Origin of the sequence: Aureimonas sp. Leaf427, assembly GCF_001425485.1 — a bacterium.
Lineage (GTDB): Bacteria > Pseudomonadota > Alphaproteobacteria > Rhizobiales > Rhizobiaceae > Plantimonas.
In genome coordinates this window covers 1-224,364 of sequence record NZ_LMQW01000052.1, presented here as the reverse complement: position 1 = coordinate 224,364, position 224,364 = coordinate 1, and the positions used below count along the sequence as shown (strand labels likewise).

The window sequence follows — 224,364 nt, the reverse complement described above, 5'->3', positions numbered from 1 at the left end:
TCGCCGCGCCTTCGTCCCCGATCTTCACAAGGCCGCGTCCACAGGGTGCGCCTTGCAGCGAAATGTGGACAAACCCCGCCTTCGCCGGCCCGGCCCCGGCGCCCGGAAACACCCTGGGGAGAAGTCCCGGCTTCTCAACAGGGGCCCAAGATTTGCGGGTGGAACCGCACGACGTGCTTGCGGTTCGCCTCCGAATCGAGTCCGACACCGCAAAAGGACCCTTCGAACCCGATCCTCATTAGGCACGGAAGATATGAATCAAACTTTAAGCGTTCGGGATGATCGGACATCGATGGGGGATCTTTCGAAGGTGCCGCTCGTCCTCGCCTCCGGCAGCGTCCACCGGGCGAAGCTCCTTGCCGATGCCGGGATCGCGGTGGAGACCCTGCGCTCCGCGCTGGACGAGCGCGCGTTGGAGGCGCCGCTTCTGGAAAGCGGCGCGGATGCCGAGGACGTCGCCCTCGTTCTCGCCGAAGCCAAGGCGCTCGACGTCTCCGCGCGGCGGCCGGACGCGCTCGTCATCGGCTGCGACCAGACGCTGTCGCTCGGCGACCGGCTCTTCCACAAGCCCGCCGACATGGCGGAGGCCCGCGCCACGCTTCTCGCCCTTGCCGGCCGGACGCACCGGCTGAACAGTGCGGTCGTGCTTGCCCGGGAGGGTGCCGTTCTCTGGCGCCACGTCTCCATCGCCGACATGACGATGCGCCCTCTCGATCCCGGCTTCATCGGGCGCTATCTGGCGCGGGCGGGGGAGGGCGTTCTCTCCAGCGTCGGCGCCTACCAGATCGAGGGCCTCGGCGTGCAGCTGATGGAGCGCATCGAGGGCGATCATTTCACCATCGTCGGCTTGCCCCTCCTGCCGCTTCTGGAGACATTGCGCGGGCTCGGCGCGATCGACGGCGGCGCGTCGCACGCGCGCCCGGCGGATGACGCGGGCGACGCAGCGGGCAGGGACGGTGACGCATGAGCCATGTCTTCCAGGATGACGAGACGCTGGCGGCGCCCCTCGACGGCCCGCGCGCCTTCGTCACGGGCTGGCCCGTCTGGCATTCGCGCTCGCCGCTGATCCACGGCACCTGGCTGCGCGAGCTTAGGCTTGCCGGTTCCTACCAGCGGCTCGGCATTCCGCCGGAGGAGATCGGCGAGTTCCTGGAGGGCTTCCTTGCCGGCCCCTTCGTCGGCGGCAATGTGACGATCCCGCACAAGGAGGCCGTCTTTCGGGCCCTCGACCGGCGGGACGCCGCCGCCGAGGCGATCGGGGCGGTCAACACGCTCTGGCGCGAGGGCGGGACGCTCGTCGGCGGCAATACGGATGCCTACGGCTTCTCCGCCAATCTCGACGAGCGCCTGTCCGGCTGGGCGGATGCGACCGAGGCTCTGGTTCTCGGCGCCGGCGGCGCCGCGCGGGCGGTGGTTCACGCGCTTCTGGAACGCGGCGTGACGCGCGTCGCGATCCTCAACCGAACGTCGGACCGCGCCATCGCCCTGGCCGAGAGCTTCGGCGCCCGCGCGAGCGGGCATGGCGAGGAGGAGCGGGAGACCCTGCTGGCGCGCACGGATCTCCTCGTCAACACGGTGCCGATCCCGCCCGTCGATCCCGAGATGGCGCGCTTCGGCTACGAGCCGCCGCTGCCCGATCTCTCCGCGCTGCCCGATCACGCCCTCGTCACCGACATCGTCTACGTGCCGATCGAGACCCCGGTTCTGCGGGCCGCGCGCGCGCGCGATCTTCGCGCGGCCGACGGGCTCGGCATGCTCCTCCATCAGGCGGCGCCCGGCTTCGAGCGCTGGTTCGGCCGGCGCCCGGAGGTGACGCCGGCGCTTCGCGACGCCGTGCTCGCCGATATCGCGCGGGCCGGCTAGAGCATGATGAGGTTTGGTATGGTCATTCTGTTGGCTGCGGCCGATGTGATCCGCCGGGAGAAGGGTGCGCGGCCGCAGCAAACCCGGAGGGCCGGCCGTCCTCGCACCAAATCCTTCGGGCCACGGCTCGAACGTAGCGCCGCTACGTCCATCGCCATGCCCCTCGACCTTGGCACGAGGACGGCCGGCAGAATGACCATCCCAAACCTCATCATGCTCAACCAATGATCGTGCTCGGCCTGACCGGCTCGATCGGCATGGGCAAGTCCGCGACCGCCGAGATGTTCGCCGAACGCGGCGTGCCCGTGCACTCGGCCGATGCCGCCGTGCACCGGCTCTATGCCGGCCCGGCAGCTGCCGCCATCGAGGCGCTGTTTCCCGGAGCCGTGATCGATGGCACCGTCGACCGCGACCGTCTGGGCGCCCGCGTGCTCGGCGATGCCGAAGCCCTGAAGCGGCTGGAGGCGCTGGTCCATCCGCTGGTGCGCCGGGAGGAGACGGCCTTCCTCGACGCCGCGCGCGGCCGCGGCGAGCCGCTCGCCGTGCTCGACATTCCGCTTCTCTTCGAGACCGGCGGGGAGGGGCGCGTCGACAAGGTTCTCGTCGTCACCGCCCCTGCGGACGTCCAGCGCTCGCGGGTTCTGGCTCGGCCGGGGATGAGCGAGGCGCGCTTCAAGGCGATCCTCGCCAAGCAGATGCCGGATGCGGAGAAGCGGCGCCGGGCGGATTTCACGATCGACACGTCGGAAGGGTTCGACGCGGCGCGGCGGGCGGTCGCGGACCTGATCGATCGGGTGCGGGCGGGTGGTTTGCGGGAGGCACCCCCCTCTGGCCTGCCGGCCATCTCCCCCGCAAGGGTGGAGATCGGCAGCTCTACGGTCGGCGACAAGCCGATCTCCCCCCTTGCGGGGGAGATGCCTGGCAAGGCAGAGGGGGGTGCCTCCCGCAAAGTCTAGTCCTTGCCCTTCGGCTGTCTTGTCTCGTTACGCCGTGTTTGCAGCGCCTCGCCCAAACGCTAGCCGGCACGCCTTCTTCGCACCGCCCGCCCGAACATACAGCGAACGCTTGGCCCCGCCCTTGCCAGCACCGCCCCGAGGCCGCAACATCGGGCTCTTCAAAAGGGCCCGGCCATGCGCGAGATCGTCTTCGACACCGAGACCACGGGTCTCGACTTCGAGGCCGACCGGATCATCGAATTCGGCGGCATCGAGCTCTGGAATCACATCCCGACCGGCAAGCATTTTCACGCCTTCATCCGGCCGGCCGGCCGGCGGGTCGATCCCGGCGCCTTCGACGTGCACGGCATCTCAGACGACTTTTTGAAGGACAAGCCGCTCTTCGAGGAGGTGGTGGACGAGATGCTCGCCTTCTTTGGCGACTCCACCCTCATCGCCCACAATGCCAGCTTCGACATCCGCTTCATCAATGCGGAACTGGCCCGTATCGGCCGCAAGCCGATCGAGATGGGCGTCGTCATCGACACGCTGCAGATGGCGCGGCGCAAGTTTCCGATGGCGCCCGCGACGCTCGACGCGCTCTGCTCGCGCTTTTCCATCGACACGACCAAGCGCGACAAGCACGGCGCCCTCGTCGATTCCGAGCTTCTGGCCAGCGTCTATATCGAGCTGATCGGCGGCCGGCAGGCCGCGCTCGGCCTCGTCTCGGAGCATCAGGAGGAAAAGCGCGACGCCGACGGCTCGGTCTCCCGCCTGGAGCCGCGCATGGCCCCGCTGCCCTCGCGCCTCTCGGCTTCGGAAGACGCCGCCCATCGCGCCTTCGTGGCGAGCTTCGGGCCGGACACGCTCTGGTTCCAGCACCTGCCCGAGGACAAGGCCTCCGCCGCCTGACGTCGCGGACGGTGCTCGGAGGGATAGACAGCGAGTGGTCTCCGTCTATCCCATCCGGTCAAGAAAAAGGGCGCCTCGAGCGCCCTTCGTCGTTTTCCGGAAGGCGTCCGATCAGGACAGCGTGACCTGGGACTTGGCGCGCTCCTCGGCCATGCGCTGCTGGAAGAGCACGGCGAAGTCGATCGGGTCGATCATCAGCGGCGGGTAGCCGGCATTGCGCGTGGCGTCGGCGATGATCTGGCGCGCGAAGGGGAAGAGCAGGCGCGGGCACTCGATGAAGAGCAGCGGCAGGATGTGCTCCTGCGGGAAGCCGGTCAGGCGGAACACGCCGCCGTATTCGAGCTCGACATGGAAGAGGATGTTGGCGCCTTCGCCCGCCTTGGCGTTCAGCGTCAGGCGCACGTCGTAGTCGCCCTCGGCCCCGTTGATCGGGTTGGCGCCGACATTGACGCCGATGTTGATGCCGGGGGCCTGGCCCTGGTTGCGCAGCGAGGCCGGTGCGTTCGGGCTCTCGAAGGAGAGGTCCTTGATGTACTGGGCGAGGATGTTGAGCTGCTGCGCGCCGGCGCCCTGCCCGTTTCCGTTCGTCTGCGTGTCCGACATTCTCTTGCCTCCCGCTCATCGCCGAGCGCTGTTTCTGGCCGCCCGTCGCGGGCTCGCAGCAGCCTTGCGGAAGGCCACTGCGTTCGGCGGCTGCGCTAACACTTCGGGACGCGGGCCGCAAGTTGGGGTGTCGAAACCCGGCTCAGTGCAGCGTCCGCTTGCCCGGCTCATCGCCCTCGCCCGACCAGGGCGAGCCGGCGCGCCCGTTCGGGTCGCCCCGGCGATGGAAGTCCTCGTCGTCGAGATCGAGGACGCCCGGCTGCGGCGTGCGCGGCCCCGCGCCCGGCATGCCCCGGCCGAAGCGCTGGAAGCCCATCGGCGTCGTCGCGACGACCGTGACGCTTCGCCCGAGCGCGCGCCAGAGAAGATCGCGCACCGGCGGCAGGAAGAGGAGAACGCCGATCACGTCGCCGATGAGGCCGGGCAGGAGGAGGAGGATGCCGGCCAGCACGATCATCACGCCATGCACGATGTCGCGGCCGGGAACGCGGCCGGCCGCCGTCTCCGCCCGAATGCGGGCGAGGGCCGCAAAGCCCTGCCGTTTCAGAAGGATCGCGCCGACGAGGGCGCTGCCCACCACGATGCCGAGCGTCGGCAGGAGGCCGATCTGTTCGCCGACGAGGATGAGGACGGCGATCTCCAGGATCGGCGCGCCGAGAAGAAGGACGGGGATGATCGGCATCGAGCCTTCTCCGCTTGCAAAGGGTGGAGGTGCCGGTCTTTCGCGGAACCGTTGTGCGGGGAAGATAGGTTGCGGGGCGGAAAAATTGAATGCGTCGCCCGATCTCTTATATGCAGCCGAACCATTCTCCGCCATGTCTGGCACAAGGACAGGCCGAGCCGGCCCACCGGGACCGGCCATCAACGATAAGGGACGCTTGCACGATGGGTTTCGGGACGATCTTCTTCATAGTCCTGGCGGCAGTCGTCCTCTTCCAGTTGCGCAATGTGCTCGGCCGGCGCACCGGCAACGAGCGTCCGCCCTTCGATCCCTACACGCGGCCGGAGAAGATCGAGGGCGCCGCGCCCCAGGGCAATGTCGTGACGCTGCCCCGCCGCGATCAGCCGCAGGCCGAGATCGTGGCCGAGGACCCCTACGAGGCGATCGACCGCATCGTGCCGCCGAGCGAGCCGGCCAATGCCCAGCTGCGCGCGGTGAAGGATGCCGATCCGAGCTTCCAGGCCAAGGAGTTCACCGAAGGCGCCAAGCTCGCCTACGAGATGATCGTCACGGCCTTCGCGGCGGGCGACCGCAAGACGCTGAAGTCGCTTCTGTCGCCGGAAGTCTATGCCGGCTTCGAGGCCGCGATCGTCGATCGCGAGGCCAAGCGCGAGGTCATGAAGTCCACCTTCGTCGGCATCGACGATGTCCGCGTGGTCGGCGCTGCGGTGAAGGAGCGCGAGGTCGTGGTAACGTTGCGCATCATCTCCCAGCTCGTCTCGGCGGTTCAGTCCGCCACGGGCGAGGTGGTCGACGGGGATCTGGAGGCCGTGGTCGAGGTCAAGGACGTCTGGACCTTCGCCCGCGACATGCGCTCGCGCGATCCGAACTGGAAGCTCGTCGCGACCGAATCCGACGGCGACTGACAGGACGAGGCCTCGCCATGATGGACGCCGCCCCGCCGCTCGCCGCTTCGGGAAAACCGCGCTCGGGCCGCCGCTCGTCCGCGGCCGGGCGGCTGCGGCGCCATCGCCGCTCCCCGCGGTGAGCTTCGCATGACGGCTCTTTCGCCCCTCTTCGGCCGCGCCGAGTTTTCCGACCTGCCGGGCTGGGCCGAGGCGGATCTCGGCTTGGCTCTCGCCGCCTTCCGCCGTTCCGCCGAGCGCTTTCTGGCTGGCGAGGTCGCGACCGGGCGCCTCGGGATCGACGCGGAGGCTTTTCGTCCCGCCGCCGAAGTCGCCCTTTCCAGCGCCGACGCCCTCGCCTTCTTCGAGACCGCGTTCCGCCCCGCCCGCATCGCCGCTTCCGCGACGGACGCGGCCGCGCGGGGCTTCTGCACCGGCTATTACGAGCCGGAGGTCGAGGCCTCCCTCGTCGAGACCGAGCGCTTCCGCTTTCCCCTCTATGCGCCGCCGGCCGATCTGGTGAAGGTCGACAACGTCTCTCGCCCGGTCGGGCTCGATCCGTACTTTCGCTTCGCCCGGCGCCGGCCCGACGGGATGCTGGACGAATATCCCGACCGCGCCGCGATCGAGGCGGGGTTCCTGAAGGGGCGGGGCCTGGAGATCGCCTGGCTCGACAATCCGGTCGACGCCTTCTTCATCCACATCCAGGGCTCGGCGCGGCTCTCCCTGCCGGACGGCCGGCGCATTCGCGTGACCTATGCGGCCAAGACCGGCCACCCCTTCACCGCCATCGGCCGCAGCCTCGTCGCGGAGGGCGAGCTGACGCTGGCCGAGGCCGACATGGACGGCATCCGCGGCTGGCTCGCCGCCTATCCCACCCGCGTGCGCGCACTTCTCGACCGCAACCGGTCCTTCATCTTCTTCCGCGAGGCGCCGGTCGAGGACGAGAGCCTCGGACCGGTCGCCGCCGCCAAGGTGCCGCTGACGCCGATGGCCTCGATCGCGGTCGATCGCGAGCTGCACACGTTCGGCCTGCCCATCTTCATCGATGCGGCCTCGCTCGTCCTGGACGGCGCGCCCTTCCGCCGCCTGATGATCGCGCAGGACACGGGCTCGGCGATCCTCGGCCCGGCGCGCGCCGATATCTTCGTCGGGTCCGGCTTCGAGGCCGGCCGCGCGGCGGGCCGCGTGCGCCATCCCGGCGATTTCTACGCCCTCCTGCCGGCCGCGCTCTGGCAGCGTTTGGCTTCGTGAGATGAAGCGTCCGCCATCGACCCAGATAGCGCCAAGAAGAGGACGCCGGTCCCTCAGCGAGGAGGAGCGCACGCTCTGGGCGGCCATCGCCAAGACCGCGACGCCGCTCGGAAAGCGCCGGCCCGCCGGCTTCGACGAGGACAATTCCATCTCCGCGCCCCCCGTCGAGAAGCCGAAGGCGACGCCGGAGAAGCGACCCGTCTTCGAGCCGCCGCCGCCGCTGCGGCCCTCGCTGATGCCGAGCTATCAGGCGCCGGGCCCCGGCGGCGCGAACGCGCTGTTTCACCCGATCGAGCGCCCGGTGCGGCGCAAGCTCGCCAAGGGCCGCCTGCCCATCGAGGCCCGCATCGATCTTCACGACCGAACGCAGGTCGTCGCCCACTACGCGCTTCTCGGCTTCCTTCGTCAGGCGCAGGCGCAAGGCTTGCGCATGGTGCTGGTCATCACCGGCCGCGGCGCCGCCTTCGGCTCGCGCGGCGTCATCCGGCGGACGCTGCCGCACTGGTTCGAGACGCACGAGTTCCGTCCGCTCGTTTCCGGGTTCGAGCCGGCCGAGCGCGAGCATGGGGGCGAGGGCGCCTTCTACGTCCGGATCCGGCGCCGATGACGCCCTTCGGCGAGCGCATCCGCGCGCTTCGGCGCGAACGCGGCGTGACGCAGGCCGAAATGGCCGCCGCGCTCGGCGTTTCCAGCGCCTATCTCTCGGCCCTCGAACACGGCCGCCGCGGCCGCCCGACCTGGCAGCTCCTCCAGCGCATCATCGGCTATCTCAACGTGATTTGGGACGATGCCGAGGAGCTGGAACGGCTGGCCGAGCTCTCGCACCCGAAGGTCAGCGTCGAGACGGCAGGCCTCGGCCCCTCCGCCACCGCCCTCGCCAACCGCCTGTCGGAAACGATCGCGCTCCTCTCGCCGGAGGACATCGACGCTCTGCTGGCGCAGCTGGAGACGGCAGCCGCGCGCGCGGAGGCGATCCAGCGGGCACGGCGGCGGCGGTAGGGGGCTGGGTTAGGCGCGAGGCGGCAAGGCGCTGGTGAGAGGCGGACCAAGACACGACCCTCTCAGACCCTGGTTCTTCTCCCCTGCGGGGAGAAGTGACCGGCAGGTCGATGAGGGGCATGCCACCGCTGACAGGACGCCGCTTCGCCTCGGGTGCCGCCCCTCATCCGGCTGCCGCCACCTTCTCCCCGCAGGGGAGAAGGACCAAGTCGAGCGACGGTTCGGGCTAAAGATGGGGGGGTTTGAGGTGTATGCGAGGCACCCCCCTCTGCCTGCCGGCATCTCCCCCGCAAGGGGAGAGATCAGGCTTGTCGCGAACGGCTGCGATTTCGATCGACCGCTGAAGCTGCCGATCTCCCTCCTTGCGGGGGAGATGTCGGGCAGGACAGGGGGGGCGCCCCGCACGAGGTCGGCCCAGCAAACCTCCGGACCAGACACGACCCTTTCAGAACCTGGTTCTTCTCCCCTGCGGGGAGAAGTGACCGGCAGGTCGATGAGGGGCATGCCACCACTGAAACGATACAGCGCCGCCTCGGGCGCCGCCCCCTCATCCGGCTGCCGCCACCTACTCCCCGTAGGGGAGAAGAACCAAGTCGAGCGACGGCTCGGGCTGAGATGGGTGGGGTTTGAGGGGGTATGCGAGGCACCCCCTCTGCCTGCCGGCATCTCCCCCGCAAGGGGAGAGATCAGGCTCATCGCGAACGGCTGCGAATTCGATCGACCGCCGAAGCTGCCGATCTCCCTCCTTGCGGGGGAGATGTCCGGCAGGACAGAGGGGGGTGCCTCACGCGAGGTCGGCCCAGCAAACCTCCGGACCCAGCACACGACCCTCTCAGACCCTGGTTCTTCTCCCCTGCGGGGAGAAGTGACCGGCAGGTCGATGAGGGGCATGCCACCGTTGACAGAATGATGCGCCGCCTCCGGCGCCGCCCCTCATCCGGCTGCCGCCACCTTCTCCCCGCAGGGGAGAAGAACCAAGACGAGCAACCGTTCGGGCTGAAAGGGCGGGCGTCGAACCCGGCCCCTCCATCACTCCTGACCGCGAACCCGGTCTTACTGCGCCAGCTTCGAGGCGAAGAGCGAGAGGGCCTTCTGGTAGACCTCGGCGCGGTTCCAGTCGCGGAAGACGCCGTAGTTGACCTCGCCCGGGCCGTAGCCGCCGCCGGCGGTCCAGCCGTGCTGCTGCAGGAAGTTCGCGGTGGAGGCGAGGACGTCGGCCTTGGAGCGGATGAGGTCGCGGCGGCCGTCGCCGTCGCCGTCCACGGCGTAGCGCAGATAGTTCTTGGCCAGGAACTGCGTCTGGCCGATCTCGCCGGCCCAGGCGCCGCGCATGTCGGCCGCGCGCTTGTCGCCGCGCTCGACGATCTGCAGCGCGGCCAGCAGCTCCTCGGTGAAGAAGTCCGAGCGGCGGCAGTCGTAGGAGAGCGTCGCCAGCGAGCGGAAGATGTTCATGTTGCCGGAATTGGCGCCGAAGCCCGTTTCCATGCCCCAGATCGCGACGAGCACTTCCTTCTGCACGCCGTAGCGCTTCTCGATGCCGTTCAGGAGACCGGCGTTCTGCGCGATGATGCCCTTGCCCTTCTTGACGAAGGAGGCGGGCGCGCGGCGCTCCATGAACTGCTCGAGCGAGAGCTTGAAGCTCTTCTGGTTGCGATCGAGGCCGATCACCTTCTTGTCGTAGGAAACGTCGCCGAGCGCGGACTGTATCGTCCCCTGCGAGATCCCCTGCGAGCGCGCCTCGGCCTTGAAATCCTCGAGCCAGGCGGGAAAGCCGGCCGCGTTGTTGCCGCAGGTGGCGGCGAGGGCCGGGGCGGCGAGGGCGCTGAGGCCGAGGGCCACGAGGAGCGTCCTCGCGGTGGTCTTCATCGCGGACATGGCGTCGGGTCCTTTATTCGTCGGATGGGCATTCGTCGGATGCGCGTTCGTCGGGTGGGCATTCGCCGGATGGGGCGTTCGTCGCGGGGCCATCGCTCGCCCGCCGGCAATGCCAGGGCGCGAAAGTCTCTGTGGCTTCAGGACGCTTTAGCGGATCGGGCCCGTTCTGCGAAGAGGTGGTAAACACGTCTTGGAGATCGGACCGCGATCCGCGCCGCGCCGGCCGAACTATCGGCGGGAATGGTTGACCAAGTGCTAACCGCCGGTCAGAGCCGCGTGACGAGCAGGATCACGAAGCCGAAATGCGTCAGCTGGTGCGCCGCCTGGTCGAGGCCGAACGCCCACCAGAAGCGCACGTCGGTGAGCGTCAGGTGGCGCGAGAGAACGGCCTTGCCGCGGTCGATCGAGGCATGCAGCACGAAATCGAGCGGCCCCAGCCACCAGAGCGAGGGCACCGAGACGAGCGCGATGAGCAGCGTCGCGGTCGCATGGACGCCGGCATGGGCGACGACCGGCGCAAGCCAGCCCCGAGGCGCCTTCTTGCCCATCGCCATCCAGCTCGTCTGCAGAAAATAGTCCGCGGCCAGTTGCTTGGCGGCAAAGGCGAGGTAGAGGAGAACGAGGGGCTGGAGCGGGATCTGCACCGGTTCGTCTTGTCCATGGCGTCGGTCGGAGGCTGGTCGGTCGGCCGTCCGAAGGACTCGTCCGGTCCCGCAGCATGGCCGCAAAGCGCTAAATTTGCATTGCATTCGATGATAGAGGCAAGCAGCCGTGGACACGGCGCAACCGCGCCTGGGAGACGGCCCGACATGACGACCGACACTGCGCAACCGGCCCCGGCCCCATCGCCGGCCGCGACGACACCTGCCTCGGCTTCCGGCGCCGGCCTCGCGCTCATGCTGCTCGGCATCCTCCTCTTCGCGTTGAACGACACGCTGGGGAAGGTCCTCGTCACCCAGTATTCGGTCGGCCAGGTTCTCCTCCTGCGCAGCATCGCCGGGCTGATCGTCCTGTCTCCAGTTCTCCTGCGGCAGGGATGGCGGCCGATCTTCCGACCGGCGCAGCCCGGGCTGAACGCGCTGCGCGTGGTCTTCACCACGATCGAGGTCTTCCTCTTCTACATGGCGGTCAAGCAGCTGCCGCTCGCCGACGTCATGACCTATTGGCTGGCCGCGCCGATCTACGTCGCCGCGCTGTCGCCCCTGCTTCTCGGCGAGCGCGTCGGCTGGCGGCGCTGGACGGCGATCGTCATCGGCTTCGGCGGCGTCCTCGTCGCGCTCGAGCCGTCGGCCGCCACCATGACCTCGGCGGCCCTCATCAGCGTGATCGGCTCCTTCCTCTTCGGCCTCATCCTCCTGACCGGCCGCATGCTGCGCGGCACGCCGGACACGGTCCTCGTCTTCTGGCATCTGGCGGGCTCAGCGGTGGCCGGCGCAATCGTTGCGCCCTTCGGCTGGGTTCAGCCGAGCCCGCTCGATTTCGCGCTTCTCGGCCTTCTCGGCGTCGTCGCCATGGTCGCCCATCTCTGCGTGAACCGCGCCCTGAAGCTCGCCGACGCCGCCGTCACCGCGCCCGCACAATACACGCTGCTCGTCTGGGCGATCATCTTCGGCTGGCTCGTCTTCGGCGACGTGCCGAGGCCGGCCATGCTGGTCGGTTCGGCCATCATCGTCGCGTCAGGCCTCTTCATCACCCTGCGCGAGCGCCAGCTCGGCAAGGCGGCCACCGTGATGAACCCGCCGCCAGCCTGAAACGATTCCAGTCTCTGGCGGTCGGACGGGCAAACTGATATCCCAGTTTGGCCATGTTCTCGTGACTCACGTGAAACGCACCGTCCTCACCCATCCGGAACCGCAACGCCCATGTCCCCGAACACCGTCCGTCTCGACCCCGCCGACAACGTCGTGACGGCGCTTCGCGCGCTGGAAACCGGCGCCCCCGTGGAGACGACAGCGACCTTGCAGCTCGTCCCGCGCGGCCACAAGATCGCGACGAGGCCCATTCCGGCCGGCGAGAAGGTCGTGAAATACGCGCAGATCATCGGCTATGCGAGCCGCGACATCGCGGCCGGCGAGCATGTCCACGTCCACAATATCGAGTTCCGCAACACCGCCCACGACTATCAGTTCTCGACCGACCTGCGCCCGGCCGTCATGGTCGAGCCGAACTTGCGCGACACGTTCATGGGCTACCGCCGCGCCAACGGGAAGGTCGGCACGCGCAACACGATCGCGATCCTCACCTCCGTCAACTGCTCGGCCACCGCGGCCCGCAAGATCGCCGCCCATTTCACGCCGGAGCTTCTCGCCGCCTATCCCAATGTCGACGGCGTCACCGCCTTCGTCCACGGCACCGGCTGCGGCATGGCGAGCGACGGCGAGGGCTTCGACGCGCTCCAGCGCGTCATGTGGGGCTATGCCCGCCATCCCAATGTCGCGGGCGTCCTGATGGTCGGCCTCGGCTGCGAGGTGAACCAGATCGACTGGCTGCTCGAAGCCAACGGCATCGAGAAGGGCCCGCTCTTCCACGCCATGAACATCCAGGACGTCGCGGGCCTCAGACGCACCGTCGAGGTCGGCATCGAGCGCGTCTTGGCCATGCTGCCGCTCGCCAACGAGTTCTCCCGCGAGCCGTGCCCCGCCTCCGAGATCATGGTCGGCCTTCAGTGCGGCGGCTCCGACGCCTGGTCCGGCATCACCGCCAATCCCGCGCTCGGCTACGCCTGCGACCTCCTCGTCGCGCAAGGGGGCACGGGCGTCCTCTCCGAGACGCCCGAGATTTACGGCGCCGAACACCTCCTCACCCGCCGCGCCGTCGACGGCAAGGTCGGCCAGAAGCTCGTGAAGCTCATCGACTGGTGGGAGGACTACACCGCCCGCAACAAGGGCTCGATGGACAACAATCCGAGCCCCGGCAACAAGAAGGGCGGCCTCACCACCATCCTGGAAAAGTCTCTCGGCGCCGCCGCCAAGGGCGGCACGACGCCCCTCGTCGGCGTCTACAAATACGGCGAGCCCATCCGCTCCAGAGGCTTCGTCTTCATGGACTCCCCCGGCTACGACCCGGCCTCCGTCACCGGCCAGATCGCGTCGGGCTGCAACATGATCGCCTTCACCACCGGCCGCGGCTCCGCCTCCGGCTACAAGCCCGCGCCCTCCATCAAGATCGCCACCAACACCGAAATGTACCGCCGCATGACGGAGGACATGGACGTCGACTCCGGCCGCATCGTCTCCGAAGGCATCACCATCGAACAGTCCGGCCGCGAGATCTACGACCTCATCCTGCGCATCGCCTCCGGCGAACAGACCAAGTCCGAAGCCCAAGGCCTCGGCGACTTCGAGTTCGTCCCCTGGCAGATCGGCGCCACGATGTGAGGGCACGGGGTCCTGGCGGGGCTGCCGCCCCGGACCCCGCCCGGGAACGAATTCCCGGACCCTTCTTCTTCTTTGACATGAATAAGGGGGCCATCGGCCCCCTTATTCATGTCAACGAGATGGGTTCCAAGGGACGACGTCCCTTGGCAGGGGTGAAGGGGGACGGCGTCCCCTTCGGTGCCCCCAACCTCACAGCACGAAGCGCGAGAGGTCGATATTGCCGGCGATGCCGTCGAGGGATTTGTGGACGTAGGCGGCGTCGACGACGTAGCGCTCGCCCGGCTTGTCCGGGGCCTCGAAGGAGATCTCGTCGAGGACGCGCTCCATGACGGTGGAGAGGCGGCGGGCGCCGATGTTCTCGATCGAGCCGTTGAGGTTGACGGCGGTGTCGGCGATGGCGTCGATCGCGTCCTCGGTGATTTCCAGATCGACGCCCTCGGTCTTCATCAGGGCGATGTACTGCTTGATGAGCGAGGCTTCGGTCTCGGTGAGGATGCGGCGCAGGTCGTCGCGCGTCAGGGCTTTCAGCTCGACGCGGATGGGCAGGCGGCCCTGGAGCTCGGGCAGGAGGTCCGAGGGCTTGGCGACGTGGAAGGCGCCGGACGCGATGAAGAGGATGTGGTCCGTCTTCACCGGGCCGTGCTTGGTGGCGACGGTGGTGCCTTCGACGAGCGGCAGTAGGTCGCGCTGCACGCCTTCGCGCGAGACGCCGGCCCCGCCGTAGCCGTCCTTGTTGGCGACCTTGTCGATCTCGTCGAGGAAGACGATGCCGTTGTTCTCGACCGACTGGATGGCCTCCTGCACGACGACCTCGTTGTCGAGGAGCTTGTCGGATTCCTCGCCGATGAGGAGGCCGTAGCTTTCCTTGACGGTGGTGCGGCGCTGCTTGGTGCGCCCGCCCATGGCCTTGCCCAGCATCTCGGAAATGTTGAGGACGCCGATATTGGCGCCGGGCATGCCGGGAATGTCCATGCCGCCCATCGGATTGCCGGTATCGGCGACCTCGATGTCGATCTCCTTGTCGTCGAGTTCGCCGGAGCGAAGCTTCTTGCGGAAGCTGTCGCGTGTGGCGGGCGAGGCGGTCTTGCCGACGAGCGCGTCGAGAACGCGGTCCTCGGCGCCCTGATGGGCCTTGGCCTTCACGTCCTCGCGCTTCTTCTCGCGCACGAGGCCGATGCCGATCTCCACGAGGTCGCGGATGATCTGCTCGACGTCGCGGCCGACATAGCCGACCTCGGTGAACTTGGTCGCCTCCACCTTGATGAAGGGCGCGCCGGCGAGGCGCGCGAGGCGGCGGGAGATCTCGGTCTTGCCGACGCCGGTCGGTCCGATCATCAGGATGTTCTTCGGCGAGACCTCCTCGCGGAGCGACCCTTCCAGCTGCTGGCGGCGCCAGCGGTTGCGCAGGGCCACGGCCACGGCGCGCTTGGCGTCGCTCTGTCCGATGATGTGGCGGTCGAGTTCGGAGACGATCTCGCGGGGGGAAAAGTCTGTCATGGAGCTCTCTGTGATGCCCGCCGAGGGGCGGGACCCGGAACGGGGGTGCCGGTACGGCACCGGCTCCCTGCCGCTAGATGGGATGGCGGACGGCGTTGCGCCAGAGCGCCGCGCGAGTGGTGAGAAAGCCGGCGAGGGGTTAGGGACGGAAGTTGCGACAGAGGGTGACGCCCTGTCGGCACGGCAGCGGAGCGAAGCATGTTCGACGCCTATCTCGGCCATCACCGGCGATTTCTCGGCGCCGCCGCCTTGGGGCTGGCGCTGTATCTTCTCCTGCCCTGGACGGGGCTCGGCGCGGAGCTGCATCTGGTCGTCGCGGTGGACGGCTTCTTCCTCGCCTATCTCGCCGCCATCCTGCACAAGTCGCTCGGCGCCTCGCCGGAGACGCTGAGCGAGCGCGCGAGGACGCAGGACGAGGGGATCGTGCTGATTTCCATCCTGACGGTGCTCGCCATCGTCTTCAGCCTCGTCTCCATCCTGACGCTTCTGAACAAGGCGGCCGGGCCCGACCGGCTGGGCCTCGTCCTCGCCATTCTCTCCGTGCCGCTCGGCTGGCTCATGCTGCACACGATGGCGGCCCAGCACTATGCCGATCTCTTCTATGCGCCGAAGGAGGGCCGGGCGGCGGGCGGGCTGGACTTTCCCGGCACCGAGAGGCCCGGCGCCTTCGACTTCCTCTACTTTTCCTTCGTGATCGGCATGACCGCGCAGACCGCCGACGTCTCGATCACCGGGCCGGGGATGCGCCGGGCGGTGCTCGCCCACTCGATCGCGTCCTTCTTCTTCAACACCGTGCTCGTGGCGATCGGCGTGAACGCCGCGCTCGGCGGCGCGGGGTAGCTATGCACGGGGAAGGGGAGCACACCGGTCCCGGTTCGGCTACCCCCAAAAGGCTCGGTGGATTCGGTGGCGCATGCTGCTGTAGGATCGATTCGGCTCTTGAAGCACATGCCGAGGCACTCGGTCGGACCGCAACCTCATCGGGCATGCGGTCGTCCGACGGGTGTCGCCGGCCGACGATGGAGGATGGAACTGGTGGCGGCTGCTTTGGCGATTCTGGCCGGCGTACCGAGGCCGTGGGACGAAATCCGTCTCGCCGAAGCCCTCGCCGGAATTGCGCTCGCCTACGGCTATCGTCACTATTCCATCTTCCACATTCCGGCCGCCGACGACGCGCGGGCCGAGATGAAGCTGATCGTCAGCAATTGGGAGCCGGCCTTCCTGAAAGCCTACGAGAAGCTCGGGCTCCTGCGCTTCTCACCCGTCATCCGGGCGCTGAAGGCGGGGCCGACGCCCTTTCCCTGGGACGCGGACATGCTGCACGGTTTCGACGAGCCGGACGAGCCGAACCCCCCCGCGCGGCTTCTGGCGGCGAACGGCTTTCACGGCGGCGTCTATCTGCCGGTCCACGGCATGACCTCGTTCCACGGCGCGCTCGGCTTCGCGGGCGACCGGGTCGATATCACGGAGGCGGAAATGGGCGAGCTGCAGCTGGCCGCCTTCGGCGTTCTCGGCATGCTGGCGACCTGCCGCTTCGAGGACAACAAGCGCGCCAACCCGCTGACGCCCCGCGAGCGCGACTGCCTGAAGCTCGCCATGCTCGGCAAGACCTCCTCGGAAATCGGCACGATCCTCTCTTTGTCCGAGCACACGGTCTCGCAGCATCTGACCACCGCGACGCGCAAGGTGAACGCCTCCAACCGCACCCATGCCGTCGCCGTCGCCGCGCAGCTCGGCTATCTCAGCTGAACAGCGTTCGGCTTCTCCAGCTGAACGGCGTTCGGCTCTTTCAGCCGATGAACCGCAGCCGGCATAGGGAGGCGCTCGCGTGAACGTTCTGCCGAAGGGTGTGCGGCATCTGCCGGGTTTCCTCGACAGGGCGGCGCAGCAGGCGCTGGTGGAGGAGATCCGCGCGGTCGTCGCGGCCGCGCCGCTCTACCGGCCGCAGATGCCGCGGACGGGAAAGCCGTTCAGCGTGCGCATGACCAATTGCGGCGACCTCGGCTGGGTCGCCGATCGCACGGGCTACCGCTACCAGCCCCTCCATCCCGAGACCGGAAAGCCCTGGCCGGCGATCCCCGAAACGCTTCTTGATCTCTGGCGCGGGACGTCCGCCTATCCGCACCTTCCCGAAGCCTGTCTCGTCAACTTCTACGACGAGACGGCCCGGCTCGGCCTCCATCAGGACCGCGACGAGGCCGATCTCGACGCGCCTGTCGTCTCGGTCTCGCTCGGCGACGCCTGCCTCTTTCGCATCGGCGGGCCCGTGAAGGGCGGTCGCACGACCTCGCTGAAGCTCGTCTCGGGCGATGTGCTCGTCCTCGGCGGGGAGGGGCGGCTCGCCTTCCACGGCGTGGACCGGCTCTATCCCGGCACCTCGGCCCTTCTGAGGAAAGGCGGCCGGATCAATCTGACCCTTCGGCGCGTGACGAGGCCGATGGCTCTATAGTTTGCGCAGCGCGACCTGTTCGATCCGGTGCGTGCGGCCCTTGGAGAGGACGAGATCGGCGCGCGGACGGGTCGGCAGGATGTTCTCGTAGAGGTTCTTCTCGTTGATCGTCGTCCAGAGCCGCTCGGCGGTGGCCAGCGCCTCCGCCTCGTCGATCTTGGAATAGCGGTGGAAGAAGGAGTCGACGTCGCGGAATGCGGTCTCGCGCAGGCGCATGAAGCGGTCGATGTACCAGCGCTTGATGTCCGCGACCTCGGCGTCGATGTAGATCGAATAGTCGAAGAAGTCGGAGACGAAGGGCACGACCTTTCCGTCCCGCGGCAGGTCGCGGACCTGCAGGACGTTCAGCCCCTCGAAGATCAGGATGTCGGGCTGGTCGACGCTGACGGTCTGCCCCGGCAGGACGTCGTAGGAGAAGTGCGAGTAGAGCGGCGCCTCGACATGGCGGATGCCGGCCTTGAGGTCGGAGAGGAAGCGCAGGATGCGCCCGACATCGTAGCTTTCGGGAAAGCCCTTGCGGGCCATCAGTCCCTCGGCCTCGAGGACGGCGTTCGGATAGAGGAAGCCGTCCGTCGTGACGAGATCGACCTTCGGCGAGGAGGGCCAGCGCGCCAGAAGCTCCGCGAGGATGCGCGCGGTCGTCGACTTGCCGACCGCGACCGACCCGGCGATGCCGATGATGAAGGGCGTCTTGGTGGAATCGGGCCGGGCGAGGAAGGCCTGGCGCTGGCGAAACAGGAGCTGCGAGGCCTCGACATGGGCCGAGAGCAGGCGCGAGATCGACAGATAAATGCGCGAGACCTCGTCGAGATCGACGGGATCGCCGAGACCACGCAGCCGCGCCACCTCCTCGGCCGAGAGCGTCAGCGGCTGGTCCGCCCGAAACCTGGACCATTCCTTCGCGGTGAAGAAGCGATAGGGCGAGAAGGTCGAGGGTGTCATCTGATCCATCAGCGCGGAGCGTCCAACGCCACGTGACCGCCTTCCGGGAGCCGCCGCGCCTTCTCCTCGAGGCCGGTTTCCGCCGTCCGCCGATCGAGCTCCGCCAGCACCGCGCCGAGCGGCACCCGGCGAAGATGGAGGACGACGAGGAGATGATAGAGGAGATCGGCGCTCTCCGAGGCGAGGGCGGCGTCGTCTTCCGAGATCGCCGCGATCACCGTCTCGACCGCCTCCTCGCCGAGCTTCTTGGCGGTCTTGGCGACGCCCTTGGCGGCCAGCTTCGCCGTATAGGAGCTCGGGTCCTGCGACCCCGCGCGCTGCGCGACGATCCGCTCGAGATCCTCCAGCGTGAAGCCGCTCATGCCCGAATCCCCGGAAAGCTCGCATCCGGCGGATCGCGGCGCATGGCGATGCCGGCCGCTGCCATGTGATCCTTCGCCTCGGCGATCGTGTAGGTGCCGAAATGGAAGATCGAGGCGGCGAGCACGGCGGCCGCATGGCCTTCCTTGACCCCCGCGACGAGATGATCGAGCGAGCCGACGCCGCCCGACGCGATGACCGGCACGGCGACGGCGTCCGCGACGGCCCGCGTCAGCTCGAGATCGAAGCCGGCCTTGGTGCCGTCCCGGTCCATGGAGGTGAGAAGGATTTCGCCGGCGCCGAGCGCCGTGACGCGGCGGGCGAACTCGACGGCGTCGAGACCCGTCGCCGTGCGTCCGCCATGGGTGAAGATTTCCCAGCGGCCGGGCTTGCCGGCGAGACTCACGCGCTTGGCGTCGATCGCGACGACGATGCACTGGTTGCCGAACTTGTCGGCCGCCTCGGCCACGAAGTCGGGGCGCTTCACCGCGGCCGTGTTGATCGAGACCTTGTCGGCGCCGGCCAGCAGCAGCTTGCGGATGTCGGAGACCTCCCGCACGCCGCCGCCGACCGTGACCGGCATGAAGCAGCGCTCGGCCGTCGCCGCGACGACGTCGAAGATCGTGTCGCGATTGTCCGAGGAGGCGGTGATGTCGAGGAAGCAGAGCTCGTCCGCGCCTGCCGCGTCGTAGGCCGTGGCGGCGGCGACGGGATCGCCGGCATCCACCAGCCCCTCGAAGTTGACGCCCTTCACGACCCGTCCGTCCTTGACGTCGAGGCAGGGGATGATGCGCGCTTTGAGGGTCAAGCCATGCCCGCCTTTCCCGCCGGATGGGCAGGTGTTGTGCCGGATCGCCGGAGGAGGTCGTCAGGCTTCATGAGCAAACGCTCTGGTTGTGTCGCCATGCGGTCTCCGGGTCCGCGCCGTCGAGGACAGGGCGTCGGACCCGGTTTCGAGCGCGCTTATGCGACGTCGTGATAGAGATCGGCAAGGGGAACGCGCAGATCGAATGCGCCGAGGGTTATCTGCTCGTTGATGCCGAAGAGAATGTCAGGCCCCACGAAGCCGTTCTCTTCCCGGTTCCAGATCCACGCACGGGGCTCGTCCTGACTGAGGACAAGATAGATGCGGAGCGAGGGGATGGAAATATACTCGGTGACCTTCGGTCCGAAATCGATGGCGAGAGACGAGGGCGAAAGGATCTCGGCAACGAGAATGGGAGCTTCGGTCGATAAAGCGGCCCCGTCGGTGCCTTTCTCCTCGATGTAGAGATCGGGATAGCGCACGCCGGCCTTCGTGCGAACGGCGTAGTCGGCCGTCCCGATATCGTACCGATGACGGTCGAGGCGGCTTCCCAACAGGAGGAGCAGGTTCGTGGCCACCCGATTGTGGTTCTTCGAGACGCCCGTCATCATCTCGACGATCCTTCCGTCCACGAACTCGCGCCGTCCTTCGCGCCCTTCGTTCCAGGCGAGAAAGTCGTCGGCGGTGCGGAGCGCGATGCCGGGCGTCTGGATGTTCATGGAGGCGATCCTATCAGCCTCGAACGATCGCTTGAAGAGGGCGCCTTTCGCCCGATTCACGTGAAACGCGGCGGGCCGGCTCAGCCGACGAGACAGCGGGCGGCGGCGTCGATCATCGCATTGGCGATCGTCATGCGCGTGTTGGCGCGCTCGCGAAGGCCCGCCTCGACGCGGTCGGGATGATTCAGCCGGGCGAAACGGCGGCGCAGGATCGAGAGCTCCTCCACCGAGGCGACGGCGTCGAGGTCGAGTTCGTAGGCGATGTCGTCGGCATCGATGCTGAGATCGGAGGCGTGCATGGCGCCGTCGAAGCCGGGAAGGGGCGAACGCGGGGCTTCCGGGCGGTACGCTTGGCGTGCCGCCGTCTCCGATACGGGCGCGGCCGCCGCGATGCTGTCGAGCACGCTCCAGAAGGCCGGCGCATGGCCGTGGCCGCCGTAAGCTCCGCCGGCGCCGCCGGGAGAGCGGGGACGGGCGATGTCGTCGAGGATGTCGGCGAAGTTCATGCCATTGCCTCTGGTGCCGATCGGGGAGCTTGCGCGAACCTGTCGTGACGGCAAGGTGTCATAAATCAGATGAAGCCGACGTTAAACCCGCTCGCCGCTTTCGAAGCCGCCGCTGCGATCCGCTTGCGCGGCGCGGAACTGGAACCGCTTCATCGCTGAATCGATCAGCGCGTTGGCGATCATCATCCGCTTGGTCGCGGCGAGGCGCAGGACCGACGGCACGCGGTCGGGATGGTTCTTCAGTGCGAAGTCCCGGCGCAGCCTCTGGAGCGCGCGGAGCGAGGCGAAGCGGGAGAGGCCGAGTTCGCGCTCGATCTCCGCCGGCTCGACGCTCGGGCCCTTCGGCTCCGGGCGCTGCGCACGCGGCGAGGAGGCGGATCGCCAGGAAGGCTCCCGCGACGTCGGTGCCGTGTCGTCGGCGGCAGGCTTGGCATCCTGCCGGAGAAAGGCGCGCCAGAACTCGGCCGAGCCTGTCGCGGAGGCCGGACGCTCCGGCACCTTGGCATCCTGCCGTCGGGCATCCGGCGCGGGCTTGCGCTGCGGGCGTCTCAAGATGTCGGCAAAGCTCATGGCGTCGGCCCGATCCGTCGAAATGTAACACCGCCATAAGAGCGCCGTGAGCCTTAGGGTTCCAGAACGTTCGGTCACGAAACCGTCGGAACTCGGCCGCTCTGCGCGCGTCTCTTCTTCAGTGCCACCACGAGGCGGGAGAGAGCGATGAACGGACCGACCACGACGGAGAAGACAGAGGACGACGACGTCTCCCCGATGGAGGCGCAGAACACCGGTCCGGCGAAGACGGGGCCGGCGGAGCCGGAGCTGCGGCAGGAGCAGCCGGGCGAGTCCTCCGCCCATCGGGGAAGCCCGGACACGCCGATGAGGCCCGGCGGCGAAGCGCCCACGCGCGACGATCTCTGAGCTTAAGGCTTTCGACGGCGGCTCTGGGGAACCGGAAGCCGCGATCGATCGCTTCCTGACGGCAGAACCATTGGGAGGAGAACGATATGGCAGGGTCCGAGACGAAAGCGCCGGGCGGCGACGACAAGTCCGCCGAGGACGCGGCGAAGACGGCGACCAACGAGGCCGAGCGCCACAAGTCCGGCGAGCTTCCGGCCAAGGCCGGCAAGGTCAAGCCGACGACTTAAGAAACGGCTCGTCCGAGCGAAGACCTCGAACGGAAAAAGGCCCGCCGGATCGCTCCGGCGGGCCTTTTCATGTCCGGCTTCGAAGACCCCGATCGAGGGGCCCTCCAAGGCTTACTCTTCGTCGCGCGTCTTCATCGCGGCGGCGAGGATGTCGCCGAGCGAGGCGCCCGAGTCGGACGAACCGTACTGTGCGACGGCTTCCTTCTCTTCGGCGATCTGCAGCGCCTTGATGGACACGCCGACGCGGCGGGCCTTCTTGTCGAACTGCGTGATGCGCGCATCGACCTTCTGGCCGACCGAGAAACGCTCCGGACGCTGGTCCTCGCGATCGCGGGCGAGATCGGCCCGGCGGATGAAGGAGGTGAGATCGGTTTCCGCGATCGTCACTTCCAGGCCGCCATCCGTCACCGCCGTCACTTCGCAGGTGACGATCGAGCCACGGCGCATTTCGCCGCTCTCGGCCGCCGCGACGAACGAGTCGCCGCCGACCTGCTTCATGCCGAGCGAGATGCGCTCCTTCTCGATGTCCACGTCGAGGACCTGGGCCTTGACCATGTCACCCTTGTTGTACTCCTCGATGACCTGCTCGCCCGGACGGTTCCAGTCGAGGTCGGAGAGGTGGACCATGCCGTCCACGTCGCCGTCCAGGCCGATGAAGAGACCGAACTCGGTCTTGTTCTTGACCTCGCCCTCGACGATCGAGCCGACGGGGAAGTGGTCGCGGAAGGCCTCCCAGGGGTTCTGGAGGGTCTGCTTGAGACCGAGCGAGATGCGGCGCTTGACCGGATCCACCTCGAGCACGACGACCTCGACCTCCTGGGTGGTGGAGAGGATCTTGCCGGGATGGACGTTCTTCTTGGTCCAGCTCATCTCGGAGACGTGGATCAGGCCTTCGATGCCGGGCTCCAACTCGACGAACGCGCCGTAGTCGGTGATGTTCGTGACGCGGCCCGTGACCTTGACGCCCATCGGGTACTTCACGCCGATGCCGTCCCAAGGATCGGCCTCGAGCTGCTTCATGCCGAGCGAGATGCGGTGGGTTTCCTGGTTGATGCGAATGATCTGGACCTTGACGGTCTGGCCGATCTGCAGGATCTCGGTCGGATGGTTGACGCGGCGCCAGGCCATGTCGGTGACGTGCAGCAGGCCGTCGATGCCGCCGAGGTCGACGAACGCACCGTAGTCGGTGATGTTCTTGACGACGCCGTCGACGGTCTGGCCTTCCTCGAGGTTCTGCACGATCTCGGAGCGCTGCTCGGCGCGGCTCTCTTCGAGAACGGTGCGGCGCGAGACGACGATGTTGCCGCGGCGCTTGTCCATCTTGAGGATCTGGAAGGGCTGGGGCGTGTTCATCAGCGGGCCGACGTCGCGGATCGGACGGATGTCGACCTGGGAGCGCGGCAGGAAGGCCACGGCGCCGTCGAGGTCGACCGTGAAGCCGCCCTTGACCTGATTGAAGATCTGGCCTTCGACCTTCTCGTTGTTGTTGAACTTGACCTCGAGATTGGCCCAGCTCTCCTCGCGGCGCGCCTTGTCGCGCGAGAGGACGGCTTCGCCCAGCGCATTCTCGATGCGCTCGACATAGACTTCGACCGTGTCGCCGACCTTGAGGTCGCTTTCCTTGCCCTTGCCGCCGAATTCCTTCAGCGCCACGCGGCCCTCGACCTTCAGACCGGCGTCGATGACCGCCATGTCCTTCTCGATCGCCACGACGATACCCTTGACCACCGCGCCTTCGGCGACGTCGTGGTCATGGTAGGATGCTTCCAAGAGCGCTGCGAAATCATCGCGCGACGGTTGGGTGTTCGACATTCTCTCTCCTCGGGGGACCCTCGTGATCCGAAAGCCGGCGCCATCCCTCGACAAGGGAACGCTGTAGCTCGGGTCGATCGGACGAAAGGGTCGGTGCGCCGTGTGGTTCGCGTTAAGGGTCGCCGTCCGATGGGTCCTGCTCCGTCGCATGTCTTGCGAGGGAGCCCGGACAGCCGCCGCTTGTCGCGGGGATCGGTCCGGGTGGCGCGGTGGACCCGCCAGGGGCAGGGGTTCGGTCATGGGTTCGATGCTCGGCGCCCGCCGGCCGGGGCGGCGCGGGCGAGCCCGAATCCGTCAAAGCCGAAAGGGCAGTTCTTCGAGAAGAACCGCCGTCTAGATGCCGTCCCGTTGGGCCCGTGACCGATCGATCAGTCCGCAGGCCGCCCGGAATGCCGTTTCTATATCCATTTCGCTCGTATCGAGCAAGTGCGCGTCCTCGGCCGCCCGCAGCGGCGCGGTGGCGCGGCCGGCGTCTCGCGCGTCGCGCTCGCGCACCTCGGCGAGGATGCGCTCGAAGGTCGCCTCCCGGCCCTTGGCCAGAAGCTCGTCGGTGCGCCGCCGGGCCCGCACCTCCGGGCTGGCGGTGACGAAGATCTTCACGTCCGCATCCGGGCAGATGACCGTGCCGATGTCGCGCCCGTCGAGCACGGCGCCCTTCGGGGACCTTGCGAAGTCGCGCTGGAAGGCCTCGAGCGCGGCCCGCACCGGCGGATGCACCGCGACGCGGGAGGCGAGCTCGCCGGCCTCCCGGCCGCGCAGAGCCCCGTCGTCGAGATGGGCCGTGTCGAGATCGCGCGCGATGGCGGCGGTCGCCTGCGGATCGTCGAGATCGACGCCGCGGCTCGCCGCCAGCTTGCCGATCGCCCGGTAGAGAAGGCCGGTGTCGAGATAGGGCAGGGCGTAATGGGCCGCGATCTTCAGGGCGAGCGTGCCCTTGCCGGCGGCGGCGGGTCCGTCGATCGCGATGATCAGGGGGGCGGTGATCAGGGGCTGGTCGGCCACGCGCGTCGTCCTTGAATGAAGCCTCGATGAAGAAGGCGGGCGGTCAGGTCGTCTTGTCGATGCCGGCGGGCGCTTCGGACGGGCCGGCTGCCGTCTCGTCCACCTCGTCCTCCGCCGCTGTCTCGGCCGGCGGAAGAAGGCGGCCGGTCGCGGCCGCCGCGATTCCGAGGGCGCTGCCCATCACATAGGGCACGCTGAGAAAGAACAGGATGAGCCCGAGCCCGCCGATCTTGTCGAGGGCCCAGAGGACGAGGAGCACGCCGCCGTTTCGCTGGAGCGTCGGCGGCAGGCCGGCGGCGAGCGTCTCCCGCCCGGCGATCGCGATGGCGAGCGCCAGGACGAGACCGAGCGCCCGCACGATCCGCCCGCGCGACAGGCGAAGCGGCGTCCGGCCGGTGGCGGCGGCGGCCCGGTGCAGGCCGTGGGCGACGTGGCGCCCGTAGACGAAGGCGAGCGGCGCGAAGAAGAGGAGCGCGAGCGCCGCCGCCGGCGTCACGGCGCCAGCGCCTCGAGATCGGCGCCGAGCCCGCCCATGAGCCCGACGAATTCGGGAAAGCTCGTCGCGATCATCGTGGAATCGTCGACCGTGACGGGCTTCTCGGCGGCGAGGCCGAGGACGAGGAAGCTCATCGCGATCCGGTGGTCGAGATGCGTCGCGACCGTTCCGCCGCCGAGCCCCGCGCCGTCCGGCCGGCCCGTGACGGTCAGCCAGTCGCGGCCTTCCTCGTGGTCGATGCCGTTGGCGGCCAAGCCCGCCGCGACGGCGGCCAGACGGTCCGACTCCTTGACGCGCAGCTCGTCGAGCCCGCGCATGATCGTCGTGCCCCGGGCGAAGGCGGCGGCGACGGCGAGGACCGGATATTCGTCGATCATGGAGGGCGCGCGGTCCTCCGGCACCTCGACGCCGGAGAGCTCGGCATGGCGCACGCGAAGGTCCGCCACCGTCTCGCCGCCCGAGATGCGCTCGTTCAGGACCTCGATCGAGGCGCCCATTTCGATCAGCGTCTGGACGAGGCCGGTCCGCGTCGGGTTCATCAGAACGTTCTCCACCGTCACGTCCGAGCCCGGCACGATCGCCGCCGCGACGACCGCGAAGGCCGCCGAGGACGGATCGCCCGGCACGACGAAGTCGGGCACGCCGACGAGCCGGCCCTGGCCCTCCAGCCGGATCGTGCGCACGCCGGCGGCGTCCGTCTCGACGGAGACCGTCGCGCCGAACCCGTCCAGCATCTTCTCGGTGTGGTCGCGCGTCATGATGGGCTCGACGACGGTCGTGATGCCCGGCGCGTTGAGGCCGGCCAGGAGCACGGCGGACTTCACCTGCGCGGAGGCCATGGGCACGCGGTAGGTGATGGGCGCGGCGACGCGGGGGCCGCGCACGGAGAGCGGCAGGCGGTCGCCCGTGCGGCCGGCGACCTGAACGCCCATCTCGCGCAAGGGATCGAGCACGCGGCCCATGGGCCGGCGCGAGAGCGAGGCGTCGCCGACGAAGGTCGCGCCGAAATCGTAGGGCCCGACGAGGCCCATCGTCAGGCGCACGCCCGTTCCGGCATTGCCGAAGTCGAGCACGCCGTCCGGCTCCAGGAGACAGCCGTTCCCGACGCCGTCGATGATCCAGGCCTCGCCCTCCCGTTCGATCCGGGCGCCCATGGCGCGCATGGCCCGGCCGGTCGCCAGCACGTCCTCGCCCTCCAGAAGCCCGGTGACGCGCGTGCGCCCCGCCGCGATGCCGCCGAAGAGGAAGGCGCGGTGGGAGATGGACTTGTCGCCCGGCACCTTGGCGCGGCCGGCCAGCGCCGCGCCGCGCTTCGCCCGCATCGGCCGCGCCTTCGTGTCTGCGCTCATGGCGCCTGCTCCCTTTGCGTTGTCTCCGATCGGCGAAATCCCTCGCCGCTGTCCTCGAAGACGGTCTCTTTGCGTCCTGGCCTGCGTTACCATGGACAAAAGCGCGGCGTCACCCGGTCTCCGGGTCCCGATTCGCTGGGCGTTAGAAGCCTTGCACCCGTGGCTTTGACAAGCCACATGGCAGGCCGTAAGGGACCTTCCCCAGCCGGCCGGTCGTGGCGGCGGCGGGAAACCGCGATGCCGGGGCCGTCTGTCCCGGCGCCGGGCTCCTGTCGGCAGCGCGGCGCGCACCGAATCATCAGACGAATCGATCGACCCTTTCCAGCGAACGCCCCACTCGAGCGCAACCTCCCTCATCAGCGCGAGACGGCACGGAACACGAGGATTTCATGGCGAAACCCGAACTCGGTACCAAGCGCGTCTGTCCGGAGACGGGGCGCAAGTTCTACGATCTCGGCAAGGAGCCGATCGTCTCGCCCTATACCGGCACGTCCTATCCGCTCTCCTTCTTCGAGGCGCCGGCGCGCGTCTCCAAGCGCGGCCCCGCGGCCGCCGTGGCGGAGGAAGAGGAGGAGGCCGAGGTCGAGGTCGTCGAGGCTGTCGACGAGGAAGAGGCGGTCGAGACCGTGTCCCTCACCGATGTCGAGGAAGACGAGGACGTCAGCGCCAAGCCCGAGAGCATCGACATCGACGACGACGAGGAGGTCGAGGTGGACGATGCCGACGACACGTTCCTCGAAGCCGACGAGGACGAGGACGACGACATGACCGACATCATCGGCTCGCGCGACGGCGACGACGACTGATCGCGATCGAAACGATCCCCGTGCGGTCCGAAGGGGCGCACGGGGCTCTGCCTGCGGTGGGCGGAAAGGCTTTTTATCACGGTCTCAGGCGCTTTTACGAAAAGTCGCTTGACCGGGTCCGAAAGCTTCTCTAGGAACCCGCCTCACGGAAGACGACGGGTCGCCCAGACCCGCCGCCCTCGGACGGTCCTTCGGGAACCGCTCCAAAGGATGGGGCCATAGCTCAGCTGGGAGAGCGCTACAATGGCATTGTAGAGGTCAGCGGTTCGATCCCGCTTGGCTCCACCAACTTCTTCAAATCACACAAGCATCTGTAAGATCGACGTCGCGTCGTCCGCCGACAGGCCGTCCTGCGGCGATCGGCGCCGTTGGCGTTTTCGCGTTCGTCGGTTGGATGAGCGGGAGCGGCGCGAACGGCCCCTCCATCCGGTCGGTCGCGACCGTCGAGAAGGTAGAGCCATGCTGCGAACGTCGATTGCCCTTGCCGCGCTTCTCGCCTCCGTGGTCCCATCCGCCGCCGCCGATCTGTCGATCACCGTGGAGGGCCTGCGCAACCGCACGGGAAGCCTTTCGGTCTGCCTCTTTCGCGATTCCGCTGAGTTTCCCGATTGCGGCGCGTCGAAGAGCGCGATTCGGCGGACGGTGCCGGCCAGCGCGGCCGGCCAGCCGATCCGGTTTCGCGATCTGGCGCCCGGCGCCTATGCGGTGACGGTGCTGCACGACGAGAATTCCGACGGGAAGCTCGACACCAATCTCTTGGGCATTCCGAAGGAGGGCGTCGGCATCACCAACAATCGGCTCCCCCGCTTCTCCGCGCCGACGTTCGGCGACGCGCGCATCGAGATGCCGGCCGGCCGCCGCCAGACCGTGACGCTCGTCTACTGGTAGACGGTCAGGTCCGCGTCCAAGTCTGCGTCTTGCAGAAGATCTTGAGCGCACAGCCCTGCAGCTTCAGCACGTCGCCCTGGACCGCTGCATTGCCGGAATAGGTCTTGTCGTCGCGCGGATCGGTGACGGTGCCCTGATAGGTGCCGTCGCTGCCGCTCATGCGGCCGGCCGACTTGCCCTTGTGGCGGCCGCTGACGACCTCCGCGCAATAGCTGCCGCCGCAACTCGTGACCTCGACGATGCCGCCGCCGGGGGCGCGCCACTTGCCGAGAATGGGCTCGTTCGCCGAAGCGCCGCCGGCGGCGAAGGCGAGGAAGGCCGCGGAAAGGAGAATGGTCCGCATCGATCTGTTCCCATGATGTTATGTTTGAGGGAAGGATGCTCGACCCGGCGATTTGGTTCCGCGCGACGCCGTTCACGACGCCGCGCGGAGGCCCGACGCCCCGAACGCGGCTGCCGCGCGTTGTGCCATGCCGAGGCCGAGGGCCAAGGCGCTGCTAGAGGTCGATGCCTTCCAGGATGACGTTGTCGTTCGTGTAGATGCAGATCTCGGCCGCGATCTTCATCGCGCGGCGCGCGATCGTCTCCGCGTCAAAGTCGGTCTCGGCGAGGGCCTTGGCGGCCGCCAGCGCGAAATTGCCGCCCGAGCCGATCGCCATCACGCCGGCTTCCGGCTCCAGCACGTCGCCATTGCCCGTCAGCGTCAGCGTCACCGACTTGTCGGCGACGATCATCATCGCCTCCAGGCGGCGCAGATAGCGGTCCGTGCGCCAATCCTTGGCAAGCTCCACCGAGGCGCGCATCAGCTGGTCGGGATATTGCTCGAGCTTGGCCTCCAGCCGCTCCAGAAGCGTGAAGGCGTCGGCCGTGGCGCCGGCGAAGCCCGCGATGACGCGGCCTTCCTTGCCGAGCCGGCGGACCTTGCGCGCATTGCCCTTCATCACCGTGTTGCCGAGCGAGACCTGTCCGTCGCCCGCGATCACCACCCGGCCGCCCTTGCGCACCGTGACGATCGTTGTGCCGTACATCGTCGCGGGGTCGTGTCTGTCCATCATCGATTCTGTCCTTCGCATCCGGCAGCCGATCCCTATCCTCGAGGCGATCGCGGTCCGCCGATGGCCGCACATGTATGGGCGATGGGGCCGGCTTCCAAGAAGCGCGGGCCTTCCCGTCGCGTAACGCTTGACGCGACGGCCAAAAAGCCCTTTGCGAAGGCAGGGCGGCGCGGGAACGAGGCGCTGCGACGGGCGATGGAGCGAGCGGCATGGGCGAGACGGCAGGACGGCGGGACGCCTCGATCGAGCGCTCCACCAAGGAAACGTCGATCCGGGTCCGAATCGATCTCGACGGCACCGGGCGATCGACGATCGCGACCGGCGTCGGCTTCTTCGACCACATGCTCGACCAGCTCTCCCGCCACTCCCTGATCGACATGACGATCGAGGCCAAGGGAGATCTTCACATCGACGACCACCACACGGTGGAGGACACAGGCATCGCGCTCGGCCTCGCCATCAAGGCCGCGCTCGGCGACCGCCGGGGCATCCGCCGCTATGCCTCGCTGGATCTGGCGATGGACGAATGTCTGTCGCGCGCCGCGGTAGACGTGTCCGGCCGGCCCTTCCTGATCTTCCGCACCGTGTTTCCGCGCGAAAAGATCGGCACGTTCGACACCGAGCTGGTGCGCGAGTTCTTCAACGCGCTCGCGATCAATGCCGGCATCACGCTGCACATCGAGACGCTTTACGGCGAGAACGCCCATCACATCGCCGAATCCTGCTTCAAGGCGGTGGCCCGCGTGCTCGGCGAGGCCGTCTCGATCGATCCCCGCCAAGCCGACCTCGTGCCCTCCACCAAGGGCGTCCTGGCATGACGGGCGGGCGGAGCCCGGCGCCGCGATGAGCCGCTTCATCATCTTCGAGCCCTCCGCCAGCGAGGAGGCAGGGCCGAGCGACCGCATTCGGCTCGTGCGCGACGGATTCGCTGGCTGGGCCGTGCTCTTTCCCTTTCTCTGGCTGTTCCGTCACGGCCTCTGGCTGAGCGGCATCCTGACGTTCCTGCTCTGGATCGGCTTCGGGTTCCTGGGCAAGATCCCGGGTCTCGGGCTCGCGGCCGCGGTCCTGCCGATCCTGCTCGGCATCCTCGTCGCCCTCGAAGGCCCCAGCCTTCGTGCGCTTCGCCTGAAGCGCAAGCGCTTTCGGGAAGCCGCCGTCGTCGAGGCGGACACGGAGGAGGAAGCCGAGATCCTCTATTATGCCGGGTCCGAATCGATTTCGGTTTCACGTGAATCATCCGGTGATTCACGTGAAACCACGCCGCCGCCCTTCGTCGGCCGCGCTTTCGGACCCTCGACCCATCTCCTCGATATTCCGCGGAGCCAGCCATGACCGAGACGCTCGCCATCATCGACTATGGCTCCGGCAATCTGCGCTCCGCCACCAAGGCGCTGGAGCGGGCCGCGCGGGAGGCCGGGCTCGATACGAAGATCCGCCTGACCGACGATCCCGAGATCGTGCGCCGGGCCGATCGAATCCTCCTTCCCGGCGTCGGCGCCTATGCCGACTGCCGCCGGGGCCTCGGCGCGATCGCCGGCATGGAGGAGGCGCTGGTCGAGGCCGTCGAGGCGGCCGCCAAGCCCTTTCTCGGCATCTGCGTCGGCATGCAGCTCATGGCGACGCGCGGCCTTGAAAAGGCGGTGACGCAAGGGTTCGGCTGGATTCCCGGCGACGTCGCGCCGATCGTGCCCTCCGATCCCGCGCTCAAGATCCCGCAGATCGGCTGGAACACGCTGACCCTCCTGCGCCCCCATCCGCTGCTGGAAGGCATCGCGACGGGGGAGGACGGGCTCCACGCCTATTTCGTCCATTCCTACCAGTTGCAGGCCGCCGAGAGCGACACGGTCGTCGCCACCACCGACTATGGCGGCCCCGTCACCGCCGTCGTCGCGCGCGACAACAAGGTCGGAACCCAGTTCCACCCGGAGAAGAGCCAGCGGCTCGGCCTTGCCCTCCTCACGAACTTCCTGCGCTGGAGGCCCTGAGCCCATGCCCATTCTCTTCCCCGCCATCGACCTGAAGGACGGCGCCTGCGTGCGCCTGAAGCTCGGCGACATGGATCAGGCGACTGTCTACAACGAGGACCCGGCCGCGCAGGCCCGCGACTTCGCGGCGGCCGGCTTTTCGCATCTCCACGTCGTCGATCTCAACGGCGCCTTCGAGGGCCGGGCCGTCAACGCGGACGCGGTGAAGGCGATCGTGGCGGCGGTGGGGCAGGGGATGAAGGTCCAGCTCGGCGGCGGCATCCGCACGCTGGCCGACGTGGAGCGCTGGCTGGAGGCGGGCCTTTCGCGCGTCATTCTCGGCACGATCGCGGTGCGCGACCCCGCCCTCGTGCGCGAGGCGGCGCGGCGCTTTCCCCGCCAGATCGCGGTCGGCATCGACGCCAAGGGCGGCAAGGTCGCGGTCGAGGGCTGGGCGGAGACGTCCGAGCTGACCGCCGTCGATCTCGCCCTTCGCTTCGAGGACGCCGGCGTCGCCGCGATCATCTACACCGATATCGACCGCGACGGCATTCTGGCCGGCATCAACTGGGAATCGACGATCGATCTCGCCGAGAGCATCGAGATCCCCGTCATCGCCTCCGGGGGTCTCGCCTCCATCGCCGACATCGTGCGCCTCACCATGCCCGACGCCGCCAAGCTCGAAGGCGCCATCTCGGGCCGCGCCCTCTATGACGGGCGTATCGACGCGGCGGAGGCCCTGCGCATCCTCGCCGGACAGTTCGAGGCCTGAACGAAAACGGCGCCCGGTCTGCGAAGACCCGGCGCCGCGATCACGACCCAGCTGCGGTCGATCAGACCGAATGGGAGAAGAGATCCTGCTCGTCCCAGCCGAGAAGATCCAGCTTGGCGCGCGTCGGCAGGTAGGCGAAGGAGGCCTTGGCGAGATCCAGCCGGTCCTCGCGCTCCAGGCGCTTCAGAAGCACGCTCATCATATCGTGCAGGTAGAGAACGTCCGAGGCGGCATATTCGATCTGCGCGGGCGTGAGGTTCTCGGCCGCCCAGTCCGAGGACTGCTGCTGCTTGGAGAGATCGACGCCGACGAGCTCGCGCGCGAGATCCTTCAGGCCGTGCCGGTCCGTATAGGTGCGCACGAGGCGCGAGGCGATCTTGGTGCAGAAGACCGGCTCCGTCATCACGCCGAACGCATGGTAGAGCGCGGCGATGTCGAACCTGGCGTAGTGGAAGATCTTGGTCTTCGTCTTGTCCGCCAGAAGCGCCGTCAGGTTCGGCGCCTCGCGCTGGCCTTTGGCGATCTGCACGACATCGGCCGTGCCGTCGCCCGGCGAGAGCTGCACGACGCAGAGCCGGTCGCGACGCGTATCGAGGCCGAGCGTTTCGGTGTCGATCGCAACCGAGCCGGTGTAGCGCGACAGGTCGGGCAGATCGCCCTTGTGCACACGGATCGTCATGAATGGGCCTTTCCGGCTGATCGAGCGGCGGGCTCCGCGCCCGCCTGGAATGTGTCGGGGATGGTGGAACCGGTCATCCCGAAAAGACAAACGGCAACGAGCGAGAGGGGAGGTCGTCTGGTTCGCGATGAACCTGACGAACGCCCCTCTTCGGCCGGTCAGAAACGGGAAAGCGCATCCCCCGTCAAGGCGGAGCGGACTTGCAGGCGCCGATCAGGCTGCTTCGATATCCGTCGCGGCGAATTTCGGGCCCTTGTAGAGCAGCGGAACCCGGTAATAGCGGGCGCAGGCATAGGCGAGGCAGTCGCCCGTGTTGAGGCTCGCGGGATGGCCGGCCCCGCGCCCGAACCGGCCGAGCGCCTCGATCGCGGCGGGGACGACCTGAACCGGAAGCGAAACGACCTGAATTCCCATCAGCTCCAGGAACTTGCGCAGCGCCAGCTCGCTTTCCTCGACGCGAAGGCCGAGCGTTCGCGCGACGCTGGCGCTCGTCTCGAAGACGGCGATGGGGGAGGTCATGCGCTTGGGGCTGGACTGGAGGCGGGCCGCGAAGATGCGGGCATCGCCCTCGTCCGTCAGCATGGCGATGAGGGCGGAGGCATCGACGAACATCAGCCTCTCCCCTGGCCTTTCTCGCGCAGGGCGCGGCAGAACTCGGCCGCCACGTCGGGCAGCGAGGGCTTCGCCGTCTCCCGCTCCAGCTCGTTGCTGAGCGCCAGATGGACCGCTTCCGTCAGGCCGATCTTCTTCAATCCCGCGAGCTTGCGAGCGAGAGCGTCGGTTTCCGGATTCTTGATGTGAAAGGGCATGGAGACGACACGGTCTATCGGGAAAGCGGGGAGGGGCTATCCCGGTCTGTATAGCGCGCTTTTTCCCGGCAGCTAAAAGGTTTCTATCCGTCTCCACAGGATCGGAAAGCCGCGCGCCGAGATACGGTGTATCGCCATAACGCTTCCGAATCGACGCTTTTAGCGTCGGCATCTATCCGTTTCGGGATAGAAACGGTTTCGGCGACGGCCCTGTGCCTATTCCCCTGATCCGACAGAGGAACTAGACGTCTGCCTATCCGCGTCTAGAAGTGCCCGGCGTGTAGACCGAAGGCGCCGGCCTCCGAGGCTACCGAGAGGCTACCGAGATGTGAGGCCGACTCTAGAGGACCGGCTGCGGCACGGGAATCCATGGGCGGCCGGACTCCACAGGTCTCTCCCGCCAGACTGTCACACGACTGCAATGGAACTGCGGCACAGGCAGGCGCCCGACCCTTGGAGGCCGGCTCTTCGAGGAGTGACACATGGACCGGGCCGACACGTTCACAGCCGACGTCGAGCGCATCCGCGACGAGCTGGCCGACGCTCTGGACGAAGAGCTGGAGATCGCGCTCGAAGAGGAGCGTCTCGACCGCGCGGCCGGACGCGCCGCGAAGGCCGGCTTCGACCGCAACACCTATTTCCGCGAGCTTCTGCGTCTCCAGCGCGAACTGGTTCGCCTCCAGGACTGGGTGCAGCACAGCGGCCTGAAGCTCGTGGTCCTGTTCGAGGGGCGCGATTCGGCCGGCAAGGGCGGCGCCATCAAGCGCATCACCCAGCGGCTGAATCCGCGCGTCTGCCGCGTCGTCGCCCTGCCCGCGCCGACCACCCGCGAGCGCACGCAGTGGTATTTCCAGCGCTATGTCTCGCATCTGCCGGCCGCCGGGGAGATGGTCCTCTTCGATCGGTCCTGGTACAATCGCGCCGGCGTCGAGCGCGTCATGGGCTTCTGCACCGAGGACGAGGTGGAGGAGTTCTTCCGCACCGTGCCGGATTTCGAGCGCATGCTCATGAGGTCCGGCATCATCCTTCTCAAGTACTGGTTCTCGATCACCGACGAGGAGCAGGAGTTCCGCTTCCACATGCGCATCAACGACCCGCTGAAACAGTGGAAGCTGTCCCCGATGGACCTCGAATCGCGTCTGCGCTGGGAGGACTACACCCGCGCCAAGGAGGCGATGCTGGAGCGCACGCACAGCGCCGAGGCCCCCTGGTGGATCGTCGAGGCCGACGACAAGAAGCGCGCGCGCCTCAACTGCATCGCCCATCTTCTGGCGCAGGTTCCCTATCAGGATGTCGAGAAGCCCCCGGTGACGCTGCCCTCCCGCGTCCGCCACGCCGACTACACGCGCCATCCCGTGCCGCGCGAGCTCTACGTGCCGGACATCTACGGAGCCTCATGAAGGACGCGCCGGGCCGGCTCGGTCCGAGCCTGATCTGGGCCTTCGCCTTTGCCGGCGGCCATGCCGTGCCGCTCGACGGGCCAAAGGCGCCGGGCCTCGCCTCCGCCGAGGGCGAGGCGCTGGTCTGGCTGCATCTCAATCTGGCGGATCAGTCCACGATCCGCTGGATCGCCGGCGATGCCGCCCTGCCGGAGGAGGTGCGCGAGCTGCTGCTCGGCACGGAGACCCATGCGCGCGCGCTGGTCTCGGGCGACACGGTCGCCTGCGTCGTTCATGATTTCGAGGTCGATTTCGCGGCCGGCGCGACCTCGCGCGTCGGCGCCCTTCGCTTCGCGCTGGCGCCCGGCCGCGTCATCACCGCCCGCCACCACCCGCTCCACGCCGCCGACGTCATACGCCGCCGCATCGACACGGGCGCGCGGCCGATGGATGGGGCGGCCGCGCTCGACCTCATCGTCACCTCCATCGCCAGCGTCGCCGCCAAGACCGCCGCGGAGCTCGCCGCCGGCGTCGAGGCGGCGGAGGACGCCCTGCTGCTCGATGATTTCGAGCCGGACGCCCGCCAGCTCGTCACTGCGCGGCGACGCGCCAAGCAGCTGCACCGCCAGCTCGGCGGCCTGCGCGCCGTGCTGACGCGGCTGGAGGAGGACGAGGACCTGCCGGAGCCGCTGCACCCGGCCGTCGAGCGTCTTGCCCAGCGCATTGCTTCCCTGGAGGGCGACGTGCGCGGCATCGAGGCCGATATCCGGCTCCTGCGCGACGAGCTGGACCTCCAGGCGGCCCGGCGCACCAATGCCAATCTCTACGTCCTCTCCATCCTCTCCGCGCTGCTCTTGCCCGCGACGCTCGTCACCGGTTTCTTCGGCATGAACACGAGCGGCATGCCCTTCGAGAGCGGCCCCTTCGGCACGATCCTCGCCGCGCTCGTGGCCGGGGCCGCCGCCTTCGCCGTCTATCTCTGGCTGCGCGCCAAGGGCTTTCTCGGCGGCGGCTGAGCGCCGGCCCGTTCGGCCGGGCGGGTTGGCGGATCGGGCCGGGCGCGCTATGCCGCCTCCAACGACCTCTTCCGAAACGAGCGACACCATGACCGAAACGCCCGACCAGACTCCCGACCAGATCGTGGACGAAACCGCGATCGCCCTGCCAGACCGTCTCGCGGCCGATCCGAGCAGCCCCTTCCACGATCCCGAGCTTCTCGCGCGCGGCGTCGGCGTCCGCTTCAAGGGTGTCGAGAAGACCAATGTCGAGGAATACTGCGTCAGCGAGGGCTGGATTCGCGTGCCCGCCGGCAATGCCCGCGACCGCAAGGGCAACCCGATGACGCTGAAGCTGAAGGGCCCCGTCGAGGTCTGGCTGCGCGAGCCCGGCGAGGCCTGATCGAAGCCGCCGCCGGGCCCGGTCGCCATCTGCGCGACGGACGCCTTGCGCCGGGCTGGCGGCGCCGAGACCCGTGATTTGACAGGCACGGCCGATTTCGGCTCAAGGACGCGGCAAGGCGGCTCTTCGGGACTTCGGGCGATGATCGACATCGGGCATTGGCGCAAAGGCCTGGGGCGTGAGGGCCTTTGGCGCGACGGCCTGGGACGCAAGGCCCTGGCGCCTCTCCTGGCGCTGGCGCTCGTCGCCTGCCAGTCGGCCGACCTGTCGGGCCCGACCTCGCCGCTCGATCCCGCCTCCCTTGCGGAAGGCTCCTTCGCCGAGCCGGAGATCCGCGCAGCCTCCGCCTATGTGGTGGATGCCGGCACGGGGCGGGTTCTTCTCGACGAGGCCGGCGAGGCGCCGCGCTATCCCGCCTCGCTGACGAAGATGATGACGCTGCATCTCCTCTTCGACGCCGTGGCGGCCGGCCGGCTCTCGCTCGACAGCGATCTCCTCGTCTCGCCCTTCGCCGCCTCGCGCGCGCCCTCCAAGCTGGGTCTTCGGGCGGGCGAGACGATCAAGGTCCGCGACGCCGCGCAGGCCCTGGCGGTGAAATCGGCCAACGACGCGGCGACCGTGATCGCGGAGAACCTCGCCGGCTCGGAAGCCGCCTTCGCGGTCCAGATGAACGCCAAGGCCCGCGCGATCGGCATGCGCCGCACGCGCTTCGTCAACGCTTCGGGCCTGCCGCAGGAGGGCCAGGTGACGACGGCCCGCGACATGGCGACGCTCGCCCTCTCGCTGCGCGGGCGCCACCCGCGCTTCGCGCCCTATTTCGCCGCGACCGAATTCACCTATGCCGGCAAGACCTACAAGGCGACGAACAAGCTGCTCGGCCAAGGCATCGGCGTCGACGGCATGAAGACCGGCTTCATCCGCGACTCCGGCTTTCACCTCGTCGCCTCGGCGGGCCGGGGCGGCCATCGCATCGTCGTCGTCGTGATGGGCGGCGTCACCGGCAAGGCCCGCGATGCGCGCGTCGCGGCCCTCGTCGCGCAGTACCTCTGACGCTCCGCCTGCACATCTGACGGTCCAATCCGATCGCTTGTCCCAGCGGCTTGCGAGGGCCTGACCCGAACCTCGGACGGCTCGGCTGCGCCTTTCGTGCTCTACTCCTCAGAGAGCCGGGTCGATACAATGAAAGCCGGCTAAGTTTCGGTCATTCGGGATCGGCATTCGGAAGGGCCCGGGGTCTCGCGGCGACCTCAGCTCTGGAGCGTAACGGCCTTCTCGCCCAAACGGCGCGCGATCCGCCCGATGGAGACCGTCGGCCGCGTCCGAGCTTCCGGCTTTCAGCCCGGCGCGCCCGCGATTTCGGCGGGTGTCAGCGGGTCCATGCCATGGGTGCGCCGGGCGAGATCGCATTCGGGATCGCCGGGCTGGCATTCGCGGCAGACCATCGGCCGAAGCTCGTAGATCGTGCAGGACGCGCCTTCGCCGACGACGCCCGCCAGCGCCAGGCAGCGGTCGTTCTCGCAGCGCATGCCCGACAGATCGGCGGCGACCAGCGTCTCCGGAATCCGGTCGAGCTGCTCGTCGCTTTCCATCGAGAAACGCGGCCAGTCCGCCGACGTGGCGCAACAGGCGCCGCAGACCCGGCAATCGAAACCGCTGCTCGTGCTCAATCCTCAGCCTTTCCCGACCGTCGACCGGGCATCCGCCATGCCCCGGCACGGCCCCGATATCGCCGGAGGTCCGAGCCATGAACCCCGAGCCCTACGCCCCGAGCCCGCATCGAAAAGACCCCGGCGCTTCCCGAACGACGCGCGCATCCATCGATGCCGCCGCGACCGCTCCCGCCCCATGAACAGGATGGCCGGCCCCACCGCAAGCCTGCGCTCGTCCCCACCTTGCCCGCATCGCCCCGATCCGCTATGAACCCAACCAACGGACGAGTTTCGCCCGCCGCCGGCCCGCCGGCCTTGCACCCGTAGCTCAGCTGGATAGAGCGCTGCCCTCCGAAGGCAGAGGTCAGGGGTTCGAATCCCTTCGGGTGCACCAAAATTCCACCACTTCGGTACAGAACTGCGAACACGGAACGCGTTCAGCATCAGCGTGCTGGAGCGCCATGCCTCTCGGTAACGAACCTACAGGACCTATCGAACTGTATGTCACGCAGTTGAACACAGGGATGCGGAAGCGGATCTTTCCGAAGCAGATGCTTTCGTCGTCGAACTGCTTCAGTTGATTCGATGGCCGTCACTCGCGCTAAAGAGGTGAACCTGCTCTCCTCGCCCTGCCACCGAAATCCGCTCGCCGACACGGATCGCGCTGGTTCGGGGGAACTCCACGGTGATCATTCGGTCTCGGCCAATGTCGAGATAGCCGAAAGTCTGGCTGCCCAGTCGCTCGACGACCGACAGTTCACCCGTGAACCATGCGACTTCTGGCGAACATACTTGCAGATCTTCCGACCGGATTCCGAGCGTGACGCGCTCTAACGTTCGAGCGGAGTCGACGAGTGGCACATCGACCTCTCCGGCGGGCAGGCGGAGCCGAAGGCGGTCGTCGCCACCGGCGACGACATCGCAGTCGAGCGTGTTCATCGTCGGACTGCCGATGAACTTCGCCACGAAGAGTGTCTGGGGCCGGTGATAGAGATCGAGCGGGGCTCCGACCTGCTCCATGTTGCCGCCGTTCATCACCACGATCCGGTCCGCCAGCGTCATGGCCTCGACCTGATCGTGCGTGACGTAGACCGTCGTCGCCTTGATGCGCCGATGGAGTTTTGCGATCTCCAGCCGCATCTCGATGCGCAGCGATGCATCCAGATTGGACAGCGGCTCGTCGAAGAGGAAGGCATCGGGATCGCGGACGATGGCGCGGCCCATGGCAACGCGCTGACGCTGGCCGCCGGAGAGTTGCGCGGGGAGGCGATCCAGAAACGGGTCCAGCTTCAGGACGGCGGAGGCAGCCTTGACCTGCTCCGTGATGGCGGACGGATCGGCATTCCGCATCTTCAGGCCGAAGGCCATGTTGTCCTCGACACTCATGTGCGGATAGAGCGCGTAGTCCTGGAACACCATCGCGATGTTGCGCTCAGCGGGCGGCAAGTGCCCAACTGAACGCCCGCCGATGACGAGATCGCCAGCGGTGATCTCCTCCAGTCCGGCGATCATCCGGAGAAGGGTGGACTTGCCGCAGCCGGACGGACCAACGAGGACAACGAACTCGCCGCTCTCGATCTCGAGGTCGATCCGCTTGATCACGTTCACCGAACCGTAGTCCTTGCGCACGGCCTTCAAAGCGATGACTGACATGGGTCTCCTCCCGACCGCTTGATCTTTCTCACATTATCAATAATGATATCGATAATAACTGGCAAGGGAGAGTGGGTTGGACGAGTCGCAAGATCTCATCACACTTCGCAACGGAACCGGAAAGCGCATCGCGTTGGGCAAGTCCGCCGTAGCCTTCACCGCTCTGAAGCGCGAGATCATGCTGGGCGAACTCGCCGCTGGGCAGGCCTTGGTCGAACTGGATCTTGCGACACGCTTCGGCTGCAGCCAGGGCACGGTGCGCGAGGCGCTGCTCCAGCTTCAGGACGAGGGCCTGGTCCAACGCAACGGCTACCGCGGAACGCAGGTCTCCGATTGCACGCTGGACGAGGCGGTCGAACTCTTCCGCATCCGGCAGTCCATCGAATGCAGGGGTATCGTCCATGTGCTGCGCCATCCCAGCCGCGCGCTGACGGCGGACCTCAGGGCCTTGCAGGCCGCGATGGTGGATGCAGCGGAGGCAGGCGACGAGTTGGAACTCGCCTCCATCGACCGGGATTTCCACAGCCGCATCTTTGCCGATGCTAGGCTTGGCGCGCTTGATCCGGTCCTTCGGCGCTGCCTCATCCACAATCACCGCTTCAAGATCTCCCGCTCGGCGGAGGCCCGCGATCTCGTGCAGACGGCCCGGCGCCACGAGCCTATCGTCGCCGCGATCGAGGCCCGCGATCTCGCCGCCGCTTCGGCCGCGCTATTCCACCACATCGCGACGATCGTCGATTTCGGCCCCAACATCTTTCCGGACCAGATCCAATGAGCGCCGTCGACGCTCCCATGGCCTTCGCCACGGACCTCGCGCCCGAGATGGCCGCTCTGATGGCGCGCATGGCGGCGGAGGACGGGCAGCAGCCCGATCCGACGCTCCTGCCGCCGGCGGACGGACGGCGTGTCGCGGAGGAGGGAAACCGGCGCTGGAACGTCGAGATGCCGGCGATGGCGCGCGTGGAGACGGCCGTCGCTGGGGCAGATGCCGTCCTCGGCTCGGCCGACACGCGCCTCCTCGTTCTCGTTCCCCCAAACGCTGGAGTGGGCGCGATCCTCTTCGTCCATGGCGGCGGCTTCGCCTTCTGCAGCCCGGAAAGCCACGAGCGCTGCGCGCGGGTTCTAGCCGCCGAGACCGGTCTTCCCGTCATCCTGCCGGATTATAGGCTGGCGCCCGAGCATCCCTATCCGGCGGGGCTTCGCGACGTCATCGGCGCCTGGCGCTCGGCTTTCGCGGCGACGGCGCGCTTCGGCCTTCGTCCGGGCCCGCTGGTGCTGGCTGGCGACAGTGCCGGCGCCGGGCTCTGCGTCTCGGCGATGCTGCACGAGGCGGATCGGCTTCGGGCCGATGCGGCTCTTCTTTTCTACGGTGTCTATGCCGCCGATTTCGACACTCAGTCCTATCGGAACTTCGCGGATGGCCCGGGCCTCACGCGTGCGAAGATGCAGCGCTACTGGAACTTCTATCTCGCCGACGAGGCGGCGCGACGTACGCCGCTCGCATCGCCGCTTCTGGTCGAGGATGCGGCACTTGCCGCCCTTCCGCCGCTGCATCTGATGGCGGCCGGCATAGACCCGCTTCTCAGCGACACGCTGAACTTCGAGGCGCGGCTCGCCGCCTTAGGTCGAGCGGAGCGCACGACGATCGTGCCGGGGGTCGTGCACGGCTTTCTGCAAATGACCAACGAACTGCCCCAGGCGCGGGAGGCGCTGGGGCGGGCGGCGGACTTCGTCCGCAGCCTTTCCTAAAGACGAACGGGAGGAACGACCTATGAAACGACTGAAGCTTCTTGCCGGGGCGCTTGCCCTCTTCACATCCCTCGGTGCCTCGATGGCACAGGCCGAGACGGTGCGCTTCTGGTACCATTTCGACAATCCCGAGAACCCGATGTCGGCTCTCGTCACGAAGTTCCAGGCGGCCAATCCCGATATCCGGATCGAGGCCGAGAACGTTCCCTGGAACAGCTATTACGACAATCTCTACACCGCGCTTGTCGGCGGCAATGCGCCGGACGCGGCCATGGTGAAACTCTTCGCCCAGCCGCGCCTGATCGAGATGGGCGCGCTGGAACCTCTGGGCGAGCGCATCGAGGCTTGGCCCGGCAAGGCCGAGCTTCTCGACAACCTCTTGACGCTCAACGCGGGACCCGACGGCAGCGCCTACTACCTACCCATCCAGTACGTCGTCCTCTACCTCTATTATCGCACCGATCTCTTCGAGGCGGCTGGCCTTCAGCCGCCGAAAACCTGCGAGGAGTTTCGCACGGCTGCCAAGACCCTGACCAAGGCGCCCGACACCTATGGGTTCGGCTTTCGCGGCGGCAAGGGCGGCTGGGACCAGTGGGGCTCGTTTGTCCTCTCGCGCGGCGCCGAGCTGAAGCCTGGCGGGCTCGACAATCTCCAGGCAATCGCTGCCAACGAATGGCTCGTCGATATGTTCACCAAGGACAAGTCGATCCCGCCCTCCTCCCCCAACGACGGCTTCCAGGAGATCATCGGCGCCTTCAAGTCGGGCAAGACGGCCATGACGATTCACCATATCGGATCGTCCAAGGACCTCGTTGCGGCGCTCGGCGAAAAAGTGTCAGCGGTGCCGGTGCCGCAATGCGACGGCAAGGCCTGGACATCCTATGGCGACGAGTCGCTCGCGATCTTCGCCAATTCGGAGGTGAAGGACGCCGCCTGGAAGTGGATCTCCTTCCTGGCGGAGGCGGAAAACAACGTCGAGTTCGTGAAGGCAACGAACCAGCTACCGGTGACGAAGACGGGTTCGGCCAACTGGACCGGACACGAGAAGCGCTTCGTGGAGGCGACGCTCGCCTCGCTGCCCTTCGCGGCTGTCCTGCCGCAATCCTCCGCGACGGCCGACTTCGTCAACACGGAGTGGCAGGCCTCGATGCAGCAGGCGATGACCGGCCAGATCACGCCGGCCGACATGATGAGGAAGCTGCAGGCACTCTTCACCGAATAGCCGCTTCTCGAACGTGGACGCCGGAGTTTCCGGCGTCCACCCCTCTCGGTCGATCCGAAGGCCCTTGTCCATGTCCACCCTTCAAGACATATCCGCGTTGGAAGGCGCGCCGCGACGGCGCTTCTCCCGCGACCGGCTAACACCCTACGCACTTCTGGCACCAGCAGTCGTCGTCGTCCTCGTCGTCGTCTTCCTTCCGATGGCGGAAGCGGTGATCACGAGCCTTTACGAACTGATCCTGTTCCGCCCCAATGCCAGCCGCTTCGTCGGACTCGCAAACTACGTAAAGCTTTACGCCGACCCCGTTTTCTGGGAAGCGCTCGGCAACACTGCGCTCTGGATCGGCCTGACTGTCCCGCTTCAGATGGGACTCGGTCTCGTCGCCGCCGTCCTTCTCAATCGCGAGTTTGCCTGGCGAGGTCTCGCCCGTGCTCTCGTCATCATCCCCTGGGCCCTGCCTAGCGTCGTGATCGCGTTGATGTGGCGCTGGATCTACGATCCGAATATCGGCGTCCTCAACGATCTTCTTCTTTATCTCTCCGTGATCACCGCAGCCGTGCCCTGGCTCGCCGATCCCGACATCGCGATCTACGCCATCATCGCCACGCTGACCTGGCAGGGCTTTCCCTTCTTCGCCGTGATGATTCTCGCGGCCCTCCAAGGCATCCCGAAGAGCCAGTACGAGGCCGCCTCGATCGACGGGGCCAGCGCTTGGCGCCAGTTTCGCCACATCACCCTTCCCGGCATTGCCCCGGTTCTGGCCACTGCTGGCCTCCTGCGCGTCATCTGGGTGGCAAACTCGATGGACGTGATCTTCGTCATGACCGGCGGCGGCCCTGGCTACGCCACGACGACCTTGCCGCTCTACGCCTTCGTGAAGGCACGACAGAACCTCGACTTCGGCTACGGCTCCGCGATCGCAGTGACCTTCACACTGATCCTCGGCTCGGTTGTCGCGATCTACATCGCCCGCACGATGCGAGAGGTCGAACGATGAACCGCCAAAGCTTCCTGAAGCGTCTTCTGACAACGCACATTCCTGTCGCGCTGATCGTCCTTCTTGCGCTCGGGCCTTTCGCCTGGATGATCCTGACCTCGCTGACGCCCTCGGCCGAGATCGTCTCACACGGCGTTTCGGTCGGTCCATCCAGCTGGAGCGCCGACAATTACGTGCGGCTCCTCCGACAAACGTCCTTCCTCGACAACATGGGGCACAGCTTCATCGTCGCGTTCGGAACGGTGGTTCTCGGCCTCCTCGTCTCGGTAACAGCGGCCTACGCTTTCTCGCGCTTCCGCTTCGCAGGGCGAAAGGCGCTGATGCTGCAGTTTCTCCTCGTCAACATGTTCCCGATCGTGCTTCTCATCCTGCCGCTCTTCGTCATGATGCGGCGGCTCGGCATTCTCGACACGCATCTCGGCCTCATCATTGCGAACGCTACAACGGCCATCCCCTTCGCGGTCTGGATGCTGACGAGCTATATCAGCGCTATCCCGAAAAGCCTCGACGAGGCCGCGATGATCGACGGTTGCTCGCGGCTGACGGCCATGCGGCGCGTCGTCCTGCCGCTCGCGTTGCCTGGCATCATCTCGACCGGCATCTACATCTTCATCACGGCCTGGAACGAGTATCTCTACGCGCTGACGCTCGGTGGGCGGAACGTTCGCACCGTCACCGTTGCCATCCAAACACTGATCGGCGAGTTCCAGATCGAATGGGGCCTGCTCGCGGCCGGCGGCGTTGTCGGCGCCCTGCCCGTGACGATCCTCTTCCTCCTCGTCCAACGCCGGCTCGTCGGCGGCCTCACGCAAGGGGCGGTCAAGGGCTGACCGCCCACCGCCTGACTCCAATCCCTCTGCTAAAGAAAGACGGTTCCATGAACCCGGTCGGGTTGATCTCTATGCAATATGCAAGGCCCTTCACGGCCGAGCATTTCCCGCTCTTCGAGAAGATGAAGACGCTCGGCTACGATTTCGTTGAACTCCTCGTTCCCGAACCCGGCGAGCTCGACACGCGGGAGACCGCCAAAGCGCTCTCAGACGCCGGCCTCGGTGTCGTGCTCGCCGCGCGCGTTAATCTTCAGCGCAACCTCTCCTCGGCCGAACCCGACGCACATCGGGGCGGCGTCGACTATCTGCGCTATACGGTCGACTGTGCCGCCGAGCTCGGCGCCACGATCGTCGGCGGCCCTCTCACGGGAAATCCGCTCGTTTTCGCCGGACGCCCCCCCGCACCTGTCTCGGAAGAGGAGCGCCTGGCGCGCAAGAACCGCTGCATCGAAGGCCTGAAGGCTGCCGGCGCGCATGCGGCGGGAACGGGCGTGACGCTGGCCGTCGAGCCGCTGAACCGCTTCGAAAGCGACGTCCTCTGCACGACGCAGCAGGCGATCGAGCTTCTCGACGCCGTTGATCATCCGTCTGTCCAGCTAATGCTCGACACGTTCCACATGGCGATGGAGGAAGCGTCCATCGCCGAGGCGATCCGGCTCGGCGGGACGCGCATTCGGCACTTCCAGGCCAACGAGAACCATCGCGGCTTTCCGGGCACCGGCTCGGTCGACTGGGTGTCCGTCTTCCGCGCCCTCCACGAGGTCGGCTATCACGGACCGGTCTCGCTGGAACCGTTCCGTCGGAATGACGACCGGTTCGGCGTACCCTTCGCGCAATGGCGCCCGCCGCACGAGGACGAGAGCGAGCGGCTTTCCGCGAGCGCCGACTTCATCAAATCCCATCTCGCCCTGACGGAGTTCAGACGATGACCCTTCGGATCGGTTGGATCGGCTGCGGCATCCACGCGACGCAGATGCTGCTGCCGCAGCTCCTGCGCCACGACGTTCAGATCGTCGCGCTGTGCGACATCGACAAAGACCGCTTGGTGCAAGCGGGCCGCCAGTTCGGCGTCTCCACGCTGACCTCGGACGCACACGAACTGATTGCCACGAGCGGCCTCGACGCCATCGGTATGGCGGTCGGCCCGGACCAGCATCTCGCCTTCGGCAAGGCGGCGCTGGAGAAGGGACTCCCCGTCTTCATGGAAAAGCCGCCCTCCGGCTCAGCCGCCGGGGCGCGCGAGCTGGCTGAAGCCTCTCTCCGTTCGGGAAAGCCGCTCCTCGTCGGCTTCATGAAACGCTATTCCGTCGGCAACAAGATCGCTCACAACGTGCTGAAATCCGGCCGCTTCGGAGACGTGCTTGGCCTCACCGGCTACTACATGACGGCGCCAGGCTATTTCACCGGCAATGTCGATTACACGGGCTTTCTACTGCACCACTGTGTGCACTACATGGACCTCGTCTCGCATCTCGTTTCGCCCGTAACGAAGATCACGGCACGCAAGGTCGAGAAGACGCCCGGCCACATCCTCTTCCATGTCGGCTTCGACTTCGAATGCGGGGCGATCGGCACGATCGTCATGGGAACCGTGCAGTCGCGTGGCACGCCCGTCGAGCGCATCGAGATCATGGGCGACCACCAGCGCCTGGAGGTCGAGAACGTCGTCGAGGTGCGCTGGCACCGCAACCCGCCCTTCAAGGTCGCCGACCCCGCCGCGACGCTTCTCGACGCGGAGGACTCGCTGACTTGGAAACCGAACTTCACGGCCGCCGCCAACGAGGACTACAAAGGCTATCACGCGCTTCTGGCCGATGTGGTCCCTGCTCTGCGCGGCGAGACGACATCCGCGCCGACCATCCATGATGGCGTGATTGCCATGGAGCGCCTGGAGGACATGCGGCTTCAACTCGCAATATAAGATCAGACAACGTCCAAAATAGGCCGAAAGCAGTCTGTCCGATTTACGGCAGACTCTAGGAAAAGCGGCCGTTCGGCTCTCCTGTCATGGTCGCGGAACCGGTTCACATAAGCTTTCGTCGTCCGAAGCACGGCTCATGTCTCGCGCTGGAGAAGACCGTCGACGAAGATGTCGAAGAGGCGCATGACGTTCGCCTCCCAGCCAGGCTCCTTGCCCATCATCGACATGCCGATCAAAGCTTGGAGCAAGTCCTCCGGCGTGATATCCTCGCGGATTAGGTTTGCTGCAATGCAGTTTCCTAGGAGAAGTCCGAGCGACCGCGTCAGGTGTTCGAAAGAGAAGGCGTAGACATCGGACGACTTGTCGACGGCCAAAGCGAGCGCCGTCAGCATGCCGCGCTTGGTGGCGACCAGACGAATGCAGGCATGTGACCACTGGCGCAAGGCCTGTACCGGATCTGGATCGTCCGCCAGGCTTTCGGCAAGACGCGCCATTTCCTCCACTTCACGTCGGTAGACGGCCTCGAAGAGAGCCTCGCGTGTCGGGAAATGCCGGTAGAGGGTGCCGATCCCGACCTCGGCGCAGCGTGCGACCGCCTCGAGACTCGCCTCGGGTCCGCCGCTGCGAAACACGGTCACTGCGGCAGCCAAGAGGCGTTCCCGGTTGCGCATGACGTCAGCGCGCGGCTTGCGCGTTCCCTTCTCCGATCCGGCCTCCATCTTACGAATTAGAACTCCTCCAACCTTGTAAACGGAGGGAGCCTCCGTATATGCTTTTGCAAGCGTCCCATAGCGATCCGCGTGGACGCGTTTCGGATGGCTGTCGTGCAAAACCGCCGACAGTCCCGGTTGTTACAGCAGGAGACGGGGGAAAGCATGACCCATTCCATCCGATTGACGATCAACGGAGAGGAGCGGCAGATCGAGCTCGACGATCCCCGCGTGACGCTCCTCGATCTCCTGCGCGAGAGGCTGGAGCTGACGGGGACGAAGAAGGGCTGTGACCGCGGGCAGTGCGGGGCCTGCACGATCCTTGCGGACGATCGGCGCATCAATTCGTGTCTGGCGCTGGCGCTTAGCTACGACGGCGCCGCCATCACCACCATCGAGGGGCTGGCTGAAAACGACACGCTGCATCCCGTCCAGGCGGCCTTCATCGAGCATGACGGTTTCCAGTGCGGCTTCTGCACGCCCGGCCAGATCATGAGCGCCGTCGGCCTCATTGCCGAGAACCAGGCCGGGAACGATCCGGAACGGGTGCGCGAGGGCATGAGCGGCAATCTCTGCCGCTGCGCCGCCTATGCCGGCATCACCGAGGCGGTGCTCGATGCCGGAAACCGGATGAGGGCCTCTGCTGGGGAGAAGGCGGCATGAAGAGCTTCGATTATGTGCGGCCGGCCAGTGTCGCCGAGGCCGTGATCGCCGCGGCCGAGCCGGGCACCGCGTTTCTTGCCGGCGGCACCAACCTCCTCGACCTGATGAAGGGCGGCATCGCGCGTCCCGGCAGGCTGGTCGACATCACCCGTCTGCCGGGTCTTAGCAACGTCGACTGGCAGGCCGACGGCTCGGTGCGCATCGGCGCCCTCGTGCGCAACGCCGACCTCGCACACGACCAACGCTTTGCCGCGCGCTTTCCGGCGGTCGCCGAAGCCCTCCTGTCGGGAGCATCGGGGCAGTTGCGCAACGCCGCGACGGCAAGCGGCAACCTGATGCAGGAAACCCGCTGTCGCTACTTCTACGACACGGCCAGCGCCTGCAACCGACGCGAGCCGGGCCGTGGTTGCGATGCCATAGAGGGCATCAACGATGGGCACGCGGTGCTTGGATGGAGCCCGGCCTGCATCGCCACGCATCCGTCGGACTTCTGCGTTCCGCTCGCCGCGCTCGGCGCAATTGTCGAACTCGAGGGCGTATCCGGTCGCCGGCAGGTGCCCCTCGCGCAGTTCCATCGCCTGCCCGGCGACACGCCCGACGTCCGCACGGTGTGCGAGCCCGGCGAGATGATCGTCGCGGTGCTGCTGCCGCCGGGCGCCGAGGCCTTCGCCGGTCATTCGCGCTACCTCAAGGTGCGCGAGCGCACCTCCTATGCGTTTGCCGTCGTCTCCGCGGCGGTGGGTCTCGATCTGGAGAACGGGAGCATCCGCGAGGCGCGCATCGCTCTTGGCGGCGTCGCGGCGCGGCCCTGGCGCTGCGAGGCGGCCGAAGCCGTCCTCGCGGGGGCAACGCCCGGCCGCGACGTCTTTGAGCGCGCCGCGAAGGCCGCCCTCGAAGGCGCCGCGCCCTCCGGCCACAACGCCTACAAGATCGCCCTCGCCGAGCGCATCGTCGCGCGGGCGCTCGGCCTGGCGGCGGCGGGAACGCCCGATCGCCTTCCGGCGCTGCCGGCCTCGCCCTTCGCCCCCCAGCCCAAAGGTGCCCTCCATGTCTGAGATGACCTTGAACGAGACGGGGCCGCGCCAGCGGCACGGGTCCAACATCGGCCAGCCCCTGACACGGCGCGAAGGCGTGCTGAAGGTGACCGGCGCGGCGACTTTTGCGGCCGACAATCATCCGGCAGGTCTGCTCTATGCGGTCGTCGCAACGAGTTCGATTGCCCGCGGAAGCGTGACCTTCCTCGATGAGGCCGCGGCGCGGGCGCATCCGGGTGTCGTGGACGTGATGACCCCCGCGAACCGGCCGCCGCTCGCATCCGACCCGGACGAGAAGTCGAACCCCTTCATGTTCCGGATGGATCTCCTGCAGAACGCCCGCGTCCGCTATCCCGGACAGCCGATCGCGCTCGTGGTGGCCGAGACGCTGGAGGCGGCGACCGAGGGGGCGGCGCTTCTGGCGCCTCGCTACGAGGCCGAAACCGCGCGCACCGGCCTCGACGGCGCGGAGAGCTTTTCGCCTGCCGTGGTTGGGGCGGGGAACCCCGCCTTCGCCGAAACCGGCGATCTCGATGCGGAACTCGCCGCGTCGGACCTTCGGATCGAGGCGATCTATGAGACGCCCGCGCAATACCACAACGCTATGGAGCCGCACGGCGTCGTCGCAAGCTGGAAGGGCGACAAGCTCTCGCTGGACATGCCGACGCAGGCCCTCGCGATGGCTCAGCAGCGCATCGCGGGCCTCTTCGGGATCGCACCCACCGACATCCATATCAAAAGCCCGTTCCTCGGCGGCGGCTTCGGCTCGAAGGGCTTCCCCGCCGGGCCGCAGGTGCTCGGCATCCTCGCAGCGCGCGCTATCGGTCGCCCGGTCAAGCTCGTACTGCGGCGCGAACAGATGTTCGGGCCCGTCGGCCACCGTGCCCCGACGCGCCAGACCTTCAACCTCGGCGTTTCGCAAGACGGAGCGCTGCGGGCGCTCGGCAACCACACGCGCACGGCCTCCAGCACCTTCGACGACTTTCTCGAGCCGGCCGCCGATGTCGCGCATACGCTGTATGCGAGCCCCGCCATCCGCACGAGCTACGACGCCGTGCGCCTCGACACCGGCACCCCGCTCTTCATGCGCGCGCCGGGCGAGGCCAGCGGCTCGATTACGCTGGAAAGCGCCATCGACGAAGCGGCCTGGGGGGTGCGCATGGATCCGCTCGAGTTCCGGCTGAGGAACTACGCCGAGGCCGAGCCGATCTCCGGCAAGCCCTTCTCGTCGAAGTCGCTGCGGGACTGCTATCGGCTGGGCGCCGAGCGCTTCGGCTGGCAGGGGCGCCCGCTCGAGCCGCGCGCGCGCCGCGACGAGGCCGGTCTCCTCGTCGGCACGGGCGTCGGCACGGCGACCTTCCCGGCGCTGATGTTCCAGGCGAACGCCCGTGCCACCATCCACCGCGACGGAACCGGGATAGTCGAGATCGGCGCCCATGACATGGGTCAGGGTGCATGGACCGCGCTGGCGCAGATCGCGGCGGATGCGCTCGGGCTCGGCATCGACGAGGTGCAGTTCCGCTCCGGCACCTCCGATCTTCCCGATGCCGGGATCGCCGGCGGCTCCGGCCATACCGCGACGGCAGGAATGGCGCTGCATGCGGCCGGAAACAACGCCATCGCCAGGCTCGCCGAGATCGCCACTGCCGACGAGCGCTCGCCGCTCTTCGGCGCGGGCAATGTCGGCACGGTGGCGATCGACGGGCGACTGGTGCGGCGCGACGACGAGAGCCGCGGCGAGAGCTTCACGGACATCCTCCAGCGCGCTGGCCTCGACAAGGTCATGGCGGAGGGCAAGAGCGCCGGCGACCCGGCGGCGCAGGAGACCTATGCCATGCATGCGCACGGTGCGGTCTTCGCGGAGGTGAAGGTCGATCCCGATCTCGGGCAGATCCGGGTCAGCCGCCTCGTCGGCGCCTTCGCGGCGGGGCGCATCATCAATCCGCGGATGGTGGAGAGCCAGCTTCTCGGCGGGATGGTGTGGGGCGTGTCCTTCGCCCTGCACGAACAGGCGCTCACCGATCCCCGCTCAGGCCGGATCATGAACGCCGATCTTGCCGAGTACCACGTTCCGGTGAATGCCGACGTGCCGTCGATGGAGGCGATCCTCGTGCACGAGGACGACCCGCACGTGAACGCCCTCGGCATCAAGGGCGTCGGCGAAATCGGCATCACCGGCACGGGCGGCGCGATCGCCAACGCGATCTGGCACGCGACCGGCCAACGCATCCGCCGCTTCCCGATCGGCCTTGCCGATCTTCTCGACTGAAGTCGCGCGCAATTGGAAAGCAAGGACCGGCGGCCGGACCAGCAAGCCGGACCCTTGCTTCGCTCGACTGCGAAGCAGTTCGTGACCGGGTAGAAAGAAGACCGTCCGCTTTTAGAAATGTTGAGTCGAAAAGCTGCCCTTCCGCAAACGACCCGTCCAAGACTTAAGGATTGAATTTGATGCCGCCCAAAACTGACGCGGCGTTTGCGTCGCCGCCGTGTGCAGTCTTGAAGACGCGGCTTTCGCGATCTTCAACTCGAGCACGGCAATTGACGTGTCCATCGATAAAAGGACGCAGACCGCTCAAGCAGTCCGCGTTCTCCAATATTTCAGTTTTCTGCGTCACTCGGCTGATCGACGATCATTTCCCGATCAAGTCGGCAGGCAGGTCCTGACCGAAGTATTTCTTGTAGATTGTGTTCAACTTGCCGTTCTTCAGGTTGGTGTCGACAAAGCTGTCGAGCGCCGCCTTGAAGCCGTCGTCACCCTTCCGCAGACCCATGGCCATCGGGTAGTTGTTCAGCTCCATCTTGATCTCGAGCCCGAGCGCCGGGCTCTGCTCGGCTACGGCTTGTGCGGTGGACAGCGCGGCCGCGAACACCTTCTGCTGGCCCGTCGCCATCGCGGTGTTGGTGGTGGACTCGTCCTCATAGCGTACGACGCTGGCATCGCTGTCGTTGGTCTTGATCAACTTGGTCAGCTCGATGTCGGCGGTCGTGCCACGTGCGACGGCGACTTCCATGCCGGCAAGGTCGGCGGCGGCCTTGATGTTGGTGTCCTTGGGGCCGGAGATGACCACCGGAATGACGCCATAGGGCTTGGAGTAGTCGATGACCTTCTTGCGCTCCTCGGTGATCGAGAACGACGCGATCACGACGTCGGCGCGGTTGGACAGCAGGAACGGCACGCGGTTCGCGCCAGACACGGGCACGATCTCGAGCGCCACCCCAAGGTCCTCGGCAAGGAGCTTGGCAGTCTCGACGTCGGACCCGGTTTCCTTGGCGGAGCCGTCGAGCATGCCGTAGGGCGGGTGGCTGACGTCAACGGCGACGATGATCTTGCCGCGCTCCTTGATGTCGGAAAGCGTGTCCGCGAGGGCGGCGCCCATCGAGGCGACGAGGCTGGCCGCGAGCACGACGCCCGCCAGAAGTGATGTCTTGCGCATGGTGTATCCTCCCATTATGCCGCGCCCGAAATGGACGCGGAATCCTTCACAGGCCGTTGCCCACGAACTGCTGGAGTTCCGGTGTGGTCGGGTTGGCCAGCATGTCGCCGTTGCCCTTCTCCCAGACGCGGCCCTCGTGCATGAACACGATCTGGTCCGCGACCTTGGCGGCGAACGCCATCTCGTGCGTCACCAGCACCATGGTCATGCCGCCTGCCGCGAGCTTGGCGATCACCCGCAGCACCTCACCGGTCAGCTCGGGGTCGAGCGCGGAGGTGATCTCGTCGAAGAGCATCAGGCGCGGCCGCATCGCCAGCGAACGTGCGATCGCGACCCGCTGCTGCTGGCCTCCCGAAAGCTGCTCCGGATAGTTATTGGCTTTCTCCGACAGTCCGACCTGCTCGAGCACCTCGGCGGCCAGCGCGCCTACGGCTGCGCCCTTCAGACCGTTCACCTTCCGGGGCGCGAGAGTGACGTTCTCTTCGACGGTGAGGTGCGGGAAGAGGTTGTAGCTTTGAAAGACGATGCCGACCTCTTTCCGCAGGTCGCGTAGGTCGAAGTCGCGGGCGAGCAGGTCGCGGCCGCAAACGCTCAACTTGCCCGCATTGATCCTCTCGAGACCGTTGATGCAGCGGAGCGCCGTGCTCTTGCCGGACCCGCTCTTGCCGATTAGGGCGACGACCTGACCCTCCACTATGTCGAGGGTGATGCCCTTCAGGACCTCCAAGGCGCCGAAGCTCTTGCGGACTTCGTCGAAACGCACGATCGGCGTTCCCGTGGATACGAGGGGGTCTTTCGAGATCTGGGTCAGCATGTCCGTCACTCCGGGACTCGATGAAGGCGACGCTCGAACCGCCGGGCGTAGACCGACATCGGGAAGCAGATCGCGAAGTAGATCAGTGCGGCCAGCGTGAAGACGACGAAAGGATTGAACGTCGAGTTGTTGATGACCTTGGCCGCGTAGGTGAGGTCGATGAAGCCGATCACCACCGAGTAGGAGGTGTTCTTCACAATCTGGACCATGAAACCTACGGTCGGCGGCACGGCGATGCGAAGGGCCTGCGGCAGGATCACGTAGACGAAGCGCTGGTAGGAAGTGAGCGCGAGGCACTCTCCCGCCTCCCACTGCGTCTTCGGCACCGACTGAAGGCAGCCCTTCCAAATCTCGCCGAGAAAGGCGCTGGAATAGAGCGTCATCGCCATGCCGGCGGCGACCAGCGCCGAGACGTTGTAGCCATAGATGCTCATGCCGAAATAGACGACGAACATGAGAACAGGGAGCGGTATGCCCTGGACGAGCTGAACGTAGAGGCTGGCCGTGCGCGAGACCCACCGCTTGCGGGCGGCCCGCGCCATGGCGAGCGGTAGGCCCAGGATGGTGCCCCCCACGAAGCCGAGCAGGGACAGGACGATGGTCCAGATCGCGCCCTGAAAGATGTAGAGGATCTGGTCGATCGTCAGGCCGAACATGGCAGGCTCCCCTAACAGGTTGCGAGATGGGTAAAACTGCGCTGAGCGATCATAACGGTGTCCCGAGGCGGCGCAGTCGCGGGAAGGCGAGGTTCGCCGCCCCGTGCAGCAGGAAGCGCAGCGCCGTCGCCATGATCAGGTAGAGCACGGCGATGACGAGGTAGACCTCGAAGCCCCGGAAGGTGAAGGACTGGATCTGGTAGGCGACGCCCGTCAGCTCTTCGGCCGAGATCTGCGACATGATCGAGGTCGCCAGCATCATCAAGATGAACTGGCTGACGAGGGCCGGGTAGACGCGCTCGGCGGCCTGGGGCAGCTGGATGTTCCAGAAGAGCTGGCTGCGGCTCATAGCGAGGCAGGAACCCGCCTCGAGTTGCCCGGCGTGAACGCTCTGGAAGCCCGCCCGCATGATCTCGGCGGTGTAGGCGCCGACGTTGATGACGAGCGCGACCACGGCGGCGTTGGTCGGGCCGATGCGGGCGCCGAGGATGGCGAGGCCGAAGAACAGCCAGAACACCTGGATGATCAGCGGCGTGTTGCGGATGCCCTCAACGTAGACGGTCACCGCGCGCTGGGCCCACTTCGGTCCGTATAGCCTTCCGACCGCGCAGGCGGTTCCGAGCGCGAAGCCGGGCACGATCGAGACGACGGTCATCCAGATCGTCAGCCAGATACCGTTGGCCAATTCCAAGTAATAGTCTGGCAGGAATGAGAAGTCGAAAACGTAAGACAAGGCGCTCCCTTACCGTCGATGTATATCCACGGTCGCTATGGTCTACAGTGATCTGATTTTGATGCGGTACGGTACGGCGACTACGCCGAACTACCAGCGAACGTTGCTTTCAACATGAAACCTCCTCCCAAAGGCCCGTCCGTGGAGAGTATCCGACTTGACAAATCAATCGCTAACATGGATGGTTATTGCTTGCAATAGCCATTTGGAACACCTCCAAACCAGCCAGCAGGAAAAGCCCGATGTCCGCCATCTCAGCTTCGCTATCTGCCATCCGCCTCAACTCGAAGGACAACGTCGCGGTGGCGCGATCAGCCATCGCCGCCGGCGCAAATGCGGGTGGCCTCGTCGCCACGACCGATGTCCCGGCCGGCCACAAGCTGGCGCTGGTCCCCATCGCCGAAGGCGCGGATGTCGTGAAGTACGGCCAAGTGATCGGGTTCGCGACGCGCGACATCGTGCCCGGCGAGCACGTGCACCTCCAGAACATGGCGATGCACGACAGCGACGTTCAGCACCAGTTCGCCGCTGACGCGCGTCCGACTCCGCTTCTTCCCGAGTCCGAACGCCGGACCTTCATGGGATTTAAGCGTCCTGACGGGCAGGTCGGCACGCGCAACTACATCGGCATCATCTCGTCGGTGAACTGCTCGGCGACCGTCTCTCGGGCGATCGCGGACCACTTCAACCGCAAGGGCGGACTCGACGGCTTCGACAAGGTGGACGGCGTCGTCGCCCTGACGCACGGCACGGGCTGCGCCATCAACATGCAGACCGAGGGCTACACCTATCTGACGCGGACGCTGAGCGGCTATGCCCGCAACCCGAACTTCGGGGCCATCCTGATGATCGGGCTCGGTTGCGAGACCAACCAGATCTCCTTCATCACGCAGAAATACGGCCTTGAAGAAGGGCCGCTGCTGCGCACCATGACGATTCAGCAGCTCGGAGGAACGCGCAAGACGGTCGAGATCGCCTCGAGCATCATCAATGAGATGCTGCCGACGGTGAATGCCGCCGAGCGCACGACGCAGCCCCTTTCCGGCCTGAAGCTCGCGCTCGAATGCGGCGGGTCCGACGGTTATTCCGGCATCTCCGCCAATCCGGCCCTTGGCTACGTGTCGGACCTCCTCGTGCGCAATGGAGGCACCGCAGTACTCGCCGAGACGCCGGAGATCTACGGCGCCGAGCACCTGCTGACGCGACGCGCCTCGACCCCCGCGGTCGCAGAGAAGCTGATGCAGCGGATCGCTTGGTGGCAGGACTACACGACCCGGCACGGAGCTGAGCTGAACAACAACCCCTCGCACGGCAACAAGGCGGGCGGCCTGACGACGATCCTGGAGAAATCGCTCGGCGCCGTGGCGAAGGGCGGATCGATGCCGCTGGAGGCGGTCTACGAATATGCCGAGATCATCGACAAGCCGGGCTTCGTTTTCATGGACACGCCCGGCTACGATCCGGTCGCCGTCACCGGTCAGATCGCCGGAGGCTGCAACATGCTGATCTTCACCACCGGGCGGGGCTCCGTCTCTGGATGGAAGCCGGTGCCGACCATCAAGGTCGCGACCAACACTGAAATGTTTGAGCACATGGACGAGGACATGGACCTCGACTGCGGCGGCATCATCACCGGAAACGACACGATCGAAGCGGCCGGGCAGCGCATGTTCGAGAAGCTCCTCGCGGTGGCTTCCGGCGAGCGCACCTTGAGCGAGACATACGACTACGGGGATAACGAGTTCGTGCCGTGGCAGCTCGGCGCGGTGACCTAGGCGGGGGCCGCCCGTCGCCCTGCTGCGCCGCGTCGTGACAAGCGGCGGGCAACCCTCTACCCCTCTCGCCGGGGTGAAGTCGATTTGAGAACGGATGTGCTGTCGTTGGTCGCGTTCGAGCGAAAACCTGCCTATGCCAGCATGACGGAAATGCTTCGGGAGAGCATGACCCGAGGCAGCATTCCTGCGGGCACCGTCATCCTCGAGAGCCATCTCGCGACCCTCTTCAATTCAAGCCGGGCCCCGGTGAGGCAAGCCCTGGCGACGCTGGAGGCGGAAGGCCTGCTCGGGCGCTTCGCCGGCCGCGGGTTGGTGGTCGGCCCCGGCTCAAGCCCGACTCGCATCCCGATCACCAGGGAAATGGTCACTCCGGCGGCGGAGCCGGGCGTCCTCCCCGACGTCGATCCGGCCGACGCGATCTACTACGCGGTCGAGCGCAACATCATCCTGCACTCGCTGTTCGGCGGCTTCCGGGTCAACGAGCTGGCGCTTGCGCGCGCATACGACATCAGCCGCCTTGCCGCGCGCAACCTTCTTTTGCGCGCGCAGGGCGTTGGGATCGTCGGAAAGGGCGAGAAGTCGCACTGGTGGATCGTGCCGCTCAACCTCGACCGCATGGCCTCGCTTTACGAGCTGCGGGAGATACTCGAACCGGTCGCCCTCCAGAACGCGGCGAACAGTATCCCACCCATCCTGATCGAGGAAATCGCCGTCCGGCACCGCGTCGCGATCGAGCGGTTTCCGGAGGTGGACATCGCAACGCTCGACGAGCTCGAGGACGACATCCACGTGAAGCTGCTCGGCTTCTCGACGAACCACGAGATCATCGGGGCGCTGAAGCGGGGGCGTGCCCTCTTTGTGTCAACCAAACACATCCAGATCGCGCTGAAGCGGACAGCCTTGATCGACCCGTTCCTCGATGAGCATCTCGCCGTAGTCGAGGCGCTGGGTCTTGGTGAAATCGACGCCGCCGCGAGAGGGCTTAGGGACCACCTACATGCGTCCAACACGAAGTCGCTGCGGAACCTCGCCCATTTCAACGAGACTCAGAAAGTGGAGCCCGTCGACTACATCCTAAGTCAGTAGATCGCGAACGGTTCATTGAGGCACCTCCTCAACCGGCTTTAACGCACCTCGCCTGACTTGCTCGGTCTGTTTCCCGCCATTAGATCCGCAGCCGACAATCACGAAGCAACCCCTCGGCAAACGACTGCTTCTGGAATTCGCGTGTGATCGGCTGAACAGCGGAAATGGGCGCGAAGCTGCCGTAACCGCTTTAGCTTCGTCTCATCGCCTGCTCGCCACGATTCTTGTAAGCGATTTCAATGATGTAGGTGTTCGCAGTTTTGTTCTGACCGGCGCACCGAAAATTCAAATCGTTGAAGCGACGAGATGGTGCAGGCTCCGGCCGCGATGTCCGCGGCTTGTCCGCGAGACGGGTCGATCGGGTTCATTTCGAACGGCACCCGCGGTGACGACGATAGCGTGAGAAAATCGCCGGATCCACGAAGCCAAACGCCCGGGCTGGCACCCGAGATATCGGGTTTTCGTGCGGTTCGAAGAGGGCACCGAGGGCGCCGACGAGGCTCCATCCGACACCTCCAACCCTTGCAACATGTTGCAAGGGTCGGGCGAGGGTCCATCCGATGCGGCCTTGATCCCGGACGATCGAACGACGCGCTAAGCAGGCATTTCGCCGGCGCGGCGGCAGGCGACGGCGTGGTCCGTGCCGTCGGTGACGAGCGCGGGTTCGCGCTCCGCGCAGGCGGGCAGTGCCATCGGGCAGCGGGTGCGGAAACCGCAGCCTGACGGCGGATGGGCGGGGCTCGGGATTTCGCCCTTCAGGCTCTCGATGCGGGCGCCGGACCTCAGCGACGGGCTGGCCGCCAGGAGAACCCGCGTATAGGGGTGGCGGGGCGAGCCGAAGACCTGCTCGACCGTTCCCTGCTCCACGATCCGTCCGAGATACATGACCGCGACGCGGTCGCAGAGATGGCGCACCACATGGAGGTCGTGGCTGATGAAGAGCAGCGACAGGCCCATCCGTGCGCGCAGGTCGGAGAGGAGATTGACCACCTGGGCCTGGATCGAGACGTCGAGGGCGGCGATCGGCTCGTCGGCCACGATGAGATCGGGACTCGGCGCCAGGGCGCGCGCAATGGCGATGCGCTGACGCTGCCCGCCCGAGAACGCGTGGGGGCGACGGCCGGCATGTTCGGGGAGCAACCCGACCTGCGACAGAAGCTCGGCGGTCCGCTGACGGCTCTGCGCCTCGTCCATGATCCCGTGAACCTTCAGCGCATCGGCGATCTGGTCGCCGATGCGGCGCTTGGGGTCGAGGCTGGCGAACGGGTCCTGGAAGATCATCTGCATCCGCCGGCGCAGCGGCCGCAGCGCCCCATCCGACAGGGTGGAAATGTCCTGGCCGGCGAATTCGATCTGTCCGTCGGTCGGGCGCAGCATCCGGAGAATCATGCGCCCGAGCGTGCTCTTGCCGCAGCCCGATTCGCCGACGATGCCCAAGGCCTCACCCTTGGCGATGGTCAGATTCACATCGCGAACGGCATAGAAGCCCCGCGTCTTGCCCGGCCGCCAGAAAGACCGGCTGCCGAACCTGCGCGACAGACCCTGCACCCTGACCAGCGGTTCGCCCGCGGCCGGTCGGGCCGGCTCCGGTGTCGACACGACGTTCATCATGCAACCTTCTTCCAGTGGAAACACCGCGACTGACGGTCCTGCCCGCTTTCACGAAGTTCGGGATGTTCGCCGCAGCCGGGCTGCGCCAGTCCGCAGCGCTCGGCGAAGCGGCAGCCGGGCGAGATGTTTCCGAGTGCTGGAACATGGCCGGGAATGGCGTGCAGACGCTCGTTCTCGCCCTCCGGCACGCTGGCGATGAGGGCGGCCGTATAGGGGTGCTTGGGCGCCGCGAAGACCTGGTCCACCGGACCGCTTTCGACGATCTCGCCCGCATACATCACGCAGATGCGGTCGGCGATCTGCGAGACCAGCGCCAGATTATGGGTGACGAAGATCATGCCCATGTCGGGATCGCGTCGTTTCAGATCGGCGAAGAGCTCGATGATCTGAGCCTGGATGGTCACGTCGAGGGCTGTCGTCGGCTCGTCGGCGATCAGGAGGCGAGGGCCGTTGGCGATGGCCGAGGCGATGAGGGCGCGCTGCTTCTGGCCGCCCGAGAGCTCGTGCGGATAGGCCTTCGCCTTCTCCTCGGGATCGGGAAGGCCGACCGCGCGCAAGAGATCGATCGCCTCCGCCCGGGCCTTGGACGAGCTGACGTCGCGATGGGCGCGAATTCCCTCGGCGATCTGCCGGCCGACGCGATAGACCGGATCGAGACTGCCGCCGGGGTCCTGGAAGACCATGGAGATCTCGTCGCCGCGCAGGGCCTGCATGGCGCTCTCGTCCAACGAGAGGAGGTCGACCACCGTCCCGTCCCGGCGCGTGAAGAGAAGGGTGCCGGAGGTGCGGTCGACGCCCTGGGGCAGGAGGCCGAGAAGGGCGAGCCCCGTCATCGTCTTGCCGGAGCCGCTTTCGCCCACGAGCGCGACCGTCTCGCCGGCGGCGATGTCGAGCGAGATGCCGCGCACCAGATCGGGCGCATCGGGCAACCCCGCCACGCGCAGCGAAAGGTCGCGCACGGAGAGGACGATCCTCCCGTCCTTCGAGGAGGAAACGGCGGCGGGCGACGACGACGCGGGGTTGGCCGGGCCGGAGCGGCCGGCATTCAGGACATTGGCATGCGCCTTCGGGTCCAGCGCGTCGCGAAGGGCGTCGCAGAGCGAGTTGAAGGCGATGATCGTGACGGACAGCGCCAGGCAGGGCCAGAGCAGCATCAAGGGCGCCTGATCCATCGTGCCGCGGGCGCCGCGGATCATCAGTCCCCAGGAGGGCGCGGGAGGCACGACGCCGAGCCCGAGAAAGGAGAGGCCGCTCTCCAGGACCATGGCGGCGGCGACCGTCAGCGAGAACTGGACGACGATCGGCGCGGTGACGTTGGGCAGAATCGTGCGCGTCAGGATGCGGACAGGGTGGGTCCCGATGGATTCCTGCGCCGCGACGTAGTCGAGCATGCGCACCGACAGCGTCTCGGCATAGACGACGCGGGCAAAGACCGGCGTGAAGAGAATGGACAGTCAGAGGATGAGCGTGCCCGACCCCGCTCCGAGCAAGGTGACCACGAGAAGGGCCAGCAGCATCGGCGGCAGGCACAGCAGAACCTCCGAGGAGCGGACCGTCGCCAGTTCCACGAAGCCGCGGAAATAGCCGCCGAGAAGGCCGAGGACCGTTCCGGCGATCGCCGACAGGGCCGCCACCGTGAAGGCGACCGCGAGCGACGTGCGCGCGCCCCAGAGGACGCGGCTCAGAATGTCGCGGCCATACTCGTCGCGGCCGAGCCACAGGCCCCAGCCGGGGCTCGCGAGCCGCTGCTTGACGCTCATCGCCAGCGGATCGGCAAGCGGCAGGAGCGGCACCGCGACGGCGAGCGCCAGAAGGGCGAGGACGATGGCGAGCCGGATGGCCGCGGGCCTCGGCAGGGATCGCAGGATCGACGTCATCGCGTTAGCCCCACGCGTGGATCGAGGACCGCGTAGAGCAGGTCGATCGCCAGATTGAGGAAGACGAAGATCGTCGAGATGACGAGGACGATCCCCATGACCTCCGGATAGTCCCGGGCCTCGACGGCTCGCACCAGATAGCCGGACAGGCCCGGCCAGTTGAAGACGTATTCCACCAGCACCGTGCCGCCGAGCAGCATGCCGAGCTGCAGCGCCAGGACCGTCACGATGGGGATGAGTGCGTTGCGCAGGGCATGCGCCACGATGATGCGGCTGCGGGGAAGGCCTTTGGCCCGCGCGACGCGGATGAACTCGCGGCCCAGCACTTCCAGCACCGAATTGCGCGTGACGCGGAAGAGGATGCCGGCAAGGCCGATCGCTATGGCGCCGGCCGGCATGACGAGCAGCGAAAGGTGCCGGAGGGGATCGTCCGAGAAGGCGACGAAGCCACCGGCCGGGATGAGCTTCAGGATTTGGGCGAAGACCAGCACCGCGAGGGTGCCGACGACGAAGACCGGCACCGAAACGGCGATGCTGGCCAGCGTGGACGAGATTTTGTCGAAGGCGCTTCCGCTGCGCACGGCCGCCAGGGTTCCCATCGGGATGCCGATGCTCGCTGCGATCAGGCCCGCCGCCAGGATCAGCTCCATCGTGCGGGGAAGGCGCACGAGAACCTCGTCGAGGATCGGATAGCCGTCCTGGAGCGAGACGCCGAGATCGCCGCGCAGCACGTTGGAGACGTAGGTGACATATTGGAGGGGGAGAGGCCTGTTGAGGCCGAGCTGCTCGCGCAGGTCGGCCACGATCGCCGGGTCCGGGGACATCCCGCCCTGGGACAGGAGGAGTTCCGCCGGATCGCCGGGAATGACGTGCAGGACCATGAAGATCAGGGTCGCCACGAGCCATATGAGGACGAAGGCGGCGGCCGTCCGCCGCAAAGCGTAGCCGATCATCAGCTTGAGCCCAGCACCGCGTCTTCGAAGGTGATCGCGGAGGAGAAAGTCAGCTGGCCCGGCAGGTTCTTGAAGCCGCTGAGCGACTGCTTCATCGCGTATCCCTGCTTGCGCAGGCACAGGCCCACCATCGGCACGTCCTCCAGGGCGACCGCCTCCATCTCGCGATAGATCGCCTTGCGCTTCTCCAGGTCGAACTCTGCGCGGCCGGCCGCGAGAAGCTCGGTGATCCGCGGAATGTCGAGCTTGTAGCTGCGGCTGATCGAGGGGGAGAGGCTGCCGTCGACGAAGGCCGTCAGGCTGTCGGGATCGTTCGTGTCGGCGGCGGCGCCGTGAACGGCGATGTCGTACTGGCCGCGGGTGCCCAGTTGCACGCGCGTCGACCAGTCGGGCAGCTGAAGCTCGGCGACGATGCCGACCTCGGCCAGCTGCTGCTGCACCACCTCGGCCGTGTCCTTCAGCATGCGGTATTGCGCGGTGGACAGGATGTTGCAGGTCAGCCCGTCGGCAAAGCCCGCTTCCGCCAGGAGCCGGCGGCTGAGATCGGGATCGTAGGCCCAGCCTTCGGAAAGATCGGCATTGTAGAACGGGCTGTTCCCGGCGATCGGCAGATGGGCGAGCGGGGTAGCGTAGCCGAAGAAGGCCGCGCTGACGATCTCCTCGCGCCGGATGGCGTGGGCGACGGCCTGGCGCACACGCTTGTCGTTGAAGGGCGCCTTGGAGCCGTTGAAGAAGAGGCCCATGAAGGGGCCGTCGACCGCGTCGAGCGTCAGCGCCGCGTCCTTGCCGATCTCCTCCATCGCGCTCCAGGGCACGTATTCGATGATGTCGACGTCGCCCGCGTCCAGCGCCGCGACGCGCAGGTTCTCGTCGGCATAGACGACGAGCTTTAGGGTCTTCGTCCTCGGATGCTCCGGCTTGTAGTAGTCGGGGAAGGCCTCGAGCGTCATCGACGTGCCGCGCTCCAGCGAGGCGATCCTGTAGGGGCCCGCGCCGATGGCGTCGGACAGGTCGGAACCCTCCTTGACGATGGCGAGATTGTAGCTGGCCATCCAGAGGGGCAGCGTCGAGATCGGCTCTTTCGTGCGCAGGATCACCGTCTGCGCATCCGGCGTCTCGATCGCCGCGATGGACTGCAGCTCGCCGCGATAGACGGCGGACGACGCCGGGGCGCTGATCTGCTCCAGGCACCATTTCACGTCCGCCGAGGTGACCGGCGACCCGTCGTGGAACTTGGCGGGCCGCAGCTTGAAGATCCAGCTGTTGTCGCCCTCGCGCTGCCAGCTTTCGGCCAGCGCGCCCGTCAGCTCGCCCTCCTTCGTGAAGGTGAGAAGGCCGCGATGGATCATCAGCTTGATCGATCCGGCGGCCGTTCCCGTCTGATCCCAGGGCTTGAGATTGGGCGGGAAGGTGGACAGACCGAGCGTGATCGTATCGCGGCCCTCGGCCCAGGTCGGAACGACATGGGCGAAGGTCATCGCGGCGGATGCGCCGAGGAAGGCGCGGCGGCTCAAGTTGAAGGGCATGTGAGATCTCCTTTGAACCGGCTGGCATCCGGCGCCCGCACGCAATGGCGGGCTGCTTTCGGCTCGAGCTGCGAAGCGAAATGACATGGTCTCGAAAAGCCGGGGCCCCGCGGGTGCGAGCTCCCGGCTTTCCGAAGGGTCAGGCGGCGGCGTCGGCCAGAAGCGCCTGCGTGGTCTTCCAGGCGTCCTGCAGGCCGAGCGCGAGGGCGCCGTGCTCCATGGTGAGGCACAGCGAATAGGCGCGGTTGGCCAGGGCGAACTCCTTCTCGCTGACGCTCCAGGCCGGCAGAATCCAGCGCTTGCCCGCCTTGTGGGCGGCATCCGCAACCGTCTTCAGGTCCGCGAAGTCGGCGGCCGAGCGCTTGTAGGCGCCCCGGTCCCGGCGAAGCGACAGGTCGCTCGGGCCGATGAACACGCCGTCCACGGTGGGCAGCGCCAGGATCTGATCGACGTCGCGCAGCGCGCCCGCGTGCTCGATCATCGGATAGCAGCGCGTGTTGGCGTCCTGGTCGGCGACCCACCGGTCGTCCGGCCCGCCATAGGCGACCGTCCGGCCGCCCGCGAAGCTGCGATCGCCGATCGGGGGAAACTTCGAGAAGGCGCAGACGCGCTTTGCGTGTTCGACGTCGAGGATGTGGGGGATGATCACCGCGTCGGCGCCGAAATCCAGCGCCTGCTGGATCGGGCCGCGCTCCGGGCCGAGCACCTTGGCCAGAACCTCGAAGCCCAGGCCCTTCAGGGCCGGGATGAAGCGGTCGAGGGCGGCGAGGTCGAAGCTGCCGTGCTCGATGTCGAGGACCGCGACGGTGTAGCCGATGCCGGCGGCGATCTCGGCTGCGGCGACGTTGGCGCTGGACAGCCAGATCGCCGGCTTGGACGGGAAGGAGGCGGGCATCAGTTCGCTCCGATCGCGTAGACGTCGGCGCGGCGATTGCTGAGCGCCGGCAGTTCCGATCGAATTTTGTCCTGATAGGCGAAGTCGAGATCCGCGACCGCCGTGCCGACCGTGTCGGACGCACAGGCCATGACGGTGCCCCAGGGGTCGATGATCATGCTGCGGCCGTTGCAGGCCTTGCCCGGCAGGTAGGTGCCGACCTGGCCGGCGGCGATCACGTAGCACTGGTTCTCCACCGCCCGGGCCCGCAGCAGAAGCTCCCAGTGGTCGCGGCCGGTGAAGAGCGTGAAGGCGGCGGGTACGATGAGGATACGGGCGCCCGACAGCGCCTGGATGCGGAACAGCTCCGGGAAGCGAACGTCGTAGCAGATGGAGAGCCCGACCTTCACGCCGTCGATCTCGGCGGTCACCACGTCGTTGCCGCAGGCGACCGTGTCGGACTCCTTGTAGTAGACGCGGCCGGGCAGATCGACGTCGTAGAGATGCAGCTTGCGATACTGAGCGGTGATCCGGCCCTCGCGGTCGATCAGGACGCTGGTATTGGCGCAGCGGACGTCGCCCTCGACCTTGGCGCGCATCGAGCCGATGACGATGTTCATCCCATGCTCGCGGGCCTTGGCCGCGAAGGCGTCCGTCGTCGCGCCGGGAATGGCTTCGGCCGCGGCGAGCGCGCCGGCATCGTCGCCCATGTACTCGACATATTCGGGAAGGACGGCGAGATCCGCGCCCTGCGCGGCGGCACGATCCAGAAGCTCCAGCGCCGTCCTTATGTTGGCGGCCTTGTCGCCTTGGGAATTGATTTGGCAGGTCACGACACGCACGAGCAGTCTCCGTTTTGTGTATGTGACACGTATACGTGAGATAGTATGTGAAGTCTACGCGAAAAGTGCTAGATTCGTCCGTGCGGTCGAACGGGGTCCTGGAAACGACGAGACGCGCCCGGCACCTTCCCATGGCGCCGATACGGGCCAGGTCTTCGGTTCCGCGGTCAGCCCATCCTCCCCGGTGCGCAAGACCCTGAGACGAGAAGGACGTCGGACATTGAGAGACGAATCGGAACGCCCGGCCTTGCAGCCGCTCGACAAGAAGCCGTCCGGCGAGCCCGCCAAGGAGCGCGTCTACAACTACGTGCGCGAGCAGATCCTGCGCGGCGTCCTGCGCGGCGGTTCCTTCGTGGAGGAGGAGAGCGTCTCCACGGTCGTGAACGTCTCGCGAACGCCGGTTCGCGAGGCCTTTCACCGGCTGGAGGCGGAGCGCTTCATCGAGCTCCTGCCCCGGCGCGGCGCCATGGTGCGCCAAGTGACGGCGGACGATCTGGTGCAGCTCTACGAGACGCGGCGGATGCTGGAGGGAACGGCGGCGCGCAAGATCTGCGAGCAGCGCATGCCCTTGAAGGAGGGCGTTCTGCGGAACCTCGAGGCGATGGAGAGCATGGAGGTCCATTTCGACGAGATCGACTTCTACCAGCACGTCCATCTCGACCGGAGCTTCCACCGCGCCATCGTGGAAAGCGCGGGCAACACGATCAGCACGGAGCTCTACGAGAGCCTCGGCTCGCGGCAGTTGCGCGTCGCCATCGCCGCGGCGACGGCGAACCCGTCCCGCATCCGCACGATCGTCGCCCAGCACCGCGACATCTACGACGGCCTGAACGCGCACGACTACGAAGCCGTCCGCGCCCTTCTGGACGAGCATCTCCACCCCGTGATCGACGTGGTCTCACGCCTCCCTGCCGCGTCGCACAGCTTTTAGGGTCCATCGGGGATCAGTGGAAACCGGTTGGCCCGAAAGAGACAAACGACGACGAGGAATTCGACTGTCCGGTACGGGATGAGCCTGACGGACTCTCGCGAGACGGGGGTCGCGCTTCGTGGGCTCGTCGGTATGGCGAGGCATGCGTGAAAGATCGACGGCGTTCTGTGCGCCGCCATGATCATTAAGCGCCGGCGTACCGGACCGACAGGCTCTCCGCGCCGGCTTTCAGCCGCTCGATGTAGCGGGCGTGATGCCCCAGGAGCAGGCGGCCCGACGCCGTCCACGGGATCGGGGGGGGGCCACCCACCCACGCTGGAGGGGATCTGGAAGGGACGCGAACTCTCCCGCATCGTCGCGACCGTGCACTTGTCGTTCCCGAAACGATAGAGGCCGAAACCCTCGTCCATGTCGCAGTTGATCGTCGCCCTGGCGTGCGTCCCCGCCGTCTCCCGTCAGCTCGCCAGCGCAGCTTCCAGGCGGGCGAGCCTTGCCGTCTCGTCCTTCCTCGCCGCCAGCGCCTGGTCCATCGCCACTGTCTCGAAGCGAACGCTTTGATGGGGCTGGAGCTGGCCGATCAGGTCCATGTCGGCCGAGATCACCGTGCCCAGCATGAAATAGCCGCCGCCGGAGACCGCGTCCCGGTGGAGGATGATCGGCTCGGTGCCGCCCGGAACCTGGATGGACCCGTAGGGATAGCAGCTGTCGACGATGTTGGAAGGATCGGACCCTGCGCCGAAGGGCTGCCGGCGCGGCACGAAGTCGAGCTTGCGGCCGCCGCGAAACCGGTAGCCGATGCGGTCGGCCTCGGGCGCGACCTTCCAGCTGTCCTCGAAGAAGCTCTCCTTGGCGCCGTCCGTCAGCCGGTGCCAGTAGAGGCCGGGCAGGACGCGCAGGGCCGCGGACGCGCCGCCGGCGGCGCGTCGGAGACCGGCGGGCACGCTGGTGCCCTCGCGCCCCTTGCCGGATGCAGCGCCGATCCCGACCGCGTCTCCCGCCTTCAGCGCGCGCCCCTCGAAGCCTCCGAGCGTGCCGAGCGCATAGGTCGAGCGCGATCCCAGCACCTCCGGCACGTCGATGCCGCCGGCGACGGCGATATAGGCGCGCGCGCCGCGCTTTAGAAAGGCGAAGGACAGGACCTGTCCGGCCAGAACCTTGAACGCCGTCCAGCCGGGCTGCTCGACGCCGTCGACCTTCGGCGGCATGTCCGCTCCGGTGACGGCGACGAGGGTGTCGGCGGAAAAGCGCAGCTCCGGCCCGAGGAAGACTGCCTCCAGCCCGGCGGCGCCGTCCTCGTTGCCGACGAGGCGGTTGGCGGCGACGAGGGCGAAGCGATCCATCGCGCCCGAGATCGGCAGGCCGAGATGGTAGTAGCCGGGGCGGCCGAGATCCTGAACGGTGGTGGCGAGGCCCGGCTTAACGACATCGAACATGCGCAGGGCCTCAGCCATCCAGGGCCTCCAGGAGTTTGGCATTGGTGCCTTCGGGATCGGCCGTGAAGGCGTCGAGCGAGAAGCGGACCGGGACGATCTTCGGTTCGAAGCGGCCCGCCTCCACCGCCTCGACCGCCGCGTCGTAGGCCGTGCGGTCGATCGGCTTGAACTTGATGATGTCGCCGGGCCGGAAGATCATCAGCTCCTTCAGATAGCCGATCTCGCCCTTCGGATCGTAGATCGGCATCGGCGTCACGCCGAACATCTGGTAGCCGCCCGCACCGCGCACCGAATAGATGCAGCCGAAGCAGCCGCCATGGCCGATCGTCAGCTTCGGCGTGTCGGTGCGCGGACGCAGGTACTTCGGCACCTCGATCTGCTTCGACCGCTCGACCAGCTGATAGATGAAGGGCAGGCCGGCGACGAAACCGACCATGGAGACGAACCAGGGCGCGCCCGCATGCGCGGCGATGAACGCCTCGACGCTGTCGAAGCCGTTGATCCTGGCGCCGTATTCGAGATCGGTCGCGTCGGGGTCCTGGTGGCGCTCGCGAAAGCGCATCAGCGTCTCGTGCGTCCAGGGATCGTTGTAGAGCACCGGGATCTCGATGATCCGCGTCTCGATCGTCTTGTCCGACGACTCGGCCGCCGCCTCGAAGCCCTTCAGCCTCTCCATCAGCGCATCGGGCGCGATCACGTCGGGATCGAACTTGATCTGGAAGGAGGCGTTGGCCGGACAGATCTCGGTGATGCCGGCAATGCCGCCGTCGCGAACGGCATTGGTCATCGAGAGGCTCTTGAAGAAGGCCTCCAGGGACATTTCCTCGTCCACCTCGACGAAGATGTGCTCGTCGCCGCCGTAGGAATAGCGTGTCGTCATCGGCCGGTTTCCGCTTCTCGTGTCGTGGGGGTGCCGATCGGATGGGCCGACAACCAATCCTCCAGCCAGCGCGTGTGGACGTCGCCGGCCCGCACCTCGGGAGCGGCCGCCAGGGCGACATGAAGCGCTCTCGTGGTCGGCAGGCCCTCGATGCGCAGCTCGCTCAAGGCCCGCGCCATCCGCGTGATGGCCGCCTCGCGCGTCTCGTCGTGGACGACGAGCTTGCCGAGCAGCGAGTCGTAGAAGGGCGGGACCGCATAGCCGGGGTAGAGCATCGTGTCGAACCGAACGCCCATGCCGCCGGGCACGTCGAGCGCCGTCACCGTGCCGGGGCCGGGCCGGAAGTCGAGGGCCGGGTCCTCGGCGCAGATGCGGGCCTCGATCGCGTGTCCGGACAGGCGCACGTCGCTCTGCGGAAGGGTCAGAGGCTCGCCGTTGGCGATGCGCATCATCCAGCGCACGAGGTCGATGCCGGTGATCATCTCGCTGACCGGATGCTCCACCTGGATGCGGGTGTTCATCTCGATGAAGAAGAACGCGCCGGTGGCCTCGTCGAAGAGATATTCCAGCGTCCCGGCGCCGCGATATCCGACCCGTTCGGCGAGGCGCACGGCGGAGGCGCAGAGCGCCTCGCGCTGGTCGGGCGTGAGGCAGGCGGCCGGCGCTTCCTCCCACACCTTCTGCCGGCGGCGCTGCAGCGAGCATTCGCGCTCGAAGAGATGGATGGCCCGGGTGCCGTCGCCCAGAATCTGCACCTCGACATGCCGCGCCTTGCCGATGAAGCGTTCGAGATAGAGCCCGCCGTCGCCGAACGCGGCCTTCGCCTCGCCGCTCGCCTGCGGGATCAGGTCCGCGAGTTCCGCCTCGTCCCGCGCCACGCGGATGCCGCGCCCGCCGCCGCCGGCGGAGGCCTTGATCATCACGGGATAGCCGATGTCGCGGGCGGCCGCGACCGCCGCGGCGACGTCCTCGACCACGCCTTCGCTGCCCGGCACCGTCGGCACGCCGGCGGCCATCGCCTCCTGCCGGGCCCGGGCCTTGTCGCCCATCTTGCGGATCGTGTCGGGCCGCGGCCCGATGAAGACGAGGCCGGCCGCCTCGACCATCTCGGCAAATTCGGCGTTCTCCGACAGGAAGCCGTAGCCGGGATGGACGGCGTCGCAGCCGCTGTCGACGGCGGCCTGCACCATCCCCTGCTTGTTCAGGTAGGATTTCGTCGCATGCGCGGGACCGACCGGAACGGTCTCGTCGGCAAGCCGTGCCGCGAGCATCGCGCCGTCGGCCGCGCTCACCGCCTGGACGGTCGAGAGACCGAGCTCCCGCGCCGCGCGGATGATGCGCACGGCGATCTCGCCGCGATTGGCGACGAAGACCCTGGAGATCGCCATGGCCTTAGGCGTCGAGGTCGTAGAGCGGCTGGCCGGCCATCACCGCGTCCTCGTTCTCGACGTGGAACGCGGCAAGGGTGCCGGCATCCTCGGCGACGACCGGCGTGAACGACTTCATCACCTCGATGAGACCGATCGTGTCGCCGACCGCGACCGCGTCGCCCGTGGACTTGAACACCGGGTCGCCGGGGGAGGCCGAACGGTAGAAGGTGCCCGGAAGCGGGGCCTGGATCGTCTTGACGGTCATGGCGGGTCACGTCCTCTGCGCGGCGGTGCGTTGCCGGAAGACTTGCAAAACTGTGGCGACGCGTAAAATCGCAAATTAGAATTCGGGTCATCGGAAAATCCGATATGGTCGTGCCGGACCCTTTCGATGGAGGCGCGCGGCATGTCGGTTTCGCTGAAGCAGATCCGCTATTTCGTCGCCGCGGCCGAGTCGGGACGGATCGGGCAGGCGGCCGTGGCGCTCAACGTTTCGCAGTCGGCCGTGACGGCGGCGATCCAGCAGCTCGAGGGACTGCTCGGCACCCGTCTCCTAGAGCGCACGCCCTCCGGCGTCACGGTCACGCTCGAAGGCAGCCGCTTCCTGTCGCAGGGGCGGCAGATTCTGGCGGCCGTCGCCGAGGCGGTGCACAGCCCGCACGTCTCCGGCGACACGGTCGCCGGCCAGGTCCGCGTCGGCGTGACCTACACCGTCGCGGGCTACTTCCTGCCGCGCCACCAGATGCGGTTCCAGGCGAACTTTCCCGGCGTGACGCTCGAACTCTTCGAGGCGCCGCGCGACGTGCTCGAACAGGCCCTGATCGACGGCGTGCTCGACATCGCCGTGCTGCTCGTCTCGAACCTGCGCGACGAGGCCCGGCTCGGCAGCGAAATCCTGGCCCGGTCGCCGCGCCGCCTGTGGCTGGCGCCGGGCCACACGCTGACCCGCGCCGAGCGCGTCCGCCTCGCCGACATCGCGCAGCATCCCTACGTGATGCTCACCGTCGACGAGGCCAAGCATACGGCCATGCGCTACTGGTCGGCGGCGGATCTGGAGCCCCGCACGATCTTCCGCACCTCCTCGGTCGAGGCCGTGCGCTCCATGGTGGCGGGCGGAATGGGCGTCACCGTCCTGTCGGACCTCGTCTACCGGCCCTGGTCGCTGGAAGGGCAGCGGATCGAGACGCGCATCATCGAGGACGACGTTCCGAGCATGGATGTCGGCCTCGCCTGGCGCCGGGAAGCCACCTTGAGCGGCGCCACCGAGGCCTTCCGCAACTTCATGCGCTTTGCGGTCACCGGTATCGGCGCGGGGCGTGGAGGGGCTGCGGCAGAGGCTTCGGCGGCAGGCAAAAGGCCATCGGTTTTTCAGATGTCGTCGCCCGCTTAATACGATTTGACGGGGCACCCCCGACATCTCCACGCTTGTCCCCGAACGACCGATCTCGGATCGGCGAAAGGAGTGCGGCATGGGCGTGACGATCAACTGCGATATGGGCGAAGGCTTCGGTCTCTATCGCTGCGGCGACGATGCCGGCATCATGCCGCATATCCATATCGCCAATGTCGCCTGCGGTTTTCATGCCTCCGACCCGTCGGTGATGCGCGCGACCGTGAGGCTGGCGGCCGAGCATGGCGTGGCCGTCGGCGCTCATCCGTCCTTTCCCGATCTGCAGGGGTTCGGCCGGCGCGAGATGCAGATGGGGCGGGACGAGCTGTCGGCCTGCATCCTCTACCAGATCGGGGCGCTCAAGGCCTTTCTCGACGAGGCCGGCCTGGCGCTCAACCACATCAAGCCGCATGGAGCGCTCTATGGCGCGGCGATGCGGAGCGAGCACGTCGCCCATGCGATCGCCGATGCGGCCGAACTCTTCGGCGTTCCCCTGCTCGGCATGGCCGGCACCTTGCAGGAAACCGTCTACGGCCAGCGCAACATCCCCTTCATCGCCGAATATTACGCCGATCTCGACTACGACGCCGAGGGCCGGCTGATCATCACCCGCCAGCACGACGCGAAGGACCCGGCCGAGGCGGCGCGGCGCGCCGTGAAGGTGATGACCGAGGGCAAGGCGACGACCATCGAGGGCAAGGACATGCCGATGCGCGCCGAGACCGTGTGCATTCATTCCGACACGCCCGGCGCCGACCGACTGGCGCGGGCCGTCCACGAAGCCTTGGAGCCCTGGTTCGCCTGACGGGAAACGTCAGGGAAACGTCGAGATCGGCCCGAAATTTGCCTGTTCGGGCAAGAGGGGGTGATGTCGTCGATCAAATGCCGCCCCGCCGGGCGTCCCGCCGGCAAGACCGTTCAACGGGACCGGAGATGCGTGCCATGCGAGCAACCTTCTCGACCAGCGCCAGTCCCCCGGCTGCCCGCAAGCAGTTCTGGCAGCAGGCGGTCTCCGAGACCTACTTCCCCCTCGACCTCCGGTTTCAGTCGGCGAGCGACTTCGATGGAACGCTCGACACCTGGACGATGGGATCGATCGCGGTCTCGCGCAATCTCTGCGACGCGCTGCTCTACCGGCGGCATGAGCGCCACCTCCTCAACGAGCGGGAGGAGAGCTTTCTCATCACCGTTCCGGAAGTTGCGGAGATCCGCTTCGTCCAGGACGGCCGGGAGGTCTATTGCAAGCCGGGGCAGTTCCTGATCGAGCGCAGCCATCTTCCCTACGAGTTCAGCCACAGCACGCGCGCCGCACTCTGGGTGTTGAAGATCCCGAGCGACGTGCTGCGGGCGCGCATCGCAAGGCCCGAGCGGCTGGCGACGCTCCAGTTCGATGCAAGCCGCAGCGTCGGCGCGCTCTTCGTCGACATGCTGCGCATGACCGCGCCCCGGCTCGACGAGATGGAGGAGGCGGAGCGCGCGACGATGGGGCGCCACCTGGTGGACCTCCTCGCCATGGCGATCGAGGCGGATCAGCGGGTGCTGGTCGGCCGGTCGTCGTCGGTGCGCAATGCCCATCTGCACCGCGCCGAGCACGTCATCGGCGCGCAGCTGCGCGACACGCGCCTGTCGCCGCAGGGCATCGCGGAGGCCTGCGGCATCTCGCTGCGCTATCTCCACCAACTCTTCGAGGCCGAGGGCACGACGGTCTGCGCCCATATCCGCAACCAGCGGCTTCTCATGTGCGAGACGGCCCTGAAGGATGCTCATTGCCGCAAGACGATCTCCGAGATCGCCTATGAATGGGGCTTCGCCGATCAGGCCCAGTTCAGCCGCAGCTTCCGCGCCAGGTTCGGCCGCACGCCGAGCGAGGTTCGGGCGGCCGCCCGCCATTCGTCGGCCCAGCTCGCCTGAGCGACGCCGCGACGTTCCGGGTGCGTCGGCTCATGCTGCGCTGCATGACCGGTAAACGGGCAGATGCCGCCTCGGCTCAAACTTTATGCCGAAATGCCCTGAGCGACAAAACGTGATGCGCTGAGACACAAGAGAAGGTCGCCGAAAGCCCGTTTAATCCTCGCCGATACCTCGGACATCCGGCGGCCGGCCGGCAGACGCTGCGGCACCGGGCGATGGAAAAGGGATAAGGCAACCTTGCAGACTCTACGCGTGGCCGTCGATGTGGGCGGCACTTTCACCGACATCTGCATCATGGACGAGGACACGGGTCTCATCCGGATCGAGAAGACCTCGTCCACGCCCGATCCGATCGACGGGATCATGAGCGGCGTCGCCAAGGCGGGCATCGATCTGTCGAAGGTCGCCCTCTTCTCGCACGGCACCACCGTCGCCACCAACGCGCTGATCACCCGCCGCCTGCCCCGCACCGCGATGGTCTCCACGCAGGGCTTCCGCGACGTGATCGAGATCCGCCGCGCCAACAAGGAAGACCTCTGGGACGTCTACAAGGACGTCGTCAAACCCTACATCCCGCGCCGCGACCGGCTGACCGTGCCCGAGCGCATCGACAGCGCCGGCCGGATCGTCGAGGCGCTGGACGAGGACAAGGCGCGCGACGTCGCCCGCATCCTGAAGAAGCGCGGCGTCGCGGCGATCGCCGTCTGCTTCATGAACGCCTATCTCAACGGCGAGAACGAGCGCCGGATGCGCGAGATCCTCCTGGAGGCGATGCCGGACGTCCCGGTGTCGATCTCCTCGCAGGTCCTGCCTGAAATCTTCGAGCACGAGCGGTTCTCGACGACCGTGGTCAACGCGGCGCTGAGCCCCGTCGTGGTCAGCTACACGACGCGGCTCGGCGACCGGCTGGCGGCCGGCGGCTACACCCGCGATCTCCTGCTGCTGCACACGGGCGGCGGCGTGATGACGCCGACGAGCGTCAAGGACTTCGCCGCCCGTCTCGCCGGATCGGGCATCGCCGCCGGCGCCATCGCCAGCCGCCACATCGCCGGCCTCTGCGGCTATCCGAACTCGATCGGCCTCGACATGGGCGGCACCTCCACCGACGTGTCGCTGGCCTACGAGGGCAAGTCGCGGGTGACCAAGGACTGGTACATCGAGTTCGGCTACCCCATCCGCTTCTCCTCCATCGAGGTGCTGACGATCGGCGCCGGCGGCGGATCGCTCGCCTGGACCGACGATGCCGGTTCGCTGCGCAACGGCCCGCAATCGGCCGGTTCGGTTCCGGGGCCCGCCTGCTATGGCAACGGCAACCGGCAGCCGACCAACACGGACGCCAACGTCACGCTCGGCCGTCTCGGCACGAGCCTTGCCGGCGGCAAGGTCACGCTCGACCCGAACCTCGCCCGCACGGCCGTCGAGGAGGGCGTCGCCCGGCCCTTCGATCTGTCGGTCGAAGATGCGGCGGACGCGGTCCTGCGCGTGGCCAACGCCAACATGTCCGATGCGGTCCGCCTGATCTCGATCAGCCGCGGCTACGATCCCCGCGACTTCGCGCTGGTCGCCTTCGGCGGCGCCGGGGCGCTGCACGGCGTCGACGTCGCCCGCGAGCTTTCGATCCCGGCCGTGATCGTGCCGCCCAATCCGGGCGTGACCTCCGCGCTCGGCTGCCTTCTCGTCGACATGCAGCACGACTTCTCGGAAAACTGCATGGTCGATGCCGAGGCGGCCGATCCCGTCGCCATCGAGGCGCAGTTCGCCCGCATCGAGCGCGAGGCGCTGGACCGGCTGGTCCACGAGGGCGTCGCGGAGGGCGACATCGTCCTGCAGCGCTCGATCGACATGATGTATCGCGGCCAGTGGCGCTCGCTGGCGGTCTCGACGCCGAGCCCGATCCGCTCGATCCCCGATCTCGTCGCCGATTTCCACCGCGAGCATCACCGGGAGTACAACTTCCGCCGCGACGAGGCGCCGGTGAGCTTCTTCCGCGTCAACGTCAAGGCGATCGGCATCGTGCCGAAGGCCGAGCTGGCCGTGCACGAGCCGACCGGCGTCGCGCCCGATCCCGTCTCGCGGCGCCAGGTCTGGTTCGAGAACGCCGCCCACGACACCCCGGTCTTCCAGCGCGACCACCTGCCCTGCGGCTTCGTCTTCGCCGGGCCGGCGATCGTCGAGCAGGTCGACAGCACCGTGGTGGTGCCGCCGCGCGCCACGGCCGAGGTCGACAAGTATCTGAACATCATCATCCGCGTGAAGGGCTGACACCCATGGCCGGCGAACAGACTCTCGATCCCGTGACCTTCGAGGTTCTCAAGAACTCCTTCATCACCAGCGTCGACCAGATGGGCGAGCAGGTGCTGCGAACCTGCTACTCGTTCGTGATCTACAACCACGACTTCTCCAGCGGCCTGCACGACGCCGACGGGGAATGCGCCGCCCAGGGCAACCAGGACATCGCGGTCCATGTCGGCACGCTGCATTTCACCTGCAAGGACGTGATGCGCGCCTTCAAGGGCGACATGCACGACGGCGACGTCTTCGCGATCAACGATCCCTATGCCGGCGGCACGCATTTCTCCGACGTCCGGCTCGTGCGACCGATCTTCTCCGGCGGAGAGATCATCGCCTTCGCCCAGTCGAACGGGCATTGGTCGGACATGGGCGGTTCGGTGCCCGGCTCTTTCGACGTCACGGCGAAGGACATGTTCCGCGAAGGCCTGCGGATCACCCCGATCCGGCTCTACGACAAGGGCGTCTTCCGCCGCGACGTCGCCAACATGATCGCGGCGAACACGCGCGATCCCGCCTCGATCATCGGCGACATCGAGGCCCAGGCGGAGGGAACCGCGGTCTGCGCCCGCGAGATCCTGCGGCTCGTCGACAAGTACGGCCGCGACACGGTCAAGGCGGGGCTGGCCGAGGTTCAGGACTATGTCGAGCGCGCCGTGCGCCAGCGGATCGCGGCGCTGCCGGACGGCACCTGGGAGACGGTGGACTACATCGATCGCGATCCCGCCGGCGGGGAGGGGATGATCCCCATCCGCATCAAGATGACGATCAAGGGCGACAAGGCGATCTACGATTTCACCGGCAGTCATCCGACCATCGCCACCATCTACAATTCGGCGTTCGGAGCGACCTTCTCGGCGGTGGCGGCGGGCATGAAGACCTTCTTCCCCGACCTGCCGCTGAATTCCGGCTTCTACCGGTCGTTCGAGCTGATCGTGCCGGAAGGCTCGATCGTCGACGCCAAGTGGCCGGTCGCGGTCACGGGCTTTCTGATGCCCTTCGAGAAGATCATGAACTCGATCTACGAGATGTGGTCGCAGCTGATGCCCGAGCGGGCGCTCGCCTGCACCTTCAATCTCGAATACCTTCTGACGGGCGGGCGCGACGCGCGCGTCGCCGACAAGCCGATCTTCATGTTCTACGACTGGCTGTCCGGCGGCTGGGGCGGCCGCAACGGCAAGGACGGCGCCAACGTCACGGCCTCCTGCTTCGGAACCGGCATGATGGCCCAGCCGATCGAGGGCCAGGAGCGGGCGACGCCGATCCTGATGACCGAATGCCAGATCCAGCGCGATTCGGCCGGTCCCGGCAAATGGCGCGGCGGCGTCGGGCTTCTGAAAGGCTCGCGCATGCTGGAAGCCGAGGAAACGGTGATCTCCTACATCTGCGACCGCGAGCGCGCCGTCGTCTGGGGCATCGAGGGCGGCCTTCCGTCCAGCCCGCACGGCCTGTCGCTGAAGCGCGCGGGCTCGGACGTCGTCGAAAGGCTGGGGACGATCTTTTCGGATGTCGCCCTGCGCGAGGGCGACGTCTTCTCCCGCCCGACGGCCGGTGGCGGCGGGTTCGGCGATCCGCTGGAGCGCGATCCGGCGAGCGTTCTGGAGGATGTCGTCGACGACTACGTGTCGATCGAGCGCGCCGCGAAGGATTATGGCGTCGTCATCCGCGAGATCGACGCCGAACTGTGCGCCTACGAGCTCGACGCCGCCGCGACGGACGCGCTGCGCGAGGAGATTCGCGGGCAGCGCGTCGCCTGGGCCCGCACCGATCCGGAGGGCGTCGCCGAACGGTTCCGGCTCGGCGAGATCGACGTGCTCGACGCGATCCGCCGGCATGCGGTGATCCTCGACTGGGGCACGGGCGAGCTTCTTCCCGAGTCCACGCGGCAGTTCCGCGAGACCTTCGAACGGCGATCCGTCGCCAACTGGGCTGCCCACTGAGCCTTTCGCGATCGAGCCGCCCTCTCGGTCGCGGAAGGATGTTCCAGACGACGCAAGGATGGAGCGCCTCTCTGCGTCCCAAGGGACGCACGGCGCTCCGCCCGCGCAAAGCAGTGCCGTCCAACAAGGCGCGTCGTGGAACGAGCGCCCCGTCCTCGTCCCCCGCAACAAGAAGGATTGAAGCCATGTCTCTTCGCACCCGCTTCGGCCGCGGCCTCGCGGCCGCCACCTGTCTCGGCCTCGTCGTCGGCGCGGCCTCGCCGAGCCTTGCCGCGGACGCGGCCTGGTGGCCGATGAAGATCTACGATTCCTCGTCGGGGACGCCGAAGGATGCCGAGTACACGCCGCTGGAAAAGGCCGAGAAGCCCTACAATCTCTGCGTCCTCTTCCCGCACATGAAGGACAGCTTCTGGGTCGCGGTCGCCTACGGCATCGTCAAGCAGGCCGAGGCGATGAACGTCAACATGACGCTCTACGAAGCCGGCGGCTACGAGAACCTGCCCAAGCAGCTCTCGCAGTTCGACGACTGCCTGGCGAGCGGCGCGGATGCGATCGTCGTCGGGGCGATCTCGGGCGCGGGTCTCGAGCAGAAGTTCAAGGAAGCGGCGGCGAAGAACATTCCGGTCGTCGGCGTCACCAATCCGATCCCGGCCAATTCGACGCCCGCCGCCAATGCCGTCGACTTCGTCGCCATGGGAGCGGTCACGGGCGAGGGGCTCCTCGCGCAGCTGTCCGCCGGCGAGAAGGCCAATGTCGTGACCTTCCCGGGACCGGCCGGCTCGGGCTGGGCGGAATCCTTCAACGAGGGCTTCAAGGCCGCGGTCGGCAAGAATCCGGACGTGACGATCCTCGACGAGAAGTTCGGCGACAGCGGCGTCGCCGTCCAGCTGCAGCTCATCCAGGACGCGCTGCAGGCCCATCCCGACATGAACGTGATCTGGGGAACCGCTCCGACGGCGGAAGCGGCGATCGGCGCGGTGGCCGAAGCCGGCCGCACCGACATCAAGATCATGTCCTCCTACGAGAACCAGGCGATGCTCGACGCGCTGAACCGCGGCGACATCCTCGCCTTCGCGACGCAGTATCCGGTCGGCGAGGGCGCCATCGCCATCGATCAGGCGGTTCGCCTTCTCGAGAAGAAGCCGGTGATGAGCCTCGTCCAGCCCGTCGCGGCGGTCGTCGACAAGAGCACGGTGCCGAGCCTGAAGATGGACCTGATCCTGGCGCCGAGCGACTGGACGCCGGTCTACACCGTCAAGGCCAAGTAAGCCCGCAAGGGGTTTTCGTCCAAACGAAGGAGACGACATGGAGCAAGCCGGCGAAGTCGGAACGCCTCGCCCGGAATCGGAGCCCTTGCTCCGGCTGGCGGGCATCTCGAAGCGGTTCACGGGCGTCCTCGCCCTGGACCGCGTCGATGTCGACGTGCGCGCGGGCGAGCTCCATGTTCTCTTCGGCGAGAACGGCGCGGGCAAATCGACGCTGATCAACGTCATCTCCGGCACCTTTCCTCCCGATGGCGGCAGTTTCCGTTTCGGCGGCGAGGATATCCGCTCCCTGACGCCGCAGCGCGCCCGGGCCATCGGCATCAGCCCGGTCTTCCAGGAGTTCTCCCTCGTGCCGACGCTGAGCGTGGAAGAGAATCTCTTTCTCGGCCGCGAGCTCTCCACCGGCGGCGTGCTGCGCGCCGGCGAGATGCGCCGGCGGGCGAAGGCCCTGATCGAGGAGCTCGGCTTCGATCTCGATCCCGCCGCCCGCGTCGACGACCTTTCGCGCGCCCATCAGCAGATGGCCGAGATCGCCAAGGCCCTGCTCGGCAAGGTGCGTCTTCTGATCCTCGACGAACCGACGGCCTCGCTGACCGAGCGCGAGACGGGGCGGCTGTTCGAACTGATCGCCAAGCTGAAGAGCCAGGGCGTCGGCATCGTCTACGTCTCGCACCGCATGCGGGAGATCCGGGCGCTCGCCGATCGCGTCACCGTCCTGCGCGACGGCCGCCACATCCGCACGCTCGGCGCCGCCACGGTGACGGACGGCGAACTGGTCGAGCTGATGACCGGCCGCAAGATCGACGTTCTGTTCCCGGCCATCGCCCATGCGCCCGGCGAGGTGGCGGTGGACGTGGAGAACCTCTCCGTCGCCGGCGGCATCGTCGCCGGCGTCAACTTCCATGCTCGCGCCGGCGAGATCACCGGCATCGCCGGTCTGGTCGGCTGCGGCAAGTCGGAGCTGGTGCGCGCCATCTACGGGCTGGAGCCCGTGACCGGCGGCACCATCCGCCTGCACGGAACGCCCTACGAAGCGGCGGGCCCGCGCGCCAGCCTGCGCAAGGGCGTCGCCTATTTCCCGGCCAACCGCGTCGCGGAGGGGCTGGCCCTGACGCGGCCGATCCGCGAGAACGCTTCGATGACGGCGCTCGACCTCAAGCGCTTCATCCGCTTCGGCGTGCTGCGGAAAGGTGCGGAACGGCTGCTGATCAACCCGATCATGCAGCAGCTGAACCTGCGCCCGCCCGACATCGAGCGCGCCGTCGGCAACCTTTCGGGCGGCAACCGGCAGAAGGTGATGCTCGGCCGCGCGCTGACCCGCGACCTCACGATCTTCCTGTTCGACGAGCCGAGCGTCGGCATCGACGTCGGCGCCAAGGTCGAGGTCTACGAGTTCATGAAACGGCTGGTCGAGGCGGGCGCGGCGGTCATCGTCGTGTCCTCCGAACTGCCGGAGGTGCTGGCCCTGTCGAACCGGCTCTACGTCATGCACAACGGCCGGATCGCCGCCGAGCTCGAAGGAGCGGCGAAGACCGAGCAGAACGTCCTGTCGGGTTTCTTCCAGAACCATCCGGCGGAGGCCGCAGCATGAGCGCCGCCGCAACCGCCCTTCGCTCCGCGGCGGGGCGCCGGATCGGCTTTCCGGTTCGGCTGGGCTTCCTGCCCGTCCTCCTCGTCGCCGTCGTCCTCGGCATGTCGCTGGTCTCGCCGCAGTTCTACGGCCCGATCAACATTCTTAACATCCTGCGCAACGCCTCGCTTCTGACCATCGTCGCCTGCGGCCAGGCGATCGTGATCATCGCCGGCGGCTTCGATCTGTCGGTTGGCGCGGTGATCGCGCTGGCGAGCGTCGTCACCGCCAAGGTCATGGGCCTTGCCGCCGCGGCCTTTCCCGGCAACGAGGCGGCGATCATCGCGTGCGGCGTGCTGGCTGGCCTCGGCTCCGGCCTCGCGGTCGGGCTCGTCAACGGGATCTGCGTCGCCCGGCTGAAGGTCTCGGGCTTCGTCGTGACGCTCGGCACCATGTCGGCCGCGGCCGGCGTGGGGCTGATGATCACGAGCGGCATTCCCGTCTACGGCATGCCGGACAGCTTCGTGAAGGGTTTCGGCCGCGCCCAGTTCCTCGGCCTGCCCACCGCGATCTACGTCGCCGTCGCCGTCGTGCTCGTGATGGTCTTCGTGCAGCGGCGGACGCTCTTCGGGCGCTACGTCTTCGCCATCGGCGGCAACGCCGAGGCGGCGACCATTTCCGGCGTCTCGATCGACCGCCATGTCGTGGGAACCTACGCCCTGTCCGGCGTTTTGGCGGCGGCGACCGGCATCCTCCTCACCGCGCAGGTCGGCTCCGGCCAGGCCAGCTTCGGCGGCGACCGCATGATGCTCCAGTCGATCGCCGCGGCCGTGATCGGCGGCGTCAGCCTGCGCGGTGGCATCGGCCGGGTTGAGATCGTCACCGTCAGCGCGCTGTTCCTGACGATCCTCGGCAATGCCCTCAATCTCCTGCAGATCGACTCGCGCCTGCAGCCGGTCTTTCTGGGGGTCATCATGGTGGCGGCCGTGGCCGCCGAAGAGTTCAGCCGCAGGAGGAAGACCCGTGTCTGATCTGGCTCCCCCCATGGCGCTTACCGAGACGACGGCGCCATCGCCCTGGCGCCGGCAGATCTGGCAATGGGCCCTGCCGATCGCGCTGGTCGTCCTGTTCCTCGCCTTCGCCGTCGCCGACAGCCGCGTTCTGTCGCCCGCCAATCTTCTCAACATCGCGCAGCAGACGAGCTATGTCGCGCTCTTCGCCATGGCGCAGGCGGTGGTGATCATCACGCGCGGCTTCGATCTGTCCCTCGGCCCGACCGTCTCGATGGTCAGCGTCGGCGCCGCGGTGGCCATGACGGCGGCGGTGGCCAGCGGCAGCGATCCGGTGGCCGTCCTCCTCGTCGGCCTCCTCTCCGGTATCGCGCTCGGCGCCGCCACCGGCCTCTTCAATGGCGTCGTCGTCGCGCTTCTGGGCGTCAGTCCGTTCGTCGCGACGCTCGGCAGCTACAACATCGCCATCGGCATCGCGACGACCCTGTCGGCGGGCAAGCCCGTGCAGGGCATGCCGGATCTCTTCTCGACGCTGCTCTATCGCGGCGACATGTTCGGCGTGCCCGCGGCGATCGTCATCGCTCTCGTCGTCGGCCTCGTCCTTCACCTCGCGCTGACGCGCACCGTGTTCGGCCGCTCGCTCTACATTGTCGGAACCAATCCCCGGGCCGCTTCCGTCGCCGGCCTTCCGGTGAAGCGCATCCTCGTGCTCGCCTATGTCCTCTGCTCCTCGCTCGCCGCGCTCGGCGCGCTGATGCTGACGGCCCGCACCGGATCGGGCGAACCCAATCTCGGCGGTTCGCTCTCGCTTCAGGCGATCGCCGCGGCGGTCGTCGGCGGCACGAGCCTTGCCGGCGGGCGGGGCGGGGTCGGCACGGCGGTGCTCGGCGCGCTGTTCATCACCATCCTGTCCAACGGCATGAATCTGACGCGGATCGACGGCTACGTGCAGATGGTCGTCCTCGGAGCGATCGTCATCGTCGGCGTCGTCCTCGATCGGGCCCGCCTCGCGACGCGCTGACGGCGCCCTTTTCCGATCGCGGCGGGGCGCGGCCCGCCGGCCGGTCGCCACGATCCTCGGCCATCGGCCGACACGGGAGGGTTTCACGATGCCGGACGTCTATGTAGCACGGACGCTGGCGTCCTCGCTCGACGCTCTGTCGGAGCGCGGGAAGGCGGGCGCACCCCTGGCCGGCGGCACCTGGATCATGCGCGCGCCTCTGCGCGGCGAAGCCTTCAAGACCTCCTATGTCGCACTGTCGAAGATCGCTGCCTTGAAGGTGATCGAGGTCGGCGATCGGTCGGTGGAGATCGGCGCCGGCGCCACGCATGCCGCCTTGGCGGACGCCCTTTCCGGACTTTCCGGTCTCGAAGCCTTGGCGGAGGCCGCCGGGGCCTCGGCCAATCCGGCCGTGCGCGGCATGGCGACCCTCGGCGGAAACCTTTCGACCTGCGACTTCGCCGCCGCCGATCTCGTTCCGGCTCTCCTGGCGCTGGATGCCGAGGTCGAGCTGGCCGGCGCCGGCGGCGTGGACCGCATGGGCATCGAGGCCTTTCTCGAGCTGCGATCGCAGCTGGAGCCGGGCCGGCTGCTGACGAAGGTCGTCCTGCCGCGCCGGCCTCAGCGTTCGGCCCATGTGCGCCTGCCTCTGCGCAAGGCCGGCGACTATCCGGTGGCCGTGGTCAGTCTCGCCGTCACGCTGGATGCGGCCTCGCGCGTGGCGACTGCCCGCATCGCGGTCGGCTCGGTCGAGCCGGTCGCACGTAGGTGGCGCGGCCTCGAAGCCGCGCTGATCGGCCGGTCGCTCGATCCCGACGCCGTCGCCGTGCTCGCCAAGGCGCATCTGGCGGACTTAACCGGGCGCGACGACGGCGTCGAAGCGCCCGGCTGGTACCGTGTCGCCGTTCTGCCCGCGCTGGTGCGGCGCGCCGCCGCCGCCCTTCTTGCCACGTCCTGAACCCGGGAGGTCCGATGCCGATCCGATTGACGGTCAACGGCCGCGAGCGTTCGTCCGACGCCCCCGCCATGGGTGCACTGGTCGATCTCCTGCGCGACGAGTTCCACCTGACCGGCGCCAAGCCGGTCTGCCGCGAAGGCTTCTGCGGCGCCTGCATGGTGCTGATCGACGGCGTGCCCACCCTGTCCTGCCTGACGCCTGCGGCGCTGGTGGAGGGATCGCATGTGCGCACGATCGAGGGCCTCTGCGCCGACGGCGTCCCGTCGCCGCTGCAGGCCGCGCTCGAGCGCCACGACGCCGTCCAGTGCGGCATGTGCTTTCCCGGAATGGTCGTCACGCTCACCGATTTTCTCGAGCGGACGGAGCGCCCCAGCCGCGAGGCGGTCCGCGCGGCGCTGACCGGCAACATCTGCCGCTGCACCGGCTACGAGCGCATTGTCGACGCCGCCCTGTCGCTCGCTTCCGACCGCGTCGGCCCGGCCGTCGCGCCCGGCGTCGAGGCAACCTGACGCGGGACATCGGGACGACGGACCGCGCTCCGGATGCCCGACGCAACGACGACGTTTGAGGAGCACGGCATGGACGCCTTTCCCAATGCCACGGTATCGGACTTCCGCCGCCGGGATGCGCGCGACAAGCTGATGGGCCTGACGCGCTACACGATCGATCGTAAGAGTTCCGGCATGCTGCACGCCGTCGTGCTCCGCTCCAGGGTTCCGTCGGGCCGCATCCTGCGCATCGATACGAGCCGGGCCGAGGCCATGCCGGGCGTTTGCGCGATCGTCGTGGCGGCCGACGCGCCGGGGCAGGCGGGAATCGGCATCGCCGATCATCCGCTCTTTGCCAGCGACGTGGTGCGCTACGACGGAGAGCCCCTCGCGGCGATCGCGGCCGAAACGCTGGCCGAGGCCGAGGCGGCCCTGTCGGCGGTCGAGGTCGAGATCGAACCGCTCGCCGCCGCCGTGGACATGCAGTCGGCCCTCGCCGAGGGCGCTCCGCTCGTCCATCCCCACTGGCGGGACTACGAGGTCCTTTTCGAGGGCGGCACCCATGGCGGCAACATCGCCTGGGAGGCGACGTCGGTGCGCGGCGACGTCGATGCCGCCTTCGCCCGCCCCGACGTCGTCGTCGTCGAGAGCGCCTTCCGCGTCGGGCGCCAGAACCATGTCGCCTTCGAGCCGCGCGCCGTCCTTGCCAGTTTCGAGGACGGGCGGTTCCACATCGAGACCTCGACGCAGGTGCCCTGGACGGTTCGCAACACGACGGCCCGTCTTCTCGGCGTGCGGCCCTCCGATGTCCGGGTGACCGTCCCGCCCGTCGGCGGCGCCTTCGGCCTGAAGTTCGACTGGGCGATGGAGCCCTTCGCCGCGCTGCTCGCCCGCAAGAGCCGGCGCCCGGTGCGGCTCGTCAATTCGCGGCAGGAGGAGATGCTGACCTGTCTCTTCCGCGAGAATGCCGAGATCCGCATGCGATCGGCGGTGACGCGCGAGGGCGAGATCGCCGGGCGCGAGGCCGTGGTGCTGATGGATTGCGGCGCCTATGGCGGCGAGCAGATCTTCCTCACCACCATGACGGCGCATACGCTCGGCGGGAACTACCGCCTCGGCGCGGCACGCATCGTCTCGCGCGCCGTCTACACGAACTCGCCGCCGAACGGCGCCTTCCGGGCCTGCAACGGCGTCTACAACACCTTCGCGCTGGAGCGCCATACGGACGAGATCTGCGCGTCGATCGGCATGGACCCGCTGGAGTTTCGGCGGCGCAACGTGATCGGAGCCGGCGACCTCGGCGCGACCGGCCAGGTCTTCGAAGGCGACGTGCTGCGCCCGATGCTGGACAAGATGGAGGCCCTGCGCGCGGCCTCGCCGAGCTTTTTGCTACAGGAGGGGCGACAGGACGGGCGACTGTACGGGCGCGCGACGACGGTCGGCACCTGGTTCGTCTTCACCGGCCCCTCCGCCGCCACCGTCAACATGAACGCCGACGGCAGCGCGACTCTCGTCACCTCCGGCGTCGAGATCGGTTCGGGCTCGATGATGCAGGCGCTGCCGCAGATCGTCGCCGGTGCGCTCGGTCTGCGGCCGGACCAGGTGATCGTGCGCACCGCCGATACGGATGCGGCGGGCTTCGACGTCGGCGTCGGCGGCGGCCGCACCACGGTCTCGCTCGGCGCGGCGAGCCTCTCGGCCGCCAACGAGGTGAGGACCAAGCTCCTCGCGGTGGCGGCCGAGATGCTGGAGGCCGATCCCGAAGATCTCGTCATGGAGAACGGCCGGATCGAGATCGCCGGGGCGAACGGGTTCGGCTACGCCATCGCCGAAGTCGCGGCACGCGCCCAGGCAAGACACGGTCCGGTCGCCGGGACCGGCGCCTTTACCGGCCGGGACACGCCCGCCATGGCCGGCTGCGCGGCCGGACATTTCATCGAGGCGCTCGATATTCCCGTCTTCGCCGTGCACGACTGCGACGTCGCGGTCGATCCCGAGACCGGCCATGTCGAGGTGCTGGCCTATCGGGTCGTGCAGGATGTCGGACGGGCTCTGAATCCGAGCGCCATCCACGGTCAGATCCAGGGCGGCGTCGTCCAGGGGCTCGGCTACGCCCTGCACGAGGAGGCCGGCATCGACGCCGCCGGGCGCATCCGCCAGAGCGGCTTCGAAACCTATCGCGTGCCCCTGGCCGGGGACGTCGTGCCGGTCCGGATCGAGCTCCACGAAGGCGCGCCGTCCATGGGTCCGCTCGGCACCAAGGGTGCGGGCGAGGTGCCGATCCTCAATGTCGGCGCGACGATCGCCTGCGCCGTGGCGAATGCGACGGGAAAGCGCGTCCAGGAACTGCCGCTGACGCCACCGCGGGTTCTGGAACTCATGCTCGGCCGCAAGCCCGAACTCGACCTTCCCCACATCGCGCCGCGCTGGGGCGACAATCTCCTGCGCCCGCACGGCCGCAGCGACTGATCGGGACCGTTCCCGTCCCGGCGCCCTCGTCGGGTGCCTACATCGCCTTCAGCGTATCGCACATGGCTTCGATGAGGGTGTCGGCGTTTTCGCGCGAGAAGACGAGGGGCGGGCGGATCTTCAGGATATTGGCGTTCCGGCCGGATGCGCTGATCAGCACGCGCCGTTCGCGCAGGCCGTTGACCAGCCGCGTGGCGATTGCGGCATCCGGCGTTCTGGCCGCCGGGTCGGACACCATCTCGACGCCGATGAACAGGCCCGCGCCCCGCACGTCCCCGATCGCGGGGAATTCGCCGGCGAGCCCGGCGATTCCGGCGCGGATATAGGCGCCGACATCGCGGGCGTTCTCCTGCAGCCGCTCGGCCGCCAGGGCCTCCAGCACGGCGATTCCGGCCGCCGCGGCGATCGGGTTGCCGCCGAACGTGTTGAAATATCGGATCTTCGCGCCGAAATCGGCGATGACCTCCGGCCGGACGACGAGGCCGGCCATCGGATAGCCGTTGCCCATCGGCTTGCCGAGCGTGACCATGTCCGGCTCGACCTCGTGGCGCTGGAAGCCCCACATCGTATCGCCGGTGCGGCCGAAGCCCGGCTGTACCTCGTCGGCGACGAACAGTCCGCCGGCGCGGCGCATGGCCTCGACGGCCGGCCGCAAGAAGCCCTTCGGCTCGGGAACGACGCCATCGCTGGAAAAGATCGTGTCGACGATCAGGAGCGCCGGCTTGATGCCGTGCCGCCGGAGATCATCGATCGCGCCCTGGACGTCGCGGCCGAAGCGATCGCGCGCCTCCTCCGGCGACTGGCGATAGGGATCGGGCGCATCGACGGTGCGCACATGCGTTCCGAGATCGACGGAGGGGCCGAGCGAGGGCGAGAACTCGGCCACCGCCCCGGTCACGCCGTGATAGGCGAGGCGGGTCACGACGATGCCGGTGCCGCCCGTGACATGGCGGGCGATGCGCACCGCCAGATCGTTCGCCTCGCTGCCGGTGCAGGTCAGCATCGCCTGGCTCAGCGCGTCCGGGAAAGTCGCCGTCAGCCGTTCCGCATAGTCGATGACGCTCTCGTGCAGGTAGCGCGTGTGCGTGTTGAGGACGGCGGTTTGGCGGGTGATCGCCTCCACCACCTTCGGATGGCAATGGCCGAGCGAGGCGACGTTGTTGTAGGCGTCGAGAAAGGGCTGTCCGTCCTTGTCGAAGAGCCAGACGCCTTCGCCTCGCACGATATGGATCGGACGTTCGTAGAACAGCCGATAGGCCGGTCCCATCACCCGTTCGCGCCGCTCGATCAGCGCCTGTTCCGCCGGGCTGAGGCGCGCGAAATCCTCCGCGCCAAAAGCGTTGACCATCGTCATCGGGTTACACCTCGCATGAATCGTGGATAAGCCGGCTCAGCTCGGCGGCCGGAATCTCGGACAGGCGTGCCAGACCGCGCCACGCGGACCGGTGGTTGCGCAGGATGTAGTCCCGCTCGTCCGGGCGCAGCGTCGCGCGCCATTCCGTGATGATTAGCGTCATCGCCAGCCGCGCGGCGATGAGGACCGGCAGGGCCTCGATCTCCGCCGCTTCCAGCGGCCTGACATGGCAGAAGCCACGCAGCATGGAGGCGAGCTTCTCCAGCCCGTCCTCGCTCCAGAGATGGTAGGAGGCCGCAACGGCGAGATCCGCGATCATGGGGCCGAACACCATGTCGCCGAAGTCGATGATGCCGACCACCTCGTCCGGCGCCTCGGGGTCGAGGAGGATGTTGTAGGGGTTGAAGTCGTTGTGAAGGACCTGCATCCGCAGGTCGCCCCAGATCGGCAGGACCCGGGCTTCGAACTCGTCGAGCACCGTCTGGATCATCGGCCGCCTCTCGGCGCCGACGAAGCTCGTGAGCGAGTCGAGATCGCGAAAATGCGAGAGGTCCCAGAGCAGTTTTCCCGGTGGGGGACGCGCCGTGGCGCCGGCCAGTCCCGACGAGAGGCTGGCGAGAGCGAGGCCGATCCGGCGGCACTGCCGCGGGTTGGCGGCGCTCGCCCCCATCAGGTCCCCTTCCAGATAGGTCAGCAGCCGCACCACGCGGTTCCCGCCGCGGGCGGGCAGGATGTGGCTCACCTCGCCGCCGAGCGTCGGCACCAGCCTCGGCACGGGAACGAGGAGCGGCCTCCTCGCCAGATGCAGGAGGACATCGGCCTGGAAGGCCAGCGAACGAACGTCCTCGACGGGGTTCGCGATCTTCAGCGTGAAGCTTTCCCCGTCCGTGGTGAGCTTGAAGGTCTCGTCGCGCTCGCTCGTCAGGCGTTTGGCGGTGCCGGCCCTTCCGAAGACGGAGAGCGCGAGATCCTCGACCTCGGCCACCGTGCATGGCTCCCAGTCGGCGTTGAGAATGTCGCTCTCCGGGGCAGGGGATGGCTGTGACATGGCGTATCCGGGGAAGCGAAGGGAGCGTTGACCGTGCGGACGGCCGATGCGACGTTGCCCCGTGATGCGTCATGCGTCAAGATGTTGATGCATCATGCAGCAGCTTGATCGTCGATGTGTCCGTAATGTCGTGAGCGGCAGCTTTCGAGCGGCGGCGGGAAGGAAACGGGACGGCGATGAGCGACTTCGAGCCAATGGACCGCAGCAGCCTCTACGAGGGCGTCTATGCGAAGATCGCGCGGGCGCTGACCGAAGGCGCGCTGAAGCCGGACGACAAGCTGCGCATCCGCACGTTGTCCGACCAGTTCGGCGTCAGCGTGACGCCGGTGCGGGACGCCATCCTGCGTCTGGTCGAGGCGCATGCGCTGGAATGGCGCGGGCCGAAGGACATTCGCGTGCCCCGGATGACGGAGCGCCAGCTGGACGAGGTCCGGCTGATCCGCCTGCGCCTGGAGGGGCTTGCCGCCCGGCTGGCGGCCGAGAAGCTCGATCGGGACGGGCTTCTCGCGCTGGAAGAGCTGGTCGCGGACAACGAAGCGGCCCGATCCGCCGGCGACGTGGCGGCGGCGGTTCGGCTCAACCGGGAATTCCACTTCAGCATCTGCGAAGCCGCCGGCCTGCCGGTGCTGCGGGCGATGATCCAGAGCCTGTGGCTTCGCATGGGCCCGATGATCGCCTCGGTCTACGAGAACGGCGGCGAGACGATGATCACCCATCACTACGACATCCTGCGCGCCATCGAGCGGCGCGACGGCGATGCGGCCGATGCCGCGATCCAGGCCGACATCAACGCCGCCGTTCAATTCTTCCAGACGTCCGGCGTTCTCGCGCCGTCCTAGATGGGACCGGGCCGCATCCATCTCGTGCGGACGGCGCTTTTCTGACCCCTGCCTATCCTGTGAGCATTAGGGTGAGCTTTTGGTGCGATTCCAGGTTTGGGGGCGCATCGACGTCAGCATTTACGGCCCGAATGCCCCCGCTCGATCTGGCACAAGCCTTGCAATGTGGTTTTTGACCACTTTGCTCGTTGCGTGGTTTTTAGATGGAGATCGGATCATGGTGGGCATATTGGACCGCAGGCGTTTCCTCCAGGGAGGCGCAGCATTGGCCGGGTTGGCGGGCTTCGCGCAGATCGATCCGGATTTCCTGATCTCGTCGGCCTTCGCGCAGACGGGCAAGCCGATGGTCTTCCTGTCCGCAGAGAACATCACCGGCAACTGGGACCCGACCGCCCACACGACGCTGTCGCAGAAGAACATCGAAGGCTTCGTCATGGGATTCCTGACGCGCACGCCGATGAAGCTCGACGATCCCGGCGCCGTCGTTTACGAACTGGCGACCGACATCCAGCTGCTCGATCCCAACCGCCTTCAGATCAAGCTGCGCGACGACATCGTCTTCCACGACGGCAAGCCGTTCAAGGCCGAGGACGTCAAGGCGACCTTCGAGTACGGCGCGCTGCCCGACCGCCCGGCGCAGTGGTATCCCGGCCCGACCGAGACGCTGACCATCACGACGCCGGACGACTACACCGTCGTCGTCGACACGTCGAAGGGCGGCTATCCCGCCCATCTCTTCATCTTCCTGGCGTCCTTCCTGCCGATCATGTCGGCCAAGGACGTCGCGGCCGGCCCGGGCGGGCCTCTCTCGCAGCGGCTGAACGGCACCGGCCCGTTCAAGTTCGTCGAGCAGCGCGGCAACGACACGGTGCTCGAAGCCTTCGACGGCTACTTCCGCGGCAAGCCCGCCATTCCCGGCATCAGCTTCACCTTCACCGGCGACTCCACCACCCGCATGCTCTCCCTGATGAACGGGCAGGCCTCGATCGTCGAGCGCCTGGAGCCCGAACAGGTCGACACGGTGAAGGAGAACCCCAACATCGCCATCAACGAGGTGGTGTCGGTCGAGAACAAGTATCTCTGGTTCCGCTGCTCCAAGCCGCCCTTCAACGACCCGCGCGTGCGCATGGCGGCCTGCCACGCGATCGACCGCACGCTGATCGGCGAAATCCTCGGCTCGGCCGGCCGTGCCTCGGCGAACTTCGTCTCGCCGGTGAAGTTCGGCTATGTCGATCTTCCCAACTACCCCGCCTACGATCCCGAAAAGTGCCAGGCGCTTCTGGCGGAGGCCGGCTTTCCCAAGGGCGAGGGCCTGCCGCCGCTCGAATACATCACCTCGGTCGGCTTCTATCCGAAGACGAAGGAATACGGCGAGGTGCTCACCGCCATGCTGAACGAGCAGGGCTTCCCGGTCAGCCTCACCGTGCTGGAGCCGGCGGCCTGGAACGAGCAGCTCTACCACCGGCCCGGCGGCGGACCCGGCCACATGGTGGATTGCGGCTGGTCGACGGGCTCGCCCGAGCCCGACCTCGTCCTGCGCACGCATTTCCACTCCTCCTCGCACCGCATCTGCGGCATCGAGGATGCCGAGCTCGACGCGAGCCTCGACAAGGAGCGCAGCGCCCCGACGCTGGAGGAGCGCAAGACGATCCTCGAGACCGAGACCATGCCGCTTCTCGCCTCCAAGATGCCGGCCCTCTCGCTCTTCACCTCGGTCATGATCCACGCGATGCAGAAGGATCTCGTCGGTCTCTACATCTACCCGGACGGCTCGATCGACGCCTCCAAGCCCGCCTGATCGAAAGCCGCCCCGCCGCGCCAACGCGGCCGGGGCGGCTTCTCCCACCCTTCAGGTCCCGCCGGAGTTCGCCCGCCCGATGTTCGTCTTCAGCTTTCTCGCCCGGCGCCTCGTGCAGGGCGCCGTCATCATCTTCCTCGTCTCGCTCCTGATCTTCACGCTGCTGCGCGTCGTTCCGGGCGATCCCGTGCGCCTGATGGCGGGCGGCATGGCGCCGGAGGCCCTGATCGAGCAGATCGCCACCGAGATGGGCCTGCGCGACCCGATCCTCGTCCAGTTCGGCCACTATATGGGCAAGGTCGTGCAGGGCGATCTCGGCCAGTCCTTCGTGCGCCCGGCCAACGGCGCATCGACGGGCGGCTCCTCCTTCGACGACACGACGCGCGGCGAACGGGCGAAGGTCCTCGACCTCATCCTCGAAACCCTGCCGATGACGCTGCAGCTGGCCGCGACCGCGCTCGTCATCGCCCTTCTCTTCTCCGCCGTTCTCGGCATCGCGGCGGGCCTCAGACCCGGAGGCTGGCCGGACAAGCTCGCCTTCTACGTCTCCTCGGTCTTCATCTCGCTGCCCAATTTCTGGCTCGGCATCGTGCTGGCGCTGCTCCTGTCGGTGAAGCTCGCCTGGCTGCCGGCCATCGGCTACGGCGGATTCTCCTACACGATCCTGCCGGCGATCGTGCTCGCCGTGGAGCTCTCGCCGGTCCTGATCCGCACGCTGTCGAGCGCCGTCGCGGCCCAGATGGCCTCGTCCTACGTGGCGGTCGGCCATGTGCGGGGCCTCGCCCGGCCGCGGATCGTGGCGAACCACGCGCTGCGCAACGCCTCCGTTCCGCTTCTCAATCTCCTCGGCGTGCAGTTCTCCAGCCTGCTCGGCGGGGTGATCATCGTCGAATACATCTTCGACTATCCCGGCCTCGGGCTTCTCACGATCAACGCCGTTCTCCAGCGGGACTTTCCGCTGATCCAGGGCATCGCGATCGTCACCAGCGCGATCTTCGTCCTCATCAACATCCTGGTCGATCTCGCCGCGACCAGCATCGACCCGAGGCTCGACTACTGATGAGCGCCATCGATCCGACCGTCGCGCCCGTGCCCATGGGCTCGGCCTCCGCCGCCCGCTCCATCGGCCGGCGCATCCTGTCGCGGGCCGCGCGCTCGCCGGAGTTCCGCATCGGCCTTGCGCTGTTTCTTCTCCTGGCGCTCGCCGCGGCCTTCTATCCCGAGCTCAGCGGCATCGATCCGACCAAGATGGACGTGCGCGCCCGCCTCCTGCCGCCGCTCTTCATGGGCGACAAATGGAGCTGGGCCCATCCGCTCGGCACCGACCAGATCGGCCGCGACATGCTGGTGCGCAGCCTCGTCGGCCTGCGCTACTCCTTCCTGATCGGCGTCGCCTCCGTCGTCGTCACGCTTCTCATCGGCTGCGCGCTCGGCACGATCGCCGGCTATTTCGGCGGCCGCACCGACACGGTCATCATGCGCCTCACCGACGCGCAGCTCTCCATCCCGATGATCATCCTCGCCATCGCGGTGCTCGGCGTCTCGCGCCCGACCATCCCGGCGATCATCCTCGTGCTCGGCCTCTCCAACTGGCCGGTCTATGCGCGCGTCATGCGCTCGGTGGTGATGGCCGAGCGGAAGGCGGAATACGTGCGAGCGGCGGAGGTGTCGGGCGCGACCCATGCCCGCATCATCCTGACCCTGCTCGTGCCGCTCCTCGTGCCGCCGGTTCTCTTCACCTCCGTCCTCGACGTCGCGCGCATGATGATCTTCGAATCGACGCTCGGCTTTCTCGGCCTCGGCGTGCAGCCGCCAACGCCGACCTTCGGCAACATCATCGCGGACGGCCGGAAGTACCTCCTCAACGCCTGGTGGATCGCCACCATGCCTGGCGTCTTCCTCGGCCTCACCCTGATCAGCATCAACCTCATGGGGGCCGCCTTCGAGCGCGCCCGCAACTCGATCCACGGAGGCGTCTGATGCGGGACCTGTCTGCCGATCCGCTCGACGGGGCGGGTGCCTCGCCCTCTCCGGTCCTGTCCGTCAAGGGCCTCACCGTCGATCTCGTCCTTCCCGGACGCGAGCGCACCGTCCTCGACGACATCTCGTTCGAGGTCCGGCCGCGCGAGATCATCGGGATCGTCGGCGCGTCCGGCGCCGGCAAGACCGTCCTCTCCAAGGCGGTCGTCAACTGGATCACGCCGCCGCTGGCGATCCGCGCGGGAACGGTGAGCTTTCGCGGGCGGAGCCTTCTCGGCCTGCCCGCCGAGGAGATGCGCCGCCTTCGCCGCGACATCGCCTATGTCGGCGCCGACCCGATGGGCGCGCTCGATCCGACGCTGCCCGTCGGCCGGCAGATCGTGGAGAAGCTGCGCGCCGTCGTGCCCGAGATCGGCCGGGCGGAAGCCGAGCCGCGCGTGATCGACCTTCTCGCCGCCGTCCGCATTCCCTCCGCCAAGGCGCGCTTCCACGACTATCCCTCGCAGTTCTCGGGCGGCATGATGCAGCGCGCGCTGATCGTGGATGCCATGGTCTCCAACCCCGCGCTGCTCGTCGCCGACAACGTCACGCAGCCGCTCGACGTGACGGTCGCCGCGCAGGTCATCCGCCTGATGCGCGAGCTGAGCGACCGGTTCGAGACTTCCGTCCTCTTCGTGTCCTCCTCGCTTCCGGTGGCGCGCGAGGCGGCCAGCCGCATCCTCGTCGTCGCGGAGGGGCGGCTCGTCGAGGAACAGGCGACCGAAGACCTCGTCGCCAACCCGCGCCACGCCTATACGCGCGATCTCGTCGCGCAAACGCCCGCCATCTGGAGCGCGTCGCCGGCGCTGCCGCGCGCGGCGGAAACGAACGAGGCGCCGCTCGCCGTCATCCGCCTCAACGACGTGTCGCAGACCTACAAGGTCAAGAAGCGCGGCTCCTTCGGCGGCACCAACGAGCTGCGGGCCGTGCGCAACGTCACCTTCGACGTCTTCAAGGGCGACAGCTTCGCCGTGGTCGGCGAATCCGGCTGCGGGAAGTCCACGTTGATGCGCCTTCTCAGCCGGCTGGAAAGCCCGAGCGCCGGCGAGGTCCTCTGCGAGGGCCGCGATATCGCCAAGCTCTCGGGCGCCTCGCTTCTGGCCTTCCGCCGCAAGCTCCAGCTGGTGCTTCAGGACCCCTTCGCCTCGCTGCCGCCGCGAACGGCCATCGGCGCCATGCTGGAGACGCCCCTTCGCATCCACGGCTGGCGCGACGCCCGGCTCATCCGCGAGAAGGTGCGCGAGGTGATGGACGATGTCGGCCTTCCCGTCTCGCTCTACGAGGAGTTGCCGGTCGGCCTCTCGGCCGGCCAGCGCCAGCGCATCAACGTCGCGCGGGCCATGGTTCTCGATCCCGAGATCCTCCTGATGGACGAGACGCTGTCGGCGCTCGACCAGGGCGAGCAGTTCAAGCTCCTCGCCCTGTTCGAGAAGCTCCAGCGCCGGCATTCGCTGACCTACATCTTCATCAGCCACGATCTGGCGATGGTGCGGAAGGTCTGCAACCGGATCGCGGTCATGTATCTCGGCGAGGTGGTGGAGCTGGCCGACAACGAGCGGCTCTTCTTCGATCCCGGCCACCCCTATACCAAGGCGCTCCTCTCGGCGATGCCGACCCTGGAGGCGCGGCGCTACCGGCCGGAGGACTGCCTCCTGGAGGGCGAGCCGCCGAGCCCGATCGATCTGCCGAAGGGATGCTCGTTCCGCTCGCGCTGCCCGCAGGCCTTCGCCCCTTGCGCTTATAGGAACCCGCATCTGACCGTGCGCGGCGCGCAGGATCTGGCCTCCTGCCACCTCGTGCCGAGCCCGCAGGCGTTGGCGGCGCAGGGTCTCTCTCCTTCGGCCGCGCTCTGATGCTCGTCCAGGACGAATTGCCGCCCTTGGTCCGGCGTGACAACCATTCGTCCGCGCGCCGGTCCCGTTCGGCCGGCGCGGGACGGGGAAGGACATCGCCGATGGGCATCACGGAGCAGCGCCAGCAACTCGTTCTCGGCGAGCTTCGCCGGGACGGGCGCGTCAGCGTCAAGGATCTGGCCAAGCGGCTCGGCATTTCCACCGAGACGGTCCGCCGGGACCTGCGCGACCTCGAGATGCAGGGCCATGCCCGGCGCGTCTACGGCGGCGCCGTCACCGACCGCAAGGAGGCCGACCAGCCCTTCGACGAGCGCCTGCGCGTCTCGGCCCGCGACAAGGCGCGCATCGCGCAGGTCGCCCTGCCGCTGATCGAGGACGGCATGACGATCTTCGTCGACACGGGCACGACGACGCTCGCCTTCGCCCGCCTCCTGGTCGGCCGGCGCGTCTCCATCCACACCAATTCCGTGGCGATCGCGGCCCTCCTCTCCTCCGATCCGGTGGCCGATGTCGTGGTCCTCGGCGGCTTCCTGAAGCCCGACTACAAGGGCCTCTACGGCCACCGGACGCTCCAGGGCATCCGCGAGCATGTCTACGATCTCGCCGTCATGGGCATCGTCACCGTGCACATCCAGCATGGCTTCATGGACATCGGGCAGGAGGAGGCGGCCCTGCGCCGCGCCGCCGTGGAGCAGGCCGGCCGCAGCGTCATCCTCGCCGACGGCTCCAAGTTCGGCCGCCTCGGCACGGTGCGGACCTTCGGCTTTTCCGAGATCCAGACGCTCGTCACCAACGCAGCCCCGCCTCCCGACTTCGCACAAGCCTTCCAGCAATCGAACGTGGACGTTCTTCATGCCTGACACTCTGCAGCGCTCCGGCGCCCTCATCGATCCCGCCCGGCTCGACGCCATGATGACCGCCGTCTCCGCCTTCGGCGGCGGAGAGGACGGGTCCATGATGCGCCTGACGCTCTCCGCCGAGGACGGGCGCGCAAGGGACTGGCTCGGCGCCTGGTTCGCCGGGAACGGCTTTGCCGGCAAGATCGACCCGATCGGCAACCAGTTCGGATTTGCCGGCATGGGCGGGTCCAACGCGCCCGTCGTCCTCGTCGGCTCCCATCTCGACAGCCAGCCGAACGGCGGGCGGTTCGACGGCGCGCTCGGCGTCGTCTCCGCCTGCGAGGCGATCCGCGCCGTGCGCGAGGCGCTGGAGCGGCGCGGCGTCCTCTCGGCCTGCGAGTTCGCCGTGGTCAACTGGACGAACGAGGAGGGCGCGCGCTTCCAGCCGAGCCTTCTCGGCTCCAGCGTCTTCACCGGGGCGGCCGAGCTCGACTGGGCGCTGGAGCGGCGCGACGGGAGCGGCATATCGGTGGGCGAGGCCCTGTCCTCCATCGGCTATGCCGGCACGGACCATGTCGCCGTGCCCGGCGCCTATGTGGAGCTTCACATCGAGGGCGGGCCGTTTCTGGAGCGCGAGAACACCCGCTTCGGCATCTTCACCCGCTTCTGGGGCGCCACCAAGTACCGCCTCGCCTTCCTCGGACGGCAGGCGCATACCGGCCCGACGCCGATGGCCGAGCGGCTGGACGCGCTTCTGGCCGGCGCCCATGTCGTGACCGGGCTGAAGGCGCTGGCGGGCGCCTACGGGCTCGACCTCCACACCTCCGTCGGGCGCCTGGAGGTCTTCCCGAACTCGCCCAACACCGTGCCGAGCGAGGCCGTGCTCTTCATCGAGCTCCGGTCGGGCTCCGCCACGGTCCTCGCCGAGGCGGAGGAGCGGCTGAACGCGATGATCGAAGCGGCGGCGAAGGAGGCGGGCGTCGGCTTCGAGATCCGCTCGGTCGACCGGCGCATCGCGGGCCCGATGGATGCGGGCCTCGTCGGCCTCGCCGAGCGGAGCGCGGCCGGCCACGGGGTCGTCTCCCGGCATCTCGACACGATCGGCGGGCACGACGCGGTGAGCCTCGCGGCGGTCTGCCCCTCCATCGTGCTGGCGGTCCCGAGCGTCGGCGGCGTCATCCACCACCCGACCGAGCTGACGCGGCCGGAGGACCAGGCCTTCGGAACGCAGGTTCTGGCCGACATGCTGATGACGCTGGCGACGGACGGTCTGGCGGCGCTGCAGTCTCGCGACGAGGCGGCGTGACCATGCCGGCGAGCCTGCCCGACACGCCGGAGCGGCTGGCCATCGCGGCCCTTGCCGGGGCGCGCGATCTCGTCGGAGAGCGGCCGCGGCTCGAGATCGCCGTAGAGGGCGCCGCCTCGCCCTCCTATCACGGCGTGGAATCGGCGAGCTTTCTCGTGACGGCGGAGGGAGGCGAGGAACCCGCCTTCTTCCTGAAGGTCGGCGAGCCCGCGCTGTCCGGCCTTCTCGATGCCGGCCATGCCTTTCGCGCCGCGAGCGCGATCGCCGATCTGGGGCTCGCGCCCCGGCCGCTTCGTCTGGCGGCGGAGGAGGGCGCGATCCTCTTCGAGCGCCTTGGCCCCGAATGGCGCCCGGCGACGCTCGATCTTCTGTCGCGCCGCGACAGTCTCGCCGCCGTGATCGGCGCCTTCGCGAAGGTCGCCGGGGGCGCCCGGTTCGGGCGGCCGGCCTCGGTCTTCGAGGGCATCGCGGACATGAGGGCGCTTCTGGGGCCGGACGCCGCCACCCTGCCGCCCGATGCCTGGTGGCTCTTCGAGGAGGTCGCGGCGATCGAGGCGGCCTTCGAGGCGGCCGGCAGCGAAATCCGCCCTCTCCACAACGATCCCCATGCCTCGAACCTCCTCTTCGGCCCCGGCGGCGCATTGCGTCTGGTCGATTTCGACAGGGCCGGCGACGGCGATCCGCACCAGCAGCTCGGCGCCCTCCTCAACGAGGCCTTCCAGTTCGAGGACGACATGCGGCTCGGCGTGGAGATCGCCGAGGGCGCCTTCCGCCCCGCCGTCTTCAACCGCTGCCGGGCCTATGCGGCGGCCGACGATCTCTACTGGGGCCTGCGCGCCCTTGTTCTCGACCGGCTGTCGCCGCGGACCGGCCTGGAGTTCCGCAAATATGCCGGCTGGCGCTTCCTGCGCTGCCGGATGCTCCTGAACAGGCCGGGTTTCGAAGAGACCCTGAGAAAGCTCGGATGAGGGCGCCATGAAGACACTCGGAGAAGCCTCGACGGATGCCGAGCGGCTGGTGGAAGCCGCGCTCGCGGACGCCGCGCCCTGGGCCGAGCGCCCGCTGCGCTACCGGCCCGTCACGGGGGGCATCAGCAACATGAACTGGCGCGTCGAGGTGGAGGGCGATCCCCGCCCCTATTTCGTCAAACTGCCGGGGCGCGGCACGGAGATGTTCATCGACCGCGCCGCCGCCCGCGCCGCCAGCCGTCAGGCGGAGGCGATCGGGCTGGGGCCGCGCACCTTCGACTATCTCGACCACGCCGATATCGAGATCGCCGAATTCGTGGACGGCCGCCGCGCCTCCACCCACCGCGACTTCGCCGATCCGGCCTTGCGGGCGGAGGCGATGCGCGTCTACCGGCGCTTCCACGACGCGCCGCTCCTGCCGCTGACGAAGACCGTGTTCGACATGATCGACGAGCACGACGCCCAGGTCGCCGCGCTCGGCGGCGTGGTGCCGGCCGACCATGCCTGGCTTCAGCGGCAGGTCCGGCTGGCGAGGCAGGCTCTGGAAGCCTCCGGCCTCGACCTCGTGCCCTGCTTCAACGATCCGATGCCCGGCAACTTCCTGATCGGCGCGGACGGCTCCATCCTCCTGATCGACTTCGAATACGCCTCCAACAACGACCGAATCTACGATCTCGGCATCTGGAGCGGGGAGATGTTCTTTCCCGAGAGCATCGACCGCGAACTGATCGAACTCTACTTCGGCCGCTACGAGGAAGCCCTCTATGCCCGCCTCGTCGTCCACAAGGCGCTGGCGGACGTGAAGTGGTCCACCTGGGCCATGGTCCAGAACAAGATCTCCACCCTCGACTTCGACTTCTACAAATATGGCGTCTGGAAGCATATGCGGGCCCGCTCGATCATGAGCGATCCGCGCTGGCCAGCCTATCTGAAGGCCCTCTGACACCATGCCGGACACGCTGACACCGACGCTTCCGTCCGACGCGGCGGAAGGCCTCGCCTTCGCCGAAGGGCTCGCCGACGCCGCGCGCCCGATCGCCCTCCGGCACTTCCGCACCTCGCTCGACATCCTGACCAAGGCGGACGAAAGCCCCGTGACGATCGCCGACCGGGCCGTGGAGGCGGAGCTGCGGCGTCGCATCGAGGCGCGCTTTCCCGATCACGGCATCTTCGGCGAGGAGATGGGAGTGAAGTCCGGCAGCGGCCCCGTCTGGGTGATCGACCCGATCGACGGCACCAAGAGCTTCGTCTGCGGCCTGCCGCTCTTCGGAACGCTCATCGCCTTTCTCGAAGAGGAGCGCCCGCTCTTCGGGGTGATCGACATTCCCGCGCTCGGCGAGCGCTGGACGGGGAGCCCGGCGGGAACCTTCCTGAACGGCGTTCCGGCTCGGGCGAGCAAGTGCCGGACCCTTCGTGAGGCGCGCTTCTTCACCACCTCTCCCGAGAGCTTTTCGGGCGCGGACGTCGCAGCCTACGAACAGCTTCTGGCGCGCACCGCGCTTCGCCGGTTCGGGGGCGACTGCTATGCCTACGGCCTTCTGGCATCGGGCCATTGCGACCTCGTCGCCGAATGCGGCCTCCAGCCCTACGACTACATGGCGCTCGTGCCGGTGGTGGAACGGGCCGGAGGCGTGATGACGGATTGGAGCGGCGATCCTCTGACCCTTGCCTCCGACGGTCGCGTCCTCGCCGCTTCGACGCCCGAACTCCATGCCGAGGCGCTCGCGCTCCTGGCAAGCTGAGCCCGCGCTCGGCCTTCTGTTCCGGCATCTCGCTTTCCCTCTAAGCCGATGTGGCCATTGTCATATCGAGCGACGTCCGCTTAAGTGCGGGCTTGGCGGAGATCGAAGCCATGCGCAGTGCATGATTCCGTGAGCGAGGACAGACGGGCGAAGTTCGATCGCCTCGTCCTGCCGCGCCTCGGCGACGGCTTTCGCCTGGCCCGCTGGCTGACCGGCAATCAGGCGGATGCCGAGGACGTGATGCAGGAGGCGTCGCTCCGCGCCTTTCTCGCGATGGACCGGCTGGTCGAGGACAATGTCCGCGCCTGGTTCATGACCATCGTCCGGAACACCTGCTATTCCTGGCTCGGCAAGAACCGGCCGGGAATAAATCTCTCGGTCGACGAGTTGATGCCGAAGGACAGGGATTTCATGGAGCGCGGTGGCCTCGCCGCCGAGCCCGTGCCGTCCTCCGAAGAGACCTTGATCGCGAAAGGCCGGGCCGCGTGGCTGGCGGAAGCGATCGACCGTCTTCCCGTCGCCATGAAGGAGGTTCTGGTTCTCAGGGACTATCACGACCTCTCGTATCGCGAGATCGCCGACGTCATCGCCGTTCCCGTCGGCACGGTGATGTCGCGGCTCGCGCGGGCCCGCCAGTCTCTCCTCCAACAGATCGATCTGGCCGACGATGAAACCTGACGACAGAGATCATCCGATGCTGGGCGCCTATCTCGACGGCGAGCTCTCGCCGGGCGAGACGCTGGAGATGGAGCGCCGGCTGGAGGCCGAACCCGAGCTTCGCCGGCTAAGGGACGAGCTGTCGGGCCTGTCCGGATCGATCCGCGACCTCGTGGCCGAGACGCCTGTTCCCGACCATCTGTCGGACAGCGTCCGCCGGCAGTTCGCCGAGGTGCGGGCCCTGCCGCAGGCGCAGCCGCGGCCGCCGTGGAAGCCGCAGCCCGCGGTGCAGCGGCGGGAGCGCCCGTCCTGGCAGGCGATCGCGGCGGCCCTCCTGATCGGCCTCTTCGCCGGCGGGCCGCTCGGCTACGGCCTGTCCCACCTGACCGAACGGCCGGCGACCGGCCCGATCGAGGACGCGATCTTCGCCAATCATCTGCGGGGCCTCGCCGCGCCCGAGCCCTTCGACATCGCCTCGTCCGATCGCCACACCGTGAAGCCCTGGTTCAACGGCCGCACGGCAATCGCGCCGGATGCGCCCGATCTTGCCGCGCAGGGCTTTCCGCTGGTCGGCGGGCGCGTCGACATCGTCGCGGGCAAGCCGGTTCCGACCCTCGTCTACCGGCGGCGCCAGCATGTCATCAGCGTCACCGTCGTGTCGAAAAGCGAAGGCGTCCCGCCGGGACCGGCCCGGCACGAGGGGTCTCGGATCGAGCGCTGGACGGCCGGCGATCTCGACTACTTCGCCGCCTCCGACCTCAATGCCAAGGAGCTCGGCGAGTTCGCCGCTCTGTTCCGCTCCGCGACGGCGCCGGCCGGCTGATCGCGGCCGTCGATACGAGCGGCCCCGGCCAAGGACCGCTTGTCTCCCGCGCCGCCCCTCGGCAGGTTCGGGAGACGCGGCGGCGGCCAATGCTGCCGGAACGCCCCGACTTTCGATCTCTCGAAGGTCAGGGCCGCTGATAGGACGCGGTCCGAAAGAATTTCCGGCGCCTTGGAATAAACCTCTCGCCGATCCGGTTCCCTCTCCAGCGACGCTGCGGGCGAGGGGAGGACGGCGTGGGGAAAGCGGCAGTCGTCGCGAAACGGGGGGCCGCTGAGGGCGTGCCTTCGCCGCCCTGCCATCGAGGGCCGGGCAACCGGGGGCCGGGTGCCCCGATCGTTCATTCTGCCGCGCGCCGCCGCGCGTGGCGGTTCGCTGCCGGCCTCGGCAGCTTCGCTCTTCGTCCAGAAACCCATGCGGCCGCAAGCCACCGGGGGGCTCCCAACCCCGCGCCGGCTTGGCCGGGCCGCCGAGGCGCCGTGGTGGGGATACCGTCGTCTCCATGGGCATGGTCTGGATTCGGAGCGTCGCCGAGGCGGCAAGCGGCGGCCGGGATCGGGGGGCTCACCGCGTCCCGGTTTCGGCCGTCGCTTCCTCGTCTGCTCGATCGAGGCGCGGGCGTCGCGCTCGTGGCGAGTGGCTTCCTCGCAGGGTGCCGGTCGGTCGTCGAAGGACGGCGGGCGGAGGCCGGGGCGTCGGGGCGCAATGGGGCGGACACGCCGCGCTCGATGGCGCCCGAACCCTTCCAACCCGACCGTGCAGCCCCTTCGCGCCCCCCTCTGCCTGCCGGCATCTCCCCCTCAAGGGGGGAGATCAGGCTTGCCGCAGGCGCTTCTCGTTTCGATCTGCCGTCGAAGCTGCCGATCTCCCCCCTTGAGGGGGAGATGCCTCGCAAGGCAGAGGGGGGCGCTTCGCGCGAACCCTTCCGCGATCGAGGGTTTGCCGTCCGTTGCGGAGAAGAACGCCGCCCCTCCACCTCGAGCGCTCCGGTCTCGGCCGGCGTCGTTCCTCCGTCCGCCGCCGGCCCGTGACATCCATGCACGTGCTCGGCATACCCTCCGCGGACGCTCTGATGCCCTTCCTGCTCGGCGTCGTGATCCTGCAGCTGTCGCCGGGCCCCGATATGCTGCTCATCCTGAACCGGGGCATGGTCCATGGTCCGAAGATCGCCTTTGCGACGATCCTCGGCATCGTGGTGATCGCCGGCACGGCGCAGATCGGGCTTCTCGTCTTCGGTCTCGGAACGCTGGTTCGGACCCATCCGGCCGCCATGCCGATGCTCCAGTCGCTGGGGGCGCTCTATCTTCTTTATCTCGGCCTTCGGATGATGACGACGACGCTCCAGGCGGGCGGGCAAGGCTCGGCGTCGCCGGTCGGGACGCGGCAGGCGCTTTGGGAGGGGGCGCTGAGCAGCCTCACCAATCCCAAATCCTTCCTGTTCCTCTTCGTCGTCCTTCCCCATTTCGTCGATCCGGCCTCCGGGCCGGTCTGGGTGCAGATGCTCGTGCTGGGTCTCCTGCACAAGCTGGCAAGCCTGGCGACGTTGAGCTCCGTCGCCTTGGCGGCCGGGCGGATGGGCGTCTGGACGCGGCGCTGGCCGATGCTGCTGTCGCTTCAGCGAAATCTCTGCGGCCTCCTGATGGTCGTGATCAGCCTGACCCTCGTGGGCGACGTCCATCGCCTCCTCTGATGGCGGCCGGTCGCAGTCCGCCGGCGTCGTGGCGACAGGCGGACAATCCGCCTCGCGGCATGCGACGGCCGGCCCGACCCTCCCGGCGGCTGAGCCTCCCGATCGATAGCAAGAATCTGAAACGGAACGACATTTCGGGACATCGGAGATCGCCGCGAAAACGAGGCTTGTCGAGGTTACAAAATAACATTACGCTACAGCCTCGATCGACCGATGCGAGACCATGCGATGCGAAAGCTGCCCGTCACCGTCCTGTCCGGCTTCCTCGGAGCGGGAAAGACGACCCTTCTCAACCACGTCCTCAACAACCGCGAAGGGCTGCGCGTCGCGGTCATCGTCAACGACATGAGCGAGGTGAACATCGACGCCGCGCTGGTCCGGGACGGCGGCGCGAACCTGTCGCGGACCGACGAACGGCTGGTGGAGATGACCAATGGCTGCATCTGCTGCACGCTGCGCGACGACCTTTTGGCCGAGGTCCGCCGTCTCGCCGAGGAGGACCGCTTCGACCATCTCCTGATCGAATCGACGGGGGTCTCCGAGCCGCTTCCGGTGGCCGCCACCTTCGAGTTCCGCGACGAGGCGGGGATGAGCCTGTCGGACGTCGCCCGGCTCGACACGATGGTCACCGTGGTCGACACCGTCCACCTTCTCGGCGACTACGCTTCGGCCGACTTCCTGCGCGACCGCGGCGAGACGGCGGGCGAAGGCGACGCGCGCACCCTGGTCGATCTCCTCGTCGAGCAGATCGAGTTCGCCGACGTGATCGTCCTCAACAAGATCTCGGCCGCCAGCCCCGCCCAGCGGGACGCGGCGCTGAAGATCATCCGCGCCCTCAATCTCGACGCCCGCCTCGTCGAGGCCGATTTCGGCGCCGTGCCGCTCGGCGACATTCTCGGCACGGGCCTCTTCGACTTCGAGCGCGCCCACGAGCATCCGCTCTGGTATCGAGAACTCAACGGCTTTGCCGGGCATGTGCCGGAAACGGAGGAATACGGCATCCGCTCCTTCGTCTACAGGGCCCGCGCGCCGCTGGACCCGATGCGCTTCCAGGCCTTCGTCGGCGAGGGCTGGCCGGGCGTGATCCGGGCCAAGGGCTTCTTCTGGCTGGCGACCCGCCCGCACCATGTCGGCGAGATCGCGCAGGCGGGCGCCGTCGTGAAGACGCAGAAGCGCGGGCTCTGGTGGGCCTCCGTTCCCCGGTCCAAATGGCCCGAGACGCCCGAATGGCGCCGCCTGATGGAGCCGGTCCTCGATCCCGTCTGGGGCGACCGGCGCCAGGAGATCGTCTTCATCGGCACCGACCCGATGGACGAGGCGGCGATCCGGGCCCGCCTCGACGCCTGCCTCGTCGAGGCGACCGATTTTACCCCGGGCGCCTGGACGCAGCTCCCCGATCCGTTCCCGGACTGGTCGCGCCAAGCCGCCTGAGGCCGGCCGGCCCTCGCGCTTGCCGCGCCCAACGCCGCCGTGTCCGGTCCGATCGTTGACGCCGCCGGCTCCTCCCGCGTAAGCTCGTCGCGACGGTTTCCCCGCGGCGACGAGCCCGGGGGATTAAAAGGGAACACGGTGAGGACGACCCAATCGGGGCCGAAACCGTGGCTGCCCCCGCAACTGTAAGCGGATGCCGATCATCCCCGGGACGCTTCTTCAGCGTTTCGGCGGGCCGCCGGGTCGCCCCGGCGCCATGCCACTGCCGGAGCCCGAAGGGCCGAGGCGGGAAGGCAGATGATCGGCGCGATGTCCGCGAGCCAGGAGACCTGCCGTCGAGCGATCGATCCATTGTCACGAGCGGGGATGCTCGGAAAGGATGCCCATGACGGCCCATACAAGGCACATCCGTGCCGAACGCCCGTTCTCGTCGCCACCCCGCCGGTGGCGCGCGTAGCACCGACAGATCCGCAAGATCGTCGACGACGCGAGGCGCGATCGGCGCCGCCCGGCCGACCCGTCCCTGTTTCGGGCCGGGCTCGAAGGCTCGCCCGCACGATCCGCCGCCTGCCCCGGTCGAAGGACCGCGCCCCTGCGCGTCGCTCGGCCATGGCGCTCCCGTATGCCCCTTCTCGAGAAGCCCCGTCATGATCCGCATCCGCATGCTCTCCCGCCGCGTCGGCCCCGTTCGGCAGGACGCACCGGCTGGCCCGGCCCGTCCAAGCCGGGGCTGAAGCCCTATGCTGTCTGCGGTCGAAACCGGACGGATCGGCGTCGAGTCGGTCGATCTCGTCACGCGCGACGCCCTCGTCATTCTTCAAGGCGTCCGTCTCGACGTCGCTCCCGGGGAGCGGCTTGCGATCGTCGGGCCGAACGGCGCCGGCAAGACCTCGCTGCTGCGCCTTCTCTTCGGTCGGGTCCGGCCGAGCGCCGGATCGGTCTCGATCGACGGGCGGAACCTCTCTCGGATTTCGCTGGCCGAGCGCGGCCGCTCCATCGCGGTCGTCGGCCAGAGCGACCTGCCGGACGGCCGGCTGACCGTCGCCGACTATGTCGGCCTCGGGCGCATCCCCCATCGGGGCCGCTGCCCGAGCGATCGTCATGCCCTCGTCGTGGACCGGGCCTGCGAGCGGGTCGGCCTTAGCGGACGCGGCGCGCGGCGCCTCGCGACCCTGTCCGGCGGCGAGCGCCAGCGCGCCGCGATCGCCCGGGCGATGGCGCAGGAGCCCTCCATCCTCATCCTCGACGAGCCCACCAACCATCTCGATCCGCGCGCCCGCGCCGACATGCTCGCCCTCGCGCGCGGCCTCGGGATCACGGTCGTCGCCGTCCTGCACGATCTCGCGCTCGTCTCGCCCTTCGCCGATCGCGTCGCCGTCCTGAAGTCCGGGCGCCTCGTCGCGCTGGGCGATCCGGCCGCCGCCCTCTCGGCCGCGACCGTCCGCAGCGTCTTCGACATGGACTGCTTTCCCTTCACCAATCCGTCGACCGGCCGCCCCCTTCTGGTCTTCGACACCCCCGCCGCCTGACTCTCACCTGACCTCGATCCATCGGAGACCGCCATGCGCCTCATGCCCGCCATCGCCCTCGCGGCGCCGCTTCTTCTGGTCGCGCCCGCGCTGGCCTTTCCCGTGACGGTCGAGAATTGCGGCCGCACCCTGACCTTCGACGCGGCCCCGCGGCGCGCCGTCGTCCACGACCTCAACATGAGCGAGATGGCCTTCGCGCTCGGCCTCCAGCCGCAGATGGCGGGCGTCACCGGCGTCTCCGGCTGGTACAAGACGACGCCGGCCTTCGACGCGGCCAAGGGAGCGCTCCCGGAGCTCGCCCCGAAATATCCGACGATCGAGACCCTCATCGCCGCCGACGCGGACTTCTTCATGGCCGGCTGGTACTACGGCATGAAGCCCGGCGGAGAGGTGACGCCCGACACGCTGAAGCCGAAGGGCATCGCGACCTACGTCCTCAGCGAAAGCTGCGCCCAGGTCGACAAGGCCCGGCCCCGCGCCTCGATGGACCTCCTCTACGAGGACGAGCTCGCGCTCGGCACGATCTTCGGGAAGGAGAGCGAGGCGAAGGCGCTGGTGGCGGGCTGGAAGGATCGGATCGCCAAGGTGGCGGAGGCGGTGAGGGGCAAGCCGCCCGTCTCCGTGTTCCTCTACGATTCCGGCGAGGACAAGCCCTTCACGGCCGGCAAGTTCGCCATGCCGACGGCCCTCGTCGAAGCGGCCGGCGGCACCAACGTCCTCGGGGACATGGCGATGAGCTGGGGCACGACCTCCTGGGAGGACGTGGCGGTGAAGAACCCGCAATTCCTCGTTCTCCTCGACTACCAGGACGGCGCGGGCTACGGCAAGCTCCTCGACTTCCTGAAGAGCCATCCGGCGATGAAGGACACGGACGCGGTGAGGAACGAACGGTTTCTGCCGCTGCGCTACGAAGAGATCACGCCCGGCCCCGCCAATGTCGACGCCGTCGAGGCTCTGGCCAAGGCCCTGCACCCAGCCGATTTCGCGGGCAAATGAAGCCCTTCGCAGCCAAGGCGGGCCCCCTGGCGCTCCTCTGGATCGCCGGAGGGAGCCTGCTGATCGCCCTTTCGGTCGCGGGGATCGCCTTCGGCTCCACCCCGCTGGAGGCGCGCGACGTCCTGCGGGTTCTCGCCGGAGCGCTCGGGATCGGCGACGGGGTCGCTGGGCCGATCGGCCGCATCGTGCTCGACCTCCGGCTCCCGCGCGTTCTCCTGGCCGTCTGCGTCGGCGCGGGCCTTGCGGTGGTCGGCGTGCTTCTCCAGACGACGACCCGCAACGATCTCGCCGATCCCTTCCTCTTCGGCCTCTCTTCCGGGGCGGCGGCGGGGGCGGTGTCGGTCATCACCGTCTTCGGCGACAGGCTCGGCGTCTGGACGCTTCCCGCCGCCGCCTTCGCCGGAGCGCTCGTCTCGGCGGGCGCGGTTCTGGTGCTGATGGCGCGCCAAGACGGGCGGGAGCCGGAGCGGCTGGTGATCGCGGGCCTCGCCGTCTCCTTCCTGTTCGGCGCGCTGACGACCTGGATGGTCTTTGCCGGCGACCAGAGGGCGGCCTATTCCATCCTGTTCTGGACGGCGGGCGGCCTCGGCCTCGCCAGCTGGAGCAACCTGCCGATCGGCATCTTCGGGGCCGGGCTCGCCGTCGCCACGGGGCTGGCGCTCCGGTCCCGGCTGGACGCGCTTCTCGGCGGCGAGGACACCGCGACCTCCCTCGGCGTCGACGTCGGACGGCTGCGCCTCCTCGTCTTCGCCCTCGCGGCGCTGGCGACGGCGGCTCTGGTCGCCCTTTCCGGCGTGATCGGCTTCGTCGGCCTCATGGTGCCGCACCTCGCCCGGGCGCTGGTCGGCGTGCGCCACGGCGTTCTCGTCGCGACGTCCGCGCTTCTCGGCGCGATCCTGCTTCTGGTCAGCGACCTCGCCAGCCGCGTCGTGCTCGCGCCGCAGGAACTGCCCGTCGGCATCGTCACGTCAGCCGCCGGCGCCCTGTTCGTTCTGGCCGTCGTGCTCGGAAGATAGAGCCGGTCCTCTCCCTCGGCTCGGTGAACGCGCCGGTGCCGGTCACGGGCCGCGCGGCTTCCCTCGGCGTGGCGGCGTGGCGAGCTGCATGATCTCCGCGACGTCCGGGACATCCTGCAGACGACCGACGGCCTCGATCAGGCGATCGGCGGCTCCGACCTGCAGGAGGGTTTCGACGCGCGCGCAGTTGCCGCGGAACTTGTCCAGGTGGCGGGACGGCGTCAGGGGGTGGCGCGGATGGCCGAGACTGTCGGCGACCGTCTCCTCCAGGCAGCGGCCGTCCGTCAGCTCGATCCGCGCCGACGACGGCGCGAAGGCGTCGATGCCGGCGCCGTCGAGCATCTGGAGCCTGATCGTCGCCGCGATGCGGCAGGTGGCCTCGTCGGCGAGGGCCTCGGGCTCGAAATCCCTCATCGTCAGCCCGCCGGTCACGAGGACGCGCGCCGCGCAGTAGGACAGGCAGAGACGGGCATAGTTGGCCTCCATCCCGGCCCGCGGCGGACGGCCGACCAGGCCGTGCGCCACCGGGGTCAGCGACAGGACGACCGTCTCGATCTCCTCCGGCGCGAAGCCGTGATGGGCCTGGAGGCGGAGCAGCGCCTCGATCGGGCCGTGCGTGGCTCGGCCGCAGGGAAAGGGCTTCTGGGACATTTCGTCGATGCGCCGGACCTGCCCGAGCGCGGCGACGACCGGCGCCGGATCGCTCGCGTCCTCGAAGAGGCGGAAATACCCGAAGCGCCCCTCCAGCACGTTCGTCGTCGATTGCAGGCCCGCCGCCGCCAGATCGCAGGCCTGCAGCGCGTTGCGCGTGTTGAAGCCGATCTGGAGCGCGAGCAGCATCGAGCCCTCCTCGTGGGCCTGCATCGAGCCGCAGGACTGGGCGAAGCAGGCGCCGAAGGCGGCGACGAGCCGCTCCTCGTCGAGCCCGAGCAGCTTGCCGACCGCCGCCGTGGCGCCGAACCCGTTGGCGACGCCCGGGCGGAAATAGGTCATCGGGGACCGGGCGGCCAAACCGATCGCGCAGGCGACATCGACGCCGACCACCACGGCCTCGATCAGGTGCCGGCCGGAAACGCCGCCCTGGACCTCCGCCGCCGCGAGCGCGGCCGGCAGCGTGCCCGTCAGCGCGTGGACCACCGCCTTTTCATGCAGGCTGTCGAACTCGGAATTGTGGATCTGGCAGGCGTTCAACAGGGCCGCGACGGGAGCCGGCAGCCGCTCGGCCCGCCCGAAGACGTGGCACGGACCGGCGCCGCCCCAGCCTACGGCACATCGCAGCAGCTCGTCCGCCCATTGGCCGCGGGCTCCCGCGAGCCCCACGCCGATCGCGTCGAGCACGAGACGGCGCGTCGTGGCGACGGTCTCCGCCGGCAGATCCTCGAACCGCGTCCCGACGACGTGGCGTGCGACATCGGCGATGGCGTCTGCCATGGATGGCTCTCCCTCTCCCGCATCGAAGAGGCCGGACGGCCGGCGCCGGCCGGAACGCCGGCTCGCCGAGCCTCGTTCGCCGAGGTCCGTCGCCCCCTCCCGCGCAAGACTACCGCTCTCGCCAGGCGGGACATAGCGCATGCCGGGCATAGCTGATTGTCGCAAAGCGCGGCGAGGGTCTCGCGCGCCCGTCGATCGAGGGCGCGAGGGTGCGAGGGCCCTGTCCGGCGCGGGCCTTCAGCGCCCGGCGAGGCCGCGGTCCCGCCTCGTTCACCGGCGGGAACGAGTGTCTTTCCGCAGACGAGACTACCGGGACCGCGGGCCGGAGCCGGATATGGGGGCGACGCGGTCGCCGAGCGGTTCCGCGGGAACAGGTCCGACAGGAGGGAAAGCACCATGGGTTTCTTCAGATTCGCAGTTCCGCTGGCGCTCGCCGCCGCCGCCTTCGCCTTGCCCGCCGCCCATGCCGAGACGGCGCAGGACGGCCGGTTCATCCGCCTGTCCTTCAGCGACGGGCGCCCCGACGCGGTCGGTCTCGAGGCGGTCGACGAGCAACTGGGCAAGGTCGGCGTGAGGGTGTCGGAGGTTCCGATCCCCGAGGCGAGCCGGTCCCTGATCGAGACGTCGAAGACGCGGGCGCTCGACGGGAAGGAGCAGAGCCGGCTCCTGTCGATCTTCTCGCTGGATCGCGACGGGCTCCTCGACCAGATCGCCAAGGCCGGGCGCAAGCCCGCGGTCGAGGGCGGCGGGGCGCTCTCCATCTCGGAGAAGGACGTTCCGCCCTATCCGAAGGTCTACGACATGAAGGCGCTCGACGCGGAGACCGTGGCCTTCCTCATGCGCAAGTTCGGCCGCCTCCACGTCAACAGCGCGGATGACGGGCACGGCATCGACGAGGTCATGACCATCGTTTCGGGCGGGCCCTATACGTGGTTCTTCGCCCTGGAGGACGAGACGGTCGCCAAGGTCCGCTTCAGCGAGGTGAAGGACGGCGAGAAGGGCTGGCGGATCAGCTATCCGGGCCTTGGTCCCCATGGCGGCTACTTCGACGCGCCGCACGGGCTCGTCGTCGCCCTGGCCCACGGGCCCGAGCGCTTCGTCATGCGCTACGAGGCGCCGAACGTGAAGTCCTCCCGGCGGCTGAACGACAATCCCTGGATCGACTTCACCGCCAACCCGCCGCTTCTGCTCGACCGGTCGAGGGACGCCGGCCGCTGATCGGCGCGGCCTCGTTCAGGGGCGGGCGGCCGGGGTTCTTCCCAGGCCGCCCGTCGTCGCGAAGGCCGGGAGGGGAGGGCGAGCCTCACCGGCCCGGCCATGCGGCCGCGAGCCGTCCGCCCGGTCGGTCGGACCAGGTCTTGAGATCGTCGGTGATGATCTCGATGAAGGCCCGGAGCTTGGGGGAAACGTGATGACGCGAGGGGTAGATCGCGTAGACCGTGGCCGTCGGCAGCGTCCAGTCGCCGAGCAGCCGCACGAGGCGTCCTTCCGCGAGGTCCGCCGCGACATAGGGGAGAGGCAGGAGCCCGACACCCAGCCCTTCGAGGAGGGCCTCCCGGATCGCAAGGCTCGACGTCGTCTGGAAACGCCCGGTCACGGCGATCCGCCGCGTCTCTCCCTCCCTGGTAAAGACCCATTCGTTCGCCCGGTCCGACAGCGTGTAGCGCAGGCAGTCGTGCCGCGGCAGGTCCTCGGGCGAGGAGGGCGCCTCCCGTTTGGCGAGATAGGCGGGCGCCGCGCAGACGACATGCGGCAGATCCGTCAGCGCGCGCGCCATCAGGCTGGAATCCTCCAGCCGGTCGCTGCCCCGGATGGCCATGTCGTAGCCGCCCTCCACGAGATCGACCTTGCGGTCGTCGAGATCGAGAAGGAGGGAGACGTCGGGATAGGCCGAAAGGAAGCGCGGCACGATCCGCGAAAAGCAGACGAGCGAAAGGGACAGGGGCGCTGCGACCCTCAGCGTGCCCGCCGGCCTGTCGGAGAGGAGGCGGATCGTCTCGTCCGCCCGATCGAGCGCGTCCAGCGCCTGCTCGATCTGCCCGAGATAGGCCGATCCCGCCTCCGTCAGGCTCCTTCGGCGCGTCGTGCGGTTGAACAGCCTGACCCTCAGATGGGCTTCCAGTTCGGAGATGTTCTTGCTGATGGCGCCGGCCGACAGGCCGAGCTTGCGCGACGCTTCGGCGAAGCTTCCGGACCGGGCCGCCGCGCGGAACACCTTGAGAGCCGTCAACTGGTCCATCGCGCGCCTCGATCGCGGGCATCGGGAGGCAGGGTCTCGCGGATCGTCGGCGATCCGCGAGACCCTGCACAAGGGGACGGGACGCCGGCCGCCCGGCATCTCTCGGGGCGTCAGGTCAGGCCGCGCCTTCGCCGGCCTGCCTCAGCAGGGCCCTCGCCCGCAGGCGCACGGGCTCGTCGACCATCGTCCCGTCGACGGCCGCCGCTCCGGCGCCGCCGGCGAGCACCTTGCGGGCCCAGGCGACCTCCGCCGCATCGGGGGCGAAGCCGGCGCGGATCGCCTCGATCTGCCGGGGATGGATGCAGAGCTTGCCTGCGAAGCCGAGCTCGCGCGCATGGCGCGCATCGCCGGCGACCGCCGAGGCATCGTCGATCGCCGTCGTCACCCCGTCGATCGGCGCGGCAAGGCCCGCCAGCCGCGAGGCCAGAACGATCTCGCTGCGCGCCGCCAGGAGGGCCTCGCGCGTGTGGGCGCAGCCGAGATCGGCGCAGAAGTCGATGCTGCCGAAGGCGAGGCGCGCGACCTGTCCCGTCGCCGCCACGCCGCGCGCATCGGCAAGGCCCCGCGCACTCTCGATCAGCGCGATCACCGGAAGGGGCGAGGCGGCGCACAGGGCCGCGAAGGCCGCGCCGCTCTCGGCCTTGGGCACGATCACGGCGGAAAAGCCCTTGCCGGGCAGCGCCGCCATGTCGGCTTCGTGCCACGGCGTGCCGAGGCCGTTGACGCGCACCAGAAGCGGCAGCGGCGCGAAGCGGCCGCGCAGGGCTGCGCGGGCCTCGTCCTTGGCGCCGGGCGAGACGGCGTCTTCGAGGTCGAGAATGACGGCATCCGCGCCGGCCGCCGCCGCCTTCTCGAAGCGATCGGGCCGGTCGGCGGGCACGAAGAGCGGAACGCGCATATGAAGGATCGCGCTCATGCCCAATGCGCTCCGGCGCTCATGCAGACGGGGCCGGCCCGTCTGGCGGTCCAGAGCCTCAGCGCCTCGCCTTCCTCGCTCGCATGCAGCGCGAAGGTGTCGGTGTCGAAGAGGGGCGAGAGGCCGCGAAAGGCGAAGCGCTTCGGCGGAGTGCCGCGCAACTCGCCGGCGTAACGATAGAGCAGCGCCGCCTGCAGGGGGCCGTGGACGACCAGACCCGGATAGGCCTCGACCTCGCGGGCATAGGGCCTGTCGTAATGGATGCGGTGGCCGTTGAAGGTGAGGGCGGAGTAGCGGAACAGGAGCGGCGGCCCGGCCGTCATCGGGCGCCGATGGACACCCTCCTCGGCCGGCGGCGCCGCCTCCGGCGATCCGCCGGGCGCCTCCGGCCCGCGATAGACGATGTCCTGCCGCTCCTCGACCACGAGCGCGCCGTCGACCGCGATGCGGTGGCCGACCGTGACGAAGCAGAGAGGGCCGCTGCGCCCCTCCTTGAGAACGACGGCCTCGATGCGGGAGGTCCGCGTCGCCGCGTCGCCGACGCGCAGGTCGCCGTGGAAGAGGACGTCGCCGCCCGCCCACATGCGCCGCGGCAGCGGCACCGGCGGTAGGAAGCCGCCCCGCGCCGGATGGCCGTCGGGACCGAGCCCGCCCGTCGGAGCGGCGGGCTGCGCCAGGCAGAAATGGATCATCCGCGGCACGACCTCGCCGGGGCCGGGCGGCTCGCCCGGAGCGTCGAAGGTCGCATGGTACTTGCGCGCCAGATCGGCGCCGACGGTCTCGGTCGCGACCTCCTCGCGGCCGATCCAGGCGCCGAGACGGTCGATGTCGATCCCCTCGCTCACGATGCGCGCCTTTCCCGTTCGTCCAGTGCCGCATGTTCGCCGATCGCCGGCACGGCGCCGTAGGCGCGCTCGACTCCGACGAGGATCGGCGCGGGCGCGGGCAGGGAGAGGGGGCCGGCTGAGGTCTCCACCGTGATGCGTCGCAGATGCGGATGCGCGGCGAGAGCCGCCATGTCGTTCACCGAGGCGAAGGCGGTATCGGCGCGCAGCAGCGCCGCCCGGGCCTCCGCCGCGTCGTAGCCGGCGAACGCCTCCGCGACCCTTTCGTCGGTCAGCGCGCGGTTGCGCACGCGCGCGACGTTCCGCGCGAAGCGCTCGTCGCTCGCCAGCTCGGGCGCCTTCAGGAACTCGGCGCAGAACGCCGCCCATTCCCGGTCGCTCTGGATCGAGATCAGGATTTCCCCACCGTCCCGCGCCGTGAAGACGCCGTAGGGGGCGATCGAGGGATGGGCGAGGCCGATCCGCCGGGGGGGCTTGCCGCCCGCCTGGTGGAGTAGGGGCACGGTCAGCCAGTCGGCCATGACGTCGAACATCGAGACGCGGATGTCGGCGCCGTCGCCGGTGACGCCGCGCGCGATCAGCGCTTCCAGAATGGCGGCATGGGCGGTGGCGCCGGTGGCGATGTCGACGATCGAGATGCCGACGCGGGCCGGCGCGTCGGGGCCGCCGGTGATCGAGGACAGGCCGGATTCCGCCTGGATCAGGAGATCGTAGGCCTTGCGCTCCGCCAGCGGTCCGGTCTCGCCATAGCCCGAGATCGAGCAGGAGACGAGGCGCGGGTGGCGCCGGCGCAGGGTCTCGGGCGCAAAGCCGAGACGGCCGAGCGCGCCGGGCTTCAGGTTCTGGACGAGCACGTCCGCCGTTTCGAGCAGGCCCTGCAGGGCCGTCTTGCCTTCGGCCGAGGCGAGATCGAGCACGAGCGATTCCTTGCCGCGGTTCAGCCAGACGAAATAGCTCGACTGACCCTTGGCCACGTCGTCGTAGCCCCTGGCGAAATCGCCTTCGGGCCGTTCGATCTTGACCACCCGCGCCCCGGCATCGGCGAGGCGCGACGTGCAGAACGGCGCGGCGACCGCCTGCTCGATCGCAACGACCAGGAGCCCCTCCAGGGGCCTGCCCGCGCTCGCCATCAGAACGACCTCGGCAGGTCGAGCACGTGCTCGGCGACATAGGAGAGGATCAGGTTGGTCGAGATCGGCGCGACCTGATAGAGCCGCGTCTCGCGGAACTTGCGCTCGACATCGTATTCGCAGGCGAAGCCGAAGCCGCCATGGAACTGGATGCAGGCATTGGCCGCCTCCCAGGAGGCCTTGGCGGCGAGGTACTTGGCCATGTTGGCCTCGGTTCCGCAGGGCTTGTGCGCATCGTAGCGCCGGCAGGCCTCGAACCGCATCAGATTGGCCGCCTCGACCTCGATGAAGCTTTCGGCGATCGGGAACTGCACGCCCTGGTTCTGGGCGATCGGCCGCCCGAAGACGACGCGCTCCTTGGTGTAGGCGCTGACCTTGTCGATGAACCAGTAGCCGTCGCCGATGCACTCCGCCGCGATCAGCGTGCGTTCGGCATTGAGGCCGGTGAGGATGTAGCGGAAGCCCTGGCCCTCCTCGCCGATCAGGTTCTCCGCCGGGATTTCCAGATTGTCGAAGAACAGCTCGTTGGTCTCGTGATTGACCATGTTGAGGATCGGCCGGACGGTCATGCCCGCGGTCTGCGCCTCCCTGAGATCGACGATGAAGAGCGACAGGCCGTCCGACTTCTTCCGCACCTGGTCGAGAGGCGTGGTCCGCGCCAGGAGGATCATCAGGTCGGAATGCTGGATCCGGCTGATCCAGACCTTCTGGCCGTTGACGACGTAGCGGTCGCCCTTCCGCACGGCGGTCGTCTTGATCCGGGTCGTGTCGGTCCCAGTCGTCGGCTCCGTCACGCCCATCGACTGCAGGCGCAGCTCGCCGCTGGCGATCCGTGGCAGATAGGTCCGGCGCTGCTCCTCCGAGCCGTGCCGGACGAGCGTGTTCATGTTGTACATCTGGCCGTGGCAGGCGCCGGAATTGCCGCCCGCCCGGTTGATCTCCTCCATGATCACGGAGGCTTCCGTCAGGCCGAGGCCCGAGCCGCCATAGTCCTCCGGGATCAGCGCGGCCATCCAGCCCGCCTTGGTCAAGGCGTCGACGAAGGCTTCGGGATAGCCGCGCGCCTCGTCGATCCTGCGATGATACTCGGCGGGAAACTGGGCGCAGAGACCGCGGATCGCGTCGCGTATCTCGTCGAAGCCCTCGCCGGCGACCGTTTGCATCGTGTTGTCCCCACGCTGGAATGGATGTCGGATCGAAAGGTAGTGCCCGCCTCGCGCGGGGCGCGAACTTTTCGCGGCCCGAGGTGGCCGGCGGTCCGCCCGACCTCAGGCCGCGGCGAGGTCGAGAAGCGTCCGGCTGGTCCGCAGCGTCTCGACCCGCCAGACGGCGTCGAGCAACTCGCGAGATCTTGCCGGAGGCAGCACGCCGCGAGCGCCGTCGAGGAACTTCTCCTCGAGTTCGGCGTCGGAGAGCGGATGATCCGGGCCGCCGCGATAGCGGTGATCCGACATGCGCGAGAGGCGCCGTCCGTCCGTGGTCGACACCTCGATCCGCGACAGGATGCGATCCTGTCCCATCGCGTCGATCGCGGGATCGTATTGCGTGTGAACGCGCGCCTGCATCGCCTGGACCTCGGGCGAGCGCACGAAGGCGTCGGTGAACTCCTCCTTGCCGGCGCGCCCGCGCAGGATCATCGCCGACAGAAGGAAGGCCATGCAGAACTTGCCCTGCAGTTCGGTCGTCGCGATCCGGTAGCGGATCGGGTGGAGGATGTTGTTGGCCGCGTGGAGCGTCACGCTCTCGATATCCGCGGGCGCGAGCGCCTCGTCCTGCATCACGGCCTTCATCAGATCCATCGAGGGATGCGTCAGCACCCCGCACGGGTAGGGCTTGACGCTGATGCCGGGCGAGACGAGGGCGAAGGGCCGTCCGAACCGCCCGAGGACGAGGCCGGGTTCGCCGCCGCGGCCGGCGACCGCCAGATAGCCCCACCGGCCGTCCAGCGCGTCGTCGTCGAAGGTGAAACCCTCCTTCACCAGCATCGCGGCGGTCACGCCGTTCTCGGAGGAGCGGCCGACATGCAGGGGCTTGCCCATCGTGCCGAAATTCGCGCGGATGCCGGCGGCCATGGAGGCCGCGCCGCCGATCGTCGCCCGGATTCCGGCCAGATCGAGACCGAGAAGCTTGGCCGCCGCGACCGCGGCTCCGAACGTGCCGATCGTGCCGCTGGTGTGGAAGCCGAGATTGTAGTGGTCGGGATTGATCGCCTCGGCGATCTTGCACTCGACCTCGACGCCGCAGACGAACGCGGTCAGCAGAGCCTCGCCGCCGACGCCCCCGAGCGATTCGGAAACGGCCAGGACCGCCGACAGGGGGGGAATGGTCGGATGGGTGAGCAGGCCGTAGGGGCGGCCCGGCCCCTCCGCCAGCTGCGTGTCGTCCCAGTCCATGACGTGGCCGGACAGCCCGTTCCAGAACGCGGCCTGCGGCGCGGACAGATTGAGCGCGGGGTGCCCGACGACGCGCGAGACCCCGTGGCCGCCGACCCTGCCGAGATAGCGCTCGGCCACGACGAGGGTCTCGTGGCGGCTTCCCGCCAGCATCACGCCGAGACCGTCGACGATGCAGCGCCGCGCGATGCGCACGACGTCCGGGGGGATGTCCGAGAAGGAGAGGCCGGCGGCGAAGCGCGCCGCGTCCTCGGTCAGCGACGTCGTCATCGGGCTGCATCCTTTCGGGAAAGGGGTGAGGGGGCCGAGGCCGGAGACCTCCAGACCTCGGTGAGGCCATCGACGTCGCCGACGATTCCGAACCGCGCCTCGACATTGCGCAGGGTCGCCGCATGCAGGCTTGCGTCCCAGGAGGCGCAGCCGTCGCGCGGAACACAGAGGTAGTAGCCGAGCTCGAAAGCCTCGCGGAGCGTGCTTTCCACGCAGACATTCGTCGAGACGCCGGTGGTCACGACGCTGCGGATGCCTTGCGCGCGCAGCAGCATGTCGAGATCGGTGCCCTTGAAGGCGCTGTATCGGTGCTTGCGGATCTGGAGCTCGCCGCCGAGAGGCGCCAGAGCGTCGACGAAGGCGGCGCCGTGCGTGTCCGCGATGGCGATCCTGTCGGAGGCGTAGGTCGAGCGCCGGCGCTGCGCGAGCCAGGGGCCGGAATCGCTGCCGTGATCCGGCAGCGTCCAGAAGCCGACATGGCAGACGAGGACGCCCGCCTCGCGGGCCGCGGCGAGGAGGCGGGCGATCGAGGGTATGATGCCTTGCGCGGCGGCGAGGGGGCGCCCGGCGGCGCTGGCCGCATAGCCGTCGACGCAGAAGTCGTTCTGCATGTCGATGATCACGAGGGCCGTGTGGGCGGCGGCGAAACGCTCCGCGAAGGCGTCGAGGATCGCAGGGTGGCGCGCGTTCATGCGGGTTGGCTTTCGGCGAACCAGTCCGCGATCTGCGAACCCGACAGGATATCGACGTCCTTGTGGGCCGTCAGACGGTCGAGCATGCGCTGCAGGAAGACGAAGCGATGCGGCACCCCCATCAGATGCGGATGGAGGCCGATGCCGAGGACGCGCGGGCCGAAGGTGCCGACCTCCGCGCCGAGACAGTCGAGGGTCGAGACCAGGCGCGAGAACAGCTCGTCGGACCGGTGTTTCTCGACCGCGTAGACCACGCTGTCGTTCAGCTCGAGCGAATAGGGCATCGCGATCAGCGGGCGGCCGGACGTGGACATCCAGCTGGGACGATCGTCCAGCCCCCAGTCGCAGACATAGTCGATGCCCCGATCGGCGAGGATGTCGGGCGTCTCGTAGCTTTCCCTGAGACCGGGGCTGAGCCACCCGCGCACCTTGCGGCCGCTGGCTTCCTCCAGGCGGGAGATCGACTGTTCGACGATCGCCCGCTCGTCGGGGGCGGACTGCATCGAGACCTGGTCGATGCCGTGTCCGATCAGCTCCCACCCCGTTTCCAGGATCGCCTCGAAACAGGCCGGATAGGCGTCGACGACGCCGGCGTTCAGGCTGACCGAAGCGGTGATCCCCCGCTCCCGGAACAGGCGCAGGATGCGCGGCAGGCCGACCCGCAGGCCGTACTCGGCCCAGCAGAAATTGGGAACGTCCGGCAGGTGCCGCGTGCCGTGCGGCGCCGTCAGCAGCTCGCGCGGCATCGGCCGGTCGAAAGGCCAGCTTTCGACGTTCAGGACGAAGTGGACGATGATCCGCCGGTCGTTCGGGATCGACGAGGGACGGCTCTGGCCTGCCCACGAAAACGCGATCCGTGGATGGGCGGCGGAGGTTTTGGAGAGTTCGGACGAAAGCTGCATGCGGTCTTCCCTGGCGCAGAGATCGTGGATGGCGCGCGGCCCGGCCGGCCGCCGGGCTCGCCCCGGTCTTATGCGGCGGGGCGGCAAGGCCTGACCAGAACCGCTCCGGTTCAACCAGTTATGCCGGCGGGGACGCCGGTCGGCGCGACGGGCCGCCGGCCTCCCCGCCGCGGACGGATCGATTCGTTGGGGGCCTATTGATCGGGGACGCGCGATCCGGTCAGATCGCATCGGTCTTCGACCCGCCCGCGCGCCGCGTCTCGTCCGGCGGCCGCAGCCGGGGCGGCGTCGGACGGAGGGGGCGCGCAGACATGGAACTTCGCCAACTGCGTTACTTCGTGACGCTGGCCGAGGCCGGCAGCGTCTCGCGCGCGGCCGCCATCCTCGGCGTGACCCAGCCGGCGATCAGCCGCCAGATCCGCCTTCTCGAGGAGAGCCTCGCCATCGCCCTCTTCTACCGGACGGGGCGCGGCATGGACCTGACGGAGGCCGGCCGCCTCCTGATGACGCATGCGCCGGGGGTCCTGTCGGGCCTCCAGAGGATCGAGAGCGAGATCGGCGATCTGCGCGGGGTCGCGGAGGGACAGGTCGTGCTCGGCGTGCCGCCCACCGAAGGGCATTTCCTGATCCCGCCGCTCGTCCAGCGGCTGCGCGCCCAGCATCCCCGCATCGCGCTGAAGGTGATCGAAGCCTTCAGCGGGCATGTCACCGAATGGCTGCTCAGCGGCCGGCTGGACATCGCGCTGTTCTACAAGCTCGGCAGCACCCGGCAGCTGTCTTCCGACGAGCTGCTGGTCGAGGGCCTCTATCTGATCGGCAAGGGCGGGCTGCCGGAGGGGAGCGGGCCGGTCGGCCTCGCCGAGATCGCGCCGCTGGACCTGATCCTGCCCAGCCGGTCGCATGGCCTGCGCGTGCTTCTGGAGCACGCCGCGGAGGCGCTCGACGTCCGGCTGAGGGTCGGGCTGGAGATCGACGCCCTCCTGACGATCAAGGCGCTGGTCGAGACCGGTGCGGGCATGACGATCCTGCCGTATCCGGCCGTCGAGCGCGACGTCGCCGCCGGCCGGCTGACGGCCCGTCCGATCCGGCGCGAGGACGTGTCGCGCACGATGATGCTGGGAACCTCCACGCAGCATCCGCTTTCGCTGGCCTCGCGCACGGTGACGCGCGAGCTTCGCCTCCAGGTGCTCGACCTCGTGCGGACCGGCCGGTGGCCGGGCGCCACGACCTGACGGCGACGCGGCGATGCTCGCGCGGCAGACCTTCGACGCCGCCGCCGCCGGCACCGCCCAAGGCGGCATAACCAAGCGGCATATCAGTTAGAAGTCCCGGCTCGCTTGATCCCCTTCCGGGCCCTCATCACTCTCATCCCAGCCTGCGGCGGGAACGAGCCGCGGTGTTCCGGAAACACGAAAAGCCGAACAGGATGGGGCTTCCTTCCGCAAGGACCCGATCTTTCGACGGCCGTCAGGGGGAGGACATCCATGACCGATACGAACGCAGGCACCGTCACGCTGACCGGCTCGCCGCCCGCCGAGGCCGGACGACGGCCGTCGCCGAAGCGCCTCGCCGCCGCGAGCATGGTCGGCACCGCGCTGGAATGGTTCGAGTTCACGCTCTACAACACGATGGCGGCGCTGATCTTCAACCAGATCTTCTTTCCCCAGTTCGATCCCATCGCCGGCACGATCCTCGCCTTCTCGACCTATGCGGTCGGCTATCTGTCGCGCCCGCTCGGCGGCTTCCTCTTCGGGCGGCTGGGCGACCGCGTCGGCCGGCGCGAGGTGCTGATGTGGACGCTCGTCCTCATGGGCGGATGCACCTTCGCCATCGGCCTTCTGCCGACCTACGCGACGATCGGCGTCTGGGGATCGCTTCTGCTGGTCCTCCTGCGCTTCGTCCAGGGCGTCGCGCTCGGGGGCGAATGGGCCGGGGCGGTGCTTCTGACGGCGGAGCAGGCCTCCGTCCGGCATCGCGGCTTCCAGTCCTCCTGGGCGCAGGTCGGCGCCATGCTGGGCATCGTCACGGGCATGGCGACGCTGGCCTTCTTCACGACCTGGGTCTCCGATGCCAGCTTCGTCGAATGGGGCTGGCGCGTGCCGTTTCTCGCCAGCGTTCTCGTCGTCGCCTTCGGCGTCTGGCTGCGGAAGGGCGTTCCGGAATCGAAGGAGTTCGAGAAGCTCGAGAAGGAGGGCGGCAAGGCCGAGGCCCCGATCACGGAGATCTTCACCCGCCATCTGCGCGATCTCCTGGTCGCCTCCGGCTCGCGGATCGGATCGGACGTGCTCTTCGGCTTCCTCGTGGTCTTCTCGCTGACCTACCTGACGCAGACCCTCGGCGTCCCGCGTCCGACCGCGCTCGGCGGGGTCATGCTCGGCGTCCTGGCGAACGGCTTCGGCTGCCTCGCCTTCTCGGCGCTGTCCGATCGCATCGGCCGCCGCATCGTCTATATCGGCGGCGCGCTCCTCTCCGCCGGCTGGATCAGCGTCGTCTTCGTTCTGTTCGACAGCCGCGATCCCGTCCTCATCACGGTCGCGCTGGTCGTCGCGCTGGTCCTGCATTCGGCCATGTACGGGCCGCAGGCCTCCTTCGTCGCCGAACAGTTCACCGCGCGCGTGCGCTACAGCGGCAGTTCGCTCGCCTACACGCTGGCCGGCGCGGTCGGCGGCGGCATCGCGCCCCTGGTCTTCGCGACGCTGCACCGCGAGTATGCCGGAACCCTGCCCCTGAAGATCTATGTCTGGGCGACGCTGGCCGTCACCATCGTCTCGGTCTTCGCGGCGAAGGAGACGAACAACCGGCCGCTGAAGACCTGAACGGCCGCTCGACGGTTCGGAGCCATGACGGGCGCGGCAGGAGAATCGGGCCTTCGCGCGCCGTCGAGACCACCGAACCTGTCCCGGCCGAGCGTGCGCCGGATTTCAGCGCCGCGGAAATTGAACCAAAGTCGCGTCTGAGCATTTCCAAGCCCAGGACAACATCGTCCGAACCTCTGGAGAGACCGATGGGTAGCGCAGGCGACAAGATTTCCGGCTTGGCCAACGAGGCGATCGGCAACGTGAAGCAGGCCGCCGGCAAGGTGACGGGCAACGAGCGTCTCCAGGCGGACGGCAAGGCGCAGGAACTGAAGGGCGAGGCGCAGCAGGCGGTCGGCGACGCGAAGTCGGCCGTCAAGTCCGGCGCCGACAAGCTCTCGGATGCGGCGCATCGCAAGCTCTAAGAAGCCGTCGACGGCTTTCGACGAAGGGCAGGTTCCGAAAGGAGCCTGCCCTTTTCGCGTTGAAGAGCGGCCCGGCGCCGGATGCGGGCTTCTCGTCCGGCGGCGCGACGCATGGCTGGAGGCGACGAGCGGACGGATCGTCGCAAGGCTTTCCCGTATCCGCCGGGTTTCCGGCATCTTCTCTTTCCAGGCGAGCCATGACGGCCCGGAACATCGCGCGCCGCATGCGTCCTTTGATCGGCTCGTGCGTTGCCTTCGGGACCGACCATCCAGAGGAGACGAGCCATGGGCACGACATTGACGGCGCAGTTCGAGACGCGGCGCGAGGCGGAGATGACCATCGAACGTCTCGTGCAGGAGCATGGGATCGAGCGGACCGACATCTTCGTCGCCGCCGCGGGCGCCGACAACACGGCCGGCGAGGACGTCGCGGGATCGGATGCCAAGGCCGGCGAGCCCAGCGTCGAGGAGCGGGGCGACGCAGCCCTCAACGGATCGATCGAACTGTCCGTCGATATCGAGGACGAGGCGAAGGCCGCCGTCATCCGCGAGGCCTTCGCGGAGTTCAGCGCGCACGATGTCGAGGAGGCCTGATCGTGACCGAACAGAGCAAGACCGTGTTCTCGCGCAAGGCCGCCGAGGAGAAGGATCGGGTGCCCGAGAACGGCGATACGCCCCGTGTTTCCGACACGCTGGTCGGCGCCGAGGGCTCGCCCGATCCCGACTATCACCCGGAGGCGCAGGCGAACGCGGTGACGGACTCGGAGGCGGGCGCGATACCCGACAATGACGAAGGCGGCATCGTCCCCCTGAAGCGGCGCGAGGGGCCGGCGACGGCCTCGTAAGGCCGTGGGCCCGATCCGGCGCATGGCGCGGATGAGGGTGGACGGGATGAAAGGTGCCGTTCGCCGCACGCGACGGGGAGATAGGCCGTCACCGTGTTCGCCCAAAAATTGGTAAGCCGGCTTCTACCTAAGCCGGCTTAGCTTCTTCGTCAGGTGGATCTGGCATTTGGTGAGGCTGGCGACGATCGAGCTGCGGACATCCACCGGCAGGGACCGCCTCAGGTCGTCTTCGAGCTCCCGGCGGGCCGCGGCGAGCTGCTTGCACACCTCCTTGCCCGCGGGCGTGATGCGCACGATGGTCCGGCGCTTGTCCCGCGGATCGTCCTCGCGGCACACGAGGCCCTTTTCGGTCAGCCGGTCCATCATCTTGGAGACGGTGGACGGGCGGACGCAGAGCTCGTCCGCCAAAGCGCTCGTCGTCATTCCCGTCTCGTCGAGCACCAGGAGAAGCTCGTCCTGGCCATTGTGGAAGCCGAGACTGGCGAGCTTGATCCCGTGCAGCGCGCGCATGGACTTCGAGATCAGGATCAGCGTCGGCACGATGTCTTCAGACGGTTCGAACACCGGTTCGACGGACTTCTGCATGACGGTTTCCTCGAGGTCTCTATCCCGAAAGAAACGTAACCGTTCACTGAAGCTTAGCATTCACATAGGTTGGAGCGTCGGGTTTTTATCGTCGCCGGCCTGCCGGGCCGCCGGCTTCGGTGTCGAGCCGGCCTGAAGATGGAGGTAGTTGGGATTGAAGCCCGCGAACTCTTCGAGGCGGCGCACGTCGATCACCGTCACCTGACGCCCGTCGATCGCGATCAGATCCTTCTCGCGAAGGCTCATCAGCATGCGGTTCGCATGCACGACGGTCATGCCCATCGTATCGGCGAGGTCGGCCTGCGTGAGGGGCAGGGAATAGCTGTTTCCCTCCACCAGCCCGACCGCGCGCAGGCGCATCAGCATCTCGCAGAGAAGGTGGGCGATGCGCACCTCCGCCTCGCGCTGCCCGATGCTGACCAGCCATTCGCGCAAGGTGGCCTCGTCGACGAGGGTGGCCCACCAGAAGGCCCGGGCGATCGCCGGGCGTTCCGTCAGCTCCAGGACGCTTTCCGCCGGGATCTGCACGACCTTGCAGTTGGAGAGCGTGGCGATGCCATGGTCCCGCTCCTTCAGGATGAAGACCTGGAAATCGCAGAAATCGCCCGGCACCATATAGGCCATGATCTGGCGCCGTCCGTCCGCGAGGAGCTTGTAGCGGCAGGCGAAGCCCGAGACCATGACATAGACGAAATCGGGCCGGTCCCCCTCGCTCGCGATGTCCTGCCGGGCGGGAATCTCGCGGATCGTGCGGCTGTGATGCTGCAGGAGATCCTTGTCGGCCGAGGAGAGAGGATGGAAGCCTTCGAGTTTCCGGATCATAAGATTGAGCGACTGCGTGACATCCATGATACGACAGGCCTCGATCCTCGTATGAGACCGATAGCGGTCGAAATCCCAAGGGGCAACGATTTCGTCGCTCCCACGTTGAGACCTCAGGCCCTCCTCGCAGGCGCCGTTGTTTGCAGAGCCCGACGATCGGCCGCGCATGGCGCGGCAGCCGAAAGCTCTCACATGCCGCGATACTTCTTCCACGTCTCCGGCGTTTCGCTTTTCACGGACACGCTCGGTGCCGAACTCGCGAACGATGCCGAGGCGTGGTCGGCGGCGGTCGTCTCCTGCGGCGAGCTGCTCCAGGATATCGACGGCAAGATGCCGGACCGGGCGGAGGTGAGGGTCACGGTCAAGGACGATACCGACCGTCTCGTCGCCGTCGTGCGCTTCACGGGCGAACGGCAAAGCCCGGTGGAGGAGCCCCCTATCCTCGCGAAGGAGGTTCCCCAACGGATCCTCGCGGCGATGGACACGGCTCTCGATTGGATCAGGGACGTCCATGATCCTGAGAACTACGGCCCCTTCGCCTCCCATCTCGCGGTGGCCGCGCTGACCTCGCTGGAAGAGGGCGACCGGGTCGGCGACGGCCTCGTCGTCCGGCGGGAGACGATCCAGTAGAGCAGCGACCCTCGATGCCGGCGGTTCAGATCCCGGCCACACAACAAGTCCCTTCCACCTCAGGAGCCGAATCCATGTCGAACATTCCCTACGAAGAAGGTCTCAGCGCCTTCCTGCAGGCCGAGCCGACCGGCAGCTGCGGCTATGCTTCCGGGTCCGATCAGGGGCGGGACTGGCTGCGCGGCTGGACCGACAGCCAGATCGCCGGGCGCCTGAAGGCGGAGGAGACCGGTATCGACGGCGAGGTGCAGCCTTGAGCGACACGTTCGAGATCCCCGATCCGGTCGTCGAGGCGATCGGGGAGGGCGCGCCCGCCGTTAAGGCGTTCCGGCAGTCCTCCGGCCTGTCGCAGCACGACGTCGCGGCGGATGCCGGCATGACCGAGGAGCGCCTCGCTGCGATCGAGCAGGGATCGCAGCCGCAGAATTTGGAGCTCGCGGTGCTCTCCGACGTGCTGGACGTGCCGGTCGGCCTTCTCGTCGACAAGTGACCGCCGCGCTTCACCCGTAGAGCCTGCCACCGGGACGCCGCCCTCTGCCGCGCCTGGCCTGCCGCCCGCCCGCGCGCCGAGGACATCGGTGCCGGGCGCGCCGGGACAGCTGTATCCAACGGCCATCGAGAGTGGGGCAAGCCCGGCTCATCATCTTGATGTTCAAAGGCTTGGACCGGGTCCGGCGAAGGCGACGCCGGAAGCTGAGGAGCGGAACCGACGGGACGGTGGCCCGTTGCGGGAGCCCACAGGGAGTCCTTCATGACAATCAATCTCAAGCAGCTGGCGATGGCCGCCGCGATGGCGCTCGTCGGTGCCACCGCCTTCGCCGCGCCCTCCAGCGCAGGGTCGATCGAGGTCCAGTACCGCGACGGCGACCGCTACGAGCGGCGTTCCGACGACCGTCGGGACATGCGCCAGGATCGGAACGACCGCTACGAGCGCCGCGGCCCGCCCCCGCGCTTTTCGGACGACCGCCGCGACCGCCGGGACGACCGCCGTCTCCGGCTGAGCCGCCACGATCGGGCCTGCCTTGCGACCTATCGCAGCTACGACCCGCGTTCCAACCTCTACCGGGACCGGAACGGCCGACTGCGGCAGTGCCGCCTCTGACGACGCTGCAGGGGCCCGCGCAAGCGGGCCTTTCCAAAGCCCGTGTCCGCGACGAAACGCCCGGCCTCGCGCGAAGAACCTGGCTTCGCGGCAACGTCGGGTAGCGGCTACGCGATCTCTCCGGAACCCGCGGGGCGCGGTACCCTTACCGGTCTGCGCCGGCGGCGCGTCCCGCCGTCCCGACGGAGCCGCGCCCCTGCCGCGCACATCGTCCTCTGCAAACATCGATCGGAAATGATCATGGCCGACCAGACCTTGAACGACCTCTTCCTGCATCAGCTGAAGGACACGTATTTCGCCGAGAACGCGATCCTGAAGGCGCTTCCCAAGATGATGGAGGCCGCCACCTCGACGGACCTCAAGTCGGCCCTCGGCGTCCATCTCGAGGAGACGAAGACGCAGGTGAAGCGCCTGGAGGAGGTGTTCGGCCTCGTCGACGCCAAGCCGGAAGGCGTCGAGTGCAAGGCGATCCTCGGCATCATCGCGGAAGGCGAGGAGGTCGTTGAGGAGTTCGCGGGATCGGAAGCGCTCGATGCCGGGATCATCGCGGCCGCGCAGGCCGTCGAGCATTACGAGATCACGCGCTACGGCACGCTCTATGCCTGGGCGAACCAGCTCGGACACGACGACGCGGCCGCCCTTCTGAAGGAGACGCTGATCGAGGAGGAGAACACGGACGACATCCTGTCCGATCTCGCCGAGACCTCCGTCAACGCCGAAGCGGACGACTGATACCGGCGGCCCTTACGAGGGATCGCGGCGTGGGGCGATGTCGCTCCGGGGCTCGGACATTTTCACGAGCGCCGTCATGACGTTCCGATTGCAACGAAAAGGCCCGCCGCGGAGAGATCCGGGCGGGCCTTTTTCATGATCGAAGAGCGGGGCTTGCCAGAGTTCCAGGGGAGGAGTCCGGCGCTTTCGCCGCCATCCAGTCGCGGCCGAAAACGGTTTTGCGACGAGGGTTTCGCAATATTTACGGGGGCGGCGTTTATGAGGTTGCAAACTTTCTGATCGCCTTACTCTTGTATGGAAACCGCGATCCGTCATCTCGTCGCAGATCATTCGGGGGCCTTCATCCTCGGCGCCGTCCTGATCTGCTCGATCACGGCGGGACTGCTCGTTTCGATGATGCAGCGGGCCCGGGCGAACGAGACCGTGGACCGGTCCCTGTGGATGGCCGCGATCACCCTCGTCGCGGGCTTGGGTGTCTGGACCACCCATTTCGTCGCCATGCTGGGGTTTCGGCAGCCCTTTATCGTCGGATTCGATCCGGGCATCACCGCGCTCTCCGCCCTGACCGGCATCCTTCTGATCGGACTTCCGCTCGCGGCGACCGTCCTGACGAAACGGCGGTGGCTGCAGGCGATCGGCGGCGGCATTGCAGGCGCCGGCGTCAGCGTGATGCACTTCACGGGAATGGGCGCTCTCGAAGGCTGTATCGCGACCCATCTGCCGACCGCCTCTCTCCTGTCCACCCTTCTCGGCATCGGCCTTTTCGCGGCCGCCCTCTCGCTGCCGGGCCGGCGCCTCTACAGGCCGCTGGCGGTCGCCTCGATCGTGCTGGCCGTCTGTCTCGTCCATTTTGTCGCCATGCTCGGCCTCCGGCTGGAGCCGATGGAGGAAACGGGATGGGCCGGCACGGACCAGGCGACGCTCGTCACCGTGCTCGTGATCACGGTCCTCTGCCTTCTCCTCATGGCGTCCTACATCGCCATCTCGGCGGCGAAGCTCGACCGGCAGCGGCAGGAAGGCGCGCTCCTCGGCGCGGCGCTGGCCAATATGTCGAACGGCCTCCTCGTCATCGGCTCCGACGGCGTCATCACCCTTCTCAACGAGCGTCTTCTCCAGGTCTTCGCCATCGACGGCGCTGACGTCGCCGTCGGCATGCGATGGGAAACCTATCTGACTCATCTCGGTCAGCGCCTCGGCTGGAGCGCGACGCGAACCAAGCGGATCATCGGCAACCATTTCCTCTGGTTCGCCAAGGAGGACACGACCTATCTCGAGCACGAGCTCGACGACGGGCGCGTCATCTCCGTCGCCTGCCGGCCGATGGCCGATGGCGGAGCGGTGCTGACCTATGACGACATCACGGGCGAGCGCGAGGCGCAGAAGGCGCTGGAACGCCTGGCCTTCGCCGATCCGCTGACCGAACTCGGCAACCGCCGCGCCTTCAAGACGGATCTGGCGACCGCGCTGCAGGCCGGCAAGGATGTCGCGATCCTCTTCATCGATCTCGATCGCTTCAAGTCGATCAACGACACGCTGGGCCAGGCTGCCGGCGACGAGGTGCTGATCGAGATCGCGCGGCGCCTCAAGACCCTCTGCACGCACAAGGAAAGAGCCTACCGGCTCGGCGGCGACGAACTCGCCATCATCTCCCGCACGGCCGACGAGGCCGCCATCGACGGGCTGACCCAGACCGTCGTCAAGGAGGTCGCCCGGCCGATCGCCGTGCTCGGGCATTCGGTCGTTCTCGGCTGCAGCGTCGGCATCGCCACCACGGCCGACACGCGGGACGGCGAGGCTCTGACGCAATATGCCGATCTCGCGCTGTTCAAGGCCAAGGCGCGGGGACTCCGGCAGAGCCAGAGATACGAGATCGGCATGCTGGAGGCCGCGACCGAGCGGAGCTGGATCGAGGCCCATCTGCGGCTCGCGCTGGAAAGCGACCAGTTCGTCCTCTTCTATCAGCCGATCTGCCGCTATCCCGACCAACGGATCGTCGGCTTCGAGGCTCTGATCCGCTGGAACCATCCCGAGCGCGGGCTCATTCCGCCGGATCGCTTCATTCCCATCGCCGAGGAAACCGGGCTGATCGCCAAGATCGGCGACTGGGTCCTGGCGCAGGCCTGCCGCGAGGCGGCCTCCTGGCCGGCCGGGGTGCATGTCGCGGTCAACGCCTCGCCGGTGCAGCTGAGATCGGAGGTCTTTCCCCTGACGGTGGCGAGCGTCCTCGCCTCCTGCGGCCTCCATGCCGCGCGGCTCTGCATCGAGCTGACCGAGACCGCCCTCGTCGAGGACGGCGAGCGGATCGCCGCGAGCCTCCAGATCCTCCGGCAGCTCGGCGTGACCATCGCCATGGACGATTTCGGAACGGGCTATTCCTCCTTCGCCCATCTCGTCGACTTCGCCCTCGACAAGATCAAGATCGACCGGACCTTCGTCCAGGCCGCGCCCGACAAGCCGAGCGCCATGGCCGTGGTGAAGGCGGTCATCCAGATGGCGCACGATCTGGGCGTCGGAACGGTCGGGGAGGGCGTGGAGACCACCGAGCAGCTGGCGCTTCTGGAGCGTCTCGGCTGCAAGGAGGCGCAGGGCTATCTCCTGGGGCGCCCCCTGTCCGCGGCCCATGCGCGCGACCTCCTGCTCCGCCAGGACCAGCCGGACGCGGTGGGCCCCTCGGCTCTCAGAGCCTGAATCGAAGCCGGCTCAATCGAGGCCTTGTCCGAGCGTCTCGGCGATCGCGTCGATGAGGCTCGTATCGTCGCCCGCGATGGAATCCATGGCCGACATGCGGACGAGGACGAGCGCCGCGATGCGCTCTTCCACGGTCTCCTCCGCATAGGTGTAGTAGATGACGGCGCGCTGCCCGTCGCGGTGGCAGCGGCCCTCGATCTGCTGGAGCTGGATCGCGCTGTGGCGCATGTCGTGAACGAGCAGCGACCGCTCGCGCTCGCCCCCGTCCATCTCGCCGCGATGGAGCGAGATCGATTCGGTGACGGTGAAGAGGACGGCGTCGAGCTGGCCGGTCTGGAAGGCGACGCGCGTCGCCTCGTTCGCCTCGCCGCTCCGCTCGCCGTTGATCTCGCCGACGCGCCAGCCCCGGCCGCGCAGCGTGTCGGCGAGAAGCGTGCTCGTCTCCAGGAAGGCGACGGAGATCGCGACCTGCTGGTCCTCGTCGAGAAGATCGGCCGCGAAATCGGCGGTGCCGGGACAGCGCAGGAGGCTCGCCTTCTGGCGAAAGCGCAGGTCCGCCGCCCAGCCGGCGGGCTTGCGCGTCGAGCCGCCGAGAAGGCCGAGCTCGCGGCGGAACTCGCGCCAGGTCGCGTCGTAGAGGCGGCGGGCGGGCGCATCGAGGGCGGTCGGCGCCAGTTCCCGCTGCACCTCCGGCCAGCCCGCGATCTCCTCGGGCCGCCGCCGCAGGCCAATCGCCCTCGGTCCCTTGTAGAGGAGGGCCGACATGACGTCCCGGTCGCGCTCGTTCGGCTCCCAGGCCCAGTTCTTCCAGCGCCCCTTCGCCCGGCCGATCGAAAGCCGCTTCATCAGCGCGCGGAACGCATCCATCTCCTCGCCCGGCGGGGTCGGCGCGCCGCCCGTGGCATAGGAAAGCAGCCGGCCGAGATAGGACAGCTCGTGCGGCGATTGGCCGGCGGTCGCGCTCATGTAGAGCGTGAAGGCGGCGGAGCTTGCGACCTCCCGGCAGACGAGGCCCTGCTGCGAGGCGGGATTGCGGATGCGGTGGCTCTCGTCGATCACCACGATCGGCCAGGGCTTCTTCAGGCTGCCCTTGCGGGCCAGCTCGTTGTTGCGGGCGCGCACCGAACGGCGGTTGGAGACGGCGGGCGGCGCCATCAGCTGCTTGGTGCGCTCGAAGTTCAGAAGCGTGACGCTCTTGTCCACCGCGGGCGAGCCGGCGATCGTGCGCCGCCATTGCGGGATCGCGCCCTTCGGACAGATCACCAGCACCTCGCGCTCCGGCATCGCGGAGATGGCGAGCCAGGCCGAGAGCGTCTTGCCGAGCCCGGTGAGGTCGCCGAGGAGGAAGCCCGGCCGCCCCTCGGCCTTCGCCGCGAGGATGCGGTCGCGCGCCTCGCTCTGATGGGGACGCGGGACGAAGACGGGCGGGGCGGCGGCAGGGGGCAAGGCGGTCCGTTCGGCGGCAGGCGAGGGAGGGATGCCTCGCCCTTTAAAGCATCGCACGGACGATCGCACGTAGCCGGCCGGCTCTGCTCTCCGACGATGAACCCGCCGGCTCCGCCCGGGTTTGATTCACGTGTGACAAACCGCCCCGAGAGGGTTCGCGACCCTTTACGCGGCCGAGCCCGTCTGCAGGCGCAGGGGCTGGAGGCCGGCATGGCGGGCGGGCAGGCGGTCGCCTTCGCCGAAAATGTGCCGGCGCAGCGTTCCGCCGCGCGGCTCCGTCTTGTAGATGCCGCGCTCCTGCAGGGCCGGGACGACGAAGCGGATGAAATCCACCCAGCTTTCCGGCACGACCGTGCGCGTGAGGTTGAAGCCGTCGATCTCGCCCTCCTCGATCCAGCGCTGCATCTCGGCCGCGACCGTGTCGCCGCTGCCGACGATCAGCGGATAGCGCCCGCCGAGCCGCAGCTGCTCCAGAAGCTGGCGCCGGGTCAGGCGCTTCTGGCGCGCGACGGCGGTCGTCGACTGGATGGCGTTGGTCGGACCGTAGGTGATCTCGTCGTCGAGCCCGTAGGTGGAAAAGTCGATGCCGCTGCCGGCGGCGAAATGGGCGAGGCCCGCCTCCGGATTGGCATAGGTCAGGTATTCCTGGAGCTTCTCCTCGGCCAGGGCGTCGGTCTCGCCGGTGACGACGCTGAGGCCGACGAGGATGCGGATGTCGTCGGCCCGGCGGCCGGCCGCGACCGCCGCCGCGCGCAGCTCGGCCGAGACGTTGCGCGCGGCGGCGGGATCGGAGGCGGAGATGAAGATGCACTCGGCATGGCGCGCCGCGAAGCGCTGGCCCCGCCCGGACGTGCCGGCCTGGAAGAGCACCGGCGTCCGCTGCGGCGAGGGCTCGCTGAGATGATAGCCCCGCGACTGGTAGAACGGACCCTCGTGCCGGATCTCGTGGATCTTCGCGGGGTCGGCATAGAGGCGCCCGGCCTTGTCGTTCAGCACCGCGCCATCCTCCCAGCTCGTTTCCCAGAGCTTGTAGAGAAGGTCGAGATAGTCGTCCGCCCGGTCGTATCGCGTGTCGTGCTCGGCCATGGCCGATTTGCCGACGCCGCGCGCGGCGCTGTCGAGATAGCCCGTCACGATGTTCCAGCCGATCCGCCCCTCCGTCAGGTGGTCGAGCGTCGAGAAGCGGCGGGCGAACGTATAGGGGTGCTCGACCGCCGTGTTCACCGTGACGCCGAAGCCGAGGTTCTTCGTCACCGCAGCCATGGCGGGGACGAGAAGGGTCGGATCGTTCACGGGAAGCTGGATGCTCTCGCGCGCCGTGAGGTCGATCGAATCCCGGTAGACGTCGTAGACCCCGACGATGTCGGCGATGAACATCGCGTCGAAGAGGCCTCTCTCCAGCGTCTCGGCCAGATCCGTCCAGTAGTCCAAGCGCTTGTAGTCGCTGGAGCGGTCTCGCGGATGCGTCCAGAGGCCGTGATTGATGTGCCCGACGCAGTTCATCGTGAAGGCGTTGAGCAGGATCTCTTTGCGGGGGCTCATCGAAAACCTTTCATGTCGCGCCTTGCGGGGCGCGTGTCTCTCGCTCGACCGGAGAACGCTCCATCCCCTCGATCCGACGCATCGGACTCCGCGAGACGGCGATGCCGGTTCGGGCGGCGGATGCTGCGGATCAGATCGCGCCGTGGCGCGGCGGGCGCTCGCCCGTCAGGTGATAGCGGCCGACCGCCTGGTATTTCCACCGCACGGGATCGTGCAGCGTGTGGGTGCGCACGTTGCGCCAGTGGCGGTCGTGACGATCCTCGGCGAGCGTCGAGGACGTGCCGGACAGCTCGAAGAGCTTGGTCGCCGCCAGAAGCCCGGCCTTGGTCGTGAGGATGCGCGCCTCGGCCACCGCGACGGAGGCCGCCGCCACGCTGTCCTCGGTCATGTCGGCCTGCGCCGCGTCGACGATGCGCCCGGCGCGCCGCAGAAGCGCCTCGGCCGCGCGCAGGCGAACGCGCACCTCGCCGACCGCCTGCAGGGTCAAGGGATCGTCGGACGCCTTGGCGACGCCGCTGTCGATCCAGGGCCGCGCGCGTTCGCGGATGAAGCGCAGCATGTCGGCCTCCGCCTCGCGGCCGATGCCGAGATCGATCGCGGCGTGCATGATCTGCGCGACCGGGCCGATCGTCGTCGGGCGGGCGAAGGAGGCGCCGAAGGGCACGACCCAATGCGGCTCGACGCGCACCTCGTCGAAGCGCACGGAGCCGCTGCCGGTGACGCGCTGGCCGAAGCCGTCCCAGTCGTCGGTCACGACGACGCCCGGCGCCGAACGCGGCACGAAGACGAGATGGGAGGCCGGCCCCTCCGCCTCGTCGGAGACGACCGCCACGGGAATCCAATGGGCGTAGATCGCCCCGGTGCAGTAGAACTTGGCGCCGTCGACGAAGAGACCGCCCGGCCGGCGGATCAGCTTCGTGCGGCGCAGGAAGTCCTTCGAGCCGATCTCGGCCAGCGCGTTGCCGAAGCGCTCGCCCCGGAGCGCCCGGCCGAAGAACTCGGCCTGCTGCTCCCACGAGCCGCCGACGCGCAGGACCTCCAGCGCGTAGAAATGGTTCTGCGGGATCTGCCCGAGCGAGCCGTCCGAGGCCGCGATGATCGCGACGATCTCGGCAAGCGTGCCGTTGGAGACCCCCGGCCCGCCGAACGCCCGCGGGACGGTGACGCCCCAGAGGCCGCTCTCGGAAAAGCGGTCGAGCTCGGCCCAGGGCAGGCGCCGGTCCCGGTCGCGGAGAAGGGCGCCGGCGCGGAACTCCTCGGCGAGCCGCCGGGCGATGTCGAGCGCTTCCGCATCGTCGCGGATGACATGGGCGGGGCGCAGGGGCAGCGAGGGCCCTTCCACGGCTTCCAATGCGGTTCGCGAATCCATCCTGTCCCCCTCAGTTCCACTGGTGGCGGCGGGGCAGCGCGCCGTTCAGGGCATGGTTGCCGAGGAGATGGAACTTCCACCGGACGGGGTCGTGCAGCGTGTGGACGCGGGCATTGCGCCAGTGCCGGTCGAGATTGTGCGCGGCCCGCGTGGCCGAGGAACCCGCGAGGTCGAAGAGCGTCTCGCTCGCTTCCAGCGCGATCTCCGTCGTCAGGATCTTCGCCTCCGCGACGGCGAGCGAGGCCTCGGCGCTGGAGAGGTCCGTCACCGGCTTCGCCGCGATCCGGTCGAGCACCTCGGCGGCCTCGCGCAGCACCTCTTCGGCGGCGTGGAGGTTGGTCGCGAGCCCGCCGACGGACTGGCGGATCGTCGGGTCCTCGACGGCCGCGGCAACCCCGGAATCCATCCAGGGCCGCGACCGGTCGCGGACGAAGGCGAGCGTATCGGCGAAGGCGCCGCGCGCGATGCCGAGATCGATCGCGGCCTGGATGATCTGCGAGATCGGGCCGGACAGGCCCGGCCGCTCCGCGAAGGCATGGACGGGCAGCACGTCGCCGGGATCGATGGAGACGTTGTCGAAGACGACCGAGCCGCTGGCCGTGGTGCGCTGGCCGAAGGAGGACCAGTCGTCGATCACGGTGACGCCCGGCGCGTCGTGCGGCACCCAGACCTGAACGGGCCGGTCCTCCTCGTCGAGGGCGCGGGTCGGAATCCAGTGGGCGAAGATGGCGCCGGTCGAATAGAAGCGCCGGCCGGTGAGGCGGAGGCCCTCCGGCGTCCGGGTAAGCCGCGTCTTCATGTGGAGCATGGAGGCGCCGCCCTTTTCGGGGCCGGCATTGCCGATGCGCTTGCCGGCGAGGACATCGGCGAAGAGCCGCGCCTTCTGCTCGGGCGTGCCGTGTTCGCGCAGGAGAGCGATGACGCCGAACTGGTTCTGCGGGATCTGGCCAAGCGCCGGATCGGCCGCGCAGAGGATCGCGAAGACCTCCGCGAGCGTGACGAAGGAGACGTCGGCCCCGCCATGTTCGCGCGGGATGGTGATGCCGCCGAGGCCGCTCGCCGTATAGCGCTCGATCTCCTCGAAGGGCAGGCGCCGCTCGGCATCGCGCTGGGCGGCCCCCACCGCGAAATCGGCGGCAAGGCGCCGGGCGACGTCCAGCGCCTCAGCATCGTCGCCGATGAGATGCGGCCGGGTCGGGGGCAGGGGGCTGCGCTTTGCCGCCTCCGACGCGTCCTTGGGAGAGAGAGATCCGCCGATCATCGCCCGGCTCCCTCTAGAGCATGATGAGGTTTGGTATGGTCATTCTGCCAGCCGTCCTCGTGCCAAGGTCGAGGGACAGGGCGACGGACGTAGCGGTGCTACGTTCGAGCCGTGGCCCGAAGGATTTGGTGCGAGGACGGCTGGCCCTTCGGGTTTGCTGCGGCCGCGCGCCCGCCGTGTCGAAGGGCTGCGGCCGTACCCCCGGTACTCCGACCAAAACGGATGTTTTGGTCGACTTGCCCTTCTCCTCGCGGATCGCATCAGCCGCAGCAAACAGAATGACCATATCAAACCTCATCATGTTCTAGCGGGCGCGCAGGCGTCGCACGGCGAGATCGCCGGCGAACTGGACGAGGCAGACGAGCGCGATCAGCACCACGATGACGACCGCCATGACGGTCGTGTCGAAGCGCTGGTAGCCGTAGCGGATGGCGAGATCGCCGAGCCCGCCCGCCCCGACCGCGCCGGCCATGGCCGAGGCGCCGATCATGGAGACGACGGTGATGGTGAAGCCGCCGACGAGGCCGGGCAGGGCCTCGGGCAAAAGGACGTGGCGCACGATGTGGCGCCGACGGCAGCCGATGGCCTGCGCGGCCTCGATCAGCCCCGGCTCGACCTCGCGCAGGGAAACCTCGGCGATGCGCGCGAAGAAGGGCGTGGCCGAGATGGCGAGCGGCACGATCGCCGCCCAGACGCCGATCGTCGTGCCCGTGATCAGCCGCGTCAGCGGCAGCAGCGCGACGAGGAGGACGATGAAGGGCGTCGCGCGGAATCCGTTGATGAGGGCGGCCACGACCCGGTGCGTGCGCGGCGCCTCGACGATGCCGCCGGGCGCGGAGAGGACGAGGAAGAGCGCGATCGGAATGCCGGCGACGAGCGCGATGCCGGCGGAGAGGCCGACCATGGCGATCGTATCCTGAAGCGCCTGGAGGAGGCGGGCGATCATCTGTTCAGACATAGCCGAGCACCTTCGCGTCGCGCCCGAGGGCGGCAAGGTCCGGCAGCTCTTCGCCGGGCGCGAGCGCGGCGGCGAGCACGAGCCGGCCATGGGTGTGGCCCTCGATCCGATCGAGGGCGGCGTCGATCAGGCGCACGGCGCCGAAGGGCCGGGCGAGCGCCAGGAGATCGGGCTCGGTTCGGCCGTCGTAACGCAGCTCCACGATCGCCTCCTCGCCGGCCCGCCGGTCCCGCTCGGGACGCAGCCGCGAGGCGAGATCCTCGGGTAGGCCGCGCGCCAGCGGCTGGAGCAGGGCCTTGGTGGCGGCATGGCGGGGATCGCCGAAGACCTCCCAGACCGCGCCGGTCTCGGCGACCTCGCCCCGGTCGAGCACGAGCACCCGGTCGCAGATCTCGCGGATGACGCTCATCTCGTGGGTGATGAGGATGATGGTCAGCCCGAGCCGGCGGTTGATGTCCTTCAGGAGCGCCAGGATCTGGAGCGTCGTCTCGGGGTCGAGCGCCGAGGTCGCCTCGTCGCAAAGGAGGATTTCCGGCCCGCTGACCAAAGCGCGCGCGATGCCGACGCGCTGCTTCTGCCCGCCGGAGAGGCGGGAGGGATAGTCGTCGTGCTTGCCCTCCAGCCCGACGAGGCGAAGCACCTCGTCCACGCGGCGGTCGATCTCGGGCCGGGAGACGCCGGCGACGAGCAGCGGCAGCGCGACGTTCTCGCGCACGGTCTTGGCCGAGAGAAGGTTGAAGTGCTGGAAGATCATGCCGACGCGCCGGCGCAGCGCCACGAGCGCATCCTCGCCGAAGGCGGCGATGTCCTCGCCGTCGACGAGAATGCGGCCCTCGGTCGGGCTTTCCAGCCGGTTGACCAGCCGGAGGAGGCTCGACTTGCCCGCGCCGGACCGCCCGATAATTCCGAAGATGCGGCCCGCCGGCACCTCGATGTCGATGCCGTGAAGCGCCCGGACCCCGGCGGCCGCGCCCTTGCCCCCCGCCGCGTCGTAGGTCTTGCCGATGCCTTCGAAGCGCACCGACCCCGCCTGTCCGGCGACGATGGAAGGCGTGCCCGCCGGCAGACGGGCGACGGACCTTTTGGCCGTCGCGGGCTCGCCCGCGCGCCGGCCGGGTTCGGCCGGGAACAGGCCCCGGCGCGTCAGCGTCCCTGCGGATGCCGTGTCGGTCATGAGCGGGCTCCTCTGTGCGTTTCGGGAGGGGGGCGCGTCTCTCGTCCGAAGCTCACTCTTCCCAGGCGATCGTGTAGAGCTTGGGATCGTTGGCGAAGGCCTTGCCGATCGTCTCGCGGACCTTCGGAGAGGTCTGGTAGATCGTCACGAACTTCTTCAGGTCGGCATCCTCCGCGCGATCCTTCTTCACGACGAAGCGGATGGCGAACTGGCGGTCGTCGATGCCGGAATAGATGAGCCCGCTCGCGGGATCGAAGGCCTTGGCGGCGACGATGAAATGCGGATAGCCGAGCGCGAGGTCCACATCGCCGGTGACGCGGACGAGCTGCGGCCCCTCGACCTCGGTGAAGGTCAGCTTCCTTGGGTTCTCCACGATGTCGTCGAGCGTTCCCTTGAAGCCGACGCCCTCCTTCAGCTTGATGAGACCGGCCTTTTCCAGGAGCAGGAGCCCGCGGCCCTGGTTCACCGGATCGTTGGCGATGGCGACCGAGCCGCCCTCCGGGATCTCGTCGAAGGACTTATGCTTCAGCGAATAGAGGCCGATATTGGCGAGCGTGCCGATGCCGATATCGGTGAAGTCGTAGCCGCGATCGGCGATCGCATTGTGGAGGAACGGCTTGTGCTGGAAGTAGTTGGCGTCGATGTCGCCTGCCTGCAGCGCGATGTTCGGCGTCGTCCAGTCGGAAAATTCGACGACCTCGACGTCCAGCCCCTGCGCCTTCGCCTCCTCGGCGGCGGTCGCCACCGAATCGGCATAGGCGCCGGGCGTCACGCCGATCTTCAGCGAGGCGGCGATGCCCGGCGAGACGGAGAGGAGGAGGGCGCTTGCGATGCCGGCGAGGAGGAAGGATTTCATGGGCGATCCCGAAAGAGAGGTCGTTGAGCGTCGGGTCGGCGGCCCGGCCAGCAGGGCGGCTCGAGCGGTCTCGAACCGGCTCCGATCGCCCGGGGCGCCGTCGGTCATGACGGGGATCTTAGACCTTTTATATCTATCGAGAAGATAGATAATGCTCTTATCTCGGCGCCCGTGAGTTTCGTTTTGCGATTCGGCGCCAAGGGAATCGCCGTGTCCGGCACCTCGGCGTGGAACGAACGGGCGTCATGTTGCGTTCATGACGCCTTCCTAGAAGAACCTTTTCCTCCCAGTGATTTGCGACCATGTCTCTACCCCACAGCCTCACCCGCCACGAATGGGAAACGCTTCGGCACATCGCCCTCAGCGCGCCGCCCAAGGTCCGCCCGGACGCCATCGTCCTCGGCCGGCTGAAGGGGCTGGACATGGTGGACGAGGCCGACGGCGCCCTGCACCCGACCCGGCTCGGCCGCAGCGCCATCGTCTTCGGCTCGCCGATTCTCTGGTCGAGATAGAAGAGGCGGCCGCCTCCGATCGCTTGGGGAAACGAGCGGACGGACGGTTTTGGGCGCCGGATGGCGGGCCTGCCGCGTGCCGTTCTCTGTGCAATCGACGGGTTGAGCCCTTACGCGCGACCTAAAATATAAGCCGGCTACGTAATGAGCGCGCGTTCGGGGCGTTTCGCATGGCGGAGGGATATCCGTCCGTTTGAAGGGGCGAGGCCGATGCGACCGACTTCGCCCTTTTTCTCGTCCGATCGTGCGATCAGGCCGGATCGGACAAGGGCTTCGGCGCGCGGGCAGCGTCGAGCGCTAGGAGATGCCGGACCTTCGGGCTCTCGGGGCCCTGGTGGAACCGCGTGACGCCGGCCTGGACATCGGCATCCGCCTTGGAGACCCGCCGATGCTGGCGCAGGTGCTCGGCCCAGGATTCCACGAAGAACCACTCGACGATCGTGCCGGGCTCCGCCGAATCCTCGCTGACGCCCCAGGCATAGGCGCCGTCGCGCCGGCGCGAGGCAGAAAAGCGCCGGAGCTCGGCGAGGAAGGCCGGGCGGTCCTCGGCCGTCACGCGATACTCGATCGTGATGATGACGGGCCCGCGGTCGTCGGCGACGGCTGCGGCGAGGAGCGGCTCGGGCCAGTGGTTGGAGGGCAGGAGATCGACCTCCCCCGTCGGCAGCTTCGCCCGGTGGAGGAGAAGGGCGAAGGCGGCGAGCGCCACCGCGCCCGCGACCAGCGCGGCCGGAATGCCGATCTCCTGCGCGACGAGGCCCCAGGCGATGCTGCCGACCGTCATCGCGCCGTTGAAGACGGTGAGATAGACGGCGAGCGCGCGGCCCCGCACCCAGTTGGGCAGGATCGCCTGCGCCGTGCCGTTCAGCGTGGTGAGGGCCGTGATCCAGGCGCCGCCGAGGACGAAGAGCAGCGGCAGGGCGAGAAGGCGCGGCGGCGAGAGCGCCAGGAGCGCCATGACGCCGGCCGTGACCAGCGAGGCGAGGAGGATCAGCCCGTCTGCATCCAGCCGGGCGCGAAGCCGCGGCATGACCAGCGCGCCGCCGATGGCGCCGGCCCCGACCGCGCCGAGGAGAATGCCGTAGAAGCCGGCGTCGCCGCCCAGAAGCTGGCGCGCCACCAGCGGCAGCAGCGCCCAGACGGCGCTGGCGAGCGCGAAGAAGACCGCCGCGCGCAACAGGACCCGGTGAAGCTCGCGGCTGGCCCGCGCATAGCGCAGTCCCGCCCGGAAGGCCCCGCCGAAATGCTCCGCCAGCGCGTCGTCGGAGGCCGGCGGACGCTTCCACCAGAGAAGCGCGGAAATGACGAGGATGTAGCTCGCGACGTCGGCGCCGTAGGTGACGGCGGCGCCGAAGCTCGCGAGAAGCAGCCCGCCCATGGCCGGCCCGATCGAGCGGGCGATGTTGATGCCGAGCGAGTTCAGCGCCACCGCGCTCTTCAGCTCCGCGCGCGGCACGAGCTCGGGCACGATCGACTGCCAGGCCGGCGCGACCAGTGCGGCGCCGACGCCGCCGAGGAAGGTGAGGCCGACCAGCGCCTCGATGGTGAGAAGGCCCGTTCGCGACAGGAGGAGAAGCGACAGGCTGACGAGCGCGAGAAAGACCTGCGCCGCGATCAGGAAGCGTCGCCGGTCCAGAATGTCGGAGAGGACGCCGGCTGGAATGGCGAGGAGGAAGATGGGCAGCGTGCCCGCCGCCTGGATCAGCGCGACGGCGGCCGGCGAGGCCGAGAGGTCCGTCACCAGCCAGGAGCTGGCGACGTCGCGCATGAAGCTGCCGGTGTTGCCGAGTACGGTCGCGCCCCAGAGCACCGCGAAGGTCGCGTGGCGCAGCGGCGCGAAGCTTCCCGGGGAGGGTGCCGGCAGGGACGGCGCCGGCGCAGAGGGTTCGGTGGTCATCGCATATGCCTCCTCGGTCGTCGCGCCCGGCGAGCCGGGGACTGTCGGGCCATAGAGCCGCCCGCCCGGAAGCGGACGGCCCGGACCCTCGCTCAGGCCTTGATGAAGGCGAGGAGGTCCGCGTTGAGGACCTCGGCATGGGTCGTCAGCATGCCGTGCGGATAGCCGGCATAGACCTTGAGCGTGCCGTTTTTCAGAAGCTTGATCGACTTCAGGGCCGCGTCCGCGATCGGCACGATCTGGTCGTCGTCGCCATGCAGGACGAGCACCGGCACGGTGATCGCCTTGAGGTCCTCGGTCTGGTCCGTCTCCGAGAAGGCCTTGATGCCGTCGTAATGGGCCTTCGCGCTGCCCATCATGCCCTGCCGCCACCAGTTCTGGACGACGCCCGGATAGGCCTTGGCGCCCCCGCGGTTGAAGCCGTAGAAGGGCCCCGCGGCGACGTCGAGGAAGGTCTGCGCCCGGTTCTCGGCCGTCCCCTTCCGGAAGCCGTCGAAGACCTCGATCGGCAGTCCTTCCGGATTAGCGTCCGTCTTCAGCATCAGCGGCGGGACGGCGCTGACGAGAACCGCCTTGGCGACGCGCCCGCTCGGCTCGCCATGCTTCGCCACGTAGCGGGCGACCTCGCCGCCGCCGGTGGAATGGCCGATATGGACGGCGTTGCGCAGATCCAGCGCCTCGACGACCGCGAAGGCATCGGCGGCGTAATGGTCCATGTCGTGGCCGTCCGAGACCTGGGCGGAGCGCCCGTGGCCGCGGCGGTCGTGCGCGACGACGCGAAAGCCGTGTCGGAGGAAGAACAGCATCTGCGCGTCCCAGTCGTCCGCGGAAAGCGGCCAGCCATGGTGGAACATGATGGGCTGGGCGTCCTTGGAGCCCCAGTCCTTGTAGAAGATCTCGGTGCCGTCCTTCGTCGTGATCGTGCCCATGGTGAGGTCTCCGCTTGGTTTCGATGATGATGTCTGCGCGGCAGTCGCGAGGTCCGGCAGGACCGAGGCCGCCGCAAGGGCGGCGCCCCCCGCCAGCGTCTGGCGCCGCGTGAGGGAGAGGGGATGAGGCTTGTCGGTCATCGCGTGTCTCCTCGCGGGGCATGGGGTCGCGGGGCATGGGGCGCGCCGCCCCGGGCAAGGTCCGCGAGCGCCACCAGCAGGAAGGCGCCGGCAAGGCCCAGATGCTCGAAGAAGGCGTTGGTCGCCATCTGGCGCTCGAAGCCCGCCGGCATCTCCCAGAAGCGCAGCGCGACCAGCGTCGCGGCCAGCGTGAAGAGCGCCAGCGCCAGCGCGCCGAGCCAGCGATGGAAGCCGGAGAGAACGAGGACGCAGGCGCCGATCTCGAGCGCGATCACGCCGAAGGCGAAGGGGACGGGCGGCGCGAGGCCGAAATGCTCCATCTCCGCGATGGCCCCGCCGAAATCGAAGAGCTTGGTCAGCGAGCCCTGGAGATAGGCCGAGCAGAGCGCGAGCAGCGCAAGGGCATGCAGGGCGCCCGCCGCCTTCGAGCGGGCGGGAGCGGCGGTCGGAGCGAGGGTTCCCGTCGCCATGTCAGACCGCCCAGCAGGCGCAGCCGAGCGCGCCCCAGAAGCTCTTGAGGTCTGCCACCGGCATCTTGCCCGCCCAGGCGCCGGCATGGTCGTGCCCATGCACGCCGCAGGCGCTGGCGCAGCCGCAGCTGGAGATCGCCGTCCGGCGGAGCGAGTTCGCGCCCGCGCGCTCCGGCTCGCCCCAGGCGCCGTAGCCGCCGAAGGTGCGCACCGGCGACCAGTCGGGCATGGGCTGCGGAATGTCGGTCTCGTCCTCGGCCGAGAAGTCGCCGGCGCCGTAGACGACGCGCCCGCCGACCATCGTCAGATCGGCGGTGAGATGCGAGATCTCGTCCTCCGCGCAGGCGAAGAAGTCCTTGGAGGGAACGACGAGATCGGCGAACTGGCCGGCTTCGATCCGCCCCTTCCGGCCCTCCTCGTTGGAGAACCAGGTGACGTTCTCGGTCCACATGCGCAGGGCCGTCTCGCGGTCGAGGCAGTTGCGCTGCGGCGTGATGCGCAGGCCCCCGACGGTGCGCCCGGTGATGAGCCAGGCGAGCGAGACCCAGGGATTGTAGGAGGCGACGCGCGTCGCGTCCGTGCCCGCCGAGGTCTTCACGCCCTTGTCGAGAATGCGCGCGACGGGGGGCGTCGCCTCCGCGGCGGCCGCGCCGTAGCGCTCCACGAAATACTCGCCCTGAAACGCCATGCGGTGCTGCACGGCGATGCCGCCGCCGAGCGCGGCGATGCGGTCGATCGATCGGTCCGAGATCGTCTCGGCATGGTCGAAGAACCAGTTGAGGCCGGCCAGCGGCACGTCCCGGTTCACCTTTTCGAAGACGTCGAGGGCGCGCGAGATCGTCTCGTCGTAGGTCGCGTGCATGCGCCAGGGCCAGCGGTTCTCGGCGAGCACGCGCACGACGCCCTCCAGATCGTCTTCCATCTCCGCCGGCATGTCCGGCCGCTCGACCCGGAAGTCCTCGAAGTCGGCGGCGGAGAAGACGAGCATCTCGCCCGCGCCGTTGTGGCGGAAGTAGTCGTCGCCCTGCTTGTACTTGGAGTTGGCCGTCCAGGCGAGGAAGTCGGCCTTCTCCTCCTTCGGCTTCTGCGTGAAGAGATTGTAGGCGAGACGGACGGTGAGCTGCTTCTCGTCGGAGAGCTTCTGCACGACGGCGTAGTCGTCGGGATAGTTCTGGAAGCCGCCGCCCGCGTCGATCGCGCCGGTGACGCCGAGCCGGTTCAACTCGCGCATGAAGTGGCGCGTGGAATTGACCTGATAGTCGAAGGGCAGCTTCGGTCCCTTGGCGAGCGTCGCATAGAGGATCGCGGCGTTCGGCTTGGCCAGGAGAAGCCCGGTCGGATTGCCCGAGGCGTCGCGCACGATCTCGCCGCCCTCGGGCGCGGGCGTGTCCTTCGTGTAGCCGACCGCCCGGAGCGCGGCGCCGTTCAGAAGCGCCCGGTCGTAGAGGTGGAGGAGGAAGACCGGCGTGTCCGGCGCCGCCTGGTTGATCTCCTCGATCGTCGGCAGGCGCTTCTCGGCGAACTGGTGCTCGGTGAAGCCGCCGACGACGCGCACCCATTGCGGCGGCGGCGTCACCGCCACCTGCCGCTTCAGCATGTCCATCGCGTCGGCGAGCGATCGCACGCCGTCCCAGCGCAGCTCCATGTTGAAGTTCAACCCGCCCCGGATGATGTGGAGATGGTTGTCGATGAGGCCGGGCAGGACGCGCCGGCCCTTCAGGTCGATCACCCGCGTCGCCGGCCCCGCATGGGCCATGACGTCCGCCGTGGTGCCGACGGCGAGGAAGAGCCCGTCCTTGATGGCGACGGCCTCGGCGCTGGGGTTGGTGCGGTCGAGCGTCGTGACGCGCCCGTCGCGGAGGATGAGATCGGCGGTCACGCTGGCATCTCCTTGGGTTGGCGCGGCGTGGCCGGCGCCGGTCAGGGCAAGGGCGGAGGCCGCCTGGAGAAAGGTTCGGCGGTTCGGCATCAGCTCTCGCTCCGGGGCTCGGCCTCGGGCGCCGCGCCTCTCGGCAGGGGGCCGAAGACATGCGGGTGGACCCGATGGCGCAGCACCGCCGAAGCCGACGGCCCGCCCGTGAGAAGCGTCTTCACGAGCGGCGGAATCTGCTCGCCGACGAGAATGCCGAGCAGCCCGACCAGCGCCACGACCGGCGGGGCGGGCGAGCGCACGTCGAGAAGCGCGTAGACGATGCCGACGAGAAGCCCGGCACCCACGGACAGGAGATACATCTTCATCCCCGCCTCCTTGCGTTGGCGTCGCGATGCGGCGCATCCCCATCCCCCAGGAGAGGGCTTCGGGAGGGCATGCGCCGAGCGATGGCAGCCGGAATCAAGAGCCGGCTTACTTTCCGTGTCGCGGTTCAGCCCTCGTGGGCGCCGAACATGGTCTTGGCATAGGTGATGCCGATGCCGTAGGCGCCGCCGTAGGTCTTGGCGATGCCGGTGGTCATCTCGTAGGTCTCGGTGCGCGCCCAGTCGCGCTGAAGCTCCAGGAGATATTGAAGCGAGGTCATGGGCTGCACGCCCGCCTGAATCATCCGCTCCACGGCGCGCTCGTGCGCTTCGGTCGAGATGTCGCCGCAAGCATCGGTGATGGCGTAGACCTCGAAGCCCTGGTCGAGGGCGGACAGCGTCGGGCCGACGATGCAGACCGAGGTCCAGAGACCGGCGAAGACGAGGCGCGTGCGGCCGATCCGGTTGACCTCGGCGATGACGGCGGCGTCTTCCCAGGTGTTCATCGAGGTGCGGTCGAGCAGCGCCTGGCCGGGAAAGGCGGAGGTGATCTCCTCGAACATCGGGCCGGAAAAGGTCTTCTCGGCGACGGTGGTGAGGATCGTCGGCACCTTGAAACCGGCGGCGGCGCGCGAGACCAGCGCGGCATTGGTGCGCAGATTGGCCGAATCGATCGATTTGGTCGCGAAGGACATCTGCGACTGGAAGTCGATGAGGATCAGCGCGTGGTCGCTGGGCGAGACGAGGCGGGAGCCGGGTGTGGGGGTCGCCTTTATGGCCATGGGATCGTCCTCTCGACGGCGGTTTCGATGTGACGAATCCATGGACGTCCGGGGAGGGATCGGTCTTGTCGGCTTGCCCGTTCCTTTGGACGTTTGCCCGCTGATCCGGTTTCCGGTCCGATCGACCGGAACCGGATGATTGGACCGGCTTCGTCCGTCGAAGGGCGCGAACTTGTGCAAGACGGGCCTTGCCGCCTCGCCTATGGAGGGCGCTGGGATTTGTGGAGTTGAAGGGCATGAGCGGAGGCGGGCTCCACCACGTCACGCTGGTTTCGAGCGACGCCGCGCGCTCCTGCCGTTTCTACGGCTCCGTTCTCGGCCTGCGCCTCGTCAAGCGCACGGTCTCGCACGAGGACCCCGGCACCTATCACCTCTGCTTCGGCGACGGAGCGGGCCGGCCGGGCACGCTCCTGACGCTCTTTCCCTGGCAGGGCGTGGCGCGCGGCCGGCGCGGCGCCTGCGAGGCGTGGCGCACTTCGCTGCGCGTGCCGCCGGGCGCGCTCGGCGCCTGGCGCCGGCGGCTCGACGCGCACGGCATCGCCCATTCCACGCGGCAGCTGCGCTTCGGCGAGACGGGTCTCCTCTTCGAGGACCCCGACGGGGCGCTCCTGGCTCTGGTGGAGGGGCCGGTCGTCGAAGACCCGGCGCCCGGCCCCGCACTCGAATGGCATGCGGCCGGCATTCCCGCCGAGGCGGCGGTGCAGGGCCTGCACGACCTCGTCCTCACCGTGCGCGAGGCCGCGCCGATCGGGGAGCTTCTCTGCGGGGTGCTGGGCTTTGCCGAGATCGCCCGCGAGGGCTGCTCGACCCGCCTCGTCGGCCATGCCGGACCCGGCGGCACGATCACGCTCGATCAGGCGGGGCCGGTGGCGCGCGGGCGGCTCGGGGCGGGCAGCATCCACCACGCCGCCTTCCGCGCGCCGGACGCGGCGGCCGAGGACCGGATGGCGGCCGAGCTTCTCGCGCGCTACGCGATTTCCGCGACGGTGCCGAAGGACCGGACCTATTTCCGCTCCGTCAACTTTCGCTCGACCTGTGGTCTTCTCCTCGAGATCGCGACGGACGGGCCGGGCTTCGCCATCGACGAACCCCTCGACCGTCTGGGAGAAAAGCTCGCGCTGCCGCCTTTTCTGGAAGCGCGGCGTGGCGAGCTGGAGGCGCTTCTTCCCAGGATCGCGAGCGCGCGCGCGCTGGCGAACGATCCGTTCGATCGATCGGAGACGGACAAATCGGCGTGATGATGGTATGGCGGTGTGATCAACGAACGGTCGAGGGCTCGTCGCCATGACACCACCGCGTGGAAAGACGGGAGAGCGCCGGGAGCTTCACGGCGACGCGCTCGGCGCCTATCTCGGCATCGCCGCCCAGCCCCTTCTGCGCCTTTCCAAGAACGGGCGAAGCCGCCTCGCGGTCACGCGCCTGACCCTTGCGGACCCGATCGGATACGACCGCACGGAGCCGAGCCAGCCCGACGAGGCCTATAGCCTGACCTACAAGCTGGCGCCCATCGAGCGGCTGGAGCTCTGGGACGACGGCCGCCCGACCCAGGACTGCGGCATCGCCGCCGAGACGGCCAAGATGATCGATCTCTCGCAGCCATCGCAGAGCCGAATCACCGGGCCCTTCGATTCCGTCCACGTCTACATCGCGAAATCCGCGCTGGACGATCTCGCCGCCGAAACCGGCGCGAGGGTGTCGGACAGCCTCGCCATGCCCTCCAACGAGGCCGATCCGCTGCTCGGCCAGCTCTGCCGGCTGGTCATGGCCGCGCCGCCGGAGCTGGAGACGGCCAATCCGCTCTTCGCCGAGCAGATCGGGCTCGGCATCCTCACCTATGTCGCCGAGCGCTGCGGCGGCCTGCGCCTGCCGAAGACGCCTGCCTCCGAGAGCGGCCTTGCGCCCTGGCAGGAGCGGCGGGCCCTGGAGATCATGCAGGCCCGCCTCGCCGCGCCCATCACCATCGCCGACATCGCACGCGAATGCCGGCTGAGCCCGAGCCACTTCGCCAAGGCCTTCAGGCGCTCCACCGGCCTCAGCCCGCACGAGCAGCTGACGCGGCTGCGGATCGAGGAGGCCAAGACCCACCTCCTCGGCTCCGCCCTTCCGCTCGCCGACATCGCGCTGATCTGCGGCTTCGGCGACCAGAGCTATTTCACCCGCGTCTTCACTCGCACGGTCGGAACCAGCCCCGGCGCCTGGCGCCGCGCCGTTCGAAGCTGAGCGGAACCCTCGAAGGCCGGCTCCGGCGGGGCGGCCGTCGGTATCAGGCGCTGCCGCCCTCCGCCAAGGCGCTCGCCGTGACGATGCAGTCGGCGATCTTGCGGGCGGTGAGGTCCACGGGGACGGAGTGGACGACGCTGCCCGGCAGCATCGCGGCTTCGCCGACCCGCGCCATGTCCGTCGCCGACACGTCGCCGAGGCCGAGATCGGCAAGCTTCGTCGGCAGGCCGAGGTCGCGGCAGAAGGAGAGCGCCTCGGCGAACTCCTCGGGCGGGCGGTTTTCGAGAACGAGAAGGCAGAGGACGCCGAAGGCGACCTTCTCGCCGTGGAAGAAGTGGTGCGTGGGCTCGAGCACGGTCAGCGCGTCGTGGATGCCGTGCGCGGCCGAGACGCCGCAATTCTCGAAGCCGAGGCCGGAGAGAAGCGTGTTCGCCTCGATGATGTTCTCGACCGCCGGCGTCAGGCGCCCCGCCTTGGCCGCGGCGAAGGCCGCGCGCCCGTCGCGCATCAGCGTGTCGTGGCAGGCGCGGGCGATGGCATAGCCGCCGATCGAGGCGGCATAGCCCTCGCCGATATAGTTGCGCGAGCGCGATTCGATGTTGGAGCGCGCCTCGTACCAGGTGGACAGCGCGTCGCCCATGCCGGACGCGAGGAAGCGCGCGGGCGCCTGCACGATCAGCTCGCTGTCGACGAGGACGACGTCGGGATTGCGCCCGCAGCGCACGACGCGGTCGTAGACGCCCTCCGGCGAGTAGACGACGCCGAGCGAGCTCGTGGGCGAATCCGTCGAGGCGATGGTCGGCACGGTGACGATGCGCGCGCCGATATGGAAGGCGGCGATCTTGCCGGTGTCGAGCGCCTTGCCGCCGCCGAGCCCGATGACGACGCCGGCGCCGTGCTCCCGCCCCGCCGCCACGCAGCGCGCGATCTCAGTCTCCGAGGACTCGCCTCCGAAGCGCAGGGAGACGGCGGAAACGCCGGCTTGCGTCAGCGCCGCCTCGATCTCGGGCCGCAGCGTGTCCCAGAAGAAGCCGTCGACGATGAGCAGCGCACGGCTTCCGAGCGGTGCGGCGTAGCGCCCGATATCGGCGACGGTGCCGGGCCCCTGGACGTAGCGGAGCGGTCCGCCGTAGCCGCGTTGGGTCATGATCTCGGTCCTTCGATCTGGAAATGCCGGCGATCTGGAACTGCCGGAGAGGAGGGGAAAAGGGAGAGGGCGCGCCGCGTCAGCGCAGCGTCAGGCCGCCGTCGACCGTGTGGATCTCGCCCGTGGTGAAGGAGGCGGCGTCGCTCGCCAGATAGACGACGGCGCCGGCCAGCTCGTCCACCGTGCCGATGCGGTCCATGACCGCGCCCTTCGCCCAATGGTTTTTCACGACGTCCGGATTCTCGCGCAGCACGTCCTCGGTGAGTTCGGTGAGGATGTAGCCGGGCGCGATCGCGTTGACGCGGATGCCGTGCTCGGCCCATTCCGTCGCCAGGCACTTGGTCAGCATGTGAACCGCCGCCTTCGAGACGTTGTAGGCGGAGTGGCGGAACGGCCAGTTCACGATGCGGCCGGACATGGAGCCGATATTGACGATCGAGCCGGACTTCTGGCGGATCATCATGCGCCCGATCGCCTGCGACATGAGGAGGACGCCCTCCACATTGACGCTCATCGTGTCGCGCCAGAGATCGAGCGGGAAGTCGTCGATCGGACCGGGATGGATGATCCCGGCATTGTTGACGAGAATGTCGGCGCGGCCCCAGCGCGCCTCGATCTCGGCCGCGATGCGCTCGACATCGGCGGGCTGCGAGACGTCGGCCTTGATCGCGAAACTGTCGCCGCCGCCGGCGTTCAGCGCTTCGACGAGGTCCTCGGCGATCTCCAGCGAGGACCTGACGACGACGGCGACATCGGCGCCCTGCGCGGCGAGCGCCTCGCTCAGCGCGCGGCCGATGCCGCGCGAGCCGCCCGTGACGATCGCCTTGCGGCCGGTGAGATCGAACAGGCGCGTGTAGTCTCGTTTGGCGGCCATGGGTCTTCTGGTCCTCCCGGATCTGGATATGGGTGTTTCGCGGGCCGCGCCCGGACAAGCCGGGGCGGCCTTCTCGCGGCCTTTGCGGCCGGTCTCTTGGGATGCGGCCGCCGCCTCAGGCGGCGACGGTCTCCGGCATGCGGATGGGCGGCATGACGAGCTCGCTCTCGCCGAGCTCCTTCAGGATCCGCTCGCTCGTGCGCAGCGCCTGCGCCACGATGGTCAGCGACGGATTGAACCCGGTGGAGGAGGGCAGGAAGGAGGCGTCCACCACGTAGAGATTGTCGACGTCCCAGACCTTGCAGTCGGTGTCGAGGACGGAGGTCGAGGGGTCCGTGCCGAAGCGGGCGGTGCCGCATTGGTGCATGGAGACCTTGATGTCCATCTTCTGCGTGACGATGATCGGATAGCCGAGCTGGCGCATCATGCGGCTCCAGACCTTCACCAGCTCGCCATGGGACTTCAGGTTGTTCTCGGTATAGGCGAGGCGGATCTTGCCGTCGGCGTCGACGCTGACGCGGTTGTTCGGATCGGGCAGGTCCTCCGACATCAGCCACCAGTCCACCGAGCGCTCGGCGAAGAGCGCCATCATGCGCTCGGGCGCCCATTTGACGCTCGCCGTCAGCATGCCCGCCTGCAGCTTGCCGAGGCCCTGGACATTGCCGAGCGGATAGGGGCGCTCGGCATTGGCGAGGTAGAAGTCGTTGATCGCCATCGACTTCTGGAAGACGACGCGGTTCTTCTTGAAGGGCGAGATCGCCATCATGGCGGTGTTGTTGTGGGCCATGTAGTTGCGGCCGAGCTGGTCGGACGTGTTGTTGCCGAGCCCGCGCGGATGCTTGTCGTTGGCCGAGCGCAGGAGGAGCGCGGAGGAGTTGATCGCGCCCGCCGCCGAGACGAAGATCTTCGCCCGGACGGTGTGCCTCTGCCCGCCATGCTCCAGCTCGACGGCGGTGACGCTCGCCCCCGACGGGTCGGTGACGAGCCGGTGGACGAAGGCCTCGGTCAGGAGCGTGACGCCGCCCTTGGCGAGCGCGGGATTGACGAGCCGGACCTCGGCGTCGCCCTTGGCGCCGATCTTGCAGGCGAAGCCGTCGCAGGTCGCGCAGCGGGCGCAGGCGCCGCCGTCGTGATAGTCGATCGCGATCGGCAGCGGGAAGGGATGCAGCCCCTTGGCGCGCAGCTTGGTCTCGAAGGCGGCGATCTCGGGCTCGTGGCCGATCGCGGGAAAGGGCATCGGGCCCGAGCGCGGAGGCTCGATCGGGTCGAGCCCGGCCTGTCCATGCGTGCCCATCAGGCGTTCGGCCCGGGCATAGTAGGGCTCGAAGGTCTCGTAGGAGACCGGCCAGGCCGGGGCGACGCCCGCCTCGTGCTCCAGCGCGCCGAAATCCTCCTTGCGGAAGCGCACGGTGGCCGCGCCGAAGAACTTCGAATTGCCGCCGACATAATAGTAGGTCGAGGGGCTGAAGAGCTCGCCGTTCTTGTCGCGCCACTGTTCCTTGGCGGCATACTTGCGCTTGTGGAAGACGGCGTCGACGCTCCAATTGTCGGGCTCGCGGGGCAGGCGGGGCCCGCGCTCGATCATCAGGATCTCGCGGCCGGGCGCGGCCAGCGCGTTGGCGAGCGCGCCGCCGCCGACGCCCGCGCCGATGATGACGATGTCGTAGCTCTGCTTCAGGTCTGTCATGGTCGTTGTCCTCCCTCGGGCGAGACGCGTCTTCGCGCGTCGTCGCGGCCGCGGTTTCCTAGAGCCCGTCAGGTTCACGCCGAACCGGACAGGCGCACGATTCCTTTGTTGTCGTTCGTCTTTTCGGGATAACCGGTTCCCGCTGATCCCCGACAAACTCTAGCTCGTCACATCACGGCGCCGACTTGCCAGGGCACGAACTCGTTGTCCCCGTAGTCGAACATCTCGCTCTTGGTCGGCTCTCCCGAGGCCGCCGCGAGGATGGCGGCGAAGATGCGCCGGCCGGCCTCCTCGATCGTCTCCTCCCCGGTGACGACGGGACCGCAGTCGAGATCCATGTCGTCCTTCATGTGCTCGTACATCGGCGTATTGGTGGCGAGCTTCAGCGAGGGGGCGGGCTTGAAGCCGGAGACCGAGCCGCGCCCCGTCGTGAAGCAGATCATGTTGCAGCCGCCCGCCACCTGTCCCGTCACCGCGACGGGGTCGTAGCCCGGCGTGTCCATGAAGACGAAGCCCGTCTCGGTGATGGGCTCGGCATATTCGTAGACCGCGTTCAGCCGCGAGGCGCCGCCCTTGGCGACGGCGCCGAGCGACTTTTCCAGGATCGTGGTGAGCCCGCCCGCCTTGTTGCCGTGGGAAGGGTTGTTGTTCAGCTCCGCCTTGCCGCGCGCGGCATAGTCGCGCCACCAGTCGATCCGGTCGAGCAGCTTCTGCGCCACGGCGGGCGTCGCGGCGCGCCGGGTCAGGAGATGCTCGGCGCCGTAGATCTCCGGCGTTTCGGCTAGGACCGCCGTGCCGCCGTGGCGCACCAGAAGGTCGGAGGCGTAACCGAGCGCGGGATTGGCGGAGATGCCGGAATAGCCGTCGGAGCCGCCGCATTCGAGCGCGAGCGTGATGTGGGCGGCCGACTGCGGCGTGCGGCGCGCGGCGTCGAGCGCCGGCAGCATCTGGCGCACCGCCTCGATGCCGGCCTCGATCGTGGCGCGCGTGCCGCCCATCGCCTGGATCGTCATGGTGCGGAAGTTCGGCCCCTCGGACAGGCCGTGCCGGGCGAGCAGCGCCGGGATCTGGTTGGTCTCGCAGCCGAGCCCGATCATCAGGACCGCGCCGACATTGGGATGGGTCGCATAGCCCGAAAGGACGCGGGTGAGATAGAGATAGCCCTCGCCCTGCATGTTCACCGCGCAGCCGCCGCCATGCGTGATCGGCACGATGCCGTCCACGTTCTCGAAGGCGTCGAGCCGTCCGGTCGCGGGCGAAAAATGGGCGGCGATGGCCTTCGAGACCGTCGCCGAGCAGTTCACCGAGGAGACGATGGCGAGATAGTTGCGCGTGCCGACCCGGCCGTCCGGCCGGCGATAGCCGAGGAACGTCGCCCGCCCGGCCTCCGGCACGTAGTCGGGCTCGCGCGCGTCGACGCAGAACTCGTGGAAGAGGTCGAGATCGGCCATGGCGAGATTGTGCGTGTGGACGTGTTCGCCGGGGCCGATGGCCCGGCTCGCAAAGCCGATGACCTGTCCGTATTTGACGACGGGCCGGCCTTCCGCGATGCCCTCGAGCGCCATCTTGTGGCCGCGCGGCACGCGGTCCTTCAGGATCGTGCCGCCCGGCAGCGGCGTCGTCATCGGGTCCAGTGCGAGGCGCGCGATGGCGACGTTGTCCTCGGCATGGAGGCGGATGAGGGGCGAGGGGCCGGCGGGACTGTCCAGCATCTAGAGATCCTTCGCTTTGAAATAGGCGCCGTCCTCGTGCATGGCGCTCATCACCGCGAAGGAGGCTTCGAGGTGGATCTTCATGGCGAGTTCGGCCTGGTCGGCATTGCGGCGCTCGAGCGCGCGCACGATGGCGGCGTGCTGCTCGGTCACGTCGGCGAGATGGCCGGGCACCGGCGCGGACAGCTGGCGCATCCGGTCGAGATGGGCCTTCATGAGATTGATGAACTTCCAGATGCGCGGATAGCGGCTGATGCCGGCGATCGTGGCGTGGAAGACGTCGTCGACCTCGATATATTCGTGCAGCGCCCCGCGCGCGAGAATGTCGCGCATCTCCGCGATCAGCGCGTCCAGGCGCTCGATGTCGGCATCGGTCACGAAGCGGGCGGCGCGGCGGATGCTCTCCACCTCCAGCGCCCGGCGGATGACGAAGCCCTCTTCCGCGACCTCGAAGGAGATCTTCGAGACATAGGTGCCCGAATGGGGAAACACGTCGACGAGATCCTCGTCGGCCAGCCGCTTCAGCGCCTCGCGGACCGGCGTGCGCGAGACGCCGTATTCCAGGCAAAGCTCCTTTTCCGAGATGACGGCGCCCGGAACCATGCGCAGCCGGACGATATGCTGGCGCAGCAACTCATATATCTGATCGGCCTTTTGAGCAGGCTTCTCGATCATCGCTCGCTGCACTCTTGCGGCTGATCCGTCCGCATTCATGGGCTTTTCCGCAGGTTTATAGGGGGTGTTGACAATGCCGTTCTCGTCTGGCTTCAATAACTCATATATCGGTTGACCATGCAAGGCGCAATCCGCTACCAGACGAACCCGGGTCGACGTGACGCAAGGCCCGAGCGCGCGGACCGGACCCGGAAGGCTCGAAACATTCGGTCGAAGCGACGCGACGCGGCTCCCCGGCGGGCCGCGACGGACGCCGTGCATCCGACATCTTGAAGACGACAACGCGAAAGCGCGCCCGACATGGCTCTCATCACCTATCTCACCCGCATCGAGTTCGACGAAGGCGCGATCGCCAAGCTGCCGTCGATCCTGGACGGGCTCGGCGTCGGCCGTCCGCTCCTCGTGACCGATCGCGGGCTCGTCGCCAGCGGGCTCGTCGAGCGCGTCGCCGGCCTTCTCGCGAAGGCGCCGATCATCTTCGACGAGACCCCGGCCAATCCGACCGAGGCCGCCGTCGAGGCCGCGACCGCGCTCTACAAGGAGAGCGGCTGCGACGGCATCGTCGGCTTCGGCGGCGGCTCCTCGATCGATCTCGCCAAGGCCGTGCGCCTCCTGACCGGCCACGAGGGCCCGCTCGCGCAATACACGGCGGTCGAAGGCGGAGCCGCCAAGATCCACGGGCGCATCTGCCCGCTCGTCGCGGTGCCGACGACCTCCGGCACGGGCTCGGAGGTCGGCCGCGCGGCGGTCATCATCACGGCCGAGGGGCGCAAGCTCGGCATCGTCAGCCCGCATATGCTGCCCTCCGTCGCGCTCTGCGATCCCGAACTCACCTACGGCCTGCCGCCCTTCCTGACGGCGGCGACCGGCATGGACGCCCTGTCCCACTGCCTGGAGACCTACATGGCGCCCGCGGTGAACCCGCCGGCCGACGCCATCGCGCTCGACGGCCTGAAGCGCGGCATTCCCGCCATCCGCCGCGCCGTCGCGGACGGCTCGGACCGCGGCGCGCGATGGGAGATGATGATGTGCGCGCTGGAGGGCGCGATGGCCTTCCAGAAGGGGCTCGGCGCCGTCCACGCGCTGACCCATCCGCTCGGCGCCGTGCGCGAGCTGAACCTTCACCACGGCACGCTGAACGCCGTCCTCATGCCGGCCGTGCTGCGCTTCAACCGCCCGGCCATCGGCGCGAAATGGGACGTGATCTCGGAGATTCTGGGCGGCGAGCCCGACAGGGTCGTGAAGGATCTGTCGCGCGACATCGGCCTGCCCGCCGGGCTCGACGCGATGGGCGTGACCGAGGCGATGATGGAGCGCGTCTCCGGCGAGGCGCTGAAGGACCACTGCCACGGGACCAATCCGCGCCTGCCGACGCGAGAGGAATATCTGGAGCTTCTGCACCAGTCGCGCTGAGCGGCGGGAGCGGAAGGATCGGACGGAGCCGGCTGGAGGGCCGCTCCGGGGGACATCAATCTGGGAGGAGATGGACATGACGAATTTCGACGACAACAGCCCGGAGGCCGCGGGCCTTCGTCTCAGCCGGCGCGGCTTCCTCAGCGGAGCCGCCGCCCTGACGGTCGCGGCCGCTCTCGCGCGGCCGAATTTCGCCTTCGCGCAGGACGCGCAGTTCTGCGCCTCGCTCGGCTGGACGGTCTGGGAATCGGGCCGCCACATCGTCAGCGGCTACGAGGACGCGATCAAGCGCCTGGGCGGCACGCTCACCATCGCCGACGCCAATTACGACGTGAAGAAGCAGGCCGACCAGATCGCCGCCTTCGTGGCCTCCAAGCCGGCCGCGATCTTCATCACCCCCGCCGACGCCGCCGCCATCGCGCCGGCCGTGCAGGCGGCCGTCGCCTCGGGCGTTCCGATCTTCTGCGGCGACAGCTACGTGCCGAACACGACGGTGACCTCCACCGCCATGTCCAACAATTTCGGCCTCGGCGCGGCCGGCGCGCAGTACATCGCCGACCGGCTGGGCGGCAAGGGCACCGTCGCGCTCGTCTCGCTGCCCTCCAACGAGTCCTGGGACCAGCGCACGCTCGGCGCGAAATCGGTCTTCATGCGCTATCCCGACATCAAGATCGTCTCCGAGATCGCCTTCGCGCTCGGCGGCACCACGACGCCGCGCCAGGTCGTCGACAACATCCTCACCGCCAATGCCGACCTCAACGCGATCTGGTGCGCCTGGGACGGCGCGGCGTCCGAAGGCACGCTCGCCATCAAGGCGGCCGGCCGCGACACGTTCATCACCGGCATCGACGGCGGCCAGCAGTCCTTCGAATACATCCAGGCCGGCTCGCCCTTCGCCATGACCATGGCGCAGAGCTTCTACGAGATGGCCTATATGAACGCCTTTTACGCCCACGAGGTCATCGCGGGCCGCAAGGCGCCGCGCTTCGTCATCACCCCGTCCTACGCGGTGACGCAGGAGAGCCTCGCCAATATCGAGATCCCCGACACTTACGACCAGCCCGGCGAAGCCGCCAAGCTCGGTTGGAAGCGCGCGCTCTAGAGTTTGTCAGGGATAAGTGGGAGCCGGTTATCCCGAAAAGACAAACGAATTCAAAGGACTCTAGGGTCTGTCCGGTTCGGAACGAGCCTGACGGACCCTAGGGCGCCGACGGTGACGCCTCCGGGGCGGCGGCAGGCCGCCGCTCCGGTCGTTCGCGAAGTGGGGAGGGGAGGGCCGATGGCTCGGATTTTGGACATGCGGGGCATCGCCAAGCGCTTCGGCACGGTGCAGGCGCTGGGCGGCGTCGACTTCCAGCTCGAGGCGGGCGAGATCCACGCGCTGCTCGGCATCAACGGCGCCGGCAAGTCGACGCTGATCAAGATCCTCTCCGGCGTCTACACCAAGGACGAGGGAACGATCGAGATCGCGGGCGCCGAGGTTCAGCTCGGCACGCCCCGCGCTGCGATCGAGGCCGGCATCGCCACCGTCCAGCAGCATCCCGAACTCGTGCCCGACTGCACGGGCGTGGAGAACATCTTCCTCGGCCACGAAGGCCGCAAGCCCGGTCTCTTCGCGCGGATCGACCGCGGCGCGATGCGCGATGCGGCCGACCGGCTGCTCCAGCGCTTTCCCATCGAGATCGACCTCGACCAGCGCGTCGGCGAGATGCCGGCGGTCGACCGCGAGATCGTCGCGATCCTGCACGCGCTGCGCCACGACGACATCAAGGTCCTCATCCTCGACGAGCCGACCTCGACGCTGACCGAGCGCGAGAAGGCCTCGCTCTTTCAGCTGATGCGCGCCCTCCAGGCGGCCGGCATCGCGATCATCTACATCACGCACCGGCTGGAGGAGGTCTTCGAAATCGCCGACCGGTTCACCGTCTTCCGCGGCGGGCGCAACGTGGCGACCTTCACCTCCCGGGAGGCGCTGGAGACGAACGTCTCCATCCCCGAGCTGATGCTGGACGAGGCGGCCGGCGAGCTCTTCCCCGTTCGCGACGGGAAGCCGGAGGGCGAGGTGCTTCTGGAAGCGAGCGGTCTCGGCCGCTCCGGACATTTCTCCGGCGTCGATTTCCAGCTGCGGCGCGGGGAGATCCTCGGCGTCTTCGGCCTCGTCGGCTCCGGCGTCGACGAACTGTCCAAGGTCCTCTTCGGCGCCATGCGCCCGGACGAGGGGACGATCCGCGTCAAGGGACGCGACGTCCGCTTCTCCGGCCCGCACGACGCCCTGAAGGCCGGCATCTTCCTCGTGCCCGGCGACCGGCGCGCGGAGGGGCTGACCATGACCAAGGACGTCGTCTTCAACACGACGGTCGCCCATCTCGGCAAGGCGTCGGGCCTCTCCGGTCTCCTGCGCTTCTCCCGCAACCGGCGGGACGCCGAGGCGCTCGCCCGGGACGTCGGGCTCCAGCCCCTGCAGCTCGACCGGCCGGTCAGCGCCTTTTCCGGCGGCAACCAGCAGAAGATCGTCATCGCCAAGGGCCTCTTCCGGACCTCCGACATCTACATCTTCGTCGAGCCGACGGTGGGCGTCGACATCGGCGCGCGCGCCAAGCTCTACGCGCTGATGCGCGAGCTCTCGCGCCGGGCCGGCGTCATCGTCATGTCCTCGGACTGCGACGAGGTCCACGGCCTCGCCGACCGCGTGATGGCTCTCTACAAGGGCCGGCCCGTCCGGCCGGACGCCACGGACACGACGCGCGACCAGCTCCTGGCCGCCGGCATCATGGGAGCGCGCGCCGCATGACAAGCAAAGCCCACCCGCTCCTCATGCGCACGGCGGCCTTCCTCGCCCTCCTCGCCCTCGTCGCGCTGGTCTTCGCCAGCCTCTCGCCGAGCTATCTCTCGCCGGAGAACATCCACGCCCTCCTCCGCCACATGGCCGTGCAGGGACTGGCGGCGCTGGGACTGACCTTCGTCATCGTGGTCCGCCAGTTCGACCTCTCCTTTCCCGGCATCGCCTCGCTCGGCGCCATGACGCTCGGCTGGCTGATCGCGGGCCGCTACGGCGTCGCCGTCGGCGTGCTCGGCGCCGTCGGCGTCGGGCTCCTCTGCGGGCTGATCAACGGGTTCGCGGTGGCCTATCTTCGCCTTCCCGACATCGTGGCGACGATCGCCACCGGCGGCGCGGCGGTCGGGCTCTCCTACTTCTATTCGAACGGCACCTCGATCTCGAAGAACTTCTTCATGTCGGGCATCCTCGATCTCAACGACGCGAAGTATTTCGGCATCGACGCGCCCGTCGCGATCCTCGGGCTCGCGGCGATTGTGGCGGCCGTCGTGCTGCACGGCTCGCGCTTCGGAAACGCCTTCTACGCGACCGGCGAGAACCGCGTCTCGGCGGTCTTCTCCGGCGTCCGCGTGAAGCTCTACGTGCTCGCCGCCTTCGCGGTCTCGGGCGCGCTGTCCTGCCTTGCCATCACGCTTCTCGTCGCCTCCTCGGGTGCGGCGAACGTCACCGCCGGCAACCAGCTTCTCATGCCGGCCTATGCCGCCGTCTATCTCGGCGCCGCCCTCTTCGGCACCGCCTCGGTCCCCGCGACCGTCGCGAGCACGCTTCTGATGTCGGCCATGCTGAACGGCTTCACCCTTCTCGCGGTGCCGTATTTCTACTCCGACGCCATCGTCTCGATCGTCCTGATCTCCGCCATCGCCCTCTTCGATCCGAAGATCGCCGAAGCCTTCCGCCGGTTCCGAGAGGCCGGCCGGTCCCCCTCGCGCGAGGCCCGTTCATGAGCGCCGTCATGACAAGACAGACCCGAGCCGCACCGGATGGCGGCTTCGATGCCAGGCGCTTCCTCGTGCGCTACGGGCTCCTCATCCTGCTCCTGGCTCTCGTCGCCGTCTTCTCCTGGCTTCGGCCGAGCTTCGCCAGCGCCGGAAACGTCAACGACATCCTGCGCTCCGCCTCGATCTCCGCGCTGATGTTCCTGGGGCTCACCTGGATCATCGCGGCCGGCGAGATCGACGTCAGCTTCATGTCGGTCGCCGCCCTCTCCACCATGATCGTCGCCGGCCTCGTCTCCTCCGGCTTTGGCTGGCCCGTGGCCGCGATCGTCGCCATCGCGGCGGGCGTGCTCGTCGGGCTTCTCAACGGCTTCCTCGTGGCGTGGATGCAGCTGCCGGCGCTCGTCATCACCATCGCGACCGGCGGCCTCGCCGGCTCGGTCGCCGCCGCCATCGGCAAGGGCACCTCCATCCCTTTGAACACGACGGGGTTCGCCGGCGCCCTGGTCGATGCCGATCTCGGCATCGTGCCGGTCCTGGCGCTGCTCGTCGCCGCGCTCTACGCGCTCGCCTGGTTCCTGCAGGACCGCACGACCTTCGGCCACTACATCTACGCCATGGAGCAGAACCCGCATGCCGTGGAGCAGGCCGGCGTTCCATCCGGGCGGCTGCTCTTCATGCTCTACGTCCTGTCCGGCACCGTCTCGGCGCTGGCGGGCGTCCTCCTCTGCGCCGATCTCTCCTCCGGCCAGCCCTATATCGGCTCCTCCTATTTCATCGACGGGCTGACGGCGGTGCTGCTCGGCGGCATGGCGCTGAAGATGGGCAAGCCGAACGTGGCGGGCACGATCACCGGCGTCCTCCTTCTCGGCGTGCTCCTCAGCGGCGCGGCGCTGCTCGGCTGGACCGATTCCCAGCGCCAGCTCGTGCGCGCGGCGCTGCTCATCGCGGGCGTCGCCCTCGTCGTCTGGACGCGGCGCAAGACGCGCGCCAAGCTCTAGAGCCGGCGGGACGATCGCCCCGAGAGTTCGCCCGGATCGGTGGAAACCGGTCATCCCCGAACACGACCGAAATCAGACGAGTCTCGAGCCGGAACCTTGGCTCCGCTCGATCGGAGCGCTCCGGCAGAGGCCGGGGCGCGACGGCTCACCCCGCCCTTCGCCCCTTCGAGGCCGTATCCATGCTGAAGACCCTTCATCCCCTCCTCACCGGACGGCTTCTCGCCATCCTCGCCGACATGGGCCATGGCAACGAGATCGCCATCGGCGACGCCAATTTCGGGGCCGCCAATCTCGCGACCCGGCTCGTCGAGCTGCCGGGCGCGTCGACCGACGACATCCTGGAGGCGATCCTTTCGCTCCTCCCCCTCGACGACTTCTCCGACGCCCCGCTGGCCGTGATGAAGGGCCCCGCCGGGACGGAAGCGATGTACGAGGGATTCGCGCGCATCGCCGAGCGGGCGGAAGGGCGCGCGGTCGGCATGGAGGTGATCGAGCCCGCCGAGTTCGTCGCGCGGACCGCCCGGGCCTATGCCGTCGTCTCCTCGGGCGAGCGGCAGCTCTACGGCAACATCATCCTGCGCAAGGGCGTGGTGCGGCCATGAGCGTCCGTCCGCGCCTCTCGATCGACAGCCACCAGCACTTCTGGCAGGTCGCCCGCGGCGACTACGGCTGGATGGGCGAGCATGTCGCGCCGCTCCTGCGCGATTTCCTGCCCGACGACCTGCGCCCGCATCTGGCGCGCGCCGGCATCGACCGGACGATCCTCGTCCAGGCCGCCGAGACGGAGGCCGAGACGGACTTCCTCCTCGGCATCGCCGAGCGCACCGACTTCGTGGCCGGCGTCGTCGGCTGGCTGGACATGGAGGCCGAGACCTTTCCCGAGCGCCTCGAACACTATGCCGGCAACCCGCTCTTCGTCGGATTGCGCCCGATGCTGCAGGGCCTGGAAGACGATGCCTTCATCCTGCGCCCCCGCGTCCTCGACCATCTGCGTCTCGTCGCCGAGATGGATGTCGCCTTCGACATCCTGACCTTTCCCCGCCATCTGCCGCATGTGGCGAAGGCCCTCGAGGCCGTGCCGGGGCTGCGCGCGGTCGTCGACCACCTCTCCAAGCCCTCCATCGCCGCCGGCGACCTCGACCCCTGGCGCGCCGATCTCGCCGCGGTCGCGGCCTTCCCCAACGTTTCCTGCAAGGTCTCCGGCATGGTGACGGAGGCCGCCGAGGACTGGCGTCCCGAGGCCTTCCGCCCCTTCGTCGCCCATGTCGCGGACATCTTCGGCGAGGACCGGCTGATGTTCGGCAGCGACTGGCCGGTGGCGACGCTCGCCGCCTCCTATGCCGAGGTCGGCGCCCTCGCCCGAACGCTGCTCGGCGAGCATTTCGGCCCGGCCGCCCTCGCCAAGATCTTCGGTGACAACGCCGCCGCCTTCTACGGCAAGGGCCGGTCCTTCGGCGCCGCGGGCAGCTGATCGTCGCCGGTCCGGCGTTTCGGCATTCCGCCGCGTTCGCCGCGGGCCGGAGGGAAAGGTTTGGCGGGGATCGTCGTTTCGGGATCATGGCATCCGTCGAGACCCCGCACGCTTCCCCCGTCCTTGCCGCCGAATGGCCGTTTCCGGCGCGGGCGGCGCTCGGGTCGTCCGTGCGCGGCCAGGGCATCGAGCGCGAGATCAAGGCGCGGCTGCCCTTTCCCGACCGCAAGCGCCTGACCGTCGCGGACGGCCGCATCCGCCTCGCCGTTCCGGCCGGCGAGGACGAGCGGTTCGCGGCCGCCTCCCGGATCGTCGAGACGGTTCTCTCCACCATCGACAGCTTGCCGGTCCTGCCGGGCGAGGTGGACGACATCCTCGCCATCGCGCCGCGCGAGCGGCTGAAATGGACCAAGGACGGCCGGCTCGCGAGCGCGGGCACACGGACCGTCAAGCTGCGCGGCCGCGCCAGGACCGTGACCTTCCATGTCTTCGATCCCCGGCAGATCGAGGACGTGCTCGACCGCGACCTGCCCTCGCTCTGGCGGGAGGAGGACGCGAAGGCGACGGCCGAAGCCAGACGCCGCGCGGCGGGCAAGGCCGCGCTGACGCGGGCCGGCAAGGGAGCCGGCGCGGGGCCGGCGGGCGCGAAGCGGAAGGCCTCGGCCGACGGCAGGACGATGGAGCTGAAGGACTGGGACGCCTTCGCGGCGGACGGCCTCCTGCGTTGACGGGCGGGCCTGTCCGCGAGAGGCTGCTCGAGGTGAAAGCCATCTGGGAGAAGCGGACATGGATCGGTGGACCGGCGGCTGCCTGTGCGGCGACGTGCGCTTCGTGGCGACGGGACGGCCATACCGGGTCGGCCTCTGCCATTGTCTCGACTGCCGCAAGCATCACGGCGCGCTCTTCCACGCCTCCGCCATCTTTCCCGCAGAGGCCGTGGCGATCGAGGGCGAGGTCGGCACCTATGCCGGGCGGTCCTTCTGCCCACGCTGCGGCTCTTCGGTCTTCGGTCGGAGCGACGACGAGATCGAGCTCGCCCTCGGCGCCTTCGACGGCACCGACCTGTTCACGCCGACCTACGAACTCTGGACCGTCCGCCGCGAGGCCTGGCTGCCGCCGTTTCCCCTGAACCGGCGATACGAGCGGAACCGGGACGAGGCCGATCGCTCCGAAGAATAAGCCGAGCGAACGACGCTGCACGGAAAGCGAACGGACCTGTCCTTTATCCGAACACCGAAAAGCTCGGATGCCGTTACGAAATTCGTCATGATTTCAACGGACGGATGCGCCGGGCTCGTCGATCGGGAGCGCGCGACGCCGCGCCCTCCTGCGCGGCGGTCCGGAAAGGCCAGGGTTTCCAGGGCTTCGCCGTCCCATTCTTGAGTCCGCATCACCAATTTTTAAAGGGTCACTGCGTATTTTAGGATACTTGTTTTCCAGAACCGGATAGCTGGCATGTCGCGACGGATCTTTCAGCGCAGGAACGCGGTCTATGCCGCCGGGTTGTCGATTTTCGCGGCCTCCACGGCGCTCGCGCCGCGGGCCGCGGAAGCGGGCGTCGCCTGCCCCGCGGATGCTTCCGTCCTCTCGGCTCGCATCCCCTCCTCGGACCTCGACAGCCGCTTCGGCGTGCTCTCGCCCTCGTCCAAGCCGCTGAAATTCGCCTATGTCACGCAGTTCCTCGACGACCCGTTCTGGTCGGAGGTCATGGCCGGCCTGCGCAGCGAGGCGGGGCGTCTCGGCGTCTCCGTCGAATCGACCGCTCCCAAGGACCGCATTTCCGAAAGCGAGCAGCTGGCCGTCGCGGAAGCCGCGCTCGCGACCAATCCCGACGTCCTCCTCCTGACGCCGATCAACGCCACCAATCTTCGCAGCGTCATCGACAAGGCGAACGCGCGGGGCATTCCGACCATCTCGATCAACCTGAAGCCCGAGGGCGTGCGGACCCATATCGGCACCGACCACGTCGCGCTCGGCGCGAAGGCGGCGGAGTTCCTGCACGAGCAGTTCCCGGGCGGCGCCCTCGTCGCGCAAATCGAGGGCGAGCTGACCTCGCCCTACCGGATCGATCGCGTGAAGGGGTTCAAGACGGGCCTTCAGGCCTATCCGAACCTGACGCTCGTCGCGAGCCGGACGGCCGACTGGGCGCGCGAGACGGCCATGGCCGCCACGCTCCAGATCATGGCGGACCAGCCCGGCATCCGGGGCATCTACGCCAATAGCGACCTGATGGCGCTCGGCGTCGTCGATGCGCTGGCCAAGCTCGACCGGCTCGACGACGTCGTGGTCGTCGGCACCGACGGCGTCCTGCCCGCCAAGGAGGCCATCGCCAAGGGAACGCTGGAGGGCACGACGGCCCAGTTTCCGCCCAAGGAAGGCGCGCTCGCCATCCAGACGGGCCTGCGCCTTCTCGCCTGCCAGCCGGTGCCCGGCTGGGTCGTCTCGCCGCAATCGGTGATGACCGCCAAGAGCCTGCCCGACTACGCCACGAACTGATCCGCGCCACGAACCGATCCGCGTCGGCCGGCGCTTTCGCGGCCGCTCGTCGTCCCCCCGCATCCATCCGCCCAGGTAGCTCGCCATGATCCAAGCCCGCACCACGTTCGGCATCGGCACCAAACTCTTTCTCGGCTTCGCGGTCGTCCTCCTGCTTCTCCTGGCGATCGCCGGCTACGGGGTGACGCGCATCTCGGGGCTCGGCGCGTCCTTCGACCACTACGCCGCGCGCTCCAACAATGCGGTGAAGGCCTCCGATCTCCAGGCTCAGCTGTTCCAGCTCCAGCTCTCGACCTCCGCCTTGGCGGCCCTCAACAACGAGGCGAACCAGCAGAGCGTCGAGACGGCGCTCGCTTCGCTGGAGCAGGGCCTCACGGACCGCATCGCCGCGACGATCGACCCGGCGCGCAAGGCCGCCTGGACCAAGGCGCTGGACGACGTGCGGACCGGCATGCGGCCGCTTCTCGTCGGCGATACGGGCCTTTCCGGCAGCCAGGACCGCGTGGACGAGGCGCGCGGCGCCGCCGCCACCGCGGTCGGCGCGATGAGCTCGACGGTCGCGACCATGCTCACGCGCATCGGCGACTTCGAGGATATCGGCGCGATCTCGGTCATCCAGGACCGCGTCCTCACCGCGCGCATGCTGATGCGCAGCTTCCAGTTCACGGGGTCGCAGACCGAGATCGGCGACGCGCAGGTCGCGCTGCGCGATGCCGAGCGCAAGTTCGACCAGTTCGGCCGGATGGGTCCGCGCGTCGCCCGCAATCCCCTCGTCGTCGAGGGCCGCACCAATCTGGAGGCGCTCTTTGCCGGCGTCGCGGCTCTGCGCGAGGCCGTCGATCAGCGCGAGGAGGGCCTCGCCAAGGTCGCGGATCTCGGCCGGCAGCTTTCCGCCGACATGCTGAAGGTCCGCGACGAGACGCTCGCCAACACGGAGCGGACGCGCACGGAGACCAAGGCGGCCGCCGACGAGGCCTATACGAACTCGATCCTGGCCGCCGGCTTCGCCGTTCTCATCGGTGTCGTCCTCGCCGCCCTCATCGCCCGCGGCATCACGAAGCCGATCAAGGCCATGACCGACGCCATGCTGCGGCTTGCCGCCGGCGACCTCGCCACCGCCATTCCCGGCGTCGGGCGCGGCGACGAGATCGGCGCGATGGCGGGCGCGACGCAGGTCTTCAAGGACTCCGCCAACGAGCGCCAGCGCACGGACGCGGCGGCCATGGCGAACCGCCAGCAGGCGGCCGAGGCCAAGCGGCTTGCCGACGAGGAGACCGCCAAGGCCGCCATCGCCCGCGAGCGCGCCTTCGTCGTGGAGAAGTTCGGCGCCGGCATCCAGGCGCTGGCCGACGGCAACCTGACGGCCCGCATGACCGAGGAACTGCCCGGCGACTACGAGCGCCTGCGCCTGGACTTCAACGGCGCGATCGAGCAGCTCGAGAACGCGATCTCGCGCGTCGTCTCCAGCTCCGCGACCATTGCCGGCGGCTCCAGCGAGATCGGGCAGGCCGCCGACGATCTCTCGCGCCGCACCGAGCAGCAGGCCGCCTCGCTCGAAGAGACCGCCGCAACCCTGAACGAGATCACCGTGACCGTGCGCAAGACGGCCGAGGGCGCGATCCACGCCCAGTCCGTCGTCGCCGCCGCGCGCCAGGATGCGGAGAAGTCGAGCGCCATCGTCGAGAATGCCGTGGCCGCGATGGGCGAGATCGAGACCTCGTCCGACCAGATCGGCAAGATCATCGGCGTGATCGACGAAATCGCCTTCCAGACGAACCTCCTCGCGCTGAATGCCGGCGTCGAGGCGGCGCGTGCGGGCGAAGCCGGCAGAGGCTTCGCGGTCGTCGCCCAGGAAGTGCGCGGGCTCGCCCAGCGCTCGGCCGAGGCCGCCAAGGAGATCAAGACGCTGATCTCGACCTCCTCGTCCCAGGTCGAGCGGGGCGTGCATCTCGTCGGCGAGACCGGCCGCTCGCTCGGGCGCATCGTCAACCAGGTCCTGGAGATCACGCAGATCGTCAGCGACATCGCCCTGTCCGCCCGCGAACAGGCGACGGGCCTTGCCGAGGTGAACGTCGCGGTCAATCAGATGGATCAGGTGACCCAGCAGAACGCCGCGATGGTGGAGCAGTCCACCGCCGCGAGCCACGCGCTGGTCGGGGAGGCGCAGCGCCTGTCCGACGCGGTCGGCCGCTTCGCCGTCGCCGATGCCGCGCCCCAGCGCGGCGCCCGCGCCCCGAAGCGCTACGCCCGCGCCGCCTGACGGGACGACGGCCGACGCGATCGGCGCGGCCTCGAAGCCCTCGGCGACGCCCGGTCGCCGAGGGCTTTTTCATGCGGCACTTCGATGTCGCTAGCGCTTCGGGGATCGTCGGACTCCACTCCGCCGACAGACTCTAGCGATCGCACCAGCGGTTGGTGTTGTTCGGCACGGCCTGGACGAGATCCTCGCTCATCAGCTGGGACGAGACGTCCCGCCCGTCGGAGAGCTGGATTCGGACGAGCGGCCAGCCGTCGGGATCGGTCTTGGCGGCGGGGAAGACGGTGTAGCCCCGCGACAGGAGCACGCGCAGCCGGTCCCGGACCTTGATGCCCGCGATCTGCTCGGCCCGGCACATGGCCCTGCGCCGGTTGATCTCCGGCGCCTCCATGTCCTTCAGCCGCCATCGGGAGCCCTGGAACCATCCCCGGTCGCCCGTGGAGACGCAGGAGGGCGTGCGTCCCGGCCGCGTGTCGCTTTCGCAGGCCGGCAGGATCGGGCCCGCCGCCGAGGGCAGGACGTGAATGAGAAGAAGGACCGCCGCCGCCGCGCCCCGGACCGCCTGTCGCTGCATCCGCATGTTCGCTCTCCCTGTCGGACCCCCGCAGGATAGGAGACCTCGCGCCGAACGTCACGCATCTCCCTGGGGTCGCGGGGACCGTCCGGTTTGGAGCTGGCTTCAGCCTTGCGCGAAGCGCGCGGCCTCGATGCGGGTCTCCTCGGCGTCGAGATGGCCGAGGCGCGTCGTGAAGGCGGCGGTGGCGCCGGGCGCGAGGCTTTTGACGTTGCCCTTGGCCTTTTCGGCCGCATAGCCTTCCGGCTCGCAGGTCGAGGGCAGGGCGAAGGCGGCGACGGACTGGTCGGCGCCCTTCAGGATCCAGCGGACCGTCTTCGGAAACTCCGCCGGGCGGTAGCGCATGACGAAGGCGTCGCCGGCCGGCCGGCGGAGCATGGCCTGCGTCTCGCCGTCCGCGTCGGTCTCGGGCGCCTCGATGTAGAAGACCTGTTCGGGATCGTAGCGCTCGCCGGCGCCGAGCACGCGGCTGCCGGAGGGATCGGCCGCAAGCTCCTCGATGAAGGCGAGATAGTCGGGGTTCGGCGCGACATGGCGGGGAACCTGGCGGCGCACGCGCGTTCGCTCGGGCGTGAAGGGTGCGCGCTGCAGGATCTCCGCCCCTTCTGCATAGGCGAAGTTGGCATGGCACATATACATGAGGTCCATGGCCGCCCCCGAAAGGTTGCGCACCTCCATCGCCATGTCGAAGAGGGCGCTGCCGGCCCGAAGCGTCACGGAGGGGCGGGCGAGGTAATGGGCGCCGAAGCCCATCGCATAGTCGTAGCTGCCGAGAATGCGCAGGTAGGGTCCGCCCTCGTCCTCGCCCGCCTCGATCGCCGCATCGTCCATCGGCGCGCAAGGAATCTCGCCATGGGCGGCGTGATCGTCCTCCGGCCCCGGCACGCCGTTGCGCAGGAGGCCGGAATGGAAGGCGAAGCAGCCATAGGTCTCGGCGATGGTGCGGACCCGGCGCGGCGCCTTGAAGATGCTGGTCATGGTGAGATCGACGCCGTCGAAGGCGGCGCTCCAGATCATCTGGCCGAGATAGGGCAGGACGACCAGCGATCCCCGCCGGTTGGAAAGCTGGATCGCCTCGACGCCGGTCGGGTAGCGAAAGAGCCTCGCCGAGAGTTCGCCGTGCTGGACGCAAGCGCGCTCGACCTCGTCGAACGCGGCGGGCCGGAGTTCGAACCTCGTGACCATGGCGTCTCCTTTCGTCGGGCGCTTTCGTTTCGAGCGGTTGGCGGCCTGCTTCAGTAGCCGCTGCCGCCGGCCGTCTCGTCCCCGGCGGAGACGATCGCGACGCTGGCGCTCGCCCCGATCCGCGAGGCGCCGGCCGCGACCATGGCCCGCGCGATCCGGCTCGTGCGGATGCCGCCGGAGGCTTTGACGCCGATGGTCGGGCCGACGATCCGGCGCATCAGCGCGACATCCTCGACCGTGGCGCCGCCGGTGGAGAAGCCGGTCGAGGTCTTCACGAAGTCGAGGCCGGTCTCGGCGGCGATGCGGCAGGCCGCGATCGTCTGCTCGTCGTTCAGGAGGCAGGTCTCCAGGATCACCTTCAGAATCCGCCCCTCGCTCGCCGCGCGCACCGCCGCCATGTCGGCCCGCACGCGGTCGAGATCGCCCTCGATGAGGGCGCCGATGTCGAGCACCATGTCCAGTTCGTCCGCGCCTTCGGAGACCAGCCAGGCGGCCTCCTCGGCCTTGATCCACGCGCCGCCGGCGCCGAGCGGAAAGCCGAGCACGGCGCAGGTCTTGACCTGGCTGCCGCTGAGAAGGCCCGCGACGAAGCCGGCATGGACGGGATTGACGCAGACGGAGGCGAAGCCGAAGGCCAGGGCCTCCTCGCAATGGCGCGCCACGTCGGCCCGCGAGGCCTCCGGCTTCAGGATCGTGTGGTCGATGAGACCGGCCAGATCGGACGACGGCGTTGCGGCTTTGCTCATGAATCCTCCCGAGATCCGTGGCGGCCGGGCGAGCCCCGCATCGAGGATCTGTCGGCCTTTCGCTGGGCGCCCGCTGCGTCGCGGGGGCTCGTTGGAACGAGGGTGTCCCATGCCGGCCGCGGCCGGGCAAGGGACCGGTAAGGCTCCTTAGAGCATCGGACGGTCAATAGGACCCAGTTCTGCTGGCCCCCTATCGGTCAAGGTCAAGGTGGGTGGCAAGGTCGACCAAAACATCCGTTTTGGTCTGACGTAGCGGGGCTACGGCCGCAGACGCACGCCGCTGGAATTGGCCGATAGGGGACCAGCCCTTCGGGTTTGCCGTGGTCGTCCGCCCACTTTGTCGGCTTGCTAGGCCGTGGCCCCGCCACGGTCAGACCAAAACGGATGTTTTGGTCGACGTCGCAACCCTTCGCGTGGATCGGGCGGCCACGGCAAACAGAACTGGGTCCTATTGACCGTCCGATGCTCTAGCCTTGGCGCGTCGAGACGTGGGCGGCGGCGGCGGCGTTGGCGCGCGCGAGGCTCTCGGCGAAGGGGACGCCGCCCGCAAGCTCGGCCACGAAGGAGCCGACGAACGTGTCGCCCGCCCCGTGCGTGCTGACGAGCTGGACGGGCAGGGCTTCGAGGACGACCGGCGCCTCTCCGCGCCGCACGCCGGCGAGCCCGTCCCCGCCGGCCGTCACCACGACGGCGGCGAAGCGCTCGGCCAGCATCCGGGCGGCGTCCGCGGCGGCGGCAAGATCGGCGACGGGATGGCCGGACATCTGCTCGGCCTCGATCGCGTTGACGACGAGAATGTCCACCAGCCCCGCCAGCTCGTCCGAGAGCGGGCGATAGGGGGCCGCGTTCAGGCAGACGAGCGCGCTCGCGGCCTTGGCGGCTCTGGCGGCGGCGACGTTGATCGCGTCGGGCACCTCGTTCTGGAGGATCAGCGCGCGCGCATCGACCCAGAGGCCGGGCTCGGCGAGGCCGGCCGGATCGATCGCGAGATTGGAGCCGGAGACGATGACCGCGCCATAGTCGCCCTCGGCATCGGAGATCGCGACGCTCATGCCCGAGCCGATGCCGGAGAGGCGCGCCACGCGACCCGCGTCGACGCCGCCGCGTTCGAGCTCGGCGAGGAGGAAGATGCCGAAATCGTCGGCCCCGACCGCGCCTGCCATGCGAACGTCGGCGCCGGCCTTCGCGGCGGCGACGGCCTGGTTGCCGCCCTTGCCGCCGAATTTCGGACGCCAGGCGTGGCCGGTGACGGTCTCGCCCTTGCGCGGACGGTCGGGCGCATCGACCATGATGTCGTAGTGGAGGCTCCCGACGACGACGATCGAGGGCTTGCGGGGCAGAGAGGTCATGAGGTTCGTCGCTTGGCTTTGACGGCGCCCATCGTGGCGGCGAGGTTGCGTTCGGCGGAGGCGAGGTCGCGCTGGGCGACCGCCGCGAAGACCGCGTCGAAGATGATCAGCTGCGCGATGCGCGCGGCCGCGTTCTCGCCCAGAAGCGGCGAGCCCTGCGCCGTCGAGCAGAGGACGACGTCGGCGATGTCGGCGAGCGGCGAGGTCGCGTAGTTGGTGAGGGCGATCGTGCGCGCGCCGCGCTTGCGGGCCAGTTCAACCGGCTCGATCACGGCGGTCGTCGTGCCCGAATGCGAGAAGGCGATGACGACGTCGCCCTCGCCGAGAAGGGCCGCCGACATCAGCATCATGTGCGCGTCGTCGAAGACCGAGCAGCGCACGCCGATGCGCAGGAACTTGTGGGCGACGTCACGGGCGATCTGGGCGGAGCCGCCGATGCCGTAGAAGTCGCGCTGCCGGGCCTTGGCGATCAGCTCGACCGCGCGATCGAAGGCCTGCGGGTCGAGGATGGAGAGCGTCTCCTCCAGCGCGTGGATCGAGGTGCGGAAGACCTTCTGGGCGATCTCCGCGCTCGTGTCGTCCGGCGAGATCTCCTGGTGAAGCTCGGCGGTGGGCAGGCGGTTGTAGTCGACGATGCCGCTGCGAAAGTCCTTGAAGCCGGAAAAGCCGAGCTTCTTGGCGATCTTCACGATCATGGCGCCGGACACGCCGGCATCGTCGGCGATCGTCTTCAGCGCGGTCGTCTCGTCGAAGTCGCGCCGGCCGACCATCATCTCCACCACCCGCGCCTCCAGCGGCGTCAGGTAGGGCATCATCATACGGATCCGCGGGCCGACGGTCCTCGGATCCGTAAAAGACATATTCATCCGCGGCCCCTCGTCGCCCGATCGATCAGCATGGCGACGAGGATGATAAGGCCGGTGGCGAGAAGTTGATAGAACGCCTGAACATTCAGAAGCGTCAGGCCGTTGCGAAGCGAGCCGAGGATGATGGCGCCGAGCAGCGTGCCAACGATCGAGCCCTTGCCGCCCATCAGCGAGGCGCCGCCGATGGCCGCCGCCGCGATGGCGTCGAGCTCCCAGAGCGTGCCGAGCGTCGGATCGGCCGCGCCCAGGCGCCCGACGAGGATGAGGCCGGCCACCGAGGCGAGGCCGCCCGAGATGACGTAGCTCGCGATCTTCGTCATGGCGACGGGAACGCCGGCGATGTGCGAGGCCTCCTCGTTGCCGCCGACCGCCAGGAAATACTCGCCGAGCGGGGTCTTGTTGAGGACGATCCAGATGACGAGGGCGAGCACCGCGACGATGAGGATCGGGCTCGGGACGCCGAAGACGGTGGCGTTGAAGAGGCTGCGGAACTCCGGGGGAATGCCGAAGATCGGATTGCCGCCGGTGTAAATCAGCGAGGAGGCCCGGTAGAGCGAGAGCGTGCCGAGCGTCACGATGAAGGGCTGCAGGCCGCCATAGGCGACGAGGATGCCGTTCACCGCGCCGGCCGCCATGCCGATGAGGAGCGCCAGCGGAATGGCGAGGACGATGGGCGTTCCGCCCGCCATCAGCGCCGCCGCGGCGACCGCCGCGATGGCCGCGACCGGGCCGACCGAGAGATCGATGCCGCCCGCGATGATGACCAGCGTCATGCCGAGCGCCACGCAGGCGTTGATCGAGGATTGCTGGAGGATGTTGAGGAGATTGCGCTCGGTCAGGAAGTTCGGGCTGAGCGCGGAGAAGACGATCACGATCGCGACGAGGCCGAGAAGCGTGCCGGCATCGCGCAGGCCGAAGCTGAAGCGCCTGCGATGAACGGGGGCGGAAAGCGTGGGGGGCGTGGTGGTGGACGAGTCGGGCATGGTTCAGGACCTCGAGGCGGAGGTGGAAACGGAGGCTTTGGCCGATTGCGGCACGGCGAGGGCGACGATCGCCTCCTCGCTCATGTCCTCGCGCTCGATGACGCCGGCGATGCGGCCCTCGCGCATGACGAGGACGCGGTCCGAGACGCGGAGGATCTCGGGCAGTTCGGAGGAGACGACGATCATCGAGCGCCCTTCGGCGGCAAGCTTCTCGATCAGCGCGTAGATTTCGGCCTTCGCCCCGACGTCGATGCCGCGCGTCGGCTCGTCGAAGAGGAGGATGCTGGCGCCCGCCGCGATCCAGCGGCCGATGATCGCCTTCTGCTGGTTGCCGCCGGAAAACGTGCCGATGGGCTTCTCGATGTCGAGCGGGCGAAGGTTCAGCTCGCGCATGAGCTTGGTGCTCGCCTCCGCCAACGCCCGATTCCTGACGAAGCCGAAGCGCGAGAACTTGTGCATGGAGGACAGGGCGATGTTGGAGCGCACGGAGCGGCGGGCGACGATGCCGTCGCGCTTGCGCTCCTCCGGCAGGAGGCCGAGCCCGGCGGCGATCGCCCGGCGCGGATTGCCGAGCGACAGGCGCTTGCCCTGAACCGTGATCGTGCCTTTGTCCGGCCGGTCGACGCCGGCGAGAAGGCGCAGAAGCTCGGTGCGCCCGGCGCCGACGAGACCGGAAATGCCGAGCACCTCGCCGCGCCGCAGCTGAAAGCTCGCATCCTGCACGGCCGAGCCGCGCGACAGATCCGAGACGTCGAGCACGACCTCCTCGCGGGCAAAGCCCTGGTGATGGGCGGTGGCGAGTTCGCGCCCGACCATGCGCTGGATGACCTCGGCCTCCGTCGTGTCCTTCATGACGACGTCGCCGACGAGGCGCCCGTCGCGCAGGATCGTCGCCCGGTCGCAGACGCGGAAGACCTCGTCCATCTTGTGCGAAACGTAGATGACCGAGACGCCCTTCTGCGAGAGATCGTGGATGAGCACGGCGAGGCGCTCGAACTCGGCCGGCGTCAGGCTGGAGGTCGGCTCGTCCATGGCGAGAACCTTGGCGTCCTCCATCATGGCGCGGGCGATCTCGACGATCTGGCGCTGGGCGACCTTCAGCGTGCGGATGGAAACGGACGGGTCGATCGAGGGATCGAGGGGCGCAAGGGCCGCGGCGGCGGCGCGCTCCTGCGCGCGGCGGTCGACGAGAAGGCCGCCGGCGGTGCGGATGGGGCGGCCGAGAAACATGTTCTGGGCGACGGTCAGCTCGGGAACGTGCTGGAGCTCCTGGTGGATCATCGCGATGCCGGCGGAGCGCGCGGCGCCCGGGCCGTGGCCGACGACGCGCACCCCGTCGATCTCGACATGGCCGGCGGAGGGCTCGAAGACGCCGGACAGGATGCGCAGGAGCGTCGACTTGCCCGCGCCGTTCTCGCCGAGCAGCCCGTGGACGCTGCCGCGCGCGACCGACATGGAAACGCCGTCGAGCGCCTTCAGCGCGCCGAAGCTCTTTTCGACATCCACGAGTCTGAGGCGGTCCATGCCAGATGTCATCCGATCAGTTCCTCTCGGCGCAGCGTCGGCCCGGCTTGGTTCGATGCGGCTGGATGCAATTTGCGAAGGGGCCGGAAGGTCCGGGAAACCACGGGCGGCGCTCGACGGCGCCCCCCTCTGCCTGCCGGCATCTCCCCCTCAAGGGGGGAGATCAGTCTCGTCGTCGAAACTGCCGATCTCCCCCCTTGAGGGGGAGATGTCCGGCAGGACAGAGGGGGGCGCCGTCGAAAGCGAACGGCAGCCAAACCGCAGCGCCGTCGAGCGCGACCCCCTCCGTCGACCGAACCTTCGCTTACTTCGCCTGCTTCAAAAGAACCTCGCGGAGGGCGTCGCCCTTGGCGGCGAAGGTCTCGACATTGTCCTTGGTGATGAGGGCCTGGGGCGTCGAGACGACGCGGGGCAGGTCCTGCTTGGCGGCGAGACGCAGGCCGACTTCCATCGCGACCTCGCCGGTGAGGACGGGGAAGCTGTCGACCGTGCCGGTCAGCTCGCCCGCCCGGATCGAGGCATAGGCGTCGGAAATGCCGTCGGTGCCGAAGACGACGACCTTGTCCTGCAGACCGGCGGCCTTCACGGCCTCCACGACGCCGAGCGCCATGCCGTCATTGTTGGCGTAGAAGCCGACGAGATCGGCGTTCTGCTGCAGGATCGTGGCGGCCGCGTCGTAGGCGACCTGGCGGTCCCAGTTGCCGGGAACGGAGGCGACGACGGTGAACTTGCCGCCGACGGCGATCGTCTCGGAGAAGCCCTTGGTGCGCTGGCCGGCGGCGAAGACGCCCGCCTGGCCCTCGATCACGGCGACCTTGCCGCCCTCGGGGCGGTTTTCCAGGAACCACTTGGCGACGCGCATGCCGTTGTCGCGCTGCACGTTGCCGACATAGTGCCGGACGCTCGGGATGACGGCGTCGTTGACGTTGACGACCGGAATGCCCTGGGCCTCCGCGCTTTCGAGCGCGGGCTGGAGGTTGTTGTCGGTCTGGGGCGAGAAGAGAAGCGCGTTGAAGCCCTGGCCGATCAGCGTCTCGGCGATCGAGAGCTGGCCGAGCTGGTCGCCCTCGCTCTGCGCCGCCTGATAGACGACCTCGGCGCCGACCTTGTCGCCGAAGGCCTTGTAGCCCTCGCCGAGGCTGCGCCAATATTCGTTGGTCAGCGTCTTGGAGACGCCGCCGACGCGCGTGCCGGACGGCACGGCCGGAAGCGCGCCGAACTTCTCGGTCAGCTGCGACCACTCGATGCGGTCGGTCTCGGTGTCGGAGTTCAGCGGCGCCAGATCCTGCGCGGCGGCCATGTGGGCGACGAGCGCGAGCGCGCCGGCGGCGACGAGTGACGTCAGGCGAATGGTCATGTCGGTTCCTCCCGGAGATGATGCCGGACGTCTCAGGACGCGGTCCGGCGCGCGGTATCGGTCACGGACCGGCGCTGGAGGCGCCGGTCGATGTTCGTTGATGATCGGTGCTCGGGCGCGGCCCGATGTCGGTTCGAAATCGGCGCAGACGCGCCGCCCGTCTTCGGTCTGAAATCGGCGCTCAGGCGCCGATCAGGGCCTCGTTGACGATGCTCTGGCTGGCGACGCCGTCCTGGCGTCCCTGCGCTTCGCCGAGGCGGTTGTCGCCGTCGAGCCTGTCGGCGATCGCGAGAAGGCGGTGGACGGTCGCGATGTTCGTCTCGCACTCCGCGACGGGGTCGAGGCCCGACGCGTCGGGAAACGTGTCGAAGTAGAGCGCGCCGTCGTAGCCGTCGCGGCGGATCTGGCGCAGCAGTTCCAGCGTCGAGCGCAGATGCACCGCGCCGACCATCAGCCCGTCGTCGCGCTTGCCGTAGCCATCGTTCAGATGGACGCCGAGAAGGCGCGAGCGGCGGGCGATCAGGGTCGCGGCATAGGCGGGCTGCTCGCCGGCATAGAGCGCATGGGCGAAATCGAGCGTGACGCCAAGATTGGCGCAGCCGACGTCGTCGATGGCCAGAAGCGTCGTGGCGCAGTCGCGCAGGAGCGCATGGGCGCGCGGCTCGTCCGGCTTGTACTCGATGGAGATGAGGCAGTCCGGGTCGTGCTCGGCCACCGCGCGAAGGCCGGCGATCTCGAGATCCCAGGCCTCGGCATAGTCGAGCTGGAAGTTGTAGTCGAACCCGTCCTGGCCGAGCCAGATCGTCATGAGGTTGGAGCCCATGGCCCGCGCGGCGTCGATGCCCTGCTTGGTGAGGTCGATCGCTTCCTGCCTCACGGTTTTGTCGGGATTCGTGAAGGCGCCGAGCTTGAAGGCGGGGTTCGTGTAGTAGCGCATGGCGAGGCCGTTGATCGCGAGGCCGAGATCGCCGACGCGCTGGCCGATCACCTTCGGATCGCCCGAGACATGGTCGGGAAAGTTCAGGTCGAGATCGGTAAGTCCTTTGGCCGTCGCGGCTCTTTCCGCCATCTGCATCATGGAGGGCTTGCCCTTGAGGTCGGGCCAGAAGGCCTGCGGGGCGGAGCCGAAGGAGTTGAGACGGGTGGCGAAGCGGCTGATGGACATGACCAAGTTCCTCGTTCTGACTTCACGATCTAAGGTAATTCTGTGAAGTCGTCAATCGTATGACAAGCTTTTTTCCGCCTAAAACCTTGTCCGGAAAGAGCGTTTCGCGCCTCTGTCAGCCGCGCCTCCGAGGCGCGCGCAGGCCGGCCCGCGGAAGGTCCGCAGGCGGGGGAGGGCGATCCCGCGACCAGGGTTTGCCTCCGGCGCCGCCTCGGCCGGGAGACGGCCGCAAGCGCGAGCCTCTACTTCACGGCGCCGGCCGTCAGGCCCTTCACGATGAAGCGCTCCAGGAAGATGCCGACGAGGACGAGCGGGGCGATGGCGGCGGTCGCGATGGCGGCCATCGACCACCAGTTGATGCCCTGCGATCCCGTCTGGCTCGCCACCATGACGGGAAGCGTCTTGGCATTGGCCCCGGTGAGGAGGGCGGCGAAGAAATACTCGTTCCAGCAGAGGATGACGGAGAGGATGAAGGCCGCGACCATGCCGGGCAGCGCGATCGGCAGGACGATGCGCAGGAACGCGCCCCAGATCGAGCAGCCGTCGACGAGCGCGGCCTGTTCGAGCTCGATCGGCATCCCGTCGAACTGGTCGCGCATGATCCAGATGACGATGGGCAGGACCGTCAGCGTGTAGATGAGGACGAGGCCCGTCAGCGTGTCGAGCAGCGCGAGGTTCTTGTAGAGGACGAGGAAGGGCATCGCGAGCACGACCGGCGGCAGGATCAGCTGCGACAGGAAGAAGAAGGAAATGTCCTTGTTGCGCATCCAGAGGAATTTGTAGGGAAAGCGGCTGAGCCCGTAGGCCGCGAGCGAGCCGAGAAGGACGGCGAGGAAGGAGGCGCCGAGCGCCGCGACGATCGAGTTCGCGAAGCGGCGCAGGAACTCCTCGCGCACCGTCGAGGTCGCGAAGATCGTGTCCGGCGAGAGGCCGAGCGAGCGCCAGCCCTTCCAGTCCGGCCAGAAGTCGACGAAGGGGATGAGGTGCCCCTGCGTGACGTTCACGGCCGTCTTCATCGAGGTCGTGATCGTCCAGTAGATCGGAAAGAGCGAGACGAAGGCCCAGACGATCAGCGCCACGTAGATCGCGATCCGGCCGATGCGGCCGGCGGTCTTCGAGGGCGCCAGGCGCTCGGCGTCGGCGTCCATCGCGGCTGCTGGGGCAAGGCTCGTCATGGCGGAGGTCCCCATCTCAGGCGCCCTTCTGCATCCAGCGGGAGACTGCCTTCAGGAGCAGCGCCACGAAGACGATGATGATCACGAGATAGACTTCGGCGAGCATCGTGCCGTAGCCGACGTTGGAGCGGTCGCGATATTCGCGGAAGATGAAGCTCGACACGGTGTCGGTGGCCCCGCCCGGTCCGCCCGCCGTGACGTTGATGACGATGTCGGCGAGCTTCAGCTCGAAGATGATGCGCAGCACCACCGCCGTGATCGAGACCGGCAGCATCAGGGGAAAGGTGATCTCGCGGAAGGACTGCCAGCCGCTCGCCCCGTCCACCTTGGCCGCCTCCCGGATCTCCTGCGGCAGGGCCTGGAGGCCGGCCAGAAGCAGGATCATGATGAAGGGGATGGAGACCCAGGCATCCATCGCCATGATCGAGACGCGCGCGGCCGTCGGCGAGGCGAAGAAGGCGGGATTGTCGATGCCGAGGTGCCGCGCGAGCGTCGCCATCGGGCCGAACCGGTATTCCATCAGCGACTTGCCGATCATCCAGGACACCGCGACCGGGGACAGCATCAGCGGCAGGAGAAAGGCGACGCGGAAGAACTTTCGCGCGCGGATCTCCGCATTGAGGAGGAGCGCGAGGCCGAAGGCGATGGCGTATTGCACCAGAACCGCCAGAACATAGAGAACCATGTTCAGGAGCGCGTTCCAGAAGTAGCGGTCGCCGAGGAGCTGGACGAAATTGTCGACGCCGTTGAAGCGCGGACCCGCGGCGGAAGAGAGGTTCCAGTCGGTGAAGGCGATGCCGAGGCCGAAGAAGGTCGGGAAGATCACCATGGCGACGGTGAAGAGCACGGCCGGCAGCACGAAGAGCGCCTTCTCGCCATCCTCGCCCCGGATCAGCACCTGCGCGGCGCAGAGCGCCAGCGACCAGACGAGATAGGCGTAGAGGACGGGGCGCCAGTCGGAAAAGCCGAGCGAGACGAGGCCGGCGGACTGGGCGGCCTGCAGGGCGACGAGGAGGAGGAGCCCGGCGGAGGCGAGCGAAAGAAGAATCCGGCCGAGCCGGCGGTGGCCGGGCGCCGTGTCGTGCGCGGGGACCTGCGACAGCGCGTGGTCCTCGTGGAGGGTCATGGAGTTCGGCATGACGTCTGGAATGCTCCATGGAGGAAGGTGAGGGGGTGGCGGCGCACGCCCCTCATCCGGCCGCTTCGCGTCCACCTTCTCCCCGGAAGGGAGAAGAATGGCGCTTTGCTCTGCACCGTCTGCGGTTTGCTTCTTCTCCCCTCCGGGGAGAAGGTCCCGGCAGGGGGATGAGGGGCCCGTGCCCCGCCATCCCCCGACCCCTCAAACCCCGAGCGAGGCCTTGTAGAGCTTGATCTGGCTTTCGCGGCCGATCTGGTCGGTGATCTTCTCCCAGGCCGCCGCGATGGCGTCGGCGCCGGCCTGGGCCGTCGCCTGGCCGGCGAAGATCTTGGCGAGCTCGTCCTCGGCGACGCTGTAATACTGGAAGATGCCGGGGATGCGGGGCTCGATCGCCGCGTTCGGGTGGTTGTAGGAATTGGACTGGGAGGCGAGGTAGTTCGAGATGAACGCCTCGTCGTAGCCCGCGCCCACCCATTCCTTCACGTCGAACTGGCTCTTGCGGTAGCACTGGAAGCCCGACGGATAGGCCGCGGTCCAGAGCGCCAGATCCTTGCCGCCGAGATGGGCCGCCGCGCTCCAGGCGGCCTTCTTCTTCTTCTCGTCGCTCTCGACGCGCGCCATCACGTAGACGCCCCAGCCCAGATACGCCATGTTCGGCGCCTGGTTCGGGCCGGAGGGCAGCGTGTCCCACTGGCCGGTCTTGGAATTGTAGACGTCGTCGGAGCCCGGCAGGATGTCGAAGGCGATCGTGTCGCCGACGACCGAGGAGTCGCTCGTGCGCGCCGACGAGCCGACATCGCCCCACCAGGCGAGCATCGAGCCGGTGCCGGCCAGGAACTGCTGGAAGGCGGCGGTGCCGGGATCGGCGTTCAGCTGGTCGCCCGCCTCCGAGGGCAGCGCGTCCACCACGTCCTGGATCGCGCGGACCCAGGCGGGGTTGTTGATGCGCGGCTTCATCGTGTCGACGTCGAAGAGCCAGGCCTTGTCGTCGGGATGCTTGGCGTAGGCGGTGGCTCTGGAGCCGAGGAAGTAGAAGCCGAAACCGCCCCACGCTTTCGGACTGTCGAGATAGCCGACGGCCTCCATGCCGCCGATCGTCTTGCCCTTCAGGAACTTCGTCGCCTCCTGGACCTTCTGCCAGGTCTTCGGCACGCCCCAGTCGCCCGTGTGGCCCTCGTCCGTCCAGGCCTTGGCGAGCTCGGCATCGGAGAAGACGTCGGTCCGGTAGTTGAAGTTGTGGCAGTCGCCGTCGACGGAGACGCGGTAGGTCTTGCCCTCCCAGGTGCCGACATTGCCGCGTAGGTAGTCGACATAGTCGTCCATGTCGATCTGGGCCTTCACCCAGTCCGGCATTTCCGAGGCGAGGCCCCGGCCGCAGACGTCGCCTTCGAAGGGCGCGCCCATTTCCAGGATGTCGAAATCGACCGTGCCGGTGGCGATCGCCTGCTGGAGGCGGGGATTGTAGTCGGCCTGGGCGAGATCGATCCAGGTGATCCGGGCGCCCGTATAGGCCTCCCATGGCTTCAGGAAGCCGCGGAAGAGGAGATTGTGGAGGTTCTGGTTGTTGAGCCCCATGAAGGTCAGCTCGACCCCGGCGAACTCGCCCTCCGCGACGCTGGCCTTCGTGGCCTCGAGGCAGAGCTCGCCGACCTTCTGCCAGTCCGCGTCCGTCGGCGAACCCGCGCCGACGCCGGGAATGGCGAGGATCTGCGAGCGCACGCTCTCCTGCGCGGAGGCGCTGCGAGGGCCGAAGGCCGGAAGCCCGTTCGCGGCCGCGATGGCGGCCAGCGCCGCGCCGCCCTTCAGAAGTCCGCGCCGGCTGAGGCCTGATGCGAGCATGTGCTCGTAATGTCCGATCTTCATCCTGTCCTCCCATGGAGACCGCCGGCTTTCCCGTCCGTGCGGCCGATCGTTGCGGTCTTCGAAAGCGGCCCCGTGGGCGCGTTTCGAAGGGCGTTCAGGCGAGACGAACGCCGGTTTCGGCGTCGAAGAGATGCGCGCGGCCGGGGTCGGGCGTCAGCGGGATCAGGGCGCCGGCGGGGGCGAGGAAGCGGTCGTGGAAGACGACCGTGATGCGCTCGCCGCCGAAGCGCGCGATGATCTGCGTCTCCGAGCCGGTGGTCTCGACCAGGACGACCTCGGCGCTGCCGGGACCTTCATGCGTGAAGTGCTCGGGCCGGATGCCGTAGAGGACGGGCCGGCCGTCGCTGCCGGCGGGCGCCGCGCTGAGCGGCAGGACGAGGCCGCTCTCGAGAACGACGCTCGGCGTCTCTCCCGCGCGGATGCGGCCCTTCAGCATGTTCATGGAGGGCGAGCCGATGAAGCCGGCGACGAAGGCGTTCGCGGGGCGGTCGTAGAGATCGAGCGGCGAGCCGATCTGCTCCACGCGCCCGTCCTTCAGGACAACGATCTTGTCGGCCATCGTCATCGCCTCGACCTGGTCGTGCGTGACGTAGATCATGGTCGTCGCGAGCCGGCGCTGCAGCTCGCGGATCTCGGCGCGCATCTGGACGCGCAGCTTGGCGTCGAGATTGGACAGCGGCTCGTCGAAGAGGAAGACCTTCGGATTGCGCACGATGGCGCGGCCCATGGCGACGCGCTGGCGCTGTCCGCCCGAGAGCTGGCGCGGCAGGCGGTCGAGATAGGGTTCGAGGTCGAGGATGCGCGCCGCATTCTTCACGCGCGCCTCGATCTCGGCCTTGGCCTCGCCGCGCATCTTCAGCGCGAAGCCCATATTGGCCGCGACCGTCTTGTGGGGATAGAGCGCGTAGGACTGGAAGACCATCGCGATGTCGCGATCCTTCGGCGGCAGCGCGTTGACCACGCGCCCGTCGATGCGGATCTCGCCGGAGGAGATCGTATCGAGCCCGGCCACCATGCGAAGCAGCGTGGACTTCCCGCAGCCGGACGGCCCGACGAGGATCACGAACTCCCCGTCCGGAATGTCGACCGAAACGCCATGGATCACGGCATGTTCGCCGTAAGCCTTGCGCACATCGACGATACCCATCGACGCCATGCGGCACTCCTCCCTCGGCCCCTCGGCGAAGGCTGCGCGCCCACCCCGCGCCGGGCGGGCCGAAAGGCCTTGCGCCAGGTGCGGGCGGAACGGCCGCCTTTGCCGCCGGCCCTCCCGACCGACCGCTCAGACTTCACACAATCCTAGAAATCTGTAAAGCCTCATTCCAACGCTTTGCATAGCAATCGACTGTTGCAGCGCGGTATAATTGCTGCATCGCATGACAATCCTGCTTCATTTGCTTGGATAGCGGTGGAAAGCCGTCTGGATTTCCCCGGACGATGAGCGTAGCGAGGGCTTCCGCCCCTGCCGCTCTTCACGGGAATGGTTGGGTTCGTGAAGTTGGCGGCCCACCGGCCGCAAGGGGCCTTGGGAGGACCGCACATGCTGAAGGGTATCGATCCGCGTCTCAGCGCGGAGATCGTCCATGTTCTCATGCTGATGGGTCATGGCGACGATCTCGTCGTCTGCGACGTCAACCATCCCGCCGCCGCCATCGCCCGCGACACGGTCTACGGAAAGATCGTCGATCTTTGCGGCTGCGGCATTCCGGCCGCGCTGGAGGCCATCCTCTCGCTCATGCCGATCGACGATTTCGTGGAGGCGCCGGTCGCGCGCATGCAGGTCGTGGGACGCCCGGAGGCCGAGATGCCGATCTTCGGCGCCGTCCAGGCCGTGGTCGACCGGATGGCGGGCCGCCCCGTCGGGATGCAGGCGCTGGAGCGCTTCGCCTTCTACGACGCGGCCAAACGCGCCTTCGCCATCGTGCGCACCTCCGATCCCGGCCCTTACGGCTGCTTCATCCTGCGCAAGGGCGTGATCGACGCCTGACGGACCGGCCCAGGCTGAGCGCCGCGCCGACCGGCGTCGGGGTCGCCGATACCGCGAGGCATGGAGGATGACTCGCGGGGACTCCTATGGCGGATGTCCCGAGCCTTGGAGGTTCCCGGACTTTCGGACCGTCTTCCTGGGTCGGATGCATTGGCGTCGTCGGCCGCCGGCATGAAGTGACGGCGCAAGCCCCGGTTCGATCCCGGGGCAGCGGATGCCGCGCACACCGACGGGACGGCGCAGCGTGCCCCGGACTCGATGACGAGGCTCGCTCGGCCTGCTCCCCCTCCCATCCACCCGGCCGACTCCTTCCAGAACATCCGAACGACCGTCGCGGCGGACATCCGGTCGAAGGCCGCGTCCGAGCCTTCGTGCGCGCGCGCTCCCATTCATCGCAGAGCCTTGAGGCCCCCGAACCCGGGAATCCCCGCCATGGGGGGCGGATGGCCGGGCGCGTTCGGCACGAGCCGGCGGTAGAAACCAGACCTGTACTCTTGTCATAACCCGAGAACAAATGTATCGGAATGGCAGGGAGGATATTCGATGACGCTTCTTCACGTTGGCCTCGCGGCCGAGCTCAATGCCTATGCCGACAAGCATGGACCCGTCACGGTGGGCCTGGCCGGATCCGGCCAGATGGGCACCGACATGGTGGTCCAGCTCGGCCTGATGCCCGGCGTCCGCCTGGGCGCGCTGTCGGAGCTGAACATCGCCGGCGCCGAGGCGGCGCTGAAGATGGCGGGCTCCGATTTCTCGCGCGCCTCCAGCGCGGCCGAGATCGACCGCGCCATCGAGAGCGGCCGCGTCGCGCTGACCGAGGACTACAAGGCGCTCTGCGCCTCCGGCCATGTCGANCGCGCCTCCAGCGCGGCCGAGATCGACCGCGCCATCGAGAGCGGCCGCGTCGCGCTGACCGAGGACTACAAGGCGCTCTGCGCCTCCGGCCATGTCGATGTCGTGATCGACGCCACGGGCAATCCGAACGTCGGCACGCTGATCGCGCTGGAGGCGTTCCGCAACGGCAAGCATGTCGTCATGCTGAACGTCGAGGCCGACATCACGATCGGGCGCTTCCTGCGCGAGGAGGCGGCGAAGGCCGGCGTCGTCTACACGGGCGCGGCCGGCGACGAGCCTGCCGCGACGATCGAGATCGTCGGCTTCTCCCAGTCGCTCGGCTTCGACATCGTCTGCGCCGGCAAGGGCAAGAACAACCCGCTGAAGTTCGACGCGACGNGCCGCGACGATCGAGATCGTCGGCTTCTCCCAGTCGCTCGGCTTCGACATCGTCTGCGCCGGCAAGGGCAAGAACAACCCGCTGAAGTTCGACGCGACGCCCGACGCCTACGAGGAGGAGGCGCGCCGCCGCAACATGAACGCGCGCATGCTGGTCGAGTTCGTCGACGGCTCGAAGACCATGATCGAGATGGTCGCGGTCGCCAATGCCACCGGCCTCGTGCCCGACGTGCCGGGCATGCACGGCCCCGCCGCCACGCGCGACGAACTCGCCTCCGTGCTCTGCACGAAGGAGGACGGCGGCGTCCTGTCCGGCACGGGCAAGGTCGACTATTCGATCGGCAAGGGCGTCGCGCCCGGCGTCTTCTGCATCGTCAAGCCAAAGCACGAGCGCGTGCTGGAGCGCATGAGCGATCTGAAGATGGGCCCCGGCCCCTGCTACACGATCTTCCGCCCCTATCACCTGACSAGCCTCGAAGTGCCGCTCTCGGCCGTGCGCGCCGTGATCAAGAAGGCGCCGGACATGGAGCCGGCCGAGCGCCCGGTCGCCGAATGCGTGACGCTCGCCAAGCGCGACCTCAACCCCGGCGACGTGCTCGGCAAGATCGGCGAATACGACTATCGCGGCTTCGCCATGACCTGGGAGGGSGCCCGCGACGAGCGCGCGCTGCCGCTGGGGCTTGCCGAGAACGCCCGCGTCACCCGCGCCGTCAAGGCGGGCGAGAAGCTGACCTATGCCAATTGCGAGCCGGACGACAGCCTCGTGATCTCCCAGATCCGGCGTCGTCTCGACCAGGCCGACAGCCGCTTCGTGGCGAGCACGGCGGCCTGAGGGGAAGGATCGAGGCCATGTCCGCCAGTTCCACGCTTGCCCCCGAGGGCCAGTTCCACGCTTGCCCCCGAGGCGCCGCCCGCCGCCGACGTCGCGGCATCGACCGCGCGCGCGGCGTCCTCCCGAGACGGCGACAACCGCCCCTTTGCCTTCCGGCACTTCCCGGCAGAGGTCTTGAAGGACGCGCTGCGCCAGATGCATCTCATCCGCCGCTTCGAGGAGGGGGCGGAGGAGAGCTACACGCGCGGCCTCATCCACGGAACCATGCACCTGTCGATCGGGCAGGAGGCGAGCGCCGTCGGCATCTGCCTGCCGCTCACCGACACCGACCAGATCACCTCCACCCATCGCGGCCACGGCCACTGCATCGCCAAGGGCGCGGAGGTCGGCCGGATGTTCGCCGAGTTCTTCGGCAAGGAGACNACCGACACCGACCAGATCACCTCCACCCATCGCGGCCACGGCCACTGCATCGCCAAGGGCGCGGAGGTCGGCCGGATGTTCGCCGAGTTCTTCGGCAAGGAGACCGGCTATTGCCGCGGCCGCGGTGGCTCCATGCACATCGCGGACGTGACGAAGGGCAATCTGGGGGCCAACGGCATCGTCGGCGGCGGCCTGCCGATCGCGGTCGGCGCCGCGCTCTCCATGAAGATGCAGAAGCGCCCGGACGTCGTCGTCTCCTTCTTCGGCGACGGCGCCAACAACGAGGGCGCCTTCCACGAGGCCTTGAACATGGCCTCCATCTGGAAGCTGCCGGTCGTCTTCGTCTGCGAGAACAACAAATACGGCATGTCGGTCTCCACCGAGCGCTCGACGGCGGTCAAGAACGTCGCCGACCGGGCCGSGGCCTACGCCATGCCGGGCGTGATCGTCGACGGCAAYGCGCTGTCGGACGTGGCGGAGGCCTCGGTGCGGGCGATCGAGCGGGCGCGGGCGGGCGAGGGGCCGACCCTCATCGAGTGCAAGACCTATCGCCATCGCGGCCATTCCAAGAGCGACCGCAACCGCTACCGCACGAAGGAAGAGATCGACGACTGGATCGCCAAGGACCCGATCGGCCGSTTCGAGGCCGAGATGCTGGAATACGGTCTCGTCGATGCCGGCGGGATCGAGGCCATCCGGGCGGACGTGGAGCGGGAGATCGCGGAGGGCATCGAGTTCGCCAAGGCCTCTCCCTCGCCCCGTCCCGAAGACGCGACGCGCTTCGTCTACACGGCCTGACCGCACGCTAAGGACCACGACGATGAGCGAGACCATCACTGCGGCATCCGGCCGCGAGCTTTCCTATGCCCAGGCGATCCAGGAGGCGATCGCCATCGCCATGGAGGAGGACGACCGCGTCTTCATCATGGGCGAGGATATCGGCGTCTACGGCGGSGCCTTCCAGGTCACSGGCGATCTCGTSCACCGCTTCGGCGCCGATCGCGTGATCGACACGCCGATCTCCGAGCTCGGCGGGGCGGGCGTCGCGGTSGGCGCGGCGCTGACCGGCATGCGCCCGATCTACGAGTTCCAGTTCTCCGACTTCGCGACGCTCGCSATGGAGCAGATCGTCAACCAGGCGGCCAAGCTGCGYTTCATGCTGGGCGGGGCGGTCTCYGTGCCGCTCGTCATGCGCTTTCCCTCCGGCTCGGGCACGGGCGCGGCCGCGCAGCATTCGCAGAGCCTGGAGGCCTGGCTCGGCCACGTGCCGGGGCTGAAGGTCATCCAGCCCGCCACGCCCTACGACGCCAAGGGCATGCTGCTCGCCGCGATCGACGATCCCGACCCGGTCATGATCTTCGAGCACAAGATCCTCTACAAGATGAAGGGCGAGGTGCCGGAGGGGCGCTACACCGTGCCGATCGGCAAGGCGCTGGTACGCCGCCCCGGGCGCGACGCGACGATCGTGGCCACCGCCATCATGGTCCACAAGGCGCTGACGGCCGCCGAGGAACTGGCCGCCGAAGGGATCGACGTCGAGGTCGTCGACCTTCGCACCATCCGTCCGATGGACCACGAGACGATCATCGCGAGCGTCATGAAGACCGGCCGCCTCGTCTGCGTCTACGAGGGCGTGAAGACGCTCGGCGTCGGCGCGGAAATCTCCGCSATGATCGCGGAAAGCGAGGCCTTCGACTATCTCGACGCGCCGATCATCCGCCTCGGCGGCGCGGAATCGCCGATYCCCTACAATCCCGAGCTGGAAAAGGCCGTCGTGCCCCAGGTCCCCGACATCGTGCGGGCCGTTCGCGCGCTGAAGCTGCGGGAGCGCTGAGCGATGCCGACCGAGGTCATCTTCCCCAAGGTCGACATGGACATGGCGACCGGACAGATCTCCCGCTGGTTCTACAAGGAGGGCGNAAGCTGCGGGAGCGCTGAGCGATGCCGACCGAGGTCATCTTCCCCAAGGTCGACATGGACATGGCGACCGGACAGATCTCCCGCTGGTTCTACAAGGAGGGCGATCGGATCAAGAAGGGCGAGCCGCTCTTCGAGATCGAGACCGACAAGGCCGCCATGGAGATCGACGCGCCGGCCTCCGGCACGCTGCGCGACGTGACNCGATCGGATCAAGAAGGGCGAGCCGCTCTTCGAGATCGAGACCGACAAGGCCGCCATGGAGATCGACGCGCCGGCCTCCGGCACGCTGCGCGACGTGACAGGCGCCGAGGGGATCGACATCTCCGTCGGCTCGCCTGTCGCCTGGATCTATGCCGAAGGCGAAGCCGCCGCGCCTTCGAACGGACAGCCGACGCCGCAGCCGCTCGTCGGCCCCGATCCTGACGTCGAACTCGATGCCCGCCGGGCGGAAGCCGGCGAGGTCGCCGCGCTGACCGGCGGGGCGAAGGAGGCCGCACCGGCAGAGCCGGGCGCGCCCGTAGAGACGCGCCGCGGCGTGCGCGCGACGCCGCTCGCCCGGCGCCTGGCGCGCGAGCGCGGCATCGATCTCGCCGCCCTCACGGGACGCGGGCCGCAGGGCCGCATCCAGCGCGAGGATGTCGAGGCCGTCGCCGAGGCCGCCCCGGCTTCCGCCCGTGCCCCGGATGCGCCGACGCCAGCGCCTGTCGCCGCCCGTCCCGCCTCCGCTTCGGCACCCACGCCCCGGCGCTCGCCGGAGAGCGGCGCGGCGCCGCTTCATCTCGTCTCCCTGCGCGAAGGGCAGGGGACGCCGATCGTCCTCATCCACGGTTTCGGCTCGGAAAGCGCCAGCTGGCGGCCGCTTCTGGCGGAGCTTGCGGAGATCGAACGGCCCATCCTCGGCGTCGATCTCGCCGGGCACGGCGCGTCGCTGGAGGCGCGAGCCGATGGGTTCGACGCTCTCGTTGCCGGTGTGGAAGAGACGCTCGGCGCGGAGGGCATCGGCGCCTGCCATCTCGTCGGCCATTCGCTGGGCGGGGCTGTCGCCGTGGCGGTGGCGGCCGGGCTCNGGTGTGGAAGAGACGCTCGGCGCGGAGGGCATCGGCGCCTGCCATCTCGTCGGCCATTCGCTGGGCGGGGCTGTCGCCGTGGCGGTGGCGGCCGGGCTCTGCCTCGATGTGCGCTCGCTCATGCTGATCTCGCCGGCCGGCTTCGGACCCGACATCGACACGGGCTTCATCGAAGGCTTCGCGCGGGCGACCGACGAGGCGCCGATCCGCACCTGGCTCCGCCATCTCGTCGCCGATCCCGCGGCGATCCCGGAGGGCTTCGTGCGCGCGACCGCGCGCGGCCGGGCCGACGGCCGTCACGCCGAGGCGCAGACGGCGATGGCGGCAGGCCTCTTCTCGCAGGGCACGCAGCATTTCGAGGTGCGCAGCCGCCTCGCCGATCTCGCCATGCCCGTGAANCGCCGAGGCGCAGACGGCGATGGCGGCAGGCCTCTTCTCGCAGGGCACGCAGCATTTCGAGGTGCGCAGCCGCCTCGCCGATCTCGCCATGCCCGTGAAGATCGTGGCGGGCGCCGAGGACCGGGTCGTGCCGAGCCGGCACTTCACAGGCCTGCCCGGCCCGATCGCGCTGCACGTCTTCCCGCAGACCGGCCACCTGCCGCAGATGGAGCGGCGGGGCGAAGTGGCGAAGCTCCTGCGTCAGCTCGTCCGGTAGGACGGCTCCGAGCCCGATCCGGTCCGGCGCATCGTCTTATGGATCGTCAGCCATCGGCCCGAAAATCGGTTTCGATTCCAGGGCCGATGCCGTAAGGGCCGGTTCCGGTCGGGAGGCAAGACATGGCGGCATTCGATCTCATCATCTTCGACTGCGACGGCGTTCTCGTGGACAGCGAGATCCTCGCCCGGCGGGCGATGCAGTCGGTCTTCCGCAAGGCGGGCATCGAGGTCACGGCCGCGATGATCGACGAGGTCGTCGGCATGAAGTTCGCCGACATCCTGCGCCGGCTGGAGGCGCGCACGGGAGCGTCGCTGGCGGCGGAGTATCACCCTGAGTTCTGGACGGAGACCAAGGCGCTCTTCACGGCGGAACTTCTGCCGACGCCGGGCATCCTCGCCTTCCTCGAAGCCTCCACCATCCCGCGCTGCGTCGCCTCCTCCTCGGATCACGGGCGCATCCGGCACAGTCTTTCCGTCTGCGGCCTCCAGCGCTTCTTCGACGAGACAGCGATCTTCTCCTCGCAGGATGTCGCGCATGGCAAGCCCGCGCCCGACCTCGTGCTTCACGCCGCGCGCAGCATGGGGGTGGCGCCTGGGCGCTGCCTCGTCATCGAGGATTCGCGCTTCGGCATCCAGGGCGCCAAGGCCGCCGGCATGGCCGCCTACGGTTTTCTCGGCGGTGCGCATCTCCTCGCCAATACGGGCGAGGCTCTGAGGGACGCGGGCGCCGACTTCGTCGCGCGCAGCTGGCCCGAGATCGCCGCGCGCCTCAACGCCTGACCAATAAATAAGCCGGCAAACTGATGGGTGCTGCTGAACCGCTTCGTTGCAAAAGATAAGCCGGCGAAGCGTCTAGGCCGCGCCGGCTCGTTCTTAGATTTCCGTCACGCATTTCTTGGCGCGAGGAATGGAAGCGGGGCTCATCGAGAGTTCGGTGACGCCGTTTTCCACGAAGAAGGGGATGAGGTCGGGCCGGGCGGCGGCCTCGCCGCAGACGCCGATCCAGATGCCCGCCTCGCGCGCCGCCTGCGCGGCCATGCGGATGGCGGTGAGGACGGCGGGATGCTCCGTGCGGTTGAGCTTGGCGACCTTCGGGTTCAGCCGGTCGGCGGCCATGACATATTGCGTGAGATCGTTCGTGCCGACGGAGAAGAAGTCGACCTCCCGCGCGATCGTGGCGGCCAGGAACACCGCCGCCGGGGTCTCCACCATGACGCCGAGCTCGGCCTTGCCATGCGCGACGCCGAGCGCGTCGAGCTCGGCCCGGCAGTCGTCGAGGAGCGCCCGCACGGTGCGGACCTCCTCCACGTCCGCGATCATCGGGAGAAGGATCTTGACGTTGCCGACGACGGCGGCGCGCAGGAGCGCGCGCAGCTGCGGCTTGAAGACGTCGAGGCGCTCCAGGCACATGCGCACGCCGCGCCAGCCGAGAAACGGATTGTCCTCGTGCTCGAAGTCGATGCCGGCGACGGGCTTGTCGCCGCCGATGTCGAGCGTGCGGATCACCACCGGATAGGGCGCGAAGGCGCGTGCGAGCTCTGTGTAGGTCTCCGCCTGCTCGTTCTCGTCGGGCAGCGTGCGGCGCTCCATGAAGAGGAACTCGGTGCGGAAGAGGCCGACGCCCATCGCGCCGGAGGCGAGCGCGCCGTCGATCTCGCCGAGCGAGCCGAGATTGGCCGCGACCTCGACGCGGCGGCCGTCGCGCGTGGTCGGCTCGATCGTGCGATAGGCCTCGAGGCTGCGCCGCTCCGCGCCCTCGCGCTCGATCGCGGCGCCGAGGCGCGCGAGGTCGGCCGCGCCGGGATCGAGAACGATCTCGCCGGAGGAGCCGTCCATGCCGATCGTGCCGGCCGCGCGCAGGGCCGCCTCGCCGATCGCGACGCCCAGCACGGCGGGAATGGCATGCGCCCGCGCCATGATGGCGACATGGCTGGTCGCCGCGCCCTTGCGGCAGACGATGCCGCCGATATCGGCGAGCGTCGCCTTGGCGAGGTCGAGCGCGGCGATCTCGTCGGCGACGATGATCGAGCCCTTCGGCATGTCGGCGAGCGTGGCGTCTTTCCGCCCGAGCAGGGCGAGGACGAGACTGCGCGTGACGCTGCGGATGTCCTCGGCACGGGCGCGCAGATAAGGGTCCGCCATCGCCTCGAAACTGGCGGCGATCTCCTGGCCGGAGGCGGTGACGGCGCTTTCGGCGTCCCGCCCCGCGCGGATCGCGGCTTCGACGGCCTCGACGAAATCGCCGTCCTCGGCAACGCCGATCAGCGCGTCGATGATGGCGCCGTCGTCGCGCTTCAGCCCCGGCCGCGTCTTGGCCTCGCGGAAGGAGGCAACGGTTGCGGTCAGCGCGGCGCGATAGCGGGAAAGATCGCCGTCGATCTCGCCCGGCGCCAGCGTGCGCGGCTGAAGCACGATCGGCGTCGGGAAGAAGGCGAAGGCGGGGCCGATCGCGGTGCCTTCGCTGGCCGCGATGCCGCGGCCGGCCGAGGGGCCTTCCGCCGGCCGCGGGGCGGGCAGTGCGGCGGAGGCGGCCGTGCCGGGCGCGGCGCTGAGCTGGATGTCGCCGGCGCCGGGCGTCTGCAGAAAGGTCGCGAGCGCCGAGACCGCGTCCGGCGCGTCGTCGCCCTCGGCCCGCAGCACCGCCTCGTCGTTTTCCTTCACGCCGAGCAGCATGAGCTTGACCGCGCTCTTGGCGCTGGCGCCGCGGCCGTTGCAGCGGATCTCGATCTCGCTGGCGAAGCCCTTGGCGAGCTTGACGAACTGCGTGGCGGGCCGGGCGTGGAGCCCTTCGTGCACGCGCACGACGACGGTTCGCTCGATCATGGTTGCGGTGTCCGATGTCAGAGAAGGAAAGCGCGGCGGCTCGGAGCCCGGGCTCAGGCGCCGATCACGATCTCGGTGCCGGCCGAGAGCGCTGCGGCGAGCGCGGTGCCGTCGACCTCGGTCGCGGCGATCTCGCCGGGCCGCTCGGGATGGTCCGCCCCGTTGAAGTTGATGACGACATGGCCGAGATCGCGGACCTTGGCCCAGGCGAGGTCGCCGAGGCCCGTCAGCTGCGCCTCGACGGGGCCGATGCGGATGGGCGTGCCGACCTTGGGCGCGTCGTCGCTCGGGCCCTCCGTCACGCGGTGGAGGACGGAGACTTCGGCCAGCTCGGGCGGCGCGCCGTCGGCGAAGAGGATGAGGACGCCGCCCTCCAGAAGATCGGGAACGTCGGGGCCGACCGCGGTGACGAGGGTGCGAAGATGCACGGGCATGGCGCTGTCCAGGACTGGGCCCGGCGCCCGGGGGCGCGGCGAGGCCGGAAGAAGGGGAGGACCGGCGCTTGGCGCGCGCCGGTCCTGCGGAGGGGTGTCAGAGGAAGAAGCTGGCGCCCCAGGCGATGAGCACGGAGACGGGCCCCATGATCTGCCGGCTGATGAGGACGGCGGGCACGCCGATCTCGATCGTCTTGGGCTTGGCTTCGCCGAGCGCGAGGCCGACCGGCACGAAGTCGCAGCCGACCTGCGTGTTGTAGGCAAACAGCGCCGGCAGGGCCATGGCGGGTGCGATCGTGCCGTTGGCGATCTGCGGGCCGATGATGGCGACGCCGATCACCTGCGCGATGACGGCGCCGGGTCCCAGGATCGGCGAGAGGAAGGGCAGGCCGCAGATCGCCGAGAGGATGATCAGGCCGACGATGTTGTTGGCGAGCGGTCCCATCGGCGCGGCCAGGAGATCGCCGATGCCCGTGTAGAGGATGATGCCGATCAGCATGGTCACGAAGGCCATGAAGGGCAGGACGTTGCGGATCACCATGTCGATGGTGCGCCGCCCGGCATTGAAGAAGATGCCGACCGCCCGACCCATCACGCGGCCGACGCTGGTGATGGCGCCGATGAAGCCGCCCGCCGAACTGGTGGGCATGGAGCCGGCCAGCGCGGCCGTGGCTTCGGCCGGCGAGGAGAAGGAGCGCGGCGCAGCCGTCGGCTGGCCCATGGCGGCCGGCGATGCCGCTTGCTGTCCCGCCGGTGCGGCGGAGCCGTCGGCCGGCGCCATGTCCTCCGTCGTCACGCCGGAAACGTAGATGTCCTCGGTGATGAACTGGGCGAGCGGCCCGGATTGGCCCACCTGCATGATGTTGATCGTCGGGATGCGCTTGCGGGCGTAGACGCCGCAGCGCGCGGTGCCGCCGCAGTCGATCACGACGGCCGCCATCTCGCTTTCGAGCGGCGGGTTGCGGAAGCCGTCGACGACGGTGGCCCCCGTCAGCTCGGCGAGGCGTCGTGCCACCTCGGGAATGCCGCCGCCGGTGACGGCGACGATCTTGTCGCGCTCGGGCGTCGGCTGGATCACCAGCGGGCCGCCCCAGCCGCCCTTGCCCTGAGACACTGTGATGGCGTTGTAGGTCTTGGTCATGGTCGTGTTCCCCCCGATCCCGCGCCTTAGAGCGTCACGCCTTCGCGCTGCGCGAGAAATCGCGTGACGCGTTCGGTGACGATGCCCTTCAGGAGAATGACGACGATGCCGACGATGAAGTAGTAGATCGCCAGGTTGATGTGGTAGCCGGCCGGCACGACGCCGCGGCTCTCCAGCTCCATCAGCGCCACGAGCACGCCGCCCCAGACGAAGTATTCGCCGGCATTGGCATGCGGGAAGAGACCGAGGATCGGGTGGCAGAAGGAGACGGCCGCATCGTAGAAGGCCGGCTTGTGCTTCTCTTCCAGAAACGTGCCGAACGTGTAGGCCATGGGGTTGGTGAGGAAGAACATCGCCAGCACCGGCAGGACCGTGTAGCGCGTCAGCGCGATGCGGCCGGCCTTCTGCGCGAGCCCGTGGACGCGCTCCTCGCCGATCATGCCGGTCAGCGCGTAGAAGGCGGTCATCAGCACGACGAGCGTCGGGATGATGCCGGTGACGAAGCCGAGAAAGACCTCGCCGCCCTTCTGGAAGACGCCGATGAAATGCCGGCCGATCGTGGCGAGCCAGCCGAGCTGCTCCTCCTGGTTGCCCGGCGAGAGCTGCTGGACGCGGCGGGCATATTCGTCGGCCGAGATGGGGGCGCCGGTCGCGGCGGCGGCGGGCGCGGCCCCTTGCGCGGCGGCGGGGTCGGCGGCCTGCGCCAGGAGCGTCGCCCCGTGGCCGGCCTGTTCGGCAAGAGCCGGGTGGCTCGCCAGATCGGCCAGCGGCACCGTCGCGGCCGGGTCGCTCAAGGCGTGCGCATAGGCGGCGCCATGCGCGGCGATATCCGCCGCTCCCTGCGCCAGCATCATCGTTAATGTCATTGGACCCTCCCAGGCCGGCCCCTCACGGGCGTGGCGACGCTTTCAACATCGATTCTGCAATGGATCGTCGGCAGCGCTCCCCGCACCGCCGCCAGAACGCCGGATGTCCCGTGGCCCGATGGTCCGTAGGACGAACAGGTTCTATTCTCGCCCGGACCGGACGACCGCCTCGCGGCGCCTCCCGAGCGCCCGGATGGTCCGGCTTCGTCTGTCCTGGATCAGGCGTGCGCCGGCACCATCATGGCGCCCGGCGTCTCGCGCTCGACCCGCTTGGCGCGGACCGTGTCCACCTGGTCGAGCGCCGCGACGATGGCGAGCTTGACGGAATCCTTGCCGGCATCGCCGGTCTTTGCCCGCAGCGCTTCGAGCGTCAGCCCCTCGTAGCCCTCCAGCCGCGCCGCCTTGGCGAAGACCGTCCGTCCGGCGATCACGACGACCCGGCGGACGGTGTCGTCCGGCGCGATCACGATGAGCGCGATGGCGCCGGCCCTCGGAAAGCGACCGCCCCGTCCGGCGCCCATCCAGCCGTCCGCCCAGCCCGACGAAAGCTCGCGGAACGCCGACCGGTAGCGTTTGATCTGGACCCACGTGCCGACGCATTGGAGCAGCCATGCCACGACGAGAAGCGCCAGCGCGCCTTGCAAACTCCACATCCCGCACCTCCCGATGGGCTCTTCTCGGCCCCGTCGCAGCGATCATGAACATTTGACTTTGACGATGTCAAGATGTTCTAACCATCAACCGTGCGAGGCGTCTCCGGGCGCCGGCTCCAGGAGATGGTGGGCCGTCAGTTCGTCCGTGATGAGAACCGTCGGCTTCACGTAGGAGAGGGACGCCCGCAGGATGTCGACTTTTTCCGGACCGCCGGAGGCGATGACGCGGCGGGGCGTCTGCCGGATCGCGGCCATCTCGGCCGACATGATGAGGCCGTTGATCGGATGATCGACGAGCGCGCCCGTCCCGTCGATGAAGTGGAAGAGCAGATCGCCGACCGCGCCCGCCTGCTGCAGGGAATGGCGCTCGGCCTCGGCGATGTAGCCGGTCCGATAGGTCGTCGCGCTCGCCGCGATGCCGCCGACGCTGAGCACGACGAGATCGAGCTGTCCGGCCATGTCGAGCGTCGAGCGCAGGCCGCAGCGCTCGATGAGCGCGGTCTTGGTCGCCACGCTGTCGACGATGGCGGGCGCGGTGAGGAGAAAGGCGTCGCCGTTGAAGATTTGGGCGAAGCGCCAGGCGAACTCCGCCGGATTGAACCGGTGGGCCTGCGAAATGCCGCCGAGAAGCGAGACGACGCGCAGATCGTCCAGCGGCTGGGCGGCGATGTAGGGCAGCGAATCGTAGAGGGTGCGGCCCCAGCCGAGGCCGACCGTCATGCCGCTCGCCACCGTCTGGGAGAGATAGTCGCCGATGGCCGCGCTGATCACGCGGGACGGGTCCTCGCCCGCGCCCGGCGCCGGGACGACGACGGCGCTTTCCAACGAGAACCGCGCCTCCAGCGCCCGCTCCGTCCGCGTCAGCTCGGCCAGATCGCCGGCGACCGAGATGCGCACCTCCGAGCGGTTGCGCGCCTCGGCGAGAAGGCGCACCACGCTGACGCGCCCGATGCCGAGCGCCGTCGCGATGTCGTTCTGCGTCATCTGCTCGACATAGTACATCCAGGCCGCGCGCACCCGCATGCGGTCGGCGCGCGAGTTGCCCGAACTCGGCCTGTCCTGGGACGACGCACCGTCGGGACCCGCCATCAGGACAGGTCCGCCCCGGCGGCCGAGGCCCGATCGGACGCGGCCTCGGCGGCCGGTCGCGCGGCGCCGGGGATCGGCGGTCCGGTTCGGGTTCCTCCCATATAAATCCTCTGACTTCCGTCGCCCGTATGCTAAAATTCCGCCATAGGTCGGAGAGTTCGATGTTGCCCCATCCCGATACCCTATCCATTCCCCTCAAGGAAGGAATTCGAGACCTTCGCTGCTCGATCCGCCTGGAGGCGCGCTCGGGCGCCGTGGCGAGCCGCGTGCTCGGATCGCCCCGGCCGACGCGCCGTCTGGCGACGCTGGCCGACAGCGTCCTGTCGCGGGTGGAGCATGTCGCGAGCCGCGTCCTGCCGCGCGACGAGAGCGATCTCGGCCAGCGGCTGGACCGGCTGATGGCCGCCCTTCGCCGGGGCGGCGAGGCCGAGCGGCCGGGCGATCTCTACGCGGTCTGCCGCGAGATCCCGCGCGGGGCCGACGCCTCGGGCGTTCTCGTCTCCGAGCTGAAGCTCGCGCGGCGGCCGGCCCGTCCGCCGCTCGCCACCGATGCGGACCTGACGCTCGCCGCCGTCATGAGAGCCCACGAGATGGCGAGCGCCGGCGTCCTGCGCGGCTGCCTCTCGGCGACGCTCCTGCCGGGCGCCGGCGAGACCGGCGGCGCCGACAGGCCGGCGCTCCGGCCCGGGGCCGACGAGGATGCCGCGCTGGCTTTGACATGCTGGCTCGCCGTCCTCGTGCGCTTCGAATCCATGGAGGAGGGGCGGCGCGTCCTCAACGGCGCGAGCCTTGCCGTGGATGCGGAGGGCGAAGGCTGGACCCTGCTCCTGCGCGAGCGGCGCTTCGCCGAGCTGGCCGGCGCGTGGCGCCGGACCGTTCCGTATCTGCCGTGAGCCGCGTCCTGCGGAAAGGCGCGTCTCGATGAAGGACGGCGCGGTCAAGCTGAACCTGAACCTGCCGCCGGCCGCCGACGACCGCGCGCATATGCGCCGGTCGATCCGCCGGCTCAGCGACTTCTCGAAGACGGTCGAGTTCGCGCTGCGGCAGTTCAACACGCGCTACGGCCTCCATCTGGAACTGGCGCCGCGCCACCTGACGCGCGCCTTCCTCGAATGGGCGCGCGCCTTCGACGAGCAGCGCGAGCTGGCCGACCGCGACCGGCGCGACTTCAGCCATTTCGCGGCCGGGCTCATGCTGCGCAGCCTGATCCGCAACCCCTCGGTGACGCCGAGCGCCGAAAGGCCGGGCCCGGCCGGCAGCCGGCACGAGGAGGATGCGCTCGTCGAGTTCTGGCCGGAGGGCGTCTTCTACTTCGAGTTCTGCATCACCGTGCTCGACCGGGTGCTGGAGGAGCAGTCGCTCGAGGCCATCGAGCTTTCGCCGCAGGCGATCAACCTTCGAAGCTGGCAGTCCTTCCGCGAGAACGTCGCCGAGAACCCCGATCTGGCGATCCCCTTTCTCGACCTCTTCCTCGGCGGCGACCCGGTCTGGGACTTCCCCACCGCCGCCCGCTTCCGCTCGGCCCTGAAGAAGCAGCTCCTCCCCGAAGGCCTCCCTCGTCCCGCGACCGCCCGCCCGCTGCGTCCGAACTGAACCTCGGCCGGCCCGCGGCCAGCATTCCCTCTCGCGGCCGGACGGGGCCGCGACGCGCATCGCGAAGGACGCGGGGGTCGCGCGCGGGATGAACGCGAGCGGGATGCACGGGTCGCGTTCGTGGGCTTCCGGCCGGCGTCAGCCGGAGACCCTTGCGCCGGTCATGGCTCCAGGGAAGCCCGGCACACGTCGCCCGTGAAGGCGAGCACCTCGATGGATTCGCCGAGGCCCCGCAGCGGAAACGATCCGAGGCTTTCCAGCGCGGCCTGACAGCCGGCCATGTCCGCGAAGGCGCGCGACAGGAGAACGGGCCGCTTGAGTTCCTTCGTCAGGGATTCCAGCCGCGAGGCGGTGTTGACGACGGGTCCGATGACCGTGAAGTCGAGCCGCCGCTTCGAGCCGATATTGCCGTACATGACGTCGCCGACATGGATGCCGATCCCGTAGCGCAGGAGCGGCCGGCCCTTCTGCCGAAGCGTCTCGTTGAAGGCTGCGACGGCCGTCTGCGCCTGCGCGACCGCCTGCAGGAGCTTGTCGCAGGCCATCGGCTGATCCAGCGGGAAGATCGCCAGAAGCCCGTCTCCCATGAACTTCAGGATCTCGCCGCCATGCGCCTCGATCGGATCGGACATGGCGTCGAAATAGCCGTTGAGGATTTCGATCACGTCGTCGCGGGGCCACAGTTCGGAGATCGTCGTGAAATCGCGGAGGTCGCAGATGAGGATCGCGGCGCTGACCGTGGTCCCGCTCCCCCTGGTGATCGCGCCGGCGAGAATCTCGGCGCTCGCATGCGGGCCGACATAGGTCTCCAGAAGCGTCCGGGCGAAGCGGTTCTTCAGGCGGATCTCGCTGACGAGGGCAAGCGCGGGAAGCAGGTCGGCGATGAACGCGATGTCGCCCTTCGTGAAGCCGCCCTGCCGATCGGTCGCGAAGGTGGCGACATGCCGGCGTTGGAGCGTGTGCTCGATGGGCCATGCCAGGTAGTCGGTCAGCCCCTCCTCGCGCAGCTCCTCGAAGATGGGAAAGGCATGTTCCAGCGCCGCCTTGGGATCGAGACGCTGGCGGATCGACGCCATGCCGGACTGGATGGCCTTGATCGGACTGTTCGTATAGGCGGCCGTGTCGAGGGCGCCATGCTCGAAGGTCTGCATCTCGGCCGTCGTCATGCCCTTTCTCCAGAGCATGGAGGCGCCCTGGAACAGGGGATGCTGGATGCGGAAGTTCAGCGTGGCGCGCGCGACCGGAACCCCGGCCTCCCGCAGCCGCTGGCACAGGTCCACGAAGATGTTGTCGATGAACCGCTCGTTCCGCGTCTCGATCATCAGCCAGTCGAGGATCGACGTGCGATGGCTCGGCCACTGCCCGGACTCGCCGAGGACGGCGCGCTGAGATGGTGTTTCGACCTGCATGGGATACTCCATTCGCACGAAAGCCGGATGGGCCTTTCCGCCTTAGATAGGTCGATCCATCCCCCGGCGCGACCGGTGGCACGATCGAAGAGCGGACCCGAGCGAGCCCCTGCCGCCGCGCCGACCTTCGCCGGCGACGATCTCGGAGGCGTCGGGAAGGTTCTCCACCCTTTGCGAGCCGGCCGCGTATGGGTCCCCGCGCAGCGTCGTCAGGCCGGCGGCTTTGCCGCGACGACGACGTATCGGTGCTGGACGTGCCGGATCAGTCCGCTGCGCCATGACATCCGGCACGCCTGTGCGAGGTGGATGGCCCCGAGCCGGGTGTCGACGACGATGCGCTCGTAGCCGCATTCCGCCAGCATCGAGGCGATGTCTTCGGCTCGCGCGCCGTCCTTGAAATGAACGCGCGACAAGATGCTGCGATGCTGTTCGGCCAGGTCGGGCGGAGCCGAGGATGCCGCAGCCGGCGGCTTCCTCCCCTTCAGAACCAGCGTTTCGAGCCGCGCCAGCAAGCGCTCGATCGGGCTTTGCCGCACGAAGTCGCCATCGACGATCAGGAGCGTGCCGCCCGGCTTGAGCACGCGCAGCCATTCGCGGAAGCAGGCCGCGGGGTCGACGAGTGTCCAGACCAGATGGCGCGTCACGACGACGTCGAAGCTCGCGTCGTCCTCGCGGGTCTGCTCGGCGTCGCCGAGCCGGAACGTGATGCGACGGTCGCGCGAGCGGGCTTTGGCTTTCGCCTTCGTCAGCATCGCCTCCGACCAGTCGAGGCCCGTGACCTCGAAGCCGAGATCGTCCAAGAGGTGCGAGATCACCCCGGTGCCGCTGGCAAGATCCAAGGCGCGACGCCCGTTTGCCGGGCCGAGGTGACGCGACAGCAGACGATGCCAGGCCCGCCGCTCGCGATCCGAGAAGATCTCGTGGCCCGGGACGTCGTCGAACGTGGCCGCGCGCTTCGACCAGTGGTCGCGAATCTCGTCGCGCAGCGTGTAGTTCGTTCCGCTCGGACTTTGCCCCATCGCACGGGTTACCTTCGAAGTCTTCTAAAAGATAAAAGTTGACCGGGTTTATCATGTCTTCATAGAACGCGGCATCGTCATCGGGAAATCGACACTATGCGGATCGTCCGTCGGACAGCCCTCGCCGTCATGGCGCTTCTCGTGTGTGCGGGCCAGCCCGCCGTCGCGGAGACCACGCACATCACCGACGTCGCGGGGCGTGTGGTCGAGGTGGAGACGCCGGCGAAGCGCCTGATTCTCGGCGAGGGCCGGCAGATCTACTTCGTCGCCGCGCTCGATCGCGAGGCGCCCTTCAGCCACATCGTCGGCTGGCGGGACGATCTGTCGAAGGCCGATCCGGAAAGCTACGCCGCCTATCTGGAGCGCTATCCCGAGATCGCGAAGCTGCCGACCTTCGGCGGCATGAAGGACGGCTCCTTCGACGTGGAGCAGGCCGTGTCGCTGAAGCCCGACGTCATCGTCATGAACATCGACGCCAAGACCGCGACGGAAGAGGCCGGCTATATCGAGACGCTGGCCAAGGTCGGCATCCCGCTCGTCTATGTCGACTTCCGCGAGAAGCCGATGCTGAACACCGAGCCCTCGATGCGCATCATCGGCAAGCTTCTGGGCAAGGAGACCGTCGCCGAAGACTTCATCGCCTTCCGCAAGAAGAGCATCGAAGCCGTGACGGATGTGCTGGACGAAAAGAAGCCCGCCCGTCCGCTGGTCTTCGTTGAGCGCGCCGGCGGCTATTCCGACGATTGCTGCATGTCCTTCGGCGACGAGAACTTCGGAAAGATGGTCGAGATCGCGGGCGGCACGAACATGGCCAAGGACATGATCCCCGGCACGTTCGGCAGCGTGAATCCCGAGCAGATCATCGCCTCCGATCCCGACCAGGTCATCGTCACCGGCGGCAACTGGGAGGGCTACGTGCCCGGCGGGGCCTGGGTCGGCGTCGGCTACGGAGCGGACGAGGCCGCCGCGCGCGTCAAGCTCGAAGCGCTGACGAAGCGCCCCGCCTTCACCGGCATCAAGGCGGTGAAGACCGGCGAGGTCCACGCGATCTGGCACCAGTTCTATAACAATCCCTACCAGTTCGTCGCGATCCAGGAGATGGCGAAGTGGATGCACCCGGACCTCTTCGGGGATCTCGATCCGGAGGCGACCTTCAAGGAACTGCACGCCCGCTTCCTGCCGCTGCCCTACAAGCCCGGCTACTTCGTCTCCCTGACGGACAAGGACGGCACGGCGAAATGAGCGAACTCGCCCTTCGGGCGGGCGTGGATGGAGGGCGGGGGCGCTATCGTGCCCTCGCCCTCAAGCGCATCGTGCTCCTCGCCGTCCTTCTTCTCGCGCTCTTCGCCAGCGTCTGCGTCGACATGGCGCTCGGACCGGCGAACTACACGATCCAACAAGTCCTCGACGCGCTCTTCCGCTCGGACGCGGTGAGCGACCAGCTTCGCGTCGTCGTCTGGGATATCCGCATGCCGATCGCGATCATGGCGGTGACGGTCGGCGCGTCGCTCTCGGTCGCGGGCGCTCAGATGCAGACCATCCTCGCCAATCCGCTGGCCAGCCCCTTCACGCTCGGCATCTCGGCCGCCGCCTCCTTCGGAGCGGCGCTCGCGCTCGTCGCCGGCACCGCGATCTTCCCCGTCGCGCTTCAATACATGGTGCCGATCAACGCCTTCCTGATGGCGATGGTGGCCGCGCTCTTCATCCACTTCGCCTCCACCATGCGCGGCGTGACCGTCGAGACGATCGTCCTTCTCGGCATCGCGCTCGTCTTCACCTTCAACGCGCTTCTCTCGCTTCTGGAATATCTGGCCTCCGAGCAGGCGCTCGCGGCGGTCGTCTTCTGGACGATGGGAAGCCTGACCAAGGCGACCTGGCCGAAGGTGTGGATCACGGCGGCTGTGCTCGTCTTCGCCGTGCCGATGTTCGCGCGCCAGGCCTGGGCGCTGACCGCGCTGCGGCTGGGCGAAGACAAGGCGGCGAGCTTCGGCGTCAACGTCAAGCGCCTGCGGCTTCAGACCATGCTGACGGTCAGCCTTCTCGCCGCCATTCCCGTCTCCTTCGTGGGCACGATCGGCTTCATCGGCCTCGTCGGACCGCACATCGCGCGGATGCTCGTCGGCGAGGATCAGCGCTTCTTCCTGCCGGCCTCCGTGCTGTGCGGCGCGCTCCTCCTCTCGGTCACCTCGGTCGTCTCCAAGACGCTTCTGCCGGGCGCGATCCTGCCGATCGGCGTCATCACCGCTCTCGTCGGCGTGCCCTTCTTCTTCGTGCTCATCTTCACGAACCGGAAGCGCGCATGGTGACCATCGCCCTCGAAGGACTCGGCGCGCATTACGGCAAGCGCACGATCCTGTCCGACATCTCGACGCCGGCGCTTCCCGCGGGCTCGCTGACCGCAATCATCGGCCCGAACGCGGCAGGCAAGTCGACGCTGTTCAAGCGCATCGCGGGCCTGATCTCCGGACCGGGCACCGTGCATCTTTCCGACGACGCGACGGGCCGCGACGGCGTTCGCTACATGCCGCAGGACACAGGCGCGAACGCCGTCCTCAGCGTCTACGAATCCGTGCTGCTGGCCGCCAAGCAAGGCTCGGGATGGCGTGTCGAGGATAGCGAACTCGCCGAGATCGACACGCTTCTCCGGGCATTGCAGATCGAGGGGCTCGCCTTCCGCAATCTCGGCGAGCTGTCCGGCGGCCAGCGCCAGCTCGTCTCGATCGCGCAGGCGCTCGTGCGAAAACCCAAGGTCCTGCTCATGGACGAGCCGACCTCGGCGCTCGACCTCTACCGCCAGATCGAGGTCCTCGCCTTCATGCAGCGCCGCGCGCGCGCGGAGGGCATGGCGGTCCTGATCGCCCTGCACGACCTCAACCATGCGCTGCGCTACTGCGACCAGACGATCGTGATCGCGCAAGGTACGATGGTCGCTTCCGGTCCCACCGGCGAGGTCATAAGTCCGGCCTTGCTGCGGACCGTCTATCATGTCGAGGCGCGGGTCGAGACCTGCTCGCAGGGCCGCCCCTTCCTGATCGTCGACGGCACGACGGCGGCTTGATCGTCGGGTTCACAAGGGCGGAGGCTGATTTGGCCCGGCGCGTCGGCGGACGACGGCGTGCCGATGCCTTGTCGGCTTCTCACCTTGCAAGACGCCTCCTCTCGTCGTCGGCGAGACCTGCGGGAAGCGTCGGGGCCGTTCGTCTACTCAGCCACGCGATATCCGATCCCGGGCTCGGTGAGGATGAGGCGCGGCGCGGCGGGGTCGTCTTCGAGTTTGGTTCGCAGATGTCCGATGTAGACGCGCAAGTATTGCGTGTCGCTTTCGTTCGCAGGGCCCCAGATCTCGCGCAGGAGCTGGCGGTGGGTGACGACCTTGCCGGCGTTGCGCAGGAGAAGTTCGAGGAGTTCGAACTCGCGGCGCGTCAGCTTGATCTCGGCAGAACCCCGCCTGACCACGTGGGCGGCGACGTCCATCGACACGTCGCCCGAAGCGAACGTCCCCGCATCGGCCTTCGGTTTGCCGTGTCGCAGAGCGGCGCGAAGGCGGGCCATCAGTTCGCCGACGCCGAACGGCTTCTCGACATAGTCGTCCGCGCCGAGGTCGAGGGCGCGCACCTTCTCCGCCTCGCGGTCCCGCGCCGACAGGACGATGATGGGGACGCTCGAGGTTCGCCGCAGACGCGCGATCACCTCCTTACCGTCGATGTCGGGCAGGCCGAGGTCGAGCACGAGCGCATCCGGCCTCAGCTCCGCGGCCATCGAAAGGGCCTGCGCGCCGTTCATGGCCTGGACGACATGATAGCCTTCGGCCGTCAGCGAGGGCTTCAGAAATCGATGGATCGCGGGCTCGTCGTCGACGAGGAGGATCGTCGGTCGGTTCATGGCGTCTGACCCCTTCCGTCCGGCAGGCGAATGCGGAACGCGGCGCCCTTGGGATGCGCGGCGTCCGGCGGCATCAGCTCGACGGTCCCGCCATGGGCTTCGACGATGCCCTTCGTGATGGCAAGGCCGAGGCCGGCGCTCTCGCCGCCGTCGGCCGTCGAGCGGCGGGCCCGCGCGAACTTCTCGAACACGTGCGGCCGCAATGCGTCGGGTACGCCCGGGCCGTCGTCGGCGATGTCGACCAGGACGCGGCCCTCCTCACCACGCGCCGACAGGACGATGTGGGCGTCGGGCCCGGCATGGCGGATGGCGTTGCCGACGACGTTGCCGATCGCCTGGTCGAAGAGGCCGCCGTCGACGAAGGCGAGAAGGGGCTCCGCCGGGACGCGGACGTCGAAGCGCTGCGTGGCCCCCCGCTTCAACGAGAGGTCCACGACGCGCTCCAGCGCCTCGCCGATATCGGCCCAGTCGCGGTTCAGCTCGAGCGCGCCGGCCTCCAGCCGCGTCATCGACAGGAGGTTGCGCACCATCTGGTCGAGATGGCGGGCCTCGTCGCGGATCTGTCCGAGGAGGTCGAGACGGGCCTCGCGGTCGAGCCTGTCCTCGTATTCCACCAGGGCGGTCGCCGAGCCGAGAACGGAGGCCAGCGGCGTGCGGAAGTCGTGGCTGATCGAGGCGAGGAGGATGTTGCGGACCCGCTCGGTCTCGGCGGCCGTTCGCGCGGTGCGGACCTCGGTCGAGAGGAGCGCGCGATGGAGGGCGGCGGCCGTCTGCTCGGCCAGAGCCGCGAGCAGCGTGCGCGCCTCGACGCTCAAGGCGGCGCCGTCGGCCGCGCGCTCGATGCCGAGCACCCCGACCTGCCCGTCGGGCGCGGCGAGCGGCAGAAAGGTCCAGCCGCTGTTCGGCAGGGTCTGCGTGCCCGCGCCCGCCGTCTCGCCGCGCTCGAAGGCCCAGCGCGCGGCCGCGCGGGCCGGCGTGTCGAGGCGGTCGTCCGGCGGCCAGGCGGCCGCGATCTCCAGATCGCCGGCGCCGGGGCGAAGCAGGACGCAGGCCCGGCCGATCGCCGCGTTGATCTGCGTCGTCGCGGCCTCCATCACGCGGTCCGCGCTCGGCAGCGCGGACAGTCCCCGGGTGAACTCGTACAGCCGGCGGGCGGCCCGCGTGCGCGCCGCGGAGGCCCGCATCTGCTCGCGGGCCTGCCCCGCCACCGCCGAGATCGAGACGGCGATGATGAGGAAGATCGCAAGCGCCAGCACCTCGTGCGGGCGCGCCACCGTGAAGCTGCCGGTCGGATCGATGAAGAAGAAGTTGTAGGCCGCGAAGGAGAGGAAGGAGGCGAAGACCGCCGGCCACACGCCGTGGAGAACGGCAGGGACGAGCACGGCGAGGAGATAGAGCATCGACAGGTTCGGCAGCGGCACGACGCGGAGCATCTGCGTCCCCAGGAGGGTGGCCGCCGCGACGCATCCGGCCGCTGCGGCGTAGCCGACAAAGGAACCGGAGCCCGGCAGGCGGGCAACGCGCCCGGCAGGGTCGACCTCTTCGGTCAGAACGTGGATCGAGATGCCCGAGGCGCGCCGCACGAGCGAGTCCGCAAGGCTCGGGGCCGGCCAGGGACGCCAGGCTCCCTTTCGCCGCGCCTTGCCGACGACGATCTGCGTGATGTTCTCGAACCGGGCGAAGCGGAGAAGCTCTCCCGGCAGATCGGAGCCGACGAGCTGCTGCGTCTCGGCGCCCAGCGTCTTGGCAAGCTGCAGCGCCGCCTCCAGCCGTGCCGCTTCCGGCTCGCTCGGCGTGACGCCCGGGCGCTCGATCGTCAGCGCGAACCAGGGGGCATCGAGCAGGTCGGCGAGCCGTTTGGCACCCCGCACGAGGCGCTCGGCCGCAGCGTTCGGCCCCAGACACACGAGCAGCCGCTCGCCCGCCGCCCAGGGGCCCTCGATCGCGCCGCCCTGCATGCGCTCGAGGAGATCGCTGTCGACGCGCGCGGCGACCTGCCGGAGGGCGAGCTCGCGAAGGGCGGTGAGGTTGGAGGGCTTGAAGAAGTTCTGCGTCGCGCGCGTCGCCGTGTCCTCGACATAGACCTTGCCCTCCGCGAGCCGGCGGATGAGCTCGTCGGAGGGCAGGTCCACGAGCACGATCTCGTCGGCGACCCGAAGCGTCGTGTCCGGCACCGTCTCCCGGACCCGGACGCCCGTGATGCGCTGCACGACATCGTTGAGGCTCTCGACATGCTGGACGTTCATCGTCGTCCAGACGTCGATCCCGGCTTGCAGGAGTTCGGCCACATCCTGCCAGCGCTTCGGATGGCGGCTGCCCTCTACGTTGGAATGGGCGTACTCGTCGACGAGGAGCAGGGACGGCCTGCGGGCGAGGGCGGCGTCGATGTCGAACTCGGAGACGAGACGGCCCTTGTAGAGCATGCCTTTGCGCGGCAGGACCTCGAGATCGGCGATCATCGCCCCCGTTTCGGCGCGGCCATGCGTCTCGACGATCCCGACGAGCACCTCGCGCCCGGCGCCCTTCGCGCCCCGGGCGGCCTGGAGCATGGCGAAGGTCTTGCCGACGCCGGGTGCGGCGCCGAGGAAGAGGCGCAGCTTGCCGCGGCCTTCGCGCTCGGCATGGACGAGAAGGGCGTCGGCGGAGGCGCGGGGCCCGTCATCCCTGTTCATAAGCCGGCTGTTCCTCTGGCTCGGATCGGCGTTCGGTCTGGGCAAACGAGCAAACGGGCAAACGCGCAAACGGGAAAGGGGCGCCCTCGCGGAACCCTCTATCTTATATCAGTGGCCCTGACCTTCGGCATACCGAAGGTCAGGGCAGGACGGCGGCATCAGCCGCCGCCGCGCCTCCCGAGCGGGTTGAGGGGCGGCGCGGGATACCGGCAGTCCTTTTCCAGGGCCGCTCGTATCGCACGGCGCGGGTTTCGATGCCCGTCTCACCCCGCCGGCGCGGCGGTCGAGGCCGTTGGCGTGCCTGGTCGCGGCGCCGTTCCAGGCTCCGCCTTCGGCGCGGCGGCGTCGAGCGCGAGGTTGACCGCCAGAACGTTGACCCGGGGTTCGCCGAGGATGCCGAAGGTTCGCCCCGTCGTGCCCTCCGCGATGATGCGCTTCACGCTCTCCGCCGGCAGGCCCCGGGCGCCGGCGATCCGCGCGACCTGGATCTCCGCGAAGGCCGGAGAGACGTCGGGATCGAGGCCGCTGCCCGACGTGGTGACGGCGTCGGCGGGAAGAAGGGCGGCGCCCGTCGCTTGGCTCATCGCCTCGCCGTCCGTCGTCAGACGTTCGGCAAGCTTGGCGCTCGTTGGCGCCAGATTCGTGCCGGAGGAGGCCGAGCCGTCATAGCCGCTGCCCGCCGCCGAAGGGCGGGGCTGGAGGTAGCCGTCTTGCGTGAACGGCTGGCCGATCAGCGAGGAGCCGACGGCCGTCCCGTCGCGCGAGACGAGGCTGCCCGTCGCCCGATCGTGGAAGACGGCCCCGGCGATGGCGGTCATGGCCAAGGGATAGAGGAGACCGAGCAGGACGGTGAGGATGCCGAGGAGCGTCGCCGCAGCGCGGATCTGGGACAACATGGATGTTCTCCTTGAGGAAGAGGGTTCAGGCGAGGCCGAGGGAGGAGACGGCGAGATCGATGAGCTTGATGCCGAGGAACGGCACGAGAATGCCGCCGAGGCCGTAGATCAAAAGGTTGCGCCGAAGCACGGTCGCTGCGTCCATCGGACGGTAGGGCACGCCGCGCAGCGCGAGCGGGATCAGCGCGACGATGACGAGCGCGTTGAAGATGACCGCCGAGAGGATCGCGCTTTCCGGCGAGGCGAGGCCCATGACGTTGAGGACGCCAAGCTCGGGAATCGCCGCGATGAAGAGCGCCGGGATGATCGCGAAATACTTCGCGACGTCGTTGGCGATCGAAAAGGTCGTCAGCGATCCCCGCGTCATCAGGAGCTGCTTGCCGATGCCGACGATCTCGATGAGTTTGGTCGGGTCCGAGTCGAGGTCCACCATGTTGCCGGCCTCGCGGGCGGCCTGAGTGCCCGTCTGCATGGCGACGCCGACATCGGCCTGGGCGAGCGCGGGCGCATCGTTCGTGCCGTCGCCGCACATGGCGACGAGCCGGCCCTGGCGCTGCTCGTTGCGGATGTAGGAGAGCTTGTCCTGCGGCGTCGCCTCCGCGATGAAGTCGTCGACGCCGGCCTCGGAGGCGATGGCGGCGGCCGTGACGGGGTTGTCGCCCGTCACCATGACGGTGCGGATGCCCATCCGGCGAAGTTCGGCGAAGCGCTCCTTGATGTCGGGCTTTACCACGTCCTTCAGATGGATGACGCCGATGAAGCGGCCGTTCTCGGCAAGCCCGAGCGGCGTGCCGCCGGACTTGGCGATGCGCTCGACGGCGGCGGTGAAGGCCGGCGGCTCCGGCACGTCGCGCCCGGCGGTCTCGCGCACGAACCGGCGGATGGCGTCGACGGCACCCTTGCGGATGCTCCTGCCCTCCATGTCGACGCCGGAGAGGCGCGTGGCGGCCGAGAAGGGGATGTAGCTCGCCTCACCCGATGCGGCACCGGGAACGCCGATGCCGTAGGTCTCCCGCGCGAGCACGAGGATCGAGCGGCCCTCGGCGGTCTCGTCCGCAAGGCTGGCCTGGACGGCGATCTGGGCTGCCTCCGTCTCGGTGACGCCCTGTACCGCGACGACCTCGGAGGCCATCCGGTTGCCGAAGGTGATCGTGCCGGTCTTGTCGAGGAGGAGCGTGTCGACGTCGCCCGCCGCTTCCACCGCCTTGCCGGACATGGCGAGCACGTTGTGCCGGATCAGGCGATCCATGCCGGCGATGCCGATGGCCGAGAGAAGCCCGCCGATCGTCGTCGGAATCAGGGTGACAAGCAGCGCGATCAGGATCGGCACCGAGATGGCGGCCTGGCTGTAGACGGAAAAGCCCGTCAGCGTAACCACGGCGACGAGGAAGATCAGCGTCATGCCGACGAGAAGGATCGTCAGTGCCAGCTCGTTCGGCGTCTTCTGCCGCTCCGCACCCTCGACGAGCGCGATCATGCGGTCGAGAAAGGAGGAGCCGGGTGCGGCCGTGATGCGCACGACGAGCCAGTCGGACACGACGGTGGTGCCGCCGGTGACGGCCGAGCGGTCGCCGCCGGCCTCGCGGATCACCGGGGCGGATTCGCCCGTCACCGCGGCCTCGTTGACGGAGGCGATGCCCTCGACGATCTCGCCATCGCCGGGCACGATGTCCCCGGTCTCGACGAGAACGACGTCGCCGACCTCAAGGTCCAGCGCCGACACGGAACGGACGTTGGCCCGGTCCTTCTGGTTCGCGATCTTCTTGGCCAGCGTGTCCGTGCGCGCCCTGCGGAGGCTGTCCGCCTGGGCGCGGCCCCGCCCTTCCGCGATCGCCTCGGCGAAGTTGGCGAAGAGCACGGTGAACCAGAGCCAGGCCATGATCTGGCCCGTGAAGAGAAGCGGGTTGCCGACGACAACGTCGCGGACGAATAGAACGGTGACGACGGCGGCGACGACCTCGGTGACGAAGATCACCGGGTTGCGCAACAGCGCGGCGGGGTTGAGTTTCTTGACGGCGTCGACGGCGGCCCGGCCGACAAGGTCGGGCCGGAAGGTGGACGTGGCGGCTTTGGCAGCCATGGGGGCAGTTCCTTTGGCACGGCCGCGCTCGCAGCCGACGGGATGGGGAAGGATGGGAGCCCGACCGACGACAGGGCCGGGGTCCCTGGCTCGTCAGAAGGTCTTGCCGCCGAGCATCTGCACTTGCTCCGCGATCGGGCCGAGGGCGAGGGCGGGGAAGAACTGGAGCCCGCCGAGGATCAGGATGATGCCGGCGAGCAGCCCGACGAAGAGCGGTCCGTGCGTCGGGAACGTGCCCGAGGAGGGGGCGAGCTTCGGCTTGGCGACGAGCGACCCGGCGATCGCCATCATCGGCACGATGTAGGCGAAGCGCCCGAGCAGCATGGCAAGGCCGAGCGTCGTGTTCCACCAGGGCGAGTTCGCGGACAGGCCGCCGAAGGCCGAGCCGTTGTTTCCCGCCGCCGAACTATAGGCATAGTAGATCTCCGACAGGCCGTGCGGCCCGGCGTTTCCAAGGCCGGACAGGGCCACGGGCAGCACGGCCGAGACCGACGAGAAGCCGAGGATCGCCGCGGGCAGGATGAGGATCGCGAGGATCGCCATCTTCATCTCCTTGGCCTCGATCTTCTTGCCGAGATATTCCGGCGTGCGCCCGACCATCAGGCCCGCGACGAAGACCGCGACGATGGCGATGACGAGGATGCCGTAGAGGCCGGAGCCGACGCCGCCCGGCAGCACCTCGCCGAGCATGATCAGCACCATCGGCACCATGCCGCCGATCGGCGTGAAGGAGCCGTGCATGGCGTTGACCGCGCCGTCGGAGAGGCCCGTCGTGACCGCCGCGAACATCGCGGAGGCGGCAAGGCCGAAGCGGACCTCCTTGCCCTCCATGTTGCCGCCGGAAGGATCGAGCCCGGCGGCAGTGAGGATCGGCGTTCCCGCGGCCTCCGCCCAATAGGCGACGCCGATGCCCGTGACGAGCAGGAGCGCCATGACCGACAGGATCGCGGTGGCCTGCCGCCGGTCGCCGACGAGGCGTCCGAAGGCGAAGACCATGGCGGTGGAGACCACCAGCATCTGCCAGATCGTCAGTGCGTTGGAGAGCGGCGACGGGTTTTCGTAGGGGTGGGCGGAGTTGGCGTTGTAGAAGCCGCCGCCATTGGTGCCGAGCTGCTTGATCGCGAGCTGCGAGGCGACGGGGCCGAGGGCCAGCGTCTGCTCGGCGCCTTCCAGCGTCGTGACCGTGGCGGCGGCCTCGAACGTCTGCGGCGTGCCCATCGAGACCTGCCAGAGGCCCGTGACGATCGCGAGCGGGAGGAGCACGTAGAGCGTGGCCCGCGTCATGTCGGCCAGGAAGTTGCCGACGGTCTTCGTCCCGGATCTCGCGAAGGAGCGCACGAGCGCCACCGCAAGGGCCATGCCTGTCGCGGCCGACAGAAAGTTCTGGACGGTCAGGCCCGCCATCTGGGACAGGTGGCTCATGGTCGTCTCGCCGCCGTAGCTCTGCCAGTTCGTGTTGGTCACGAAGGACACGGCCGTGTTGAAGGCGAGATGCGGTGCGAGGCCGGAGAAGCCCTGCGGGTTCAAGGGCAGCACGCCCTGGAATCGCAGGAGCAGATAGAGAAGAAGGAAGCCGCCCGCATTGAAGGCGAGCATGCCGAGCGTATAGCCGAGCCAGGTCTGCTCCTTCGCGGGGTCGATGCCGGAGAGGCGATAGAACCCGCGCTCGACGGGGCCGAGCACCGGCGTGAGGACCGTGCGCTCGTTCGCGAAGACCTTCGACATGAAGGCGCCGAGCGGAACGGCGAAGGCGAGAACCGCCAAAAGAACGATGAGAATCTGCAGCCAGCCGACGACGGTCATGGCACCTGCCTTTCGAACTGTCGGGGACGTGTCAGAACCGCTCGGGTCGCACGAGGGCGAAGACGAGATAGGTGGCGAGAGCGGCGGCGACGGCGCCGCCGAGGACGAGATCGAACATCGTCAGGCCTCTCCGGCCCAGCGCGCGTAGGCGCCCATCAAGGCGAAGAAGCCCAGCCCCGCGGCCAGATATAGAAGATCGAACATGCGAGCCCTCCTTTCGGGATCGCACGTCAAGTCGCCTGGAACGGCGTAAAAATTCCATATGAGTTTCGGTTCGACGAGCCGCTTCGACCGAGCGGCGGAACCCATTTTCGAGCCGGACATCCCGCCAGATCGGCTTCACGCGCCAAGAGCGGGACGCCAGCCTTACGCCTCGCCCTCTCCCGAAGCGGAACCTTCCGCTACCGACCCCCGTGAGCCGCCCGCGCCTCTTGCGTCTCGTGGACGTCGAATTTGATCAGGTGCCCGGCGACGGTGGCGCCTTGGACCCCATCCTAAATGTCGGCCGGAACGCGCTGGACAGGCTGATGAGCGCTCGCGTCAAATCGCTTCATGGGACGGAGCATCGCGAGGGGCTGCGTTGAACGGTCCTGTTGAACAGGAGGACCATCCGAAGCCGCCGATTTCGCTGAACATACCGGCTTTGCATCTCTTTTGAGAATGCTGTTGCCCAGGAAAGGAAAGGGCAGCCCCGAAAAGAAACGAAGCAGAATCAATAGTATACGGAGCAGCCGGCAATCGCCTTTGTATCACTGCCTTGTAGGCTGAGCAAACGCAGTTTGATACCCACGATCAGGCCGGCCTACGGCCGCTACCGTGCCTTTTCGACAAGTTAGTCCGCAACGAAATTTCAGTGAGCGGTCGATAGCTCACCAGTCCGCGAGCGATAGGGACAAAATAGGTACATCCTTCCCAATCTGACGCGAAGGCGTCATCGCGCAACGATGGCACCCACCAAACGAGCAACAATCCGATATCTGCAAAGGCCTATCTGGCGGCTCATCGAATATCTACCGTTGCACCCTTCCAAACCAACACGGCCTCACATAATTTCTGGGTGCCCATAGCCATAAAAATATGCGCGCGAGTCGCAGGGAGCAAACGTGGACGATATACCATTCACTGAGCTAGAGGTTCTCGCGGACGAAGCTACAAAGTTGCCAGCATTTTCGATAAATCTGACAAATGTGAGATCAGCTGTAAGCAGAATTCTTTCTGAGTGGAAAAGTTCGGGGGTATTCTTCGAGTATACCGACCATACCTTTGCCCATGTAACAGATATGCTTAAAGCTGCGGAATGGATTATTCCTAGCGAGACAAAGAGCATCATGACCAAAGGCGATTGGCTGATGCTAACGCTGTCGGTTTACATGCACGATGTCGGATTACTCGTGACGAAGGATGAATATGAAGCTCGGTCTAGTAATCCAGACTATCAGACATTCAAGTCAAGTCCGATTCTTCCATCAGATAAGCATAAGGAATACATAGCCAGACTTGGACAAATGCCCACAGCTGAGGCGGAGCGGATACAGTACCAGGAGTTTGTTCGCACCTCTCACGGAAAGAGAATTCGCGCTTGGATTGAGGGGGGATCGCTCAACGACAATGGTGCCACAGAGCCACTGCGATCTCTAATAAACGGATTATTGCATCCGCTAGACGCCACCTTTCGGCGCGATCTGGCAATAATATGTGAAAGTCACACGCTAGGTCACTCGGAAGCCGTCGCGTCGTTGAAAGTGTCGCAACCGTATGGCGGGCCGCAGGAAACAGTCAATTTACAATATATTGCTGTCATCCTGAGAACTATCGATCTAGTTCAGATTACGAACAGGCGTGCGCCGACAGTTCTATATCAAATCATCAATCCGAGCAATCCGATAAGCCAAGTCGAGTGGCAAAAACAGGGCGTTGTCCGGACAGTTCGCGCTGCTCCGCCTAGAGACAGGGACAACCGAGTAACAAAGATGGGTGTTTCGTCCACCATCGAAGTGCACGCTACGTTCAAGGAGCCAAACGGCTTCTTTGGTTTGACCAGTTATCTTGCATACGCGCAGAAGGAGTTGAATGCTTCGTACAGTCTAGTCCAGAAGTCTAGTGGCGATGTTATAGAGCCGTATTCTTTTCCTTGGCGTGATATTGACGACAAAGGGATCGACACTGACGGCTTTATGACGGAATCGTTTGAATTTTCGCTTGATCAGCACAAGATACTAGATCTGCTGACTGGTCACACGCTGTACAATAACTCTACAGTCGTGCTTAGGGAGTTGACCCAAAATGCTCTTGATGCAGTACGTCTTCAGAGTGTAATTGATAAAGCTGCCTCTCCATCACGGGCTGTTGAGATTTACTGGGACAGTAATAGCCGTGAACTTACCGTGCTCGACCGAGGCACCGGGATGTCACAAGAGGTTATTGAGAAGCATCTGCTAACCGTTGGATCCTCGAAGTATCAAGACCAGAAATTTAAAGAAAGGCACCCCGACTTTCACTCTATAAGTCGATTTGGTATTGGTGTTTTGTCCGCCTTCATGGTCTCAGATGACGTGGAGATTACGACATGTAGCGTCGATGATGATAAAGCCAGAAGGATTGCGTTACAGTCGGTACACGGCAAGTACCTGATCAAACTTCTCGACAAGGTTAAAGACCGTAGTCAGCTCCCGATGTATCCTCATGGAACAGCAGTTCGGTTAAAGCTGCGTCCATTAGCTGAAATCGGAGACGTTCTACATGTAGCCAGATCATGGTTAATGTTCCCTCGTTGCGACGTGAAAGTGTACATCGACGACAAAGAACCCGTGACGGTTGGTTTCGGGTCTCCTCGGCAAGCCATTTCCACCTACGTCGATTATTTGCAAAGTAGACGTGATAAGATCGAGTATAGGGTGGAGGAAATTACTCGTGACGAAGTAACGATGGCGTTCGCCCTATCAAGGACGGAACTCTTTCAGGACTGGACTTTCGTTACAGCGCCTACTGGAAGACGAGCATCAATCGTAGACGAGATGCCACAACCAGTTGCAACTTGCATTGAGGGGGTTGCAGTCGAGAGGACTACGCCGGGGTTTCAGGGGCAAAGTATCCTGGCAGTTGCCAATGCGACCGGTACTAAAGCACCGAAGACAAATGTAGCTCGCTCAGCTCTGGAGGACACGGCCGAGCAACGGCAAATGCTCAAAACTGTGTACGACATATATGGTGATCACATAACTGCAGAAATTTCGCGCCTCGCATCAACAGAGAGTTACTCGTTATCGCGAGCGGTCAGCTTCGCACCATTCATCGCGAGCCCCCTTATCGCAAGTAACGTTGCTCCGGCAAAGCCTGATCTCTTGAGAGATGCACTCGCGAGCGTACCTCTTATATTAGTAGAGGATAAAAATAAAAGATCAAATATATCCCTATTGGAGTTGTGTGCGCATAGTGAGTTTACGACTGTAGAGTCGCCGCTCTACCGGTCGATAGAGTACTTTGTCAAGGAGGCTCCGGCGGATGTCACGTCGCAAAAGTTGATGATGATATTGGGAAACGCGATGCCGCAAAAGGCAGACGATTTGACAGTGTGCAACATTCGCGATGGATATGTGGATGAGCATGTGAGATCTGCGTTTGACATTTTTCGGGTCACCGCTTCCCGGGAGTCGCGAGCGCTGACGCTAACGTGGCGTAAGCATACTCAGCCTACTCGTTGGCTTTCAAGCGCACAGGTATATGCGAACATTCTGAAAGAGGATGTGAATTTCTACCATCAACTTTCGGAAGCCAGTAGCCGAATGAGAAACGAGCGAGGCTACGACTCGATTAATAATGGCCTTAGCGTTCCAGTAGGCGAAGTCGAGACACAGAATCTCGAAACGTATGGAAGCTTTATTGCAAATCGTGAGCGCTACCTTAAGCCTGATACGCCACTAGCCGATTATTTTAAAGATCTTGCGGCTGACGAGGGCTTTGAACGGCTTCCCAAGCTGGCTTCCAGCTTCATATTCGTGGAGCTCATCAGGAGCCTTGCGTGGTCTTGGGATGTTATAAACAGCGACTTATTTGATCGTGCCGCTGCCAACTCCATAGTCGAAACCTTTCGGCCTTACGTGGATAAAGAAAAGTTCGTTACCGCTCTCAGGGGCACGAGTCCTAAGACATTTGACTCGTACGCTTGGGAACGTCGTGGAGATGGCTGGGATCTATCATGAGTGAGACAGCAAATCTTTTAATGGTTGAGCGTTACAAGTATATTCTTGACCAAAAAAAGAGTCTTAATGAGAGAACTTTCAAAATTGCCGCATTCTATCAAGCTGTCACGTTAGCTGTGGCGACGGCGCAGTTTAAAGTCGTTTCTGAGGCAGCAAACAAATCCCTGCGCACAACGCTTGCAGTCGATGCTAGCTGGGGCCTCTTTATCATCTTTTGCTTTGTGTCAATGGTCACGGTACTCTTGCTGGTCGGTGGGATCACTGCTTGGGCTGACTATAAGATTGAGGAAGAGGCGCTTGAAGCCGGACTGCTCAGCGACACGCGGATCGAAGGTCGGTTCTTCGACTTTTTAAAGTGGTATGAGACTTACCTAATCGCAGCAGCGATACTTGGGGTAGTGCTCTACCTGTTAATGCTCAAATTCCGTGTATTAGGAATACTGGAGACGCTGGGCTCACAGCTTTCTAGCACGTAGCACATTACGGCATACCCTGATGCGACGTCACATGCCTTTGGTTGGATAGCGTAACATCTGGGTTGACACTGCCTATTCGTGACAAATTAGCCTCGGGCCTAAAGCTTGAGGTTACATATGGCCCGTATTGGTTATGCCCGCGTCAGTACCATCGACCAAGATCTGGAGGGTCAGATTGCCAAGCTGAAAGCCGAGGGTTGTGCCGTCATTCGCTCGGAGAAAGTGTCAGGCGGCAGCCGCGACGGTCGGGCCGAGTTAGCTACGGTGCTGGAGTTTCTGAGGCCAGGCGACGAACTCGTCGTTACGCGGCTTGATCGCCTTGGCCGCGATACTCGTGACGTTCTCAATCTGATCCACGAAGCCGAGCAACGCGGCGCATTTGTCACCGTACTCGATCCGCATGTTTCGACGCGCGGTGAGATGGGGCACTTGGTTCTCACCGTGCTTGGCATGGTCGCACAGATGGAGCGGCGTTTCATCAAGGAGCGCCAGCGGGAGGGCATCGAACGCGCGAGAGCCGAGGGTAGCTATCGGGGCGGGAAGCGTCGCCTTGATCGGGAGCGTGTTCTCTCCATGCATTCGGCCGGAGAGGGTCCAACCGCCATCGCCAATGCCCTCGGCTGCTCCCGCATGCAGATCTATCGGATTCTTGCGTCATCCTTGGAAGGCTGAGGCCGCTGCGAAAAAGCTATTGCTTGGTGCGCGCGGCTCTCCTGATCAGTCTGCGCCCCTCCTGGTCATCCGGGCGTGACAATCACCCGTCCGCGAGCGGACATTCCAGATCGAGCGAAAATCGACAACTTTCGGGATGGAGAAGCTCGGCTAAGAACGCGAAACTCGAATGGTTTGCGGTACGTCCGCTTCGGAACAGGTTGCTCCGCTTAGCCTATCTGGGGTTTCGGCGAACGGTCGCTGTCGGTTGCCCAGCAGCGCCCTTCATCCTTAAGCCAATCGCGGATGCGTCGCCTGCGGGAGGCGACCCGATCATCCAGTCGGAATGGTTTGTAACCCCTGAGTCTGGGCCGCGGCGAGCGCCTTTTCCAGATCAGTCGTCTGGTAGGGCTTGTTGAGGACAACGGAGTCGGCAAATTCCTCGACAATGCCCTTCCGGCCGTATCCGGTTGCAAACAGGAACGGGATACCGCGTGCGCGCAGGATGGCAGCAACCGGGAAACTCTTCGCGTCGCCGAGGTTCACGTCGAGGACCGCAAGGTCGATGTCGGCCTCGCGGGCGAGCTCCAGCGCCGTCTCCAGTCGCATCGCAACGCCGACGACGGTGTGGCCGAGATCCTGGACCATCTCCTCCACGAGCATGGCGATCATCATCTCGTCCTCGACTACGAGGACGCGCAGGCTGCCTTCTGTCACGGGAGTCTTTCGTCAGGTGCCGGGAGCGGGGCGTCGATCGTGCATATGACCCCGCGCGGGTCGAAGGCAATCTCGACGTCGCCTCCAAGCTCCGCGGCAAGGCCGCGTTCGATCAACCGCGATCCAAACCCCTTACGCGACGGCTTCGCGACAGGTGGACCACCCCTTTCAGTCCATACCAGACGGAGGCGCTCTCCACCTTGCACGGGCTGTGTCCTCCAAGCGATCCCGACCCGTCCGCCATCGACCGACAGCGAGCCGTACTTGACCGCGTTGGTGCAGAGCTCATGGAGCGCCATGGACATCGCCAGCGCTGCTTTGGGCTTCAGCATCACATCCGGTCCGTCCAGCTCGAAGCGGTTGCCTGCTTCTCCAAGATGGGGGCCGACAGTGCGGTTGATGACCTCTCTTAACGAAGCGCCAACCCAATTTGCATCTGTGAGGACGTCATGCGCCCGAGCGAGTGAAACGAGGCGGGCGGAGAAGTCCTGCTTGGAGCGCTCGAAATTTTCGGGATTGCGGAACGTCTGGCTCGCGATGGCCTGCACCGTCGCCAAGGAATTCTTCACGCGGTGGTTCAACTCGTTGATGAGGAGGTGCAGGTGCTCCTCCCCAAGCTTGCGCTCGTGTACGTCCTCGGTCGATCCGTACCACCTGAGGATCCGTCCTTGCTCATCAAGCCGAGGATAAGCACGCGAGTGCATCCAGCGGTATTCGCCCGAGACCATCCGCACCCGGTGTTCGATGTCGTAGGGTTCCCCCATCGTCACGGAACCCGTCCAGACATCGATGGAGCGCTGGAGATCGTCCGGATGAATCGCCTCGCCCCAGGAGGCGCCGAGCCCGCTGCCCCCGGTCCACTCGCGCCAGCGCTCCGCGACCCGGTCCAACTGTCCGTTCGCCGCGGCCGTCCAAGCTGTCTGCGGATTAAGCTCGGCGGCGTAGCGATAGTTTGCCTCGCTCTCCCGGAGCGCTTCCTCGACCTCCTCGCGGTCGCCGATGTCGAAGACCGATCCGATGTACCCCAGGTATTCACCGTCCGGTCCAAAGCGCGGTTCGGCCCGGTCGATCGCCAAACGGTAGACACCGTCGGCCCGACGCAGGCGATACTCGATGTAGAAGGGCGCCCGCGCAGCGTTCGCCGCCATGAACTCGGCTGCGGCTCGCTCCTCGTCGTCCGGGTGGGTCGCTTTCGTCCAGCCGAGCCCGAGCGCCTCCTCCTCGACTTGGCCCGTGAACTCGTACCAGCGGCGGTTCAGGTAGGTGCAGTAGCCGCTCGGGTCGGTGATCCAGATCATTCCTGGTGCGTCGTCGGCCATCGTCCGGAAGAGGTCCGCGCCGGCCTTTAGGGACCGCTCGGCCAGGACCTGCCGCGTCGTCTCGGTGCAGGTGCAGAACATGCCGACGATCTGGCCCTCGTCGTCGAATGCCGGCGAATAGGAGAACGTGAAGAACGTTTCCTCATCCTGGCCTCGACGGTTGATCGTCAGAGGCAGGTTCTCGACCCAACTTGCATCGCCTCGAAGCGCTGCCTCGATGAACGGCACGATGTCCGGCCAGATCTCCGCCCAAATCTCGTGGAACGGTTGTCCGAGTGCCCGCGGGTGTTTCTCGCCGAGAATCTGGGCGTAGGCGTCGTTGTAGAGGAAGCCAAGGTTGGAACCCCAGGCCACGAACATCGGGAACCTCGATGCGAGTATGAGGGTGACGGTCGATTTAAGCGATTGTGGCCAGCATGCAGGAGGTCCGAGCGGTGACAACATCCAGTTGTGGCGCCTCATGCGCTCGCCCATCTCACCGCCGCCGCGCGGGAACGCTATCTCTTCGATCATGTCGTCGGCCCTCGTCAGTCAACGGCGACATGAGCAATGCCGAAGGTACCGAAGGCAATAGGGTTGTCCTTGGAAGCGGCCGTCTGCCGCGCGCTTACACTAGGGTATTGAAGGCTGACACCGTCCTAACTTCGGGGTCGCCGGTGGTCACCCAAAGACAAATCGACGGCACAGCCATTGAGATTCGAAACGACTGCCGTAGTCGTTCGCTCGGGTGCCCGCGCGGAAAGCAGGGCAGGTTGAACGTTGGTCGGGCCGCCAGCGGGATAGACCTGTGACCCGAGGCACCACATGGCCCAAACGACGCGCGCTCGCCGTAGCGCAATGTGCCGAACCATCGACAGTCAACCTTTTGTGCTCGGCCATACCAAGATTGAAAGCACGGTCCGCTATCTCGGTGTCGATGTTGAAAATGCGCTGACCTTGCCGAGGGCACCGAAGTGTAGCGTCTCCCATCTTCGCCGATCCCGTTCGGAACGGCCGCTTTCGCGAGACGGTCGCGGCCGTTCTCATAGCTGAGTTGGGTGGTTTGCGGTCCGTCCGGTTTTGGGAACTGATTACAGGGAAGGAGACGTTCGAGATATCGAAAGCGATCAGACCACACGGAATAACCTTCCATTCGTACGGGAGCCAAGCCAAAGCTGACTTTGGTTCTTGCGGGAGCTGCCGATGTGAAGGCGTAAGCCGGCGGATCACCAGAGACGTGACAACCTTGCTGACGCGCTGGGCAAAATGTAGCTCTCCCAACCGAAGAGTATCTGCTTAACTATCCTGCCTGACAGAGGATGTTTTTTGCGACCGGTTTCACCGGTTTTTAGAACTACTTACGTATCGTGCGCCTGTCTTTTGATTTGGCAGGCGGACATGACACAGCGTCTCATTTTCAGTCTCACGGTTGCGATCACTTTGCTGGCGAGCGGTCTTGCCTCGGCGCGGGAGTGGGTCGTCGATCGTGTTTCGGGCGCTGCCTTCGTAATCACGCCAGCGCGCGAGCGCATCGAAATCAAACGGCAAATGTCGATTGCCGAGGGTTTGACCATCACGACCACGGCCAACGGTCGCGTCCGTCTCGTCAGCGACAACAACGTGATGACGCTGCTTCCGAACAGCGCCGCCGCCGTAACGCCGAAGTCGTTCTTCAGCTCGAAGACCGAAGTGCTACAGCGGACTGGCAGCATCGAGTTCGATATCGAAAAGCGCAGTCAGCCGCACTTCACCGTGCAGACGCCTTACATGGCCGCGGTGGTGAAGGGGACGAAGTTCACCGTCAGCGTTGCCAGCAAGACCACGAAGATCGGGGTGGATCGAGGCCTCGTGCAGGTCAGCGATCTGCGGACCGGGCAGAGCGCGGCCGTTGGCGCAGGCCAGAACGCCAGCGTCAGCGCAGCCAAGGGCGGATTGAGAACCGGAGGCGTCAACGCTCCGGCCGTCAGCCCAGGCAAGCCGGCAGCTGCATCCGTCGCTCCCATGGGGGTCAGCCTGTCCGACTTCCGCAGCACGGTCGCCTCTGATCAGGCGAGCCCTTCGAAGGCCACTGAGGCGACGAACGGCGCCACGAAGGCAAGCGGCATCAGCGCCGGCAAAGCGTCCAGCGAAGGCAACGGTAAGGCTGGCGGCGGCAACGGCAATAACGGCGGGAACAGCGGCGGCAACGGTGGCGGGAACAGCGGCGGCAACGGCGGCGGCAACGGCGGTGGAAACGGTGGCGGCAACGGCGGCGGCAACGGYGGYGGMAACGGCGGCGGCAATGGCGGCGGGAACGGCGGCGGCAACGGCGGCGGGAACGGTGGCGGCAACGGCGGCGGCAATGGCGGCGGGAACGGTGGCGGCAATGGCGGCGGGAACGGCGGCGGCAACGGTGGCGGGAATGGCGGCGGCAACGGTGGCGGGAATGGCGGCGGGAACGGCGGCGGGAATGGCGGTGGAAACGGTGGCGGCAACGGCGGCGGCAAGAAGTAGGCCCTGTCGCCGCAACAGCTGATCCGGATCCACGCGTGCCCGTCATCTCGAACCTTCGGCGAAGCCCCAAGCGCCTGCTCGCCAGCGCTCTGCTGGGGGGACTGATCGCGGCATGCTTCCTGGTCGCCGATCTTGCAGGTCTGTTCAGCGCCTTGGACAACCGCCTTTCGGAGCTGCGGTTTGCCAGCCAGGCGCGGGCGCCGACCGGTGATATCGTGCTCGTCGATATCGATGCGCGCAGCATCGGCGAAATCGGCGTCTGGCCGTGGCCGAGGCGCCTCTACGGCGATCTCCTGTCGGCGGCGGCGAAGTCCGGCGCCGCCAAGGTCGCGTTCGACATCGACTTCTCCTCGGCCTCCAACGAGGCGGACGATGCAGCCTTCGCGACGGCTCTGGCCGGGGCCGGTGTCGAGACCTACCTCGCCGCCTTCGCTCAACCGGAAACAGCGGGAGCGACGACCCTTCGCATGGCCATGCCGATCGAGCTCTTGCTCCGGGTGTCCTGGCCTGCCAGCGTGGATGTGCCGCTGGATGCCGACGGGCAGATCCGGCGCTTTCCGCATGCGTCCGATCGGGCGGGCGAAACGCTGGCGTCCCTGCCGTCCGTGCTCGCGGGGCGGGACGGCAAGGGCCTGTTCGGGATTGATTACGGCATCTCCGCTTCGGACATTCCGCGAGTCTCGTTCGTCGATCTCCTCGGCGGCCGCATCGCGCCGGGAGTTCTGTCCGGCAAGAGCCTGATCGTCGGCGCCAGCGCGGTCGAGCTCCACGACCTCTTCTCGGTGCCCGTCTTCGGCACCGTGTCCGGATCAACCGTTCTCGCCCTCGCCACGGAGACCTTGCTCCAGAACCGCGATCTCGCCGCCCATTCGTTTCCAGCCCCGATCATCGCGCTCGTCGCACTCGTGGCGCTCGTTCTCACCGCGCGGCTGCGCATGGGCGCGGCCGTCGGTCTCCTCGCGCTCGCCATGCTGAGCCTCGAGGCGACCGCCTGGTGGCTTCAGCTGCACGGCGCGATCGTTTTGGAAACTGCGCGCCTTCAAGGGGGCGGCCTCGGCATCATCGTCTGGACGCTTCTTCGCGAACTGACCCTTGGCCGTCTGCGCCTCTGGATCGCGCGGATCCAGATGACCAACACCGAAAGCATGCTGGAGCGGGTCGTCGATGCGAGCTTCGACGGCATCGTCATTCTGGACGATCGAGGCGTCGTCGCGCGCGCCAATGCGGAGGCGGCCGCGCTCCTCGGCCTCGCGATGCGCGAGTTTCGCCGGTTGGACGACCTGCCGGAGGCGCTGCAGGTCTCTGTTCGTTCGCTTCTGCGCTCCGGTTTGCAGGGCGGAGCGCCGGTTGATCGGACGCTGCGCCAGATCGTCCTGCCCGTCGGCGCCGACGATCGCGTGCTCGAATATTCCATCGCCCCGTTCGAGATGAAGGCGCTCGGCGCGCACGAGGCGTCCGGCGCGGGGAGCACGCTTCATCTTTGCCTGACGCTGCGCGACGTGACCGATCGCGAGCGCTCGCAGGCCCGGCTGCGCCATCTGGCCTTGCACGACAGCTTGACGGGCCTCGGCAACCGCCGTGCGCTCGAAGCGGCCATCGCGGCACTGAGCGAGGTGCCCGGCGAGGCCGGCGGAGTGGCACTTCTCGTCTTCGACCTCGATCGCTTCAAAGCCGTCAACGACACGCTGGGCCATGGCACGGGCGACGAGGTGTTGATTGAAACGGCCGCGCGTGCCCGCCAGGCTTTCGGACCCGACGCGTTTCTTTCGCGGATCGGCGGCGACGAGTTCGCTGTTCTCCTCCGGTGCGGAGGGGCCGAAGCGGCCTGTGAGGCGGCGCGGCGCTTCCTGGCGTCCGTCGCCGAGCCGTTCCAGATCAAGGGCCACCGCATCTGCGTCGCCTCCAGCATCGGCATCGGCTGGTGGCCGCCGGGAACGCTGAACGCCACGGACATGCTGCGTCAGGCCGATACCGCCCTTTACCGCGCCAAGTCGCGGTCGGCGGCGACCGTCGTCGTCTTCGAGAGCGGCATGGACGTCGATCGCCTGGCCCGGCTTGCGCTCGAAGCCGATATCGAACAGGCCCTCGATCGCGGCGAGTTCGAGGTCGTCTACCAGCCGCAGGTCCTGCTCGAGACGGCCGAGATCATCGGTGCCGAGGCCCTCGTGCGCTGGCGGCATCCGGTTCGGGGCTACGTCTCGCCCGTCCAGTTCATTCCCGTGGCAGAGGAGATGGGCTTCATCCATCGGCTCGGCGCCTTCGTTCTCGAAGCAGCGTGCCTCGAAGCCGCCGGCTGGCCGGCGGAGGTCAAACTCGCCGTCAACGTCTCCGCTCTCCAGTTCGAAGCCGGCGACGTCGTGTCCGCGGTTCGCTATGCGCTGTCGCGCTCCGGCTTGGCGCCTGGACGTCTGGAGCTTGAGATCACCGAAAGCGCCTTTGCGGCTGAGACGAGCCGGCTGCGGGAGGCCCTGGACGCCCTGACGGCGCTCGGCATCGACTTCGCGCTGGACGATTACGGGACCGGCTACGCCTCGATCGGCTATTTGCACCGCTTCCCGATCTCTAAGATCAAGATTGACCGGAGCTTCATCACGGATGCTCCGACCCATCCCCAGACCGTTGCCGTCCTGCGCTCCATCCTGACGCTCGGCGACGGCTTGGGCATCCGCGTGATCGCCGAAGGCATCGAGACGTCCGAGCAGGCCGACGTGCTCGCCGCACTCGGCTGCCGTGAGGGTCAAGGTTACCTCTATTCGAAGCCGATCAGCGGTCTCGCTTTTAGAAGCATCGTCAACGGTCTGGTGAACCCACCCAGCCCGCTTCTGCGTATTGTCGCTTAGCAGGCGCCGCTGTCGGCTCTAGCGGGTGCTACTATAACTGTTCCTGTCGTTGCGAAAGACCGGCTGAGACGCACTTTTGAAGGGCGATCGGAGTTGCATCGGTGGCTATTCATGTCGAGACTGGCAGCTTATCCGCTGACGCATCGAACAAGGCTGCTGGTATGATTTCAACTGTTGCCACTGAAAATCAACGGTGATCCAAATGACCGCTTTCGACGCAGTGAAGTAACCCTTTGAGCGTCGAAGATGGGCCGACACCGGAGTGGCGGCTTTCTGGTCGGCCGGCTCGAAAGCTGCCGGTCGGTTCTCGGCCCTCTGCAGTCATACGTTTTCCAAGCTTCCACAAACGATCTGAGTTTTGATCCGCGTCATCTCCGTCTCGCTGAGATACCCTTCGGCCCTCATCCTGTGCAGACGTTCGAGCAGTTGAGTGGCTTCGAATAAGGAGAGGCGCTTTTCGTCCAAGATTGGCAGTACCGAGACGTCCGACGGCGGAACTATCCTGTGGTTCTCATGGCTGCTTGGACTTCGTTGCCCGACAACCGTCACTAGACCTACGTCGTCGGCAAAAAGGTTGAGCCCCGATGTCCCGCCTCGCGAGGCTTTGTCCGCCCCGCGGTGAAAGCCATGCAGCGACCAGACAAGCGCGATCAGCCAGCCGAGGATTGTCGCTCCGAACACCACCGTGATGATGAAGATGATCCAGCGATTGGGATGACCTCGCCAAAAGGCAATGAAGATCGGCAGCAGCGAGACGAGAATGCCGATGCCAATAAGGGTGAAGAAGGCCTCGCCGAACGTGGCGTCCATCAGCGGTCGGAGCCGCGCGACAGAGCCTGCGCCTTCATCACCTCGAACTCGGCATCGGTCAGCCCGCCACTGGCGCGCAGGGCTGCCAGACGCTCAAGGTCGCCGATCAGGTCGGCCGGGCCGCGGACGCTCGCTGACGGGGCGCTGTGAGGCAATGCGGGGCTAACGGCATTGCGGTCGAAGCTTGGCTCGGCGCGAGGCCCCCGAGCATGGGGTTTTCGATGAACCTGCTCGAAGGTCTCATCGTCGATGCTGCCGGGCTCAGGGCCGAAGCGATTGGGTCCGTCCGTCCCTCGAAAAAGGGCGAGGATAAAGCCAACGCCGATCAGGTTCAGGACGATCCACCAGCCCGACCAGTCGATGTCGTGCAGCCGCCGCACCTGAACCGCCATGCCGGGCAGGATGTGGACGCAGCCGAACAGCATGACGACGACGCCGGAGTTTTCGCGCACCGTGCCGAAGTAGGCTTGGTCGAGGAGGATCACGGCGATGCTGGCGGTGAGGTAGACAGCGTAGAAGCTCCAGAACTCGGCGCGTGACGCTCGGCCATGGAACACGGCATATTTGCGCATGGCATTGGTGTAGTGGGTCAGCATCTCTTACTCGCGATCAAAAGGTGGCTGGCAGGCGTGGCCGGCCGCCGGCGATCTGGGCGGCGACGGCGAAGTGGCCGGGGTGACGTCGTGATCGATCCGCATGTGCTCCGCGCCATGCATGGGGATCGGCCCCTGTCACATCGTGCGCACGCACTCGGGCGCGGTCATTGTCGCCGTCTCGCCGGAGGGGGTGAGGTCGAAGAACACGACGTTGTTCTGCTGGAGCGACACGACCATGAAGCGCTTGCGGTCGCCCATGACCGTTCCGAGCATGTCGTTCATGATCCCCGGCAGGGCTTGGAGGGCCGCATTCTCTTCGGCTGTGTAAGTGCCCATCTGAGGAAACGGGCTGGCGCCGCCCGCCATGGCGCGGCTGACGTGCTGGAAGGCGAAGGCCGTCCCGATCAACGTACGCCTACGGTCTAAACCGCCTTTCGGACTAACCGGCGCGGTAAGAGACTGCGCGTATGGACGTCCATAAGCACAGTGCCTTCGAGCGGTTGGA

The 224,364-nt window shown here is 67.9% G+C and carries 206 protein-coding genes, 2 tRNA genes, 10 pseudogenes and 1 riboswitch; of the genes and pseudogenes, 117 read left to right on the top strand and 101 right to left on the bottom strand.

Annotation, left to right across the window (positions count from 1 at the left end; translation table 11 throughout):
* Nucleotides 1-292: 292 nt before the first annotated feature.
* The 4 genes and pseudogenes from ASG62_RS23685 to dnaQ form a co-directional block, all read left to right on the top strand.
* Nucleotides 293-901, top strand: a pseudogene (locus ASG62_RS23685) (Maf-like protein); the annotation flags it as partial.
* Nucleotides 902-963: 62 nt separating this feature from the next.
* Nucleotides 964-1,863, top strand: a complete 900-nt coding sequence (locus ASG62_RS23680; protein WP_056692612.1) for a shikimate dehydrogenase — start codon at nt 964-966, stop codon at nt 1,861-1,863.
* Between the two features lie 224 nt (nt 1,864-2,087).
* Nucleotides 2,088-2,651 (top strand): annotated as a pseudogene (coaE, locus tag ASG62_RS23670) (dephospho-CoA kinase); the annotation flags it as partial.
* 342 nt (nt 2,652-2,993) lie between these two features.
* The gene (dnaQ, locus tag ASG62_RS23665; protein WP_056692618.1) at nt 2,994-3,710 is read left to right on the top strand and encodes a DNA polymerase III subunit epsilon; all 717 of its coding nucleotides are present in this window, start codon (nt 2,994-2,996) and stop codon (nt 3,708-3,710) included.
* Nucleotides 3,711-3,821: 111 nt separating this feature from the next.
* Here dnaQ and secB read toward each other — a convergent pair whose 3' ends face one another.
* Both secB and ASG62_RS23655 read right to left on the bottom strand, forming a co-directional pair.
* Entirely contained in the window at nt 3,822-4,313 is a 492-nt protein-coding gene (gene secB / locus ASG62_RS23660; RefSeq protein WP_056692621.1) for a protein-export chaperone SecB, read from the bottom strand.
* 142 nt (nt 4,314-4,455) lie between these two features.
* Complete coding sequence (locus ASG62_RS23655) at nt 4,456-4,995, bottom strand: FxsA family protein (RefSeq protein ID WP_056692624.1); 540 nt, start codon at nt 4,993-4,995, stop codon at nt 4,456-4,458.
* A gap of 203 nt (nt 4,996-5,198) precedes the next feature.
* On the opposite strand from ASG62_RS23655, the gene ASG62_RS23650 reads away from it, so the two are divergent.
* The 4 genes from ASG62_RS23650 to ASG62_RS23635 all read left to right on the top strand — a co-directional run bounded on the left by ASG62_RS23650 (nt 5,199) and on the right by ASG62_RS23635 (nt 8,132).
* The gene (locus ASG62_RS23650) at nt 5,199-5,900 is read left to right on the top strand and encodes a Tim44/TimA family putative adaptor protein (protein ID WP_056692627.1); all 702 of its coding nucleotides are present in this window, start codon (nt 5,199-5,201) and stop codon (nt 5,898-5,900) included.
* Between the two features lie 129 nt (nt 5,901-6,029).
* On the top strand, nt 6,030-7,133 hold the full coding sequence (locus tag ASG62_RS23645; protein WP_056692630.1) for a murein transglycosylase A: 1,104 nt from the start codon (nt 6,030-6,032) through the stop codon (nt 7,131-7,133).
* A 1-nt stretch (nt 7,134) separates the two neighbouring features.
* A complete protein-coding gene (locus tag ASG62_RS23640) occupies nt 7,135-7,740 on the top strand; it encodes a Smr/MutS family protein (RefSeq protein ID WP_056692632.1) in 606 nt (201 codons plus the stop codon).
* Nucleotides 7,737-8,132 carry a helix-turn-helix domain-containing protein gene (locus ASG62_RS23635; RefSeq protein WP_056692635.1) on the top strand — a complete coding sequence of 132 codons (396 nt, stop codon included), beginning with the start codon at nt 7,737-7,739 and terminating at the stop codon, nt 8,130-8,132. Before ASG62_RS23640 ends, ASG62_RS23635 begins: the two co-directional genes overlap by 4 nt.
* A gap of 1,053 nt (nt 8,133-9,185) precedes the next feature.
* Here ASG62_RS23635 and ASG62_RS23630 read toward each other — a convergent pair.
* Nucleotides 9,186-10,007 (bottom strand): lytic transglycosylase domain-containing protein, encoded by an 822-nt coding sequence (locus ASG62_RS23630; protein WP_056692638.1) that lies wholly within the window; start codon nt 10,005-10,007, stop codon nt 9,186-9,188.
* A gap of 266 nt (nt 10,008-10,273) precedes the next feature.
* Nucleotides 10,274-10,651 (bottom strand): DUF3307 domain-containing protein, encoded by a 378-nt coding sequence (locus ASG62_RS23625; RefSeq protein WP_056692640.1) that lies wholly within the window; start codon nt 10,649-10,651, stop codon nt 10,274-10,276.
* A gap of 165 nt (nt 10,652-10,816) precedes the next feature.
* Between ASG62_RS23625 and ASG62_RS23620 the strand changes: the two genes are divergently transcribed.
* Together ASG62_RS23620 and ASG62_RS23615 are read left to right on the top strand one after the other, a co-directional pair.
* Entirely contained in the window at nt 10,817-11,758 is a 942-nt protein-coding gene (locus tag ASG62_RS23620; protein ID WP_056692643.1) for a DMT family transporter, read from the top strand.
* 111 nt (nt 11,759-11,869) lie between these two features.
* Complete coding sequence (locus tag ASG62_RS23615) at nt 11,870-13,384, top strand: UxaA family hydrolase (RefSeq protein ID WP_056692648.1); 1,515 nt, start codon at nt 11,870-11,872, stop codon at nt 13,382-13,384.
* 189 nt (nt 13,385-13,573) lie between these two features.
* Here the strand turns inward: ASG62_RS23615 and hslU are convergent, their stop codons facing one another.
* Nucleotides 13,574-14,881 carry an ATP-dependent protease ATPase subunit HslU gene (gene hslU, locus ASG62_RS23610; RefSeq protein WP_056692651.1) on the bottom strand — a complete coding sequence of 436 codons (1,308 nt, stop codon included), beginning with the start codon at nt 14,879-14,881 and terminating at the stop codon, nt 13,574-13,576.
* Between the two features lie 198 nt (nt 14,882-15,079).
* Here hslU and ASG62_RS23605 point away from each other — a divergent pair, with 198 nt between their 5' ends.
* From ASG62_RS23605 to ASG62_RS23595, 3 genes are all read left to right on the top strand, one after another.
* On the top strand, nt 15,080-15,721 hold the full coding sequence (locus ASG62_RS23605; RefSeq protein ID WP_056692654.1) for a DUF1345 domain-containing protein: 642 nt from the start codon (nt 15,080-15,082) through the stop codon (nt 15,719-15,721).
* A 195-nt stretch (nt 15,722-15,916) separates the two neighbouring features.
* Nucleotides 15,917-16,630, top strand: coding sequence for a LuxR family transcriptional regulator (locus ASG62_RS23600; protein WP_244487524.1), 714 nt, complete (start codon nt 15,917-15,919; stop codon nt 16,628-16,630).
* A gap of 79 nt (nt 16,631-16,709) precedes the next feature.
* Entirely contained in the window at nt 16,710-17,330 is a 621-nt protein-coding gene (locus tag ASG62_RS23595) for an alpha-ketoglutarate-dependent dioxygenase AlkB family protein (RefSeq protein ID WP_056692660.1), read from the top strand.
* Here ASG62_RS23595 and coaA read toward each other — a convergent pair.
* From coaA to ASG62_RS23565, 6 genes are all read right to left on the bottom strand, one after another.
* A complete protein-coding gene (coaA, locus tag ASG62_RS23590; RefSeq protein WP_056692663.1) occupies nt 17,325-18,281 on the bottom strand; it encodes a type I pantothenate kinase in 957 nt (318 codons plus the stop codon). The genes ASG62_RS23595 and coaA overlap by 6 nt on opposite strands.
* Nucleotides 18,281-18,634, bottom strand: a complete 354-nt coding sequence (locus ASG62_RS23585; RefSeq protein WP_056692666.1) for a phosphoribosyl-ATP diphosphatase — start codon at nt 18,632-18,634, stop codon at nt 18,281-18,283. The genes coaA and ASG62_RS23585 overlap by 1 nt, the downstream gene beginning before the upstream one ends.
* On the bottom strand, nt 18,631-19,440 hold the full coding sequence (gene hisF / locus ASG62_RS23580) for an imidazole glycerol phosphate synthase subunit HisF (RefSeq protein WP_056692670.1): 810 nt from the start codon (nt 19,438-19,440) through the stop codon (nt 18,631-18,633). Before hisF ends, ASG62_RS23585 begins: the two co-directional genes overlap by 4 nt.
* Before the next feature lie 155 nt (nt 19,441-19,595).
* Nucleotides 19,596-20,156: a Uma2 family endonuclease gene (locus ASG62_RS23575; RefSeq protein ID WP_056692673.1), complete on the bottom strand. Its 561-nt coding sequence runs from the start codon at nt 20,154-20,156 to the stop codon at nt 19,596-19,598.
* Nucleotides 20,157-20,236: 80 nt separating this feature from the next.
* Nucleotides 20,237-20,662, bottom strand: coding sequence for a hypothetical protein (locus tag ASG62_RS23570; RefSeq protein ID WP_056692676.1), 426 nt, complete (start codon nt 20,660-20,662; stop codon nt 20,237-20,239).
* 81 nt (nt 20,663-20,743) lie between these two features.
* Nucleotides 20,744-21,232 (bottom strand): J domain-containing protein, encoded by a 489-nt coding sequence (locus ASG62_RS23565; protein WP_056692679.1) that lies wholly within the window; start codon nt 21,230-21,232, stop codon nt 20,744-20,746.
* A 147-nt stretch (nt 21,233-21,379) separates the two neighbouring features.
* Between ASG62_RS23565 and ASG62_RS23560 the strand changes: the two genes are divergently transcribed.
* Nucleotides 21,380-21,580 carry a hypothetical protein gene (locus ASG62_RS23560; protein ID WP_056692682.1) on the top strand — a complete coding sequence of 67 codons (201 nt, stop codon included), beginning with the start codon at nt 21,380-21,382 and terminating at the stop codon, nt 21,578-21,580.
* Nucleotides 21,581-21,666: 86 nt separating this feature from the next.
* On the top strand, nt 21,667-21,807 hold the full coding sequence (locus tag ASG62_RS26830) for a hypothetical protein (protein ID WP_156382332.1): 141 nt from the start codon (nt 21,667-21,669) through the stop codon (nt 21,805-21,807).
* Nucleotides 21,808-21,918: 111 nt separating this feature from the next.
* Here the strand turns inward: ASG62_RS26830 and rpsA are convergent, their stop codons facing one another.
* From rpsA to aroA, 4 genes are all read right to left on the bottom strand, one after another.
* Nucleotides 21,919-23,619, bottom strand: coding sequence for a 30S ribosomal protein S1 (rpsA, locus tag ASG62_RS23555; RefSeq protein ID WP_056692685.1), 1,701 nt, complete (start codon nt 23,617-23,619; stop codon nt 21,919-21,921).
* Nucleotides 23,620-23,952: 333 nt separating this feature from the next.
* Nucleotides 23,953-24,621 (bottom strand): (d)CMP kinase, encoded by a 669-nt coding sequence (gene cmk, locus ASG62_RS23550; protein WP_056692688.1) that lies wholly within the window; start codon nt 24,619-24,621, stop codon nt 23,953-23,955.
* A gap of 43 nt (nt 24,622-24,664) precedes the next feature.
* The gene (locus ASG62_RS23545; protein WP_056692693.1) at nt 24,665-25,117 is read right to left on the bottom strand and encodes a hypothetical protein; all 453 of its coding nucleotides are present in this window, start codon (nt 25,115-25,117) and stop codon (nt 24,665-24,667) included.
* Complete coding sequence (gene aroA / locus ASG62_RS23540) at nt 25,114-26,466, bottom strand: 3-phosphoshikimate 1-carboxyvinyltransferase (protein WP_056692696.1); 1,353 nt, start codon at nt 26,464-26,466, stop codon at nt 25,114-25,116. Before aroA ends, ASG62_RS23545 begins: the two co-directional genes overlap by 4 nt.
* 389 nt (nt 26,467-26,855) lie before the next feature.
* Here aroA and ASG62_RS23535 point away from each other — a divergent pair, with 389 nt between their 5' ends.
* From ASG62_RS23535 to ASG62_RS23525, 3 genes are all read left to right on the top strand, one after another.
* Nucleotides 26,856-27,272 (top strand): TIGR02300 family protein, encoded by a 417-nt coding sequence (locus ASG62_RS23535; protein ID WP_056692700.1) that lies wholly within the window; start codon nt 26,856-26,858, stop codon nt 27,270-27,272.
* Nucleotides 27,273-27,484: 212 nt separating this feature from the next.
* Nucleotides 27,485-27,560, top strand: a tRNA-Ala gene (locus tag ASG62_RS23530).
* A 171-nt stretch (nt 27,561-27,731) separates the two neighbouring features.
* A complete protein-coding gene (locus ASG62_RS23525) occupies nt 27,732-28,160 on the top strand; it encodes a DUF2141 domain-containing protein (RefSeq protein WP_056692703.1) in 429 nt (142 codons plus the stop codon).
* A gap of 4 nt (nt 28,161-28,164) precedes the next feature.
* On the opposite strand, the gene ASG62_RS23520 is transcribed toward ASG62_RS23525, so the two are convergent.
* Nucleotides 28,165-28,503, bottom strand: a complete 339-nt coding sequence (locus ASG62_RS23520; protein WP_056692706.1) for a DUF2147 domain-containing protein — start codon at nt 28,501-28,503, stop codon at nt 28,165-28,167.
* A gap of 154 nt (nt 28,504-28,657) precedes the next feature.
* Nucleotides 28,658-29,212 carry an ATP-dependent protease subunit HslV gene (gene hslV, locus ASG62_RS23515; RefSeq protein ID WP_056693154.1) on the bottom strand — a complete coding sequence of 185 codons (555 nt, stop codon included), beginning with the start codon at nt 29,210-29,212 and terminating at the stop codon, nt 28,658-28,660.
* Nucleotides 29,213-29,424: 212 nt separating this feature from the next.
* Between hslV and hisB the strand changes: the two genes are divergently transcribed.
* The 4 genes from hisB to hisA are packed head-to-tail and all read left to right on the top strand — an operon-like array spanning nt 29,425 to nt 31,951.
* Nucleotides 29,425-30,033, top strand: a complete 609-nt coding sequence (gene hisB / locus ASG62_RS23510) for an imidazoleglycerol-phosphate dehydratase HisB (RefSeq protein ID WP_056692709.1) — start codon at nt 29,425-29,427, stop codon at nt 30,031-30,033.
* A 25-nt stretch (nt 30,034-30,058) separates the two neighbouring features.
* The gene (locus ASG62_RS23505) at nt 30,059-30,547 is read left to right on the top strand and encodes a DUF2628 domain-containing protein (RefSeq protein WP_056692711.1); all 489 of its coding nucleotides are present in this window, start codon (nt 30,059-30,061) and stop codon (nt 30,545-30,547) included.
* Entirely contained in the window at nt 30,544-31,200 is a 657-nt protein-coding gene (hisH, locus tag ASG62_RS23500; protein ID WP_056692715.1) for an imidazole glycerol phosphate synthase subunit HisH, read from the top strand. The genes ASG62_RS23505 and hisH overlap by 4 nt, the downstream gene beginning before the upstream one ends.
* Nucleotides 31,201-31,204: 4 nt before the next feature.
* Nucleotides 31,205-31,951: a 1-(5-phosphoribosyl)-5-[(5-phosphoribosylamino)methylideneamino]imidazole-4-carboxamide isomerase gene (gene hisA / locus ASG62_RS23495; RefSeq protein WP_056692719.1), complete on the top strand. Its 747-nt coding sequence runs from the start codon at nt 31,205-31,207 to the stop codon at nt 31,949-31,951.
* Nucleotides 31,952-32,012: 61 nt separating this feature from the next.
* On the opposite strand, the gene ASG62_RS23490 is transcribed toward hisA, so the two are convergent.
* The 3 genes from ASG62_RS23490 to ASG62_RS23480 all read right to left on the bottom strand — a co-directional run bounded on the left by ASG62_RS23490 (nt 32,013) and on the right by ASG62_RS23480 (nt 33,439).
* Nucleotides 32,013-32,630, bottom strand: a complete 618-nt coding sequence (locus ASG62_RS23490; RefSeq protein WP_056692722.1) for a ribonuclease D — start codon at nt 32,628-32,630, stop codon at nt 32,013-32,015.
* 213 nt (nt 32,631-32,843) lie between these two features.
* Nucleotides 32,844-33,242 carry a type II toxin-antitoxin system VapC family toxin gene (locus ASG62_RS23485; protein WP_056692725.1) on the bottom strand — a complete coding sequence of 133 codons (399 nt, stop codon included), beginning with the start codon at nt 33,240-33,242 and terminating at the stop codon, nt 32,844-32,846.
* Entirely contained in the window at nt 33,242-33,439 is a 198-nt protein-coding gene (locus ASG62_RS23480) for a type II toxin-antitoxin system VapB family antitoxin (protein ID WP_056692727.1), read from the bottom strand. The genes ASG62_RS23485 and ASG62_RS23480 overlap by 1 nt, the downstream gene beginning before the upstream one ends.
* Before the next feature lie 482 nt (nt 33,440-33,921).
* On the opposite strand from ASG62_RS23480, the gene ppk2 reads away from it, so the two are divergent.
* The 4 genes from ppk2 to ASG62_RS23460 all read left to right on the top strand — a co-directional run bounded on the left by ppk2 (nt 33,922) and on the right by ASG62_RS23460 (nt 37,266).
* Complete coding sequence (gene ppk2 / locus ASG62_RS23475; RefSeq protein WP_056692730.1) at nt 33,922-34,839, top strand: polyphosphate kinase 2; 918 nt, start codon at nt 33,922-33,924, stop codon at nt 34,837-34,839.
* Entirely contained in the window at nt 34,836-35,834 is a 999-nt protein-coding gene (locus ASG62_RS23470) for a CorA family divalent cation transporter (protein WP_056692733.1), read from the top strand. Before ppk2 ends, ASG62_RS23470 begins: the two co-directional genes overlap by 4 nt.
* An 88-nt stretch (nt 35,835-35,922) precedes the next feature.
* Complete coding sequence (locus ASG62_RS23465; protein ID WP_056692736.1) at nt 35,923-36,216, top strand: DUF3297 family protein; 294 nt, start codon at nt 35,923-35,925, stop codon at nt 36,214-36,216.
* Between the two features lie 141 nt (nt 36,217-36,357).
* Nucleotides 36,358-37,266 carry a D-alanyl-D-alanine carboxypeptidase family protein gene (locus ASG62_RS23460; protein WP_082537098.1) on the top strand — a complete coding sequence of 303 codons (909 nt, stop codon included), beginning with the start codon at nt 36,358-36,360 and terminating at the stop codon, nt 37,264-37,266.
* A 284-nt stretch (nt 37,267-37,550) separates the two neighbouring features.
* On the opposite strand, the gene ASG62_RS23455 is transcribed toward ASG62_RS23460, so the two are convergent.
* Nucleotides 37,551-37,883: a YkgJ family cysteine cluster protein gene (locus tag ASG62_RS23455; RefSeq protein WP_056692739.1), complete on the bottom strand. Its 333-nt coding sequence runs from the start codon at nt 37,881-37,883 to the stop codon at nt 37,551-37,553.
* Nucleotides 37,884-38,182: 299 nt separating this feature from the next.
* Between ASG62_RS23455 and ASG62_RS23450 the strand changes: the two genes are divergently transcribed.
* Nucleotides 38,183-38,259, top strand: a tRNA-Arg gene (locus ASG62_RS23450).
* Nucleotides 38,260-38,438: 179 nt separating this feature from the next.
* Here ASG62_RS23450 and ASG62_RS23445 read toward each other — a convergent pair.
* Entirely contained in the window at nt 38,439-39,518 is a 1,080-nt protein-coding gene (locus ASG62_RS23445; protein ID WP_056692742.1) for an ABC transporter ATP-binding protein, read from the bottom strand.
* A 76-nt stretch (nt 39,519-39,594) separates the two neighbouring features.
* Here ASG62_RS23445 and ASG62_RS23440 point away from each other — a divergent pair, with 76 nt between their 5' ends.
* The 7 genes from ASG62_RS23440 (at nt 39,595) to ASG62_RS23410 (ending at nt 46,237) form a co-directional block, all read left to right on the top strand.
* Nucleotides 39,595-40,293, top strand: coding sequence for a GntR family transcriptional regulator (locus tag ASG62_RS23440; protein ID WP_244487525.1), 699 nt, complete (start codon nt 39,595-39,597; stop codon nt 40,291-40,293).
* Nucleotides 40,290-41,267 carry an alpha/beta hydrolase gene (locus ASG62_RS23435; protein WP_244487526.1) on the top strand — a complete coding sequence of 326 codons (978 nt, stop codon included), beginning with the start codon at nt 40,290-40,292 and terminating at the stop codon, nt 41,265-41,267. Before ASG62_RS23440 ends, ASG62_RS23435 begins: the two co-directional genes overlap by 4 nt.
* Nucleotides 41,268-41,289: 22 nt before the next feature.
* Nucleotides 41,290-42,489: an ABC transporter substrate-binding protein gene (locus tag ASG62_RS23430; RefSeq protein ID WP_056692744.1), complete on the top strand. Its 1,200-nt coding sequence runs from the start codon at nt 41,290-41,292 to the stop codon at nt 42,487-42,489.
* 70 nt (nt 42,490-42,559) lie between these two features.
* Complete coding sequence (locus ASG62_RS23425; RefSeq protein WP_056692747.1) at nt 42,560-43,486, top strand: carbohydrate ABC transporter permease; 927 nt, start codon at nt 42,560-42,562, stop codon at nt 43,484-43,486.
* Nucleotides 43,483-44,316 (top strand): carbohydrate ABC transporter permease, encoded by an 834-nt coding sequence (locus ASG62_RS23420; RefSeq protein ID WP_056692749.1) that lies wholly within the window; start codon nt 43,483-43,485, stop codon nt 44,314-44,316. Before ASG62_RS23425 ends, ASG62_RS23420 begins: the two co-directional genes overlap by 4 nt.
* A 47-nt stretch (nt 44,317-44,363) precedes the next feature.
* Nucleotides 44,364-45,245: a sugar phosphate isomerase/epimerase family protein gene (locus ASG62_RS23415; RefSeq protein ID WP_056692753.1), complete on the top strand. Its 882-nt coding sequence runs from the start codon at nt 44,364-44,366 to the stop codon at nt 45,243-45,245.
* The gene (locus tag ASG62_RS23410; RefSeq protein ID WP_056692757.1) at nt 45,242-46,237 is read left to right on the top strand and encodes a Gfo/Idh/MocA family protein; all 996 of its coding nucleotides are present in this window, start codon (nt 45,242-45,244) and stop codon (nt 46,235-46,237) included. Before ASG62_RS23415 ends, ASG62_RS23410 begins: the two co-directional genes overlap by 4 nt.
* Before the next feature lie 134 nt (nt 46,238-46,371).
* Here ASG62_RS23410 and ASG62_RS23405 read toward each other — a convergent pair whose 3' ends face one another.
* Nucleotides 46,372-46,956 (bottom strand): TetR/AcrR family transcriptional regulator, encoded by a 585-nt coding sequence (locus ASG62_RS23405; RefSeq protein ID WP_056692760.1) that lies wholly within the window; start codon nt 46,954-46,956, stop codon nt 46,372-46,374.
* A 156-nt stretch (nt 46,957-47,112) separates the two neighbouring features.
* Between ASG62_RS23405 and ASG62_RS23400 the strand changes: the two genes are divergently transcribed.
* The 3 genes from ASG62_RS23400 to ASG62_RS23390 are packed head-to-tail and all read left to right on the top strand — an operon-like array spanning nt 47,113 to nt 50,913.
* On the top strand, nt 47,113-47,610 hold the full coding sequence (locus tag ASG62_RS23400) for a (2Fe-2S)-binding protein (RefSeq protein ID WP_056692763.1): 498 nt from the start codon (nt 47,113-47,115) through the stop codon (nt 47,608-47,610).
* Nucleotides 47,607-48,665, top strand: a complete 1,059-nt coding sequence (locus ASG62_RS23395) for an FAD binding domain-containing protein (RefSeq protein WP_056692766.1) — start codon at nt 47,607-47,609, stop codon at nt 48,663-48,665. The genes ASG62_RS23400 and ASG62_RS23395 overlap by 4 nt, the downstream gene beginning before the upstream one ends.
* Nucleotides 48,658-50,913, top strand: coding sequence for a xanthine dehydrogenase family protein molybdopterin-binding subunit (locus tag ASG62_RS23390; RefSeq protein WP_056692769.1), 2,256 nt, complete (start codon nt 48,658-48,660; stop codon nt 50,911-50,913). Before ASG62_RS23395 ends, ASG62_RS23390 begins: the two co-directional genes overlap by 8 nt.
* Before the next feature lie 361 nt (nt 50,914-51,274).
* Here ASG62_RS23390 and ASG62_RS23385 read toward each other — a convergent pair whose 3' ends face one another.
* The 4 genes from ASG62_RS23385 to ASG62_RS23370 are packed head-to-tail and all read right to left on the bottom strand — an operon-like array spanning nt 51,275 to nt 54,281.
* A complete protein-coding gene (locus tag ASG62_RS23385) occupies nt 51,275-52,078 on the bottom strand; it encodes a transporter substrate-binding domain-containing protein (protein ID WP_056692770.1) in 804 nt (267 codons plus the stop codon).
* A 46-nt stretch (nt 52,079-52,124) separates the two neighbouring features.
* The gene (locus ASG62_RS23380; RefSeq protein WP_056692773.1) at nt 52,125-52,892 is read right to left on the bottom strand and encodes an amino acid ABC transporter ATP-binding protein; all 768 of its coding nucleotides are present in this window, start codon (nt 52,890-52,892) and stop codon (nt 52,125-52,127) included.
* 5 nt (nt 52,893-52,897) lie between these two features.
* On the bottom strand, nt 52,898-53,548 hold the full coding sequence (locus ASG62_RS23375; RefSeq protein ID WP_056692776.1) for an amino acid ABC transporter permease: 651 nt from the start codon (nt 53,546-53,548) through the stop codon (nt 52,898-52,900).
* Nucleotides 53,549-53,597: 49 nt separating this feature from the next.
* Nucleotides 53,598-54,281 carry an amino acid ABC transporter permease gene (locus ASG62_RS23370; protein WP_056692779.1) on the bottom strand — a complete coding sequence of 228 codons (684 nt, stop codon included), beginning with the start codon at nt 54,279-54,281 and terminating at the stop codon, nt 53,598-53,600.
* A gap of 242 nt (nt 54,282-54,523) precedes the next feature.
* Between ASG62_RS23370 and ASG62_RS23365 the strand changes: the two genes are divergently transcribed.
* Entirely contained in the window at nt 54,524-56,056 is a 1,533-nt protein-coding gene (locus ASG62_RS23365) for a UxaA family hydrolase (RefSeq protein ID WP_056692781.1), read from the top strand.
* Between the two features lie 105 nt (nt 56,057-56,161).
* Complete coding sequence (locus tag ASG62_RS23360; protein ID WP_156382331.1) at nt 56,162-57,142, top strand: GntR family transcriptional regulator; 981 nt, start codon at nt 56,162-56,164, stop codon at nt 57,140-57,142.
* 594 nt (nt 57,143-57,736) lie between these two features.
* Here the strand turns inward: ASG62_RS23360 and ASG62_RS23355 are convergent.
* From ASG62_RS23355 to ASG62_RS23330, 7 genes are all read right to left on the bottom strand, one after another.
* The gene (locus tag ASG62_RS23355) at nt 57,737-58,753 is read right to left on the bottom strand and encodes an ABC transporter ATP-binding protein (RefSeq protein WP_244487527.1); all 1,017 of its coding nucleotides are present in this window, start codon (nt 58,751-58,753) and stop codon (nt 57,737-57,739) included.
* Nucleotides 58,750-60,201, bottom strand: a complete 1,452-nt coding sequence (locus ASG62_RS27775) for a dipeptide/oligopeptide/nickel ABC transporter permease/ATP-binding protein (protein ID WP_274532637.1) — start codon at nt 60,199-60,201, stop codon at nt 58,750-58,752. The genes ASG62_RS23355 and ASG62_RS27775 overlap by 4 nt, the downstream gene beginning before the upstream one ends.
* A gap of 6 nt (nt 60,202-60,207) precedes the next feature.
* A complete protein-coding gene (locus tag ASG62_RS27770) occupies nt 60,208-60,630 on the bottom strand; it encodes a hypothetical protein (protein ID WP_244487529.1) in 423 nt (140 codons plus the stop codon).
* Nucleotides 60,627-61,583 carry an ABC transporter permease gene (locus tag ASG62_RS23345; RefSeq protein ID WP_056692786.1) on the bottom strand — a complete coding sequence of 319 codons (957 nt, stop codon included), beginning with the start codon at nt 61,581-61,583 and terminating at the stop codon, nt 60,627-60,629. The genes ASG62_RS27770 and ASG62_RS23345 overlap by 4 nt, the downstream gene beginning before the upstream one ends.
* Nucleotides 61,583-63,109, bottom strand: a complete 1,527-nt coding sequence (locus ASG62_RS23340) for an ABC transporter substrate-binding protein (RefSeq protein WP_056692790.1) — start codon at nt 63,107-63,109, stop codon at nt 61,583-61,585. The genes ASG62_RS23345 and ASG62_RS23340 overlap by 1 nt, the downstream gene beginning before the upstream one ends.
* Before the next feature lie 139 nt (nt 63,110-63,248).
* On the bottom strand, nt 63,249-64,004 hold the full coding sequence (locus ASG62_RS23335) for an aldolase/citrate lyase family protein (protein ID WP_056692795.1): 756 nt from the start codon (nt 64,002-64,004) through the stop codon (nt 63,249-63,251).
* Nucleotides 64,004-64,825 (bottom strand): carbon-nitrogen hydrolase family protein, encoded by an 822-nt coding sequence (locus tag ASG62_RS23330; protein ID WP_056692798.1) that lies wholly within the window; start codon nt 64,823-64,825, stop codon nt 64,004-64,006. Before ASG62_RS23330 ends, ASG62_RS23335 begins: the two co-directional genes overlap by 1 nt.
* 220 nt (nt 64,826-65,045) lie before the next feature.
* Here ASG62_RS23330 and ASG62_RS23325 point away from each other — a divergent pair, with 220 nt between their 5' ends.
* Nucleotides 65,046-65,756 (top strand): GntR family transcriptional regulator, encoded by a 711-nt coding sequence (locus ASG62_RS23325; protein WP_200944658.1) that lies wholly within the window; start codon nt 65,046-65,048, stop codon nt 65,754-65,756.
* A gap of 455 nt (nt 65,757-66,211) precedes the next feature.
* Here the strand turns inward: ASG62_RS23325 and ASG62_RS23320 are convergent, their stop codons facing one another.
* From ASG62_RS23320 to ASG62_RS23305, 4 genes are read right to left on the bottom strand one after another with little or no spacing between them, the layout of a single operon-like run.
* Complete coding sequence (locus ASG62_RS23320) at nt 66,212-67,207, bottom strand: biotin-dependent carboxyltransferase family protein (protein ID WP_082537099.1); 996 nt, start codon at nt 67,205-67,207, stop codon at nt 66,212-66,214.
* Nucleotides 67,200-68,069, bottom strand: coding sequence for a 5-oxoprolinase subunit B family protein (locus ASG62_RS23315; RefSeq protein WP_056692803.1), 870 nt, complete (start codon nt 68,067-68,069; stop codon nt 67,200-67,202). The genes ASG62_RS23320 and ASG62_RS23315 overlap by 8 nt, the downstream gene beginning before the upstream one ends.
* Nucleotides 68,066-69,457 (bottom strand): acetyl-CoA carboxylase biotin carboxylase subunit, encoded by a 1,392-nt coding sequence (locus ASG62_RS23310; RefSeq protein ID WP_056692807.1) that lies wholly within the window; start codon nt 69,455-69,457, stop codon nt 68,066-68,068. Before ASG62_RS23310 ends, ASG62_RS23315 begins: the two co-directional genes overlap by 4 nt.
* Before the next feature lie 4 nt (nt 69,458-69,461).
* Nucleotides 69,462-69,704, bottom strand: coding sequence for an acetyl-CoA carboxylase (locus ASG62_RS23305; RefSeq protein ID WP_056692811.1), 243 nt, complete (start codon nt 69,702-69,704; stop codon nt 69,462-69,464).
* A 141-nt stretch (nt 69,705-69,845) separates the two neighbouring features.
* On the opposite strand from ASG62_RS23305, the gene ASG62_RS23300 reads away from it, so the two are divergent.
* From ASG62_RS23300 to ASG62_RS23245, 12 genes are all read left to right on the top strand, one after another.
* Nucleotides 69,846-70,829 (top strand): LysR family transcriptional regulator, encoded by a 984-nt coding sequence (locus tag ASG62_RS23300; RefSeq protein WP_082537113.1) that lies wholly within the window; start codon nt 69,846-69,848, stop codon nt 70,827-70,829.
* 79 nt (nt 70,830-70,908) lie between these two features.
* Nucleotides 70,909-71,634, top strand: coding sequence for a LamB/YcsF family protein (locus ASG62_RS23295; protein ID WP_056692814.1), 726 nt, complete (start codon nt 70,909-70,911; stop codon nt 71,632-71,634).
* 137 nt (nt 71,635-71,771) lie between these two features.
* Entirely contained in the window at nt 71,772-72,740 is a 969-nt protein-coding gene (locus tag ASG62_RS23290) for a helix-turn-helix domain-containing protein (RefSeq protein WP_056692820.1), read from the top strand.
* A gap of 237 nt (nt 72,741-72,977) precedes the next feature.
* The gene (locus ASG62_RS23285; protein ID WP_056692824.1) at nt 72,978-75,002 is read left to right on the top strand and encodes a hydantoinase/oxoprolinase family protein; all 2,025 of its coding nucleotides are present in this window, start codon (nt 72,978-72,980) and stop codon (nt 75,000-75,002) included.
* Between the two features lie 5 nt (nt 75,003-75,007).
* Nucleotides 75,008-76,969 (top strand): hydantoinase B/oxoprolinase family protein, encoded by a 1,962-nt coding sequence (locus ASG62_RS23280; RefSeq protein ID WP_056692827.1) that lies wholly within the window; start codon nt 75,008-75,010, stop codon nt 76,967-76,969.
* 185 nt (nt 76,970-77,154) lie between these two features.
* The gene (gene torT / locus ASG62_RS23275; RefSeq protein ID WP_056692832.1) at nt 77,155-78,237 is read left to right on the top strand and encodes a TMAO reductase system periplasmic protein TorT; all 1,083 of its coding nucleotides are present in this window, start codon (nt 77,155-77,157) and stop codon (nt 78,235-78,237) included.
* 37 nt (nt 78,238-78,274) lie between these two features.
* Nucleotides 78,275-79,825 carry a sugar ABC transporter ATP-binding protein gene (locus tag ASG62_RS23270; RefSeq protein ID WP_056692835.1) on the top strand — a complete coding sequence of 517 codons (1,551 nt, stop codon included), beginning with the start codon at nt 78,275-78,277 and terminating at the stop codon, nt 79,823-79,825.
* A complete protein-coding gene (locus ASG62_RS23265) occupies nt 79,822-80,835 on the top strand; it encodes an ABC transporter permease (protein ID WP_056692840.1) in 1,014 nt (337 codons plus the stop codon). Before ASG62_RS23270 ends, ASG62_RS23265 begins: the two co-directional genes overlap by 4 nt.
* Nucleotides 80,828-81,835 (top strand): ABC transporter permease, encoded by a 1,008-nt coding sequence (locus ASG62_RS23260; protein ID WP_244487530.1) that lies wholly within the window; start codon nt 80,828-80,830, stop codon nt 81,833-81,835. Before ASG62_RS23265 ends, ASG62_RS23260 begins: the two co-directional genes overlap by 8 nt.
* A gap of 88 nt (nt 81,836-81,923) precedes the next feature.
* On the top strand, nt 81,924-82,772 hold the full coding sequence (locus tag ASG62_RS23255; protein ID WP_056692847.1) for an FAD binding domain-containing protein: 849 nt from the start codon (nt 81,924-81,926) through the stop codon (nt 82,770-82,772).
* Nucleotides 82,773-82,786: 14 nt separating this feature from the next.
* Nucleotides 82,787-83,281: a (2Fe-2S)-binding protein gene (locus tag ASG62_RS23250; RefSeq protein ID WP_056692850.1), complete on the top strand. Its 495-nt coding sequence runs from the start codon at nt 82,787-82,789 to the stop codon at nt 83,279-83,281.
* Between the two features lie 33 nt (nt 83,282-83,314).
* On the top strand, nt 83,315-85,729 hold the full coding sequence (locus tag ASG62_RS23245) for a xanthine dehydrogenase family protein molybdopterin-binding subunit (protein WP_244487531.1): 2,415 nt from the start codon (nt 83,315-83,317) through the stop codon (nt 85,727-85,729).
* A gap of 37 nt (nt 85,730-85,766) precedes the next feature.
* On the opposite strand, the gene ASG62_RS23240 is transcribed toward ASG62_RS23245, so the two are convergent.
* Together ASG62_RS23240 and ASG62_RS23235 are read right to left on the bottom strand one after the other, a co-directional pair.
* Entirely contained in the window at nt 85,767-87,083 is a 1,317-nt protein-coding gene (locus tag ASG62_RS23240) for an aspartate aminotransferase family protein (protein ID WP_056692859.1), read from the bottom strand.
* A gap of 4 nt (nt 87,084-87,087) precedes the next feature.
* Nucleotides 87,088-88,131, bottom strand: coding sequence for a phosphotransferase (locus ASG62_RS23235; RefSeq protein WP_056692862.1), 1,044 nt, complete (start codon nt 88,129-88,131; stop codon nt 87,088-87,090).
* A gap of 176 nt (nt 88,132-88,307) precedes the next feature.
* Between ASG62_RS23235 and ASG62_RS23230 the strand changes: the two genes are divergently transcribed.
* The 17 genes from ASG62_RS23230 to ASG62_RS23150 all read left to right on the top strand — a co-directional run bounded on the left by ASG62_RS23230 (nt 88,308) and on the right by ASG62_RS23150 (nt 107,637).
* A complete protein-coding gene (locus ASG62_RS23230; RefSeq protein WP_056692866.1) occupies nt 88,308-88,970 on the top strand; it encodes a GntR family transcriptional regulator in 663 nt (220 codons plus the stop codon).
* Nucleotides 88,971-89,187: 217 nt separating this feature from the next.
* A complete protein-coding gene (locus ASG62_RS23225; protein ID WP_056692870.1) occupies nt 89,188-90,768 on the top strand; it encodes an ABC transporter substrate-binding protein in 1,581 nt (526 codons plus the stop codon).
* Between the two features lie 79 nt (nt 90,769-90,847).
* The gene (locus tag ASG62_RS23220; RefSeq protein ID WP_056692873.1) at nt 90,848-91,828 is read left to right on the top strand and encodes an ABC transporter permease; all 981 of its coding nucleotides are present in this window, start codon (nt 90,848-90,850) and stop codon (nt 91,826-91,828) included.
* Nucleotides 91,828-92,748: an ABC transporter permease gene (locus ASG62_RS23215; protein WP_056692876.1), complete on the top strand. Its 921-nt coding sequence runs from the start codon at nt 91,828-91,830 to the stop codon at nt 92,746-92,748. Before ASG62_RS23220 ends, ASG62_RS23215 begins: the two co-directional genes overlap by 1 nt.
* Entirely contained in the window at nt 92,748-94,640 is a 1,893-nt protein-coding gene (locus ASG62_RS23210) for an ABC transporter ATP-binding protein (RefSeq protein WP_056692880.1), read from the top strand. Before ASG62_RS23215 ends, ASG62_RS23210 begins: the two co-directional genes overlap by 1 nt.
* Before the next feature lie 101 nt (nt 94,641-94,741).
* Nucleotides 94,742-95,500, top strand: a complete 759-nt coding sequence (locus ASG62_RS23205; RefSeq protein WP_056692884.1) for a DeoR/GlpR family DNA-binding transcription regulator — start codon at nt 94,742-94,744, stop codon at nt 95,498-95,500.
* Nucleotides 95,493-96,785: a Zn-dependent hydrolase gene (locus ASG62_RS23200; protein WP_056692887.1), complete on the top strand. Its 1,293-nt coding sequence runs from the start codon at nt 95,493-95,495 to the stop codon at nt 96,783-96,785. Before ASG62_RS23205 ends, ASG62_RS23200 begins: the two co-directional genes overlap by 8 nt.
* A gap of 2 nt (nt 96,786-96,787) precedes the next feature.
* Nucleotides 96,788-97,753 carry a phosphotransferase gene (locus tag ASG62_RS23195; RefSeq protein WP_056692891.1) on the top strand — a complete coding sequence of 322 codons (966 nt, stop codon included), beginning with the start codon at nt 96,788-96,790 and terminating at the stop codon, nt 97,751-97,753.
* Nucleotides 97,754-97,760: 7 nt separating this feature from the next.
* On the top strand, nt 97,761-98,696 hold the full coding sequence (locus tag ASG62_RS23190) for a phosphotransferase (protein WP_056692894.1): 936 nt from the start codon (nt 97,761-97,763) through the stop codon (nt 98,694-98,696).
* 4 nt (nt 98,697-98,700) lie between these two features.
* Nucleotides 98,701-99,495 (top strand): histidinol-phosphatase, encoded by a 795-nt coding sequence (hisN, locus tag ASG62_RS23185; protein WP_056692898.1) that lies wholly within the window; start codon nt 98,701-98,703, stop codon nt 99,493-99,495.
* Nucleotides 99,496-99,624: 129 nt separating this feature from the next.
* A complete protein-coding gene (locus ASG62_RS23180) occupies nt 99,625-100,173 on the top strand; it encodes a sigma-70 family RNA polymerase sigma factor (protein ID WP_056693171.1) in 549 nt (182 codons plus the stop codon).
* A complete protein-coding gene (locus tag ASG62_RS23175) occupies nt 100,163-100,975 on the top strand; it encodes an anti-sigma factor family protein (RefSeq protein WP_056692903.1) in 813 nt (270 codons plus the stop codon). The genes ASG62_RS23180 and ASG62_RS23175 overlap by 11 nt, the downstream gene beginning before the upstream one ends.
* 1,072 nt (nt 100,976-102,047) lie before the next feature.
* On the top strand, nt 102,048-102,665 hold the full coding sequence (locus ASG62_RS23170) for a LysE family translocator (RefSeq protein ID WP_162246006.1): 618 nt from the start codon (nt 102,048-102,050) through the stop codon (nt 102,663-102,665).
* Between the two features lie 228 nt (nt 102,666-102,893).
* Nucleotides 102,894-104,096: a GTP-binding protein gene (locus ASG62_RS23165; protein WP_056693175.1), complete on the top strand. Its 1,203-nt coding sequence runs from the start codon at nt 102,894-102,896 to the stop codon at nt 104,094-104,096.
* Between the two features lie 76 nt (nt 104,097-104,172).
* Nucleotides 104,173-104,448, top strand: a riboswitch (cobalamin riboswitch).
* 388 nt (nt 104,449-104,836) lie between these two features.
* Entirely contained in the window at nt 104,837-105,625 is a 789-nt protein-coding gene (locus ASG62_RS23160; protein ID WP_082537101.1) for an ABC transporter ATP-binding protein, read from the top strand.
* Between the two features lie 42 nt (nt 105,626-105,667).
* Entirely contained in the window at nt 105,668-106,621 is a 954-nt protein-coding gene (locus tag ASG62_RS23155; protein WP_056693181.1) for an ABC transporter substrate-binding protein, read from the top strand.
* Nucleotides 106,618-107,637 (top strand): FecCD family ABC transporter permease, encoded by a 1,020-nt coding sequence (locus ASG62_RS23150; RefSeq protein ID WP_056692906.1) that lies wholly within the window; start codon nt 106,618-106,620, stop codon nt 107,635-107,637. Before ASG62_RS23155 ends, ASG62_RS23150 begins: the two co-directional genes overlap by 4 nt.
* A gap of 42 nt (nt 107,638-107,679) precedes the next feature.
* Here the strand turns inward: ASG62_RS23150 and ASG62_RS23145 are convergent, their stop codons facing one another.
* Nucleotides 107,680-109,068, bottom strand: coding sequence for an MmgE/PrpD family protein (locus tag ASG62_RS23145; protein WP_056692910.1), 1,389 nt, complete (start codon nt 109,066-109,068; stop codon nt 107,680-107,682).
* A 396-nt stretch (nt 109,069-109,464) separates the two neighbouring features.
* On the opposite strand from ASG62_RS23145, the gene ASG62_RS23140 reads away from it, so the two are divergent.
* Nucleotides 109,465-110,286: a hypothetical protein gene (locus ASG62_RS23140; RefSeq protein WP_056692912.1), complete on the top strand. Its 822-nt coding sequence runs from the start codon at nt 109,465-109,467 to the stop codon at nt 110,284-110,286.
* 85 nt (nt 110,287-110,371) lie between these two features.
* On the opposite strand, the gene ASG62_RS23135 is transcribed toward ASG62_RS23140, so the two are convergent.
* The 8 genes from ASG62_RS23135 to ASG62_RS23100 form a co-directional block, all read right to left on the bottom strand.
* Nucleotides 110,372-111,307, bottom strand: a complete 936-nt coding sequence (locus tag ASG62_RS23135) for a LysR family transcriptional regulator (protein ID WP_056692914.1) — start codon at nt 111,305-111,307, stop codon at nt 110,372-110,374.
* 115 nt (nt 111,308-111,422) lie between these two features.
* Nucleotides 111,423-112,223, bottom strand: coding sequence for an HpcH/HpaI aldolase/citrate lyase family protein (locus ASG62_RS23130; protein WP_056692918.1), 801 nt, complete (start codon nt 112,221-112,223; stop codon nt 111,423-111,425).
* The gene (locus tag ASG62_RS23125; RefSeq protein WP_082537103.1) at nt 112,220-113,068 is read right to left on the bottom strand and encodes a MaoC family dehydratase N-terminal domain-containing protein; all 849 of its coding nucleotides are present in this window, start codon (nt 113,066-113,068) and stop codon (nt 112,220-112,222) included. Before ASG62_RS23125 ends, ASG62_RS23130 begins: the two co-directional genes overlap by 4 nt.
* A complete protein-coding gene (locus tag ASG62_RS23120; protein ID WP_056692922.1) occupies nt 113,065-114,198 on the bottom strand; it encodes a CaiB/BaiF CoA transferase family protein in 1,134 nt (377 codons plus the stop codon). The genes ASG62_RS23125 and ASG62_RS23120 overlap by 4 nt, the downstream gene beginning before the upstream one ends.
* The gene (locus ASG62_RS23115) at nt 114,198-115,361 is read right to left on the bottom strand and encodes an acyl-CoA dehydrogenase family protein (protein WP_056692925.1); all 1,164 of its coding nucleotides are present in this window, start codon (nt 115,359-115,361) and stop codon (nt 114,198-114,200) included. The genes ASG62_RS23120 and ASG62_RS23115 overlap by 1 nt, the downstream gene beginning before the upstream one ends.
* 105 nt (nt 115,362-115,466) lie before the next feature.
* Nucleotides 115,467-116,861: an MmgE/PrpD family protein gene (locus tag ASG62_RS23110; protein ID WP_056692929.1), complete on the bottom strand. Its 1,395-nt coding sequence runs from the start codon at nt 116,859-116,861 to the stop codon at nt 115,467-115,469.
* The gene (locus tag ASG62_RS23105; protein WP_056692932.1) at nt 116,858-117,553 is read right to left on the bottom strand and encodes a cysteine hydrolase family protein; all 696 of its coding nucleotides are present in this window, start codon (nt 117,551-117,553) and stop codon (nt 116,858-116,860) included. Before ASG62_RS23105 ends, ASG62_RS23110 begins: the two co-directional genes overlap by 4 nt.
* The gene (locus ASG62_RS23100; protein ID WP_056692937.1) at nt 117,550-118,455 is read right to left on the bottom strand and encodes a polysaccharide deacetylase family protein; all 906 of its coding nucleotides are present in this window, start codon (nt 118,453-118,455) and stop codon (nt 117,550-117,552) included. The genes ASG62_RS23105 and ASG62_RS23100 overlap by 4 nt, the downstream gene beginning before the upstream one ends.
* Before the next feature lie 311 nt (nt 118,456-118,766).
* Between ASG62_RS23100 and ASG62_RS23095 the strand changes: the two genes are divergently transcribed.
* The 5 genes from ASG62_RS23095 to ASG62_RS23075 all read left to right on the top strand — a co-directional run bounded on the left by ASG62_RS23095 (nt 118,767) and on the right by ASG62_RS23075 (nt 122,520).
* On the top strand, nt 118,767-119,687 hold the full coding sequence (locus tag ASG62_RS23095; protein WP_082537104.1) for a LysR family transcriptional regulator: 921 nt from the start codon (nt 118,767-118,769) through the stop codon (nt 119,685-119,687).
* Nucleotides 119,688-119,939: 252 nt separating this feature from the next.
* On the top strand, nt 119,940-121,271 hold the full coding sequence (locus tag ASG62_RS23090) for an MFS transporter (protein WP_056692940.1): 1,332 nt from the start codon (nt 119,940-119,942) through the stop codon (nt 121,269-121,271).
* A 188-nt stretch (nt 121,272-121,459) separates the two neighbouring features.
* Nucleotides 121,460-121,675 (top strand): CsbD family protein, encoded by a 216-nt coding sequence (locus tag ASG62_RS23085; protein WP_056692943.1) that lies wholly within the window; start codon nt 121,460-121,462, stop codon nt 121,673-121,675.
* Between the two features lie 285 nt (nt 121,676-121,960).
* Complete coding sequence (locus tag ASG62_RS23080) at nt 121,961-122,269, top strand: hypothetical protein (RefSeq protein ID WP_056692946.1); 309 nt, start codon at nt 121,961-121,963, stop codon at nt 122,267-122,269.
* Nucleotides 122,270-122,271: 2 nt separating this feature from the next.
* The gene (locus tag ASG62_RS23075) at nt 122,272-122,520 is read left to right on the top strand and encodes a hypothetical protein (protein ID WP_056692948.1); all 249 of its coding nucleotides are present in this window, start codon (nt 122,272-122,274) and stop codon (nt 122,518-122,520) included.
* Between the two features lie 123 nt (nt 122,521-122,643).
* On the opposite strand, the gene ASG62_RS23070 is transcribed toward ASG62_RS23075, so the two are convergent.
* Complete coding sequence (locus ASG62_RS23070; protein ID WP_056692953.1) at nt 122,644-123,105, bottom strand: MarR family winged helix-turn-helix transcriptional regulator; 462 nt, start codon at nt 123,103-123,105, stop codon at nt 122,644-122,646.
* A 60-nt stretch (nt 123,106-123,165) separates the two neighbouring features.
* Complete coding sequence (locus tag ASG62_RS23065; RefSeq protein ID WP_056692958.1) at nt 123,166-123,954, bottom strand: Crp/Fnr family transcriptional regulator; 789 nt, start codon at nt 123,952-123,954, stop codon at nt 123,166-123,168.
* A 165-nt stretch (nt 123,955-124,119) separates the two neighbouring features.
* Between ASG62_RS23065 and ASG62_RS23060 the strand changes: the two genes are divergently transcribed.
* From ASG62_RS23060 to ASG62_RS23035, 6 genes are all read left to right on the top strand, one after another.
* Nucleotides 124,120-124,557: a DUF6894 family protein gene (locus ASG62_RS23060; RefSeq protein ID WP_056692961.1), complete on the top strand. Its 438-nt coding sequence runs from the start codon at nt 124,120-124,122 to the stop codon at nt 124,555-124,557.
* Nucleotides 124,558-124,631: 74 nt separating this feature from the next.
* Nucleotides 124,632-124,814: a hypothetical protein gene (locus ASG62_RS27090; RefSeq protein WP_056692966.1), complete on the top strand. Its 183-nt coding sequence runs from the start codon at nt 124,632-124,634 to the stop codon at nt 124,812-124,814.
* Complete coding sequence (locus ASG62_RS27085; protein WP_056692969.1) at nt 124,811-125,047, top strand: helix-turn-helix domain-containing protein; 237 nt, start codon at nt 124,811-124,813, stop codon at nt 125,045-125,047. Before ASG62_RS27090 ends, ASG62_RS27085 begins: the two co-directional genes overlap by 4 nt.
* Before the next feature lie 261 nt (nt 125,048-125,308).
* A complete protein-coding gene (locus ASG62_RS23045; RefSeq protein WP_056692972.1) occupies nt 125,309-125,659 on the top strand; it encodes a BA14K family protein in 351 nt (116 codons plus the stop codon).
* A 240-nt stretch (nt 125,660-125,899) separates the two neighbouring features.
* A complete protein-coding gene (locus tag ASG62_RS23040; RefSeq protein ID WP_056693188.1) occupies nt 125,900-126,391 on the top strand; it encodes a ferritin-like domain-containing protein in 492 nt (163 codons plus the stop codon).
* A gap of 294 nt (nt 126,392-126,685) precedes the next feature.
* Entirely contained in the window at nt 126,686-129,079 is a 2,394-nt protein-coding gene (locus ASG62_RS23035; RefSeq protein WP_056692978.1) for an EAL domain-containing protein, read from the top strand.
* Between the two features lie 12 nt (nt 129,080-129,091).
* Here the strand turns inward: ASG62_RS23035 and ASG62_RS23030 are convergent, their stop codons facing one another.
* The 7 genes from ASG62_RS23030 to ASG62_RS22995 all read right to left on the bottom strand — a co-directional run bounded on the left by ASG62_RS23030 (nt 129,092) and on the right by ASG62_RS22995 (nt 137,685).
* A complete protein-coding gene (locus ASG62_RS23030; RefSeq protein WP_056692982.1) occupies nt 129,092-130,525 on the bottom strand; it encodes a DEAD/DEAH box helicase family protein in 1,434 nt (477 codons plus the stop codon).
* A gap of 165 nt (nt 130,526-130,690) precedes the next feature.
* Nucleotides 130,691-132,067 carry an LLM class flavin-dependent oxidoreductase gene (locus ASG62_RS23025; RefSeq protein ID WP_056692985.1) on the bottom strand — a complete coding sequence of 459 codons (1,377 nt, stop codon included), beginning with the start codon at nt 132,065-132,067 and terminating at the stop codon, nt 130,691-130,693.
* A 130-nt stretch (nt 132,068-132,197) separates the two neighbouring features.
* Entirely contained in the window at nt 132,198-133,436 is a 1,239-nt protein-coding gene (locus tag ASG62_RS23020) for an SfnB family sulfur acquisition oxidoreductase (RefSeq protein WP_056692988.1), read from the bottom strand.
* Nucleotides 133,437-133,446: 10 nt separating this feature from the next.
* Nucleotides 133,447-134,697: an SfnB family sulfur acquisition oxidoreductase gene (locus ASG62_RS23015; protein ID WP_056692991.1), complete on the bottom strand. Its 1,251-nt coding sequence runs from the start codon at nt 134,695-134,697 to the stop codon at nt 133,447-133,449.
* Nucleotides 134,698-135,001: 304 nt separating this feature from the next.
* Nucleotides 135,002-135,655, bottom strand: coding sequence for a methionine ABC transporter permease (locus tag ASG62_RS23005; protein ID WP_056693000.1), 654 nt, complete (start codon nt 135,653-135,655; stop codon nt 135,002-135,004).
* Nucleotides 135,648-136,829 (bottom strand): methionine ABC transporter ATP-binding protein, encoded by a 1,182-nt coding sequence (locus tag ASG62_RS23000; protein ID WP_082537107.1) that lies wholly within the window; start codon nt 136,827-136,829, stop codon nt 135,648-135,650. Before ASG62_RS23000 ends, ASG62_RS23005 begins: the two co-directional genes overlap by 8 nt.
* A 52-nt stretch (nt 136,830-136,881) precedes the next feature.
* A complete protein-coding gene (locus tag ASG62_RS22995; protein WP_056693004.1) occupies nt 136,882-137,685 on the bottom strand; it encodes a MetQ/NlpA family ABC transporter substrate-binding protein in 804 nt (267 codons plus the stop codon).
* A 302-nt stretch (nt 137,686-137,987) separates the two neighbouring features.
* Between ASG62_RS22995 and ASG62_RS22990 the strand changes: the two genes are divergently transcribed.
* A complete protein-coding gene (locus tag ASG62_RS22990) occupies nt 137,988-138,197 on the top strand; it encodes a hypothetical protein (RefSeq protein ID WP_056693009.1) in 210 nt (69 codons plus the stop codon).
* A gap of 250 nt (nt 138,198-138,447) precedes the next feature.
* Here the strand turns inward: ASG62_RS22990 and ASG62_RS22985 are convergent, their stop codons facing one another.
* The 6 genes from ASG62_RS22985 to ASG62_RS22960 form a co-directional block, all read right to left on the bottom strand.
* Nucleotides 138,448-140,094, bottom strand: coding sequence for an MFS transporter (locus tag ASG62_RS22985; RefSeq protein WP_056693013.1), 1,647 nt, complete (start codon nt 140,092-140,094; stop codon nt 138,448-138,450).
* A 92-nt stretch (nt 140,095-140,186) separates the two neighbouring features.
* On the bottom strand, nt 140,187-141,023 hold the full coding sequence (locus ASG62_RS22980) for an alpha/beta fold hydrolase (protein ID WP_413814230.1): 837 nt from the start codon (nt 141,021-141,023) through the stop codon (nt 140,187-140,189).
* 137 nt (nt 141,024-141,160) lie between these two features.
* Nucleotides 141,161-141,634 carry a DoxX family protein gene (locus tag ASG62_RS22975; RefSeq protein WP_056693021.1) on the bottom strand — a complete coding sequence of 158 codons (474 nt, stop codon included), beginning with the start codon at nt 141,632-141,634 and terminating at the stop codon, nt 141,161-141,163.
* A 1-nt stretch (nt 141,635) separates the two neighbouring features.
* Nucleotides 141,636-143,603, bottom strand: coding sequence for an amidohydrolase (locus ASG62_RS22970; RefSeq protein ID WP_056693024.1), 1,968 nt, complete (start codon nt 143,601-143,603; stop codon nt 141,636-141,638).
* Complete coding sequence (locus tag ASG62_RS22965; protein WP_056693027.1) at nt 143,603-143,872, bottom strand: XapX domain-containing protein; 270 nt, start codon at nt 143,870-143,872, stop codon at nt 143,603-143,605. The genes ASG62_RS22970 and ASG62_RS22965 overlap by 1 nt, the downstream gene beginning before the upstream one ends.
* Before the next feature lie 125 nt (nt 143,873-143,997).
* A complete protein-coding gene (locus ASG62_RS22960) occupies nt 143,998-144,645 on the bottom strand; it encodes a hydrolase (RefSeq protein ID WP_056693197.1) in 648 nt (215 codons plus the stop codon).
* A 242-nt stretch (nt 144,646-144,887) separates the two neighbouring features.
* Between ASG62_RS22960 and ASG62_RS22955 the strand changes: the two genes are divergently transcribed.
* Nucleotides 144,888-145,889 carry a VOC family protein gene (locus tag ASG62_RS22955; RefSeq protein WP_056693200.1) on the top strand — a complete coding sequence of 334 codons (1,002 nt, stop codon included), beginning with the start codon at nt 144,888-144,890 and terminating at the stop codon, nt 145,887-145,889.
* A 46-nt stretch (nt 145,890-145,935) separates the two neighbouring features.
* Nucleotides 145,936-146,871 (top strand): AraC family transcriptional regulator, encoded by a 936-nt coding sequence (locus tag ASG62_RS22950; protein WP_082537108.1) that lies wholly within the window; start codon nt 145,936-145,938, stop codon nt 146,869-146,871.
* 43 nt (nt 146,872-146,914) lie between these two features.
* Here ASG62_RS22950 and ASG62_RS22945 read toward each other — a convergent pair whose 3' ends face one another.
* The 5 genes from ASG62_RS22945 to ASG62_RS22925 form a co-directional block, all read right to left on the bottom strand.
* Nucleotides 146,915-148,018: a glycerol dehydrogenase gene (locus tag ASG62_RS22945; RefSeq protein WP_056693029.1), complete on the bottom strand. Its 1,104-nt coding sequence runs from the start codon at nt 148,016-148,018 to the stop codon at nt 146,915-146,917.
* A gap of 79 nt (nt 148,019-148,097) precedes the next feature.
* A complete protein-coding gene (locus ASG62_RS22940) occupies nt 148,098-148,892 on the bottom strand; it encodes an SDR family NAD(P)-dependent oxidoreductase (protein WP_056693032.1) in 795 nt (264 codons plus the stop codon).
* A 115-nt stretch (nt 148,893-149,007) separates the two neighbouring features.
* Nucleotides 149,008-150,579 (bottom strand): GMC family oxidoreductase, encoded by a 1,572-nt coding sequence (locus ASG62_RS22935; protein WP_056693035.1) that lies wholly within the window; start codon nt 150,577-150,579, stop codon nt 149,008-149,010.
* A 167-nt stretch (nt 150,580-150,746) separates the two neighbouring features.
* The gene (locus ASG62_RS22930; RefSeq protein ID WP_056693038.1) at nt 150,747-152,291 is read right to left on the bottom strand and encodes a UxaA family hydrolase; all 1,545 of its coding nucleotides are present in this window, start codon (nt 152,289-152,291) and stop codon (nt 150,747-150,749) included.
* Nucleotides 152,292-152,966: a GntR family transcriptional regulator gene (locus ASG62_RS22925; protein ID WP_056693041.1), complete on the bottom strand. Its 675-nt coding sequence runs from the start codon at nt 152,964-152,966 to the stop codon at nt 152,292-152,294.
* A gap of 300 nt (nt 152,967-153,266) precedes the next feature.
* Here ASG62_RS22925 and ASG62_RS22920 point away from each other — a divergent pair, with 300 nt between their 5' ends.
* From ASG62_RS22920 to ASG62_RS22870, 11 genes are all read left to right on the top strand, one after another.
* The gene (locus ASG62_RS22920; protein ID WP_056693044.1) at nt 153,267-154,379 is read left to right on the top strand and encodes an iron-containing alcohol dehydrogenase; all 1,113 of its coding nucleotides are present in this window, start codon (nt 153,267-153,269) and stop codon (nt 154,377-154,379) included.
* A 76-nt stretch (nt 154,380-154,455) separates the two neighbouring features.
* On the top strand, nt 154,456-155,481 hold the full coding sequence (locus ASG62_RS22915; RefSeq protein WP_056693211.1) for a sugar ABC transporter substrate-binding protein: 1,026 nt from the start codon (nt 154,456-154,458) through the stop codon (nt 155,479-155,481).
* A 177-nt stretch (nt 155,482-155,658) separates the two neighbouring features.
* A complete protein-coding gene (locus ASG62_RS22910; protein WP_056693048.1) occupies nt 155,659-157,170 on the top strand; it encodes a sugar ABC transporter ATP-binding protein in 1,512 nt (503 codons plus the stop codon).
* Nucleotides 157,167-158,159, top strand: coding sequence for an ABC transporter permease (locus ASG62_RS22905; RefSeq protein ID WP_056693051.1), 993 nt, complete (start codon nt 157,167-157,169; stop codon nt 158,157-158,159). The genes ASG62_RS22910 and ASG62_RS22905 overlap by 4 nt, the downstream gene beginning before the upstream one ends.
* A complete protein-coding gene (locus ASG62_RS22900; RefSeq protein ID WP_056693054.1) occupies nt 158,156-159,151 on the top strand; it encodes an ABC transporter permease in 996 nt (331 codons plus the stop codon). The genes ASG62_RS22905 and ASG62_RS22900 overlap by 4 nt, the downstream gene beginning before the upstream one ends.
* A gap of 179 nt (nt 159,152-159,330) precedes the next feature.
* Nucleotides 159,331-159,753, top strand: coding sequence for an RbsD/FucU family protein (locus ASG62_RS22895; RefSeq protein WP_056693057.1), 423 nt, complete (start codon nt 159,331-159,333; stop codon nt 159,751-159,753).
* Nucleotides 159,750-160,622, top strand: a complete 873-nt coding sequence (locus ASG62_RS22890; RefSeq protein ID WP_056693059.1) for an amidohydrolase family protein — start codon at nt 159,750-159,752, stop codon at nt 160,620-160,622. Before ASG62_RS22895 ends, ASG62_RS22890 begins: the two co-directional genes overlap by 4 nt.
* A gap of 86 nt (nt 160,623-160,708) precedes the next feature.
* A complete protein-coding gene (locus ASG62_RS22885; protein ID WP_056693063.1) occupies nt 160,709-161,350 on the top strand; it encodes a hypothetical protein in 642 nt (213 codons plus the stop codon).
* A 58-nt stretch (nt 161,351-161,408) separates the two neighbouring features.
* Nucleotides 161,409-161,801, top strand: coding sequence for a GFA family protein (locus ASG62_RS22880; protein ID WP_056693066.1), 393 nt, complete (start codon nt 161,409-161,411; stop codon nt 161,799-161,801).
* Between the two features lie 276 nt (nt 161,802-162,077).
* Complete coding sequence (locus ASG62_RS22875; RefSeq protein ID WP_056693071.1) at nt 162,078-163,118, top strand: substrate-binding domain-containing protein; 1,041 nt, start codon at nt 162,078-162,080, stop codon at nt 163,116-163,118.
* A gap of 85 nt (nt 163,119-163,203) precedes the next feature.
* Nucleotides 163,204-165,378 carry a methyl-accepting chemotaxis protein gene (locus ASG62_RS22870; RefSeq protein WP_056693074.1) on the top strand — a complete coding sequence of 725 codons (2,175 nt, stop codon included), beginning with the start codon at nt 163,204-163,206 and terminating at the stop codon, nt 165,376-165,378.
* A gap of 133 nt (nt 165,379-165,511) precedes the next feature.
* Here ASG62_RS22870 and ASG62_RS22865 read toward each other — a convergent pair whose 3' ends face one another.
* The 13 genes from ASG62_RS22865 to ASG62_RS22805 all read right to left on the bottom strand — a co-directional run bounded on the left by ASG62_RS22865 (nt 165,512) and on the right by ASG62_RS22805 (nt 180,456).
* The gene (locus tag ASG62_RS22865; RefSeq protein ID WP_156382327.1) at nt 165,512-165,955 is read right to left on the bottom strand and encodes a hypothetical protein; all 444 of its coding nucleotides are present in this window, start codon (nt 165,953-165,955) and stop codon (nt 165,512-165,514) included.
* A 99-nt stretch (nt 165,956-166,054) separates the two neighbouring features.
* Nucleotides 166,055-167,134 (bottom strand): aldose 1-epimerase family protein, encoded by a 1,080-nt coding sequence (locus ASG62_RS22860; RefSeq protein WP_056693091.1) that lies wholly within the window; start codon nt 167,132-167,134, stop codon nt 166,055-166,057.
* A 50-nt stretch (nt 167,135-167,184) separates the two neighbouring features.
* Nucleotides 167,185-167,880 (bottom strand): deoxyribose-phosphate aldolase, encoded by a 696-nt coding sequence (gene deoC, locus ASG62_RS22855; RefSeq protein WP_056693095.1) that lies wholly within the window; start codon nt 167,878-167,880, stop codon nt 167,185-167,187.
* Nucleotides 167,881-168,347: 467 nt separating this feature from the next.
* Entirely contained in the window at nt 168,348-169,229 is an 882-nt protein-coding gene (locus ASG62_RS22850; RefSeq protein WP_056693098.1) for a PfkB family carbohydrate kinase, read from the bottom strand.
* Complete coding sequence (locus ASG62_RS22845) at nt 169,226-170,095, bottom strand: MurR/RpiR family transcriptional regulator (RefSeq protein ID WP_056693100.1); 870 nt, start codon at nt 170,093-170,095, stop codon at nt 169,226-169,228. The genes ASG62_RS22850 and ASG62_RS22845 overlap by 4 nt, the downstream gene beginning before the upstream one ends.
* Nucleotides 170,092-171,078: an ABC transporter permease gene (locus ASG62_RS22840; protein ID WP_056693103.1), complete on the bottom strand. Its 987-nt coding sequence runs from the start codon at nt 171,076-171,078 to the stop codon at nt 170,092-170,094. The genes ASG62_RS22845 and ASG62_RS22840 overlap by 4 nt, the downstream gene beginning before the upstream one ends.
* A 3-nt stretch (nt 171,079-171,081) precedes the next feature.
* Nucleotides 171,082-172,602 (bottom strand): sugar ABC transporter ATP-binding protein, encoded by a 1,521-nt coding sequence (locus ASG62_RS22835; RefSeq protein ID WP_156382326.1) that lies wholly within the window; start codon nt 172,600-172,602, stop codon nt 171,082-171,084.
* A 304-nt stretch (nt 172,603-172,906) separates the two neighbouring features.
* Entirely contained in the window at nt 172,907-173,959 is a 1,053-nt protein-coding gene (locus ASG62_RS22830; protein ID WP_056693110.1) for a substrate-binding domain-containing protein, read from the bottom strand.
* Nucleotides 173,960-174,140: 181 nt separating this feature from the next.
* Entirely contained in the window at nt 174,141-175,124 is a 984-nt protein-coding gene (locus tag ASG62_RS22825) for a sugar phosphate isomerase/epimerase family protein (protein WP_056693114.1), read from the bottom strand.
* 242 nt (nt 175,125-175,366) lie between these two features.
* Entirely contained in the window at nt 175,367-176,272 is a 906-nt protein-coding gene (locus tag ASG62_RS22820; protein ID WP_056693214.1) for a carbohydrate ABC transporter permease, read from the bottom strand.
* 43 nt (nt 176,273-176,315) lie between these two features.
* Entirely contained in the window at nt 176,316-177,425 is a 1,110-nt protein-coding gene (locus tag ASG62_RS22815) for a carbohydrate ABC transporter permease (RefSeq protein WP_156382325.1), read from the bottom strand.
* Nucleotides 177,426-177,638: 213 nt separating this feature from the next.
* Nucleotides 177,639-179,300 (bottom strand): ABC transporter substrate-binding protein, encoded by a 1,662-nt coding sequence (locus ASG62_RS22810; protein ID WP_056693122.1) that lies wholly within the window; start codon nt 179,298-179,300, stop codon nt 177,639-177,641.
* Nucleotides 179,301-179,394: 94 nt separating this feature from the next.
* A complete protein-coding gene (locus tag ASG62_RS22805) occupies nt 179,395-180,456 on the bottom strand; it encodes an ABC transporter ATP-binding protein (RefSeq protein WP_056693132.1) in 1,062 nt (353 codons plus the stop codon).
* Nucleotides 180,457-180,840: 384 nt separating this feature from the next.
* On the opposite strand from ASG62_RS22805, the gene ASG62_RS22800 reads away from it, so the two are divergent.
* From ASG62_RS22800 to ASG62_RS22770, 12 genes and pseudogenes are all read left to right on the top strand, one after another.
* On the top strand, nt 180,841-181,287 hold the full coding sequence (locus tag ASG62_RS22800; protein WP_056693135.1) for an RbsD/FucU family protein: 447 nt from the start codon (nt 180,841-180,843) through the stop codon (nt 181,285-181,287).
* Between the two features lie 543 nt (nt 181,288-181,830).
* Nucleotides 181,831-182,141 (top strand): annotated as a pseudogene (locus ASG62_RS28175) (homoserine dehydrogenase); the annotation flags it as partial.
* Between the two features lies 1 nt (nt 182,142).
* A pseudogene (locus ASG62_RS27760) lies at nt 182,143-182,520 on the top strand (homoserine dehydrogenase); the annotation flags it as partial.
* Between the two features lies 1 nt (nt 182,521).
* Nucleotides 182,522-183,352, top strand: a pseudogene (locus ASG62_RS27755) (homoserine dehydrogenase); the annotation flags it as partial.
* Between the two features lie 36 nt (nt 183,353-183,388).
* Nucleotides 183,389-183,774, top strand: a pseudogene (locus ASG62_RS27750) (thiamine pyrophosphate-dependent enzyme); the annotation flags it as partial.
* Between the two features lies 1 nt (nt 183,775).
* A partial coding sequence (locus ASG62_RS22790; RefSeq protein WP_244488613.1) for a thiamine pyrophosphate-dependent dehydrogenase E1 component subunit alpha occupies nt 183,776-184,573 on the top strand: 798 nt, incomplete at its 5' end.
* Nucleotides 184,574-184,595: 22 nt separating this feature from the next.
* Nucleotides 184,596-185,609, top strand: coding sequence for an alpha-ketoacid dehydrogenase subunit beta (locus ASG62_RS22785; RefSeq protein ID WP_057180605.1), 1,014 nt, complete (start codon nt 184,596-184,598; stop codon nt 185,607-185,609).
* A gap of 107 nt (nt 185,610-185,716) precedes the next feature.
* A pseudogene (locus tag ASG62_RS26030) lies at nt 185,717-185,895 on the top strand (biotin/lipoyl-containing protein); the annotation flags it as partial.
* Nucleotides 185,896-185,930: 35 nt separating this feature from the next.
* Nucleotides 185,931-186,333, top strand: a pseudogene (locus ASG62_RS28170) (E3 binding domain-containing protein); the annotation flags it as partial.
* Nucleotides 186,318-186,761 (top strand): annotated as a pseudogene (locus ASG62_RS28165) (alpha/beta fold hydrolase); the annotation flags it as partial. The pseudogenes ASG62_RS28170 and ASG62_RS28165, both read left to right, overlap by 16 nt.
* A gap of 1 nt (nt 186,762) precedes the next feature.
* Nucleotides 186,763-187,160, top strand: a pseudogene (locus tag ASG62_RS28160) (hypothetical protein); the annotation flags it as partial.
* A 379-nt stretch (nt 187,161-187,539) separates the two neighbouring features.
* Nucleotides 187,540-188,199, top strand: a complete 660-nt coding sequence (locus ASG62_RS22770; RefSeq protein ID WP_056695078.1) for an HAD family hydrolase — start codon at nt 187,540-187,542, stop codon at nt 188,197-188,199.
* 93 nt (nt 188,200-188,292) lie between these two features.
* On the opposite strand, the gene ptsP is transcribed toward ASG62_RS22770, so the two are convergent.
* From ptsP to ASG62_RS22740, 6 genes are all read right to left on the bottom strand, one after another.
* Nucleotides 188,293-190,242: a phosphoenolpyruvate--protein phosphotransferase gene (gene ptsP / locus ASG62_RS22765; protein ID WP_320409401.1), complete on the bottom strand. Its 1,950-nt coding sequence runs from the start codon at nt 190,240-190,242 to the stop codon at nt 188,293-188,295.
* 53 nt (nt 190,243-190,295) lie between these two features.
* Complete coding sequence (locus tag ASG62_RS22760) at nt 190,296-190,676, bottom strand: PTS glucitol/sorbitol transporter subunit IIA (protein ID WP_056695076.1); 381 nt, start codon at nt 190,674-190,676, stop codon at nt 190,296-190,298.
* A gap of 97 nt (nt 190,677-190,773) precedes the next feature.
* Entirely contained in the window at nt 190,774-191,817 is a 1,044-nt protein-coding gene (locus tag ASG62_RS22755; protein WP_056695075.1) for a PTS glucitol/sorbitol transporter subunit IIB, read from the bottom strand.
* A gap of 26 nt (nt 191,818-191,843) precedes the next feature.
* Complete coding sequence (locus ASG62_RS22750; protein ID WP_056695074.1) at nt 191,844-192,683, bottom strand: PTS glucitol/sorbitol transporter subunit IIC; 840 nt, start codon at nt 192,681-192,683, stop codon at nt 191,844-191,846.
* A gap of 218 nt (nt 192,684-192,901) precedes the next feature.
* On the bottom strand, nt 192,902-193,336 hold the full coding sequence (locus ASG62_RS22745; protein WP_082537243.1) for a transcriptional regulator GutM: 435 nt from the start codon (nt 193,334-193,336) through the stop codon (nt 192,902-192,904).
* Nucleotides 193,337-193,420: 84 nt separating this feature from the next.
* A complete protein-coding gene (locus ASG62_RS22740) occupies nt 193,421-194,425 on the bottom strand; it encodes a sugar-binding transcriptional regulator (protein ID WP_056695072.1) in 1,005 nt (334 codons plus the stop codon).
* 161 nt (nt 194,426-194,586) lie between these two features.
* Here ASG62_RS22740 and ASG62_RS22735 point away from each other — a divergent pair, with 161 nt between their 5' ends.
* Nucleotides 194,587-195,318 (top strand): hypothetical protein, encoded by a 732-nt coding sequence (locus ASG62_RS22735; RefSeq protein WP_056695071.1) that lies wholly within the window; start codon nt 194,587-194,589, stop codon nt 195,316-195,318.
* 28 nt (nt 195,319-195,346) lie between these two features.
* A complete protein-coding gene (locus ASG62_RS22730) occupies nt 195,347-196,018 on the top strand; it encodes a hypothetical protein (protein WP_056695070.1) in 672 nt (223 codons plus the stop codon).
* Between the two features lie 161 nt (nt 196,019-196,179).
* Here the strand turns inward: ASG62_RS22730 and ASG62_RS22725 are convergent, their stop codons facing one another.
* Together ASG62_RS22725 and ASG62_RS22720 are read right to left on the bottom strand one after the other, a co-directional pair.
* Nucleotides 196,180-197,427 carry an adenylate/guanylate cyclase domain-containing protein gene (locus tag ASG62_RS22725; protein ID WP_056695081.1) on the bottom strand — a complete coding sequence of 416 codons (1,248 nt, stop codon included), beginning with the start codon at nt 197,425-197,427 and terminating at the stop codon, nt 196,180-196,182.
* 209 nt (nt 197,428-197,636) lie between these two features.
* A complete protein-coding gene (locus ASG62_RS22720) occupies nt 197,637-198,446 on the bottom strand; it encodes a class I SAM-dependent methyltransferase (protein ID WP_056695068.1) in 810 nt (269 codons plus the stop codon).
* Between the two features lie 129 nt (nt 198,447-198,575).
* Here ASG62_RS22720 and ASG62_RS22715 point away from each other — a divergent pair, with 129 nt between their 5' ends.
* Genes ASG62_RS22715 through ASG62_RS22705 form a run of 3 tightly spaced genes read left to right on the top strand, consistent with a single transcriptional unit; the run spans nt 198,576 to nt 201,504 of the window.
* Nucleotides 198,576-199,688, top strand: coding sequence for an ABC transporter substrate-binding protein (locus tag ASG62_RS22715; RefSeq protein ID WP_413814229.1), 1,113 nt, complete (start codon nt 198,576-198,578; stop codon nt 199,686-199,688).
* Complete coding sequence (locus ASG62_RS22710) at nt 199,685-200,752, top strand: FecCD family ABC transporter permease (RefSeq protein WP_056695066.1); 1,068 nt, start codon at nt 199,685-199,687, stop codon at nt 200,750-200,752. The genes ASG62_RS22715 and ASG62_RS22710 overlap by 4 nt, the downstream gene beginning before the upstream one ends.
* Entirely contained in the window at nt 200,746-201,504 is a 759-nt protein-coding gene (locus ASG62_RS22705) for an ABC transporter ATP-binding protein (protein WP_056695065.1), read from the top strand. The genes ASG62_RS22710 and ASG62_RS22705 overlap by 7 nt, the downstream gene beginning before the upstream one ends.
* A gap of 143 nt (nt 201,505-201,647) precedes the next feature.
* On the opposite strand, the gene ASG62_RS22700 is transcribed toward ASG62_RS22705, so the two are convergent.
* From ASG62_RS22700 to kdpF, 6 genes are all read right to left on the bottom strand, one after another.
* The gene (locus ASG62_RS22700) at nt 201,648-202,328 is read right to left on the bottom strand and encodes a response regulator (protein WP_056695064.1); all 681 of its coding nucleotides are present in this window, start codon (nt 202,326-202,328) and stop codon (nt 201,648-201,650) included.
* Entirely contained in the window at nt 202,325-205,000 is a 2,676-nt protein-coding gene (locus ASG62_RS22695; RefSeq protein WP_056695062.1) for a sensor histidine kinase, read from the bottom strand. Before ASG62_RS22695 ends, ASG62_RS22700 begins: the two co-directional genes overlap by 4 nt.
* Nucleotides 205,001-205,263: 263 nt before the next feature.
* Nucleotides 205,264-205,896 (bottom strand): potassium-transporting ATPase subunit KdpC, encoded by a 633-nt coding sequence (gene kdpC / locus ASG62_RS22690; protein WP_056695061.1) that lies wholly within the window; start codon nt 205,894-205,896, stop codon nt 205,264-205,266.
* Between the two features lie 25 nt (nt 205,897-205,921).
* A complete protein-coding gene (gene kdpB / locus ASG62_RS22685; RefSeq protein WP_056695060.1) occupies nt 205,922-207,976 on the bottom strand; it encodes a potassium-transporting ATPase subunit KdpB in 2,055 nt (684 codons plus the stop codon).
* A gap of 93 nt (nt 207,977-208,069) precedes the next feature.
* Nucleotides 208,070-209,779 carry a potassium-transporting ATPase subunit KdpA gene (gene kdpA / locus ASG62_RS22680; RefSeq protein WP_056695058.1) on the bottom strand — a complete coding sequence of 570 codons (1,710 nt, stop codon included), beginning with the start codon at nt 209,777-209,779 and terminating at the stop codon, nt 208,070-208,072.
* Between the two features lie 31 nt (nt 209,780-209,810).
* Nucleotides 209,811-209,897: a K(+)-transporting ATPase subunit F gene (kdpF, locus tag ASG62_RS28155; RefSeq protein ID WP_156382337.1), complete on the bottom strand. Its 87-nt coding sequence runs from the start codon at nt 209,895-209,897 to the stop codon at nt 209,811-209,813.
* 985 nt (nt 209,898-210,882) lie between these two features.
* Here kdpF and ASG62_RS26015 point away from each other — a divergent pair.
* From ASG62_RS26015 to ASG62_RS22670, 3 genes are all read left to right on the top strand, one after another.
* On the top strand, nt 210,883-213,978 hold the full coding sequence (locus tag ASG62_RS26015) for an ATP-binding protein (protein ID WP_156382324.1): 3,096 nt from the start codon (nt 210,883-210,885) through the stop codon (nt 213,976-213,978).
* Nucleotides 213,975-214,454: a hypothetical protein gene (locus ASG62_RS22675; RefSeq protein WP_056695057.1), complete on the top strand. Its 480-nt coding sequence runs from the start codon at nt 213,975-213,977 to the stop codon at nt 214,452-214,454. Before ASG62_RS26015 ends, ASG62_RS22675 begins: the two co-directional genes overlap by 4 nt.
* Before the next feature lie 117 nt (nt 214,455-214,571).
* Nucleotides 214,572-215,126, top strand: a complete 555-nt coding sequence (locus tag ASG62_RS22670; protein WP_056695056.1) for a recombinase family protein — start codon at nt 214,572-214,574, stop codon at nt 215,124-215,126.
* Between the two features lie 312 nt (nt 215,127-215,438).
* Here the strand turns inward: ASG62_RS22670 and ASG62_RS22665 are convergent, their stop codons facing one another.
* A complete protein-coding gene (locus ASG62_RS22665) occupies nt 215,439-215,822 on the bottom strand; it encodes a response regulator (RefSeq protein WP_082537240.1) in 384 nt (127 codons plus the stop codon).
* Nucleotides 215,819-217,654, bottom strand: coding sequence for a PAS domain-containing sensor histidine kinase (locus ASG62_RS22660; protein ID WP_056695053.1), 1,836 nt, complete (start codon nt 217,652-217,654; stop codon nt 215,819-215,821). Before ASG62_RS22660 ends, ASG62_RS22665 begins: the two co-directional genes overlap by 4 nt.
* An 864-nt stretch (nt 217,655-218,518) precedes the next feature.
* Here ASG62_RS22660 and ASG62_RS27320 point away from each other — a divergent pair.
* Both ASG62_RS27320 and ASG62_RS22650 read left to right on the top strand, forming a co-directional pair.
* Nucleotides 218,519-219,613 carry a FecR family protein gene (locus ASG62_RS27320; protein ID WP_082538616.1) on the top strand — a complete coding sequence of 365 codons (1,095 nt, stop codon included), beginning with the start codon at nt 218,519-218,521 and terminating at the stop codon, nt 219,611-219,613.
* Nucleotides 219,614-219,648: 35 nt separating this feature from the next.
* Nucleotides 219,649-222,453 (top strand): EAL domain-containing protein, encoded by a 2,805-nt coding sequence (locus ASG62_RS22650; protein ID WP_056695051.1) that lies wholly within the window; start codon nt 219,649-219,651, stop codon nt 222,451-222,453.
* A 321-nt stretch (nt 222,454-222,774) separates the two neighbouring features.
* Here ASG62_RS22650 and ASG62_RS22645 read toward each other — a convergent pair whose 3' ends face one another.
* The 3 genes from ASG62_RS22645 to ASG62_RS22635 form a co-directional block, all read right to left on the bottom strand.
* A complete protein-coding gene (locus ASG62_RS22645; RefSeq protein ID WP_056695050.1) occupies nt 222,775-223,263 on the bottom strand; it encodes a superinfection immunity protein in 489 nt (162 codons plus the stop codon).
* The gene (locus ASG62_RS22640) at nt 223,263-223,859 is read right to left on the bottom strand and encodes a DUF805 domain-containing protein (RefSeq protein ID WP_056695049.1); all 597 of its coding nucleotides are present in this window, start codon (nt 223,857-223,859) and stop codon (nt 223,263-223,265) included. The genes ASG62_RS22645 and ASG62_RS22640 overlap by 1 nt, the downstream gene beginning before the upstream one ends.
* Before the next feature lie 135 nt (nt 223,860-223,994).
* Nucleotides 223,995-224,267, bottom strand: coding sequence for a hypothetical protein (locus tag ASG62_RS22635; protein WP_056695048.1), 273 nt, complete (start codon nt 224,265-224,267; stop codon nt 223,995-223,997).
* Between the last annotated feature and the right edge of the window lie 97 nt (nt 224,268-224,364).

What these genes read in the sequence shown, in the direction of transcription:
- ASG62_RS23680 (WP_056692612.1), top strand. Translation starts at nt 964, where the DNA reads ATGAGCCATGTCTTCCAGGATGACGAGACGCTGGCGGCGCCCCTCGAC.
- dnaQ (WP_056692618.1), top strand. Translation starts at nt 2,994, where the DNA reads ATGCGCGAGATCGTCTTCGACACCGAGACCACGGGTCTCGACTTCGAG.
- secB (WP_056692621.1), bottom strand. Translation starts at nt 4,313, where the DNA reads ATGTCGGACACGCAGACGAACGGAAACGGGCAGGGCGCCGGCGCGCAG.
- ASG62_RS23655 (WP_056692624.1), bottom strand. Translation starts at nt 4,995, where the DNA reads ATGCCGATCATCCCCGTCCTTCTTCTCGGCGCGCCGATCCTGGAGATC.
- ASG62_RS23650 (WP_056692627.1), top strand. Translation starts at nt 5,199, where the DNA reads ATGGGTTTCGGGACGATCTTCTTCATAGTCCTGGCGGCAGTCGTCCTC.
- ASG62_RS23645 (WP_056692630.1), top strand. Translation starts at nt 6,030, where the DNA reads ATGACGGCTCTTTCGCCCCTCTTCGGCCGCGCCGAGTTTTCCGACCTG.
- ASG62_RS23640 (WP_056692632.1), top strand. Translation starts at nt 7,135, where the DNA reads ATGAAGCGTCCGCCATCGACCCAGATAGCGCCAAGAAGAGGACGCCGG.
- ASG62_RS23635 (WP_056692635.1), top strand. Translation starts at nt 7,737, where the DNA reads ATGACGCCCTTCGGCGAGCGCATCCGCGCGCTTCGGCGCGAACGCGGC.
- ASG62_RS23630 (WP_056692638.1), bottom strand. Translation starts at nt 10,007, where the DNA reads ATGTCCGCGATGAAGACCACCGCGAGGACGCTCCTCGTGGCCCTCGGC.
- ASG62_RS23620 (WP_056692643.1), top strand. Translation starts at nt 10,817, where the DNA reads ATGACGACCGACACTGCGCAACCGGCCCCGGCCCCATCGCCGGCCGCG.
- ASG62_RS23615 (WP_056692648.1), top strand. Translation starts at nt 11,870, where the DNA reads ATGTCCCCGAACACCGTCCGTCTCGACCCCGCCGACAACGTCGTGACG.
- hslU (WP_056692651.1), bottom strand. Translation starts at nt 14,881, where the DNA reads ATGACAGACTTTTCCCCCCGCGAGATCGTCTCCGAACTCGACCGCCAC.
- ASG62_RS23605 (WP_056692654.1), top strand. Translation starts at nt 15,080, where the DNA reads ATGTTCGACGCCTATCTCGGCCATCACCGGCGATTTCTCGGCGCCGCC.
- coaA (WP_056692663.1), bottom strand. Translation starts at nt 18,281, where the DNA reads ATGGATCAGATGACACCCTCGACCTTCTCGCCCTATCGCTTCTTCACC.
- ASG62_RS23585 (WP_056692666.1), bottom strand. Translation starts at nt 18,634, where the DNA reads ATGAGCGGCTTCACGCTGGAGGATCTCGAGCGGATCGTCGCGCAGCGC.
- ASG62_RS23575 (WP_056692673.1), bottom strand. Translation starts at nt 20,156, where the DNA reads ATGAACATCCAGACGCCCGGCATCGCGCTCCGCACCGCCGACGACTTT.
- ASG62_RS23570 (WP_056692676.1), bottom strand. Translation starts at nt 20,662, where the DNA reads ATGAACTTCGCCGACATCCTCGACGACATCGCCCGTCCCCGCTCTCCC.
- ASG62_RS23565 (WP_056692679.1), bottom strand. Translation starts at nt 21,232, where the DNA reads ATGAGCTTTGCCGACATCTTGAGACGCCCGCAGCGCAAGCCCGCGCCG.
- ASG62_RS23560 (WP_056692682.1), top strand. Translation starts at nt 21,380, where the DNA reads ATGAACGGACCGACCACGACGGAGAAGACAGAGGACGACGACGTCTCC.
- ASG62_RS26830 (WP_156382332.1), top strand. Translation starts at nt 21,667, where the DNA reads ATGGCAGGGTCCGAGACGAAAGCGCCGGGCGGCGACGACAAGTCCGCC.
- rpsA (WP_056692685.1), bottom strand. Translation starts at nt 23,619, where the DNA reads ATGTCGAACACCCAACCGTCGCGCGATGATTTCGCAGCGCTCTTGGAA.
- aroA (WP_056692696.1), bottom strand. Translation starts at nt 26,466, where the DNA reads ATGAGCGCAGACACGAAGGCGCGGCCGATGCGGGCGAAGCGCGGCGCG.
- ASG62_RS23535 (WP_056692700.1), top strand. Translation starts at nt 26,856, where the DNA reads ATGGCGAAACCCGAACTCGGTACCAAGCGCGTCTGTCCGGAGACGGGG.
- ASG62_RS23525 (WP_056692703.1), top strand. Translation starts at nt 27,732, where the DNA reads ATGCTGCGAACGTCGATTGCCCTTGCCGCGCTTCTCGCCTCCGTGGTC.
- ASG62_RS23520 (WP_056692706.1), bottom strand. Translation starts at nt 28,503, where the DNA reads ATGCGGACCATTCTCCTTTCCGCGGCCTTCCTCGCCTTCGCCGCCGGC.
- hslV (WP_056693154.1), bottom strand. Translation starts at nt 29,212, where the DNA reads ATGGACAGACACGACCCCGCGACGATGTACGGCACAACGATCGTCACG.
- hisB (WP_056692709.1), top strand. Translation starts at nt 29,425, where the DNA reads ATGGGCGAGACGGCAGGACGGCGGGACGCCTCGATCGAGCGCTCCACC.
- ASG62_RS23505 (WP_056692711.1), top strand. Translation starts at nt 30,059, where the DNA reads ATGAGCCGCTTCATCATCTTCGAGCCCTCCGCCAGCGAGGAGGCAGGG.
- hisH (WP_056692715.1), top strand. Translation starts at nt 30,544, where the DNA reads ATGACCGAGACGCTCGCCATCATCGACTATGGCTCCGGCAATCTGCGC.
- hisA (WP_056692719.1), top strand. Translation starts at nt 31,205, where the DNA reads ATGCCCATTCTCTTCCCCGCCATCGACCTGAAGGACGGCGCCTGCGTG.
- ASG62_RS23490 (WP_056692722.1), bottom strand. Translation starts at nt 32,630, where the DNA reads ATGACGATCCGTGTGCACAAGGGCGATCTGCCCGACCTGTCGCGCTAC.
- ASG62_RS23485 (WP_056692725.1), bottom strand. Translation starts at nt 33,242, where the DNA reads ATGTTCGTCGATGCCTCCGCCCTCATCGCCATGCTGACGGACGAGGGC.
- ASG62_RS23480 (WP_056692727.1), bottom strand. Translation starts at nt 33,439, where the DNA reads ATGCCCTTTCACATCAAGAATCCGGAAACCGACGCTCTCGCTCGCAAG.
- ppk2 (WP_056692730.1), top strand. Translation starts at nt 33,922, where the DNA reads ATGGACCGGGCCGACACGTTCACAGCCGACGTCGAGCGCATCCGCGAC.
- ASG62_RS23470 (WP_056692733.1), top strand. Translation starts at nt 34,836, where the DNA reads ATGAAGGACGCGCCGGGCCGGCTCGGTCCGAGCCTGATCTGGGCCTTC.
- ASG62_RS23465 (WP_056692736.1), top strand. Translation starts at nt 35,923, where the DNA reads ATGACCGAAACGCCCGACCAGACTCCCGACCAGATCGTGGACGAAACC.
- ASG62_RS23460 (WP_082537098.1), top strand. Translation starts at nt 36,358, where the DNA reads ATGATCGACATCGGGCATTGGCGCAAAGGCCTGGGGCGTGAGGGCCTT.
- ASG62_RS23445 (WP_056692742.1), bottom strand. Translation starts at nt 39,518, where the DNA reads ATGTCAGTCATCGCTTTGAAGGCCGTGCGCAAGGACTACGGTTCGGTG.
- ASG62_RS23435 (WP_244487526.1), top strand. Translation starts at nt 40,290, where the DNA reads ATGAGCGCCGTCGACGCTCCCATGGCCTTCGCCACGGACCTCGCGCCC.
- ASG62_RS23430 (WP_056692744.1), top strand. Translation starts at nt 41,290, where the DNA reads ATGAAACGACTGAAGCTTCTTGCCGGGGCGCTTGCCCTCTTCACATCC.
- ASG62_RS23425 (WP_056692747.1), top strand. Translation starts at nt 42,560, where the DNA reads ATGTCCACCCTTCAAGACATATCCGCGTTGGAAGGCGCGCCGCGACGG.
- ASG62_RS23420 (WP_056692749.1), top strand. Translation starts at nt 43,483, where the DNA reads ATGAACCGCCAAAGCTTCCTGAAGCGTCTTCTGACAACGCACATTCCT.
- ASG62_RS23415 (WP_056692753.1), top strand. Translation starts at nt 44,364, where the DNA reads ATGAACCCGGTCGGGTTGATCTCTATGCAATATGCAAGGCCCTTCACG.
- ASG62_RS23410 (WP_056692757.1), top strand. Translation starts at nt 45,242, where the DNA reads ATGACCCTTCGGATCGGTTGGATCGGCTGCGGCATCCACGCGACGCAG.
- ASG62_RS23405 (WP_056692760.1), bottom strand. Translation starts at nt 46,956, where the DNA reads ATGGAGGCCGGATCGGAGAAGGGAACGCGCAAGCCGCGCGCTGACGTC.
- ASG62_RS23400 (WP_056692763.1), top strand. Translation starts at nt 47,113, where the DNA reads ATGACCCATTCCATCCGATTGACGATCAACGGAGAGGAGCGGCAGATC.
- ASG62_RS23395 (WP_056692766.1), top strand. Translation starts at nt 47,607, where the DNA reads ATGAAGAGCTTCGATTATGTGCGGCCGGCCAGTGTCGCCGAGGCCGTG.
- ASG62_RS23390 (WP_056692769.1), top strand. Translation starts at nt 48,658, where the DNA reads ATGTCTGAGATGACCTTGAACGAGACGGGGCCGCGCCAGCGGCACGGG.
- ASG62_RS23385 (WP_056692770.1), bottom strand. Translation starts at nt 52,078, where the DNA reads ATGCGCAAGACATCACTTCTGGCGGGCGTCGTGCTCGCGGCCAGCCTC.
- ASG62_RS23380 (WP_056692773.1), bottom strand. Translation starts at nt 52,892, where the DNA reads ATGCTGACCCAGATCTCGAAAGACCCCCTCGTATCCACGGGAACGCCG.
- ASG62_RS23375 (WP_056692776.1), bottom strand. Translation starts at nt 53,548, where the DNA reads ATGTTCGGCCTGACGATCGACCAGATCCTCTACATCTTTCAGGGCGCG.
- ASG62_RS23365 (WP_056692781.1), top strand. Translation starts at nt 54,524, where the DNA reads ATGTCCGCCATCTCAGCTTCGCTATCTGCCATCCGCCTCAACTCGAAG.
- ASG62_RS23355 (WP_244487527.1), bottom strand. Translation starts at nt 58,753, where the DNA reads ATGATGAACGTCGTGTCGACACCGGAGCCGGCCCGACCGGCCGCGGGC.
- ASG62_RS27770 (WP_244487529.1), bottom strand. Translation starts at nt 60,630, where the DNA reads ATGACGTCGATCCTGCGATCCCTGCCGAGGCCCGCGGCCATCCGGCTC.
- ASG62_RS23345 (WP_056692786.1), bottom strand. Translation starts at nt 61,583, where the DNA reads ATGATCGGCTACGCTTTGCGGCGGACGGCCGCCGCCTTCGTCCTCATA.
- ASG62_RS23340 (WP_056692790.1), bottom strand. Translation starts at nt 63,109, where the DNA reads ATGCCCTTCAACTTGAGCCGCCGCGCCTTCCTCGGCGCATCCGCCGCG.
- ASG62_RS23335 (WP_056692795.1), bottom strand. Translation starts at nt 64,004, where the DNA reads ATGCCCGCCTCCTTCCCGTCCAAGCCGGCGATCTGGCTGTCCAGCGCC.
- ASG62_RS23320 (WP_082537099.1), bottom strand. Translation starts at nt 67,207, where the DNA reads ATGGCTGAGGCCCTGCGCATGTTCGATGTCGTTAAGCCGGGCCTCGCC.
- ASG62_RS23315 (WP_056692803.1), bottom strand. Translation starts at nt 68,069, where the DNA reads ATGACGACACGCTATTCCTACGGCGGCGACGAGCACATCTTCGTCGAG.
- ASG62_RS23310 (WP_056692807.1), bottom strand. Translation starts at nt 69,457, where the DNA reads ATGGCGATCTCCAGGGTCTTCGTCGCCAATCGCGGCGAGATCGCCGTG.
- ASG62_RS23305 (WP_056692811.1), bottom strand. Translation starts at nt 69,704, where the DNA reads ATGACCGTCAAGACGATCCAGGCCCCGCTTCCGGGCACCTTCTACCGT.
- ASG62_RS23300 (WP_082537113.1), top strand. Translation starts at nt 69,846, where the DNA reads ATGTCGGTTTCGCTGAAGCAGATCCGCTATTTCGTCGCCGCGGCCGAG.
- ASG62_RS23295 (WP_056692814.1), top strand. Translation starts at nt 70,909, where the DNA reads ATGGGCGTGACGATCAACTGCGATATGGGCGAAGGCTTCGGTCTCTAT.
- ASG62_RS23290 (WP_056692820.1), top strand. Translation starts at nt 71,772, where the DNA reads ATGCGAGCAACCTTCTCGACCAGCGCCAGTCCCCCGGCTGCCCGCAAG.
- ASG62_RS23280 (WP_056692827.1), top strand. Translation starts at nt 75,008, where the DNA reads ATGGCCGGCGAACAGACTCTCGATCCCGTGACCTTCGAGGTTCTCAAG.
- torT (WP_056692832.1), top strand. Translation starts at nt 77,155, where the DNA reads ATGTCTCTTCGCACCCGCTTCGGCCGCGGCCTCGCGGCCGCCACCTGT.
- ASG62_RS23270 (WP_056692835.1), top strand. Translation starts at nt 78,275, where the DNA reads ATGGAGCAAGCCGGCGAAGTCGGAACGCCTCGCCCGGAATCGGAGCCC.
- ASG62_RS23265 (WP_056692840.1), top strand. Translation starts at nt 79,822, where the DNA reads ATGAGCGCCGCCGCAACCGCCCTTCGCTCCGCGGCGGGGCGCCGGATC.
- ASG62_RS23255 (WP_056692847.1), top strand. Translation starts at nt 81,924, where the DNA reads ATGCCGGACGTCTATGTAGCACGGACGCTGGCGTCCTCGCTCGACGCT.
- ASG62_RS23250 (WP_056692850.1), top strand. Translation starts at nt 82,787, where the DNA reads ATGCCGATCCGATTGACGGTCAACGGCCGCGAGCGTTCGTCCGACGCC.
- ASG62_RS23245 (WP_244487531.1), top strand. Translation starts at nt 83,315, where the DNA reads ATGCCCGACGCAACGACGACGTTTGAGGAGCACGGCATGGACGCCTTT.
- ASG62_RS23240 (WP_056692859.1), bottom strand. Translation starts at nt 87,083, where the DNA reads ATGACGATGGTCAACGCTTTTGGCGCGGAGGATTTCGCGCGCCTCAGC.
- ASG62_RS23235 (WP_056692862.1), bottom strand. Translation starts at nt 88,131, where the DNA reads ATGTCACAGCCATCCCCTGCCCCGGAGAGCGACATTCTCAACGCCGAC.
- ASG62_RS23230 (WP_056692866.1), top strand. Translation starts at nt 88,308, where the DNA reads ATGAGCGACTTCGAGCCAATGGACCGCAGCAGCCTCTACGAGGGCGTC.
- ASG62_RS23225 (WP_056692870.1), top strand. Translation starts at nt 89,188, where the DNA reads ATGGTGGGCATATTGGACCGCAGGCGTTTCCTCCAGGGAGGCGCAGCA.
- ASG62_RS23220 (WP_056692873.1), top strand. Translation starts at nt 90,848, where the DNA reads ATGTTCGTCTTCAGCTTTCTCGCCCGGCGCCTCGTGCAGGGCGCCGTC.
- ASG62_RS23215 (WP_056692876.1), top strand. Translation starts at nt 91,828, where the DNA reads ATGAGCGCCATCGATCCGACCGTCGCGCCCGTGCCCATGGGCTCGGCC.
- ASG62_RS23210 (WP_056692880.1), top strand. Translation starts at nt 92,748, where the DNA reads ATGCGGGACCTGTCTGCCGATCCGCTCGACGGGGCGGGTGCCTCGCCC.
- ASG62_RS23205 (WP_056692884.1), top strand. Translation starts at nt 94,742, where the DNA reads ATGGGCATCACGGAGCAGCGCCAGCAACTCGTTCTCGGCGAGCTTCGC.
- ASG62_RS23200 (WP_056692887.1), top strand. Translation starts at nt 95,493, where the DNA reads ATGCCTGACACTCTGCAGCGCTCCGGCGCCCTCATCGATCCCGCCCGG.
- ASG62_RS23195 (WP_056692891.1), top strand. Translation starts at nt 96,788, where the DNA reads ATGCCGGCGAGCCTGCCCGACACGCCGGAGCGGCTGGCCATCGCGGCC.
- ASG62_RS23190 (WP_056692894.1), top strand. Translation starts at nt 97,761, where the DNA reads ATGAAGACACTCGGAGAAGCCTCGACGGATGCCGAGCGGCTGGTGGAA.
- hisN (WP_056692898.1), top strand. Translation starts at nt 98,701, where the DNA reads ATGCCGGACACGCTGACACCGACGCTTCCGTCCGACGCGGCGGAAGGC.
- ASG62_RS23175 (WP_056692903.1), top strand. Translation starts at nt 100,163, where the DNA reads ATGAAACCTGACGACAGAGATCATCCGATGCTGGGCGCCTATCTCGAC.
- ASG62_RS23170 (WP_162246006.1), top strand. Translation starts at nt 102,048, where the DNA reads ATGCCCTTCCTGCTCGGCGTCGTGATCCTGCAGCTGTCGCCGGGCCCC.
- ASG62_RS23165 (WP_056693175.1), top strand. Translation starts at nt 102,894, where the DNA reads ATGCGAAAGCTGCCCGTCACCGTCCTGTCCGGCTTCCTCGGAGCGGGA.
- ASG62_RS23160 (WP_082537101.1), top strand. Translation starts at nt 104,837, where the DNA reads ATGCTGTCTGCGGTCGAAACCGGACGGATCGGCGTCGAGTCGGTCGAT.
- ASG62_RS23155 (WP_056693181.1), top strand. Translation starts at nt 105,668, where the DNA reads ATGCCCGCCATCGCCCTCGCGGCGCCGCTTCTTCTGGTCGCGCCCGCG.
- ASG62_RS23150 (WP_056692906.1), top strand. Translation starts at nt 106,618, where the DNA reads ATGAAGCCCTTCGCAGCCAAGGCGGGCCCCCTGGCGCTCCTCTGGATC.
- ASG62_RS23145 (WP_056692910.1), bottom strand. Translation starts at nt 109,068, where the DNA reads ATGGCAGACGCCATCGCCGATGTCGCACGCCACGTCGTCGGGACGCGG.
- ASG62_RS23140 (WP_056692912.1), top strand. Translation starts at nt 109,465, where the DNA reads ATGGGTTTCTTCAGATTCGCAGTTCCGCTGGCGCTCGCCGCCGCCGCC.
- ASG62_RS23135 (WP_056692914.1), bottom strand. Translation starts at nt 111,307, where the DNA reads ATGGACCAGTTGACGGCTCTCAAGGTGTTCCGCGCGGCGGCCCGGTCC.
- ASG62_RS23130 (WP_056692918.1), bottom strand. Translation starts at nt 112,223, where the DNA reads ATGAGCGCGATCCTTCATATGCGCGTTCCGCTCTTCGTGCCCGCCGAC.
- ASG62_RS23120 (WP_056692922.1), bottom strand. Translation starts at nt 114,198, where the DNA reads ATGGCGAGCGCGGGCAGGCCCCTGGAGGGGCTCCTGGTCGTTGCGATC.
- ASG62_RS23115 (WP_056692925.1), bottom strand. Translation starts at nt 115,361, where the DNA reads ATGCAAACGGTCGCCGGCGAGGGCTTCGACGAGATACGCGACGCGATC.
- ASG62_RS23110 (WP_056692929.1), bottom strand. Translation starts at nt 116,861, where the DNA reads ATGACGACGTCGCTGACCGAGGACGCGGCGCGCTTCGCCGCCGGCCTC.
- ASG62_RS23105 (WP_056692932.1), bottom strand. Translation starts at nt 117,553, where the DNA reads ATGAACGCGCGCCACCCTGCGATCCTCGACGCCTTCGCGGAGCGTTTC.
- ASG62_RS23100 (WP_056692937.1), bottom strand. Translation starts at nt 118,455, where the DNA reads ATGCAGCTTTCGTCCGAACTCTCCAAAACCTCCGCCGCCCATCCACGG.
- ASG62_RS23095 (WP_082537104.1), top strand. Translation starts at nt 118,767, where the DNA reads ATGGAACTTCGCCAACTGCGTTACTTCGTGACGCTGGCCGAGGCCGGC.
- ASG62_RS23090 (WP_056692940.1), top strand. Translation starts at nt 119,940, where the DNA reads ATGACCGATACGAACGCAGGCACCGTCACGCTGACCGGCTCGCCGCCC.
- ASG62_RS23085 (WP_056692943.1), top strand. Translation starts at nt 121,460, where the DNA reads ATGGGTAGCGCAGGCGACAAGATTTCCGGCTTGGCCAACGAGGCGATC.
- ASG62_RS23080 (WP_056692946.1), top strand. Translation starts at nt 121,961, where the DNA reads ATGGGCACGACATTGACGGCGCAGTTCGAGACGCGGCGCGAGGCGGAG.
- ASG62_RS23070 (WP_056692953.1), bottom strand. Translation starts at nt 123,105, where the DNA reads ATGCAGAAGTCCGTCGAACCGGTGTTCGAACCGTCTGAAGACATCGTG.
- ASG62_RS23065 (WP_056692958.1), bottom strand. Translation starts at nt 123,954, where the DNA reads ATGGATGTCACGCAGTCGCTCAATCTTATGATCCGGAAACTCGAAGGC.
- ASG62_RS23060 (WP_056692961.1), top strand. Translation starts at nt 124,120, where the DNA reads ATGCCGCGATACTTCTTCCACGTCTCCGGCGTTTCGCTTTTCACGGAC.
- ASG62_RS27090 (WP_056692966.1), top strand. Translation starts at nt 124,632, where the DNA reads ATGTCGAACATTCCCTACGAAGAAGGTCTCAGCGCCTTCCTGCAGGCC.
- ASG62_RS23045 (WP_056692972.1), top strand. Translation starts at nt 125,309, where the DNA reads ATGACAATCAATCTCAAGCAGCTGGCGATGGCCGCCGCGATGGCGCTC.
- ASG62_RS23040 (WP_056693188.1), top strand. Translation starts at nt 125,900, where the DNA reads ATGGCCGACCAGACCTTGAACGACCTCTTCCTGCATCAGCTGAAGGAC.
- ASG62_RS23035 (WP_056692978.1), top strand. Translation starts at nt 126,686, where the DNA reads ATGGAAACCGCGATCCGTCATCTCGTCGCAGATCATTCGGGGGCCTTC.
- ASG62_RS23025 (WP_056692985.1), bottom strand. Translation starts at nt 132,067, where the DNA reads ATGAGCCCCCGCAAAGAGATCCTGCTCAACGCCTTCACGATGAACTGC.
- ASG62_RS23020 (WP_056692988.1), bottom strand. Translation starts at nt 133,436, where the DNA reads ATGGATTCGCGAACCGCATTGGAAGCCGTGGAAGGGCCCTCGCTGCCC.
- ASG62_RS23015 (WP_056692991.1), bottom strand. Translation starts at nt 134,697, where the DNA reads ATGATCGGCGGATCTCTCTCTCCCAAGGACGCGTCGGAGGCGGCAAAG.
- ASG62_RS23005 (WP_056693000.1), bottom strand. Translation starts at nt 135,655, where the DNA reads ATGTCTGAACAGATGATCGCCCGCCTCCTCCAGGCGCTTCAGGATACG.
- ASG62_RS23000 (WP_082537107.1), bottom strand. Translation starts at nt 136,829, where the DNA reads ATGACCGACACGGCATCCGCAGGGACGCTGACGCGCCGGGGCCTGTTC.
- ASG62_RS22995 (WP_056693004.1), bottom strand. Translation starts at nt 137,685, where the DNA reads ATGAAATCCTTCCTCCTCGCCGGCATCGCAAGCGCCCTCCTCCTCTCC.
- ASG62_RS22990 (WP_056693009.1), top strand. Translation starts at nt 137,988, where the DNA reads ATGTCTCTACCCCACAGCCTCACCCGCCACGAATGGGAAACGCTTCGG.
- ASG62_RS22985 (WP_056693013.1), bottom strand. Translation starts at nt 140,094, where the DNA reads ATGACCACCGAACCCTCTGCGCCGGCGCCGTCCCTGCCGGCACCCTCC.
- ASG62_RS22980 (WP_413814230.1), bottom strand. Translation starts at nt 141,023, where the DNA reads ATGGGCACGATCACGACGAAGGACGGCACCGAGATCTTCTACAAGGAC.
- ASG62_RS22975 (WP_056693021.1), bottom strand. Translation starts at nt 141,634, where the DNA reads ATGGCGACGGGAACCCTCGCTCCGACCGCCGCTCCCGCCCGCTCGAAG.
- ASG62_RS22970 (WP_056693024.1), bottom strand. Translation starts at nt 143,603, where the DNA reads ATGCCGAACCGCCGAACCTTTCTCCAGGCGGCCTCCGCCCTTGCCCTG.
- ASG62_RS22965 (WP_056693027.1), bottom strand. Translation starts at nt 143,872, where the DNA reads ATGAAGATGTATCTCCTGTCCGTGGGTGCCGGGCTTCTCGTCGGCATC.
- ASG62_RS22955 (WP_056693200.1), top strand. Translation starts at nt 144,888, where the DNA reads ATGAGCGGAGGCGGGCTCCACCACGTCACGCTGGTTTCGAGCGACGCC.
- ASG62_RS22950 (WP_082537108.1), top strand. Translation starts at nt 145,936, where the DNA reads ATGACACCACCGCGTGGAAAGACGGGAGAGCGCCGGGAGCTTCACGGC.
- ASG62_RS22945 (WP_056693029.1), bottom strand. Translation starts at nt 148,018, where the DNA reads ATGACCCAACGCGGCTACGGCGGACCGCTCCGCTACGTCCAGGGGCCC.
- ASG62_RS22940 (WP_056693032.1), bottom strand. Translation starts at nt 148,892, where the DNA reads ATGGCCGCCAAACGAGACTACACGCGCCTGTTCGATCTCACCGGCCGC.
- ASG62_RS22935 (WP_056693035.1), bottom strand. Translation starts at nt 150,579, where the DNA reads ATGACAGACCTGAAGCAGAGCTACGACATCGTCATCATCGGCGCGGGC.
- ASG62_RS22930 (WP_056693038.1), bottom strand. Translation starts at nt 152,291, where the DNA reads ATGCTGGACAGTCCCGCCGGCCCCTCGCCCCTCATCCGCCTCCATGCC.
- ASG62_RS22925 (WP_056693041.1), bottom strand. Translation starts at nt 152,966, where the DNA reads ATGATCGAGAAGCCTGCTCAAAAGGCCGATCAGATATATGAGTTGCTG.
- ASG62_RS22920 (WP_056693044.1), top strand. Translation starts at nt 153,267, where the DNA reads ATGGCTCTCATCACCTATCTCACCCGCATCGAGTTCGACGAAGGCGCG.
- ASG62_RS22915 (WP_056693211.1), top strand. Translation starts at nt 154,456, where the DNA reads ATGACGAATTTCGACGACAACAGCCCGGAGGCCGCGGGCCTTCGTCTC.
- ASG62_RS22910 (WP_056693048.1), top strand. Translation starts at nt 155,659, where the DNA reads ATGGCTCGGATTTTGGACATGCGGGGCATCGCCAAGCGCTTCGGCACG.
- ASG62_RS22905 (WP_056693051.1), top strand. Translation starts at nt 157,167, where the DNA reads ATGACAAGCAAAGCCCACCCGCTCCTCATGCGCACGGCGGCCTTCCTC.
- ASG62_RS22900 (WP_056693054.1), top strand. Translation starts at nt 158,156, where the DNA reads ATGAGCGCCGTCATGACAAGACAGACCCGAGCCGCACCGGATGGCGGC.
- ASG62_RS22895 (WP_056693057.1), top strand. Translation starts at nt 159,331, where the DNA reads ATGCTGAAGACCCTTCATCCCCTCCTCACCGGACGGCTTCTCGCCATC.
- ASG62_RS22890 (WP_056693059.1), top strand. Translation starts at nt 159,750, where the DNA reads ATGAGCGTCCGTCCGCGCCTCTCGATCGACAGCCACCAGCACTTCTGG.
- ASG62_RS22885 (WP_056693063.1), top strand. Translation starts at nt 160,709, where the DNA reads ATGGCATCCGTCGAGACCCCGCACGCTTCCCCCGTCCTTGCCGCCGAA.
- ASG62_RS22880 (WP_056693066.1), top strand. Translation starts at nt 161,409, where the DNA reads ATGGATCGGTGGACCGGCGGCTGCCTGTGCGGCGACGTGCGCTTCGTG.
- ASG62_RS22875 (WP_056693071.1), top strand. Translation starts at nt 162,078, where the DNA reads ATGTCGCGACGGATCTTTCAGCGCAGGAACGCGGTCTATGCCGCCGGG.
- ASG62_RS22870 (WP_056693074.1), top strand. Translation starts at nt 163,204, where the DNA reads ATGATCCAAGCCCGCACCACGTTCGGCATCGGCACCAAACTCTTTCTC.
- ASG62_RS22865 (WP_156382327.1), bottom strand. Translation starts at nt 165,955, where the DNA reads ATGCGGATGCAGCGACAGGCGGTCCGGGGCGCGGCGGCGGCGGTCCTT.
- ASG62_RS22860 (WP_056693091.1), bottom strand. Translation starts at nt 167,134, where the DNA reads ATGGTCACGAGGTTCGAACTCCGGCCCGCCGCGTTCGACGAGGTCGAG.
- deoC (WP_056693095.1), bottom strand. Translation starts at nt 167,880, where the DNA reads ATGAGCAAAGCCGCAACGCCGTCGTCCGATCTGGCCGGTCTCATCGAC.
- ASG62_RS22850 (WP_056693098.1), bottom strand. Translation starts at nt 169,229, where the DNA reads ATGACCTCTCTGCCCCGCAAGCCCTCGATCGTCGTCGTCGGGAGCCTC.
- ASG62_RS22845 (WP_056693100.1), bottom strand. Translation starts at nt 170,095, where the DNA reads ATGAATATGTCTTTTACGGATCCGAGGACCGTCGGCCCGCGGATCCGT.
- ASG62_RS22840 (WP_056693103.1), bottom strand. Translation starts at nt 171,078, where the DNA reads ATGCCCGACTCGTCCACCACCACGCCCCCCACGCTTTCCGCCCCCGTT.
- ASG62_RS22835 (WP_156382326.1), bottom strand. Translation starts at nt 172,602, where the DNA reads ATGGACCGCCTCAGACTCGTGGATGTCGAAAAGAGCTTCGGCGCGCTG.
- ASG62_RS22830 (WP_056693110.1), bottom strand. Translation starts at nt 173,959, where the DNA reads ATGACCATTCGCCTGACGTCACTCGTCGCCGCCGGCGCGCTCGCGCTC.
- ASG62_RS22825 (WP_056693114.1), bottom strand. Translation starts at nt 175,124, where the DNA reads ATGTCCATCAGCCGCTTCGCCACCCGTCTCAACTCCTTCGGCTCCGCC.
- ASG62_RS22820 (WP_056693214.1), bottom strand. Translation starts at nt 176,272, where the DNA reads ATGGACGCCGACGCCGAGCGCCTGGCGCCCTCGAAGACCGCCGGCCGC.
- ASG62_RS22815 (WP_156382325.1), bottom strand. Translation starts at nt 177,425, where the DNA reads ATGACCCTCCACGAGGACCACGCGCTGTCGCAGGTCCCCGCGCACGAC.
- ASG62_RS22810 (WP_056693122.1), bottom strand. Translation starts at nt 179,300, where the DNA reads ATGAAGATCGGACATTACGAGCACATGCTCGCATCAGGCCTCAGCCGG.
- ASG62_RS22805 (WP_056693132.1), bottom strand. Translation starts at nt 180,456, where the DNA reads ATGGCGTCGATGGGTATCGTCGATGTGCGCAAGGCTTACGGCGAACAT.
- ASG62_RS22800 (WP_056693135.1), top strand. Translation starts at nt 180,841, where the DNA reads ATGCTGAAGGGTATCGATCCGCGTCTCAGCGCGGAGATCGTCCATGTT.
- ASG62_RS22770 (WP_056695078.1), top strand. Translation starts at nt 187,540, where the DNA reads ATGGCGGCATTCGATCTCATCATCTTCGACTGCGACGGCGTTCTCGTG.
- ptsP (WP_320409401.1), bottom strand. Translation starts at nt 190,242, where the DNA reads ATGATCGAGCGAACCGTCGTCGTGCGCGTGCACGAAGGGCTCCACGCC.
- ASG62_RS22760 (WP_056695076.1), bottom strand. Translation starts at nt 190,676, where the DNA reads ATGCCCGTGCATCTTCGCACCCTCGTCACCGCGGTCGGCCCCGACGTT.
- ASG62_RS22755 (WP_056695075.1), bottom strand. Translation starts at nt 191,817, where the DNA reads ATGACCAAGACCTACAACGCCATCACAGTGTCTCAGGGCAAGGGCGGC.
- ASG62_RS22750 (WP_056695074.1), bottom strand. Translation starts at nt 192,683, where the DNA reads ATGACATTAACGATGATGCTGGCGCAGGGAGCGGCGGATATCGCCGCG.
- ASG62_RS22745 (WP_082537243.1), bottom strand. Translation starts at nt 193,336, where the DNA reads ATGTGGAGTTTGCAAGGCGCGCTGGCGCTTCTCGTCGTGGCATGGCTG.
- ASG62_RS22740 (WP_056695072.1), bottom strand. Translation starts at nt 194,425, where the DNA reads ATGGCGGGTCCCGACGGTGCGTCGTCCCAGGACAGGCCGAGTTCGGGC.
- ASG62_RS22735 (WP_056695071.1), top strand. Translation starts at nt 194,587, where the DNA reads ATGTTGCCCCATCCCGATACCCTATCCATTCCCCTCAAGGAAGGAATT.
- ASG62_RS22730 (WP_056695070.1), top strand. Translation starts at nt 195,347, where the DNA reads ATGAAGGACGGCGCGGTCAAGCTGAACCTGAACCTGCCGCCGGCCGCC.
- ASG62_RS22725 (WP_056695081.1), bottom strand. Translation starts at nt 197,427, where the DNA reads ATGCAGGTCGAAACACCATCTCAGCGCGCCGTCCTCGGCGAGTCCGGG.
- ASG62_RS22720 (WP_056695068.1), bottom strand. Translation starts at nt 198,446, where the DNA reads ATGGGGCAAAGTCCGAGCGGAACGAACTACACGCTGCGCGACGAGATT.
- ASG62_RS22715 (WP_413814229.1), top strand. Translation starts at nt 198,576, where the DNA reads ATGGCGCTTCTCGTGTGTGCGGGCCAGCCCGCCGTCGCGGAGACCACG.
- ASG62_RS22710 (WP_056695066.1), top strand. Translation starts at nt 199,685, where the DNA reads ATGAGCGAACTCGCCCTTCGGGCGGGCGTGGATGGAGGGCGGGGGCGC.
- ASG62_RS22705 (WP_056695065.1), top strand. Translation starts at nt 200,746, where the DNA reads ATGGTGACCATCGCCCTCGAAGGACTCGGCGCGCATTACGGCAAGCGC.
- ASG62_RS22700 (WP_056695064.1), bottom strand. Translation starts at nt 202,328, where the DNA reads ATGAACCGACCGACGATCCTCCTCGTCGACGACGAGCCCGCGATCCAT.
- ASG62_RS22695 (WP_056695062.1), bottom strand. Translation starts at nt 205,000, where the DNA reads ATGAACAGGGATGACGGGCCCCGCGCCTCCGCCGACGCCCTTCTCGTC.
- kdpC (WP_056695061.1), bottom strand. Translation starts at nt 205,896, where the DNA reads ATGTTGTCCCAGATCCGCGCTGCGGCGACGCTCCTCGGCATCCTCACC.
- kdpB (WP_056695060.1), bottom strand. Translation starts at nt 207,976, where the DNA reads ATGGCTGCCAAAGCCGCCACGTCCACCTTCCGGCCCGACCTTGTCGGC.
- kdpA (WP_056695058.1), bottom strand. Translation starts at nt 209,779, where the DNA reads ATGACCGTCGTCGGCTGGCTGCAGATTCTCATCGTTCTTTTGGCGGTT.
- kdpF (WP_156382337.1), bottom strand. Translation starts at nt 209,897, where the DNA reads ATGTTCGATCTCGTCCTCGGCGGCGCCGTCGCCGCCGCTCTCGCCACC.
- ASG62_RS22675 (WP_056695057.1), top strand. Translation starts at nt 213,975, where the DNA reads ATGAGTGAGACAGCAAATCTTTTAATGGTTGAGCGTTACAAGTATATT.
- ASG62_RS22670 (WP_056695056.1), top strand. Translation starts at nt 214,572, where the DNA reads ATGGCCCGTATTGGTTATGCCCGCGTCAGTACCATCGACCAAGATCTG.
- ASG62_RS22660 (WP_056695053.1), bottom strand. Translation starts at nt 217,654, where the DNA reads ATGATCGAAGAGATAGCGTTCCCGCGCGGCGGCGGTGAGATGGGCGAG.
- ASG62_RS22645 (WP_056695050.1), bottom strand. Translation starts at nt 223,263, where the DNA reads ATGGACGCCACGTTCGGCGAGGCCTTCTTCACCCTTATTGGCATCGGC.
- ASG62_RS22640 (WP_056695049.1), bottom strand. Translation starts at nt 223,859, where the DNA reads ATGCTGACCCACTACACCAATGCCATGCGCAAATATGCCGTGTTCCAT.